217 protein-coding genes, 3 tRNA genes and 1 riboswitch (2 of these 221 cut by a window edge) are annotated in these 222,957 nt (G+C 72.5%); of the genes, 106 read left to right on the top strand and 114 right to left on the bottom strand.

The window, feature by feature from the left end:
• Positions 1-1,570, top strand: the 3' portion of a protein-coding gene (locus BMW85_RS07105; RefSeq protein WP_091078368.1) for a tetratricopeptide repeat protein. It extends 107 nt beyond the left edge of the window; 1,570 of the gene's 1,677 nt are visible here — the last part of the coding sequence; its start codon lies off the left edge, out of view; its stop codon occupies positions 1,568-1,570.
• Between the two features lie 30 nt (positions 1,571-1,600).
• Complete coding sequence (locus tag BMW85_RS07100) at positions 1,601-2,485, top strand: DUF72 domain-containing protein (protein ID WP_091078366.1); 885 nt, start codon at positions 1,601-1,603, stop codon at positions 2,483-2,485.
• A 6-nt stretch (positions 2,486-2,491) separates the two neighbouring features.
• On the opposite strand, the gene BMW85_RS07095 is transcribed toward BMW85_RS07100, so the two are convergent.
• Positions 2,492-3,565: a PLP-dependent cysteine synthase family protein gene (locus BMW85_RS07095; RefSeq protein WP_091078364.1), complete on the bottom strand. Its 1,074-nt coding sequence runs from the start codon at positions 3,563-3,565 to the stop codon at positions 2,492-2,494.
• A 251-nt stretch (positions 3,566-3,816) separates the two neighbouring features.
• On the opposite strand from BMW85_RS07095, the gene BMW85_RS07090 reads away from it, so the two are divergent.
• Entirely contained in the window at positions 3,817-4,401 is a 585-nt protein-coding gene (locus BMW85_RS07090; protein WP_091078957.1) for a sigma-70 family RNA polymerase sigma factor, read from the top strand.
• A gap of 18 nt (positions 4,402-4,419) precedes the next feature.
• Here the strand turns inward: BMW85_RS07090 and BMW85_RS07085 are convergent, their stop codons facing one another.
• Together BMW85_RS07085 and BMW85_RS07080 are read right to left on the bottom strand one after the other, a co-directional pair.
• Positions 4,420-5,364 (bottom strand): sensor histidine kinase, encoded by a 945-nt coding sequence (locus BMW85_RS07085; RefSeq protein WP_177240528.1) that lies wholly within the window; start codon positions 5,362-5,364, stop codon positions 4,420-4,422.
• Between the two features lie 28 nt (positions 5,365-5,392).
• On the bottom strand, positions 5,393-6,235 hold the full coding sequence (locus BMW85_RS07080; RefSeq protein WP_091078360.1) for an EamA family transporter: 843 nt from the start codon (positions 6,233-6,235) through the stop codon (positions 5,393-5,395).
• 95 nt (positions 6,236-6,330) lie between these two features.
• Between BMW85_RS07080 and BMW85_RS07075 the strand changes: the two genes are divergently transcribed.
• The 4 genes from BMW85_RS07075 (at position 6,331) to BMW85_RS07060 (ending at position 8,818) form a co-directional block, all read left to right on the top strand.
• The gene (locus BMW85_RS07075) at positions 6,331-6,906 is read left to right on the top strand and encodes a helix-turn-helix domain-containing protein (RefSeq protein ID WP_091078357.1); all 576 of its coding nucleotides are present in this window, start codon (positions 6,331-6,333) and stop codon (positions 6,904-6,906) included.
• An 80-nt stretch (positions 6,907-6,986) separates the two neighbouring features.
• Positions 6,987-7,292 (top strand): hypothetical protein, encoded by a 306-nt coding sequence (locus tag BMW85_RS07070; protein ID WP_091078355.1) that lies wholly within the window; start codon positions 6,987-6,989, stop codon positions 7,290-7,292.
• 35 nt (positions 7,293-7,327) lie between these two features.
• Positions 7,328-8,125, top strand: a complete 798-nt coding sequence (locus BMW85_RS07065; protein WP_091078353.1) for a polysaccharide deacetylase family protein — start codon at positions 7,328-7,330, stop codon at positions 8,123-8,125.
• A 42-nt stretch (positions 8,126-8,167) separates the two neighbouring features.
• Positions 8,168-8,818: a DUF2461 domain-containing protein gene (locus tag BMW85_RS07060; RefSeq protein ID WP_091078351.1), complete on the top strand. Its 651-nt coding sequence runs from the start codon at positions 8,168-8,170 to the stop codon at positions 8,816-8,818.
• A 55-nt stretch (positions 8,819-8,873) separates the two neighbouring features.
• On the opposite strand, the gene typA is transcribed toward BMW85_RS07060, so the two are convergent.
• A complete protein-coding gene (gene typA / locus BMW85_RS07055) occupies positions 8,874-10,724 on the bottom strand; it encodes a translational GTPase TypA (protein WP_091078348.1) in 1,851 nt (616 codons plus the stop codon).
• A gap of 189 nt (positions 10,725-10,913) precedes the next feature.
• Between typA and BMW85_RS07050 the strand changes: the two genes are divergently transcribed.
• Genes BMW85_RS07050 through BMW85_RS07030 form a run of 4 tightly spaced genes read left to right on the top strand, consistent with a single transcriptional unit; the run spans position 10,914 to position 16,184 of the window.
• Positions 10,914-11,657, top strand: a complete 744-nt coding sequence (locus BMW85_RS07050) for an AMP-binding protein (protein ID WP_177240527.1) — start codon at positions 10,914-10,916, stop codon at positions 11,655-11,657.
• 54 nt (positions 11,658-11,711) lie between these two features.
• A complete protein-coding gene (locus tag BMW85_RS51820) occupies positions 11,712-14,927 on the top strand; it encodes a LuxR C-terminal-related transcriptional regulator (protein WP_143082121.1) in 3,216 nt (1,071 codons plus the stop codon).
• 56 nt (positions 14,928-14,983) lie between these two features.
• The gene (locus BMW85_RS07035) at positions 14,984-15,403 is read left to right on the top strand and encodes an AMP-binding protein (RefSeq protein ID WP_177240526.1); all 420 of its coding nucleotides are present in this window, start codon (positions 14,984-14,986) and stop codon (positions 15,401-15,403) included.
• 10 nt (positions 15,404-15,413) lie between these two features.
• Positions 15,414-16,184, top strand: coding sequence for an alpha/beta hydrolase (locus tag BMW85_RS07030; protein WP_245774666.1), 771 nt, complete (start codon positions 15,414-15,416; stop codon positions 16,182-16,184).
• Positions 16,185-16,405: 221 nt separating this feature from the next.
• On the opposite strand, the gene BMW85_RS07025 is transcribed toward BMW85_RS07030, so the two are convergent.
• Together BMW85_RS07025 and BMW85_RS07020 are read right to left on the bottom strand one after the other, a co-directional pair.
• Complete coding sequence (locus BMW85_RS07025; RefSeq protein ID WP_091078339.1) at positions 16,406-17,839, bottom strand: aldehyde dehydrogenase; 1,434 nt, start codon at positions 17,837-17,839, stop codon at positions 16,406-16,408.
• 155 nt (positions 17,840-17,994) lie between these two features.
• Positions 17,995-21,015 (bottom strand): M14 family metallopeptidase, encoded by a 3,021-nt coding sequence (locus BMW85_RS07020; RefSeq protein ID WP_245774665.1) that lies wholly within the window; start codon positions 21,013-21,015, stop codon positions 17,995-17,997.
• Between the two features lie 203 nt (positions 21,016-21,218).
• On the opposite strand from BMW85_RS07020, the gene BMW85_RS07015 reads away from it, so the two are divergent.
• The gene (locus BMW85_RS07015; protein ID WP_091078335.1) at positions 21,219-22,115 is read left to right on the top strand and encodes a coiled-coil domain-containing protein; all 897 of its coding nucleotides are present in this window, start codon (positions 21,219-21,221) and stop codon (positions 22,113-22,115) included.
• Here BMW85_RS07015 and BMW85_RS07010 read toward each other — a convergent pair.
• Complete coding sequence (locus tag BMW85_RS07010) at positions 22,097-23,413, bottom strand: GH1 family beta-glucosidase (protein WP_091078333.1); 1,317 nt, start codon at positions 23,411-23,413, stop codon at positions 22,097-22,099. The genes BMW85_RS07015 and BMW85_RS07010 overlap by 19 nt on opposite strands.
• Before the next feature lie 82 nt (positions 23,414-23,495).
• Between BMW85_RS07010 and BMW85_RS07005 the strand changes: the two genes are divergently transcribed.
• Positions 23,496-24,143 carry a TetR/AcrR family transcriptional regulator gene (locus BMW85_RS07005; RefSeq protein WP_397028277.1) on the top strand — a complete coding sequence of 216 codons (648 nt, stop codon included), beginning with the start codon at positions 23,496-23,498 and terminating at the stop codon, positions 24,141-24,143.
• 24 nt (positions 24,144-24,167) lie between these two features.
• Here the strand turns inward: BMW85_RS07005 and BMW85_RS07000 are convergent, their stop codons facing one another.
• A complete protein-coding gene (locus BMW85_RS07000) occupies positions 24,168-25,091 on the bottom strand; it encodes an aldo/keto reductase (protein WP_091078328.1) in 924 nt (307 codons plus the stop codon).
• Between the two features lie 79 nt (positions 25,092-25,170).
• On the opposite strand from BMW85_RS07000, the gene BMW85_RS06995 reads away from it, so the two are divergent.
• Positions 25,171-25,530: a MerR family transcriptional regulator gene (locus BMW85_RS06995; RefSeq protein ID WP_091078325.1), complete on the top strand. Its 360-nt coding sequence runs from the start codon at positions 25,171-25,173 to the stop codon at positions 25,528-25,530.
• Between the two features lie 36 nt (positions 25,531-25,566).
• Positions 25,567-27,012, top strand: a complete 1,446-nt coding sequence (locus tag BMW85_RS06990) for a penicillin-binding transpeptidase domain-containing protein (RefSeq protein WP_245774664.1) — start codon at positions 25,567-25,569, stop codon at positions 27,010-27,012.
• Here BMW85_RS06990 and BMW85_RS06985 read toward each other — a convergent pair whose 3' ends face one another.
• Entirely contained in the window at positions 27,013-28,875 is a 1,863-nt protein-coding gene (locus BMW85_RS06985; RefSeq protein WP_091078323.1) for an ABC transporter ATP-binding protein, read from the bottom strand.
• A gap of 238 nt (positions 28,876-29,113) precedes the next feature.
• Here BMW85_RS06985 and BMW85_RS06980 point away from each other — a divergent pair, with 238 nt between their 5' ends.
• From BMW85_RS06980 to BMW85_RS06970, 3 genes are all read left to right on the top strand, one after another.
• Complete coding sequence (locus BMW85_RS06980; RefSeq protein WP_245774663.1) at positions 29,114-30,361, top strand: ABC transporter substrate-binding protein; 1,248 nt, start codon at positions 29,114-29,116, stop codon at positions 30,359-30,361.
• A 69-nt stretch (positions 30,362-30,430) separates the two neighbouring features.
• Positions 30,431-31,312, top strand: a complete 882-nt coding sequence (locus BMW85_RS06975; protein ID WP_218155692.1) for a carbohydrate ABC transporter permease — start codon at positions 30,431-30,433, stop codon at positions 31,310-31,312.
• Positions 31,309-32,169 carry a carbohydrate ABC transporter permease gene (locus BMW85_RS06970; RefSeq protein ID WP_091078316.1) on the top strand — a complete coding sequence of 287 codons (861 nt, stop codon included), beginning with the start codon at positions 31,309-31,311 and terminating at the stop codon, positions 32,167-32,169. Before BMW85_RS06975 ends, BMW85_RS06970 begins: the two co-directional genes overlap by 4 nt.
• Here the strand turns inward: BMW85_RS06970 and BMW85_RS06965 are convergent.
• The 9 genes from BMW85_RS06965 to BMW85_RS06925 form a co-directional block, all read right to left on the bottom strand.
• Positions 32,159-33,163, bottom strand: a complete 1,005-nt coding sequence (locus BMW85_RS06965; RefSeq protein WP_091078313.1) for a 2-hydroxyacid dehydrogenase — start codon at positions 33,161-33,163, stop codon at positions 32,159-32,161. The two genes, BMW85_RS06970 and BMW85_RS06965, sit on opposite strands and share 11 nt — an antisense overlap.
• Positions 33,160-33,777 carry a histidine phosphatase family protein gene (locus BMW85_RS06960; protein WP_091078311.1) on the bottom strand — a complete coding sequence of 206 codons (618 nt, stop codon included), beginning with the start codon at positions 33,775-33,777 and terminating at the stop codon, positions 33,160-33,162. The genes BMW85_RS06965 and BMW85_RS06960 overlap by 4 nt, the downstream gene beginning before the upstream one ends.
• Complete coding sequence (locus BMW85_RS06955; RefSeq protein WP_091078308.1) at positions 33,774-35,189, bottom strand: FGGY-family carbohydrate kinase; 1,416 nt, start codon at positions 35,187-35,189, stop codon at positions 33,774-33,776. The genes BMW85_RS06960 and BMW85_RS06955 overlap by 4 nt, the downstream gene beginning before the upstream one ends.
• Positions 35,186-36,664 carry an FGGY-family carbohydrate kinase gene (locus BMW85_RS06950; protein ID WP_091078305.1) on the bottom strand — a complete coding sequence of 493 codons (1,479 nt, stop codon included), beginning with the start codon at positions 36,662-36,664 and terminating at the stop codon, positions 35,186-35,188. Before BMW85_RS06950 ends, BMW85_RS06955 begins: the two co-directional genes overlap by 4 nt.
• Positions 36,664-37,899 carry a sugar ABC transporter permease gene (locus BMW85_RS06945; protein WP_091078303.1) on the bottom strand — a complete coding sequence of 412 codons (1,236 nt, stop codon included), beginning with the start codon at positions 37,897-37,899 and terminating at the stop codon, positions 36,664-36,666. Before BMW85_RS06945 ends, BMW85_RS06950 begins: the two co-directional genes overlap by 1 nt.
• On the bottom strand, positions 37,896-38,660 hold the full coding sequence (locus BMW85_RS06940) for an ATP-binding cassette domain-containing protein (protein WP_218155691.1): 765 nt from the start codon (positions 38,658-38,660) through the stop codon (positions 37,896-37,898). Before BMW85_RS06940 ends, BMW85_RS06945 begins: the two co-directional genes overlap by 4 nt.
• Positions 38,657-39,730: an ABC transporter substrate-binding protein gene (locus tag BMW85_RS06935; RefSeq protein WP_091078300.1), complete on the bottom strand. Its 1,074-nt coding sequence runs from the start codon at positions 39,728-39,730 to the stop codon at positions 38,657-38,659. Before BMW85_RS06935 ends, BMW85_RS06940 begins: the two co-directional genes overlap by 4 nt.
• Positions 39,731-39,877: 147 nt before the next feature.
• Positions 39,878-40,846, bottom strand: coding sequence for a sugar-binding transcriptional regulator (locus BMW85_RS06930; RefSeq protein WP_091078298.1), 969 nt, complete (start codon positions 40,844-40,846; stop codon positions 39,878-39,880).
• A 62-nt stretch (positions 40,847-40,908) separates the two neighbouring features.
• Positions 40,909-41,901, bottom strand: coding sequence for a helix-turn-helix domain-containing protein (locus BMW85_RS06925; protein WP_245774662.1), 993 nt, complete (start codon positions 41,899-41,901; stop codon positions 40,909-40,911).
• A gap of 59 nt (positions 41,902-41,960) precedes the next feature.
• Between BMW85_RS06925 and BMW85_RS06920 the strand changes: the two genes are divergently transcribed.
• Positions 41,961-43,193, top strand: coding sequence for an MFS transporter (locus tag BMW85_RS06920; RefSeq protein ID WP_245774661.1), 1,233 nt, complete (start codon positions 41,961-41,963; stop codon positions 43,191-43,193).
• A 31-nt stretch (positions 43,194-43,224) separates the two neighbouring features.
• On the opposite strand, the gene BMW85_RS06915 is transcribed toward BMW85_RS06920, so the two are convergent.
• A complete protein-coding gene (locus tag BMW85_RS06915; RefSeq protein WP_425434320.1) occupies positions 43,225-44,205 on the bottom strand; it encodes a LacI family DNA-binding transcriptional regulator in 981 nt (326 codons plus the stop codon).
• Between the two features lie 67 nt (positions 44,206-44,272).
• On the opposite strand from BMW85_RS06915, the gene BMW85_RS06910 reads away from it, so the two are divergent.
• Both BMW85_RS06910 and BMW85_RS06905 read left to right on the top strand, forming a co-directional pair.
• Positions 44,273-45,445 (top strand): CynX/NimT family MFS transporter, encoded by a 1,173-nt coding sequence (locus BMW85_RS06910; protein ID WP_177240525.1) that lies wholly within the window; start codon positions 44,273-44,275, stop codon positions 45,443-45,445.
• Between the two features lie 22 nt (positions 45,446-45,467).
• On the top strand, positions 45,468-46,118 hold the full coding sequence (locus BMW85_RS06905) for a hypothetical protein (RefSeq protein ID WP_091078289.1): 651 nt from the start codon (positions 45,468-45,470) through the stop codon (positions 46,116-46,118).
• A gap of 2 nt (positions 46,119-46,120) precedes the next feature.
• Here BMW85_RS06905 and BMW85_RS06900 read toward each other — a convergent pair whose 3' ends face one another.
• Positions 46,121-46,669, bottom strand: coding sequence for a cysteine dioxygenase (locus BMW85_RS06900; RefSeq protein WP_091078286.1), 549 nt, complete (start codon positions 46,667-46,669; stop codon positions 46,121-46,123).
• Positions 46,666-47,568, bottom strand: coding sequence for an amidohydrolase family protein (locus tag BMW85_RS06895; protein WP_091078284.1), 903 nt, complete (start codon positions 47,566-47,568; stop codon positions 46,666-46,668). Before BMW85_RS06895 ends, BMW85_RS06900 begins: the two co-directional genes overlap by 4 nt.
• Before the next feature lie 181 nt (positions 47,569-47,749).
• Here BMW85_RS06895 and BMW85_RS06890 point away from each other — a divergent pair, with 181 nt between their 5' ends.
• Positions 47,750-48,739: a LacI family DNA-binding transcriptional regulator gene (locus BMW85_RS06890; protein ID WP_177240524.1), complete on the top strand. Its 990-nt coding sequence runs from the start codon at positions 47,750-47,752 to the stop codon at positions 48,737-48,739.
• A 9-nt stretch (positions 48,740-48,748) separates the two neighbouring features.
• Here BMW85_RS06890 and BMW85_RS06885 read toward each other — a convergent pair whose 3' ends face one another.
• Positions 48,749-50,095, bottom strand: coding sequence for an aromatic amino acid lyase (locus BMW85_RS06885; protein ID WP_091078279.1), 1,347 nt, complete (start codon positions 50,093-50,095; stop codon positions 48,749-48,751).
• A gap of 7 nt (positions 50,096-50,102) precedes the next feature.
• Positions 50,103-50,483: a phage holin family protein gene (locus BMW85_RS06880; protein ID WP_091078276.1), complete on the bottom strand. Its 381-nt coding sequence runs from the start codon at positions 50,481-50,483 to the stop codon at positions 50,103-50,105.
• 140 nt (positions 50,484-50,623) lie between these two features.
• Here BMW85_RS06880 and BMW85_RS06875 point away from each other — a divergent pair, with 140 nt between their 5' ends.
• Positions 50,624-50,893: a hypothetical protein gene (locus BMW85_RS06875; protein WP_091078274.1), complete on the top strand. Its 270-nt coding sequence runs from the start codon at positions 50,624-50,626 to the stop codon at positions 50,891-50,893.
• 29 nt (positions 50,894-50,922) lie between these two features.
• Here the strand turns inward: BMW85_RS06875 and BMW85_RS06870 are convergent, their stop codons facing one another.
• Positions 50,923-51,732, bottom strand: coding sequence for a ferredoxin reductase domain-containing protein (locus BMW85_RS06870; protein ID WP_091078272.1), 810 nt, complete (start codon positions 51,730-51,732; stop codon positions 50,923-50,925).
• A gap of 51 nt (positions 51,733-51,783) precedes the next feature.
• Between BMW85_RS06870 and BMW85_RS06865 the strand changes: the two genes are divergently transcribed.
• From BMW85_RS06865 to BMW85_RS06840, 6 genes are all read left to right on the top strand, one after another.
• A complete protein-coding gene (locus tag BMW85_RS06865) occupies positions 51,784-52,176 on the top strand; it encodes an OsmC family protein (RefSeq protein WP_091078270.1) in 393 nt (130 codons plus the stop codon).
• Between the two features lie 304 nt (positions 52,177-52,480).
• Positions 52,481-53,404 carry a nucleoside hydrolase gene (locus BMW85_RS06860; RefSeq protein ID WP_091078267.1) on the top strand — a complete coding sequence of 308 codons (924 nt, stop codon included), beginning with the start codon at positions 52,481-52,483 and terminating at the stop codon, positions 53,402-53,404.
• Between the two features lie 41 nt (positions 53,405-53,445).
• Positions 53,446-53,519: transfer RNA gene (locus BMW85_RS06855), tRNA-Lys, on the top strand.
• A gap of 137 nt (positions 53,520-53,656) precedes the next feature.
• Entirely contained in the window at positions 53,657-54,712 is a 1,056-nt protein-coding gene (locus BMW85_RS06850; protein ID WP_091078265.1) for a hypothetical protein, read from the top strand.
• A gap of 37 nt (positions 54,713-54,749) precedes the next feature.
• Positions 54,750-55,628: a DUF4429 domain-containing protein gene (locus BMW85_RS06845; protein ID WP_091078944.1), complete on the top strand. Its 879-nt coding sequence runs from the start codon at positions 54,750-54,752 to the stop codon at positions 55,626-55,628.
• A 173-nt stretch (positions 55,629-55,801) separates the two neighbouring features.
• Positions 55,802-56,323: a phospholipase gene (locus tag BMW85_RS06840; RefSeq protein WP_091078262.1), complete on the top strand. Its 522-nt coding sequence runs from the start codon at positions 55,802-55,804 to the stop codon at positions 56,321-56,323.
• Position 56,324: 1 nt separating this feature from the next.
• Here the strand turns inward: BMW85_RS06840 and BMW85_RS06835 are convergent, their stop codons facing one another.
• Positions 56,325-57,425 carry a winged helix DNA-binding domain-containing protein gene (locus tag BMW85_RS06835; RefSeq protein ID WP_091078260.1) on the bottom strand — a complete coding sequence of 367 codons (1,101 nt, stop codon included), beginning with the start codon at positions 57,423-57,425 and terminating at the stop codon, positions 56,325-56,327.
• A gap of 154 nt (positions 57,426-57,579) precedes the next feature.
• Here BMW85_RS06835 and BMW85_RS06830 point away from each other — a divergent pair, with 154 nt between their 5' ends.
• Positions 57,580-59,220, top strand: coding sequence for a serine/threonine-protein kinase (locus BMW85_RS06830; RefSeq protein ID WP_091078257.1), 1,641 nt, complete (start codon positions 57,580-57,582; stop codon positions 59,218-59,220).
• 12 nt (positions 59,221-59,232) lie between these two features.
• Here the strand turns inward: BMW85_RS06830 and BMW85_RS06825 are convergent, their stop codons facing one another.
• Positions 59,233-62,691, bottom strand: a complete 3,459-nt coding sequence (locus BMW85_RS06825; RefSeq protein ID WP_091078254.1) for a serine/threonine-protein kinase — start codon at positions 62,689-62,691, stop codon at positions 59,233-59,235.
• Positions 62,692-62,788: 97 nt separating this feature from the next.
• Positions 62,789-63,292: a shikimate kinase gene (locus BMW85_RS06820; RefSeq protein ID WP_245774660.1), complete on the bottom strand. Its 504-nt coding sequence runs from the start codon at positions 63,290-63,292 to the stop codon at positions 62,789-62,791.
• A 37-nt stretch (positions 63,293-63,329) separates the two neighbouring features.
• On the opposite strand from BMW85_RS06820, the gene BMW85_RS06815 reads away from it, so the two are divergent.
• Together BMW85_RS06815 and BMW85_RS06810 are read left to right on the top strand one after the other, a co-directional pair.
• Positions 63,330-63,611, top strand: coding sequence for a hypothetical protein (locus BMW85_RS06815; RefSeq protein ID WP_020543898.1), 282 nt, complete (start codon positions 63,330-63,332; stop codon positions 63,609-63,611).
• 13 nt (positions 63,612-63,624) lie between these two features.
• Entirely contained in the window at positions 63,625-64,008 is a 384-nt protein-coding gene (locus BMW85_RS06810; RefSeq protein WP_091078249.1) for a ChaB family protein, read from the top strand.
• 21 nt (positions 64,009-64,029) lie between these two features.
• On the opposite strand, the gene BMW85_RS06805 is transcribed toward BMW85_RS06810, so the two are convergent.
• Both BMW85_RS06805 and BMW85_RS06800 read right to left on the bottom strand, forming a co-directional pair.
• Positions 64,030-65,856 carry a transketolase gene (locus BMW85_RS06805; RefSeq protein WP_091078247.1) on the bottom strand — a complete coding sequence of 609 codons (1,827 nt, stop codon included), beginning with the start codon at positions 65,854-65,856 and terminating at the stop codon, positions 64,030-64,032.
• Positions 65,857-65,929: 73 nt separating this feature from the next.
• Positions 65,930-66,526, bottom strand: a complete 597-nt coding sequence (locus BMW85_RS06800) for a nucleotidyltransferase (protein ID WP_091078245.1) — start codon at positions 66,524-66,526, stop codon at positions 65,930-65,932.
• Between the two features lie 70 nt (positions 66,527-66,596).
• On the opposite strand from BMW85_RS06800, the gene BMW85_RS06795 reads away from it, so the two are divergent.
• Positions 66,597-67,082, top strand: a complete 486-nt coding sequence (locus BMW85_RS06795; protein ID WP_091078242.1) for a DUF1360 domain-containing protein — start codon at positions 66,597-66,599, stop codon at positions 67,080-67,082.
• Between the two features lie 99 nt (positions 67,083-67,181).
• Here BMW85_RS06795 and BMW85_RS06790 read toward each other — a convergent pair whose 3' ends face one another.
• From BMW85_RS06790 to BMW85_RS06780, 3 genes are all read right to left on the bottom strand, one after another.
• The gene (locus BMW85_RS06790; protein ID WP_091078241.1) at positions 67,182-67,445 is read right to left on the bottom strand and encodes a hypothetical protein; all 264 of its coding nucleotides are present in this window, start codon (positions 67,443-67,445) and stop codon (positions 67,182-67,184) included.
• A 172-nt stretch (positions 67,446-67,617) separates the two neighbouring features.
• Positions 67,618-68,625, bottom strand: a complete 1,008-nt coding sequence (locus BMW85_RS06785; RefSeq protein WP_091078238.1) for an SDR family oxidoreductase — start codon at positions 68,623-68,625, stop codon at positions 67,618-67,620.
• Between the two features lie 8 nt (positions 68,626-68,633).
• Positions 68,634-68,891 carry a hypothetical protein gene (locus BMW85_RS06780; protein ID WP_143082120.1) on the bottom strand — a complete coding sequence of 86 codons (258 nt, stop codon included), beginning with the start codon at positions 68,889-68,891 and terminating at the stop codon, positions 68,634-68,636.
• Between the two features lie 56 nt (positions 68,892-68,947).
• Here BMW85_RS06780 and BMW85_RS06775 point away from each other — a divergent pair, with 56 nt between their 5' ends.
• The 3 genes from BMW85_RS06775 to BMW85_RS06765 are packed head-to-tail and all read left to right on the top strand — an operon-like array spanning position 68,948 to position 70,977.
• On the top strand, positions 68,948-69,958 hold the full coding sequence (locus BMW85_RS06775) for a DNA topoisomerase IB (protein ID WP_245774659.1): 1,011 nt from the start codon (positions 68,948-68,950) through the stop codon (positions 69,956-69,958).
• Between the two features lie 46 nt (positions 69,959-70,004).
• Positions 70,005-70,253, top strand: a complete 249-nt coding sequence (locus tag BMW85_RS06770) for a BON domain-containing protein (protein WP_091078234.1) — start codon at positions 70,005-70,007, stop codon at positions 70,251-70,253.
• A complete protein-coding gene (locus BMW85_RS06765; RefSeq protein WP_218155690.1) occupies positions 70,246-70,977 on the top strand; it encodes a metallophosphoesterase family protein in 732 nt (243 codons plus the stop codon). The genes BMW85_RS06770 and BMW85_RS06765 overlap by 8 nt, the downstream gene beginning before the upstream one ends.
• A 164-nt stretch (positions 70,978-71,141) precedes the next feature.
• Here the strand turns inward: BMW85_RS06765 and BMW85_RS49320 are convergent, their stop codons facing one another.
• The 4 genes from BMW85_RS49320 to BMW85_RS06750 all read right to left on the bottom strand — a co-directional run bounded on the left by BMW85_RS49320 (position 71,142) and on the right by BMW85_RS06750 (position 75,635).
• The gene (locus BMW85_RS49320) at positions 71,142-71,291 is read right to left on the bottom strand and encodes a GPGG-motif small membrane protein (protein ID WP_020543887.1); all 150 of its coding nucleotides are present in this window, start codon (positions 71,289-71,291) and stop codon (positions 71,142-71,144) included.
• 67 nt (positions 71,292-71,358) lie between these two features.
• A complete protein-coding gene (secA2, locus tag BMW85_RS06760) occupies positions 71,359-73,560 on the bottom strand; it encodes an accessory Sec system translocase SecA2 (RefSeq protein WP_091078232.1) in 2,202 nt (733 codons plus the stop codon).
• Between the two features lie 150 nt (positions 73,561-73,710).
• Positions 73,711-74,589 carry a DMT family transporter gene (locus tag BMW85_RS06755; RefSeq protein ID WP_091078230.1) on the bottom strand — a complete coding sequence of 293 codons (879 nt, stop codon included), beginning with the start codon at positions 74,587-74,589 and terminating at the stop codon, positions 73,711-73,713.
• A gap of 230 nt (positions 74,590-74,819) precedes the next feature.
• Positions 74,820-75,635, bottom strand: a complete 816-nt coding sequence (locus tag BMW85_RS06750) for an SAM-dependent methyltransferase (RefSeq protein WP_218155689.1) — start codon at positions 75,633-75,635, stop codon at positions 74,820-74,822.
• Between the two features lie 179 nt (positions 75,636-75,814).
• Between BMW85_RS06750 and BMW85_RS06745 the strand changes: the two genes are divergently transcribed.
• The 3 genes from BMW85_RS06745 to BMW85_RS06735 all read left to right on the top strand — a co-directional run bounded on the left by BMW85_RS06745 (position 75,815) and on the right by BMW85_RS06735 (position 77,728).
• Positions 75,815-76,171 (top strand): PRC-barrel domain-containing protein, encoded by a 357-nt coding sequence (locus BMW85_RS06745; RefSeq protein WP_091078227.1) that lies wholly within the window; start codon positions 75,815-75,817, stop codon positions 76,169-76,171.
• Between the two features lie 114 nt (positions 76,172-76,285).
• Complete coding sequence (locus tag BMW85_RS06740; RefSeq protein WP_177240523.1) at positions 76,286-76,660, top strand: VOC family protein; 375 nt, start codon at positions 76,286-76,288, stop codon at positions 76,658-76,660.
• Positions 76,661-76,792: 132 nt separating this feature from the next.
• The gene (locus BMW85_RS06735) at positions 76,793-77,728 is read left to right on the top strand and encodes a DMT family protein (protein WP_091078224.1); all 936 of its coding nucleotides are present in this window, start codon (positions 76,793-76,795) and stop codon (positions 77,726-77,728) included.
• Here the strand turns inward: BMW85_RS06735 and BMW85_RS06730 are convergent.
• On the bottom strand, positions 77,703-78,863 hold the full coding sequence (locus BMW85_RS06730; protein WP_091078223.1) for an FAD-dependent monooxygenase: 1,161 nt from the start codon (positions 78,861-78,863) through the stop codon (positions 77,703-77,705). The genes BMW85_RS06735 and BMW85_RS06730 overlap by 26 nt on opposite strands.
• A gap of 85 nt (positions 78,864-78,948) precedes the next feature.
• Between BMW85_RS06730 and BMW85_RS06725 the strand changes: the two genes are divergently transcribed.
• Positions 78,949-79,503: a TetR/AcrR family transcriptional regulator gene (locus BMW85_RS06725; protein ID WP_091078220.1), complete on the top strand. Its 555-nt coding sequence runs from the start codon at positions 78,949-78,951 to the stop codon at positions 79,501-79,503.
• Between the two features lie 51 nt (positions 79,504-79,554).
• Here the strand turns inward: BMW85_RS06725 and BMW85_RS06720 are convergent, their stop codons facing one another.
• Positions 79,555-80,136 (bottom strand): GNAT family N-acetyltransferase, encoded by a 582-nt coding sequence (locus BMW85_RS06720; protein ID WP_091078218.1) that lies wholly within the window; start codon positions 80,134-80,136, stop codon positions 79,555-79,557.
• A 106-nt stretch (positions 80,137-80,242) separates the two neighbouring features.
• Between BMW85_RS06720 and BMW85_RS06715 the strand changes: the two genes are divergently transcribed.
• From BMW85_RS06715 to BMW85_RS06705, 3 genes are read left to right on the top strand one after another with little or no spacing between them, the layout of a single operon-like run.
• Positions 80,243-81,445: an acyl-CoA dehydrogenase family protein gene (locus BMW85_RS06715; RefSeq protein ID WP_091078216.1), complete on the top strand. Its 1,203-nt coding sequence runs from the start codon at positions 80,243-80,245 to the stop codon at positions 81,443-81,445.
• Between the two features lie 7 nt (positions 81,446-81,452).
• A complete protein-coding gene (locus BMW85_RS06710) occupies positions 81,453-82,616 on the top strand; it encodes an acyl-CoA dehydrogenase family protein (protein ID WP_091078213.1) in 1,164 nt (387 codons plus the stop codon).
• Complete coding sequence (locus BMW85_RS06705; RefSeq protein ID WP_091078211.1) at positions 82,613-83,674, top strand: acyl-CoA dehydrogenase family protein; 1,062 nt, start codon at positions 82,613-82,615, stop codon at positions 83,672-83,674. Before BMW85_RS06710 ends, BMW85_RS06705 begins: the two co-directional genes overlap by 4 nt.
• Here the strand turns inward: BMW85_RS06705 and BMW85_RS06700 are convergent.
• The gene (locus BMW85_RS06700; RefSeq protein WP_091078208.1) at positions 83,633-84,241 is read right to left on the bottom strand and encodes a TetR/AcrR family transcriptional regulator; all 609 of its coding nucleotides are present in this window, start codon (positions 84,239-84,241) and stop codon (positions 83,633-83,635) included. The genes BMW85_RS06705 and BMW85_RS06700 overlap by 42 nt on opposite strands.
• A 167-nt stretch (positions 84,242-84,408) precedes the next feature.
• Between BMW85_RS06700 and BMW85_RS06695 the strand changes: the two genes are divergently transcribed.
• From BMW85_RS06695 to BMW85_RS06685, 3 genes are all read left to right on the top strand, one after another.
• Entirely contained in the window at positions 84,409-85,182 is a 774-nt protein-coding gene (locus BMW85_RS06695) for a nuclease-related domain-containing protein (protein ID WP_091078206.1), read from the top strand.
• A gap of 98 nt (positions 85,183-85,280) precedes the next feature.
• Positions 85,281-85,640, top strand: coding sequence for a hypothetical protein (locus BMW85_RS06690; protein ID WP_143082119.1), 360 nt, complete (start codon positions 85,281-85,283; stop codon positions 85,638-85,640).
• Positions 85,637-86,041 carry an FmdB family zinc ribbon protein gene (locus tag BMW85_RS06685; RefSeq protein ID WP_091078202.1) on the top strand — a complete coding sequence of 135 codons (405 nt, stop codon included), beginning with the start codon at positions 85,637-85,639 and terminating at the stop codon, positions 86,039-86,041. Before BMW85_RS06690 ends, BMW85_RS06685 begins: the two co-directional genes overlap by 4 nt.
• Here BMW85_RS06685 and BMW85_RS06680 read toward each other — a convergent pair.
• Together BMW85_RS06680 and BMW85_RS06675 are read right to left on the bottom strand one after the other, a co-directional pair.
• Positions 86,022-87,395: a vWA domain-containing protein gene (locus BMW85_RS06680; RefSeq protein ID WP_091078199.1), complete on the bottom strand. Its 1,374-nt coding sequence runs from the start codon at positions 87,393-87,395 to the stop codon at positions 86,022-86,024. The two genes, BMW85_RS06685 and BMW85_RS06680, sit on opposite strands and share 20 nt — an antisense overlap.
• Positions 87,388-88,227 carry an AAA family ATPase gene (locus BMW85_RS06675; RefSeq protein ID WP_091078197.1) on the bottom strand — a complete coding sequence of 280 codons (840 nt, stop codon included), beginning with the start codon at positions 88,225-88,227 and terminating at the stop codon, positions 87,388-87,390. Before BMW85_RS06675 ends, BMW85_RS06680 begins: the two co-directional genes overlap by 8 nt.
• A 101-nt stretch (positions 88,228-88,328) precedes the next feature.
• On the opposite strand from BMW85_RS06675, the gene BMW85_RS06670 reads away from it, so the two are divergent.
• From BMW85_RS06670 to BMW85_RS06660, 3 genes are all read left to right on the top strand, one after another.
• A tRNA-Lys gene (locus tag BMW85_RS06670) sits at positions 88,329-88,402 on the top strand.
• A gap of 163 nt (positions 88,403-88,565) precedes the next feature.
• Complete coding sequence (locus tag BMW85_RS06665; RefSeq protein ID WP_143082118.1) at positions 88,566-89,432, top strand: HipA domain-containing protein; 867 nt, start codon at positions 88,566-88,568, stop codon at positions 89,430-89,432.
• Positions 89,433-89,487: 55 nt separating this feature from the next.
• Positions 89,488-90,186, top strand: coding sequence for an HIRAN domain-containing protein (locus BMW85_RS06660; protein ID WP_091078191.1), 699 nt, complete (start codon positions 89,488-89,490; stop codon positions 90,184-90,186).
• Between the two features lie 55 nt (positions 90,187-90,241).
• Here BMW85_RS06660 and BMW85_RS06655 read toward each other — a convergent pair whose 3' ends face one another.
• Together BMW85_RS06655 and BMW85_RS06650 are read right to left on the bottom strand one after the other, a co-directional pair.
• Positions 90,242-90,571 carry a hypothetical protein gene (locus BMW85_RS06655; RefSeq protein WP_091078188.1) on the bottom strand — a complete coding sequence of 110 codons (330 nt, stop codon included), beginning with the start codon at positions 90,569-90,571 and terminating at the stop codon, positions 90,242-90,244.
• Entirely contained in the window at positions 90,568-90,804 is a 237-nt protein-coding gene (locus tag BMW85_RS06650; RefSeq protein ID WP_091078186.1) for a hypothetical protein, read from the bottom strand. The genes BMW85_RS06655 and BMW85_RS06650 overlap by 4 nt, the downstream gene beginning before the upstream one ends.
• 178 nt (positions 90,805-90,982) lie before the next feature.
• Between BMW85_RS06650 and BMW85_RS06645 the strand changes: the two genes are divergently transcribed.
• From BMW85_RS06645 to BMW85_RS06630, 4 genes are all read left to right on the top strand, one after another.
• Positions 90,983-92,221: an NsdA family TPR-like regulatory protein gene (locus BMW85_RS06645; protein WP_218155688.1), complete on the top strand. Its 1,239-nt coding sequence runs from the start codon at positions 90,983-90,985 to the stop codon at positions 92,219-92,221.
• Positions 92,222-92,626: 405 nt separating this feature from the next.
• Positions 92,627-93,028: an Rv1352/Rv1906c domain-containing protein gene (locus BMW85_RS06640; protein ID WP_091078183.1), complete on the top strand. Its 402-nt coding sequence runs from the start codon at positions 92,627-92,629 to the stop codon at positions 93,026-93,028.
• A 1-nt stretch (position 93,029) separates the two neighbouring features.
• A complete protein-coding gene (locus tag BMW85_RS06635; RefSeq protein ID WP_091078181.1) occupies positions 93,030-94,682 on the top strand; it encodes a DNA recombination protein RmuC in 1,653 nt (550 codons plus the stop codon).
• Between the two features lie 106 nt (positions 94,683-94,788).
• Positions 94,789-95,052, top strand: a complete 264-nt coding sequence (locus BMW85_RS06630; RefSeq protein WP_091078179.1) for a hypothetical protein — start codon at positions 94,789-94,791, stop codon at positions 95,050-95,052.
• Positions 95,053-95,076: 24 nt separating this feature from the next.
• On the opposite strand, the gene BMW85_RS06625 is transcribed toward BMW85_RS06630, so the two are convergent.
• Genes BMW85_RS06625 through BMW85_RS06615 form a run of 3 tightly spaced genes read right to left on the bottom strand, consistent with a single transcriptional unit; the run spans position 95,077 to position 96,625 of the window.
• Positions 95,077-95,784, bottom strand: coding sequence for a hypothetical protein (locus BMW85_RS06625; RefSeq protein ID WP_091078176.1), 708 nt, complete (start codon positions 95,782-95,784; stop codon positions 95,077-95,079).
• Entirely contained in the window at positions 95,781-96,236 is a 456-nt protein-coding gene (locus BMW85_RS06620; RefSeq protein ID WP_091078174.1) for a cupin domain-containing protein, read from the bottom strand. Before BMW85_RS06620 ends, BMW85_RS06625 begins: the two co-directional genes overlap by 4 nt.
• Positions 96,233-96,625: a VOC family protein gene (locus tag BMW85_RS06615; RefSeq protein WP_091078171.1), complete on the bottom strand. Its 393-nt coding sequence runs from the start codon at positions 96,623-96,625 to the stop codon at positions 96,233-96,235. The genes BMW85_RS06620 and BMW85_RS06615 overlap by 4 nt, the downstream gene beginning before the upstream one ends.
• Positions 96,626-96,682: 57 nt before the next feature.
• Between BMW85_RS06615 and BMW85_RS06610 the strand changes: the two genes are divergently transcribed.
• Entirely contained in the window at positions 96,683-97,306 is a 624-nt protein-coding gene (locus BMW85_RS06610; protein WP_245774658.1) for a TetR/AcrR family transcriptional regulator, read from the top strand.
• On the opposite strand, the gene BMW85_RS06605 is transcribed toward BMW85_RS06610, so the two are convergent.
• The 12 genes from BMW85_RS06605 to BMW85_RS06550 form a co-directional block, all read right to left on the bottom strand.
• Positions 97,307-97,846, bottom strand: a complete 540-nt coding sequence (locus tag BMW85_RS06605) for a hypothetical protein (RefSeq protein ID WP_091078167.1) — start codon at positions 97,844-97,846, stop codon at positions 97,307-97,309.
• Positions 97,839-98,363, bottom strand: a complete 525-nt coding sequence (locus BMW85_RS06600) for a hypothetical protein (protein ID WP_091078165.1) — start codon at positions 98,361-98,363, stop codon at positions 97,839-97,841. Before BMW85_RS06600 ends, BMW85_RS06605 begins: the two co-directional genes overlap by 8 nt.
• 54 nt (positions 98,364-98,417) lie before the next feature.
• Positions 98,418-108,722, bottom strand: a complete 10,305-nt coding sequence (locus BMW85_RS49315) for a WXG100-like domain-containing protein (RefSeq protein ID WP_091078163.1) — start codon at positions 108,720-108,722, stop codon at positions 98,418-98,420.
• Positions 108,723-108,732: 10 nt separating this feature from the next.
• Positions 108,733-109,077 carry a hypothetical protein gene (locus tag BMW85_RS06590; RefSeq protein ID WP_091078160.1) on the bottom strand — a complete coding sequence of 115 codons (345 nt, stop codon included), beginning with the start codon at positions 109,075-109,077 and terminating at the stop codon, positions 108,733-108,735.
• Positions 109,074-109,478 (bottom strand): YbaB/EbfC family nucleoid-associated protein, encoded by a 405-nt coding sequence (locus BMW85_RS06585; protein WP_091078931.1) that lies wholly within the window; start codon positions 109,476-109,478, stop codon positions 109,074-109,076. Before BMW85_RS06585 ends, BMW85_RS06590 begins: the two co-directional genes overlap by 4 nt.
• A 95-nt stretch (positions 109,479-109,573) precedes the next feature.
• Positions 109,574-109,978, bottom strand: a complete 405-nt coding sequence (locus BMW85_RS06580; protein WP_091078159.1) for a UCP033725 family protein — start codon at positions 109,976-109,978, stop codon at positions 109,574-109,576.
• Positions 109,975-110,865, bottom strand: a complete 891-nt coding sequence (locus BMW85_RS06575) for an SseB family protein (RefSeq protein WP_091078158.1) — start codon at positions 110,863-110,865, stop codon at positions 109,975-109,977. The genes BMW85_RS06580 and BMW85_RS06575 overlap by 4 nt, the downstream gene beginning before the upstream one ends.
• 32 nt (positions 110,866-110,897) lie before the next feature.
• Positions 110,898-113,018, bottom strand: a complete 2,121-nt coding sequence (locus BMW85_RS06570) for an iron ABC transporter permease (protein WP_091078155.1) — start codon at positions 113,016-113,018, stop codon at positions 110,898-110,900.
• Entirely contained in the window at positions 113,015-113,998 is a 984-nt protein-coding gene (locus BMW85_RS06565; RefSeq protein WP_091078153.1) for an ABC transporter substrate-binding protein, read from the bottom strand. Before BMW85_RS06565 ends, BMW85_RS06570 begins: the two co-directional genes overlap by 4 nt.
• A 48-nt stretch (positions 113,999-114,046) precedes the next feature.
• The gene (locus tag BMW85_RS06560) at positions 114,047-114,868 is read right to left on the bottom strand and encodes an ABC transporter ATP-binding protein (protein WP_091078151.1); all 822 of its coding nucleotides are present in this window, start codon (positions 114,866-114,868) and stop codon (positions 114,047-114,049) included.
• An 87-nt stretch (positions 114,869-114,955) separates the two neighbouring features.
• Positions 114,956-115,750 (bottom strand): hypothetical protein, encoded by a 795-nt coding sequence (locus BMW85_RS06555; protein ID WP_143082117.1) that lies wholly within the window; start codon positions 115,748-115,750, stop codon positions 114,956-114,958.
• A gap of 71 nt (positions 115,751-115,821) precedes the next feature.
• Positions 115,822-116,967 (bottom strand): amidohydrolase family protein, encoded by a 1,146-nt coding sequence (locus BMW85_RS06550; protein ID WP_091078146.1) that lies wholly within the window; start codon positions 116,965-116,967, stop codon positions 115,822-115,824.
• A gap of 165 nt (positions 116,968-117,132) precedes the next feature.
• Between BMW85_RS06550 and sigJ the strand changes: the two genes are divergently transcribed.
• The 8 genes from sigJ (at position 117,133) to BMW85_RS06515 (ending at position 127,070) form a co-directional block, all read left to right on the top strand.
• Entirely contained in the window at positions 117,133-118,044 is a 912-nt protein-coding gene (gene sigJ / locus BMW85_RS06545; protein ID WP_091078143.1) for an RNA polymerase sigma factor SigJ, read from the top strand.
• 81 nt (positions 118,045-118,125) lie between these two features.
• The gene (locus BMW85_RS49310) at positions 118,126-118,299 is read left to right on the top strand and encodes a hypothetical protein (protein ID WP_177240522.1); all 174 of its coding nucleotides are present in this window, start codon (positions 118,126-118,128) and stop codon (positions 118,297-118,299) included.
• 227 nt (positions 118,300-118,526) lie between these two features.
• Positions 118,527-119,654 carry an ROK family transcriptional regulator gene (locus BMW85_RS06540; protein WP_218155687.1) on the top strand — a complete coding sequence of 376 codons (1,128 nt, stop codon included), beginning with the start codon at positions 118,527-118,529 and terminating at the stop codon, positions 119,652-119,654.
• 5 nt (positions 119,655-119,659) lie between these two features.
• The gene (locus BMW85_RS06535) at positions 119,660-120,631 is read left to right on the top strand and encodes a glycoside hydrolase family protein (protein ID WP_245774657.1); all 972 of its coding nucleotides are present in this window, start codon (positions 119,660-119,662) and stop codon (positions 120,629-120,631) included.
• 90 nt (positions 120,632-120,721) lie between these two features.
• Positions 120,722-122,518, top strand: coding sequence for an ATP-binding protein (locus BMW85_RS06530; protein ID WP_218155686.1), 1,797 nt, complete (start codon positions 120,722-120,724; stop codon positions 122,516-122,518).
• 15 nt (positions 122,519-122,533) lie between these two features.
• Positions 122,534-123,676 carry an exonuclease SbcCD subunit D gene (locus BMW85_RS06525; RefSeq protein WP_091078138.1) on the top strand — a complete coding sequence of 381 codons (1,143 nt, stop codon included), beginning with the start codon at positions 122,534-122,536 and terminating at the stop codon, positions 123,674-123,676.
• Positions 123,676-126,129, top strand: a complete 2,454-nt coding sequence (locus BMW85_RS06520; RefSeq protein WP_091078135.1) for an AAA family ATPase — start codon at positions 123,676-123,678, stop codon at positions 126,127-126,129. Before BMW85_RS06525 ends, BMW85_RS06520 begins: the two co-directional genes overlap by 1 nt.
• Positions 126,126-127,070, top strand: coding sequence for a hypothetical protein (locus BMW85_RS06515; protein WP_091078132.1), 945 nt, complete (start codon positions 126,126-126,128; stop codon positions 127,068-127,070). Before BMW85_RS06520 ends, BMW85_RS06515 begins: the two co-directional genes overlap by 4 nt.
• Before the next feature lie 13 nt (positions 127,071-127,083).
• Here the strand turns inward: BMW85_RS06515 and BMW85_RS06510 are convergent, their stop codons facing one another.
• Positions 127,084-127,533 carry a hypothetical protein gene (locus BMW85_RS06510; protein WP_091078131.1) on the bottom strand — a complete coding sequence of 150 codons (450 nt, stop codon included), beginning with the start codon at positions 127,531-127,533 and terminating at the stop codon, positions 127,084-127,086.
• A 93-nt stretch (positions 127,534-127,626) separates the two neighbouring features.
• Positions 127,627-128,055 carry a VOC family protein gene (locus tag BMW85_RS06505; RefSeq protein ID WP_091078128.1) on the bottom strand — a complete coding sequence of 143 codons (429 nt, stop codon included), beginning with the start codon at positions 128,053-128,055 and terminating at the stop codon, positions 127,627-127,629.
• A gap of 129 nt (positions 128,056-128,184) precedes the next feature.
• Between BMW85_RS06505 and BMW85_RS06500 the strand changes: the two genes are divergently transcribed.
• A complete protein-coding gene (locus BMW85_RS06500; protein ID WP_218155685.1) occupies positions 128,185-128,511 on the top strand; it encodes a YciI family protein in 327 nt (108 codons plus the stop codon).
• A gap of 8 nt (positions 128,512-128,519) precedes the next feature.
• On the opposite strand, the gene BMW85_RS06495 is transcribed toward BMW85_RS06500, so the two are convergent.
• A complete protein-coding gene (locus tag BMW85_RS06495; protein WP_091078124.1) occupies positions 128,520-129,728 on the bottom strand; it encodes a sensor histidine kinase in 1,209 nt (402 codons plus the stop codon).
• Positions 129,725-130,381, bottom strand: a complete 657-nt coding sequence (locus BMW85_RS06490) for a response regulator transcription factor (protein ID WP_091078122.1) — start codon at positions 130,379-130,381, stop codon at positions 129,725-129,727. Before BMW85_RS06490 ends, BMW85_RS06495 begins: the two co-directional genes overlap by 4 nt.
• A 171-nt stretch (positions 130,382-130,552) precedes the next feature.
• Between BMW85_RS06490 and BMW85_RS06485 the strand changes: the two genes are divergently transcribed.
• The 4 genes from BMW85_RS06485 to BMW85_RS06470 are packed head-to-tail and all read left to right on the top strand — an operon-like array spanning position 130,553 to position 134,062.
• Complete coding sequence (locus tag BMW85_RS06485) at positions 130,553-131,077, top strand: hypothetical protein (RefSeq protein ID WP_091078120.1); 525 nt, start codon at positions 130,553-130,555, stop codon at positions 131,075-131,077.
• Positions 131,074-132,147: an efflux RND transporter periplasmic adaptor subunit gene (locus tag BMW85_RS06480; protein ID WP_091078118.1), complete on the top strand. Its 1,074-nt coding sequence runs from the start codon at positions 131,074-131,076 to the stop codon at positions 132,145-132,147. The genes BMW85_RS06485 and BMW85_RS06480 overlap by 4 nt, the downstream gene beginning before the upstream one ends.
• Positions 132,144-132,854, top strand: a complete 711-nt coding sequence (locus BMW85_RS06475; protein WP_091078115.1) for an ABC transporter ATP-binding protein — start codon at positions 132,144-132,146, stop codon at positions 132,852-132,854. Before BMW85_RS06480 ends, BMW85_RS06475 begins: the two co-directional genes overlap by 4 nt.
• Positions 132,854-134,062, top strand: coding sequence for an ABC transporter permease (locus BMW85_RS06470; protein ID WP_091078924.1), 1,209 nt, complete (start codon positions 132,854-132,856; stop codon positions 134,060-134,062). The genes BMW85_RS06475 and BMW85_RS06470 overlap by 1 nt, the downstream gene beginning before the upstream one ends.
• Before the next feature lie 11 nt (positions 134,063-134,073).
• Here the strand turns inward: BMW85_RS06470 and BMW85_RS06465 are convergent, their stop codons facing one another.
• Positions 134,074-134,508, bottom strand: a complete 435-nt coding sequence (locus BMW85_RS06465) for a hypothetical protein (protein WP_143082116.1) — start codon at positions 134,506-134,508, stop codon at positions 134,074-134,076.
• Positions 134,509-134,568: 60 nt separating this feature from the next.
• Positions 134,569-135,564, bottom strand: a complete 996-nt coding sequence (locus BMW85_RS06460) for a rod shape-determining protein (RefSeq protein ID WP_091078110.1) — start codon at positions 135,562-135,564, stop codon at positions 134,569-134,571.
• Positions 135,565-135,880: 316 nt separating this feature from the next.
• Between BMW85_RS06460 and BMW85_RS06455 the strand changes: the two genes are divergently transcribed.
• The 3 genes from BMW85_RS06455 (at position 135,881) to BMW85_RS06445 (ending at position 138,277) form a co-directional block, all read left to right on the top strand.
• On the top strand, positions 135,881-136,081 hold the full coding sequence (locus BMW85_RS06455) for a DUF5302 domain-containing protein (protein WP_091078109.1): 201 nt from the start codon (positions 135,881-135,883) through the stop codon (positions 136,079-136,081).
• A gap of 137 nt (positions 136,082-136,218) precedes the next feature.
• Positions 136,219-136,354: riboswitch (cyclic di-AMP (ydaO/yuaA leader) on the top strand.
• A 210-nt stretch (positions 136,355-136,564) separates the two neighbouring features.
• Entirely contained in the window at positions 136,565-137,380 is an 816-nt protein-coding gene (locus BMW85_RS52290; protein ID WP_342743382.1) for a hypothetical protein, read from the top strand.
• Positions 137,381-137,431: 51 nt separating this feature from the next.
• Positions 137,432-138,277, top strand: a complete 846-nt coding sequence (locus BMW85_RS06445) for an alpha/beta fold hydrolase (protein WP_091078106.1) — start codon at positions 137,432-137,434, stop codon at positions 138,275-138,277.
• 50 nt (positions 138,278-138,327) lie between these two features.
• Here BMW85_RS06445 and BMW85_RS06440 read toward each other — a convergent pair whose 3' ends face one another.
• The 5 genes from BMW85_RS06440 to BMW85_RS06420 form a co-directional block, all read right to left on the bottom strand.
• Positions 138,328-138,699 carry a hypothetical protein gene (locus tag BMW85_RS06440; protein WP_091078105.1) on the bottom strand — a complete coding sequence of 124 codons (372 nt, stop codon included), beginning with the start codon at positions 138,697-138,699 and terminating at the stop codon, positions 138,328-138,330.
• Positions 138,700-138,727: 28 nt separating this feature from the next.
• On the bottom strand, positions 138,728-139,102 hold the full coding sequence (locus BMW85_RS06435) for a roadblock/LC7 domain-containing protein (protein ID WP_091078102.1): 375 nt from the start codon (positions 139,100-139,102) through the stop codon (positions 138,728-138,730).
• A 29-nt stretch (positions 139,103-139,131) separates the two neighbouring features.
• A complete protein-coding gene (locus BMW85_RS06430; RefSeq protein ID WP_091078100.1) occupies positions 139,132-139,980 on the bottom strand; it encodes a hypothetical protein in 849 nt (282 codons plus the stop codon).
• Between the two features lie 3 nt (positions 139,981-139,983).
• Positions 139,984-140,358, bottom strand: a complete 375-nt coding sequence (locus BMW85_RS06425) for a roadblock/LC7 domain-containing protein (protein WP_091078097.1) — start codon at positions 140,356-140,358, stop codon at positions 139,984-139,986.
• A gap of 137 nt (positions 140,359-140,495) precedes the next feature.
• Positions 140,496-140,846: a winged helix-turn-helix transcriptional regulator gene (locus tag BMW85_RS06420; protein ID WP_091078094.1), complete on the bottom strand. Its 351-nt coding sequence runs from the start codon at positions 140,844-140,846 to the stop codon at positions 140,496-140,498.
• Between the two features lie 53 nt (positions 140,847-140,899).
• On the opposite strand from BMW85_RS06420, the gene BMW85_RS06415 reads away from it, so the two are divergent.
• A complete protein-coding gene (locus BMW85_RS06415) occupies positions 140,900-141,505 on the top strand; it encodes an NAD(P)-dependent oxidoreductase (RefSeq protein ID WP_091078093.1) in 606 nt (201 codons plus the stop codon).
• Here BMW85_RS06415 and BMW85_RS06410 read toward each other — a convergent pair whose 3' ends face one another.
• A complete protein-coding gene (locus tag BMW85_RS06410; protein WP_091078090.1) occupies positions 141,506-142,714 on the bottom strand; it encodes a DUF4032 domain-containing protein in 1,209 nt (402 codons plus the stop codon).
• 22 nt (positions 142,715-142,736) lie between these two features.
• Here BMW85_RS06410 and BMW85_RS06405 point away from each other — a divergent pair, with 22 nt between their 5' ends.
• Positions 142,737-144,308 carry a DUF885 domain-containing protein gene (locus BMW85_RS06405; RefSeq protein WP_091078089.1) on the top strand — a complete coding sequence of 524 codons (1,572 nt, stop codon included), beginning with the start codon at positions 142,737-142,739 and terminating at the stop codon, positions 144,306-144,308.
• Between the two features lie 8 nt (positions 144,309-144,316).
• Here the strand turns inward: BMW85_RS06405 and BMW85_RS06400 are convergent, their stop codons facing one another.
• The 3 genes from BMW85_RS06400 to BMW85_RS06390 form a co-directional block, all read right to left on the bottom strand.
• A complete protein-coding gene (locus BMW85_RS06400) occupies positions 144,317-144,559 on the bottom strand; it encodes a DUF2188 domain-containing protein (protein WP_091078086.1) in 243 nt (80 codons plus the stop codon).
• Between the two features lie 68 nt (positions 144,560-144,627).
• The gene (locus BMW85_RS06395; protein ID WP_091078084.1) at positions 144,628-145,263 is read right to left on the bottom strand and encodes a class II aldolase/adducin family protein; all 636 of its coding nucleotides are present in this window, start codon (positions 145,261-145,263) and stop codon (positions 144,628-144,630) included.
• Positions 145,264-145,310: 47 nt separating this feature from the next.
• On the bottom strand, positions 145,311-145,904 hold the full coding sequence (locus tag BMW85_RS06390; RefSeq protein WP_091078081.1) for a TetR/AcrR family transcriptional regulator: 594 nt from the start codon (positions 145,902-145,904) through the stop codon (positions 145,311-145,313).
• Between the two features lie 47 nt (positions 145,905-145,951).
• Between BMW85_RS06390 and BMW85_RS06385 the strand changes: the two genes are divergently transcribed.
• Together BMW85_RS06385 and BMW85_RS06380 are read left to right on the top strand one after the other, a co-directional pair.
• Positions 145,952-146,869 (top strand): carbohydrate kinase family protein, encoded by a 918-nt coding sequence (locus tag BMW85_RS06385; RefSeq protein WP_091078079.1) that lies wholly within the window; start codon positions 145,952-145,954, stop codon positions 146,867-146,869.
• Positions 146,866-148,080, top strand: a complete 1,215-nt coding sequence (locus BMW85_RS06380) for an aminotransferase class III-fold pyridoxal phosphate-dependent enzyme (RefSeq protein ID WP_091078077.1) — start codon at positions 146,866-146,868, stop codon at positions 148,078-148,080. Before BMW85_RS06385 ends, BMW85_RS06380 begins: the two co-directional genes overlap by 4 nt.
• Positions 148,081-148,088: 8 nt before the next feature.
• On the opposite strand, the gene BMW85_RS06375 is transcribed toward BMW85_RS06380, so the two are convergent.
• Entirely contained in the window at positions 148,089-148,505 is a 417-nt protein-coding gene (locus BMW85_RS06375; protein ID WP_091078075.1) for a nucleotide triphosphate diphosphatase NUDT15, read from the bottom strand.
• 20 nt (positions 148,506-148,525) lie between these two features.
• On the bottom strand, positions 148,526-149,758 hold the full coding sequence (locus BMW85_RS06370; protein WP_177240521.1) for an alkyl sulfatase dimerization domain-containing protein: 1,233 nt from the start codon (positions 149,756-149,758) through the stop codon (positions 148,526-148,528).
• A gap of 65 nt (positions 149,759-149,823) precedes the next feature.
• On the opposite strand from BMW85_RS06370, the gene BMW85_RS06365 reads away from it, so the two are divergent.
• The 4 genes from BMW85_RS06365 to BMW85_RS06350 all read left to right on the top strand — a co-directional run bounded on the left by BMW85_RS06365 (position 149,824) and on the right by BMW85_RS06350 (position 152,278).
• Complete coding sequence (locus BMW85_RS06365) at positions 149,824-150,099, top strand: 4a-hydroxytetrahydrobiopterin dehydratase (RefSeq protein ID WP_091078069.1); 276 nt, start codon at positions 149,824-149,826, stop codon at positions 150,097-150,099.
• Between the two features lie 96 nt (positions 150,100-150,195).
• Positions 150,196-150,768: a superoxide dismutase family protein gene (locus BMW85_RS06360; protein WP_091078066.1), complete on the top strand. Its 573-nt coding sequence runs from the start codon at positions 150,196-150,198 to the stop codon at positions 150,766-150,768.
• A 74-nt stretch (positions 150,769-150,842) separates the two neighbouring features.
• Complete coding sequence (locus BMW85_RS06355) at positions 150,843-151,952, top strand: low temperature requirement protein A (RefSeq protein WP_177240520.1); 1,110 nt, start codon at positions 150,843-150,845, stop codon at positions 151,950-151,952.
• Entirely contained in the window at positions 151,949-152,278 is a 330-nt protein-coding gene (locus BMW85_RS06350; protein ID WP_091078062.1) for a nuclear transport factor 2 family protein, read from the top strand. Before BMW85_RS06355 ends, BMW85_RS06350 begins: the two co-directional genes overlap by 4 nt.
• Before the next feature lie 4 nt (positions 152,279-152,282).
• On the opposite strand, the gene BMW85_RS06345 is transcribed toward BMW85_RS06350, so the two are convergent.
• Complete coding sequence (locus BMW85_RS06345) at positions 152,283-153,128, bottom strand: spermidine synthase (protein ID WP_245774656.1); 846 nt, start codon at positions 153,126-153,128, stop codon at positions 152,283-152,285.
• Positions 153,129-153,189: 61 nt separating this feature from the next.
• Here BMW85_RS06345 and BMW85_RS06340 point away from each other — a divergent pair, with 61 nt between their 5' ends.
• The 3 genes from BMW85_RS06340 to lat all read left to right on the top strand — a co-directional run bounded on the left by BMW85_RS06340 (position 153,190) and on the right by lat (position 156,767).
• Positions 153,190-154,686, top strand: a complete 1,497-nt coding sequence (locus tag BMW85_RS06340; protein WP_177240519.1) for a penicillin-binding transpeptidase domain-containing protein — start codon at positions 153,190-153,192, stop codon at positions 154,684-154,686.
• Between the two features lie 20 nt (positions 154,687-154,706).
• Positions 154,707-155,354: a PAQR family membrane homeostasis protein TrhA gene (trhA, locus tag BMW85_RS06335; protein WP_177240518.1), complete on the top strand. Its 648-nt coding sequence runs from the start codon at positions 154,707-154,709 to the stop codon at positions 155,352-155,354.
• Positions 155,355-155,474: 120 nt separating this feature from the next.
• On the top strand, positions 155,475-156,767 hold the full coding sequence (gene lat, locus BMW85_RS06330; protein ID WP_091078053.1) for an L-lysine 6-transaminase: 1,293 nt from the start codon (positions 155,475-155,477) through the stop codon (positions 156,765-156,767).
• Here lat and BMW85_RS06325 read toward each other — a convergent pair.
• Complete coding sequence (locus tag BMW85_RS06325) at positions 156,757-157,977, bottom strand: NAD(P)/FAD-dependent oxidoreductase (RefSeq protein WP_218155684.1); 1,221 nt, start codon at positions 157,975-157,977, stop codon at positions 156,757-156,759. The genes lat and BMW85_RS06325 overlap by 11 nt on opposite strands.
• A gap of 139 nt (positions 157,978-158,116) precedes the next feature.
• On the opposite strand from BMW85_RS06325, the gene BMW85_RS06320 reads away from it, so the two are divergent.
• On the top strand, positions 158,117-158,782 hold the full coding sequence (locus BMW85_RS06320; RefSeq protein WP_091078048.1) for a helix-turn-helix domain-containing protein: 666 nt from the start codon (positions 158,117-158,119) through the stop codon (positions 158,780-158,782).
• Positions 158,783-158,898: 116 nt separating this feature from the next.
• Here BMW85_RS06320 and BMW85_RS06315 read toward each other — a convergent pair whose 3' ends face one another.
• The 8 genes from BMW85_RS06315 to BMW85_RS06280 form a co-directional block, all read right to left on the bottom strand.
• Positions 158,899-159,123 (bottom strand): helix-turn-helix domain-containing protein, encoded by a 225-nt coding sequence (locus BMW85_RS06315; protein ID WP_091078046.1) that lies wholly within the window; start codon positions 159,121-159,123, stop codon positions 158,899-158,901.
• 159 nt (positions 159,124-159,282) lie between these two features.
• Positions 159,283-159,358: transfer RNA gene (locus BMW85_RS06310), tRNA-His, on the bottom strand.
• A 109-nt stretch (positions 159,359-159,467) separates the two neighbouring features.
• Entirely contained in the window at positions 159,468-160,061 is a 594-nt protein-coding gene (orn, locus tag BMW85_RS06305; RefSeq protein ID WP_091078043.1) for an oligoribonuclease, read from the bottom strand.
• 69 nt (positions 160,062-160,130) lie between these two features.
• On the bottom strand, positions 160,131-161,210 hold the full coding sequence (locus BMW85_RS51815) for a DUF2510 domain-containing protein (protein ID WP_091078042.1): 1,080 nt from the start codon (positions 161,208-161,210) through the stop codon (positions 160,131-160,133).
• Positions 161,211-161,257: 47 nt separating this feature from the next.
• The gene (locus BMW85_RS06295) at positions 161,258-162,772 is read right to left on the bottom strand and encodes a protein kinase family protein (RefSeq protein ID WP_091078039.1); all 1,515 of its coding nucleotides are present in this window, start codon (positions 162,770-162,772) and stop codon (positions 161,258-161,260) included.
• 22 nt (positions 162,773-162,794) lie between these two features.
• Positions 162,795-164,468, bottom strand: coding sequence for a serine/threonine-protein kinase (locus BMW85_RS06290; protein ID WP_091078037.1), 1,674 nt, complete (start codon positions 164,466-164,468; stop codon positions 162,795-162,797).
• A gap of 109 nt (positions 164,469-164,577) precedes the next feature.
• On the bottom strand, positions 164,578-166,977 hold the full coding sequence (locus BMW85_RS06285) for a serine/threonine-protein kinase (protein ID WP_091078035.1): 2,400 nt from the start codon (positions 166,975-166,977) through the stop codon (positions 164,578-164,580).
• Between the two features lie 85 nt (positions 166,978-167,062).
• Positions 167,063-167,701 carry a pyridoxamine 5'-phosphate oxidase family protein gene (locus BMW85_RS06280; RefSeq protein WP_091078032.1) on the bottom strand — a complete coding sequence of 213 codons (639 nt, stop codon included), beginning with the start codon at positions 167,699-167,701 and terminating at the stop codon, positions 167,063-167,065.
• Between the two features lie 71 nt (positions 167,702-167,772).
• On the opposite strand from BMW85_RS06280, the gene pdxR reads away from it, so the two are divergent.
• Positions 167,773-169,179 carry a MocR-like pyridoxine biosynthesis transcription factor PdxR gene (gene pdxR, locus BMW85_RS06275; RefSeq protein WP_091078029.1) on the top strand — a complete coding sequence of 469 codons (1,407 nt, stop codon included), beginning with the start codon at positions 167,773-167,775 and terminating at the stop codon, positions 169,177-169,179.
• Here the strand turns inward: pdxR and BMW85_RS06270 are convergent.
• Together BMW85_RS06270 and BMW85_RS06265 are read right to left on the bottom strand one after the other, a co-directional pair.
• On the bottom strand, positions 169,151-170,281 hold the full coding sequence (locus BMW85_RS06270; protein ID WP_218155683.1) for a DegT/DnrJ/EryC1/StrS family aminotransferase: 1,131 nt from the start codon (positions 170,279-170,281) through the stop codon (positions 169,151-169,153). The two genes, pdxR and BMW85_RS06270, sit on opposite strands and share 29 nt — an antisense overlap.
• Positions 170,278-171,360 (bottom strand): GNAT family N-acetyltransferase, encoded by a 1,083-nt coding sequence (locus tag BMW85_RS06265; protein WP_177240517.1) that lies wholly within the window; start codon positions 171,358-171,360, stop codon positions 170,278-170,280. Before BMW85_RS06265 ends, BMW85_RS06270 begins: the two co-directional genes overlap by 4 nt.
• A gap of 157 nt (positions 171,361-171,517) precedes the next feature.
• Between BMW85_RS06265 and BMW85_RS06260 the strand changes: the two genes are divergently transcribed.
• From BMW85_RS06260 to BMW85_RS06245, 4 genes are all read left to right on the top strand, one after another.
• Entirely contained in the window at positions 171,518-172,543 is a 1,026-nt protein-coding gene (locus BMW85_RS06260) for a phosphotransferase family protein (protein WP_091078027.1), read from the top strand.
• 33 nt (positions 172,544-172,576) lie between these two features.
• Positions 172,577-173,329 (top strand): SDR family oxidoreductase, encoded by a 753-nt coding sequence (locus tag BMW85_RS06255; RefSeq protein ID WP_091078025.1) that lies wholly within the window; start codon positions 172,577-172,579, stop codon positions 173,327-173,329.
• A 108-nt stretch (positions 173,330-173,437) separates the two neighbouring features.
• Entirely contained in the window at positions 173,438-174,829 is a 1,392-nt protein-coding gene (locus tag BMW85_RS06250; protein WP_245774655.1) for a GH39 family glycosyl hydrolase, read from the top strand.
• A gap of 21 nt (positions 174,830-174,850) precedes the next feature.
• Positions 174,851-175,594: a nucleoside/nucleotide kinase family protein gene (locus BMW85_RS06245; protein WP_091078022.1), complete on the top strand. Its 744-nt coding sequence runs from the start codon at positions 174,851-174,853 to the stop codon at positions 175,592-175,594.
• Here BMW85_RS06245 and BMW85_RS06240 read toward each other — a convergent pair.
• The 11 genes from BMW85_RS06240 to BMW85_RS06185 all read right to left on the bottom strand — a co-directional run bounded on the left by BMW85_RS06240 (position 175,575) and on the right by BMW85_RS06185 (position 189,870).
• On the bottom strand, positions 175,575-176,684 hold the full coding sequence (locus BMW85_RS06240) for a DUF418 domain-containing protein (protein WP_245774654.1): 1,110 nt from the start codon (positions 176,682-176,684) through the stop codon (positions 175,575-175,577). The two genes, BMW85_RS06245 and BMW85_RS06240, sit on opposite strands and share 20 nt — an antisense overlap.
• Positions 176,685-176,847: 163 nt before the next feature.
• Entirely contained in the window at positions 176,848-179,697 is a 2,850-nt protein-coding gene (locus BMW85_RS06235; protein WP_177240516.1) for a hypothetical protein, read from the bottom strand.
• 8 nt (positions 179,698-179,705) lie between these two features.
• Positions 179,706-181,022: a lipopolysaccharide biosynthesis protein gene (locus BMW85_RS06225; RefSeq protein WP_091078013.1), complete on the bottom strand. Its 1,317-nt coding sequence runs from the start codon at positions 181,020-181,022 to the stop codon at positions 179,706-179,708.
• Complete coding sequence (locus tag BMW85_RS06220) at positions 181,015-181,818, bottom strand: polysaccharide deacetylase family protein (RefSeq protein WP_091078011.1); 804 nt, start codon at positions 181,816-181,818, stop codon at positions 181,015-181,017. Before BMW85_RS06220 ends, BMW85_RS06225 begins: the two co-directional genes overlap by 8 nt.
• Positions 181,815-182,756, bottom strand: coding sequence for a glycosyltransferase family 2 protein (locus BMW85_RS06215; RefSeq protein WP_091078009.1), 942 nt, complete (start codon positions 182,754-182,756; stop codon positions 181,815-181,817). The genes BMW85_RS06220 and BMW85_RS06215 overlap by 4 nt, the downstream gene beginning before the upstream one ends.
• Positions 182,757-182,777: 21 nt before the next feature.
• Positions 182,778-183,611 carry a glycosyltransferase family 2 protein gene (locus BMW85_RS06210; RefSeq protein ID WP_091078006.1) on the bottom strand — a complete coding sequence of 278 codons (834 nt, stop codon included), beginning with the start codon at positions 183,609-183,611 and terminating at the stop codon, positions 182,778-182,780.
• Positions 183,612-183,760: 149 nt separating this feature from the next.
• On the bottom strand, positions 183,761-184,894 hold the full coding sequence (locus tag BMW85_RS06205; protein WP_091078004.1) for a GNAT family N-acetyltransferase: 1,134 nt from the start codon (positions 184,892-184,894) through the stop codon (positions 183,761-183,763).
• Positions 184,891-185,262 (bottom strand): hypothetical protein, encoded by a 372-nt coding sequence (locus BMW85_RS06200; RefSeq protein WP_091078002.1) that lies wholly within the window; start codon positions 185,260-185,262, stop codon positions 184,891-184,893. Before BMW85_RS06200 ends, BMW85_RS06205 begins: the two co-directional genes overlap by 4 nt.
• A gap of 287 nt (positions 185,263-185,549) precedes the next feature.
• Positions 185,550-187,172 (bottom strand): RNA polymerase sigma factor, encoded by a 1,623-nt coding sequence (locus BMW85_RS06195; protein WP_091077999.1) that lies wholly within the window; start codon positions 187,170-187,172, stop codon positions 185,550-185,552.
• A 101-nt stretch (positions 187,173-187,273) separates the two neighbouring features.
• Positions 187,274-189,043, bottom strand: coding sequence for a substrate-binding domain-containing protein (locus BMW85_RS06190; protein WP_245774653.1), 1,770 nt, complete (start codon positions 189,041-189,043; stop codon positions 187,274-187,276).
• Between the two features lie 191 nt (positions 189,044-189,234).
• Positions 189,235-189,870 (bottom strand): cation diffusion facilitator family transporter, encoded by a 636-nt coding sequence (locus BMW85_RS06185; protein ID WP_177240515.1) that lies wholly within the window; start codon positions 189,868-189,870, stop codon positions 189,235-189,237.
• 124 nt (positions 189,871-189,994) lie between these two features.
• Here BMW85_RS06185 and BMW85_RS06180 point away from each other — a divergent pair, with 124 nt between their 5' ends.
• Positions 189,995-190,768 (top strand): DUF4184 family protein, encoded by a 774-nt coding sequence (locus BMW85_RS06180; RefSeq protein ID WP_091077997.1) that lies wholly within the window; start codon positions 189,995-189,997, stop codon positions 190,766-190,768.
• A 19-nt stretch (positions 190,769-190,787) separates the two neighbouring features.
• Positions 190,788-191,606, top strand: coding sequence for a TrmH family RNA methyltransferase (locus BMW85_RS06175; RefSeq protein ID WP_091077995.1), 819 nt, complete (start codon positions 190,788-190,790; stop codon positions 191,604-191,606).
• Between the two features lie 344 nt (positions 191,607-191,950).
• On the opposite strand, the gene BMW85_RS06170 is transcribed toward BMW85_RS06175, so the two are convergent.
• Entirely contained in the window at positions 191,951-192,394 is a 444-nt protein-coding gene (locus BMW85_RS06170; protein ID WP_091077993.1) for a hypothetical protein, read from the bottom strand.
• Positions 192,395-192,416: 22 nt separating this feature from the next.
• On the opposite strand from BMW85_RS06170, the gene BMW85_RS48135 reads away from it, so the two are divergent.
• Both BMW85_RS48135 and BMW85_RS06160 read left to right on the top strand, forming a co-directional pair.
• A complete protein-coding gene (locus BMW85_RS48135) occupies positions 192,417-192,770 on the top strand; it encodes a hypothetical protein (RefSeq protein WP_143082115.1) in 354 nt (117 codons plus the stop codon).
• A 167-nt stretch (positions 192,771-192,937) separates the two neighbouring features.
• Positions 192,938-193,201 carry a DUF4235 domain-containing protein gene (locus BMW85_RS06160; protein WP_091077987.1) on the top strand — a complete coding sequence of 88 codons (264 nt, stop codon included), beginning with the start codon at positions 192,938-192,940 and terminating at the stop codon, positions 193,199-193,201.
• 18 nt (positions 193,202-193,219) lie between these two features.
• Here BMW85_RS06160 and BMW85_RS06155 read toward each other — a convergent pair whose 3' ends face one another.
• Positions 193,220-193,513, bottom strand: coding sequence for a hypothetical protein (locus BMW85_RS06155; protein ID WP_091077984.1), 294 nt, complete (start codon positions 193,511-193,513; stop codon positions 193,220-193,222).
• A 118-nt stretch (positions 193,514-193,631) separates the two neighbouring features.
• On the opposite strand from BMW85_RS06155, the gene BMW85_RS06150 reads away from it, so the two are divergent.
• Positions 193,632-194,153: a hypothetical protein gene (locus tag BMW85_RS06150; protein WP_091077983.1), complete on the top strand. Its 522-nt coding sequence runs from the start codon at positions 193,632-193,634 to the stop codon at positions 194,151-194,153.
• Here BMW85_RS06150 and BMW85_RS06145 read toward each other — a convergent pair whose 3' ends face one another.
• On the bottom strand, positions 194,154-194,990 hold the full coding sequence (locus tag BMW85_RS06145; protein ID WP_245774652.1) for a D-alanyl-D-alanine carboxypeptidase family protein: 837 nt from the start codon (positions 194,988-194,990) through the stop codon (positions 194,154-194,156).
• Between the two features lie 102 nt (positions 194,991-195,092).
• Here BMW85_RS06145 and BMW85_RS06140 point away from each other — a divergent pair, with 102 nt between their 5' ends.
• The gene (locus tag BMW85_RS06140; protein ID WP_091077979.1) at positions 195,093-195,293 is read left to right on the top strand and encodes a YegP family protein; all 201 of its coding nucleotides are present in this window, start codon (positions 195,093-195,095) and stop codon (positions 195,291-195,293) included.
• Here the strand turns inward: BMW85_RS06140 and BMW85_RS06135 are convergent.
• Positions 195,290-195,832: a DedA family protein gene (locus tag BMW85_RS06135; protein ID WP_091077976.1), complete on the bottom strand. Its 543-nt coding sequence runs from the start codon at positions 195,830-195,832 to the stop codon at positions 195,290-195,292. The genes BMW85_RS06140 and BMW85_RS06135 overlap by 4 nt on opposite strands.
• 156 nt (positions 195,833-195,988) lie before the next feature.
• Between BMW85_RS06135 and BMW85_RS06130 the strand changes: the two genes are divergently transcribed.
• Positions 195,989-196,507 carry a hypothetical protein gene (locus BMW85_RS06130; protein ID WP_091077974.1) on the top strand — a complete coding sequence of 173 codons (519 nt, stop codon included), beginning with the start codon at positions 195,989-195,991 and terminating at the stop codon, positions 196,505-196,507.
• Here the strand turns inward: BMW85_RS06130 and BMW85_RS06125 are convergent.
• The 3 genes from BMW85_RS06125 to BMW85_RS06115 form a co-directional block, all read right to left on the bottom strand.
• Positions 196,497-199,868: an ATP-binding protein gene (locus tag BMW85_RS06125; RefSeq protein ID WP_091077972.1), complete on the bottom strand. Its 3,372-nt coding sequence runs from the start codon at positions 199,866-199,868 to the stop codon at positions 196,497-196,499. The two genes, BMW85_RS06130 and BMW85_RS06125, sit on opposite strands and share 11 nt — an antisense overlap.
• Before the next feature lie 63 nt (positions 199,869-199,931).
• Entirely contained in the window at positions 199,932-200,993 is a 1,062-nt protein-coding gene (locus BMW85_RS06120) for a lysylphosphatidylglycerol synthase domain-containing protein (protein ID WP_091077970.1), read from the bottom strand.
• A gap of 49 nt (positions 200,994-201,042) precedes the next feature.
• Positions 201,043-201,861, bottom strand: a complete 819-nt coding sequence (locus BMW85_RS06115) for a PIG-L deacetylase family protein (RefSeq protein WP_245774651.1) — start codon at positions 201,859-201,861, stop codon at positions 201,043-201,045.
• Positions 201,862-201,884: 23 nt separating this feature from the next.
• Between BMW85_RS06115 and BMW85_RS06110 the strand changes: the two genes are divergently transcribed.
• Positions 201,885-202,997, top strand: a complete 1,113-nt coding sequence (locus BMW85_RS06110) for a glycosyltransferase family 4 protein (RefSeq protein WP_177240514.1) — start codon at positions 201,885-201,887, stop codon at positions 202,995-202,997.
• Here BMW85_RS06110 and BMW85_RS06105 read toward each other — a convergent pair.
• The 3 genes from BMW85_RS06105 to BMW85_RS06095 all read right to left on the bottom strand — a co-directional run bounded on the left by BMW85_RS06105 (position 202,976) and on the right by BMW85_RS06095 (position 205,567).
• Positions 202,976-204,445, bottom strand: a complete 1,470-nt coding sequence (locus BMW85_RS06105) for a DUF2079 domain-containing protein (protein ID WP_245774650.1) — start codon at positions 204,443-204,445, stop codon at positions 202,976-202,978. The two genes, BMW85_RS06110 and BMW85_RS06105, sit on opposite strands and share 22 nt — an antisense overlap.
• A 94-nt stretch (positions 204,446-204,539) precedes the next feature.
• Complete coding sequence (locus BMW85_RS06100; RefSeq protein ID WP_091077963.1) at positions 204,540-204,914, bottom strand: DUF8711 family protein; 375 nt, start codon at positions 204,912-204,914, stop codon at positions 204,540-204,542.
• Between the two features lie 89 nt (positions 204,915-205,003).
• Positions 205,004-205,567: a TetR/AcrR family transcriptional regulator gene (locus BMW85_RS06095; RefSeq protein ID WP_091077962.1), complete on the bottom strand. Its 564-nt coding sequence runs from the start codon at positions 205,565-205,567 to the stop codon at positions 205,004-205,006.
• A gap of 50 nt (positions 205,568-205,617) precedes the next feature.
• Between BMW85_RS06095 and BMW85_RS06090 the strand changes: the two genes are divergently transcribed.
• On the top strand, positions 205,618-206,721 hold the full coding sequence (locus BMW85_RS06090) for an FAD-dependent oxidoreductase (RefSeq protein ID WP_091077959.1): 1,104 nt from the start codon (positions 205,618-205,620) through the stop codon (positions 206,719-206,721).
• A gap of 64 nt (positions 206,722-206,785) precedes the next feature.
• Entirely contained in the window at positions 206,786-207,898 is a 1,113-nt protein-coding gene (locus tag BMW85_RS06085) for an aromatic ring-hydroxylating oxygenase subunit alpha (RefSeq protein WP_177240513.1), read from the top strand.
• Here BMW85_RS06085 and BMW85_RS06080 read toward each other — a convergent pair.
• Positions 207,868-208,428: a DUF1707 SHOCT-like domain-containing protein gene (locus BMW85_RS06080; protein ID WP_245774649.1), complete on the bottom strand. Its 561-nt coding sequence runs from the start codon at positions 208,426-208,428 to the stop codon at positions 207,868-207,870. The genes BMW85_RS06085 and BMW85_RS06080 overlap by 31 nt on opposite strands.
• Positions 208,429-208,608: 180 nt before the next feature.
• Here BMW85_RS06080 and BMW85_RS06075 point away from each other — a divergent pair, with 180 nt between their 5' ends.
• Positions 208,609-209,532: a sensor histidine kinase gene (locus tag BMW85_RS06075; protein WP_091077952.1), complete on the top strand. Its 924-nt coding sequence runs from the start codon at positions 208,609-208,611 to the stop codon at positions 209,530-209,532.
• A gap of 9 nt (positions 209,533-209,541) precedes the next feature.
• Here the strand turns inward: BMW85_RS06075 and BMW85_RS06070 are convergent, their stop codons facing one another.
• A complete protein-coding gene (locus tag BMW85_RS06070) occupies positions 209,542-210,522 on the bottom strand; it encodes an aldo/keto reductase (RefSeq protein ID WP_091077949.1) in 981 nt (326 codons plus the stop codon).
• A 231-nt stretch (positions 210,523-210,753) separates the two neighbouring features.
• Between BMW85_RS06070 and BMW85_RS06065 the strand changes: the two genes are divergently transcribed.
• The 5 genes from BMW85_RS06065 (at position 210,754) to BMW85_RS06045 (ending at position 214,912) form a co-directional block, all read left to right on the top strand.
• Positions 210,754-211,386, top strand: a complete 633-nt coding sequence (locus BMW85_RS06065; protein ID WP_091077946.1) for a DUF998 domain-containing protein — start codon at positions 210,754-210,756, stop codon at positions 211,384-211,386.
• A gap of 28 nt (positions 211,387-211,414) precedes the next feature.
• Positions 211,415-211,882, top strand: a complete 468-nt coding sequence (locus tag BMW85_RS06060) for a universal stress protein (RefSeq protein WP_091077945.1) — start codon at positions 211,415-211,417, stop codon at positions 211,880-211,882.
• A 156-nt stretch (positions 211,883-212,038) separates the two neighbouring features.
• Positions 212,039-213,448 (top strand): methionine--tRNA ligase, encoded by a 1,410-nt coding sequence (gene metG, locus BMW85_RS06055; protein WP_091077942.1) that lies wholly within the window; start codon positions 212,039-212,041, stop codon positions 213,446-213,448.
• Positions 213,449-213,506: 58 nt separating this feature from the next.
• Positions 213,507-214,484, top strand: a complete 978-nt coding sequence (locus BMW85_RS06050; protein ID WP_091077940.1) for a phosphotriesterase family protein — start codon at positions 213,507-213,509, stop codon at positions 214,482-214,484.
• 41 nt (positions 214,485-214,525) lie between these two features.
• Positions 214,526-214,912: an STAS domain-containing protein gene (locus BMW85_RS06045; RefSeq protein WP_177240512.1), complete on the top strand. Its 387-nt coding sequence runs from the start codon at positions 214,526-214,528 to the stop codon at positions 214,910-214,912.
• A 223-nt stretch (positions 214,913-215,135) separates the two neighbouring features.
• On the opposite strand, the gene ilvD is transcribed toward BMW85_RS06045, so the two are convergent.
• Both ilvD and BMW85_RS06035 read right to left on the bottom strand, forming a co-directional pair.
• Complete coding sequence (ilvD, locus tag BMW85_RS06040; RefSeq protein WP_091077935.1) at positions 215,136-216,785, bottom strand: dihydroxy-acid dehydratase; 1,650 nt, start codon at positions 216,783-216,785, stop codon at positions 215,136-215,138.
• A gap of 52 nt (positions 216,786-216,837) precedes the next feature.
• Positions 216,838-218,061: a saccharopine dehydrogenase family protein gene (locus BMW85_RS06035; protein ID WP_091077933.1), complete on the bottom strand. Its 1,224-nt coding sequence runs from the start codon at positions 218,059-218,061 to the stop codon at positions 216,838-216,840.
• A gap of 102 nt (positions 218,062-218,163) precedes the next feature.
• Between BMW85_RS06035 and BMW85_RS06030 the strand changes: the two genes are divergently transcribed.
• From BMW85_RS06030 to BMW85_RS06020, 3 genes are read left to right on the top strand one after another with little or no spacing between them, the layout of a single operon-like run.
• Positions 218,164-218,862 (top strand): TetR/AcrR family transcriptional regulator, encoded by a 699-nt coding sequence (locus BMW85_RS06030; RefSeq protein ID WP_091077931.1) that lies wholly within the window; start codon positions 218,164-218,166, stop codon positions 218,860-218,862.
• Between the two features lie 9 nt (positions 218,863-218,871).
• Positions 218,872-219,624, top strand: a complete 753-nt coding sequence (locus BMW85_RS06025) for a DNA-formamidopyrimidine glycosylase family protein (protein WP_091077929.1) — start codon at positions 218,872-218,874, stop codon at positions 219,622-219,624.
• A 2-nt stretch (positions 219,625-219,626) separates the two neighbouring features.
• Positions 219,627-220,691, top strand: coding sequence for a spore photoproduct lyase family protein (locus BMW85_RS06020; RefSeq protein WP_091077926.1), 1,065 nt, complete (start codon positions 219,627-219,629; stop codon positions 220,689-220,691).
• 1 nt (position 220,692) lies between these two features.
• On the opposite strand, the gene BMW85_RS49295 is transcribed toward BMW85_RS06020, so the two are convergent.
• Together BMW85_RS49295 and BMW85_RS06010 are read right to left on the bottom strand one after the other, a co-directional pair.
• A complete protein-coding gene (locus BMW85_RS49295; RefSeq protein WP_091077925.1) occupies positions 220,693-221,760 on the bottom strand; it encodes a hypothetical protein in 1,068 nt (355 codons plus the stop codon).
• A 127-nt stretch (positions 221,761-221,887) separates the two neighbouring features.
• Positions 221,888-222,957, bottom strand: partial view of a Tex family protein gene (locus BMW85_RS06010; protein WP_091077922.1) — the end only. The gene runs 1,417 nt beyond the window's last position; 1,070 of the gene's 2,487 nt are visible here — the last part of the coding sequence; its start codon lies beyond the right edge, outside the window; its stop codon occupies positions 221,888-221,890.

The following is a 222,957-nucleotide window of genomic DNA, read 5'->3' as shown; positions in this document are numbered from 1 at the left end:
CCTGCCCGCCGCGTACGACATCGAGATCAGGACGGCGGCGCCCGCCCTGCGGCCCCTGGTGCCGGCCCGCAGGCGCTCGCTGGCCGACGCGCTGCCCCGGTCCCAGCGGGTGCTGGTCCCCGGGGCGCGGCGTACGCTCAGGCTGGCCAACGGGCTCGCCGAGTTCGTCCGCGACCACCTGGCCAGGACGGGTCCGCTCGCGGTCACCGTCACGAACCTGGCCGAGGCCGACCCCACCGACGTCGAGCTGGTCGCGGTGCTGCGCCGCCGGCTCGACCCCGCGCTGCTGCGCGTCGAGGAGGGCCCGTCCGCGCCGTCGGCGGGGCCGCTGCCCGAGGACTTCGGCCGCTACCGCGACGAGGGCTTCCACCACGCCATGGCGGAGTCGGGGCTGGCGAGGCTGCGCGCGACATCGTACGAGGACGACCCGGGAGGCTGGGAGCGGCTGCTGCAACAGGTCGCCGGCGCCCTGGAGGCCGTCGAACGCGAGGACGAGGCCCGCGCCCTCTACGACGAGGCCCGCCGCCGGGTCACCGATCCGAGACACCGCGCCACGATGGCCTACGCCACGGCCATGATCCTCGTCCGGCACCACGACCCGGCCCGGCGCGACCCTGAGGAGGCGCTGGCCTGGGTCAACGAGGCCGTCACCATCACCTCCCTGCTGCCCGACCCCCGCGAGCGCGCCTTCCACCTGGGCTTCGACCTCAACGGCAAGGCCCTCGTCGAGGTGCGCAGGGGCCGCGCGGAGGCCGCCATGGAGCTCGTCCAGCAGGCACTCGACCTGGCCGAGACCGACCTCGCCGGCGAGCACCCGATCCACCGGCTCGTGCTGTACGCCAACCGCGCCCAGCTCCTCGCCATGACGGGCCGGCCGGAGGAGGCGCTGGCCGACTACGGGCGGGCGATCGCCGCCGACCCCGGCTACCCCGACTACTACCTCGACCGGGGCAACCTGCTGCACAGGCTCGGCCGCCCGGCGGAGGCGCTGGCCGACTACGAGGCCGTCATACGGCTCAGCCCGCCCTTCCCCGAGGCGTACTACAACCGCTCCGAGCTGCGCTACGCGGCGGGCGATCTGGCGGGGGCCCGCGCCGACCTGGACCACACGCTGGAGCTGGACCCCGCCTTCGCCCCCGCCTACGTCAACCGGGCCGGGATCCACGCGGCGACCGGCGCGTACGCGCTGGCCAGGAAGGACGCGCAGGCCGGGCTGGCGGCGGCGCCGCGCGACCCGCACCTGTTGTGCGTGCTCGGCCAGGTCGAGCAGGCCGAGGGCCACCCCCGGGAGGCGCGGGCCGCCTACGACCGGGCGCTGGAGCTGGACCCGCGCCTGGTGGCGGCGTGGGCCGGCCGCGCCGAGCTGGCCCACGAGCGCGGCGACCACGAGGGCGCCCTGGCCGACCTGGGCCGCGCGCTCGCCGTGGAGGAGAGCGCGGAGCTGCTGTTCAACAGGTCGGTGGTGTTCCGGGCGGCGGGCCTGCCCGACCGGGCGCGGCGGGATCTGCTGCGCGCCGCCGACCTGGCCCCGGGCGACGAGGACGTGGGGCGCGCGCTGGCCGAGGTGTGATCAGGCGTCCGCGCGGGGTACGTGGCGGCGATGGGCAAGATCCTCGTCGGCACCGCGTCGTGGACGGACAAGTCGCTGCTCGCCTCCGGCTGGTATCCGCCGGAGGCGAGCACCCCTGAGGCCAGGCTGGCCCACTACGCGAGCCGCTTCCCCCTCGTCGAGGTGGACGCCACCTACTACCACCCGCCGGCGCGGCGCACCGCCGAGCTGTGGCGCGAGCGCACGCCGGACGATTTCACCTTCAACGTCAAGGCGTTCTCCCTGCTCACCCAGCACCCGACCCGGCCGGACGCGCTGCACAAGGACTTACGCACGGCGCTCGGCGAGCGCCCCAAGCGCACCCTCTACCAGCGCGACCTGCCGCCGGAGGTGGTCGAGGAGGTGTGGGACCGGTTCCTGAGCGCGCTCGTGCCGCTGCACGAGGCGGGGCGGCTGGGCGCCCTGCTGTTCCAGTTCCCGCCGTGGTTCCCGCCGGGCGAGAGCAACCGCCGTTATCTCCTGCGCTGCCGCGACCGGTGCCGGCCGATGCGGATCTGCGTCGAGTTCAGGAACGCCGCCTGGATGGACGACGCGCACCGGGCGGACACGCTCGACTTCCTCGCCGCGCACGACCTGCCGTACGTGTGCGTGGACATGCCTCAGGGGCACCCGTCGTCCGTGCCGCCCGTGCTCGCCGCCACCTCGGACCTCGCCGTCGTCCGCCTGCACGGCCACTCGGAGAAGTGGGCGAGCAAGGTGATCGAGGAGCGGTTCGGCTACCTGTACGGCGAGGACGAGCTGCGCGACTGGGCGGAGCGCATCGCCCGGCTGTCGGATCGGGCGGCGGTGACGCACGTGCTCACCAACAACTGCTGCGGCGACAACTCCCAGCGCAACGCCGCCCGCCTGGCGGAGCTGCTGGACGCGGCCCGCTGAGCGGCGCTACTGGTCCAGCCAGGCGCGCAGCTCGCCGAGGTGCGGCTCGATGTCGAGCGACTGCGCGGCCAGCCATGCGGGGTTGCCGTAGGTGCCCTTGTAGCGGTCGCCGCTGTCGCAGACGAGCGTGACGACGCTGCCGCGCTCGCCCGCCTGGCGCATCTCGTCCACGAGCTGCACGCAGGCGGCCAGGTTGGTGCCCGTGGAGCCGCCGACGTCGAGTCCGGTGACCTCGCGGGTCCAGTGCATGGCGGCGATGGAGCGGGCGTCGGGCACCGCGATCATGCGGTCGATGACCGACGGCTGGAACGACGGCTCGACGCGTGGCCGGCCGATGCCCTCGATGCGCGAGCCGGGCGCGGTGAGCGTGGCGTCGCCGGTGGTCCAGCTCGGGTAGAAGGCCGAGCCCTCCGGGTCCACCACGGCGAGGCGCGTGGGGTGGCGGCGGTAGCGGATGTAGCGGCCGATAGTGGAGGACGTGCCGCCGGTGCCCGCCCCGACGACGATCCATGCCGGCTCTGGGTGCGGCTCCATCGCCATCTGGGAGTAGATGGACTCGGCGATGTTGTTGTTGCCCCGCCAGTCGGTGGCGCGTTCGGCGTAGGTGAACTGGTCCATGAAATGGCCGCCCGTCTCGGCGGCCAGGCGGTGAGATTCGTCATAGATCGTGGCGGGGTCGCGCACCAGATGACATTTGCCGCCGTAGAACTCGATGAGGTGGATCTTCTCGGGCGAGGTGGAGGCGGGCATCACCGCGATGAAGGGCAGGCCGAGCAGCCTGGCGAAATAGGCCTCGCTCACCGCCGTGGAGCCGCTGGAGGCCTCCACGATGGTGGTGGCGGGCCCGATCCAGCCGTTGGCCAGACCGTAGAGGAACAGTGAGCGAGCGAGTCGGTGTTTGAGTGAACCAGTCGGGTGCACCGACTCGTCTTTCAAGTAGAGGTTTACTCCCCAGTGCGAGGGCAGCGGAAAGACGTGAAGGTGTGTGTCGCAACTCCGGTTGGCATCGGCCTCCACCTTGAGTATGGCCTCCGCCACCCAGCGGCGCGTACGCGAGTCGTGACGGTCTACGAAAATCATGCTCTTACGCTATCCCCTGTGATGCTGGCCACTATTACTGCGGAATTGGGTGGGTAGTGTTATGATAACGAGACTTGTCCGGCCGTGGACGTGATGATGCACGCCGCGAGCAGATGGACGGAAACCCCTTCTGACCTTGGCGGACTCTCGCTAACGCGTCCCTTAGCAGGGACTTGCCATGATGAGGACGTCGGCAGACGGCCTTTGCCGAGACGGGGGACAGCGCAAGGGGGAATGAAATTTTGATCACCATGACCGATGAGCAGCGCCAGGATTGGTTCGAGCGCGATGTCGTGCCCGTGACGTCGCAGCTTTTCGCGTCCGCCATGCGCTTGACCCGGAACGCCGCCGACGCGGAGGACCTCGTCCAGGAGACGGTGGCCAAGGCCTACACGTCCTATCACCAGTTCCGTGAGGGCACCAACCTCAAGGCGTGGCTGCACCGCATCCTGACGAACAACTTCATCAACGACTACCGCAAGAAGCAGCGTTCGCCGAAGCTGTCCGCGGCCGAGGAGATCGAGGACTGGCAGCTCCACGCCGCCGAGTCGCACAGCTCGACGGGTCTTCGCTCGGCCGAGACCGAGGCGCTCGACCGGCTGCCCGACAGTGTCGTGATGAACGCGCTCCGTTCCCTGCCTGAGGACTTCCGGGTGGCCGTCTACCTGGCCGACGTGGAGGGGTTCCCCTACAAGGAGATCGCCGAGCGGATGGGCACGCCCATCGGCACCGTCATGTCCCGTCTGCACCGGGGCCGCCGCCAGCTCCGCGGCATGCTGGAGGACTACGCCCGCGAGGAGGGCGCCGTACGCGTCCCCAGCCCGCGCGCGGCCTGAGCGGGAACGTCACGCACCTCACGCACCCAGAGACAGATGAAGGCGGACGCGAAGCACGCCGCCTTCCGCGCGCAGCTCCACCAGGTCGCAGAGCTGCCTGCTGATCCAGAGCCCGTATCCCCTGGGGGACTCGGGCTCGGGTGGTATGTAGCCGGGTAAGGGGTCGTCCAGGGCTCCGCCGGGGTCGGCGATCTCACAGATCAGCTCACCGCCGGCGTGCCACATCGTGATCGTGCCGAACCCGGCGCCGTGCTCCACGCTGTTCGCGGCGATCTCCGAGACGCTGATGACCAGCGACGTCACCAGATCGCGGGCCATCCCGGCGGTCCTCGCCCAGTCGCCGACGCTGTGGCGCAGCCGTCTCAGCTCGCGGGCCGTGAAGCGGATCGTCACCGCGCCGGGTCCCGGCGCGGGCAGCGGCGCGCGGTCGCCGCTCAGCACCAGCTCTCCCGGCGGGACGAAACCGGCGCTCGGCGTCTCGCCCGCCGCGTCTAGCAGCAGCGGATGGCTGACCCCGTGGTACGCCAGCGCGTCCGGGGGCGCCCGGCGCAGGTCGTACATGCAGAACAGGAGCGCCGCGTACGGGGCGAGCGCCGCGTTGAGCACCGACTCGTGGCGGATCAGCTCGCGGACCTCGCGGTCGTTCCTGCCCTCCCAGGCCGGCTCGCCGACGACGAGCGTGCGCCGGCCCCGGGTGTAGTCGTGCAGGGCGGCCAGGGTGCGGTAGGGGTGTGCGTACCAGGAGGCCGCCACCCGCCGGTCGACGTGGCCTGCGTCGCGGCCCAGGGCGTCGGTCAGCCGGTCCAGGTTGTCCGGGCAGGTGATCACCAGGACGCGCCGGCCCTCGGTAAGCGCGATCCGTACGCGTGGCACCACGAGCCGGACAAAGGCGTCATCAGAGTCGTACGGCACGCCGACGTGCCTCAGACCCTCGCCATTGATCCGTGCCCGGTCGGGCCGCACGGGCGAAACGTAACAAGCGCGCCCGGGGCTACGCAACGGCTATCAGGGCCACCGCGCCGAGCGCGCATGCCACGCCCGTCACCTGGATGCCGTTCAGCCGCTCCCCGAGCACGCGCCTCGCCAGCAGCAGCGTGCTGGCCGGGTAGAGCGAGACGAGCACGGCCACGAGGCTGAGCAGTCCCTGCCGCTGCGCCAGCAGGTAGAGGACGTTGGCCACCATGTCCAGGACGCCCGCCGCCACGATCACGCGCAGCGCCCCCACGCCGTCCCGGGGCCGCAGCGCGCGTCCGGTGGCGAGCGCCACCAGCGTCACCGCCGTCACCGACGACAGGCGCGCCCCGACCAGCGGCCACAGCCCGGCGTCCGCGGGGGCCATGGCGAGCAGGATGAAGAACCCGCCGAACCCGGCCCCGGCCAGCAGCGCGGTCGCGAGCCCTGCGGAGGGGACCTTTTCTCCTCCGGCCGAGCGGTCCTGGCTGACCAGCAGCACCGAGCCGAGCGCCAGCACCACGCCCACCAGTGCCCAGAACGCCGGCCGCTCGCCGGTCGCCAGCCCGAACAGCACCGGCAGCGCCGCCGAGGTCACCGCCGTGGTCGGCGCGACCACGGACATCACGCCCGTGGCGAGCGCCCGGTAGAACAGCGCCAGCCCGGCCGCGCCCGACAGCCCGGCGGCCAGGCCCCACAGCAGTGCCGGCCCGCCGGCCGTGCCCGGTAGCACCGGCAGCAGGACGAGGACCAGCGCCAGCCCGGCGAGCTGCGAGAGCGCGACGACCGCGAGGACCTGGGTGCGCCGGGTGGCCAGGCCGCCGAAGAAGTCGGCGGTGCCGTACACCACCGCGCAGGCGGTCGCCAGGATCACCGCGGTCATTCGTCAGCTCCTTTTCGGAAGTCCAATATGTTGCCCATCCAGTACAACACAGTGAGTGCAGTGGGTTGTCCCTGAATATCACTACACTGCACTGCATGGAAGACCCCGAGCTCATGAACCAGGCCATCGCCAGCAACGTCCGCTACCTGCGCTCCCACCGCGGGCTCACGCTGGACCAGCTCGCCGCCCGGTCGGGCGTGAGCCGGGGCATGCTCGTCCAGGTCGAGCAGGGCCGGACGAACCCCAGCGTGTCCACGCTCACCAGGATCGCCTCCGCCCTCGGCGTGACCGTGGCCCGGCTGGTCGAGGTCGGCGACGTGCCCCTGGTGCGCATCGTCGACAAGTCCGACGTGGTCACCTTCACCCAGGACGGGGTGCGGGCCAGGCTGCTCGTCGGCGCCGACTCGCCGATGATCCTGGAGCTCTGGGACTGGCGCATCGCCCCCGGCGACCACCACGACGGTGACGCCCATCCGCCCGGCACCCGCGAGATGGTGACCGTCCTGGAGGGCGAGCTGACCCTCACCGTGTACGGCAAGAGCCACGTCGTCGGCAAGGACGACGCCGTGCTGTTCACCGCCGACCGCCCCCACCGCTACGCCAACCAGGGCACCGCTGAGCTGCGCATCGTCATGGTCGTCGCCGAGCCCCGCGAGACGCATGACCAATAACGTCGAACGCCCTGCGGATCACCCGGCGGAGTTTCATGATTACCCCATGTCTAGACGAGCCGCAGGGCAGGAGGTGGCGTATGAGTGAGGCCCGAGCGGCGACCGAGAAGCTGCACGCCGAGCTTCATGGCCGGGGCGTCACCAGCGCGTACGAACTGGGCGACGACGCGACCATCCCCGTGTGGATCGGGCTGGTCGTGCACTATCGAGATGGTTTTTACCGTTGGCAGGAAGGACTGGTAAAACGTCGGCATCTGGGTACGGATCCGGTCGGATGTGCCATACGCGTGGCGCGCCGCTTCCAGGAATTGCAGGCCGATATCCCACTCTGGTGGGACGACCTGGCCAGGGAGCTGCGGGGGACGCCGGCCCGGGACTATCCATGATCTGACCCCCCGCTTGCGGCGCTTCGGGGGGAATCATGCGTGTATGGGCCTTGCCGCTGGCCCTGCTCGCCCTGGTGGCCTGCGTCACCGAGTCGGCGGCGCACCGGCTTGCGGCCAGGCCGCCGGCGATCGTGCCGATGCGGGCGGCCCACGTCGATCCCGACCGGCTCGCCAAGCGGCTGGCGGCCATCCAGCCCGGCTGGCCGCGCACCCGCTCGTTCGACTGCGGGCGGATCAAGTGCGTGGCCCTCACCTTCGACGACGGGCCCGGCGAGCACACCGGCCGGCTGCTCGACATGCTCAGGCGGCGCGGCGTCCTCGCCACCTTCTTCGTGCTCGGCCAGATGGTGGCCGCCGACCACGGCCCGCACCTCGCCCGGCGCATCGTGCACGAGGGCCACGAGATCGGCAACCACTCCTGGAGCCATCCGGCGCTGACCGGGCTGTCCGACGATGGGGTACGCCGCGAGCTGCGGCGCACCTCGGAGCTGGTGCGGCGGCTCACGGGGGTGCGCATGCGGCTCATGCGCCCGCCGTACGGGGCGACCGACCCGCACGTGGCCAGGGAGACCCGCCGCGAGGGCCTGGCGCAGATCCTGTGGAACGTCGACACCCTCGACTGGCGCGACCGCGTCCCCGCGATCGTGGCCCGGCGGGCGGGGAAGGCCAAGGCCGGCTCGATCGTCCTCATGCACGACATCCACGGCACGACCGTCCAGGCCGTGCCCCGGCTGCTGGACACGCTCTCCCGCAGGGGATTCACCTTCGTCACGGTCTCCGAGCTGTACGGCCGCCCGCCCGTGCCCGGCAGGGAGTACACCGAGCGCCGTTGATCGGATTGCCGCCCTGTCGGTGCGGCGTGGCACTCTGGCGGCATGGGTTTCACCGGTTTTCCCGACGAGGCGTTCCTGTTCTACGAGGGTCTTGAGGCCGACAACTCCAAGACCTACTTCGCCGAGCACAGACGCCGCTACGAGGAGGCCGTGCGGGCGCCCATGCTCGCGCTCACCGACGAGCTGGCCGCCGAGTTCGGGCCGGCCCACCTCTTCCGGCCGCACCGCGACGTGCGCTTCGCCAAGGACAAGTCGCCCTACAAGACCCATCAAGGGGCGTTCGTCGAACGCCTGCCCGGCATCGGGCTCTACGTGGAGATCAGCGCGGCGGGCCTGTTCGCGGCCGGCGGCTGCTACACCCAGGCGTCCGACCAGGTCGCCCGCTACCGGGCGGCCGTGGACGAGGACCTGTCGGGCAAGCCGCTCGCGGCCCTCGCCGACGCGCTCGCCGCGGCCGGCTACACCGTGGAGGGCGCGCGGCTGAAGACCCGGCCGCGCGGCTTCGGCGACGACCATCCGCGCATCGGGCTGCTGCGCCACAAGTCCCTGCACGCGGGCATCTGCTTCGACCCCGAGCCCTGGGTTTCCACGGTGGAGTCGCGCGAGCGGGTGGCGGCGGCATGGCGCGACTTCGCGCCGCTGGTCGACTGGCTCTGCACCCATGTGCGAGGCAGCGAACTGCCCCGCAGGTGAGCGTCAGGCGCGCTCGGCGCGGGCTCTGAGCGGGGTGAGGCGCCGCGGGCGGGCGTCAGGCGCGCTTGGCGCGGGCGGTGGCGCGGGCGCGGGAGGCGGCGTCGAGCACGACCTTGCGGATGCGCACGGCCTCGGGAGTGATCTCCACGCACTCGTCCTCGCGGATGAACTCGAGAGCCTGCTCCAGCGACAGCACGCGCGGCGGGATCACCTTCTCGGTCTCCTCCGAGGTGGAGGAGCGCATGTTGGTGAGCTTCTTCTCCTTGGTGATGTTGACGTCCATGTCGTCGGAGCGGGAGTTCTCCCCGATGATCATGCCTTCGTAGACGTCGGTGCCGGGGGAGACGAACAGCGCGCCGCGCTCCTGCAGGTTGAGCATCGCGAACGCGGTCACCGGGCCGGAACGGTCGGCCACCAGCGAACCGCTCGCGCGCGTGCGCAGCTCGCCGAACCACGGCTCGTACGAGTCGAACACGTGGTGCACCAGGCCGGTGCCGCGGGTCTCGGTGAGGAACTCGGTGCGGAAGCCGATCAGGCCGCGCGCCGGCACCACGAACTCCATCCGGATCCAGCCGGTGCCGTGGTTGGTCATGTGCTCCATGCGGCCCTTGCGCACCGCCAGGAGCTGGGTGACCGCGCCGAGGTAGTCCTCGGGGCAGTCGACCGTCAGCCGCTCGACCGGCTCGTGCACCTTGCCGTCGATCTCCTTGGTGACCACCTGCGGCTTGCCGACGGTCAGCTCGTAGCCCTCGCGGCGCATCTGCTCGACCAGGATGGCCAGCGCCAGCTCGCCGCGGCCCTGCACCTCCCAGGCGTCGGGCCGGTCGGTCGGCAGCACGCGCAGCGAGACGTTGCCGACGAGCTCTTTGTCCAGGCGGTCCTTCACCATGCGGGCGGTGACCTTGGTGCCCTTGGCCTTGCCGACCAGCGGCGAGGTGTTGGTGCCGATCGTCATCGAGATGGCCGGCTCGTCCACCGTGATCAGCGGCAGCGGGCGCGGGTCCTCGGGGTCGGCCAGCGTCTCGCCGATCATGATGTCGGGGATGCCGGCGATGGCGATGATGTCGCCGGGGCCCGCCTCCTCGGCCGGCTTGCGCTCCAGCGCCTCCGTCATCATCAGCTCGGTGATCTTGACGCGCTGGATCGAGCCGTCGGTGCGGCACCAGGCCACCTGCTGACCCTTGCGGATCTGGCCCTGGTGGACGCGGCAGAGCGCGATACGGCCGAGGTAGGAGGAGGCGTCGAGGTTGGTGACGTGCGCCTGCAGCGGGGCGCTCGGGTCGTAGGTGGGCGCGGGGATCGTCGACTTGATGATGTCGAACAGCGGCTCCAGGTCCTCGGAGTCGGGCATGCTGCCGTCGTCCGGACGGTTCATGGAGGCCCGGCCGGCCTTGCCCGAGGCGTAGACGATCGGGAAGTCGATCTGCTCCTCGGTGGCGTCGAGATCCATGAACAGCTCGTAGACCTCGTCCACGACCTCCCTGATGCGGGCGTCGGGACGGTCGACCTTGTTGATGCAGAGGATGACCGGCATCTTCGCGCTCAGCGCCTTGCGCAGCACGAAGCGGGTCTGCGGCAGCGGCCCCTCCGAGGCGTCGACCAGCAGCACCACGCCGTCGACCATCGACAGGCCGCGCTCGACCTCGCCGCCGAAGTCGGCGTGACCGGGGGTGTCGATGATGTTGATGGTCATCCCGCCGTGCTGCACGGCGGTGTTCTTCGCGAGAATGGTGATGCCCTTCTCGCGCTCCAGGTCGTTGGAGTCCATGACGCGGTCGTCGACGTCCTGGTTGGCGCGAAAGGCCCCGGACTGCCAGAGCATCGCGTCGACGAGCGTGGTCTTGCCATGGTCGACATGCGCGATGATCGCGATGTTCCGCAGGTCGTCGCGGCTGTTCAGAGGCATGATGAATTCTCGCTCTTTGTCGATGGGGGCGGCCGCGCGAACTCGCGACCAAACAATTCTAGTTGATTCCCTTCGGTGGCCACGCGCGGACGCAGGACGCTCCGCCACCCGCCCGTGGGCCGCACCTACATAACCGGCTGCACATTTGTACGCATGGCAAGCGCGGGCCCGCTCCCTAGATTGGCGGGCATGACGTGGACAGAGCTGGTGACGGCGTCGGCGCCGACCAAGGGCGACGATCCGGCGGTGAGCGACGTCAGGACCGGCGAGGTGCTGTCGTACGCGGCGTTCGTACGGCGGGTGACGCGGGCCGCGGCCGGGCTGCGCCACCACGGCCTGCGGACCGGCGACCACGTGCTCGTCGACGTGCCCCTCGGGGCCGCGCTGCCGGTCGCCGTCCACGCCGTGGCCTGGGCCGGCGGCGTCACCGTGCTCGGCAACACGGGCAAGGCCCGCATGATGATCACCCAGCGCCTGCTCGACCCGTCCGCCGTACAGGTCGAGCAGATCTTCTCCTTCCAGCGCGAGCCGGGCACCCGGCCGTTCGGCGACCTGCTGACCGCCGGGGCCGTCGAGTTCGGGCCGCTCGCCGGGCCGGCCGTCGCGTTCGACGGAGGGCGCGTGTTCGACCACCTGCAGCTCGCGGGCGACCTGCGGCGGCTGGCCACCCGGCTCCTCATCGACAAGGACGACGTCGTCGTCAGCGCGGTCAGCGAGCCCTTCCGCGGCCTGCGCGTCATCGACCTGGCCATGATGGCGGGGGCCCACGTCGTCGTCGCCCACGACCCCAGCTTCGTCGGGTGCCGCGTGCTCGCCAAGGAAAGGCGGGCCACGGTGGTCGTGGCGCCGTACGAGCTGGCCAGGCGGCTGCTCGGCGATCCGCTCCTGCGGGTCGTCGACGAACGGGCGATCGTGAGCTCACTCGGCTTGTGAAAGTGCGACACTACTGTGGGAGAGTGTGATCCTTCCGCGACACAGGGTGACCGCATGCCAGAGCCCCCCAGGCACAACCTTCCGGCAGAGCCCAACCGGTTCGTCGGCCGTGAGCGCGACCTCGACGACCTGCGCGGGCTGTTCGGGCGGACGCGGGTCGTCACCCTGTGCGGGGTGGGCGGCATCGGCAAGACGCGGCTGGCGCTGCGGGTCGCGGCGGGGTTGACGGGCTCGTACCCGGACGGTGTCTGGCTGGTCGAGCTGGCCCGGCTCGGGCGCGGCGAGCTGGTCGTCCCCGAGATCGCCCGCGTGCTGGGAGTGCGCGCCGAGACCGGCCGGCCGCTGCTCGACACCGTCACGGCGCGGCTGCGCGACCTGCGTTGCCTGCTGCTGCTCGACAACTGCGAACACCTGGTGGACGCCTGTGCCGAGGTGACGGCGGGGCTGGTGGCCGCCTGCCCGCGGCTGAGCGTGCTCGCCACCAGCCGGGAGCCGTTGCGGATCGCGGGCGAGCTGATCTGGCGCGTCCCCCCGCTCGACCTTCCCGACGCTGATGTAGAACTCGAGTCCGGCCCGTCCCCTGTCCTGGGCCCTGCCGCCGTCCCCGCCGCCGCCCTGCCCCTTCCCACACGCGAACTCGGCCCCGCCGGTACGGGCGACCGAGGCCAGGCACCACCAGGCAAGGCGCCCCCAGGGGGAGCCGGTGCTGCCGCCGTCGGCGACGGCGGGAGGTTAGGAGGGGGAGGGCCGGTCGGCGGAGGGCCGGGCGAGGCGGCTGGTGGTGGCGAGACCGCGAGCGACGCGGAGCGGGGTGTCGGCGGCGGGACACGGAGCGGCGCGGGGAACCCCGGCGAAGAGGTGCTGGGCACCGGCGGGAGCGCGGCGCGCGGAGTGGCGGGCGCTGGCAGTGGGGTTGCGGGCGGGGTGGTGGGCGCTGGTGGTGACGCGGCTGGCGGGGCGCTCGTGGCCGGTGGGGGCGTGGCTCGTGAGGTGTCGGGCGCTGATGGTGGTGTGGCGGGCGGAGTGGTCGGCGCTGGCGGTGGTGCGGCGGGCCGGGTCGTGGGCGCTGGCGGGGACGCGGCAGGCGGGGCGCTGGGGGCCGGTGGCGGTACGCCGTGCGGGGCGGTGGGGGCTGGCGATGGCGCTGCGGGGTGTCGGGTGGTGGGGGCCGGTGCGGGTGCCGTCGGCGAGGCACTGGGCGCTGACAGGGGCTTGGTGCTCAGGGCGGTGGGCGCTGGCGGTGGTGTGGCGGGTGAGGTGGGCGACGAGAAGGGTGTGGGCGGTCAGGTGGATGTGGGTCGTGAAGGCGGTGGTGAGGGGGGTGATGAAGGGTGGGGGAGGTGGGGTGGGGTGGTTGAGGTGGAGTCGGTGCAGTTGTTTCTTGATCGGGCGGCGGCCGTGGGGACGCGGCTGGGGCCGGAGAGCATTGCCGATGTCGTACGCCTGTGCCGGGCGCTGGATGGGCTTCCGCTGGCACTGGAGCTGGCGGCGGCTCGTACGAGCCTGCTCAGCCCTGGTCAGATAGCTGACCGCATTGACGACCGTTTTTCCCTGCTCACCACGGGGGGACGCGCCGCCCCTGCCCGGCAGCGGACACTGCTTGCGGCGGTCGAGTGGAGTTACGACCTCCTCTCCTACAAGGAGCAGGTGGTGTTGCGGCGGTTGGCGGTGTTCGCGGGTGGGTTCGATCTCGGGCTGGCCGAGCGGGTGTGTGCGGGGCGGCCCGTCGCCGAGGCGGAGATCGTCAATCTGCTCGGCAGCCTGGTCGACAAGTCGCTCGTGTTGTGTGACGAGAGCCGCACCCGCTACCGGCTGCTGGAGACCATCAAGCGTTACGCGCTGGAGCGGCTGCGTCAGGCGGGTGAGCGGGAGTTGCTGCGCGCGCGGCACCTCGGCGTGATGTGCGAGCTGCAGGAGCGCCTCTTCGCCACCGAGATGGTGGACCGCGGCGTGCCGTGGCCGGAACGGCTGCGGGCGCTGACCGTGAGCCGGAACCTGCTGGACGACCAGCGGGCGGCGCTCGACTGGGCCGTCGAGTCCGGTGACGTGGGGCTGGGCCTGCGGTTGTGCACCGTCAGTACGGCCCTGCTGCCGCTGGGCGGCAACCCCGCGGAGATCGTCGACTGGATCGAGCGGCTGCTGTCGCTTGACGTGTCGGCGGTGCCGCCGGAGCAGGTCGCCCACGCCAAGGCTTATCTCGCCTACGGTCTGGAGGCGCGTGACGAGCTGAGCCGGTCGCTGGAGGCGGCCGAGGAGAGCCTGGCAGGACTCGCGCCGGACGACGTGTTCCCGCGCTGCGTCATGCACAGTCTCGTCGTCGTGGTGCTGCTGCGCATGGGCCGCGCCGACGAGGCGGTACGTCATGCCGAGGAAGGGCTGTCCGTGGCCACCCGTACGGGCGATCCGTGGAACCAGGCGGCGGGGCTGGCCGGGCTGTCGGCGGTGGCCCTGACGCGTGGCAGGCTGCGGGAGGCGCAGCGGCACGGCGAGGAGGCCCTGGTCCGCGCCCGCGAGCACGGCCACCGGTGGATCATGGCCCGTGCCGCCGCCCAGCTCGGCGCGGTCGCCGAGGCCCGCGGCGATCTGGTGACGGCCAAGGCCAGGTACGAGATGGCCGTCCCCTGGCTGCGCGAGCTGGGCGCCGACGGCGACCTGGCCCGTTGCCTGGCCCACGGCGGACGGGTGGCGGCGATGCTGGGGGAGTTCGCCGTCGCGCGGCGGCGGCTGGCCGCGAGCCTCGCGCTGAGCAGGGAGACCGGCCAGCGCCAGGGCGTGGCCCGCTGCCTGATGGGGCTGTCGGTGCTGGCGGAGTGCGAGGGCGACCTGGAGGGCGCGCTGCCGGCCGCCGCCGCGGCCGCGGCGCTGCGCGAATCCATCGGCCAGCAGCACGCCACGCTCCGCATCGAGGAGCTGCTGGGCCGGGCGCGCGGCCGGCTCGGCGAGGGCCGTACGGCGGCTCTGTGGTCGCGGGGCCGGGTCATGGGCCCCGACGACGCCGCCCGCCGGGTCCTGGAGGGCGAGCGGCAGCCGCGGCGGGAGCCGCCGGTGCCGGTCGAGCCGGTACGCCGCCCGCTGCTCACCGCCCGCGAGCGGGAGATCGCCGGCCTGCTCACTCGTGGCCTGTCCAACCGGGCGATCGCCGGGGAGCTGGTCATCAGCCCCGCCACGGTGGCCCGGCATATCGCCAACATCATGGAGAAGCTTGGCTATACCTCCCGGGCGCAGATCGCGGTGTGGGCGGCCGAGCAGGCGTCGGGCCCTTCTGCATAGGGATTTGCATATTCCGCCCCATGTACGCACGAGACGCCCTCCCTACGGTGGTCGGCATGGATGAGCGCTACGTGATCGTGGACGCGGACACCGGGTTGAAGCTCACGGAGGAGCAGCTCGACGAGCGGTCGGCCGTCGCGATCGTCCAGCTCCGCCGCCGTGGCGTGCGGACCGGCGACACCGTGCTCATCTGCCTGCCCGTGGGGCCCGACCTGCTGGTGGCGACGGACGCGGTGATCGCCGCGGGCGGCGTGGCCTACCCGGTGCCCGCCGACCTTCCGGCCGCCACGCTGAGGGAGCGCGTACGGGCCAGCCGCGCCCGCGTGTTGATCTCCGACGTGCCGCACGCCGTACGGGCGGCCGAGGAGTCGTGGGTGCGGATCGTGCTGGGCGTGGCCGACCTGGGCGCGCCGCGCAGGGGCGACACGCCGGGGGACGGGGACGCCGGTCGTGGTCAGGGCGCGGGCCGCGCCTAAGCTCGAATCCATGCCTTTCGCGCCGAGCTTCCCCGTCATGCTCAGGACCGAGGACGGCGTCCGCATCGACGCCGCCCACACCCCGCCCCGCCCCGCCGGCGTCGCGGACGGGAACGGGGTCGGGATCGTGGTGGCGCACGGCTTCACGGGCTCGTGGCGGGAGCGGAGCGCCCGCCGCATCGTGCACGTGCTGAGCGGCTACGGCGGCGTGCTCGCCTTCGACTTCCGCGGCCATGGGCGCTCCGGCGGCGAGACCACCGTGGGCGACGTGGAGATCCTGGACGTCGAGGCGGCCGTCCGGCACGCGCGGACGATCGGCTACGAGAAGGTGGCGGTGGTCGGCTTCTCGATGGGCGCGGCGGTGGCCGTACGCCATGCCGGGCTGCTCAGGGGTGTGGACGCGGTGGTGGCGGTGAGCGGCCCGGCCCGCTGGTACTACCGGGGCACCAGGCCGATGCGCCAGGTCCACTGGGCGATCGAGCAGCCGGTGGGCCGGTTCGCGGCGCGGGTGGTCAAGCGCACCAGGATCCGTCGCGGGCCGTGGGACCCGGTGCCGCTGCCGCCGTACGAGGCCGCCGCGCTCATCGCGCCGGTGCCGCTGCTGGTCGTGCACGGGGACGCCGACACGTTCTTCCCGCTGGAGCACGCGCACCAGATCTACGCCGGGGCGCGCGAGCCGAAGGAGCTCTGGATCGAGCCGGGGTACGGGCACGCGGAGGCCGCGGCGACCCCCGATCTCGTCCGCCGGATCGGCAAATGGATCTCTTCGAACTTTTCGTGAGTAATACACGTCGTACTGAGGCGTATGGAAGGAAACCGCTGGGAGAAAGTCCCTGGGGATGAAATCCGGCCACGGGCTGGACATGGGACATACTTCAGTAGTCAGGCGGTTGCCCAGCGTCGCGGGGGCGCGCTGGGTGGCCTTCGGCACGGGAACGGCCCCGCACCCAAGGGGTGTGGGGCCGTTTCTCACGCGAGGGCTCGGCTTCTCACGGAAGGGGCTCAGCCCAGGCGGGCGATGCTCTTGTACTCCAGGTAGCCGGACAGGCCCTCGGGGCCGAGCTCGCGGCCGATGCCGCTGGACTTGTAGCCGCCGAAGGGCGTGTTCGCGCCGAGCATGTAGCAGTTGACGCCGTAGGTGCCGGTGCGGACCTGGCGGGCGATGTCCATGCCGTGCTCGGTGTCGGCGGTCCACACCGTGCCGGCCAGGCCGTAGTCGCTGTCGTTGGCGATGCGGACGGCGTCGGCCTCGTCCTCGTACGGGATCACCGCCAGGACCGGGCCGAAGATCTCCTCGCGGGCGATGCGCATGTCGTTGGTGACGCCGGAGAAGACGGTGGGGGCGACGTACCAGCCGCGGTCCTGGGGCCGGTCGAGGCCGCCGAGCACGACCTTGGCGCCCTCGTCCATGCCGATCCTGATGTAGCCCTCGACCCGCTCCTGCTGCCGCTTGGCGACCAGCGGGCCGATGCCGGTCGTGGGGTCGGCCGGGTCGCCGACCTGCTGGGCGGCGACCATGCCTGCGACGGCGTCCACGACCTCGTCGTAGCGGTTGCGCGAGGCGAGGATGCGGGTCTGCGCCACGCACGCCTGGCCGTTGTTCATGAGCGAGGCCAGGGACAGGAAGCCCATGCTGGAGGCGAGGTCGGCGTCGTCCAGGATGATGGCCGCGGACTTGCCGCCGAGCTCCAGGCTGACCCGCTTGAGCTGCTCGCCGCAGATGGAGGCGATGCGGCGGCCGGCGGCGGTGGAGCCGGTGAAGGCGACCTTGTCCACGCCGGGGTGCGAGACCAGGTGCTCGCCGACCTCGCGCCCGGCGGGCACGATGTTGAGCACGCCGGCCGGCACGCCGGCCTCGGCGACCCACTCGGCCAGCAGGTACGCGTCCAGCGGTGTCTCGGGAGCGGGCTTGAGCACGACCGTGCAGCCGGCCAGCAGGGCGGGCGCGAGCTTGGTCATGGTGACGAACTGGGGCACGTTCCAGGGCACGACGGCGGCCACGACGCCGACCGGCTCGCGGCGCACGGTGACCGGGCCGAACAGGCCGGGCCGCTGCTCCTCCTGCTCGAACGTCCTGCCGAGCTCGGCGTAGAAGTTGAGCATCTCCAGCGGCTGCGGCGCCTGCGCGAGGTTGGAGAAGGTGATCGGCGAGCCCATCTCCTCGGTGATGAGCTGGGCCATCTCGCTCTGCCGCTCGTTGTAGATCGCCGCCAGCCTGGCGATGACCTCGGCCCGCTCGGCGAACGTCATGCGCGGCCAGGGCCCGTGGTCGAACGCCTCGCGGGCGGCGGCGACGGCGCGGTCGACGTCCGCGGCGGTGCTGTCCGGCACCCGGCCGACGATCTCCTCGGTGTGGGGCGAGATGACGTCGATCGTGCCGGTGCCCGCGGGGGCCACCCATTCGCCCCCGATGAAAAGCGTGTCGTGCTGGCGCATGTCGAGAGCCTCCTGCTTGACCGAATACGTGATCAGTAACCGCTTGCTTACACGGCATGGTACGCGCGATGTATGCCTCAAAGGCGACCGAATCATGTTCTGCTCGTGCACGCAAGAGGGGCGCGGCCCGCGCCGCGCCCCTCCGCGATCCGCCGCTAGCGCCGCTCGCCGAGCAGGTGCCGCAAGGACCGCTTGACGAGGTCCGTACGGGCCGCCTGGTCGGTCACGCTCTCGACGCCGAACCCGAGGTAGACGGTGTCCTTGGTGACGATGCCGCCGCCCTCCTCGAAGACCTGGTCGGTACGGAACCAGTTGTTGATGGAGACCGAGGTGCCGGCCGGCGGCGCCCCGACGGCCCAGCCGCCGAGATCGCTCTCGAAGGAGGTCTCCGCGGCCGTCGCGCCGTCCAGCGTCACCTTGGCGTCGTCCAGGAAGACGCCCGCGCCCTGCGTGGCCCAGTCGCTGATGTAGGAGATGGACAGCTCGACCCGCTTGCCCGCGTACGGGGTCAGGTCGATCCGCCACTGCTGCCAGCCGGCCGAGTTGCCCGAGGCCGCGTGCCAGGCGCCCGAGGAGCCGGTCGGCTCACAGGCCGGGCCCTGGTAGCGCTGCGTGAACGGGTGGATCGTGCGCCAGCCGCCGCTGTTGGCGGTCTGGCAGCTGTCGCCGGTGCTCTGGCTGGTGTGCCCGTTGGCGTCGGGCAGCGTGGTCCAGTCGTCGCCGCCCGCCGTCCGCGCCTCCACGGTCAGGAAGTCCCAGTCGGCCTCGGTGTCGTACGACGTCCAGAACGTCAGCTCGCCGCTGCTCCTCCCGGTGAGGTCCACGGTCGTCGTCAGCCGCTTCCACGCCACGTCGGCGATGCCGCTGTAGACGTCCCAGGAGCCGGTGTGCGGGTCGAACGGGCCGCCGGGGCGTACCCACTTGACCTGGGCGGAACTGGCGAACAGCGGGAACTGCGCGGCCGGCAGGATCGCCGAGGTCGCCACGAACGAGTTGGTGTGACCCGGCTCCAGGCCGGCCTGGAAGCCCTCGAACGCGCCGCCCTGGCCCCGCAGCGGGAACGGCTGCCCGGTGTCGTGGTCGGTGCCGGCGTCGTCGAAGAAGACGTAGGCGCCGAGGTAGTACTGCTGGAAGTCGTTGAAGACGGGGATGCACGGCGGGTCGTTCGGGACCGTGCAGTCGGGCTGGCCGGCGTCCGGCTCGTAGTAGTAGGCGCCGTTGTTGTTGGCCGCGTACGACGGGTACTTTCCGGCGTGCAGCAGCTTGCCGCCCTCGTTGAGGTAGTCGCGCACGGCCAGCTCGGTCTGCACCCCGCCCTTGGACGTGGTGCCGGGGACCTGGCCCTGGGACCTCGGGATGACGTCGTCGCCGGTCTCCCAGACCACCGCCTTGTAGTGGCTGAGCACGCCGAGCGGATGCGGCGGCACCCGGCCCATCTTGTCCATGTCGTAGACGTCGGAGGTGTACCCGGCGGCCGTGAGCGCGTCCGTGTAGGCGGCGGCGTACTTGGCCTCGGTGGCGCCCTGGGCGGGGCTGAGCCCGGTGACGTCCTCGGCGGCGAGCACGAGCACCTTGCCGCCGATGTCGGAGGCGACGGTGTAGGTGAAGTCGGCGCTCTTCTTGCCGATCGCGCTGAACCACACCTTCACCCGGTCACCCGGCTTCGTCCCGGTGATCTTGCCGCGCATCCAGTGGTAGTAGCGGTCGTAGCCCTTGCCGTAGCGCTCGCCGCCCTTCCACTCGCCGGTGAGCGCGGTCTTCGTACGCCCGCCGTTGACCTGCCAGTTGAGCAGCACCGGCCCGAGCTTGCGCTTGGCGTTGACCTGCACGACCTGGTCCCTGCCGTAGCTGACCTGGAACGGGTCCATCACGAAGTCGGGGGTGGTGTTGCCCAGGTGGTTGACCGGCTCGACCGGGTTGACCGCGGAGTTCGCCACGTCGAGCGCGAACGGCAGGTTCTTCTCGAACTCCGCCTGCACCAGGGCCTCGTCGTCGGGGAAGACGAAGCCGCAGCCGTCGCAGCCCTCGTCGAGCTCCGGCGTCCAGGCCAGCGTGCCGTACGTGTAGTGCGCGTGGTCGGTGGTCTCGCCGTTGGTGGTGTAGAGCTCGGCGCCGAGGTCGGGGTCGAAGCCGGGGACGGCCGGATGCTCGTCGTCACCCGTGATCGCCTCGTAGATCGGGTTGTCGGCCGTGGGCGTGGCGATCTGGAAGCCGGCGGGGTAGAGCAGCAGCGGCCCGAAGGAGTGGTAGTTGAGCTGCATCTCGAACCCGACGCGCTTGAGCAGCCCGTCCAGCGCCCTGGTCTCCGGCTCGCTGGCCGGGCCGGAGCCGCGGTAGGTCTCGCTGCTCGGGATGCTGGAGGAGCCCTCCTCGTCGTAGTGGAAGTTCGTGGGGTAGTTGCGGTTGGGGTCGACGCCGTCGCCCACGGTGATCCGGCCGTCGCCGTTCACGTCGCGCAGGTTCTTGCGCCACAGGCGGTTGCCCTCGGTGAAGGTGAAGTCGTAGCCGTCGGGGTTGGCGACCGGGACGAACCACAGCTCGGTCCTGTTGAGCAGGTCGCGCAGCCGTCCCTTGTTGGCGAGGACGTACTTCAGCAGCCGCATGTCCACCTCGGTGGCGATCCACTCGCGGGCGTGCTGGGTGGCGGAGTAGAGCGTGGCCGGCTTGAGCCCGTCGGGCAGCAGCCTGGCTCCGGTGCTCACCTTGGCGGCGAGGATGTCCTGCCCCCGCAGGGTCTTGCCGATGGACTGGAGCTTGACTACGTCCTTGTTGGCATTGGCGAGCGCCTTGAGCTGGTCGGCGATGCCGCCGGGCTCCGAGTAGGACCGCCAGACGGTGTAGCCGCCGGACGCCTGTGACCTCGCGGCTTCGAGCTGGGTCTGGCCCTGCGGGTTGCGTACCGGCTCGGGCTTGTAGCCGAGCTTCCTGAGTCCGGCGAGTCCGGCCGCGGCGGCGGTCAGCTCGACGTGCTCCTTGCCCCCCTCGATCTGCTGCTGGACGACGTCGAAGCCCTTCTCCCTGAGCGTCTGCCCGGTGCCGGGCGCGCTGTCGAGCTCGTAGAGCTCGATGCGGTCCGAGGGCGGGAGCGGCGCCGCGGAGACCTGGGCCGGCAGGGCCACGACGGCCGTGGCCACGCCGAGCACGACGGCCGAGGCGAGGGTCGTTAATCGAGTCACGCTTGTTGCCCCCCTTGCGAGACGGATTCGACCGCCATCTCAGACCGTCGGAGCGTTCCCTACAAGGCCCAACTTTTTACGTCCTCCTTAAATCCGACAAATCGCCGGAACCTCGCTAAAGGTGCAGCAGTTCGGTCGTTCGGATGACAGATAACAAGATCATCTTCTATAGTTTCGGACCGACCATGAAGGAGGGGACGGATGTGAGAACCGGGCGCGTCGCCGTTCTGGTCGCCGTCCTCGCCGGCCTGCTCACCCTCTCCGGCGCGCCACCCGCCTCCGCCGATCCCAGCCCCGCCGAGCTGCGCAGGCTCACCAAGCAGGCGGCCCAGCTCAACGAGCTCTACCGTGGCCAGATCCAGAGTCTGGAGGAGATCAGGATCCAGGCCAAGAGGGCCACCGACACCAGCGGCGACCTCGAGGCGCAGCTCCGCGCCGCCCAGGCCGACGTGGGCCGGATCGCCCAGACCTCCTACATGCTGGGCCCGCTCGACTCCACCAAGCTCTTCGGCATGCGCGCCGAGCCCCACCAGATCCTGGGCCAGGCCGCCAACCTCTCCTACATGGCCGTCGAGCGCACCGAGAAGGTCAAGAGCATCCAGCGCCTGATCAAGAAGTCGAAAGAGGCGAAGCTCAACGCCAACGACAAGATCCAGAAGATGAAGAGGGAGATCAAGCGGCTGCAGAGCAAGCGCGACGAGATCCAGCGCCTGCTCAACAAATTCGGTTTCCAGCAGCCCGGCGGCGCCGACGGCCTGACCCCGCGCATGGTCGCGGTCCGCGCCGAGATCATGGCGAACTTCCCCATGAAGTACGGTGTCGGCTGCCTGCGCCCCGGCGACCCCGGAGAGCACGGCAAGGGCCGGGCCTGCGACTTCATGATGTCACGCGGCGGCACCATGGCCTCGGGCGCCGACGCGGCCAACGGCGACGCCCTGGCCGCCTGGCTGATCAGCAACGGCGCCCGCATCGGCGTCATGTACATCATCTGGAAGCAGCGCTACTACGACATCCGCTCAGGCGGCGGCTGGGACCCGATGTCCAACCGCGGCGGCGTCACGGCCAACCACTACGACCACGTTCACGTGTCGGTGTTCTGACTCCGCACCCACTCCGCATACCACCGGTAGGACGCCTTCGGGGTGCGTCGCTGCGTCGCGTAGTCCACGTGCACCAGGCCGAAACGCTGGTGGTAGCCCTCGGCCCACTCGAAGTTGTCCAGCAGCGACCAGACGAAGTAGCCGCGCACGTCCACGCCCTCGGCCATGGCCCGCCGCATCGCCGCTATGTGGTCGCGCAGGAAGGCGATGCGGCCCTCGTCCTCCACCGTGCCGTCCTCGGTGGGCACGTCCTCCTGCGAGCAGCCGTTCTCGGTGATGTGGATCGGCGGGAGCGCCGCGCCGTAGCGGTCCTTGAGCCCGGTGAGCAGCTCGCGCAGGCCGTCGGGGACGATCGGCCAGCCGAAGGCCGTCGTGGGGTGGCCCGGCAGGCCGGCGTCGGCGAAGGGCAGCCCGGCCCCTTCCTCCGGGGCGGCGATCCTGGTGGGGTTGTAGTAGTTGACGCCGAGCGCGTCGATCGGCGCGGCGATGACCTCCAGGTCGCCGTCCCGCACGCAGTCCATCCCCGGCGGGTACGCCGACAGGTCCGGATAAGCGCCCAGCAGCACCGGGTCGAGGAACAGCCGGTTGTGCAGGATGTCGTACGCCTCGGCCGCCCGCAGATCGGGCTCCTCCGTGGAGGCGGGCCGCACCGGGGTGCAGTTGTTGGTGATCGCCACCTCGCGCGCCCCGGCCGCGCGCAGCGCCCGCACCGCGAGGCCGTGCCCGAGCAGCTGGTGGTGGGCGGCCGGCAGGGCCCCGGTGAGCACCGCCCGGCCGGGGGCGTGCACGCCCATGGCGTAGCCGTAGGCCATGTGCACGAACGGCTCGTTCAGCGTGATCCACAGCGGCACCCGGTCGGCCAGGCGCCCGGCCACCACGGCGGCGTAGTCGGCGAAGCGCGCGGCGGTGTCGCGGCTCAGCCAGCCGCCGCGCTCCTCCAGCGCCTGCGGCAGGTCCCAGTGGAACAGCGTCGGCACCGGCTGGACGCCCTTCTCCAGCAGGGCGTCCACCAGCCGCTCGTAGAAGTCGAGGCCCTTCGCGTTCACCTCTCCCGCGCCGCTCGGCAGCACCCGGGGCCAGGAGACGGAGAAGCGGTAGGCGTTGACGCCGAGGCCGGCCATGAGGGCGACGTCCTCGGGCCAGCGGTGGTAGTGGTCGCAGGCCACGTCGCCGGTGTGGCCGTCGCGTACCCGGCCGGGCTCGTGGGTGAAGACGTCCCAGACGGACGGGCCGCGGCCGTCCTCGTCGGCGGCCCCCTCGATCTGGTAGGCGGCCGTGGCGGTGCCCCACAGGAACATGCGCGCTCCTCAGTTGATGCGAGTGTGGCTCATGTTAACTCCGTCACCATGGATTCCCTCTACCTGCAGGTAATACGCAAGGATGGGGGACATGACGAGTGTGTTGCGCCGCCGTCCCGCCCAACGCCGCAGCGCGGTCCGCGTGGAACGCATGCTCGACGAGTGCGCGCTGCTGCTCGACGAGGCCGGCTACGACGCGCTCACCACCAAGGAGGTCGCGCGCCGCGCCGAGGTGCCCATCGGCACCTTCTACCAGTTCTTCCGCGACAAGCAGGCCCTGGTGCGGGCGCTCGCGCTGCGCAACCTCGACGCGTTCCTGGAGCGGATCACGCAGCGCGTCGCCGGCGCCGACCTCGGCCACTGGACCGACCTCGTCGATCTCGCGGTCGACGAGTTCGTCCACATGAAGCGCACCACCCCCGGCTTCGGCGTCGTGGACTTCGGCGAGGTGCTCATCGCCCCCGGCGGGCCCGCGCTCCCCGGCACCCACCGGGCGCTCGACGAGGCCAGGGACAACAACGAGATCGTCGCCGACCGGCTGCGTCTGCTCACCCGGGAGCTGCTGGACGCCCCCGCCGGGCCCGGTCTCGACCGCGCGCTGCTGGTCGCGGTGGAGGCCACCGACGCGGTGCTCAAGCTCGCCTTCCGCGCCGACCCGGCGGGCGACCCGCAGCTCATCGCCGAGTGCAAGCAGCTCGTCCGCCGCTACCTCGCCGACCACCTGCCCTGAGCCGACCACCTGCCGTGATGGACGTCAGCGGGGCGCGTCCAGGCGGGCCTTCAGCTCCGCGTCCAGCTTGAGCCCGGCCGCGCCGATCGCCTCGTCGAGCTGGGCCATCGTCGACACCCCCACGATCGGCACGATCCCGTCGGCCATCAGCCACGCCAGCACCACCTGGTTCGGGGTGGCGCCCAGCTCCCCTGCCACCTCGCGCAGCAGCGCCAGCCGGGCCGTGGTGCCGGAGTGGTCGTAGATCTCCGGGATCGGCCGGTCGTCGCGCGTGTAGGCGCCGAACATCAGCGTGTTGTACGCCCACAGGGTCAGGTCCGGCTCGGCGGCCAGATAGTCGAGCATGTCGTCCGTGGCCAGCCGGTGCCCGGCCTCGGCGGGGCTGGTGAGCGGGCGCGGGCGCAGGTAGGTGTGGCGGAGCTGCACGTACGTGTACGGCAGCCAGCCCCGCGCCGCCGAGACGCTGCGCGCCCGCTCCAGCCGCCAGGCGGCCGTGTTGCTCGCGCCGACCGCGCCGATCTTGCCGTCCCGCGCCAGCGCGTCGAAGGCCCCCAGCGTCTCCTCCAGCGGCACCGAACGGTCCTCGACGTGCGCCCAGTACAGATCGATGTGGTCGGTGCCGAGCCGGCGCAGGCTGCCCTCCGCCGCCCGCGCGACGGCGGCGGCCGACAGGCCCTCGGCCGAGCCCATGGTGGTGTCGCCGGGCACGGTGGGCCGCGCGCCCGCCTTGGTGCTGATGAAGATCCGGTCGCGGTTGCCGCGGGCGGCCAGCCAGGCCCCGATGGCCTGCTCGCTCTCGTCGCCGGTGCGGCCCTCGACCCAGAACGGGTAGTTGTTGGCGGTGTCCAGCATGGTGCCGCCCGCCTCGTGGAAACGGTCGAGGAGGGCGAAGGTGTCCTCCAGGCCGACGCTGGTGCCGAAGGGGATCGTCCCGAGTGCGAAGTTCATGGCTCAGACTCTGAGACCTGGAGCGCGCTCCATGTCAAACGGTTGACCTGGAGCACGCTCCAGGTGGAATCCTGAGGGGGTGAGCGTGTACACCCCCGCCGAAGCCGTCGAGGAGACCGGCTTCTCCCTCGACACCTTGCGTTACTACGAGAAGATCGGGCTGCTGGAGCGCGTCGACAGGAACGCCGCCGGGCAGCGCAGGTTCAGTGAGGAGGACATCGGCTGGCTGGGCACGCTGCGCTGCCTGCGCGAGACCGGCATGCCCATCGCCACCATGCTCCGCTTCGCCGAGCTCGTCCGCGCCGGCGACCACACCGTGCCCGACCGGATCAAGCTGCTGGAGGAGCACGACCGGCAGGTCCAGGAGCAGATCGCCAACCTCATCGAACGGCAGGACTACATCCACCACAAGATCTCCTACTACCGCAGCCTCCTCTAGCCGGCCCTTTGCGCTCCGGCTGTTAGACCGAGACCCATGGCGGGAGCGCGGGCCGGGAGGATCAACGAGTCGGTGGGCCGCGTGGCCCTGATGTGCGGCGGCCTGCTGTTCGCGCTGCTGGGACAGATCACCGTGATCCAGGCGTTCGGCACGTCCGCCCTCAACGCCGACCGCAGGAACGAGCGGCCGCTCATCGAGCGCTACTCCCACCCGCGCGGCGACATCCTCACCTACGACGGCACGCCCGTCGCCGTGAGCCGCCCCTCCGGCGGCGGCCCCTACCGGTTCCGCCGGGTCTACCCGCACGGCCCGGTCTACGCGGCCGTCACCGGGCATCTGGCGCTCCACCAGGCCACCGGCATGGAGCAGGCCGAGGACGGCATGCTGTCCGGCGCCGACGCCCAGGTCAAGGTGCGCTCGCTGGTGCGGGCGGGCGAGGTCGAGGGGGCCGACGTCCGGCTGACGATCAGCGACCGGGCGCAGCGGGCGGCGTACGAGGGGCTGCTCGCGGCCGGGGTGCCGGGGGCGGTGGTGGCGCTGCATCCGGCGACGGGGGCGGTGCTGGCGCTGGCGTCGTACCCGTCGTACGACCCCAACGTCTTCACCACCTTCGACCGGGACGTGCTCGACGCGACCGGCCGGCGGCTCAGGGAGGACCCCGGCCGGCCGCTGCTGAACCGGGCGCTGAACCGGCCCTATCCGCCGGGGGCCACGTTCAAGCTGGTCACCACGGCGGCGGCGCTGTCCTCCGGCGAGTACACCCCCTCCAGCCTGCTCGACGCGCCGGCGCTGCTGTCCCTGCCGGGCGGGCGGCAGAGCGTGCGCAACAACCCCGGCTGCGACGACGCGCACCCGACCCTCATCTACGCCTTCCAGGTCTCCTGCGAGACCGCCTTCGCCGGCATCGGGCTGCAGCTCGGCCAGGACCTGCTGCGCGACCAGGCGGAGGCGTTCGGCTTCAACGCGGGGCCGCTCGCGATCCCGCTGCCCGCCACGCCCAGCAGGTATCCGTTGAGCATGGACCGGGCGCAGACGGCGCTCGCCGCCATCGGGCACCACGACAACCGGGCCACGCCGCTCATGATCGCCATGCTGTCGGCGGCGGTCGCCAACGGCGGGGTGCTCATGCGGCCCTACATGGTGGAGGAGGTGCGGCTGCCGGACGGCTCCGTGATCAACCAGGCGGTGCCCACGCCGTGGCGGGTGGCGATGCCGCCGGCGCTGGCCAGGCACCTGGCGGCGATGATGACGACGGTGACGCGGGGTGGCGGCACCGGGACGGGCGCGGCGCTGCCCGTCGTCCAGGCCGCCGCCAAGGCGGCGAGGTCCGCGCCCCCGGATCGGGAGCAGGCGCTCGTCACCGCGTTCGCGCCCGCGGACAAGCCCGAGGTGGCCGTCGGGGTGGTGCTGGAGGGGCCGGGCGCGCGGGCCGCCGCCGTGGCGCCGATCGCGCGGGCGGTGATCCAGGCCGCCCTCTCGTGATCACCGGTAGGCGGTGGCCTGGAGGGTGTAGAGGTCGGCGTAGAGCCCGCCCCTCGCCATGAGCGCGTCGTGGTCGCCCTCCTCGGTGACCCGGCCGTGCTCCAGCACGTAGATGCGGTCGGCGAGGCGGACGCTGGCCAGGCGGTGGGTGATGAGCAGCACCGTACGGCCGTCGGCATGGTCGCGGATGCGCTCGAACAGCGCGTGCTCGGCGCGGGCGTCGAGCGCGGCGGTGGGCTCGTCGCAGATGAGCAGGTCGGCGTCGCGGTGGAAGCCGCGGGCCACGGCGATGCGCTGCCACTGCCCGCCGGACAGCTCGTGGCCGTCCTTGAAGCGGCGGTCGAGCAGGGTGCGGTAGCCGTGCGGCAGGGCGGCGATCACCTCGTCGGCCCCGGCCACCGTCGCCGCGGAGTGCAGGGCAGGCTCGCCCTTGTCGGTGCCCATGGTGATGTTGTAGCGGGCGGCGAGCGGCCAGCGGGTGTGGTCCTGGGCGATCACGGCGGTGCGCAGGCGCAGCTCGTCGGGGTCCACCTCGCGCAGGTCGGTGTCGTCCCAGTGGACGGTGCCCGTGTCGGGCTCGTACAGGCCGGCGAGGATCTTGGACAGGGTGGTCTTGCCCGAGCCGTTCTCGCCGACGAACGCGACGATCTCGCCCCGCTTGATCTCGACGGACACCTCGCGCAGCGCGGGCTCCTCCGCGCCGGGGTAGGTGAAGGTGACGTTCGCGGCGATGACGCGCTGGAAGCCGGCCGGCATCGGGGTCGTCCTGCTGCCCGGCACCCGGCGCTCGGCGTCGGCGCAGAACTCCAGAAAGTCGGTGAAGTACAGGCCCTCCTCGTAGAGGCGGTTGGTGGCGTACATCAGGGTGGCCAGCGACTGCTGGGCGGACCGGATGGCGAGGACCGCGGTGCCCGCCACGGCCAGCGGGATCGCTCCGACCGCGAGCAGCACGCCGAGCGCGACGTAGACCGCGCCGGCGCCGAGGCCGCTCAGCGCCTCGCCCGCGACCCGCGCGTACGTCTGCCGCCGGGCCAGCCCGAGCATCACGTCCTGCTCGACCTTGGCGACCGCGTCGTACATGCGCAGCAGGAAGCCGCGCATGGTGAACGCGCGCACCTCGGCCGCCGGGTCGCGGTCGGCCAGCAGCTCGCCGATGATCCACTTGCGGCGGGCGGCGGGGATGAGGGCGTACAGGGTGGCGTAGCGCATCTTGGCGCTGCGGACCATGGCCCAGGCGTCCGGCAGCACCGCCAGCAGGAGCAGCGGCAGCAGCACCGGGTGCAGCACGCCCAGCACGCCGGCCACGGCGGCGATGCCGACGGCGGCGGTCAGCACGTCCACGGTCGCCGACACCACCGAGTCCGCCATGGCCACGCCGCGCAGCCGGGCCCGCTGGAGCGCGTCGTGGAAGTCGGGGTCGTCGTAGGCGGCCAGTTCGACGCGGCTGGTCAGCCCGTACAGCCGCTCCTCGGTGAGCCGGCTGACCTGCGGGTCGAGGCGGGACTGCGCCCAGCCCGCGCAGGCCTGCACGGCCGCGCGCAGCGCCGCCGCCGCGCCCACCAGGGCCAGGCTGGGCAGCGCGGCCATCACCCGGCCGGCGGTCGGGCCCGCGCTGAACAGCGCGGTGAGCACGCCGGTCGTGGCGAGCAGCCCGAACGCGGTGAACACCCCGCCGAGCAGGTTGAGCGTGATCGCCAGTGCGGTGTCGCGCGGGCTGGCCCGCCAGGCGATGCCCATCGCCTGGGACACCAGCGACGGCAGCCGCCTGGCGATGGTGAGGAAGCCGACCTCGGCCAGTTTGCCGGTGTGGGCGTGCCAGTCCGAGAAGGAGATCTCGCCGAGTTCCAGGGGCTCGTCGGGCATGCCAGGAAGTGTGCCCAGCGTGAGCGCCCCGCCCCCCGGAGTGACAAGGAACAAGCGCCCGCGCCAGGGGGAGTATGCGGAGCTGTTACCACCTCATCCCTTGACGTCCCGTTGGGTGAGATGGGTTGATAGCCCCGTTGACAACGTTGTCAAGAACCACCTGCTTCGGGGGACTTCGAAGGGATGGTGTGCGATGCGACGGTGGTTGGCAGCCGCCTCGATCATGATGGCGGGAGTCTTGGGATTAGCCGCGTGCGGCGGTGGCGGCGGCGGAGAGTCCTCACAGCAGCCCGCGGCCGGCGGCGGCAAGCAGCAGGTCGAGGTCTTCTCCTGGTGGACCGGGCCCGGTGAGGCGGACGGCCTCGCCGAGATGCGGAAGATCTTCGAGCAGCAGAACTCCGGCTACTCCTTCTTCGATGCCGCCGTGGCGGGCGGCTCCGGCGACAAGGCCAAGGCCCTGCTGGAGTCCAAGCTCCAGGCCGGCCAGCCGCCGGACACCTTCCAGGGCCACGCGGGCGCCGAGCTGCAGGGCTACATCAAGGCGGGCAACCTGGAGGACCTCACCTTCCTCTACGACGAGCTGAAGCTCAAGGACGTCTTCCCGCAGCAGCTCGTGGACCAGATCAGCGTGGACGGCAAGATCTACTCGGTGCCGGTGAACATCCACCGCTCCAACGTGCTCTGGTTCAACCCGGGCGTGCTCAAGGAGGCGGGCGTCGCCGCCGCGCCGAAGACGATCGACGAGTTCATCGCGGCGCTGGAGAAGGTCAAGGCCACGGGCAAGATCCCGCTGTCCATCGGCTCGGAGTGGACCGTCACCCACCTGCTGGAGAACGTCCTGCTCGGCAGCCTCGGCACCGACGCCTACAACGCGCTGTTCAAGCCGGGCGGCAACTGGGCCGGGCCCGAGGTCGCCAAGGCCCTGGAGAGCTTCAACAAGATCATGTCGTACGCGGGCGACCCGCAGGACGACTGGCAGCCCGCCGCCAAGCAGGTGGCCGACGGCCAGGCCGCGTTCAACATCATGGGCGACTGGGCCTACGGCTACTTCCACAACCCGCCCGAGGGCGGCCTCGGCAAGACCTCGAAGACGGACTTCGACTGGGCGCCGGCCCCCGGCACCGAGGGCACCTACCTGTGGCTGTCCGACAGCTTCACCCTGCCCAAGGGCGCCAAGCACCGGGACGGGGCCATCGCCTGGCTCAAGGTCGCGGCCGGCAAGGAGGGACAGGACGCCTTCAACCCGAAGAAGGGCTCCATCCCGGCGCGCACCGACGCCGACAAGTCCCTCTACACCGACTACCTCGCCGACGCGTTGAAGGACTGGTCGGACAACAAGCTGGCCGGCTCGGTCCAGCACGGCGTCTCGGTGAACCAGCCGTGGCTGGCCGCCATCACCGAGGCGGTCGGGCTCTACATCAGCAGCAAGGACGTCAAGGCCCTCCAGCAGGGGCTCGCCGACGCGGCCACGGCCAACGCGCAGTAAACGCCCTTTGACGCCATCGAGCGGGACGCGGCGGCCCGGCCGGCCGCCGCGTCCCTGGAGGGAAGAATCGTGAGGCGGGCACGTACGTGGCTGCCCGGGCTGCTCCTCGTCACCCCGTCGATCATCGCGATCGGCGTCTTCGTGTACGGCCTGCTGGGCTGGAACTTCCAGCTCGCCATGACCGACAAGCACAGCCAGGTGGCCGAGGGCGAGTTCGTGGGGCTGAAGAACTTCGTCGACATCTGGGACCTGCCCCGCTGGCACCTGTCCGTGAGCCACACGATCCTGTTCACGGTCGTGTTCGTGCTGGGGGCGCTGCTGCTCGGCTGGCTGCTGGCGTTCCTCATGGAGAAGGGGATCAGGGGCGAGGGGACGTTCCGGGCGATCTACCTGTTCCCCATGGCGATCTCGTTCGTGGCCACCGGCATCGTGTGGCGGTGGCTGATGAACTCGGGGACGGGGGAGCGGGCCGTCGGGCTCAACCGGCTGTTCGGCTACCTGGGGCTGCCGGAGTGGCAGTGGTTCCGCGACCAGGACTGGGGCATGGCGGCGATGGCGCTGCCGGCGATCTGGCAGATGTCCGGCTATGTCATGGCGCTGTTCCTGGCGGGCTTCCGCGGCGTGCCCGAGGAGCTGCGCGAGGCGGCGCGGGTGGACGGCTGCACCGAGTGGGGCGTCTACCGTCACGTCGTGCTGCCGCTGCTGCGGCCGGTGCTGCTGTCGGCGCTGATCATCCTGGGGCACATCTCGCTCAAGGTCTTCGACCTGATCGTGGCGGTGTCCGGCAAGCAGATCATCACCGACGTGCCGGCGGTGTTCATGTGGGTGGCGGTCTTCGACTCCCACGACCCGGCCAAGGGCGCCACGATCGCGGCCTACATCGTGGTGAGCGTGGCGATCTTCGTGATCCCGTACCTCATCTGGTCCGTACGCAAGGAGAGGACGTCATGACGGCGGTGGCCGGGCGGCGGGGAGCCGTGTTCCAGTGGACGCGGTTCGGCGTGCTGTGCCTGTTCGTGGTGGTCTTCCTCATCCCGATCTACGTGCTGCTGGTCACCAGCTTCAAGCCGCTCACCGAGGCGGACCCGAGCCAGGCGTGGAACCTGCCGCGGACGTGGACGGTCGAGGCGTGGCGGGTGGCGTGGGAGAAGCTCGCCCCGGGGCTGTGGAACAGCGTGCTGCTGGCCGTGCCGGGCTCGCTGCTGTCGTGCGCGCTCGGCTCCATGAACGGCTACGTGCTGTCCAAGTGGCGCTTCCCCGGGGCGGACGTGCTGTTCACGCTGTTCCTGTTCGGGATGTTCATCCCCTACCAGGGGGTGATGATCCCGCTGGTGCAGCTCCTCGTCGGGCTCAACGACCTGACCGGGCTGGACGGCGTGTTCTACGGCGGCATCCCCGGCCTGGTGCTCGCCCACGTCGTGTACGGCATCCCGATCTGCACGCTGATCTTCCGCAACTACTACGTGACGATCCCCACCCAGCTCATCGAGGCCGCGCGGGTGGACGGGGCCGGGATGTTGCGGGCGTACCGGTCGGTGGTGCTGCCGGTGTCCGGGCCCGCGATCGCGGTGGTCGTCATCTGGCAGTTCACCTCGTTGTGGAACGACTTCCTGTTCGCCGTCTTCCTCACCGGGCCGACGAGCTGGCCCACGACCGTGATGCTCAACAACATCGCCGGCGCGCAGGCCACCCCGTACAGCCAGCAGATGGCGGCGGCGATCCTGGCGTCGATCCCCACGATGGTGATCTACGTCCTGCTGGGCCGGTTCTTCATGCGCGGTCTCATGGCGGGGGCGCTCAAGGGTTAGCGACGTGCTGGAGCGGTTCGCCGCGGACGTAGCGGGCCACGTCGGCCGCGACGATCGCGGCGGCCTTCGCCGCCGTCTCCTTGCTCGCCCCGGCCAGGTGCGGGGTCATGACCAGGTTCGGCGCCGTGAGCAGGCGCGAGCCCTCGGGGATCGGCTCCTCGGGGAAGACGTCCATCGCGGCGCCGAACAGGTGGCCGGACTCCAGCGCGTCGCAGAGCGCGTCGTAGTCGAGCAGCGCGCCGCGCGCGCAGTTGACCAGCACCGATCCCGGTGGCATGGCGGCGATCTCGGCCGCGCCGATCAGGCCGGCGGTCTCCGCCGTGGCGCGGGCGTGCAGGGAGACGAAGCGCGAGCGGCGCAGCAGCTCCGGCAGCTCCACCTTGCCGGGGACGTCCACGTACGGGTCGTGCACCAGCACCTCGGCACCGAACCCTTCGAGCATCCTGGCCACCCGGCGGCCGATCGCGCCGTAGCCGACCAGGCCGACCGTGCCGCCCTCCAGCTCGGGGCCCACGCTGTCGTAGGTGTAGTAGTCGCCGCGCCACACGCCGCCGGCCAGGTCGGCGTGGGTCTGGGGGATGCGGCGGGTCGCGGCGAGCAGCATGGCGAGCGTGTGCTCGGCGGTGGCCACCGCGTTGCGCCCCGGCGCGAACGTCACCCGGACCCCGGCCCGCGCCGCCGCCTCCAGGTTGGCGTTCACAGGCCCGCCCCTGCTGACGCAGAACAGCCGCAGGTCGGGGGAGGCGTCGAGGACACGCTTGGTCAGCGGGGCCATCTGGGTCACGCAGACCTCGACGCCGCGCAGCGCCTCGATCAGCTCGTCCTCGACGTCCGACGCCTCGTCCACCTCGCCGACGCGGCCGAACGGCACCACCGGCCACGGCAGCGTCAGCTCGCGGACGTCCACCTCGCCGGGGACCTCGCGCCGCAGCGCGTCGACCAGCAGGCGGTTCGTGACGAAGTGGTCACCTGCGGCAAGGACTCGGATGGTCAACTAACGGCTCCAATCGGACAGTTGTAATGAAGCAGTGCGGGCCGTGCGTCGTCGCGGAGCCGCAGCTCGGTCAGGGCGCAGTTGTCCAGGCGCGGGAACAGCCGCCGGTACTCGCCGAGCGGCACCCCGATCAGCGCGCAGAGCGCCAGCCTGATCGCCGTCGTGTGCGCCACGACCAGCACCCGCCCGTCTGGATGCGCCGCCGCGGCGTCCCGCAGCGCGGCGACGAACCGGCCGGCGGCGGCGTGCGGGTCCTCGCCACCTGGGAGCGGATGCGCGGCCGGGTCGGCCTCGAACGCGGCCCGCGCCTCGGGGAAGCGCGCCGCCATCTCCGCCGAGGTCAGCCCCTCGCCCTCGCCGAAGTCCAGCTCGACGAGGCGCGCGTCGGTGCGCAGCGCCCGACCGGCCCGTTCCGCGGCGGCGGTGGCGGTGATCACGGCGCGGCTGAGCGTGGAGGCGAGGACGGCCGTCAGGCCCGCGTCCGCGGCCCACTCGGCGAGCCTGGCCGCCTGCTCGTGGCCGCGCGGGGTCAGCTCGACGTCGCTGACGCCCGCGTAACGGTTCTCGGCGTGCCAGACGGTCTCGCCGTGGCGGACGAGCACGAGGTCGGTCATCGGGTGGTCCTCTCGCGGGCGTGTGCGGCGACGTACGGGTCCAGCCAGCCGCGCCGTTCCAGCTCGGCGACGAACCGCAGGTAGAGCTCCCGCCGCCCGGCCCCGGACGGCTCGACCACGGCCCGGGTCCTGATCATGCGGGCCGGGTCGCCGCCGGCCAGCACGGCCATGCCGAGCGCGGGCTCGGCGTTCTCGCGCAGCGTCACGGGACGTCCGAGCACGTCCGCGCGCAGCCGGGTCCAGTAGCCGCTCCGCGTGGCGCCGCCGGTGAGGATGATCTCGCCGTCCACGGGCGCGCCGAGCAGGTCCAGGTAGTCGAAGCACAGCCGTTCGACGAACGCCGCGCCGAGCAGGATCGCGGCGTACCGTTCGACGTCGTCGGCGGGCTCGCCGAGCGTGAACGCCTCGGCGGCGGGCGCGTCGAACGGGAAGCGCTCCCCGCGCGAGACGAGCGGGTAGGTCACGGCGGAGACCGGCTCCCTGCGGGCGGCCTCCGCGCTGAGCGCGTCGAGGTCGCGGCCCGGCAGGTCGCGGGACAGGACGCCGGCGCCCGTGCTGGACGCGCCGCCCGGCAGCCAGGAGCCGTCGGGGGCGCGGTGGGAGTAGACGACGCCGAGCGGGTCGTGGATCAGCTCCTCGGTCACGCCCTTCAGCACCAGCGTGGTGCCGAGCACCGAGTTCCAGCTCCCGACGCCGGTCGCGCCCGCGCCGAGCTGGGCCGCGCAGCCGTCCGTGGACCCCGCGACCACCGGCGTGCCGGCCGGGATGCCGGTCTCGGCGGCGGCCTCGGCGCAGACCGTCCCGAGGAGCGCGCCGGGCCGGACCACCTCGGGCAGCACGCCCGGGGGCAGCAGGTCCAGCACCTCCTCGGGCCAGCGCTCGGCGACGAGGTCCACGCCGGTCTTGAGCGCGTTGCTGAGGTCGGTGGCGACCTCGTGGCCGACCAGCCGCCGGTTGACGAAGTCGCTCTGGTGGGCGGCGCGGGCGCCCGCCGGGGCGTCGCGGAGCAGCCAGAGCAGCTTCGGCAGCGCCCAGTTGGGCTGCATGCGCCGGTAGCCCAGGCGCTCCCACACGGCCGCGCCCGCCTCGTTGGCGCGCTCGGCGGAGGCGCGGCGGTCGTCGTACATGAGGGCGGGCGTCAGCGGGCGGCCGCCGGCGTCGGTGAGCAGGATCGTCCCGCTGGTCGCGGCGACCGCGACGCCCCGCACCCGCTCCGGGGCCACACCGGCCAGCGCCTCGCGGGTGGCGGCGGCCAGCTCGCGCCACCACTCCTCGGGGTCCTGCTCGTGGCGGGGTCCTTCGCGGCGGCTGGTGAGCGGGCGGGCGGCGGCGCCGGCCACCTCGCCGCCGGCGCCGACGACCAGGGCGCGCACGCTCTGCGTGCCGAGGTCGACGCCGATCCAGACGCTCATGCCCGGCTCCGCATCTCGGCCAGCAGCGGCCAGGCGTCCGCGGCGCCCGCGCGGAGCGTCAGGAAGTCCTCGAACAGCCGGTCGTAGCGGGCGCGGCGGGCCGGGTGGGGCTCGACGGCGTCGCGCAGCCGTACGTGCTCGGCCGCCGCCGCGGCGAGCGACGGGGCCGCTCCCGTGGCCGCCAGCGCCGCGACGTACGCGCCCCGCGCCCCCACCTCGGCGTCGGCCGGCCGTCGTACGGGCAGCCCGGTGACGTCGGCGATCAGGCCGAGCCAGGTGGCGCTGGCCGAGCCGCCGCCGCACACCCGCAGCTCGCCGGGGTCCGTCCCGGTGGCGGCCAGGCAGTCGCGGATGACCAGGGTGAGCCCTTCGAGCGCGGCCCGCGCGATCTGCTCGGGCCCGTGCTCGAACGACAGGCCCAGCAGCGCCCCCCGCGCCAGCGGGTCGGAGAACGGCGCCCGCTCCCCGGCCGGCGACAGGTAGGGCAGGAACGCGAGCCCGCCCGCGCCGGGCTCGCTCCGCCCGGCCAGCTCGCCCAGCTCCTCCGGACCGCCGAGGCCGAGCAGCCGGCACGTCCACTGCACCACCTCGGTCCCGGCGAACGTGGGGAAGGCCCGCAGGTAGCCGCCGGGCAGCGCGATCGTGATGCCGGTCGGCTCGCCGTCCAGCGCCGGGGACTCGGCGACGACCTCGGTGCACAGGGTGGTGCCGAGGATGGCGCACGCCTGCCCCGGAGCCACCGCGCCCGCGCCGAGCGCGGTCGTCACGATGTCGTACGGCGCCATCACCACGGGAACGCCGGCGCGCAGGCCGAGCGCGTCCGCGGCCGGCCGCGTGAGCCCGGCGACCGGCAAGGAGCGCACCGGCGGCAGCAGCCGTTCGGCCCACTCCATGCCGAACAGGCTCAGCAGCTCCGGCGCGTACGCCCGCGCCCGCAGGTCCATGAACGGCGCGGAGGCGTCGGACTCCTCGGCCGCGAGCTCTCCGGTGAGCCGCGACCAGATCCAGCCGCCGCAGGTGAGCAGGGCGGCCGACCGGTCGAGCCGGTCCGGGTCGTGGGCCCGCAGCCAGGACAGGACGGCGTGCGGCAGCCCGGAGGCGGCCGAGGAGCCGTTGACCTTGAAGGCCGCGGCGGCCAGGCCGTCGCGGGTCCAGGCGTCGACCGTGGCGGCGGCGCGGGCGTCGTTCCAGAGGACGGCGGGTCCCGTCGGCTCGCCGCCGGCGTCCACGAGCCAGCAGCCGTCGCCCTGGGCGGTGACGGCGACCAGCTCGACCGGCTCGGCGACGGCGGCGGCCACCTCGCGCACCGTGGCCGCGACCGCGTCCCAGACCGCGCCCATGTCCTGCTCGGCGTGGCCGGGGGCCGGGCGGGACACGGCGGTGCCGCGGCGGGCGAGCGCCGACTCCGCGCCGGTGGAGTCGTAGGCGACCGCCTTGATGACCGTGGTGCCGGCGTCCACGCAGATGACCGCCATCAGGCCCTGCCGTGGGAGGTCCTGGACCGCCGCGACACGGAGTCGACGATCACGGCGAGCAGCAGCACGACCCCGGTGACCACGAACCTGATCGAGGAGTCCAGGTTGAGCAGCGTCAGCCCGCTGGAGATGGACTGGATGACGATGATGCCGAGCAGCGCGCCGAACGCGGTGCCGCGCCCGCCGAACAGGCTCGTGCCGCCGATCACGGCCGCCGCGATGGCGTTGAGGTTGACGTCGCCGCCGCCGCTGCTCTGGTTGGCCGCCGCCAGCCGGGCGGCGGCGAGGATGCCGCCGACCGCGGCGAACGTCGAGCACAGCACGAACACCGAGGTGTAGATCGCCTTGACGTTGATGCCGGCCCGGCGGGCGGCCTCGACGTTGCCGCCTACGGCGTAGACCGCCCGGCCCCACCGCGTCCGCGACAGCAGGTAGTGCATGATCAGCACGAGCGCCACGAAGAGGACGAACATCCAGCCGACGCCCCGCGTCCGCCCGAGGTACCAGACCACGAACGCCAGCACCGCCAGCAGCGCCACGCTCCTGGTCACCAGCGCGGACATGCTCCGCGCCGACAGCCCGGCCGCCGCCCTCGCCCGCGCGTGCAGCAGGCCGCTGACGAACAGCCAGACCGCGGCGACCGCCGCGAACGTGTACGACAGCCAGTCCGGCACGAAGTCGAGCTGCGCGAAGTTCACCAGCCCCGAGTCGAACGGCAGGTTGATCGAGCCCTTGGTGCCGAGCACGTAGAGCTGGAGCCCGAGGAAGGCCAGGAGACCGGCCAGCGTGATCACGAAGCTCGGCACCCCGAACCGGTTGAACAGCTGCCCGTACACCCAGCCGACGGCCGCGCCCATGACGACCGACGCCGCGACGGCCAGCCAGACCGGCAGCCCCTCTCCGACGAACAGCACCGCGAGCACCGCCCCCGACAGGCCGCTCACCGAGCCCACCGAGAGGTCGATCTGCCCCACGAGCAGCACGCACACGACGCCGAGCGCGATGACGCCGACGGCGGCCGACTCCAGCGTGAGGTTCACCAGGTTGGCGCTGGACAGGAAGACCGGGTTGAGTATCTGCAGCACCGTCCAGATGACGATGAGGCCGACCACGACGGGGATGACGCCGAGGTCGCCACCGCGGGCCCGCTCTACCACGTCGGCGAGCGCCCCTCGCAGCCCTTCCTTCCTGCTGCGCAGCCGCTCGTCCTGCTGATCGGTCGCCAGGGTCGTCATGGCGTCCTCCCCCTCTGCGTACGCCGGGACACCGCGTTGTCGGTGGCGCCGGTGATCGCGGCGATGATTTCCTCGGTGGAGACCTCGTCCACGGCGAACGTCCCGTTGTTGCGGCCGAGCCGCAGCACCGCCACGGTGTCGGCCACGGCCCGCACGTCCGCCATGTTGTGGCTGATCATGATGACGCCGAGGCCGTTCTCGCGCAGCCGTTCGACCAGGTTGAGCACCTCGGCGGTCTGCGCCACGCCGAGCGCTGCGGTGGGCTCGTCGAGGATGATCACCTTGGGGTCGCCGAGCAGCGATCGCGCGATCGCGACCGTCTGCCGCTGGCCGCCCGACAGCGCCGCCACCGGCACCCGCACACTCGGGATCTTGGCCGAGAGCCGGCGCAGCAGCTCCCACGAGCGGGTCTCCATGGCCACGTCGTCCAGCCGCAGCGGGCGGATCTCCTGGCCGAGGAAGAGGTTCTGGATGACGTCGAGGTTCTCGCACAGCGCCAGGTCCTGGAAGACCGTGGCGATGCCGAGCCGGTGGGCGGCGGCCGGCGTCGGGATCTCGACCTCGCGGCCCTCGAACGTGATCGTGCCCGCGTCGCGCGGGTGCACGCCCGAGAGGATCTTGACGAGCGTCGACTTGCCCGCGCCGTTGTCCCCGACGACGGCGACCACCTGGCCGGCGGCCACGTCGAGGTCGATGCCGGTGAGCGCGGCCACCGCCCCGAACGTCTTGCTGACGCCGCGGAGGGAGAGCACGTTCGTCACTTGATCCCGAGCTCCTCGCAGCCCTTGGCGTACTCGCCGGTGCAGATGTCGGCGGCCTTCATGATGCCGCCGTCGAACAGCACCTCCTTGATGTTCTCCCTGGTCACGACCGTGGGGACGAACAGCTCGGAGGGCGTGTCGTAGAGCGTGGTCTTGCCGGCGGGCTTCTGGCCCCGCATGAAGTCCCAGGCCACGCCGGCGGACGCCTCGGCGACGATCTTGATGGGCTTGGAGATCGTGTTGTACTGGTCGCCGTTGATGACGCGCTGCGCGGCGGCGGGTTCGGCGTCGTTGCCGGTGATCGGCGGCACCTTCACGCCCGCGGCCTTGAACGCGGCGATCGAGCCGCCGCCGGTGCCGTCGTTGGCCGCGACGACGCCGACGATCCGGTCCTTGAACTGGGTGATCTGGCCGCTGACCCAGGTCTGGGCCTTCTCCGGCTGCCAGTCGGGGGTGTCGTACTCGGCCAGCAGCTCGAAGCCGCTCGGGTCGACGGCGCTGTGGATGCCCTTCTTGATCAGCCCGGCCGCCGCGTCCGTCGGCGAGCCGTTGACCTGGAGGATGCCGCCCTGGGCTCCCTCCTTCTTCAGGTGGTCGACCAAGGACTGGGCGATCAGCCGGCCGATCTTCTCGTTGTCGAACGAGATGTAGTAGTCGGCGGGGGTGGCCGGGATCGGCCGGTCGTAGGCGATGACCGCCACCTGCTGCGACTGGGCCGACTTGACGATGGTGGCCGCGGCGGCGGAGTCGACCGGGTCGAGCACGATGGCCTTGACGCCCTGGGCGAGCGCGGAGTCGGCCTGTTGCTGCTGCTTGGCGGCGTCGGAGTCGGCGTTCTGGTAGATGACCTCGCAGCTCGGGCAGAGCTGCTTCATCCGGGCCTCGAAGAGGGGCTTGTCCTGCAGCTCGTAGCGGGTGGAGGCGAGGTCGGGCATGAGGAAGGCGACCTTGGCGTTCTGCAGGTCGCCTTCGCCGCCCCCGGTGCTCGCACCGGAACCGGAGTCCGAGCCGCACGCCGCCAGCATCGAGCCGGCCAGCACCGCCGCGGCGGCGAATGCGAGAGTCCGCATGTGACGCTCCTTGGGGTTTCTGGAAGCTCGCTGCTTCCGAAACGCGACAAGCCCCGCACGACAGGGCATGTCCTATGGCGCGGCTCACGTTAGCGCGCTGTCAGAAACTTTGTCCAGCACACTTGTTCAAGGATGATGTCGGGAAAGTCAGAGCTGGTGGGCGGCGGCCACCAGTCCCTCGGCCGTCGGGGTGTCCGTGACGAGCTCGTTGAAGTAGCCGCCCTTGGCGCCGGCCACGATCGACAGCACCTTCTCCGCGCCCACCGCGACCGCGATGACGGACGGGATGCGGCGCAGCTCCTCGGGCTTGGCGGCCACCAGCCGCTCGCTCCCCGGGTAGGTCACCGGCGCGCCGTCGCGGTCGTAGACCCGCATGCACACGTCGCCCACGGCCCGGCGCAGGCTCTCGGCGTCGCGCGGCATGAGCGAGGGCACCATCTGCCGCATGAGCGGCGCCGAGCCGACCCCGACGAGCGCGCACTTGGCCCGCGCCCACAGGTCCATCACCCGGCGTACGGACGGCTCGTGCTGCAGCGAGTAGAACAGCTCGGGGCCGGGCAGCGCGGGCGCGTAGAGGTAGGCGGGCACGCCGCCGACGCGCTCGGCCAGGATGCGGGTGGTCTCGTTGGTCTGGAACCAGGGCTGCGGCTCCTCCTGGCCGCCGACGGCCGGGGCGATCGTGACGCCGGGGAACTGGCCGAGCCCTTCGCGGGCGCACTCGTACACGGTGGTGCCGGAGGCGACCAGCACGACGTCGCCCGACTCCAGCCCCACGCCGGCGAGGGCGCGGGCCACGCCGGGGGCGAGCCACGGGCCGAGCGCCGGGCCGCTGACCTTGGGCACCAGGTGGACCCGCCGCAGGTCGAGCGCCTGGGCCACCTCGTCGGCCAGCGGGCCGTCGGCCATGGTGTCCGGGCGGTGCACCCTGATCTCGACGATGCCCTGCCTGCGGGCCTCGGTGAGCAGCCGGCTCACGGTCGCGCGGGAGACGCCGAGCCGCTTGGCGATGTCGCCCTGGGTGGCGTCCTCCAGGTAGTACTGCTGCGCCGCCGCGTACATCAGCTCGTGCGGGAACCTGGCCTGCTGTGCGTCGGGGGCGACGTCGGCGGCGTTCATGCGCCCTCCTTGAACCATTTTGCAGAACCGATGCTCAACGAGCATACCTTCGTGGACACAGGCTAGCCGCTGATCAGGGCGTCGCCGAGCGGCGTACGGGTGTAGAGGACACCGCGTCCCACGCGGGCGCCCGCGATCAGGCCGGTGCGGCGCAGCGCCGCGATGTGCTCGCCCGTCGTGCCGGGGCTCTGGCCCAGCAGGGCGGCCAGCTGCGTGGTCGTCGCCGGCTCGGCCAGCTCGGCGAGGATGCGGGCCCGGCTGCGGCCGATCAGCAGTGACAGATCGGCGTCGGGCCGTGGCGGCGCCGCGCCCAGCCCCCGCGCGGGATAGAGCAGCGCGTACGGCCACGGCTCGTCCAGATAGGTGGCGATGGTCGTCATGAACGCCGACGGCAGGAACAGCAGGCCCCTGCCCCCGAGCCGGTGCCGCTCCTCGCGGCCGGAGAGCATCCGCACCTCGATGTGCCCGCCGGTGGGCCCGCTCCGGCGCCACCGGACGCGCGGGCTGAGGTCGTCCAGGGCCGCCGCCCAGCCGTACGCGGCCAGCCTGCCCGCCCGGTAGGCCACGTCCCGCTGCAGGATCGCGTGCAGGCGGGCCCAGTCGTGGACGAGGATGTCGGTCCAGAGCGCCTCGTACGCCGCCGCGAACAGCTCCACCACCTCCGGGCCGAGCAGCAGCCCCCGCTCCCAGCCGGTGACCGGCGGGCGCTGGGCCAGCACCCGCTCGATCTCGGCGTGCGCCCGCGCGACCGGCGTGGCGCGTACGGTGGCCACCTCGTCGGCGAAGGCGACGTCCACGGCGGTCGGCGGAGGGGCGATGAAGTCGACGTTCGCCGCCCCGATGTTGCCGCTGACCGCGGCGGCGGCCCGCAGCGCCGGATGGCGGGCGGCGAGCCGCGCGTACGTGCCCCGCCACCGCTCCACCCATCTCGCGTGCGGGCCCGCCCCGACGCGCCCGGCCAGCAGCCACTGGGCGTGCATGGTCTCGATCAGCGGGGAGATCGCGAACCTGCTGGCCATCAGGTCCTGCGAGGACACCTCTATGCGCACCGGCACCTTTCGGTTATATCCGAAGAAGTCGCGCGAGCGGTGTCCCGGTCCGCACCATCGGTCGGGTGAAAGGCGCGACGTTCGGCGAGGTGTTCGCCGTCAAGGAGTTCCGGGTGCTGTTCGGCAGCTTCGTGCTGCTCATCGCCGGGGACGTGGTCAAGATGCTGGCGCTGTCCGTGCTGGTGTACGCGCGGACCGGGTCGGCGGGGTTGTCGGCGGCGGCGTACATGGCGGGGTGGCTGCCGTTCGTCGTCGGCGGGCTGTTCCTGCTGTCGCTGGCCGACCGCCTGGCGCCGCGGGCGCTGATGATCGCCGGCGAGGTCGTGCGGGCGGTGACCTGCCTGGTGCTGGCGTACGCGGACCTGCCGGTGTGGGCGCTGCTGGCACTCGTCCTGGCCACCGGGCTGTTCTCGCCGGTGTTCATGTCGGCGCGGACGGCCATGCTGCCCGAGGTGCTGCCCGGGGACGCGTTCGTGCTGGGGCGGTCGGTGCTCAACGTGGCCTCGGCGAGCGCGCAGATCGTGGGGCTCGCGGCCGGGGGCGCCTTCCTGGCGGCCACCGGGCCGTCCGGGGCGCTGGCCGTCACGTCGGCGCTGTCCGTCGTGGCGGCCGTGGTGCTGCGCGTCGGCCTGCCCCATCGGCCTCCCCGCGTCGCCAGGGAGGCCGGGCGGATGCTGTCCGGCTGGAGCGGGGCCGTGCGCGAGACGCTCCGGGTGAACCGGCGGCTGGTCGGCGACCGGCGGGTACGCGGACTGCTGCTCGCCCAATGGCTGCCGTGCGTGTGCGTGGCCGGGGCCGAGGCCATGGTCGTGCCCTACCTCGGCGGCCAGGGGCAAGCGGGGATGGTGCTGGCGGCGGCCGCCGGCGGGATGGCGGTGAGCGAGTTCGTGGTGGGCCGCTTCGCCCGCCCCGAACTGCGCGAGCGGCTGTCGCTGCCGCTGGCGGTGCTGCTCGGGGTGCCCTGGCTGGGCTTCGCGCTCGCGCCCGGCATCGGCTGGGCTTCGGTGCTCGCGGCGCTGGGGGCGGCGGGGCTGGCGTACCAGCTCGGGCTGCAGCGGCGGTTCGTGGACGTGGTGCCGGAGGAGACGCGCGGGCAGGCGTTCGGGCTCCAGTCGGCGGGGCTGATGACGGGGCAGGCGGTGGGCGCGGCGGTCGTCGGCGCGCTCGGCGAGGCGGCCGGTCCGGGGACGGCCATCGCGGTCGCGGGCGGCGCGGGCGTCCTGGTGGCCCTGGCCCTCGCCGGCGTCCTGCGCCCGCAAGCGCTCACGGCGGAAGCTCGCCCGAGCCGCGCGGGATGAGCCCGAGCCGCGCGGCTCAGGTTGACCGCACTCACGGCGCGAGCTCGCCCGAGCCGCGCGGGATGAGGCGGACCGGGAGCCGGATGTGCTCGGGCGGTCCCTCGTCGCCGCACAGCCGGCGGAACAGCAGCTCGGCCGCCACCCGCCCCATCCGCGCCGGGTCCTGCGCGACGACCGTCACCCCTGGTCGCAGCAGGTCGGCCAGCTCGAAGTCGTCGAAGCCCACCAGCGCCACCTTCCGCCCGGCGAGCGCCCGCAGCGCCGTCACGGTGCAGCGGCCGTTGCCGGTGAAGATCGCGGTGGGCGGCCGGTCCAGGGCGAACATGCGCTCCAGGTCCGCCCGCATCGCCTCCTCGGCGGGCGGCCGCATCGCGACCAGGCGGGGGTCGTACCGGTCGCCCAGCGCGTCCCGGTAGCCGCGGTGCCGCTCGGCGGCGGTGTAGATGGCCGGGGCGTCACCGACGAAGGCGACCCGCTCGTGGCCCTGCCCGAGCAGGTGCCGTACGGCCCGCCCGGCCCCGCCCGCGTTGTCGGCGAGCACGGTGTCGGCGTCCAGCCCAGCCCCCGGCGGCCGGTCGGCGAAGACCACCTTAGTGCCCGCCTCCAGCTCCGGCCGCAGGTAGCCGTGGTCGGCCCCGGCCGGCACGACGACGATCCCGTCCACCCGCCGCGCGCAGAACGTCTCGACCAGCTCACGCTCGCGTCCGGCCTCCTCCCCGGACGAGCCGCTGAGCAGCAGGCAGTCGTGCGCGATCGCGACGTCCTCGACGGCCCGGCTGAGTCCCGCGTAGAACGGGTCGGCGACGTCCTCGATCACCAGCCCGATCGTGGCGGTCCTGCCCCTGCGCAGCACCCGGGCGCTCTCGTTGCGGCGGTAACCCAGCCGGTCGATGGCCGCGCGGACCCGCTCGGCCGTGGCGGGATGGACGCCGGGCTCGCCGTTGACCACGCGCGATACGGTCTTCAGCGCCACGCCCGCCGCCGTGGCGACGTCCTTCATCGTCGGTCTCACGCCTGGATCATGTCTCACCGCAAGGGGGCGGACAACGCTGTCAGGGCGTGTGCCAGAGTGGACGCTTATGTCGTTGCGATCTGTGGTGCTCGTGGCCGGTTTCGTGCTGGCCGCGCTCAATCTGCGCCCGGCCATCGCGGGCGTCTCCCCCCTCCTCGACGAGATCATGGGCGACGTGGGCCTCTCGCCCGCGGGCGGCGGCGCGATCACCACCGTGATGGTGGTCTGCCTGGGCGTGTTCGGCTCGGTCGCGCCCCTGCTGGCGCGGCGGATCGGGCTCGACCGCACGCTGCTGGCCGGCCTGCTCGTGATCGCCTGCGGCGTGGCGCTGCGCGGCCTCGACGGCGCGCCGATGCTCTACCTCGGCTCGGCGCTGGCCGCCACCGCGATCGCCGTCATGAACGTCTCCATGCCCGGCGTCGTCAAGCAGCACTTCCCGTCCCGGATCAACGTGATGACCGGCGTCTACGTCTCCGCCGTGGTGGCCGGCGCGGCCATCGCCTCGGCCGTGGTGATCCCGGTCGAGCGGCTCACCGGGTTCAACTGGCGCGGGGTGACGGCGCTGCTGGCCGTGCCCGCCCTGCTGGCGGCGCTGCTCTGGCTGCCGCAGGCGCTCCGCGCGCAGCCTCCTCAGCCGAACGGCCCGCGCCCCTTCCGTACGGTGCTGCGCAGCCGCGTCACCTGGTACGTCACCGCGCTCATGGGCCTGCAGTCCCTCACCTTCTACGTCGTCCTGGCCTGGCTGCCGACGATCTTCATGGAGCGGGGCGTGCCCGCCGAGCAGGCCGGCTACCTGCTCAGCCTGACGAACCTGGTGCAGGTCGCCGCCTCGCTCGCGGTCCCGGTGCTGGCCGGGCGGCGGGCCTCGCAGGTGCCGTACGTGGTGGGCGCGGGCGTGCTGACCGTGCTCGGCTACCTCGGCGTACTGCTGGCCCCGACGACCCTCCCGTGGCTGTGGATGATCGTCCTCGGGCTCGGGCAGGGCGCGTCGTTCGCGCTCGCGCTGCTCATCATCGCGCTGCGCCCGGCGGACCCGGCCACGGTGACCGCGCTGTCGGCCGTGGCCCAGTCGGTCGGGTACGTGATCGCCGCCCTCGGCCCGCTGCTCTTCGGCTACCTGCGCGAGCTGTCCGGCGGCTGGGACGTGCCGCTGACGGTGGCGCTGGGGGTGCTGGCGGGGCAGATCGTGGTCGGCTGGTTCGCCGGCCGCCCTGCTACGTTAGGGCCTGGCCGACCGTGAGGAGGCCGGAAGGGGGTCCGGGGTGCTGACCGAAGTGCTCCAGCGCATGGCCGACGCGCGCGGCGGGGTGCTCGGGGTCGAGCCCGGTCTGGTCATCGAGCCGGACGAGACCTGGACGCCGGTCGCGGAGCTGCTGCGCGAGCCCCACACACGGCTGGACGAGCTGATCGACGAGACGGCCCGGCGCTGGAACGCGCCGCACCACGTCGGCGCCGCACTGTTCTGGAAGACGTTCGGCTACTGGCACACGCTGCCCATGGCGCTCGGCTGGGCGCTGGACGGGCGGGTGCCGGTCATGCGCCCGGAGGAGACGTGGTTCAAGGTCTCCGAGGCCGGCGTGACGATCGCGGCCACCCGCGTCACCTGGACCGACGGCACGGACGCCATCGGCGAGGCGCTGGCCCGGACCCAGCAGCCGCTGGTCACCGCCATCAGCCGACGGGCCAGGGTGGGCGAGCGCACGCTGTGGGGCTCGACGGCCGAGGCGTTCGCGGAGCCGCTGACCTCCGTCGTGCCAGGCGACTACATGGAGCTGCTCAGGCGGATCGGCCCGCCGGTGGACGGCCTGATCGAGCCGGTGGGCGACCGCTACTTCCGCAGGACCTGCTGCCTGTGGATCACGCTCCCTGACGTGGAGCCCTGCGGAAGCTGCTGCGTGCTGCGCCCGCGCTGACGTCAGGCCACCTCGACGGCCACCTGGATGTCGTCCAGGGGCCGCAGCTCGTCGGCGTAGCTCACGGACACCCGCCGCATCACGCCGGTGCCGTCGATCGAGTACTGCCCGAGCCGCCAGAGCGGCGGCGAGTAGGCGTGGATGGAGACGCTGCGCTCCACCGCCCCGGTCAGCCGGTGGATGTGGTCAGGCCCGAACGAGAACGACTGCCCCTCCGTGACCACCGTCTCCAGGTGCTCGCCGCCGATGCGCGGATTGCACTCGCGCAGCGCGCCCCGCACCACGTGCACCGCGCCCGAGGAGATGTCGTGGTCGTGCCAGCCGGTGTCGTCCTCGGGGCGCCAGCACAGCACCCAAACGTCCACGTACGCGTCGCGGTGCAGCGAGGCGTAGTGCCGCCCGCCGTCCTCGGGGAAGTCCACCAGCTCCTCCCACTCCTGCGGGCCGGCGGCCAGCCGGTCCACCAGGTCGCGCAGCTCGCGCCGGTCGAGCGTGCGCTCGGGGAGTGCGTGGCAGGTCCCCCCGTCCTGCTGGATCTGGTCGGTGCTCACGTACGTGTCTCCTCTCTGGACGGTGGAACGGTCGCCCCGGGACGGATGCCCAGCAGGCGGCGGGGATTGGTGACGCGGATGGCGTGGGCGGCGGCGGCGCCGAGGCCCGGGTCGGGCGCGGTGGCGTAGGGGGCGTCGGAGCCGTTGACGACGACGTCGACGCCGAGCTCCCTGACGATGGCGTCGATCGCGCGGGGGCCGTAGGAGGAGGTCTCGACGAAGGCGCCGGGATCGACCAGGCCCCGGCCGGTCCCGCCCCTGGCCAGCAGCCGCTCCGAGTGGAGCGGCGCGAGGCCGGCGAGCAGCGCGAAGCACACGCGCAGCCGGGGGTGCCGGGGCCGGACGACGGCCTGGAAGTGGTGCCACGCCTGGTGCATCTGCTGCACGTACGGCACCACCGCCGGCCACCACGGCGGCGCTCCCTCGGGGACGCGCGCCGGGCCGGGGTGCACGAACAGCGGCAGGTCGCGGTCGGTCAGCACTTCGAGCAGCCGGTCGTCGGGCTCGGCCGTCGCCGGGATCTGCAGTCCGGCGCAGCCGCGGTCGAGGTCGGCCGCCAGCCGGTCGGGATCGGGCTCGCTGTGGCAGGTGGCCGCCCAGACGCCGAACGGCTCACCGAGCGCGAGCGCCCCCTCGTGGTGGGCGTCGAGCAGCGGCCGGCACTCCTCCGGCGGCAGGAACTCGATGCCGAGCGGGCTCGACAGCGACACCAGCGCCAGGTCCAGGCCGGTGGTGTCGCGGCGCTCGTGGTCGGCCGGGTCCACCTCGTAGGGCGGCTCGCCGTCGAGGATCAGCGTCCAGCCGTCGAGGCGGGGCGGGGCGGTGCGCGCCCGCAGCGCCGCCACGAACGAACCCGTCCACAGGTGCTGATGGACGTCGATCCCACCGCTCACGATCATGCCTCCCCTCATTTCCTACTAGTATTACATACAAACCTGCTGTCCAGGGGCAGCAGGGGAGTGAAGCGATTCAGTGATACGGTTCAGTGAAACGCTTCACCTCAGCCCTGTCAACGGTCGGCCCGTCGCGCTCGATCCCGAGAAGCCGGATTCTGTCGGTGGCAGGCCATAGGCTGGTTCAATGCCTCGCAAGAGAGCGACGATCCGTGAAGTGGCCCAGGCCACCGGCCTGTCGCCGGCGGCCGTCTCCTACGCGCTGCGCGGCCTGCAGGTCTCCGAGGAGACCATGGAGCGCGTGCGCGCCGCGGCGGCCGAGCTGGGCTACGAAGCCGACCCCATCGCCAGAGCCCTGGCCAGCGGGCGCAGCGGGATGATCGGGCTGCTCTGCGGGTCGCTCGAAGACCTCTGGCAGCAGTCGCTGGCGGTCGGCATCAGCAGAGGGCTGCGGGAGAAGGACCGCTACGCCCTGATCCTCGACGCCGTCGGCGACCCCGCCCGCGAGCGCGCCCTCGCCCAGCAGCTCCGTGACCAGCGCGTCGACGGCATGATCGTGCAGCCGCTCGACCCGGCGGCCGGGTTCTGGAGTGAGCTGTGCGAGTCGCTGCCCGTGATCGCGATCGGCGACTCGCTGCCCGGCACCGCCGGCGAGGTCATCTTCGACAACCGGCGCGGCGTCACCCTCGCCCTTGAGCACCTGCGCGACCTCGGCCACCGGCGCATCTCCGTCCTCACCCCCACCCGGCCCAGCACCCCCGACCGGCCCGCCGACGTGCACGTCACCGCCGAGGCCGAGCGTCTGGGGCTCGACATCGCGGTCACCACCGCACCCCACGGGATGACCGCCGCCACCGCGGCCGCCCGCGACATCCTGCTCGACCGCAAGCCGAGCGCCGTCTTCTGCTTCGCCGACTCCATCGCCTACGGGGTCTACGCGGCGGCGCAGGAGCTCGGGCTGTCGATCCCCGACGACGTGTCCGTCATGGGCTACGACGACCACCCGATGTCGGGGCTGCTGACGCCGGGGCTGACGACGGTCGACTGGGACATCGACGGGATCGTCCGCGCCGCCGTGCGCCTCACGGCCGCCGCCGCCGACGGGGCGACCCGCCGCCGCCGCGTCATCCAGTCCCCGACCCTCCACCGGCGCGCCTCCACCGCTCCCCGCCCCTGAGCTCCCTGGTCACCCGCCCGAGATGAGGGCCTGGCGGGCGGCGGCCAGGTCGGCGGTCAGGTCCCGGTCGGGCGGGGGCGGATGGAGGGCGCGGGTGGCGGCCGTGCGCTCGCAGGCGAGGACGATCTCCAGCGGTTCGAGGCAGCGCAGCGCATACCTGGCGGCCTGGGTGGCGAAGCTCGCGTGGTCCTCGACGCCGAGCGAGATGACCGCGGTGCCGGTCGTGACCGGGCCGGCGAGGTGGCGCAGCTCGGCGAGGGCGTCCTGGGCGACGTACTCCAGGATCAGGGCACCGGACGCGCCCGGCCGGTCGGCGAGGAAGCGGTGGCGGCCGGTGTAGTCCGGGTCCATGAGGGTGGCCAGGCGGGCGGTGCTGAGCTGCGCGGTCTGGGCGACCGCGGCGCGCAGGCCGTCCAGGGCGAGGGCGATCGGGGCCGCGTGGAAGTTGCCGTTGTGCCAGGCGAGGGAGCCGGCGATGAGCGGGTTCTCGGCGGCGGCGTTCAGATCGGTCTCGACGGCGGCGCGGGCGCGGCCGAGCGCGTCCAGCGCGGCGCCGTGGACCTGGGCGAAGGCGCGGAAACCGTACGGGTCCTGGATGCGGGCGGCCTGCTCGCGGGCGAGGAGGCCGCGCAGGCGGGCGGCGACCGCGGCCTGCCCGGGATGCGGGCGGGCCTCCTGGACGACGGCGGCCAGCGGCTCGGCGGAGGCGCCGATGGCGGTGTACGACAGGGCGGCCACGTCGATGGCGCCGTCGAGCAGGACACGAAGCCGGTGGCAGGCGAGTGCGGCGTCGGCCAGGGTGGCGGCGCCCGAGCTGATGAACGGCAGCGCGTCCTCGGAGGCGAGCGCGAACCGCGGCTCGGGAGGCACGGCGGCGGGGGAAGTCGGGGCGTGGAGCCAGGGGAGCTCGCCGAGCAGGCACAGGGCCGTCGTGGCGAGGGCGGTGAGGTCGCCGGTGCCGATGGCACCGTACGTGCTGATCGGCGGGACGAAGCCGGCGTTGACCGCCGCCGCCAGCACGGGAAGGACGGCCGGGTCGAGCCCCGAGCCGCCCGCGAGCAGTTGGTTGAGCCGGACCGTGAGCATCGCCCGCGCACGGTCCGGCTCGATCGGGGGACCGGCGCCGATGGCGTGGCTGCGCAGCAGGCCGAGGCCGGGCTCCTGGACCGGGACGTCCTTGTTGGCGCCCGCCCCGGTGCTGCGCCCGTACACCGGGCCGGTCAGCTCCTGGGCGGTCACCCACGCGGCCCGCGCCCGGTCCAGCCCGGCGAGCTCGACCCGGGCGCCGCCGCGGGCGACGTCGTGGACCTGCGCGCACGTCAGCCCGGAGCCGTCGAGCAGGACCGCCATCGGCATCGGACGGTCAGTCGCCGTCGGGGAGGATCAGCCCGAGCAGCCAGCTCACGACGCTGACGATGATCGCGCCCCAGAACGCCGACGGGTAGAAGTCCGCCACATGGAAGGGGATGTCGAGCTGGCCGGAGATCCAGCTCGTCAGCAGCAGCATGCCCGCGTTGATCACGAGCAGGAACAGCCCGAGGGTGAGGAAGATGATGGCGCAGCCGAGCGCCTTCACGATGGGCTTGACGATGGCGTTGACGACGCCGAAGATCAGCGCCACGAGCAGCAGGACGCCCCAGTACTGCGCCGAGTTGGCGGGGGCGTTGACGTCGATTCCGGGGATGAACTGGACGGCCACCCAGAGGGCCACCGCCGCCGCGAGGGTTCGGATGATGAACTTCACGCTGGTTGATACTCCCACTTTGCGCTCGGCACCGCGATAGGGGTTGTGGGGGACTATGTGGCCGGTTGCCGTTCTTGGTAGTCGCCGGTCGGTTATCGCCGCCCCCGCAAGGGGAAGAGGCGGGCGGGGGAAGGAGCGAGATGAACGCGAACGGGCTCGAATCTCTGCCGGCACACGAGTTGCACGAGCGCGCGGTGCGGTACGCCGTGCGTCATGGCGATCTGGGGTTCCTGTGGGAACTGCTCAAGGTCATCCCGGCGGCGGAGGCCGCCTCCGGTCACGAGACGGACGCCGATCTGACGAAGGTGTCGGCGCTGCTGGCGGACGCCATCGCGGCCGGCGAGGGCGAGCTGGGCGAGGCGCTGCGCCCGGTCTATCTGAGCTATCTGCGCGAACACCCCGACGCCTAGCGCCGCTCACAGGACAGGACGAACGCTCGTCACCTCGCCTCCTTGTCCATCGGGAACGGCAGCTCGGGGCCGAGGGCGGGCCGCGCCTTCAGCCGCGAGGTGAACCGGATCCGTGACCGGGGCACGGCCAGGCGGGACAGCGCGCCCCCGACATACCGCTGGAACGGCCGGGGACCGGCCACCACCACGTCCCGCTCGGCGAGGTCGGGGATCTCGCGGGCCAGCCCCGACGCGCTGATCCGCTCCTTGGCCCGCGGGTCGTGCTCGGCGCCCTCGACGAGCACGAGCCGGTGCCGGGCCGCGAGGTCGCGCAGCTCGTCGGTGACCCGGTCCGTACGGTAGATCGCGATCGTGTCGGCATTGCCGTCACCGTCGCCGCCGAGGTCGCCGCCCGCGTCACCGTCGAGCCGGGCCCGCAGCGCGGCGGCGTCGAGGCCGGTGGCGATCAGCAGGGTGCCCCTGGCGGTGGTGGCGCGGGAGGGCAGGTGGCCGTGGAGCGCCGTCACCGCGGCCACGACGTACAGCAGGAGCGAGCCGACCTGGACGGGGCCGGCGGTGTCGGTGAACGCGCCGGTGAACGCGCCGGTCTGCTGGGCGACCAGCAGCGCGCCGGCGAGATAGCCGCTGAGCAGCAGCCGCTGCCTGGCCTGCGGACTGGTGAGCCGTTTCGCGGCCTCCGCGGTGAGGAAGCCGATCGCCACGAGCAGCGCGGCGGCCACGTACGCCGTGGGCCGCCAGAGGTGGCCGGGGCCCGGCTGGATCGCGCCGAGCTCGGCGACCGCGACACCGCACCAGAACAGGACGGGACCGTGATGATGAGCGTGCGCCTGGCTTGCCATGTCTCCACGTTGCTGAACGAACATTAAAGCTTTCTGAGTAGGGTCTGAAACATGGCTAACGTGTGGGTCGAACGGACCGAGGACGGCGGATTCCGGGCCACCAACGCCCGTGGGGCAGAGGTGCGGATCGGCGGCGGAGAGGACGAAGGGGCGTTCACGCCCGTGGAGTTGCTGCTTGCGGCGGTGGGCGGGTGCAACATCGTCACCGTCGAGCCGCTCACCGCCCAGCGCGGGCACCGGCTGGTGCGGCTGGCGATGACGGTGGAGGCGCAGAAGGTCGAGTCCAACCGGCTGGGCCCGGTGACGATCACCTATGACGTGGAGCTGCCGTCGGAGGCGGCCGACGAGGTGTTCCGGGCGGTGGCCGGGCGGGTGCACGAGAAGTACTGCACGGTGAGCACGTCGCTCCAGGACGGCACGGAGGTTCGGCTGGAGCTGCCCTAGTCGGGAGCTTCCTGAGTCGGATTAAACAGATATTCGACCCCGTTATGACGCGACCGTTGCATTCGTCTCGGTAGCGTTGTAGCAGGTCAGGAGCACAGCACTGGGTTTCTGGCCGAACGACCTTCACCGAAGCGGACGCGGAGGGGGACCGCGAGCCGCAAGTGCGGGACCGCCGGTGTTTTTGGGGGAAGACACCGGCCTGGACCGCCACCGATCGGGCCGGGCAGATTTGGGGGAACTGCCCGGCCCGATCCATGCCCGCACCCGGGCGCCGAGCGCGCCCGGGTGCGTATTCTCCCGTCATGTGAAGAAAGTTCTCATCGACTGCGACCCCGGCATCGACGACGCCCTCGCCCTCGCCCTCATCGCCGGCTCCCGCGACGCCCTCGACCTGGTGGGCGTCACGACGGTGGGCGGCAACGTGGACCTCTCCCTCACCACGGCGAACGCTCTCGCGCTGCGGGAGTTCCTGGACCTCGGGGACGTGCCGGTGACGCCGGGCAGCGCCGGCGCGCTGCTGCGGCACACCGTACGGGCCACCGTCCACGGGACGAGCGGCCTCGGGACCGTGGTGCTGCCCGCACCGGCACGCGGCCCCTCGCCGGGCCACGCGGTCGACTTCATCGTGGACACGCTGCGCGCCGCCCCCGGCGAGATCACGCTGGTGGGCACGGGCCCGCTGACGAACCTCGCCCTCGCCGTACGCAAGGAGCCCCGCGTCGTGGAGTGGGCCCGCGACCTCGTCATCATGGGCGGCTCCTACACGCGCGGCAACCACACCCCGGCCGCCGAGTTCAACATGCTCGCCGACCCCGAGGCGGCCGCGATCGCGTTCGAGGCCGGGTGGACCGTCACCATGGTGGGCCTGGACGTGACCCTGACGGCCGTGGTCAACACCGCCGTGCTCGACCGGATGCGCCCGCTCGGGCGGCTGGCGGAGCTGCTGGTGCCGGGGGCGCAGTCTTACAAGGAGGTCACGGACGACGGCGGGCCCGCCATCCACGACGCGTGCGCGGTCGCGTACGTGCTGGACCCGTCGCTGTTCACCTGCGTCCCCGCCGTCGTGAACGTCGAGACGGCCGGCGTCCACACCCGCGGCATGACCGTGACGGACTTCACCGTGCCAGGCGGCCGGGCGAACGCCCTGGTGGCGACCGCGCTGGACGTTCCGGGGTTCTGGGAGCTCATGTTCGGCGCGTACGGGAGGCTGTCCGCCCGCCTCGGTTGATGTGCGGGCAGCGCGCCACGGCTGATACAGTTACACGTGTTGCGCCGCTAGCTCAGTTGGTCAGAGCAGCTGACTCTTAATCAGCGGGTCCGGGGTTCGAGTCCCTGGCGGCGCACCCACCAGTCGAAGGCGTTCTCCCTCCGGGAGGGCGCCTTCGGTCGTTTCCGGCGGCAACCGGATCGTCCGCTGCTCGTAACCGGCTCACCCCCGAAAGAGCGACGTACGTCACCCTTGATGTCATAGCCTGCCGCAATGCTCGATCAACTCTCCGACGAACTTCACCGCGCCGCGGCCGACCGGAACCCCCTTCGTCTCCTCGACACCCTGCCCCGGCTGTACGCCGCCGCCCGATCCGCCGACGAGCCGGCGTTGTCGGCCGTCCTCGCGCGGCTCGGGGACCTCTTCGAGCGGGTCCCCGTACGCATCGGCGCCCGCCTCGGCGTGCTCTGCGGCGCGCTGGCCGAGCTGGGCGGCGATCCGGAGCCGGTGGCCGAGCCGCTGGTCGCCGAGCTGGCCGACTGCCTGGAGCTGGCCGGGACGTTCGCCGCCCACTGGCGTACGGCGACCGGTGAGGCGCCGCCCGAGCCGGTGGCCGACGACCACGCCTGGACCGAGGCCACGGCCGACCGGCTGGCCGCCGCGCCGATCACCCGCGAGGCCGCGGTGGAGCTGGCCGACGCCTGGTCGCTGGCGCATCTGCGGAGCCTGCCGGTGCTGTCGATCCTGCAGCTCTCGCCCCGGCTGCGGCACGCGCTGCCGGGCCGCGAGCGGCTGATCGCCGCACTCGGGACGGTGCTGGACGAGCGACCCGACCTGGAGTTCCTGGCCGGGCTGCTGCGGGTCCTCGACGACGAGCGGCTGGTCGTGCTGCACCGGCCCACCGGGCGCGGCTACGAGGTCGTGATCGGCGGGATCGGCGACAACGCCCAGCTCCACACGCTGCTCGCCGACGTGCTGAGCGGCCCGGACGCCGAGGGCCTGCTGGAGGGGGTGCGGCCGGACCCGGCGTGGGTGCGCGCCGCGACCGACGGGCCGGCCGACCCGGCCGCGCCGCCGGTGCGGGGCCCGTTCGCCCTGTTGGACGGCCGTGGCGGGCGGATTTGGAACGAGGGCCGCCCGGCCGACATCCCCCGCGTGGCCGGGGTCCGCGTGCTCGTCCTGGAGCGGTCCGCGTACGAGCGGTCGTGGCCCGCCGGCCGGATCTACCCGATGATGCGGCCGGACGTGCGCCTGCTGCGGATCCTGCCCGCAGGCGAGGCCGCCTCCTGGCTGGCCAGGGTCGCCCGGGAGGCGCGCGTACCGGCGTGAGTGATCGTGCCCCCGCGTGTTGACCTAGGCTGTGGACATGGCCGAGATCGCCGTCCCCGAAGGGTCATGGACGTTCAACGGTGACCTCCTGCGCGTGGTGCCCGGCAGCGGCAAGGAGGTGCACGAGCTCCGCCGCACACTGGGCGCGGTCGCCGTGCCGCGCGAGGCGATCGCGGGGGTGACGTTCGAGCCCGCCCGCAAGGGCGGTCACCTGCGGTTGCGGCTGCGCAAGGGGGCCGATCCGCTCTCCGACGCGGTGGCGGGGACGCTCGGGCCGCCCGCGGACCCCTACCGGCTGGCGGTTCCCAAGGCGCGCGCCGGCGCGGCCGAATACTTCGCCGACGAGGTGCGCGACACGCTGGAGATCTACCAGCAGCCCACCGGCCCCTGCGAGGACTACCTGCTGCCCGGCCCCGACGTCCCCATCTCGGCGACGGCGGGCGACGGCACGGTGATCTTCGACGGCGAGCGGGTGCGGCTGGAGTGGACCGGCTTCGCCGCGTCGGAGAAGGAGAAGGCGGGGCCGCAGGAATACCCGCTGTCGGCGGTGACGGGCGTGGAGTGGAAGCCGCAGTCCGGCATGGGCTACGGCACGCTGCGCTTCCGCATCAAGGGCGAGGGCCCGGCGCAGTCGCCGCAGAAGGACCTGCGCTGCGTGTCGTGGGGCATCCAGCGCTTCGGCGGGGCGACCGCCCTGGTCGCCGCGGCGGTGCTGGCCCGCCTGCCGCGCGAGCTGCCGCAGGAGCCGTCCGAGGCCCCGGCGCTGCCGCCCGCCCCGCCGGCCGGCGGCGACGCGCACGACGCCGTGCTGCGCCGCCTCGCCGAGCTGGGCGAGCTGCACCGCGCGGGCGTGCTGACCGACGAGGAGTTCGCCTCCGCCAAACAGGCCGTGATCCGCCGCCTGCACGAAATCTGACCTACCTGGTTGACCACGGGACGACGGGCTCGTAAAGGGCGACGTTCCGTCAATCACGGCGGGGAAATTGAGCACTTTCTGCTTCTGCGTTACCCGGGTTTCCCCTTCATCGTAGGGACGTCACGCGAATCTGATCGAGTCCTCACGTTTCCCGGCAGGAGAAGCAGATTCCCATGGTCCGACGTTGCCTCGCCACGCTCTTTTTCGCCGCGATCTCCCTGACCACCGTGTTCGGGCTGCCCGCCCACGCGGTGACGCTGGAGCAGAAGCTCGCCGCGCTCTCCGGGTTCAGCCAGCCCACGACGCCGAGCGCCCTCGCGTGGCGCTCGGCATGGGAGAACCAGGCGGCCTGGGCCGACTACGCCTTCGACTGGTCCACCGACCTGTGCTCAAGCAGCCCCGACCAGCCGCTCGGCTTCGACTTCCGCATGCCCTGCCGCCGGCACGACTTCGGCTACCGCAACTACAAGTCCGTGAGTCAGTTCCCGGCGAACAAGTCGCGCATCGACGACGCCTTCTACTACGACCTGCGGCAGGTGTGCGCCGGGTACTCCGGGATCTCCAAGGCGACCTGCGACGGGCTCGCCTGGACGTACTACCAGGCGGTCCGGGAGTTCGGCAGCCTCGTCGTGACCGACGAGCAGATCGCGGAGGTGGAGCGGACGGCCGCCCTCTCGGCCGCCTCCGACTCCTGACTCAGCCCATGGAGGAGGCGTTGAAGAAGGCCACCTCGTGCTCGTCGCCGGGCGCGAGGAAGGCCAGCAGCGCCAGCGCCTCCTTCTCGACCTCGTCCCGCTCCTTGATCGGCTGCCAGGCGTGCACGTTGAGCGTGGCGACGCCCCCGGCGCGGCGGTAGGTCCAGTCGCCCGCGGTGAAGCCGTCCACCAGGATCATCCGGGGCGCGACGTTCGTCCCCGCGAAGCGGGTCAGCACGGCCCCGCCGAGGTCGCTGATGACCCGCGAGCGGTCGGCGTGCGACAGGAACAGGTTGTCGAAGTCGTACATCAGCCGCACCGGCGCGGGGACGTCCTCGGGCGGGCGGGGGGCGTCCGGCAGGTCGTACAGGACGCGGCCGGACCCGTCGCCGAAGCGCCTGAGGTCCAGCGTCTCCACGACCTCCGACAGCCGGGTCAGCCCCGACCAGGTCTGCACGTCCATGACCGAGGCGGGCCCGAACGCCGCCAGGTAGCGGGTGACCAGCTCGCCCGCCGCCATCACCGGGGTGCGGAAGCGGAGCCACGACTCGGCGCTGGTGTGGGCGACCGGCCCGCTGCGGCCCCACACGCCCCGGGGCGGCACCTGCACCAGTGGCACCAGCGAGCGCACGCTCTGGCCGAGCGCGTGCGGGTCGGCCTCCGGCCAGCGCCCGGCGAGCTCGCGCCCCATCTCGGCGAAGGTCATCGGCCGCGACGCCAGCAGCTCGCGCCCGGCCTCGGCCAGCTCCTCCAGATCGACCCCCGACAGCCGCTTGCCGAACGCGCTGCGCGTCATGCGCGTCGTGACCGGCTGCAGCAGCGGCCGCATGGCCAGGCAGTCGCGGGCGCTGACCAGATGGATCGTGGAACGTTGCAACGCGATGCGGACCAGCTCGCGCTTCAGCAGCAGCTCCCCGGCCGCCGCCGGGTCGAAGTCGGCGATCCGGTTCCACAGGCCGGTGTACCACGTGTGGGGGGTCTGCGCCTGCAGCCCGGCGAGGTGCTCGACGACGTCGACCACGCCGCGCTCGGTGCGGCTCAGCAGGAGCTGGCGGTCGAGCGTGGCCCGGTTGAGGGCCCTGCGGCTGATGAGGGGATCCATGAGGACAAAGGTAGGGGCAATCGCGGTCGATCACAGGCCGCAATGACTCCTTTGCTTTATGTGAATTCCGCGGGCCCACGGCCCCGGCGTCCGGCGGCGGAGGCGGTGACGGCCGTGATGACGGGAGGAGCGTGGCGGCCCTACGCTGCTCCTCATGCAGAATCGGGTGATCGACGGCCGTTTCGAGCTGCTGGAGCGGCTCGGCGGCGGGGGCATGGGCCTGGTGTGGCGCGCCCGCGACGTGGCCCTGCACCGCGAGGTCGCGCTCAAGGAGGTCCGCCCGCCCGACCCCGCCTACGACGACGCCCGCGACCCCGCCGCCGCGGCCGACCTGCGCGCCCGCGTCCTGCGCGAGGCCCGCGCGCTGGCCCGGCTCAACCACCCGCACGTCGTCACCATCCACCACATCGTCGATCCCGGCGAGCACGCCTATCCGTGGCTGGTGATGGAGCTGGTCACCGGCGGCTCGCTGCAGGACCGCCTCCAGCGCGGCCCGATGACGCCCGCCGAGGCGGCCAGGCTCGGGCGGGAGGTGCTGTCCGCGCTGCGGGCCGCGCACGCCGTCGGCATCCAGCACCGCGACGTCAAGCCCGCCAACGTGCTGCTGCGCGAGGACGGCGGGTCGGTGCTCACCGACTTCGGCATCGCGGCCGTACGCGAGTCCACGAGCCTGACGGCCACCGGGTCGTTCATCGGCTCGCCCGAGTACATGGCGCCCGAGCGCATCAACGGCCACGAGGGGGATCCGGCCTCCGACCTGTGGTCGCTCGGCATGCTCCTGTACGTCGCCGTCGAGGGACGGCACCCGATGCGCCGGGCCACCCCGCTGGCGACGCTGGCCGCCGTGCTCAACCAGCCGGTGCCGCCGGCGGAGCGGGCCGGGCCGCTGACCCCGGTGCTCCAGGCCCTGCTCCAGCGCGACCCGCGCGCCCGCCCGCACCCGGAGCTCCTGGACCGCATGCTGGCCACGGCCGCGGGAGCGCCGGGCCCGCCCCCGGTCGCCACCGGCCCCGTGCAGGGCGGCTTACCGTACGGGTACGCCCCCACGCCGCCCCCGTACGACGCGAGGCCCGTGCCGGAGAAGGACACCGTGCGCTCCCGGCGTTCCGGCCGCGGCGTCCGCAACGCGATCGGCGCGGCCACGGTGGCGGCCGTGGCGGTGGTGGGCGTCCTGGCCTGGCGCTTCCTCCCCCTGGACGACGCCACCGGCGACGGCGGGCCCACCACGGACGGCCGCCCGACCACGCAGGCCCTGCAGACCCGCACCCCGCAGACCAGCGAGGAAACCGGGGACACCGAGGAGGCCAACCCCGAGCAGACCTCGACCGGCGAGGCCGAGCCCGTGCAGGAGAACCTGCTCACCCCCGACGGCATGCGGGCCATGATCGCCAAGCTGAAGCCGGCCATCGGCGGCAGCAAGGTCGCCGACCTGACGGTCTACCCGACGTACGCCGCCATCGAGGCCCCGAACAAGGAGGACCCGGAGGTCTCCGAGCGCTACGACTACCGCAACGGCAACGTCACCCTGTCGCCCGGCTTCGGCAGAGAGATCGACGGCCCCATCGTGGACCTCGGCAAATACGACTGGAACGCCCTCCCCGCCCTGCTCAGGAAGGCCGACAAGGACCTCGGCGTGGCCAAGATCACGTCCCGCTACCTGATCGTGGGCCCCGACTCCTTCTCCACCGACCACCGCCCGATCCTGCGCGTCTACGTCAGCGACGACCACCAGCGCGGCGGCTACCTGGTCGCCGACGTCAAAGGCAAGGTGCTGAGGCTCTACCCGCACGACTGACCCCGGCGCGGGTCAGCACACGTCCCGGTAGCCGCTCTCCGGGATCAGCCGCGACCACTCCGCCCGGCTCAGCGGCCCGCCCGCCCGGTCGCACACCTCCCGCGCGGCCAGCGACGGATCCACGGGGCTCTCGCGTACGGTGCCGTCCAGCGCCACGCCGCGCAGCCGCTTGCCGTCGGGGCTGAAGGCGAGCCCCGACGTCCACGAGGCGACCTGCCCGACCTCGCGCAGCGTGCGCACGTCCCAGAGCGTCGTACGGGCCGCCTCGACGGCGAGCAGATCGCCCTTGGGGGAGAAGCGCAGCGCGCCGACGGCCGAGGTGCCCGTCCCGATCGTGCCGATGCGCTCGCGCTCGCGGGTGTCCCAGAGCAGCACCCGGCCGCCGTCCAGGCCGAACGCCAGCGTGCGGCCGTCAGGGGAGTAGGCGAGCGCGGTCGGCACCGGCGCGTCGGACGTGGCCCCGCCGGGCGTGCCGGTCCGCAGGTCCAGCAGGGTCACCCGGCCGGTACGCAGGTCGAGCAGGGTGGATCCAGCGGCCAGGGTCGCGCCGTCCGGGCTGAAGGCGAGTGCCGGCTCGCCCGCGCCCTCGTACACCCTGACGCGGCGGCCCGTCCGGACGTCCCACGTCTCCAGGGTCCGGCCGCGCGTGGTGGCCAGCAGGTCGCCCTTGGGGGAGAGTGCCACGGCCAGGACGTCGCCGCCCGCGTCCACGGAGCTGACCAGCTCGCCGTCCGGCACCCGCCAGACGGTCACCGGGTCGTCGGCGACGGCCAGCAGCCTGCCGCTCACGTCGAACGCCAGGTCGCCGTCGGCCTCGATCCTGCCCACTTTCGTACGGTCCTCGGTGTCGGTGACCTCGATCCCGTCGCCGACCGCCTTGGCGGCCACCTTGCCGTTGCCGGAGAACGCCGCCGCCTCGCGCGCCCCCGACGGGACCGGCAGGCCGGACACGTCCAGCGAGACCACCGAACCGGTGCCGCTCAGGTAGCGCAGGCAGTGGCCGTCGGCGGAGAAGGTGAGGCCGGGCTGGGGGTCGCGGAGGGGGTAGGAGCCGGACAGGCGGCGCTCGGCGACGTTCCAGACCCGCACCTCGCCGGCGCCGGGGAGGGCGAGCAGGCGGCCGTCGGGGCTGAAGACGGGCGCGCCGGACGGAGCGGCCGTGTCCACCCGGCCCGACGGGCTCCCCGCGCGCCCGCCCCCGGCCTCGGGGTCCCGCGCGTCCCTGGCGTCCGGAGCCGGCGGCTCGGTGGGATGCGCGTCCCTGGACAGCCGGCCGGTGGGGGCGGAGGTCGAGGGCAGCGGACCGGTGGCGTCGGGGGCGGGGGTCGGGGGCAGTGCGCTGGTGGCGTCGGGGGCAGGGGTCGGGGGCAGTGCGCTGGTGACCTTGGGCGCGGGGTCCGGGGTCAGTGGGCCGGTGACGGACGCCAGGGTGTCCACGAGGGTGACGCCGGCCCGTCCCGCGACCGCCAGCAGCCGCCCGTCCGGGCTGAACGCCATCGGCGGCGCCGCCGGCCCCGAGGTCCGGGGCGGCCGGACCGTGACGGTGGCCGTACGGGTGCGTCCGGCCAGCTCCCACAGCTCCACCCGCCCGTCGGGGAGCGAGAGCGCCGCCCGCGTCCCGTCCGGGGACAGCGCCACCTCGCGGCCGGTGACCTCCAGCAGCACCCGCCCGCCCCGGTACACGCGGGTGCGGTCGCCCCGGCTGATCACGTACGCGGCGGTGTCGCCCGGCGTCCGGCCGGTGGCGACCTCGAACGGCCGCCCGTCCACGCCCTCGGCGAAGCGCCCGTCGTCGCTCAGCGCCGGGTTGCCCGGCGGCAGCGCGTGGAGGGCTGTCTGCCGCCCGGCGACGACGTCCCACACGGTCACGCCGTCGGCGTCCCACTTGAGAAGCTCGTCCCCGCGCAGCAGGTAGCGGGCCCGCGAGTCGGGCGCGGGATCGGTGAAGACGCCCAGCTCCGGCTGGACGAGCGAGGCCTGCAACGCGGCCCGCGCCTCGAACACCGGCGACAGCCGCCAGGCGGCCACGCTCAGCCGCATCGCGGTGCGCGGATCCGACGACCGGAGTGCCTCCGCCCGCGCCGCGACCGCCCGCGCGTTCGCCTCCACGAGCTGTCCGCGCAGCTCGTGCTGCCCCAGTACGGACACCACCGCCATTGACACCGCGACGGCCAGCACCCCGGCGACCGCGCCGAGCCCCGGCACCAGCAGCCTCCTGCGCTGCTTGGACAGGGCGACGCTGCCCGCGAGGAAGTCCCGTTCGAGCTGGCTCAGCCGCAGGTGGCGGCGTTTGACGGCGGCCCAGCCGAGCGCGGTGTCGAGCGCTTCGCCCCGCAGCAGGTGGCCGCGCCCGCGCCGGTGCGCCGACCAGCGCCCGGCGGACTCGCGGATGCTCCGCAGCACGGGCAGGCTCTCGCGCTCGTCGGCCACCCAGCCGCGCAGCCGGGGCCAGGCCCGGTAGAGCGCGGCGCTGGCCGGGGCCACCCGCCCGTCGCCGACCGCGACCAGCTTCCCGACGGGGGTCTCCGCGGGCGGCACGCGCACGCTGCGGCGCACCACCAGCCCGGCGGCGAGGAGCGGGCCCAGCACGTCCCCCTCGTCGTGCGGGCTGTCGCCGTCGAGCAGCCGCAGCAGCAGGCTGGGCACCTGCTCCTGCTGGGCGGGGGTGAGCGACTGGTAAGCCTCCTCCGCGCGTTCCCCGAGCGAACGCGGCCCGGAGTGCCCCTCGGGCGGGCGCAGCGCCACGGAGCCGCCGATCCGCAGCCGGGACGCCTCGGGCCGCTCGGCCGGGTCCTTGGCCAGCGCGCCGCCGACCAGCTCGCGCAGCCCGGCGGGCAGGACGCTCAGGTCGGGGTCGACGGTCAGCAGCCGGTGCATCACCCCGCCCAGGCTCTGCCCGGCGAACGGGTCGTGCCCGGTGGCCGCGAAGAGCACCACCGCCCCCCACGCGAACACGTCTGCCGCGGCCCCCGCCTCCCCGCAGGTCAGCGTCTCGGGCGCGAGGTAGGTGAAGGTGCCGTCCACGGCTCCGGCGGCGGGCAGCCCCAGCTCGATGACCTTGGGGCCGTCGGCCGCCAGCAGCACGCTCTCCGGGTTGAGCCCGCGGTGCGTCAGGCCCGCCGCGTGCAGCGCCTCCAGCGCCGTGCCGAGGGCGTCGGCCAGCGCGAGCAGCTCCTCGCCCGCGTACGGGCCGTGCAGCTCGACCGCGCGCCGCAGGTCGGGGCCGTCGACGTATTCGGCGACCACGTAGGGGACCTCGCCGTCCACGCCGACCGCGACCACCTCGGCCAGCCGGGGGCACGAGACGCGCTCGTAGCGCCGGCCGGGGGCCTCGCCGCGCGGCACGGTGACGACGTGGCGGCGGCCGTCGTCGTCGTAGGCGTCGTAGACGACCCCGCGCCCGCCCGCGCCGAGCCGGCCCGCCAGCCAGAAGCCGCCAAGCTGTTCCGGGTCGCCGGGCACCAAGCGCATAGTCACTAGCGTTTAGATGCGTGGCGCGCGTGGATGGTTGACGAGAGGGACGCCACAGGCCCCCCGCGCGCCTCGGGGGGCCCATGTGTCATGATCATTATGCCAGGCCGCGCGAGCGCAACTCCCTCAGCACCTCGTCGCGCACCTGCTCCGGCCGCAGGACGCCCACGTCGCAGCGCACGTCGGCGATCTCCTTGAAGTAGGGCTCGCGCCGGGCTCGCATCACCTTGGGGTCGAAGCCGGGGCGGTGGTCGCCCGACTTCATGCGTTCGGCGAGGACGGCGTCGTCGGCGTCCACCCACACCACGAACACCTCGCGCAGCGCCGTGCGCACCTCGGGGTCCTCGACGGTGCTGGCGGCGGCCGCGATCACCTTGGGCTCGCCGGCCAGCTCGATCAGGACGTGCTGGGCCTCGTAACGGTGGAGGACGTCGGCGCCGTCGCGGGCGACGATCTCCTTGGCGGTGCCGCCATAGCGGGATCGGAGGAAGGGGTCGCTGTCGCTCAGGGGGAGGTGGAGGGCGTCCGCGATGAGTCGGCCGGCGGTGGTCTTACCCGATCCCATCAGCCCGATCACCACGACTGGTTTGTTTTTCGACATGTGGATAGAAGTTCCTCGTGTCAAGGAGGTAAATCAGATGACCATCGCCGGAAGCATCATCCTCATCATGCTCGGGGCGATCCTCACCTGGGCCGTCGAGTTCGACCTCGCCGGTCTCGACATCAACGTGGTGGGGGTCATCCTCATGCTCGGCGGTCTGGTCGGTCTCCTGTTCGGCATCTACCGGATCACCGTAACCCGCAGGGCGGTCGGTCCGATCGACGAACCGGTGCACCGTCACGACATCGTCGCGGAGCCGGAGACCCGCCGCACCACCGTGTACGAGGAACGCCGCCGCTACGACGAGCCGCCCCTGTAGGAGGTGAAAGGGAATGCCGGGAGTCGAAGAGCTGCCGTCGACCATCAAGCGTTCACCGAAGAAGGCGCAGCGCACCTGGATCAAGGCGCACGACAGCGCCGTGGAGGAGTACGGAGAGGGCCGGCGCGCTCATATGACCGCGTTCGCCGCGTTGAAGCACTCCTTCGAGAAGGTCGGCGACCACTGGGAGCCGAAGTCCGAGAAGGGTCCGTCCGACAAGGGCGCGACGGACCGGTCCGGCCGCACGGCCGAAGGCGTCGACGCCAACGCCAGCAAGGAGCACCTGCAAGACGTGGCGAAGCGGCTGGACGTGCCCGGCCGGTCCAAGATGAACAAGAAGGAGCTGGTCGAGGCCATCAAGAAGGCCAACAGGAAGGCCACCGCGAAATCGCGGTGACCCTCCGCCCACCGGGCCTGATCACAACAATCGCTTGACCGCCGCGACAATGGCGCGGCGGTCAATGCGTGCGTCGGCCAGTTGTTCCTCCGGCGTCGCCGAGGCGGGCAGCCCGGACACCCCGAGCTGGACCACCCGGGGGCCGAGCTCGCTGACGGCCTCCAGCACGGCGTCGCCGAGCCCGCCCTCCAGCCGGTGGTCCTCGACCGTGATCAGGTTGCCGGTGGTGGTGGCCGCCTCGGCCAGCGCCGCCGCGTCGACCGGCTTGATCGAGTAGAGGTCGATCACCCCGACCGGGACGTCGGCCGCGGCCAGCTCGTCGGCCGCCGCCAGCGCCTCGTGGACGGTCACCCCGGCCGCGACGATCGTGACCCGGTCCTCCGCCGAACGGCGCAGCACCCGCGAGCCGCCCACGGGGAAGCGCTCGCCCGGCTCGTAGATCACCGGCGTGGCGCCGCGCGTGGTGCGCAGGTAGGACACGCCCTCCAGGTCGGCCATCTCGGCGACCAGCGCCGCCGCCTGGTTGGCGTCGCAGGGGTAGAGCACGGTGCTGCCGTGCACGGGCCGCATCATGGCGAGGTCCTCCAGCCCCATCTGGGACGGCCCGTCCTCGCCGATGGCCACGCCCGCGTGCGAGCCGACCAGCCGGATCGAGGCCCCGCTCACCCCGGCCATCCTGACGAAGTCGTAGGCCCGGGTCAGGAACGCGGCGAACGTGGCCGCGTACGGCTTCCACCCGCGCACCTGCAGCCCGACCGCGGCGGCGACGAGCTGCTGCTCGGCGATGTACATCTGGAAGAAGCGCTCGGGGAACGCCTCGGCGAACAGCTCGGTCTTGGTCGAGTCGCCCACCTCGCCGTCCAGGGCCACCACGTCGCCCCTGGCCGCGCCGAGCGCCGCCAGCGCCTCCCCGTACGCCGTCCGCGTGGCCACCGAGTCGCCGGTCTTGTACGCCGGCAGCTCCAGCGCCCCGTCGTCGAAGCGGAACGGGGCCGGTGCCTCGTCCGGCCGGTGCACCTCGACCCGCAGGTCCCGGACGCCGCCCAGCTCCTCGACGGCCTTGTCCGGGTCCTTCAGCGCCTTGCCGTGCGCGCCCTCGCGGTTCTCGACCTCCAGCACGCCCTCGCCCTTGCGGGTCTTCGCCAGGATGACGGTGGGCCGCCTGCGGGTGTTGCAGGCGTCGGACAGCGCGAAGTCGATCTGTCCGGGATCGTGCCCGTCGATCTCGATGGTGTGCCAGCCGAACGCGCCGAACCTGCGGGCGTAGGCGCCGGTGTCCCAGCCGTGCCGGGTGGGGCCGCGCTGGCCGAGCCGGTTGACGTCCACGATGACGGTGAGGTTGGCCAGGCCCTCGTCGCCGGCGTGCTCGGCGGCCTCCCATATCGATCCCTCGGCCAGCTCACTGTCGCCGCACAGCACCCACACCCGGTACGGGAGCCGTTCCAGCCGCGCGGCCAGCGCCACCCCCACGCCGACGGGAAGCCCTTGGCCCAGGGAGCCCGTGGCGACGTCCACCCAGGGCAGGCGGGGGGTGGGGTGCCCCTCCAACCGGCTGCCACGCTTGCGGAACGTCAGCAGCTCCTCGTCGTCGACGGCGCCGGCCGCCTTGTAAAGGGAGTAGAGGAGGGGGGAGGCGTGCCCCTTGGAGAAGATCAGGTGGTCGTTCGCCGGGTTGCCGGGGTCGGCGAAGTCGTAGCGGAGGTGGCAGGCGAACAGCACCGCCATGAGGTCGGCGGCGGACATCGACGAGGTCGGGTGGCCGGAGCCTGCGGCCGCGGCGGCGCGGACGGAGTCCACACGTAGTTGTGCGGCCAGCTCGGCCAGATAGTGAAGATCGCGCTCGGGCATCTTGACCTCCTCGGAGACGGGTTCCGCCCCGTCTACCCGCGTCGGCCGGGTTAACGCCGTTCGCGCGCGGGCGTCAGGGCCACTTGGAGTCGCCGGAGGGCTCGACCGGGCCGTTCAGCACGCCGAGCCGTTCCAGCAGGGTGATGAACGTGGTCGCGTACGGCGAGTCCTCGGTCACGGCGGCCACCCGCGGCCAGTCCACCTGCTCGCGCAGCGCGCGCACCTGGGCCAGCAGCGCCCCGTAGTCGCAGGCGTGCTCCGACAGCGGCAGCAGCCACGAGATCACCAGGTCGGTGGCCTCCAGCACGGGCACGATCACGGCCGACGCCTTCAGCGGCTCGGCCCGGTCGAGCAGCTCCTCGGTGATGTCGAGATCGGACACGCGGAAGATCAGGTCCACCAGCCGGCCCTCGTCGTAGGCCTTGACCAGCCAGTCCTCCGGGGGCTTGGCCGTCTGAAAACCTAGCTGGCGCAGCGCGTCCAGGGCGGCCGGCACGTCGTGCTCGGTGAGGACGAAATCGACGTCATGGAGGGAAGGGGCGGCGCCTCGGGCGTAAGCGGCGCAACCTCCGGCCAGCGCGAACTTGACCCCGGCGTCCTTGAGCCCGGAGCTGGCGCGCTTCAAGGTGTCGAGGATGGCGTCGGTGACCTCGTGACCGTGGCTGCTCATAGGTTCGGGCTACCCAGCGGATGGTCAAGTAGACGTTGGATGCGGCCCTTGCAGGGTAGTCACAGGCGCTATGACGGAAATCCTGGAGAAGACAGAAAGGGCCTATGAGGGCGGGCAGAATCGTCCACTCCGCGGTTACCTCGGCATCCTCGCCGCGTACGGTGGCACGGTGGCCGTCGCCGCCACGGTGGCGAGTCTGGCGAACCGGCGTGTCCCCGACCGGATCGGCGTCCTGGACCTCGCGCTCATGGCGGCGTGCACGCACAAGGTGTCCCGGCGCATCGCCAAGGACCCCGTCACCAGTCCCATCCGCGCCCCCTTCACCCGCTACGAGGGCCAGGGCGGGCCCGCCGAAGTGCAGGAGAGCCCTCGCAGCGCGCTCGGCGAGCTGCTGGCGTGCCCGTTCTGCCTGGCGCAGTGGGTGGCGACCGGGTACGCCGCCGGGCTGGTCATCGCGCCGAAGGCGACCCGCCTCATCGGGGCGACGATGACGGCGGTGGCGGTGTCGGACTGGCTCCAGCTCGCCTACGCCAAGCTCATGAAGGCGGCCGAGTAGCCCCCGTGGTGCCGCCGACCGGTTTCCGCCCCCGCTGAGCCCCGGCGCGGGCCCCGATGCGGACGGGGGCCCGCGCCGGTCCGGCCGCTCCCCGTCCGCTCAGCGCTGCTCGTCCGGTGGCCTGCCCGCCTTGAGCCCCAGCTCGGCCAGCTCGCGCCGCAGCGCGTCCAGCTTGCCCAGCACCTCGTGACGGGCCGGCTCCAGATGCTCCTCGGCCTGCCGCGTCAGCTCGCCGACCTGCCGGCCGAGCCCCGTGAGCCCGTGGCTGACCTCGTTCCTGAGCTCCAGGAGCTCGGCTCTCGTCCCGGCCATCCGGCTCCAGAGTCCGTCCTCGCCGCCCGGCGGCTCCGTCGCTGCGTCCACGCGCTCCCGCCTTCGCGCTCGCATGAGGGGACCCCGGACCCGTCCAGGGCCGGGGTCCCGCCGTCCTGTGAGCACATGGTGGCAAAATCGCGCCGTCCCTGGCGATCGGCGGACCGATCACGAGGTGTGCTTTTATCCCTCTGGGGAGGAAAAATCTGGACCTGTGGCCCGCTTACCTGCGGCGCAGCAGAGCCATCGCGCCCGCCGCCGCCGCGCCTCCGGCCAGCCCCAGCAGGACCGGGCGGCGGTGCTGCGACAGCCAGAGCTGCGGGCTGCGCCCGGTCGAGCGCCGGTCGAACGTGCCGTGCGCGCCGTAGTCGGTGTCGTCGTCGGCCGGCTCCCACAGGTTCGACACGCCGCTCGGCGGCTTCTCGTCGGTCTGCTGCGACTGGATGCCGGTCCGCGCGAGGTAGCGGTCCACCAGCGCGGGCGCCACCCGCTGCGCCATGAGTGTCGCGGCGGTCATGCCGCCCACCCAGTACTCCTTGCGCTCCGGATGCTCGGCGGCGAACACGACCGCCCTGGCCGCGACCTCCGGCTGGTAGATCGGCGGCACCGGCTGGGGGTGCTTGCGCAGCTTGCTCAGCACCCACTCGAACTGAGGGGTGTTGACCGCGGGGAGCTGCACCACGGTGATCTTGACGTTGCTGCCGTCGGCCAGCAGCTCGGTGCGGACCGACTCGGTGAAGCCCTGGATCGCGTGCTTGGCCCCGCAGTACGCCGACTGCAACGGGATGGAGCGCTGCGCCAGCGCCGAGCCCACCTGCACGATCGCGCCCTGGTTGCGCGGGCCCATGAGATCCAGCGCCACCTTCGTGCCCCACACGTATCCGAGGTAGGTGACCTGTGTGGTCCGCTCGTACTCCTCCGGCGAGATGTCGATGAAGCGGGCGAAGACGCTGGAGAAGGCCGTGTTGATCCAGACCGAGATGGGGCCCATCTCCGTCTCGATGCGCTCGGCCGCCGAGCGCACCTGCTCGTAGTCGGCCATGTCGGTCTCGTAGACCTGGCCGACGCCGCCCGCCGCGCCCACGTCGACCGCGGCCGCGCCCAGCCCGGTCGTCCCACGCGCCAGCAGCGCCACCTTCGCGCCCTGTTTGCCCAGCTCACGCACGACAGCGCGGCCCACGCCGCCGCTCGCGCCCGTCACCACGACGACCCGCCCGCGTAGTGATGCCATGGAACCGATCAGCCCGCCTCTCCGTCTCGGCCCTGCTTCTGACGTCGTACGGCGAGGACCATGTCGACGACCGTGACCACGGCGAGCGCGATGGCGATGCCGGTGATGACCGGCGCCTGCGCGATGAGTCCCAGCACCGTGAAGGCGAACAGGAACACCAGGATGAACGAACCAACCCGCAGGTGCACCACATCGCGCGGGGTCGCCGGCACCATGGCGTGGCCCCGCGAGGACCGTTCCTCGTGCCATTCTCCCTTATCAGCCATGTCCGCTCCTCTGCCCGAGTCGTTTGCCCATTAACGTCCTGGGTAGCCCGCCCGTCGTGCCCGAGCTGCGTCCTAGCGATCACAGTGAGCCGGGGATCGTCCGGCGCCGTCGCGGACGCGGGTTCAGCTACGCCGACCCCGACGGCAGCCCGGTGCGCGACCCCGAGACGCTGGCCCGGATCAAGGCCCTCGCCATCCCCCCGGCCTGGACGGACGTGTGGATCTGCACCGACCCCCGCGGCCATCTGCAGGCCGTCGGCACCGACGCGGCCGGGCGGCTCCAGTACCGCTACCACGACCTGTGGCGCGAGCAGCAGGACCGGGCCAAGTTCGACCACGTGCTGGAGGTGGCCGAGCGGCTGCCGGAGTTCAGGAAGACGGTGGACGAGCAGCTCCAGGGGCGCGGCCTGACCCGGCAGCGGGTCCTCGCCGCCGCGGCCCGGCTGCTGGACATCGGCTTCTTCCGCATCGGCGGCGAGAGCTACGACAGCTACGGCCTGGCCACCCTGCGGATGGAGCACCTGACCTTCTCGAAGGGGTACGTCGTCTTCTCCTACCAGGCCAAGGGCGACATCCCGCGCGAGGTCGAGGTGGCCGACCCCGGGGCGTGCGCGGTGCTGCGCTCGCTGAAACGGGCCGGCGGCAAGGAGGGCGAGCTGCTGCGCTACCGGCGCGACGGCGACTGGGCCGACGTACGCAGTGAGGACATCAACGACTACCTCAAGGAGATCATCGGCTACGAGGTCTCGGCCAAGGACTTCCGCACCTGGCACGCGACGGTGCTGGCGGCCGTCGGGCTGGCGGTGTCCCGTCCGGCCGTGCGGCTCGGGCCGACGAAGAAGAAGCGGGCGGTCACCCGCGTCATGCGGGAGGTCGCCGAGTACCTGGGCAACACCCCGACCGTGGCCAGGGCGTCGTACGTGGACCCGCGCGTCATCGAGGCGTACGACCAGGACAGGACCATCGGCGCGGCCCTGACCGAGCTCGGCTCGGCCGTCGACTTCGGGCAGCTCGCCACGGCGGGACCGGTGGAAAAGGCGGTCATTGACCTTATCCGTACCGTTTGAGGCGTTAATGCACGGGCACGCGACGAAAAAGCGAGGAGGCGAGACGATGGAAGCTCCGCAGTACGTCGCGGCCCGCGTCCAGGCGGCGCTGGCCGAGGACGGGCGCACGCACGAGCTGGGGATCCGCGTGGACATCCGCGGCGACCAGCTCTTCCTGCGTGGTCAGGTGAGCGGGGCCGAGCAGCGCGAACGGCTCGGCCTGGTGGCGCACGAGGCCGCTCCTGACCTGCGCGTGCACAACGAGATCATGGTCGTGGAGTTCACCGAGCCGGGGGAGGACGAGCACCTTGACTGAACTGCGCATCGCGGCCGTCGGAGACATCCATCTGGGCGAGGACGTCCGCGGTCAGTACCGCAAACACCTGGAGGGCATCGAGGAGCGGGCGGACGTCTTCATGCTCACCGGCGACCTCACCCGGCACGGCACCCTCGAAGAAGGCCGGCTGGTGGCCGAGGAGCTGCGTGGGCTGCCGGTCCCCACGATCGCCGTGCTCGGCAACCACGACTACCACTCCGACCTCCAGTACGAGATCGCCGCGGCGCTCCGCGACGCCGGCGTCATCGTCCTCCACGACGACGGCGTGGTCATCCAGTGCGGCGAGGTCAAGCTGGGCGTGGTCGGCGGCAAGGGCTTCGGCGGCGGGTACGCGGGCAAGTGCGCGAGCGAGTTCGGCGAGCGCGAGATCAAGAACTTCGTGGCCCACACCCGCTACATCGCCGAGTCGTGGAAGGTCGCGCTGAAGGAGATGACCGCCGACCTGAAGGTGGTGCTCTCGCACTACTCCCCGATCAAGGAGACGCTGGAGGGCGAGCCCCACGAGATCTACCCCTTCCTCGGCAGCTACCTCCTGGCCGAGGCGGTCGACACGGCGGGCGCCGACCTGATCCTGCACGGGCACGCGCACAAGGGCAGCGAGAAGGGCATGACGCCGGGCGGCATCCGGGTGCGCAACGTGGCGTTGCCCGTACTCGGCCGCGCGTACGCGGTCTACTGCCTGGGCGAGAACGGCGCCTGCTGAATTCCGGAGTTTCGGACGGCGAGGGCGCCTGATGGCGCCCTCGCCGTCGTCCGGTAAAAACGTGCGTTTCTTATTTCAGTAAGTGAGCATGATGGAGCCGCTGGACCGCTCTCGGAGATCGGCCCAGCGGCGTTGCCGAACGGAATTGCGGGCGGCCTGCGCCCCTAGACATTGAAGATGCTGACGCCACCCGGGCCGACCAGGAACCCGAGGACGATGAGCACGATCCCCCAGAGAAGGTCGCGCCGGGCCAGGATCACATAGATCCCGGCGATGACGAGGATTACTGCGATGATCCAGAGCAAAGTAGCCATGAGCCCATCACTGCCCTCAGCCGCGACCCCATAACATCCTTTTTCCTCGCCTTGAGCGGTCCGGGGATTAGCCGTGGCGGGTGGCGTTCTTGACCCGGCGCAGAATGCGGTCCCATTCGGTGCCGAACGGGTTGTCCTGCACGAGATAGGTCCAGGTCGCGGAGGGCCGCTTGAGGTCCGGCTCCGGCGACTCGAACGCCTCCAGCGAGCGCCGCTCCACCTCGGCCAGCAGCGATTTGTACTCGGCCACGGCCTCGCGGTGGAACTCGTCGACCGGGCTCATCCGGCCCAGCGCCCGCAGGTGGATGCCCTCGCGGAGATCCTGCAGGAAGGCCAGGTGCTCGGTCCAGCACGTGTCGATGGCGTGCAGCACGATCTGCCGTGCCGTCTCGTCGCGGGTGTCCTCGGGCAGCTCGGCCCAGCGGTCGGGATCGGCCGTCTCCAGCGCCCTGGAGGCGGCGTCACCGTGCAGGACCTTGTCGCGCCACTCCAGGATCAGCTCGCGCTGCTGCTCGAGCAGCCGGGTGTAGCGCCAGGTGTTGCGGTGGATCTCCAGGTTGACGCCCTCGGCGACGCGCTGGGCGTGCCCCACCAGGTAGGCGCCGCGCCGGTGCCTGACGATGCCGTCCGGGTCGGCCGCGGGCGGCCGCTCGTCGGGGACGAACTGCGTGATCAGGTCGTCCTGCATGCTGACGAAGAACACCGACGCGCCGGGGTCGCCCTGGCGGCCCGCCCGGCCGCGCAGCTGGTCGTCGAGGCGGCTGCTGGCGTGCCGGCCCGAACCGATCACGTAGAGGCCGCCCAGCTCGGCCACGCCGTCGCCGAGACGGATGTCGGTGCCGCGGCCGGCCATCTGGGTCGAGACCGTGATCGCGTCGCGCTCGCCGGCCCGCGCGATGATCTCGGCCTCCTCGGCGTCGTTCTTGGCGTTGAGCACGACCGGCTCCATGCCGCGCCGCTGCAGCAGCTTGGCGAGGTTCTCCGACTCGGCCACGTCGAGCGTGCCGATGAGGATGGGCCGGCCGGTGGCGTGCGCCGTCTGGATCTCCTCCACCAGCGCCGCGTCCTTGTCGGGGACGGTCGGGTAGACGCGGTCCGGCTCGTCCTCACGTACGCAGGGCCGGTTGGACGGGATCACCGCGACCTTCAGCCCGTAGAACTCGCCGAGCTGCTCGCTCACCGCGACCGCCGTGCCGGTCATGCCGCAGATCTGCGGATAGCGGCGGATCAGGCCCTGCACGGTGATCGAGTCGAGGATCTCGCCCTTCTCGCTCGGCGGCAGCGCCTCCTTGGCCTCGACGGCCGCCTGGAGGCCGTTGGGCCAGCGCTGGAGCAGCGCCACCCGGCCGCGCGAAGGGTTGATGAGCTGGACCTTGCCGTCGCGCACGATGTAGTCGACGTCGCGGGTCAGCAGCGCGTGGGCGTGCAGGGCGAGGTTGAGCTCGATGAGCGTGCCGGGCTCGTTCTCGTCGTAGAGCTCGACGTCGAGCAGATTCTCCACGCTGTCGGCGCCCTTGGGCGTCAGGTAGACGTTGCGGGCCTGCTCGTCGATCTCGTAGTGGTAGCCGCGGACGAGCTGCCGGACCAGCGCCGCCATCTCCGGCACCGCGTTGCCCGGGTCGGCCGCGCCGGCCATCACCAGCGGCACGCGGGCCTCGTCGACGAGCACCGAGTCGGCCTCGTCGATCACCGCGACCTCCGGGGCCGGCACGATGATCTCGGCGGCGTCGGTGCGCAGCCGGTCACGCAGCACGTCGAAGCCGATCTCGCTGACCGGCCCGTACGTCACGTCCTTCGCGTACGCCGCCCGCCGCTCCTCCGGCGTGGAGTTCTGGTCGATCCAGCCCACGCTCACGCCCAGCGCCGCGTAGAACGGCTCCATCCACTCGGCGTCACGACGGGCCAGATAGTCGTTGACCGAGATCACGTGGACCCGCCTGCCCTGGAGGGCGTAGCCGGCGGCGGCCATCGCGCCCGACAGGGTCTTGCCCTCGCCGGTCGCCATCTCGGCCACCTTGCCGTCGAGCAGCGCGAGCGTCCCGAGGAGCTGCACGTCGTACGGGCGCAGCCCCAGCGTGCGGTCGGCGGCCTCGCGCGCCACGGCGCAGAACTCGGCCAGGTCGGCCATCCCGGGCCGCGGCAGCTCGTCGAGCTGTCTGACCCGCTCGGCGCGCTCGCCGGCCGCCTTGACGACCTTCTGGTAGGGGGTCAGGGGCACGCCGCCCGGACGGTCCAGGAGGTTCCTGAATATTCCCTTGAATGAGGCCACAGTTCCTCCAACGCACGCTTCGCCGACACCGTTCCCCCGATGGCGGGGTGGGAGCGCAGCGACGGCACTGCACGCGCCGCCGTACCGGACCTTAACTCATGTGGCGGCCCGGACCGCCACACCGCTCCCACCCCGCTTTCCGCCCTGGGCTCAGCCCGCCTCGGGCCGGGCCGCGAGCACCGCCACCGCGGCCAGCAGCGCCGCGCATCCGCACCAGGCGAGCGGCGTCAGCCGCTCGCCGAACAGCAGCACGCCGAGCAGCGCCGCGCCCACCGTCTCGCCCAGCGAGATGATCGAGACGGTGGTCGCGCGCAGCGCGCTCAGCGCGCGGAAGAACAGCCCGTACGCCAGCGCCGTCGGCACCGCCCCCAGATAGAGCAGCAGCGCCACCGACGTCACGCTGACCTCGGGCAGCACGTCGCCGGCCGTCGCGAACGGCGCCAGGCACGCCGCCGCCACGACGAACCCGCCGGTCGCCGTGCCCGCGGCGTCGTCCTGGTGACGCCGGGCGAACAGCCGGGTCAGCAGGGTCACCCCGGCGTACCCGGCGGCCGAGGCCAGCGCGTAGCCGATGCCGGCCGCGGAGGCGTCCGCCTCCCGCGCGGTCCCCGCCGTGAGCAGGACCAGCCCGGCCAGCGCGGCGGCCAGCGCGCCCAGCGCGAGCGCGCCGAGCCGCTCGCGCAGCAGGAAGCGGCTGCCGAGCGCGGCGAACACGGGCGTGGCGCCCATGGTGACGACCGTCGCCACGGCCACCCCGGTGTGGGCGATCGCGGCGAAGTACGCGGTCTGGTAGACGGCCATCCCGGCCCCGATCGGCAGGACCCGCCAGCTCAGCGGGCGGGGGGAGGCGGGTCGGGGAGCGAGGAGGAGCAGGAAGGCGGCGCCCAGGAGGTAACGCCACAGGGACACGCCGACGGGGCCGAGCCCGCCGGTCTCGAACAGCAGCGAACCGGCCGCGCCGCCGGTGCCCCAGGCGGTGGCGGCCACGGACACGTAGACGGCGCCCCGCCGGGCGGAGACATGGGTCATGACAGGAGCTCTCCGGAGGAGGTGGTGGAAAAAGGGCCCGTACGCGGGCAGCAACCACCCCCGGATCGCCAGGACCCGGATGTCGCGTGAGAGGCCGCCCGCTAGCGGGCGGGAGGCGGAGAGCAGATCAGACGTCGCGGCACGCGGATCAGCGTAGCGGGGACCGGGGCCGCGTGGCAGGAATTAACGGCGAGCTCCCCGGCGGGCCCGAGTGGGCTTCGCGGCAGGCTTCACGGCTTGCGCGCGACCCCGCCGAGCAGCAGCTCCTCCCAGGGCGCGAGCGGCCCCGGCACGCGCTCGTCGGGCCGCCACTCGGAGAAGTGCACCACGCCGGGCTCCTCCAGCACGAGGCCGTCGAAGTAGGCGGCGATCGCCTCCCGCTCCCGGAACCAGCCGGTGCCCATCGTGGCCTGGAGCAGCACCTCCAGGGCCTTGGCCTTGGGGCTCGGCGAGGCCATGAAGTTGGAGGCGGCCAGATAGCTGCCGGACGGCAGCGCCGCCATGTAGCGGCGCGTCAGCCCGTGCGGGTCCTCGTCGTCGGGGAACAGGTGCAGCAGCCCGATGGCCAGGATCGCGGTGGGCTGCGACAGGTCGATGAGCCGGGTCAGCCGGGGATGGCCGAGCACGGCGGCGACGTCGCGGGCGTCGGCCGTGACGGCGTCGGCGTACGGGTTGCCCTTCATGATCGCGAGGGCGTGCGGCTCGACCATGGGGTCGAGATCGACGTAGACGACCCGGCAGAGCGGGTCGGCGAACTGGGCGACCTCGTGGGTGTTCTCCACCGTGGGCAGGCCCGCGCCGAGGTCGATGATCTGACGGATGCCCGCCTCGCGGACGAGGAAGTCCACGACCCGGCCGATGAACGCGCGGTTGCACCACAGCAGGTCGACGACCTCCGGCACCGCGTCCTTGAGCCGGCGGGCGACCGAGCGGTCGACGGCGAAGTTCTCCATGCCGCCGAGCAGGGCGTCGTGCACCCTCGCCATGGCCGAGCGCGAGGTGTCCACCCCGGGCGGTGCCCACTCCTGCGCGCCGTCGAGACTCACCTGACCCCCTTGTCATGGTCGGATGCGCGGATCGTATCCACACAGGTCGCTCCGCCGCGCTGCCTGGCCGAGGTTCGTCAGGACAGTCAGGCCCTCTTGTCAATTCTTGGCACGACGTTTGGACCCCCGTTGCCGGGTAGTGGATCGGAGCCCGAGGAAGAAGACGAGGAAGAGAGAGGATGAGCTACCTCATGGAGCTCTGGGACTATCGTCCTGACGTCTACGACCGCGGCCAGAGCCTGGACCTCGTGGGTTACCACGTCCAGGCGACGGACGGCAAGATCGGGTCTGTCGATGAGGCGACGTACGAGGTCGGCGAGAGCTACATCATCGTCGACACCGGCCCCTGGATCTTCGGCAAGAAGGTCATGCTCCCGGCTCAGGTCATCACGAGCATCGACCCTCAGGAGCGCTACGTCCACGTGGCGCGCACCAAGGCCGAGATCAAGGACTCGCCCGAGTTCGACGAGGCCAGGTTCAAGGAGCCCGAGTACCGCGCCAGTCTTGGGGACTACTACGGCCGGTTCCCGCGGTGATCCCTGACCTGCCGTTCAGAGGGGCCGCGCCCGAGAGGGTGCGGCCCCTCGCCGTTTTTTCACCCGGCCGCGTACCTGACGGAAGATGACAGGTACGCCTGGAAGGCTCGAATCATGACGACGAAGGCGAAGCTTCTCGCGGTCTCCCTCGACTGCCCGGAGCCCAAGACACTGGCCGAGTTCTACCACGCGATCACCGGCTGGGAGATCACGTACGCGGAGGACGAGTACGCCGCCGTGAGCGACGGCACGACCAACATCTACTTCGGCCGGATCGCCGAGCGCGAGCCGGTGACCTGGCCCAGCCCGAACAAGCAGTTCCACCTCGACTTCCGGGTGCCGGACGTGGAGCGGGCCGTCGAGGAGTACGTCGCGCTCGGCGCGACCAGGCCCGAGTTCCAGCCCGGGATCACGGAGGAGGGGGTGCGCTGGATCGTGTTGCAGGACCCGGCCGGGCACGCGTTCTGCGTCTGCCCCGAGTCATCATGAAGGAAAGATGTTCCCCCAGGTAGCGGGCGATATCTAGCTAATGTTCCGCCGAAAGTATGATTCGTCCGCTCCGCTGTCCTCCTAAGCTGGAGCAATGCTCGTGCAAGGATCTCTGCCCCCGCGTCGGCGCCCATGACCTGGGCCGGCCTGCTCATCGCCCTGGTGGGAGCGCTGGGCTACGCGCTCGGCGCGGCACTCCAGCAGTACGAGGCCGTGGCCGAGGGCGCCTCGCTCAAGCTGGTCCGCCGGCCCCGCTGGTGGATCGGCGGCGTCATCGGCTTCGCCGGCGCCTGCCTGCACGCCGTGGCGCTCAGCCTCGCCCCGCTGGTCGTGGTGCAGCCGATCAGCGTGGCCACGCTGGTGTTCGCGGTGCCGCTGGCCGCGTTCATGTACGGGCGCAAGCCCTACCGGGCGGAGATCCTCGGCTCGCTCGCCGTGGCCGTGGGGCTGCTCTGGCTCATGCTGCTGGTGCCCGAGCACAACGTGACGCCGCATCTCGGCAACGGCGCGGCGCTCGGGTTCCTGGCCGTGATCGGCGTGATCGTGCTGGTCACACAGGTGGCGGCGGGCCGCATGCGCGGCGCGGGGCGGGCGATCGTGCTCTCCGTGGGGGCGGGCGTGGTCACCGCGAGCGTGTCGACGTTCGTCCGGGTCGTGGGCGGCGGCCTGGAGGGCGACTGGGGGCGCCTGATCCACTGGTTCACCCTCGCCGTGCCCGTGCTGCTGGTGTGCGCCGTGGTGCTGCTCCAGCGCTCCTACGCGGTGGGCTACTTCGGCATCGCGTACGCGGGCGTGCAGGTCATCGACCCCATCACCTCGGTGCTGGCCGGGGCGCTGCTGCTCGGCGAGCCGCTGCCGACCGCCCCCGGCACGGCGGTCCCCGCGCTGCTGGCCGCCGCCCTGACCATCGGCGGCACGATCACCCTGGGCCGCCTGGCCCCCGACCACACCCGTCCGGTCGTCCCGGCGAACCCGGCCGCGCCGGTCGAGGCCGCCGCCTCCCCGGCCGCCGCCTCCCCGGCCGCCGGCTCCGGGAGCGCGGTCACGGCCGCCTCGGACGCGAACTGACCGTCTCCTCCGGGGGCCGCCAGCCCAGCACCTCGTCCATCGACCGGACGAGCAGGTCGGGCCGCGCCCTCGTCGCCAGCATCAGGGCGGCGTCGCGGGCCGCGACGAGCAGCGGGTTGCGCACCTTCGTGGCCCGGCAGAGGTCCCAGGAACGCTTCATGATCCGCCGGGTGCGTGCCAGCCGGGCGGCGGTGTAACCGTCCAGGTCGCCCGCGCCGGCGGCGTGCGCCAGCACCACCGCGTCCTCGACGGCCTGGCAGGCCCCCTGGCCGAGGTTGGGGGTCATCGCGTGGGCCGCGTCGCCCACCAGCGCGACCCTGCCCCGGTGGTAGGCGGGCAGCGGCTCGGCCAGGTGGTGCACGTCGGTCCGGATGATCGCGGCGGGCTCGGCGGCCCGCAGCAGTGCGGGGATCGGGTCGTGCCAGCCGCCGAACCTGCGGATCAGCTCCTCCCGCTCGTCGGCGAAGGCGACGCCCTCGGGCAGCACGTCGGTGGCGTAGAAGTAGACGAGGTCGCCGGCCAGCGGGCTCACCCCGACCACCCGCCCCCTGCCCCAGCTCTCGGCGGCGCCGATCTCCAGGTCGCCGCGGGGCACGAGGGCGCGCCAGGCCGTCACGCCCGCGTACACGGGGCCCGGATGCCCCGGGAAGAGCCTCTGCCGGGTGCGGGAACGGATCCCGTCCGCGCCCACGACGAGGTCGGCGCGCAGCTCCTCGCCCGCCTCGGTGCGGACCGCGCCGGTCTCCTGGTCCGTCTCCGCCACCCCGGTGCCGAGGCGCAGGACGTCCGGGCCGAGCGCGCCGGTCAGGACCTCCATGAGCGCCGCCCGCGGCAGGACCACGACCGAGTCGTCGTAACGGCCCGCCGCGGCCTCTGAGGTGGTGTGGGTGAGCCAGCGCCCGTCGGCGCGCTTGATCCCCGCCTGGCCCTGGATCCGCGACAGCGCGCGGACGCGGTCGCCGAGGCCGAGCGTGTCGAGCGCCTTGAGCGCGTTGGCGGCGATCGCCAGCCCCGAGCCGACCGGCTCGATCGCGGACGCCCGCTCCAGCACCGTCACCTCCCAGCCGCGTTGCCGCAGCGCGATCGCGCTGGTCAAACCGCCGATGCCGGCTCCGATGACGACGGCCTGCGCCATGTCAGGACCTCCTGCTCACTACGTCTGTAGTGTCAGCGTACTACAGCTGTAGTGAGGCGGTACTACCCCTGTAGTATCGGCTGCCGTGAAACGCTCGGACCTCGTCGCGGACACGGCCATCGCCCTGCTGGCCGAGCGCGGCATGCGCGGCCTCACCCATCGGGCGGTGGACGAGGCGGCGGGCCTGCCGCCCGGCTCCACGTCCAACCTCGCGAGGACGCGGGCGGCCCTGCTGGAGCTGACGCTGGCCCGGCTCACGGAGCTGGAGTCCACGGTGTTCGACCCGGAGGCGCTCGCTTCCCCGGTGACCGCGGACGGGGTGGCCCGGGTGGTCGCGCGGGCGCTGCACGCGCAGCTCCTCGACCGCCGGCGTACGCTCGCCCGCTACGAGCTGGCCCTGGAGGCCACGCGCCGGCCCGAGCTGCGCGCGGTCTACGACCTCGCGGGCCGCCGCTTCCGCGAGGTCGCCGTGGCGCTGCTGGCCGCGATGGGCTCGGCGGACCCGGCGCGGCACGCCGGCGAGCTCGTGGCCTTCGCCGAGGGACTGATGTTCTACGCCGTCGCCGGCGCGGGCGGCACCTCCGCCGAGGACGACCTGCGCCGGGCCGTCGCCGACCTGCTCACGGGCATGCTCCGCTGAGCCCGCTGCGGGTGCCGAGCCCCGGGTGCCGCCCGCCGACGGCGGCCGCCCCTACGGGCGGCTCAGCAGCCGGGCGCGGTGCTCCGGCCACTCCTCGGTGAGGATGCTGAAGACGGCGGTGTCGCGCCAGGTGCCGTCCGGGCGCCTGCGGTGCCGGCGCAGCGTGCCCTCGTGCACGCCGCCGATCCGCCTGATGGCGTTCTGGGAGCGTACGTTGAGCACGTCGGTCTTCAGCATGACGCGGTTGAGCCCGAGCCCGAAGGCGTGCTCCACGAGCAGCAGCTTGCAGGCGGTGTTGACGGCGGTGCGCCAGACCGCGCGGCCGTACCAGGTCCAGCCGATCTCGACGCTGGCCTCGAACCCGGGCACGTCGCCGTAGGTCGTCCAGCCGACCGCCCGGCCGCTCTCCTTCGCGATCACGGCGAACGGCACGTGCTGGTCGTCGTGGACGAGGGTCAGCGCCGTCTTGCCCAGCTCCTCCTCCGTACGCGGCGTGGCGACCGGCAGCCAGCGCCAGACCTCGTCGTCACCGCCGCCGGCGGCGAACAGGTCGGGGACGTGGGCGAGGGCGAGCGGTTCGAGCCGTACGACGTCGTTCTCGAGAACGACGGGCTGAGGGAGCGTGGCGGTCATGGGGCAACCCTAGGCGGCCCGGCTTGGCCCAGATGATGGCCACATGACGGTTTTTATGGGGATCCACCTGTCGACACTCATACCGGCCGGTCGGTAGGCTCACGCCATGGACTTCGCCTATGACCAAGTCACCGAGGACCTGCGGGAACGCCTGCTCCGCTTCATGGACGAGTGCGTCTACCCCGCCGAGGCGGCCTTCGAGGAGCAGGCGGCCGAGAGCGGCTGGAGCCTGCCACCCCTCCTGGACGACCTCAAGGACGAGGCCAGGAAGCGCGGCCTGTGGAACCTGTTCCTCCCGGGGGAGCACGGCGCCGGGCTGACGAACCTCCAGTACGCCCCGCTGGCCGAGATCCTCGGCCGGAGTCCCAGCATCGCCCCGGCGGCCACCAACTGCGCGGCCCCCGACACCGGCAACATGGAAGTGCTGGCGATGTTCGGCAGCGAATGGCAGCGCAAGGAGTGGCTGCAGCCGCTGCTCGACGGCGAGATCCGCTCCGCCTTCGCGATGACCGAGCCGGACGTGGCCTCCTCCGACGCCACCAACATCGCCACCTCCATCGTCCATGACGGCGACGAGTACGTCATCAACGGCCGCAAGTGGTTCATCTCCGGCGCGATGAACCCCAACTGCAAGATCTTCATCGTCATGGGCAAGACCGACCCGGAGGCGCCGAAGCACCGCCAGCAGAGCATGGTCCTGGTGCCGCGCGACACGCCCGGCCTGCACGTCAAGCGCGGCATGCACGTCTTCGGCTACACCGACGCCGACCACGGCGGCCACGCCGAGGTCGTCTTCGAGGACGTCCGCGTCCCGGTCGCGAACCTCATCGGCGAGGAGGGCGGCGGTTTCGCCATCGCCCAGGCCCGCCTCGGCCCCGGCCGCATCCACCACTGCATGCGCCTCATCGGCATGGCCGAGCGCGCGGTCGAGCTGATGTGCCGGCGGGCGCTGTCGCGCACCACGTTCGGCAAGCCCGTCGCCCGGCAGGGCGTGGTCCAGGACTGGATCGCCGAGTCTCGCATCCGCATCGAGCAGCTCCGGCTGCTCGTGCTCAAGACCGCCTGGCTCATGGACACGGTGGGCAACCAGGGCGCCCACACCGAGATCCAGTCCATCAAGATCGCCACCCCGATCGCCGTGGAGTGGATCCTCGACAAGGCCGTGCAGGTGCACGGGGCGGGCGGCGTCTCCCAGGACTTCCCGCTGGCCGCGCTCTGGGCGCACGCGCGCACGCTCCGCCTCGCCGACGGCCCCGACGAGGTGCACAAGCGCTCACTCGCCTACCGCGAGCTCAAGAAATGGATGTGAGGCAGAGGTGAACGAGGCGGAGATCAAGGAGCGGGTGGCGGAGTTCCTGGCCGGGCACGACCCGGCGGGGGACCGGCTGGAGTTCCTGCGGGCCAGGTTCGACGCCGGGCTCGCGTGGGTGTGGTTCCCCAAGGGGCTCGGCGGGCTCGGCGCGCCCCGCGAGCTGCAGCAGGTCGTCGAGCGGGAGCTGGCCGACACCCCGCAGATCAACGGCGGCAAGCAGGGCATCGGGCTCGGCATGGCCGCGCCGACGATCCTGGCGTTCGGCACCGAGGAGCAGAAACGCCGCTTCCTGCGCCCCCTGTGGACCGGCGAGGAGATCTGGTGCCAGCTCTTCAGCGAGCCCGGCGCCGGCTCCGACCTGGCCACGCTCGCCACCCGCGCGGTACGCGACGGCGACGAGTGGGTGGTGGACGGCCAGAAGGTGTGGACGTCCGGCGCCCACCACGCCCGCTGGGCCATCCTCGTCACCCGTACCGACCCCGACGTGCCCAAGCACCGCGGGCTGACGTACTTCGTGTGCGACATGCAGGCCCCCGGCGTCGAGGTGCGGCCCCTGCGGCAGATCACCGGCGAGGCCGAGTTCAACGAGGTCTTCCTCACCGGGGTGCGGCTCTCCGACGACCTGCGGCTCGGCGAGGTCGGCGACGGCTGGCGGGTCGCGCAGACCACGCTCATGAACGAGCGCGTGGCCATCGGCGGCGCGCCCACCCGGCGCGGCGGCGGCGTCATGGCGACGGTGCTCGACGCCTGGCGCGAGCGTCCCGAGCTGCGTACCCACGACCTGCACCAGCGGCTGCTGTCGCTGTGGGTGGAGGCCGAGGTCACCCGCCTGTCGGGCGCGCGGCTGCGCGAGCAGCTCGCCGCCGGGCAGCCGGGGCCCGAGGGGTCGGGGATGAAGCTGTCGTTCGCCAAGCTCAACCAGGCGCTGACCGGCTTCGACGTCGAGTTCAACCGCGACCTCGGCTACGACGACTGGGCGTTCCGGCGTTCCGAGGACGTCGACTTCTTCGGCCGCGGGCCCGGCTACCGCTACCTGCGGGCCAAGGGCAACTCGATCGAAGGCGGCACGTCGGAGATCCTGCGCAACATCATCGCCGAGCGGGTGCTCGGCCTGCCCTCCGAACCCCGCGTCGACAAGGACGTGCCCTGGAAGGACCTGCCGCGATGACCCTGCTCTACACCGAGATCGAGGAGGAACTGCGCGCGAGCGTGCGCGCGCTGCTGGCCGACCGCTGCCCGCCGGCCGCCGTGCTCAAGCGGGTGGAGTCCGAGCCGGCCGACCTGGACCTGTGGAAGACGCTGGCCGGCGAGATCGGCGTGGCCGGGCTGCTGATCCCCGAGGAGCTGGGCGGCGCGGGAGCCGGGCCTGGCGAGGCGGGCGTGGTGCTGGAGGAGCTGGGCCGGGCCGTGACGCCGGTGCCGTTCCTCACCAGCGCGGTGCTCGCCACCCGGGCGCTGCTGCCCACCAGGGACGCGCTGCTCGGCGAGCTGGCCGAAGGACGACGTACGGCGGCGCTCGCGGTGTCGTTCGCGGCCTCGCCGTACCGGCCGCAGCGCGGCTCGGCGGTGCGGGCGGAGGGCGGCCGGCTGTCCGGCACGGTCACCGGCGTGGCCGGGGCGGACGCGGCCGACGTGCTGCTGGTGCCCGTGGACGGCGAGCTGTACGCGGTCGAGGCGGCGGCGGCCGTGGTGACGGCGGGGCCGTCGCTGGACCTGACCAGGCCGGTAGCCACGGTGACCTTCGACCGGGCCGAGGCCAGGCACGTGGGAGCCTGCGACCTGGCCGCCGTGCTGCGGCTCGGCGCGGCGCTGCTGGCCAGCGAGCAGCTCGGCGTGGCGGAGTGGTGCCTGGAGACGACGCTCGGCTACGTCAAGGAGCGCCACCAGTTCGCCCGGCCCGTCGGCTCCTTCCAGGCGATCAAGCACCGGCTGGCCGATCTGTGGCTGGACGTCGTACGCGCGCGGGCCGCGGCCCGCAACGCGGTGGCCGATCCTTCGGCCGTCTCGGTGGCCGTGGCGCAGGCGTGGAACGCCGGGGTCGCGGTGCGCGTGGCCGAGGAGGCGGTGCAGCTGCACGGCGGGATCGGGATGACGTGGGAGCACCCCGTACATCTCTATCTCAAGCGCGCGAAGTCCTCGGAGATCGCGCTCGGCACGCCGGGCGACCACCGGGCCGCCCTGGCCTCACTCGTCGACGTGCCCGGCCCCGAGGGAGGCGAGCAGTAGGTCGGCGAAGTGCCTGCCCACCTGGGCGCCGGTCAGCGGCCCGTCCGCGTGGAACCACGTGCCCAGGTGGTGCACCGAGCCGAAGAAGTAGTCGACGACCAGCTCGGCGGGGACCTTGCCGGAGAAGACGCCGGTGCGCTGCCCCTCGGCCACGAGGTCGCGGAAACGCTCGTGGTAGCGGCGGCGCTCGGCGCGTACGGTCTTCTGGGTCTCCGGGGCGAGCAGGTGCATCGACCGGAAGAAGATCTTGGAGTCGTCGAGGTTGGCGGTCGTGGTCTCGACGACGTCGGCGGCGGCGCGGTGCAGGCGCTGCTCGATCGTGCCCGAGCCGCCCGCGATCCGGGTGAGCCGGTCGAGCTGCATGCGCAGGACCCGGCCGTAGATCTCGCGCAGCAGGTCATCCTTGGAGTCGAAATAGTGGTACATGGCGCCCTTGGTGACGCCCGCCGCCACGACGATCTCCTGCACGGAGGTGCCCTCGAACCCGCGCTCGGCGAACAGCCGGGTCGCCTCGGCGAGCAGTCGCTGCCGGACCGGTTCGTCTTTCCCATGCTGCCCCTTGGTCACCGGGACAGCATACCGACTGGTCGGTTGACGCAGGGGCCACCCTGCTTGCCGGTGCCAATCGTCTCACCTTAGGCTTGCCTTGGTTGCGAGCCGGGTATCCCATGACCAGCGAGGGATCTTCGGCGTGGCAGATCCTGCACATTTCCTACTCTTTGGGGGAGTTTGCCGTGCCCGGTGGCTCGATCTACGTGCAGCCAAGCGACAAATACACAGGAAATTCCGCGCAGTGGTGGTACGAGAAACTGTGGCGCGAGGACGCCACAAACCGCCGCAGGTCCAGATACGTCAAGGCGGGCGTGGGGTTCGTCGTCGGCGTCGCGGTGGCCCTGCGCTTCGACCTCTCCGGAGCCTCGGTCCTGGTGGGTCTCCTGGTCGCCGCCCTCGTGGCCGCGGTCGACTGGTATCTCGACTGGCGCGCCTTCCACGCCACCGCCGTCTGGCGCGGCGCCAAGCACGGTGAGACCATCACCGCCCGCCTCCTGCGCCGCTCCCTGGGCCGGCAGGGCTACACCGTGCTCGACGGGCGCGCGGTCAAGGGCGAGGCGTCCATCGACCACCTGATCATCGGCCCCGCCGGCGTGTGGATCGTGGACAACGAGTCCTGGAGCCCCGACACCGACATCAACGTCTACGGCGGACGGCTGTTCTTCGGCGAGAAATACGGCTCCACCTACGCGAGCAAGCTCGTCAAGACCGCCGAGTCGTTCGGCGACCTGCTGACCCGCGAGACCGGCGTCCAGGTGACGATCTCGCCCATGCTCGCGGTCCACTGCGGCCTGCTGCCCAGGGGCGGCGTCTTCGTGGCCGAGGGGCTGACGGTGCTCAAGCCGCGCGTCGCCTCCAAGGTCATCAAGGCCGTTGAGGGGCGCGTCTACACCGACGAGCAGATCGAGCTGCTCACCCGCACCGCGGCCAAGGAGCTGCTCAAGGCCGCCGCCTGAGACCACCTTCCCCGCGATCCCGGCTCGGCCCCGGCCGGGATCGCCGATCGTGCCGCCGGTCCATGGTCCGGCGGCACGACGGCTGCGATCATCGGTTCATGTCCGAATCGCTTGATCCGTACACACTGGTCACCCACTTACGGTCGCTGCCCGACGAATGGCTGACCCACCTGCTGCGGCAGGTCTTCGAGGCGCGCACCCCGGAGGACGCCCCCGGGAGCCGCTACTTCCTGGCCGTCGCCACCCGCGAACGCGACCCCCGCACCGGCCGCTGGGCCGGCCCGCCCGGCTACACCGCCGTCGCCTACCCCGACGCCGCCCACTACGGCGGCGACCGGCGCGACGTCGACTGGGGCCTGGTGCAGAGCGGCGGCTGCGCGCGCTGCCGGGTGAGCCTCGCCGGCAGCCGCAAGCGCGTCCGCTGCCCGATCTGCGACGAGCCGGCGTACCTCACATGAACGAGGACCTGCCTCTGGAGGAGCTGCGTGACGCCGTGGCGCGGATCACCGTCGAGCGGCTGCTGCCGGAGCTGCTGGCCCTGCCCGACGACCGGCTGCGGGACGTGCTCGGCGAGGCGCTGGCCCGCCGCCTGCCGTACGAGCCGGCGCTCGGCACGGAGTCCCGGCTGTTCCTCGCGGTCCGCGGCCCCGCCCCCGGACGCAAGACCCCCGCCTGGCGGCATCCGGCGGTGGCCGCCGCCCTGCCGCGCCTCGGAGCCAGGGACGGGCGGGGCCGGCTCGCGTACGAGGGCCGGTGCGCGGCCTGCGGCACGCCGCTGCGCGCGGACACCGCCCTCGCCGCCTGCCCGGTGTGCGGGGCGACGGACGCGGACCTGACCGTCAGGCCAGGGTCTCGATGAACGCGGTGAGCTGGGCGACGTTGCGGCACTCGTACATCGGGACGATCGTGGCGTAGTCGCTCGCCACCGAGTCGCCGGTGTCCCACTGCTGCTTGGGCTCCGGGTTCAGCCAGTAGGCGTGACGGGCCTTGCCGGCCAGCGACTTCAGCAGGTCGAGGGCGGGCGGCTGGTAGTTGGAGCGCGCGTCGCCGAGGATCAGCAGCGAGGTCTTGGGACCGATCGCGTCGCAGTAGCGCTCGGCGAAACGCTCCAGGCTGTGGCCGTAGTTGGTGCGGCCGAAGCGGACCATGTCGGCCTCGTTCGCCAGCCGGGTCATCGCCTCGACCACGTCCGCGCCGGGCTGGAAGAACCGGGTGATCTCGTCCACCGTGTCCACGAAGCCGAACGCCCGCACCTTCGTGAACTGCTCACGCAGCGCGTACGTCAGCAGCAGCGTGAAGTGCGCGAACGACGAGACCGAGTCGCTGGTGTCGCAGAGGATGACCAGCTCCGGCTTGTGCGGCCGGGGCGGCTTGAAGTGCGTGGTCAGCGGGACGCCGCCGCTCTGCAGCGAGGCCCGCACCGTGCGGCGGAAGTCGAGCCGCCCGCGCCGCCCCTTCCTGTGCTTGATCGTCAGCCGCGCCGCCAGCCGCCGGGCCAGCGGGTGCACCTCCCTGCGCAGCCGGGACAGGTCGGCCTTGGTGATGCGCAGGAAGTCGATCTGGTCGAGCGGCGGGCGTACGGCGGAGCGGGCGATGCGCTCCACGCCCGAGTCCTCGGCGATGCGGCGGCGGACATCGGTCGCCACCTCCTCCTCGAAGCGCCGGATCCCGGAGTTGACCCGCTGCCGCACGGTCTTCTCCGCCAGCCCGCCGCGCTCCTGCCCGGCCAGGACCTCGCGCAGGATGCGGGCCATCAGCGTCTCGGGGGACAGGGCCCGCAGGACGCTGTAGGAGAACCAGTTCTGCCGGCCGGGCCCGGACGCCTGCTGCCGCCCGAACCTGCTCACCATGGCCTGCGCGAACGCCCGCATCTCGGCCTCGCCGCCGTCGGTCAGCAACTGCGCGAGGTACGCCCGCAGCTCCTCGACGGTCGCCGTCTCCGGGTCCAGCGGCTCCTCGCGCGGGGCGCGCAGCCCGGTCGTCGTGGCCGGGAACCAGAGGTCGAACAGCACGTCGAACCCCGGCCGGTAGGCGGGCTTCTTGACCAGCGTCGCCGCGTACGCGGCCCGCAGCGACTCCCGGTCCACGAGTTCGACCACGCGCAGCGCGTTGGCGGCGTCCAGCCCCTCGGCGACCGACACGGGCACCCCGGCCTCGCGGAGCGCCCGTACGAACCCGACGTGCCGATCGACCAGCGAGCCGGCCTCAGGCATCGGGAAGCCCCAGCTCCTTGACCGCCCGCGTGTGGTCGGCGGCGTGCTTGAGCACCACGCCCAGGGTGCCCGCGACGGTGGCCTCGTCCAGCTCCTCCCTGCCGAGGGCGAGCAGGGTGTTGGCCCAGTCGACGGTCTCGGCCACCGACGGGGCCTTCTTCAGCTCCAGCGCCCGCATCGTCGCGACGGTCCTCGCGAGCTGCTCGGCGAGGTCGCCCCGGATGCCCGGCACCTGGCTGAGCACGATGTCGCGCTCCCGCTCCGGCGTCGGGTACTCGATGTGCAGGTAGAGGCAGCGCCGCTTGAGCGCCTCCGACAGCTCGCGGGTGGCGTTGGAGGTCAGCACGACGTACGGCCGGCGGCGGGCCACGACGGTGCCGAGCTCGGGGATCGTCACCTGGAAGTCCGACAGCAGCTCCAGCAGCAGGCCCTCCACCTCGACGTCGGCCTTGTCGGTCTCGTCGATGAGCAGCACGGTGGGCCGGTCGGACCTGATGGCCTTGAGCAGCGGGCGCTCCAGCAGGAACTCCTCGGTGAAGATGTCGTCGTCGGCGCTGGTCGCCTGGATGCGGAGGAGCTGCTTCTTGTAGTTCCACTCGTAGAGGGCGCGGGCCTCGTCCAGACCCTCGTAGCACTGCAGCCGGATCAGCTCGGACCCGGTCGCCGCGGCGACCGCCTTGGCGAGCTGCGTCTTGCCGACCCCGGCCGGGCCTTCCACCAGCAGCGGCTTGCCCAGCGCCGCGGCCAGGAACACCGAGGTGGAGATGGCGTCGTCGGAGAGGTAGTCCACGGCGGCGAGCCGTTCCGTCACGTCGGCGGGCGAGTCGAACATCTATGCTCCTGTCTGCGGGCCGAACTTTATTCTAGCAACTGAGCGTCGCCTTTGACCGATTCGACCAGGATGGGGATGACCGGTATATTCCTTCGTGCAAGGCGCCGCTAGCTCAGTTGGTCAGAGCAGCTGACTCTTAATCAGCGGGTCCGGGGTTCGAGTCCCTGGCGGCGCACCGCACAGAAACCCCAGGTCGATGTCTTGGCCTGGGGTTTCTCTGTTTCCAGGCGCTTCGCCGCCTCAAGGGGTGGCGGTCCTGGCCGGCGCGATTGAGCCGTCGTCGGCAGTGTCGTGCCTGTACGGTTCCTGGCGTGGCCTTTCCCTTTCCCGTCTTAGACGTGACCGACTGGGCCGTCGATCTTTATGAGCCGGAGGGCTCCGACGAGAAGATCTGGCTGATCCAGCCGGTGTTCGGGCGCCGGGCACTTTTCAAGCCGAATGTGCGCAACGATGACGCGGAGCGCGCGGATCATTGGCCGGAGAAGCTCGCCGCGGTGCTGGCTGCCGAGCTGGGCGTCCCCAGCGCTGAGATCGACCTGGCGGTTCGGTCGGGTCGCCGCGGGTGCGTCTCCTACGACGTGACCCTGCCCGGATGGGAGTTGCAGCCCGGGTTCCTCCTGCTCACAAGCTTCCTGGGGAGAGACCACGACCCCATGGACAAGAGTCACGAAGGACACACGTTGCTCAATATCCGGTCAGCGCTTGAGGGTTACCGGCATCCACCGGGGTTCGACGGGCCTGAAGAGTTCGGCGCCTTCGAGGTGTTCGCCGGTTACACGATGCTGGACGCGTTGATCGCGAACCGCGATCGGCACCCGGCCAACTGGGCGGTCCTGATCGGCCGAGAACAGGACGACCGACGGTTGTGTCCCTCCTACGATCACGCCACCAGCCTGGGATTCAGTCTCGCAGACGCCAAACGGACGCGATTGCTGGCCAAAGGCAGGGAGTGGGAAGCTCACCTGAGGCGTGGGACCGCATGGCGGTTCGAGGGATGTCGTAAGGTGCCGTTGACGGACTTCGCCGCAACGGCATTGGCGCTGGTAGGCGGATCGGTTCGGCGATACTGGCTTGACCGGCTCCACGCCTGTCGTAAAGATCGCGTTGAGATGGCGGTTGCGTCCATCCCGGAAATGTCAGAGGCGGCGCGTAGGTTCGCCGTAGAGCTTGTGGACGCCAACAGGAGGAGGCTGCTCGATGGCTAGCTCAGCCCAGTCCTCACCGTCGTGCACCCATGAGGCGGTGAGTTCCCCTCGACTGGTGGTGGCTCAGCAGGATCCGGTCTCGCGCGAGATCATGCCGGTCGGCATCCTGGAGAGCGCTGACGGCGGTTTCACCTTCAGCTACTTTCGGAGGGTGATGGACATCGGTGGCTTCCGCCCAATCTTCGGTTTCGAGGATCTGGAGCGCCGCTATACCTCCTCGACCCTCTTTCCGATGTTCAGTCAGCGGTTGATGAACCCCAAGCGACCTGACTATGACAGCTACCTCACGGTCCTGGGCCTGTCGAAGGGTGCTCCTCCGCTCAGGGTGCTCGGCCGTTCCGGAGGACGGCGCGCGGGCGACTCGATCTTCCTCGTCCCGGAGCCTCACGTAGCTGCGGATGGCTCTACTTCCACAGATTTCTTCGTTCACGGCGTCAGGTACAAGAGCGGGGCAGAGGAGAGGATCGCCGCTCTTGTCGAAGACGACGAACTGGCGCTGCGCCCTGAGCCCGCCAATCCGGTCAATCCCCGGGCCTTGCTGGTCACCCGAGATGGGGGCGAGCTGGGATACGTCCCCAATCTGTTGCTCGACTACGTCCACCAGGTCCGCGACGCCGGGGCTATGACCCTTCGCGTCGCCCAGGTCAACGGGTCGGACACGCCCCTGAATCTGAGGATGAGGGTTCGGCTCGAAGGCAGGGTGCCCTCCCGGTATGCGCCTTTCCGCGGTGAGGAGTGGGCCACGTTCTCGTGATCAGTGGGCGAGCAGGCGCAACGGGCCGCGCTTGCGTCCCTCACTGCGGAGTGGCTCATCGGGCGTGGCCGGCGAGCAGGCGGCGCCACCATTCGAGTGCCTCCCCGCGGCGCCACCGATCGGCCGTCCAGGACACGGGCGGGACGCCTCGGCGGGGAAGGGTGCGGCGGCGGATCTGGTAGACGCCGCCGCAGGCGACCAACTCGTAGGCGGTCATCCGGCAGGAGCAGGTGTAGGCGACGACCCGGCCGGGCGCGACTCCCTGCCCGATCCACCGCAGCGCCGTACGACCGGGACTCGGGACGGCCGGATGCGGGGAGATGCCAGGACAGTCCTCGTCCGTGAAGACATCCGGTGGAGCGAGAACGGCGGCGGACGCGGTCACCGGGCTTTCCATGCGGACGGGCGCGCCTGCTCGGCGATGCCCTCCTGTTCCGCGATGGCCTGGCACAGCCTCACCAGGTCGTCGGCATCGACCGTACGGTGTGCGCCCGCGTCCTCGACGGCCCGGGGGAACGGTCGCTCGCGGGTCGCCCAGAACCGCCCGGCGTCGCTGCGCATGATCCGCCATCCGGCGAACACCGAACTTACGGCGGCGACAGTCCTATCGTGTGTCATGGGTCAGGACCACCATCCTGATCAAGGGGTCCGTACGGCGGTGCCAGCGTCTACTGACCCCGGTTTCGATCTCGTCACCTCCGATTACAGCGGTGAGTAATCCCTTGATCACAAATGTGATGGGGGGACACTAAGGGTGGTCAGCACGTCCCCCTGGTCTGACAGCGAGGTGTTGGCGGTGGTCACAGAACCCCCCGCATGGGCCGTACGGCTGCGCGCCGAGCGCCGCAACCGGTTCTGGAGCCAGAAAGAGATGGCCCGCCGTCTGGCCGAGGCCGCCGACGACGACGTACGAGCCCGGCTCCCCTCCAGGGAGAGCATTGTCCGCCGCATCAAGGCGTACGAGGCCGGACACAACCAGCCCGACGACCCCTACCGCCTCCTGTACGCCCGCGCCTTCGACCTTGCCGAGGACGAGCTGTTCGAGCACAACCCTCACAACCTCGGGTTCGCCGGTGACGACGAGTGGGACGCTCTGGAACTGGCTCGCCGCGCCGCCGCGACCGAGGTCGGGCGGGAGACCCTTGAACGGCTGGAACTGGCGGTCGATGACCTGGCCGTGGCCTACCCCGGGACGCCGCCTCGCGAGTTGCTGGCGCGGGTGCGCCGTCACCTCTCCTACGTCTCCCAACTCCTGGACTCCAAGAAGACGCTCACCGAGCATCGGCGGCTCCTGGTGGCCGGCGGCTGGCTCTCTCTCCTCGCCGCGACCTGCCTCATCGACCTGCGCCGGCTTCCGGCCGCCGCCGCACGGCTTCGGACGGCTGCCCAGCTCGCCAAGGAAACAGAGCATCGCGAGATCGCCGCCTGGTGTCTGGAGACGGAGGCGTGGCAGGTCCTCACCGAAGGCGACTTCGGACGAGCCCTGACCCTCGCCCAGGCGGCGCAACGAGTCGCGCCCAGCGGCAGCTCGGCGTACATCCAGGCGACCGCCCAGGAGGGCCGGGCCTGGGCCCGCCTCGGCCAGGCCCGGGAGACCCACGAGACGCTGAACCGGCTGATGCGGCTCGTCGAACCTCTGCACGTCCCCGACCGGGCCGAACATCACTACCGGTACGACCCCGCCAAGTCCGACGCCTACCTCGCGACCACCTTGTGCTGGCTCGGTGATCCATCGGCCGAGCCGTACTCCCGAGGAGTGCTCGCCCGGCTGGAGTCAACGAGCGACGGCCCGCCACGGCCGCGCAGGGCCGTGGCCGCGCGGCTCGACCTGGCTCTCGCGCTCCTGGCCGCCGACCAGCCCGACGAGGCGGGACATCTGACTCTCGCCGCGATGACGAGCGGACTCCTCGTACCCTCCAACTACTGGCGGGCAGCCGAGGTGGTCCGTGGCCTGGAGACAAGGCGTACACCCGAGGCCGCCGAGCTGCGCGAGGCGTACCGCGAGCTCTGCGCCTCTGTCGTCCAGCCTTCATGACACCCCAACCAGGGGGGAAGGTCACCTGACCCTGCCGTTCTTGGACCAAATGCTGGCGAAGTTTATTTGCCGGATGGCCAGATCGATGGCCTTCGCCTCCTGGTCGGGCGGGTAGTTGTGGAATACCTCGTCCATAACAAATGTCGATATGGGGGGTTATCGGAATTAATTTAGTGCTCATCAAGGAGCCTGAGAAACAGTTCTCTCGCCAACCCCTTCGGACGCAGAAGTCCGACCGCGAGAGGACGCGACATGACCAACCACAACCCCGGCACGGGTCCCCACCCTCAGCCCCCATATCAGCAGCCCTTCGCTCAGCCCGGCTGGCAGCCTGCCGGCCCCATAGTGCCCCCGGCCCGTCCACGCCGGCGTTTCCTGGCCCACGGCCTGACTGCGATCGTCTCGTTGATCATCGGCGTGGGGATCGGCGCGGGTGGCGAGACCGGGACCTCGGCCTCCCCGCGCCCCATTGTCACGGTGACCGAGACCACGCAGGCCGAGTCGGCTCCTGCCGCAACCGAGACGGTCACCGCTGAGCCCGTGGTGGACTCGGAGGGAGAAGACGGCCCGCAGACCACGTTCTCCGGTGACGGTCAGTATCTCGTCGGTGAGGAGATCAAGCCCGGCACCTACAAGACGGCCGGGGCGGACGGTCCCAACTGCTACTGGGCCCGCCTGAAGAACGCCTCCGGCGAGCTCACCGCCATCATCGCCAACGGCAACGTCCAGGGCCAGACCAGGGTGACTGTGAAGAAGGGCGAGTTCTTCGAGACCAGCGGGTGCCAGGACTGGAAGCGGGTGGGCTGAGATGACTTCCTTCTCCCTCGTCGTACTGGCGATCGTGCTCGCGCTGGTCAGCGCCACGATCGCCTATCTGGTCGCCCGTGGCCGCGCGGCGGACGAGCGGGTCGCGTTGAAGCTCGCCGAGGAGCAGCGGACCCAGGCCGCCGAGCAGGCGGCTGCGCTGCGCCTCGAACGGGACAGGGCCCAGAGGCAACTGGCCGATCTGAGCCAGGCGCACACCGCCGCCCTGACCGAGCGCAGGACGCTGGACGAGCGACTCGGCCGGCTCGGCGCCGAGCTGGAGGCGACTCGGAACAGCCTCCGCCTTGAGCTGGCCGACGCGGAGCGTATGCGCGTCGGACTTCAGTCGGAGCAGGCGCGAGGAGCGGAGGCCGGCCGTCGCCTCCGCGACGCCGAGCTCTCGATCACCGCGCTGAAGGCGAAGGAGGCGGTCCTTTGCTCGGAGATCCAGGACCTGAAGACGCAGCTGGCCGAGTCGGTCATGCAGAAGCAGGCGCTGCTGGAGCAGGCCGCGACCGTGCAGGCCGTCCGCCAGGAGCTCGATCAGACCCGCTCGGACAACAACCGGCTCCTGGAGGAGACGCTGCGCGCGGCGACCAACGAGATGCTGAAGCAGTCTCAGGTCGAGCTGGTGACCAAGGCCGAGGCGACACTGAGCGCGGCCGGCAAGCCGGTCCGCGATCAGTTGGCGGAGATGGACCGGCAGCTCAAGGAGTTCTCCACCACGCGTGTCGCGGCCGAGGCCACGCTGAGCCAGCAGCTGGCCACGCTGACCGAGGAGGGCCAGCGGACCAGGAAGGAGACCAGGGCGCTCGTCGAGGCGCTCAAGAAGCCGCAGGTGCGCGGGTCGTGGGGCGAGATGCATCTCAAGAGGGCCGTGGAACAGGCGGGCCTGGTCGAGCGGTGCGACTTCGACACCCAGGTCCACTTCGCCGACGGCGAAGGTTCGCTCCGGCCCGACATGCTGATCCACCTGTCGGGTGGCAAGCATGTCGTCGTGGACTCGAAGGTTCCGATGGCCGCGTTCATGTCGGCGATCGAGGCCGATGACGAGACTGAGGTGGACCGGCACTGGGCCGACCACGCCCGGCAGTTGCGCCAGCACGTGGACGCGCTCGGGGGCAAGGAGTATTTCCGGAAGGTCGCCGCTTCTCCGGAGTTCGTCGTGCTTTTCGTGCCCAGCGATGCCTTTCTCCAGCCGGCGCTGGAGAAAGAGCCGACCCTGCTCGAGTACGCGGCCGGCAGGAACGTCCTGATCGCGACGCCGACCTCGCTCATCGCGCTGCTCCGCACCGTGGCGTTCGCGTGGACGCAGGCGGCACTGCAGGACAACCTCAAGCAGGTCTACGAACTGGGCCGCGAACTGTACGACAGGCTTTCTGTCATGGGCGGGCACCTCAACACCCTGGGCAGGTCACTCGACCGGTCGGTCAAGGCGTACAACGACACGGTCGGGTCGATGGAGGGGCGGGTCATGGTGACCGCGCGCAAGTTCCACACCCTCAAGGTCGTGGAAAGCCAACTGGTCGAGCTCAAGGCGGCCGAGCAGAGCACGCGGCCCCTCGGCAGCCCGGAGCTCGTGGAATCGGCCGGCGCCATGGCGGGTGTCCGAGCGATCCCGCCGGCGCCAGGCACGGAGAATGGACTCGCCGGTTGAACGGCGATATGCGGATTGACAATGCAGGGGATATGCATCATTCGGCCTTGTAAAGCTCCGCCTGGTTGATATTCTCCGGCAATCGGACCAGGCGGAGGTTGAGCATATGGAGCAGTGCAACGGTTGCGGCGGTGCGGTGTCGGAGGGAAAGCTCTGCGCATTGTGCATCGCGAAGATGGTCGCCTACCACGATGGTGACTATGACGACGAAAACGACCCCGCTGTGAAGCTCTATCACCAGGCCGCCGCCAAAATGAACGCGAATACCTCCTCCAGTTCGAGCGGGTGCGCTCTCGTCGTGCTCGCCATCACGTCCGTCTCCGCCGTGCTCGCGGCCACGGGGATCGGCGTGGAGAACCTCCTCTTCTGACGACGCTTTCTGGCGCGGCGGGGGTCAGTAGACGTAGCAGCCGACGCGGACCGGGACGGAGGCGGACCAGCGGCCGGAGGTGACGTCCTGGGCGCGGGCGTAGGCGTTGCCCGGTTTCCCCGGGATCGAGCAGTCGACCTTGCCGGTTCGTTTGCCGAAGCTTCCGCCGGCGTACCCGCCGTTTCGCGTGGCCGTGACCGTGCCGCTCCAGAAGAGCTTGCCGGTGTTGTAGTAGATGAACACCTTCACCTGGCCCGGGTTGAAGTGGCTGCCGTTCAGTTTCAGCCGGGGGATGTCGTCGGTGGAGGTGGTGCTGGCGGTGCCGTCGCCGTTGTCGACGGGGCCCAGCCGGTACGTGGAGATCCACAGCTTGGCCGTGACCCGGCGGTCGGCGGCCTGGGCGTTGTCCTGCCGCGCCTCGTCGCGGCTGCGCGGGGTGACGCAGACGTCGTCGCCGGTGAAGGCTTCCCGCCAGACCGTTCCGTTCACGCAGGTGTGGGGGCCGTACGCGCCCGTGACCCAGTTGGTGTACTTGAGGCGGTTCTCCACCTGGGTCCGTTCGCGCACCTTCGGGGTGACGCAGACGTGGTCGGTGGGTCGCGCTTCCCGCCAGACGAAGCCGACCTGGCAGGTGTCCGGAGGGGGAGCGGTGGACGCGGCGGCGGGGGCGGGTAAGAGGGCGAGGGTCAGGGCCGCCGTCAGGGCGGCATTTCCGCTGGCTTGATATTTCATGATTTTTCCTCCAATGGGCCGATGATGCGGTAGCCGTGGCGGGCGGCGACCTCGGTCAGCAGGTCAGGGTCAGGGGCGTGGCCGGTGAGGTCGGCGATGTCGGCCGCGAAGTGCTCGAAGCCGGCAGGCCAGGTCAGTTGCAGCAGGCGGAGCGGGGAGTCCTGGCGGTTGGCGAAGGCGTGGGGCAGGTCGCGGGGCAGCAGGACGAAGTCGCCGGATCCCGCCTCCCAGGTCCGGTCGCCGCAGTAGAGCCGGACGGTGCCCGACAGGACGTAGAACGCCTCGTCGTCCTTCTGGTGCACGTGCCAGGGAGTGGCGAAATGCGGTGGGCACTCCTGCTCGATCAGGGTCAGGGCGCCGCCGGTCTCCGGTTCGCCGGCTTTCACGGTCATCGTGGTGCCGAGGAAGTGATGGCCGGCGCCGGCGCCGGCGGGCAGGTGGAGGGCGCTCATGGCCGCTCCTGCTGGGTGTAGAGCCGGATCTCGATGCCGTCGGGGTCGGTGATGCCGCCGATCAGCCAGCCCACGCTGCCCTCGGCGATGCCGGAGTGACCCACCTGGAGCTCGTCCAGGTGCTCGGACCAGGCGCGGAGCGCTTGCAGGCTCGGCACGGCCAGCGCGACCGGGTCGAAGCCGTGCCAGCCGGCGGCCCGGTCGGGCTCCTCGCGCAGCGCGAGCATGAGCGTACGGCCGGCGTCGGTCAGCGCCACGCCGCGCAGCACGCCGTCCTCGACGAACTCGATCGCCACTTCGAGCCCGAGCACGCGGCGGTACCACTCCAGGCTCTTGTGCACGTCGGAGATCGGCAGCTTGACGTGATGGAACCCGCCTAAGAGCACCATGATCCACCTCTTGTAGTGAGACTCTAAGGTCACACTCTAAAGTGCTACCCTAAACAAATGGAAGAGGCGAAAAGTCCGAAACGCCGTTCGGCGGAGACCAGAAACCGCATCGTGCGCTCCGCCCAGGAGCTGTTCGTCACACGCGGCTACGCCGGGACGACGTTCCAACTGGTCGCCGACGCGGCCGAGGTGTCGGTGCAGACGGTCTACTTCCATTACGGCACCAAGAGCGAGCTGCTCAAGCACGTGGTCGACGTCGCCAGCGCAGGGGACGACGAGCCCGTGCCGCTCCTGGGACGGCCCTGGTTCGTGGCCTTGCAGGCGACGGAGGACCCGGTGAAGGTCGTAGGAGGATGGGTGCACGAGAGCGGGGTCATCCTCGACCGGGTCGCCCCCGTCCTGGCAGTGGTGCGGGACGCGGCGGCCGGCGACGCCGGCATGGCCGCCCAATGGGCCGCGAACAGCCGGGAGCGGCACACCGCCCACGGGACGGTCGTCGCCATCCTGGCCCGCCTGGGGGCCCTGCGGCCCGGCCTGACCGAACGCCGGGCCACCGACATCACCGTCGGGATCCTGTCACCGGACCTGTTCCTGGTGATGCGGCGCGAATGCGGCTGGACGACCCCGCAGTGGGAGGACTGGGCCGCCGACCAGCTCGCCCACGGCCTGCTGGCCCCCTGATCAGGGGGTGCGCAGGCGCTGGAAGTCGGTCAGGCTGCGCCGGTAGAAGGTGAGGTCGCGCTCCAGCTTCTCGCGGGTGAGCCGGGCGGGCTCCGACTCCCGCAGCGTCCGGCCCTCCTCGCTCCAGAACGCCTCGGCGGGCAGCTCGGCGGCGCCCTCGGGGAAGAACTTCAGCGCCTCGGCCACGGCGTCGGCTGCGAAGCGCCAGTTGGTCGCCACCCGCTCGTAGGCGTCATCGCCGGCCGCCGCGCCGGCCGCGTACATCAGGCCGCCCTCCAGGGCGCGGCCGGCGTAGGTGGCCGCGACCAGCGTCCACTGGCCGGGGTCCAGCAGCTCCGACAGGCCCGCGCCGAACGTCAGCCCCTGCTCGCGGGCCGCCTCCTCCGCCTCGTACGGCACCAGCACCTCGGCCTCGCCCAGCCGCAGCACCAGCCCGTCCGGCTCGTGCGCGACCTCGGCCGCCGCCGAGCCCCGCGGCCGGACCAGGTCGAAGTGCACGTACGCCTCCACCAGCGAACGCGCCAGCCCGCGCTCAGGCATAACGGCCCGCCAGCTCCTGGTAGGTGTCGCGGACGACCAGCAGCCGGTCGAGCGCGAACCTGCCGGGCTCGGCCGCCCGCACCAGCCGCCCGCGTTCGGACCAGAAGCCGTCGTCCGGCACCGCGTCCGCGCCCGGCGGCACGAACTTGACGGCCTCCTCGACGGCCGCCGCCGCGACCCGCAGCGACCGCAGCGCCTCGTCCCTGTCGTCGACGGGGACGTTGCCGGCCGTGAGGTCGGCCACCCACAGCCATTCGCCCGCGTCCAGCAGCTCCGACGGCTCAGGACCGCCGAAGGTCGGGTAGCCGGACGGCACCACCGGCTGTTCCGGCAGCCCGAACACGTATTCGCGGGCCGCCCCGCACACCTCGCACACCCCCGTGTAGCGGTTGGCCAGGGTCCCCTCGACGTTCACCAGGCCGCTGCGCCAGGTGGTGTCGACCGACCCGCAGGCGCACGGGTGCAGGTCGAAGTAGAGATGGGCCTCGTCCCTCGTCCGGGCCACCGCGAATGCCATACCCGTCCTTCCTCTCCGGCGGAACTCTCATGATGCCCGACCCCGTGGGGCCGCTCATGCCCCTATCCGCTGCTGCTCGTCGGGACGCGGCCAGGGGCGCTGGCGCGCGCCCGGACGAAGGCCGCAGCGGCACGGCTCGCCGTCGGGGCAGGTGCACTCCGGCTCCGGCGGGTTCCAGCCGGTCGTGTCGGCCAGCCTGCGGGCCCTCGCGTAGCGGGCAGGGCGGTCCACCGGGCGGGGGTCCGCCGCCAGGGTGCCCAGCTCGGTCGCGACGGGCGCGGCGATCAGCCGCCAGACGCCGGGGCCCGAGGCGGCGAGCAGGTCGTGCAGCACCCCCAGCCGGGCGGGGCGCTGCGCGGCGGTGGCGGAGCGTACCTGGCGGACGGCCTCGTGCACCTCGGCCAGCGCCGCGAGGTCGGCGTCCGGTCGGCCCTGCGCGCGGGCGACCGCGGCGGCGGCGGTCGCGGCGGCGGCGCGCTCGTTCGCGCCGACCGTGCGGGTGGCGTCGGTCCGTACGGTGAGTACGCCCGGATCGGGCGTGCCTGAGTTGTCCGGGCGGATCTCGACGGGGATCGGCGGGCGGCCGGGCAGCACGAGGTCGGCCAGGTCCGGGCCGTACAGGTGGACGCGGGCGCCCATCAGCGCGGCGCCGCGCACGAAAGCCTGGGCGGCGGCGGCCTCCGGCAGCGCCGGGCGGTTCCTGATCGCCGCGACGTGCGGGGAGGTGAGCGCGCCGGTCCGCGCCAGCGCGAGCAGCGCGGACGCCGCGCCGGGCTGTCCCGGCGCGAGTCCCGCCCGCTCCGCCTCGGCCCGCAACGCCGCCGCGGCGCCGCGGTGCCCGCCCTCGTTCACCGCGACCGCGAGGCCCCGGATCCGCGCCAACGTCGCCGCCGCCGTCGTCTCGTTCGTGGGGTTGGTGGTGGCGGCGTGGGTGGCCAGGTGTTCGGCCACGGACACGGTGGCCTCGTGGCCGGGGTTCGCCGGGACGCGGAGGGTCAGGCGGCCGGGGGTGTCCTCGGTGACACGTACCTCCGTCGTGCCCGCCGGCGCCGGCTCCAGGGCCAGGGTGAACGTGCCGCCGCGCGTGGTGACGGTGAAATCGCCGGGCCGGCCCGGCACCTGGGCCAGCCCGGCGACGCCGGCGATCTCGGCCAGCCGGGACAGCCCGGCCGCCGAGGTGTCGAGGCCCGCCGTGATCTCGGCGTTGAGCAGCCGCGCGATCCGCCCCTGCGACCGGTCGGCCACGGGCACGCGCGGCCCCGTTCCCCAGGGCGGTGGTGGCGGGGTGTGGCCGCGGCGTTCGAGGTCGGTGGCGACGGCGTCGATCGCGTCGGCGAGCAGCGCCCGCCGGGCCGGGTCCGTGGTCGCCCGCCACTTGTTCGACAGGTGGGCGTGCTCGTCCAGCCGGGGGATCACGCAGAGGTCCGTGCCCTCCGCCTGGCCGGGCGACAGCGACGGCCTGACCACGCCCTGCGGCGCGCCCGCCGCGGTCGCCGCCACCTCCTGGGCGAGGTGCGAGTACTCGTGCACCAGGACCGACGACACGACGTCCGGGTGGACGCGCGGCCAGACGCGCAGGATGTGCGGATCGTCCGGCGTGCCCGCGCGCAGCTCGGTGGAGGCGTTCAGCCCCGCGCCGGGCTCGCCCACCACCACGTGGACGTGCTGGTCGGGCGCGGCGGCGAAGCGCATGGTGACCGAGTCGTCCCCGCTCCAGGTCACGCGGGAGGCGGCGCCGCCGAGGTCGGCGGCGGTGACGTGCTGCGCGCGCAGCTCGGCCAGGGTCAGGTCGGGGTCCCCGTCGGGGCGGCCCGATCTGGCCAGCGGCGTGTTCTCGATGGCGGGCGAGGACACGCCGGCCGAGATGCCCTGGCCGACGCTGCCGCCGACCGCCGCCTGCCCGCTGACGTGCTGGACGGGCCACGCCGCCGTGCCGTCGACGACGAAGGTGCCGCGCGCCGTCAACTCGGCCACGACCTGCTGGGTGAACGTGCCGGGCACGCCGGAGGTCATGAAGACCTCGCGCAGGTTGAGGCCGATCCGGTCGGCGGCGGTCAGCACCGCGGGCGGGACGGTGGCGAGCGCCTGGGCGAACCCGCCGTCCGGGGCCTGGCTGAGCAGGGAGCCGTCGGGGAAGGCCAGGTAGCGGTGGACGCCGTTCCTCTCGCGGACGGCCACGCGGACCGCCTCGCCGCGCTCGCGGGCGGCCAGGCGGGCGGCCTCGACGATCTGGACGAGCCCGCGCACGTTCTGGGTGGGCACGAAGGCGCGCGCCCGGTCGGGGGCGACGGGCGGCGGGGTGAGCCGCACGCCGTTCTCCATCCGGGACCGCAGCTCCGCCAGCTCGTGCTCCAGCAGCGTCACCTCGACCTCGCCGCTCGTGGCGCTCGGCAGGCGCACGGGGTCACCGACGACCCGCTCGTCCTGGCCGCGCAGGCGGGCGACGTACTCGAAGGTGAGGTCGTAGTCCACCCGGAGCCGCACGTTGTAGAGGCGGCCCTTCTCGAACTTGCTGCGCTCGCGCCGGGCCCCGTGGTGGTCGGACACGCTCTCGGACGCCTGCTCGCCCGCCCGTATGCTGCCGTCCAGGCCGGTGTCGGCGTGGCCGGCGTTGCCGCCCACGCCGACGGGCATCCTCCGGCCGCGTGAGACGGTGGTGTTCGTGGCGTCGGCCGCCCGGTCCACCTCGCCCTTCTCGGCCTCGTACGGCCCGGCGACGACGGTGAGGTCCGACAGGCGGGCCTGGATCCGTACCCGGGCGCCCTGGTCCTTGAACTTCAGCCGCGACACCCGTTCGACGTGCCCCTCCGGCGCGGCCATCCGCTCGAACGAGGTCAGCAGCCCCGAGAGGGACAGCCGCCTGGTCAGCTCGTTCTTGCGCTCCTCGACCGCGGCCTGGCCCAGCATCTTCGTGAACTGCGCGGTGACGGTCTCCAAGAGGGTGGGCTTGTCCGGAGCCTCCCAGAGCCCCTGCGGGAAGAGGCCGGGATGCGGCTCGGCCCGCCGCGGGTCGATCGTGAGGACGACCGGGCCCGGGTCCTGGGCCGCGCTGACGACCATGCCCGTGGGGATGCGCCGGACGAGCTTGGTGGTGTAGACGGCCTTGGCGTAGCGGACCCTGCGGAGGAGCTTGGCGGTGGCCGTGGCGACCTTGCCCTTGCGCACCTGCCGCCGCTCCACCTCAATGATCAGCCTCGGCGTCTGCTCCACCCGGTGGTGCCCGACGAACACGCTCATCCGCAGGAGCCGCACGTCCTGCTGGTTCACCGACACCGAGTACGACTGGCTGAGGTCCGTCGACAGGCCGAGTCCCTGCCCGTCGCCGTTGTCCGCGCCGTTGTAGTCCAGGCCGCCCGAGTAGGAGCGGTTGTAGGACGCGGACCTGGTCCGGTCCGTGTAGCGGTAGTACTGGAGGATGGTGCCGGCCTGCGAGGTGTGCGAGAGCAGCCGGCCCCGCCGGGAGTCGCCCTCGTCGTCGTACACCAGCCGCGCCCGGACCGTCACCTCCTCGGCTCGCGACGCCTGCGCGTCGCCCTGGACGTGGTAGGTCCTCTCGTAGCCGGTCCGCGACCACATGTCGGCCACGTGGATGACCACCGCGTCCCGAGAGAAGTCGACCTTCACCTCCTCACGCAGCGTCGGGCTCGCCTCCGTCACGCCGGGGAAGGCGGCGTTCACCGCGTCGAGCACCGCATTCAGCGGGTTGACCGCCTTGCCCTGCTCGTCGAGCAGCGCCAGCGACTCCATGGCGCCGATGCCCGCCGCCCGGTCGTAGGAGGAGGCGAGCACGACGTCCCTGGAGTTCTCGATCTGGGTCGCCGCGTCCCGCAGCGCCTCGTCGAGCTGCTGGTCCACGCCGCCCTGCCGGGCCGTGGTCGCCGCCGGCCCGAGCCCCGTCACCTCTCTGATCTTGGCGAGCAGGGCCTCCGGGGTGTGGCGGGCGGCGTACCCCACGTCCGTGCCGGCCGCCCGCGCCGCGGTGAGGTCCTGGAGGTAACGCTGCACCAGGGGAACGGCGAGGGTCTGGTCGAGGGTGAGGCTGCCGTTGAGGAACCGCTCGACCGCGTCGCCCACCAGCCGGCCGGGCAGCGCGATGTCGCCCTCGGCGTACATGAGGAGGGCGTCGTACTCGGGGAGCGAGAACAGCGCGGTCCCGTGCGCGTCGGCCGTCCTGACCTGGCCCAGCGGCATCCGGCTGTCGGTGGGCAGCGGGTTCAGCCTGCTCTCCGCCCCCGTCAGCGTGAGGTCCACGGGGGCGCGGACGATGTACTGGCGGCCGTGCTCGATCGTCAGCTCCTCGGTGCCCCAGATGTCGAGGAGCGAGGTGGACTCGGAGGTGCCGCCCGAACGGGAGGGCAGCGTGAGCCCGCCGCCGTCCCGTGAGGTCCCGCCGTCGTCGAGGTCGGCCCCGCTGACGGAGGCGCCGACGTTCACGCCGGAGGAGCCGCCCCAGGAGACGCCCGCGCTGTTCAGCCCGAACAGGATGTTGCCGTTCACCTGGTCGACGACGGCCAGCACCTCTGCCTCGCCGGTCTCGGCGGACACCGACAGCGCCGACCGCGTCGGCATCCCCTGGGGGCGGACCGCGAGATCGGTGGTGAGCGGCCGGTTCAGCAGCTTGGGGTGGGCGACGAGGTTGCGCACGTTCAGGAACGCGGCGATGTGCTGGAAGGCCGCCGAGTCCCCGCGCATCGCCTCGGGCAGCACCTGCTGCGCGGCGGGGATCAGCCCCCGCACGTCCATGTGGAGCAGCCGGGCCCGCGACAGCAGCCGGCCCCGCATCGGGCCGAGCGGAGCCGACACGGGCGCGGGCGCGCCGGCGCTCGTGTCCGGCGGGAGGAGGTCCGCGGCGAACAGGAGCTTCGCCCGTCCCCGGCCGGTGGCCAGCGTCTCGGCCTTGCCCTTGTGCACCAGCTCGACCTTCAGGTCGTGCGCCAGGGAGAAGATCGCGGCCGGGCCGGTGGTCTCCTGGAGCGTCACCACGTTGACGGTGCTGCCGGCGCTGGAGCCCACCGTACGGGTGGCGTTGCCGCCGGCGTTGACGCCCACCTCGTGCGCCAGGCCGTCCTGGCCCTGCTCCGGGCCGTCGCCCACGGCGACGGAGCCGCCGCCCGCGTACGTCCGGGACCTGCTGATCCCGCGCCCCGAGGTGTCGGAGCCGATGCCGAGGTTGACCACCGTCTCCGAGTCGGTGTAGCCGAGGTAGAGCACGTCGCCGAAGTCCTGCCGCAGCGACAGGCGCAGCATGTAGTGCTCCGAGGTGCCGTTGAGGCTGTTCATCACCAGGTCGACGACCAGGCCGCCGGTGCCGTCCTGCTCGGCCTGGGCCAGCGCGTCGTACGCCGACCTGATCCGGTGCTCGGACAGCTGCTCCAGGACCTCCTGCCGGTTGAGTATCTGGCTGGCGCGTTCGAGGCGGTCGGAGGAGTACTCCGGGACGCCGTTCACGGTCTTCGGGATGAGGCCGCGCGTGGCGAGCTGTTCCATGACCTTCTTACGCACCGCGTCCAGCCCGTCGATGTCCTGGACGAGGGCGGGGCCCGCGCCGCGCAACTGCTCCGGGCCGTCGCCGAGCCACTCGGGCAGCTCCGGCTCCCTGCCGGGCGGCGGGTCGGGCCGCGGATCGCCCTGCAGCACCTCGCGGCCGTCCGCGCCGATGAGCGGCCGGCCGTTCCGGTACACCAGCGCCGCCCGGTCCACGGGCAGGCCGTAGCGGTAGGCGGCCGACTCCCGCATGCTGACCAGCACCGTGCTCCGCACCGGCGGCAGCTTGACCGGCCGGCGGCCGATCCGCTCCACGGTGAACGTCGTCCGCGTCTCCAGGCGGTAGGCCTGCTTCGGGCTGGTCTTGCGGTGCACGCTCGGATAGATGGCCTGCTTGTTCGCGGTCGCCGAGTACGACCGGCCCCCCGACCTGGAGCCCCTGGCCTTCGGGCCGATGTCGGGCGCGTAGCCGCCGGGGCCGTTGACCCCCTGGAAGGCGTCGAGGTTGAGCCCGGCCGAGGCGCTGAACTCCATCGACCTGCCGGCGGAGGTGCCGCCGGGCGTCGCGGCGAAGTCGACGAGCACCTCCTCCTCCCACTCCTCGGCGGTGCGCCCGCCCACCGGCTCGGCGGCCACCAGGACGACCTCGGTCTGCGCGGTCACCCGGAGGTCGGGTTCGCCGTTGACGCCGAAGACCCGTTCCAGCCCCTCCGGCGTGGCCGCGTCGCGCAGCCGGTGGGACAGCTCGGTCATGAACGTGCGCAGCTCGCCGTGGGCCCTGCTGCCCACCTTGGCGTACTCGCCGCCGGCCGCCTCCATGATGTCCGTGAGCGCGTCGTCCATGCCGGTCATGGCGCTGACCAGGACGTGGTTGGGCATCCGCGGGTCCCGCTGGTCGTCGGCGATCCAGGCCAGCTTGCGCGGGGCCGCGTCGGTGTAGGAGTGGGAGACCCACAGCCGCTGCGAGGCGGAGTCGCCCGGCGCGCCCGAGTCGACCACCGTCGTGTCCCGCCAGCCGCCGCTCTCGCTGGTCTGGATGTCGACGGTCCAGCGCGCGGCGGCGTCGAACAGCAGCGACTCGCTCCGGTTGTCGGCGACCGCGCCGCCCTGCGCGAACACGCCGGCGCCGCCCGTCGCCGCCGAGTTGCGCCCGCTCCCCATGCCGAGGGTCACGCCCACCAGCTCCATCACGGCCCGCGGCCATTCGCCCTCCGGCAGGAGCTGCGCCAGGACCGCCGTGTTGAAGCCGCGCGACAGCCCGAAGCTGCCCGCCTCCGTGGCCGAGACGATGTGGGAAGCCTGGAAGAACAGGCCGACCATCATCTCCGACGCCTTGACGCCGAGGTCCAGCACCTCGACCAGGTCACTGAGGGTCAGCCGGACCCGCACCTCCACCGCCTTGGCGCCCTGGCCCACGCGCAGCACGACGCCGTCGGGGGAGACGGTCTGGTGGAAGTCGGCGCGCAGCGCCCGCTCCAGCCCGTCCGGCGTGAAGCGGTGGGCGGACCCGTGCCGCGCCAGCAGGTCGTTCACCGTGGAGGTCAGGGCCGACAGGTGGGCGAGCCGTCCCGTGGGCATCGCGCCGGGCAGGGTGTCCGGGTCCGGCAGGGCGGCGGCCATCGCGTCCAGGTATCTCTGGTGCTGGTCGAGAGCCCTGGCGGTCTGCCATCCGGCCACCGTGGCGATGGGGACGTCGCCGGGCGGCGTCGGGCGGCCCTGCGCGGCGTACGTCATGGCCTTCAGCGCCCGCTCGTACGCCCGCCGCGTCTCCGCCGCCTGCTCCAGGGCCGCGCGGTACGCCTTGGCGATCCTGGCGTGCCGGGCCTGCGTGGCCCGGTGCACCCGGTTCTCCTGCCTGGCCTTGCGCGCCCGCTCGAAGCGGGCCTCGTCGTGCTGCCTGAGCGCCTTCCTGGCCCGGCGGGTCGCCTGGCGGGCCTGTACGCGGGCCTCCTCGGAGCTCTGCTCCTTCGCGGCGATCTGGAGCTTCAGCTGCTCCTCGGCGTGGGTGAGCGTCTGGAGGGTGTCGCGTACCTGCTGGATGGTCGGGTTCGTGCCCGGTAACGGCGGCGTCTGCTGCGTCCGGGTGCCCTGCGCGGGAGCCCAGGGCGGAGGCGGCAGGGTCTGGACCTCCTTCGCCAGCTGCCGGGACAGGCCGTCGATGTCCACGGCGAGCAGGCGCTTCTCCTGGAGATCCGACGTCTGGTGCCACTTCTCGGACAGGAAGGCCAGCTCGTTGAGCTGGGCCGCGACGCACAGGTTCTCGGTGGCCTCGGCCTTGCGGCGGCCACGACGGCGGCCGTGCCCCTCCTGCGTCGCCTGGAGGGTGTCGGTGATCTCGTGCAGCCACACCCGGGAGAGCTGGTCGTCCGCGACCCTCGGGTTGAAGTGGACGACGTGCGGGGCGTTCTCGTCGGTGCCATGGGCGACGTCGTCGCCCTGGGCGAGGTCGGTCTGGCCCATCAGGTCGGGCGACAGGCCGCCCACGACCGGGCGGAAGTGGTGGGTGCCGTGCTCGCGGGTCTCGACCACCAGCGTGCTGCCGTCCTGCGACCAGGTCAGGCTGAGCACACCCTGGTTCAGGAAGTGGCGGGCCAGGAGCTCGGCTACCGCGTTCCGTACCTCGTCGAGGGTCAGGTCGGGGCCCTGGCGGCCGTCGGTGACGTAGCGGGTGCCGGGGGTCGGGCGGGAGGTGACCGTGCCCGGCTTGCTGGTCGCGGCGGCCGGGGCGGCGTCGGGGGCCGGGGCGGGGGTCGTCTCCGTGTCGGCCGCGGCTTGGGAGATCAGGAGCAGGGCGGACGCCTCGGCCTGCAGGTCCGCGAGGCTCTCCACCTGGGTGGCGCGGGTGTTGAGGGCGGTCCTGATGCGGTTCATGGTGGCGACCGGGATCGTCCGCACGCCGTCGGCCGTGGGGACGAGCAGGTCGCCGGCCGGGCCGATCACCGCGCCGGGGAAGTCGGTGGTGAGCGCGCCGATCAGCGCCGTACGGGCCCGCGCGCCCGGCGTCACGGAGGCCACGGGGGCGCCGGCGGGGTTCACGTCGTCGGCCAGCCGTGTGGCCGCCGGCTGGACGTCGGCGCTGTCCGGCTGCGGCGCGGCGGCGGTCTCCGGCCCCGAGGCGGCGTCGGGCTGGGACGCGGCGGCGGCGTCCGGCTGCGGTGCGGTGCCGGCCTCGGCCTGGGCGGGGGTGCTGTCCGGTTGCGGCGTGGAGGTGGCGTCGGGCTGGGGTGCGGTGGTCGCGTCCGGCTGGGCGGTGGTCGCGTCCGGCTGGGCGGGAGTGGTGTCCGGCTGGGTGGTGGGGTCCGGTTGTGGGGCGGTGGTTTGGTCGGGCTGGCTTGCCGGCTGGTGCTGCTGCTGCCTGGTGCGGCGGGGTTCGGAGCCGTCCGCTTCCGGTGTCGCGGGCGCCTGGGGCTGGTGGTCGGGGACCGAGGGCTGGGAGGCGGTCCTGGCGGGGCGGCGCTGGGTGGACGGGTCGGCGTCCGGAGCGCCGGTGGCCGTCCGCCGGGCGCCGTCGTTCCCCGTGAGGTCGTTCGTGGCGAGAGGGCTCGCCGGCGCGCGGCCGGGCGTGGAGACGGTGCTGCGGACCTGCGTCGGGTCCGCGCCCCCAGGGCGTCCGGCGGCGGCGGCGGCGGCCGGGTCGCCGCCGCCGTTCGGCCCGCTGCCGCTCGGCCCGGTGTTGACCGGGCTCCCGGCCGCCGGGTCCCCGGGCGGGGCGCCACCGGCGCGGGCGGCGTCGGCGCGGGCGGCGGCGTCGTACGCGGAGGCGAGCGAGGTGATCGGATGCGCGAGCGTCGTGTAAACGTCGGGGTTGAACGGGCTGATCGTGTCGGTGCGCCCGGCACCGCCGAAGAAGCCCCCCAGCAGGGCGTCAGGCGTGAACGGGTTCTGCCACTGCCCGTAGACGAGCCCGTTGGCGATGAAGCTGCCGACCGGCGAGGCGATCGTGTTCGTCAGGCCGGTGGTGAGCGCCCGCCCGCCGAACCCCGGCACGCTGCGGGTGACGCGGGACATCGGCCCGGCCAGCCGGGTGCCGACGATCGCGCCGCCGCCCGCCCCGATGGCCGCGGCCTTGGTCTTGTCCCAGTCCCACTGCTGCCGCGTGCCCATCTTCATCTGCTGGTACTGCGCGACGGCGTCGAGGAAGACCTCCTCGCCGATCTCCTCGATCAGCTCGCGGCCGATCGAGGAGGCGAGCAGCCGGGTGATGAGGCCGCGCCCGGTGGCGCCGCTGAGCACGGTCACCCGGGCGAGCTGCCGGGCGGCGAGCTGCCTGCCGCCCACCATGGCGAGCCGGACGAGGATCCGGCTGATGGCCGCGCGGGCCGCCGCCGCGTACGGGCCGATGATCGCGGTGCTGGAGCCGGCGGTGAAGAAGGCGGCGTACAGGGCGATGGCGATGGCGACGACGGTCACCCAGAAGGCGACGTTGATGGAGAGCTTGGAGTATTGGGTCTCGACGGCGAAGTCGTTCGCCTGCTGGGTGTACGCGTGCGCGTTCTGCGCCACGCCGGACAGTCCGCCCTCGTGGCCGTAGAGGAACTGCGCCCTGGAGACGAAGTCGGCGGTGGCGGGCGCGGCCCAGCCGGTCGCGACCACGCGCGCGGCGGCTCCGGCCTCCGGCGCGGAGGAGACGGCGCCCGAGCCGAGCGCCTGGTATGCCTGGGCCAGCTTCGACAGGCCGCTCTCGCTGGCCTCCGGCCACTTCTGCCCGGCCGACAGCATGGGGATGAGCCAGGTGATCACCCACTCGGGCAGCGCCTCGGTCTCCCAGACGGGCTCGACGTCGCGGTCGATGCGTACGGCGACCGCCTCGCTCGGCAGGCCGCCGCCGTTCTGGCTGCCGGGGTTGGTGAGTCCGCCGCCGCTGTTGGTCGCCACGTCGCCGGGGTCAGACCTGCATCGTCAGGTTGGCCTGCAGGTCGTTCTTGATGTCGGCGTCGGTGAGAAGGGTGTTGTCGACGTTGGCGCGCACCCTGGTGCCTGCGTCGGCGATCGCCTCGGCGAGGTCCTCGTACTGGGTGAGCATCCGGTTGGGGCCGTCGCCGCGGAAGTGGGCGGTCCAGAAGGACTGGCCTTCGGTGCCCCCGCCCCACGGCTCGGCCGCGAGCGCGGCCTTGACCTGGGCGATGAGGCGGGTGGCCTCCTCGTTCAGGTCGTCGGCCATCGTGGTCCACTGTGTGATGCCGCGGTAGACGACGGGCTTCGCGATCTGCGTGCCGTCCCAGAGCCTCACCTTTTGCCCTCCATCCGGTCGGCGAAGCGGGCCATGGCGGTGTCGAGGTCGCCGTCGAGGTGGGCGAGGAGCTCGTCGCGTGGCACGACCGGCTCCAGGACCTCCACGACGCGCTCGCGTGCCTGGTCCGTGGCCCGCTGTACGGTGTCGAGGATCGTGCGGGCCAGGGCGCGCGCGTCGGGGTGCCGGTAGATGCGCGGGTCGAGGTCGAGCCCGACGAGCTCGCCGCGGGCGCCGACGGTCGCGGTCACCAGGCCGTCACGGGACTTCGCGGTGGCCCGCAGGGACTTGGCCTTCTCGTGCAGCTCCTGGCCGGCGTCGGTGATCTGCCGGAACATCTCGCGCAGTTCGTCGGCGTAGGCGCGCATCGCCGCCGCGTCCGGCCGATCCGACGAGACCACCAACAACCCCCGTTGCCAAGCTCACGCGTCCCCGATGTCACTCACGTGTTACCGATCAGTTTCCGTCACATGAACAGCAGAAGGCAAGACGTCTATCAAAAGTGTTGAATCCCGACATCTAGCGGCATGGCGTGTTCGCGCAGTTCCGAGACCTCCTCCCGGGGCACCCACCGCCGGTAAACCCCGCGCTCGATCCGCTCCAGCCCGAGTTCGCGCGCCGTCAGCACGGAGCCGCCGAGGTACTCCAGGCACACCTGCCCGTCCCGCTCCTCCCGTACGAGGAACGCCTCCTGCCGCCAGCGGCACAGGGTCCTCACCAGGTGCACCGCCTCGCACTCGGGCGCGGGCACCGTACGGACGTGGCAGCCGGGCTCGACCTCCTCGAAACCGTCCAGCGGCTCGGGGCTCCGCAGCCGGATCCACAGCTCCATGGCGTGCGGCTCCGGGCTGGCCAGGTAGTCGGCGCCCTGCCAGCGGGCCAGGTAGAAGCTCCCGCTCATGCCGCCCGCGTCCCGATGAGCAGCCATCGCCGCAGGTCGCCGTGGTACAGCGCGCGCCGGTGCTCGGTGCCCCTGGCGGTCAGCTCCCAGATCTCCGCGCCGTGGGGGAGCGGCACGTCGTACACCTTGTACTCGCGGATGACGTGGTCGACGCTCGGCACCAGGCCCATCCCGACGAACGGCGGCTCCTCGACCACCCAGCCGGCGACCGCCGCGCGGCTCTCCTCGTCGGTGCCGCCGTAGGGCGTGAGGTAGAGCTCCAGGCCGGCGGGCCGCCAGCGCAGGACGTTCAGCGAGCCGTCCTCCGTCAGGATGTCAGGCCGGCCGAGCGCCGCGGCGAGCACGTCCGGCGTGGCGATGTGCGAGACGTCGAGCGCGTGGTGGCAGTAGCCGGAGATCCGCGGCTCGCCGCCGGTCAGCAGGTCGTGGATGTCGGCGGGCGCGAGCAGCTTCTGCACCGCGGGCACCCCCGAGTCAGGGGCGAGCCGCAGGTCCTGGATGAGCGTGGGGACCGCCAGCCTGGCGACCGTCCCCGGCTCCAGCAGGAAGGCGGCGGCGAGCCCGGGGTTGACCGCCAGGCCCCACCGGGGGTCCGGCCAGCCCGCCGCCAGCTCGGCCGGCGAGGCGATCCGGGCGTGCCGGGCCGCCCCGCCCGTGGCCAGCCGCATGCCCTCCACCGACGTGTACGCCACCAGCCACGTACGCGACCCGTCCGCGACCGTCGGCCACGCGGGCGGCTCCTCCCCGGCCGCCGCGGCCGGGGTGATCGGCAGCGCCAGCTCCGACTCCCGCAGCAGGGCGAGGCACAAGGCGGTCTGCCCGTCCTGGTGAGCCGCCCACAGCCGTTCCTCGAACGGGCCGGCCGGTCGATGATCGGTTGATGTCATTTGTCCAGTCTGCCCCGGCTCGGCCGGACGCCTCAGCTCGCGTCGGCCTGGGCGCGGGCCCGCCAGAGCAGGTAGACGAAGTACGGCGTGCCGATCAGCGCCGTGACCAGGCCGGCCGGCACCTGGGCGGGGGCGATGACCGTACGGCCCAGGGTGTCGGCGAGGCTCACCAGCAACGCGCCGAGCAGGGCCGCCACCGGCAGCACCCGCGCGTGCCGCGAGCCGACCAGGGCGCGTGCGGCGTGCGGCGCCACGAGGCCGACGAACCCGACCACGCCCACCGCCGACACCGCCGTGCTGGTCAGCACGACCGCCGCGCCCAGCGCGGCCAGGCGGACGGGCTCCAGGGGCACGCCCAGGACACGCGGGGTGTCCTCGTCCAGCGCGAGCAGGTCGAGGTCGCGGCGGAGCCAGGCCAGCAGCGGAACGGCCACCAGCAGCGCCAGCACCACCGGGACGAGCTGGGCGGGCACCCGGCCGTACGTGGAGCCGGACAGCCAGGTCAGCGCCATCGCGGTGTTCCACGGATCGGCCTTGACGATGATCAGCACGGTGACCGACGTGCAGGCCGCCTGCATGGCGATGCCGATCAGGACCAGCCGGTCCGAGTGCAGCCCGCCGCGCCAGGACAGCGCGTACACCACGGCGAACGTGACCAGCGCGCCCGTGCCGGCGGTGGCCGACATCATCCAGACGCCGGCCAGCGGCGCGGCGGCCAGCAGCGAGATCGCCCCCACCCCGGCCCCGGCCGTGACGCCGAGCACACCCGGCTCGGCCAGCGGGTTGCGGCACACGGCCTGCACCGCGGCGCCCGCGACGGCCAGCGCGGCCCCCGCCAGCACGGCGGCCAGCACCCGAGGCCAGCGCTGATCGAGCACGAACGTGAGCGCCCGTCCGGAACGCCCCTGCAGCCAGTTGAGCACGTCGCCGGTGAGCAGCCACCGGTCGCCGCCGAGCAGGCCGGCGACCAGCGCCGCCACCAGCAGCGCGGCGCAGACCCCCACCACGGCGAGGAAGGCCCCGCGGCTGCGGGCCCCGCCCGTGCGTACGGCCGGCGGCCTGCGGGTGGGCCCCGCGTCCCGGTAGCGCCGCGCCAGCCAGATCATCACGCCCGCGCCGAGGATCGTCGTGACCACGCCGGGCGGCACCTCGACCCCGGCCTGCGCGCCGAGCGCGGCCCGCAGCAGGATGTCGGAGCCGAGCACGATCAGCGCGCCGGCGAGGCCGGACAGCGGCAGCAGCGTCCGGTTGCGGTGCAGGCCGGGGATGGTCCTCGGCAGCAGGCGCACGATCACCGGCGCGCAGAGCCCGACGAACCCGATCGGCCCCGCGATCGTCACGGCGGCGGCGGCCAGCAGGACGGCCATCAGGACGAGCCGGCCGCGCAGCCGGCGCACGTTCACCCCGAGCACCGCGGCGGTGTCGTCGCCCAGGCCGAGGATGTCCACCCGCGGCCCGACCAGCACCGCCGCCACCAGCACCGCCGCGATGAGCGGCCCGAGCTGGGCGACGGCGCCGAAGTCGCTCTGCACCAGCGAGCCGCTGCCCCAGGCGAACAGCCCGGTGGTCTCCTCCTCGAAGAGGATCATGACGAGGTTGGTGAGCGAGCTGAGCGCGAGGGAGGTGGCGGAACCGGCGAGGATGAGCCGGGTCGTCCCGGCGCGCCCGCCCGCCGACAGCGCCATCACCAGCCCGGCCGCGGCGAGGCCGCCGACCAGCGCGAGCCCGCCCGACAGGGGCAGCGGCAGCGCCGGCCCGAACGCCGCCGCCGTCGCGACCGCCAGGTACGCCCCGGAGCTGACGGCCAGCGTGTCCGGCGCGGCCATCGGGTTGCGCGCGACCGACTGCAGCAGGGAGCCGGCGACGCCGAGCGCGACGCCGACGGCCACCCCGGCGAGCAGCCGGGGCAGTCGGGAGGCCAGCAGCACGCGGGCGGCCTCCTCGTCGCCGCCGAACGGCAGCGCCAGCAGGTCGAACGCGCCGATCGACGAGGTGCCCTGCGTCACGTGCACGGCCGCCACCACGACGACGGCGGCCAGCGCGAGCACGAAGACCCCTGCGGTGCCGAGCCGCCGCAGCGGCGTGCCCGGCGGCTCGGGCGCGAGAACCGGCCCGGCCGGCGCGCCCGAGCCGGGTCGTGGCGCGTCGCTCAACCCGCGTACGCCTTCACCAGCGCGTCGGCGTACTGCTGGCACGACAGCGGCCCGCCGAAGGTCCAGATGCCGTTGGGCAGCTTGTGGACCTGCTGGTTCTTGACGAACGGCAGCGACTTCCAGATGGCGTTGGAGGCGAGCCCGTCGGCGAAGACGTCGTCGCCGTCGGAGGCGTTGTAGAAGAAGCGGATGTCGGGGTCCTTGAGCGCGGTCAGGCCCTCGACGTCGGTGGTGCCAAGACCCCACTGCTCGTCCACCTTGCCGGTCCAGGCGTTGGTGAGGCCGAGCTGCCCCGCGACCTCGGAGACCAGCGAGCCCTTGCCGAACAGGCGGACCGAGATCGTGCTGCCCTGCTTCCACCCGTCGGCCATGACGAACGGCTTGCCCGCCGCGCCCGCGTCGGCCAGCTTCTGCTTGCCCGCGGCCATGGCGGCGTCGAAGTCGGCCATCAGCTTCGTGGCCTGGTCGGTCTTGCCGACCGCTTGGGCGATCATGTCGAGGTCGTCACGCATGCGCTTGAGGTTGTCGGCGCCGTCGCTGCCCTTGGTCACCAGCACCGGCACGAACTTCTCCAGCTGCCCGATCAGCGGCGAGTCCCGCCCGGCCTCCATCACGACGAGGTCGGGCTGGAGTGCGCTGATGGAGTCGACGCTGGGCTCCTGCCGGGTGCCGACGTCCTTGACCGAGTCGTCGAGCTTGACGGCGGTGTCCCAGGTGGCGTAGCCCTTCACGTCCGCCGCGCCGACCGGCATGACGCCGAGGGAGGCGAGCATCTCGGTCTCGCCCCACTCCAGGCTGACCACCCTGGTCGCCGGCCGGTCCAGGGTGACCTCCTTGCCACGGCTGTCGGTCACGGTGATCTTGGTGGCGGCGGAGGGACTGCCGCTCGGCCCCGCCTGTTCGGTCACGGGGGCCTCGGTCGTCCCGCACGCGGTGGCGAGCAGGACGGTGGAGGCGAGGGCGAGCAGGGTCTTGCGCATGGTCTTTCCTGTCGTGTGGTGAATCGGGGGAGAAGGGGCTTGGGGGGATCAGGCGACGACCGGGACCGCCGCGCGGGTGTGCCGGCCGACCGGGCGGGTGCTCACGGTGCCCGTACGGGGGTCGCGGGCGACCTCGATCCGGATGCCGTACGCGCTGGTGAGCAGCTCGGTCGTGAGGACCTCGGCGGGCGTGCCCTCGGCGCGGACCCGGCCGCCCTGCAGCAGGACGACGTGGTCGGCGATCTCGGCGGCCTGGTTGAGGTCGTGCAGCACGACGCCGATGGCGACGCCGTGCTCGTCGGCGAGGTCGCGGACGAGCTCCAGCAGCTCCACCTGGTAGCGCAGGTCCAGGAACGTGGTGGGCTCGTCGAGCAGCAGGACGCCGGTGTCCTGCGCCAGGCAGGTGGCCAGCCAGACGCGCTGCAGCTCGCCGCCGGACAGCTCGTCCACGGGACGATCGGCCATGACGGCGACGCCGGTGAGCTCCATCGCGCGGGCGACGGCCGCCTCGCCCTCGGGGTCGCAGGCCCGCCAGCGGCGGCGGTAGGGGTGGCGGCCGTAGCCGACGACGTCGCGTACCTGGACGCCGCCCGGCGTGGGGCGGCTCTGGCAGAGCAGCGTCACCCGCTGGGCGAAGTCGCGGGCCGTCAGGTCAAGGGCTGAGGAGCCGTCGGCCAGGGTCACGGCGCCGCTGTCGGGGCGGTGCAGCCGGGCCAGCGCGCGCAGCAAGGTCGACTTGCCGCTGCCGTTGGGGCCGACCAGGGCGGTGACGCGGCCAGGGCGGAGCGCGATGCGGGCGTCCTGGACGACGGGGGTGCCGTGGTAGCTCAGGCATAGCTCCGCGCCGCGGAGGGAGATCGCCTCGGTCATGGAGCTAAGGTTAGGCTAACCTTCGCTGCCGCGGAATACCGGGACCCCCTCTTGGTCACGTGCTCCTGGTCACAATCGCGATCACCGTCACGACGGCAGCCGGCGGCGGCGCAGGACGAGGCCCGTGCCCCCGGCCAGCAGCAGCAGGGAGCCGGTCAGGATCAGCGCCCGCCCGTCGGGACCGGCCTCGCCGCCGCCTCCCGTGGAGACGCCGCCGGACGGCACCTTCGCGGAGCTGTCGCTCTCCTCCGGGGTGGCGTCGTCCTCGGGGGTCTCCTCCTCTTCCTCTTCCTCTTCCTCGTCCGAGGGAGTGGGCGTCGGGGTCGGGGTGGTCGTGGGGGTCTGGCTGGGCGAGGCGCCCGTGGCACTGATCGTCAGCGGGTGCTCCGCGGGCGTGGCGGTGCTCGGGAGCTTGCACTCGATCACCGGCTCCTGCGGGCTGGGGCCGAAGTTGACGGACGCCGCGTGCACCTTGCCCGTGCCCGCCTGCGGCGGGGTGGTCGTCAGGTTGACCGTCGTCGCGGGGAATGTGATCGGCGCGCCGGGGGTGACGCCGGTGAGCTGGGCGACGCCCGTGGCCGAGGTCAGGCCGGTGATGCCGCTGATGCCGGCGTAGGCGTACAGGTTGAGCCCGGCCTCCAGGCCGGTCGCGGGCGCGAGGAGCTGCGCCGAGCCGGAGTAGGAGCCCTTCCAGCCGATCGTCAGGTGCTGCTGGACGCCGCCGGTTGGCGGCACGGTCAGCTCGACGCTCAGCTTGATGTTCTGCTTGTCGCCGGTCGCGGTCGTGGTGCACGTGTAGTCCAGCACCTCGGGGGCCGCGGCGGCCGCGGGGGCACTTCCTAACAGAAGGGCGGCGAGGGGGACGAGCAGGGCGACACGCACGGAGGGCTCCCGGACGGATGGGGACGAAGGGTTCAAGTTTCCACGATCCGTGCGTGTCGGCAAGGTCCCGCCTAGCGGGCCTGGCGCACGCCTCGACGCCAGACGTCGGCGATGGAGGCCGTGGCGGTGATGTCACGGGTCGGGTCGCCCTCGACCAGCACCAGGTCCGCACGGAGACCGGGGGCGATCCGGCCGCGGTCGTCCAGGCCGAAGTGCCTGGCGGGCAGGCTGGTCGCGGCGGCCAGCGCCTCCTCCGGGCTGAGCCCGGCCTCGGTGAGCAGCTCCAGCTCGCGGTGCAGGCCGGCGCCGTGGGCGGGCGTGAACGGCGTGGCGTCGGTCCCGGCCAGCAGCGGCACCCCGGCCCGGTGCAGGTCCCGCAGCGCGCCGGCGGCGTTGACCGAGCTGCCGGGCCGCGCGCAGTCCGCGGTCCCGACGTGCTGGGCGGTGATCGCCTCGAAGTAGGCGAGCGTGGTCACCACGAAGACCTCCTGGCGGCCGACCCGCTCGGCCAGCCGCCGGGAGACCGCGTCGCCGGGCGCGAGGTCGGTCCACACGTGGGCCAGGCCGTCCACCCCGGCGTCGAGCGCGATCTCCACCTCGGACGCGGTGATCGCGTGGGCGACGACCCGCAGCCCGGCGTCGTGCGCCGCCTCGGTGAGTGCGGCGGCGACGTCCGGCGTCATCGCCGGCAGGTCGGCGCCGTGCACCTTGCCGTCGTCGATGACGATCTTGAGGTAGTCGGCCCCCTCGGCCAGCCGGGCCCGGACGAACGCCGGCGCCTGCGAGGGGTCGGACACGAAGTCGATCTCCGGGGCGTCGAGGCCGTCGAGCACCGTGCCGGCCAGGGCCGCCAGGAGCTGGGTCGGATGCCCGCCGGGCGCGGTGGCCAGGGTGCCCGCGCTGCGCAGGTCCGCCACGTCGTCGTTCTCCGCGGCGAGCCGGCGCTGCTCCGGAAGCATGCCCGGCAGGCAGAACATGTCGAGTTCCGTGGTGACCCCGTGCCGCAGGGCCTGGGCCAGGCTGCCGTCGAACACGTGCGTGTGCGCGTCGATCAGCCCCGGCAGGAGCGTCCTGCCCGCACCGCCCACCTCGGCGTCGGCGGGGCGACCCGCGCCGGCGCCGACCGCGGTGATCAACCCGCCCTCGATCACCACGTCGGTCCTCGGGACGGACCGCTCGCCGTCGAACACCCGGACGTCGCGGATCAGCGTACGCATCGAACATCTCCTCTGATGTCGTGAATCATGGACGCCACCGGAGAGGGATCCCGGCGGCCGGGTGTGACATCGTCGGGAACGGCCGTGGCATGGATCACATCTCGGGCGTCGATGTCACACTTCCGGCGTGACGGTGCTCTCCGGGGGCGGATGAGGAGGTTCGCCATGACATCGACCGGAGCGGACGCGACCGCCACCGAGGAGTTCCTCGGCCATCGCGAGCTGCTGTTCTCGGTGGTCTACAACATGCTCGGCAGCGTCGCCGACACCGAGGACGCGCTGCAGGAGGTGTGGCTGGGCTGGTCCGCCCGCCGCGACAGGCCGGCCGCGGGGCCGGTCGAGAACACGCGGGCCTATCTGGTGCGGATGGCGGTGAACCAGGCGCTGGCCCGCCGCGCGGACCTGAGCCGCCGGCGGGAGACGTACGTGGGCCCCTGGCTGCCGGAGCCGCTGATCACGGTCGAGGACGCCGCCGCTGCCGCCGCTGCCGCCGAGCGGGCCGAATCGTTGTCGATGGCGGTGCTGGTGGTCCTGGAGACCCTGTCGCCGCTCGAACGGGCGGTGTTCGTGCTGCACGAGGTGTTCGGCTTCGGCCATCCGGAGATCGCGGGCATGCTGGGCCGTACGCCGGCGGCGGTCCGCCAGCTCGCCGCCCGTGCGCGCCGCCACGTGCACGCGCGCCGCCCCCGCCGCCGTACCGCGCCGGACGTCCACGCCCGGGTGACCGAGCGGTTCGCCGAGGCCGCGCTCGGCGGGGACCTGCGGGCCCTGCTGGAGGTGCTGGCGCCGGACGTGACCCTGTGGACGGACGGCGGCGGCAAGGGACCTGCCACCAGCCTGCGTCCCGTGCACGGCCGGGACCGGGTGGCCGCGCTGTTCATGTCGGTCGCCGCGACGCTGCCCGATTGCGGCCTGGACCTCCGTTACCGGCGGGTGGCGGGCGACCCGTGCGCGCTCGTCTTCTCCGGCGACAGCCCGCTGGCCGTCGTCGTCGTGGACCTCGCGCCCGACGGCGAGCGGATCAGCGGCATCTACTCGGTGACCAACCCCGACAAGCTGGCCGGGATCCGCTGGTAAGCGGTCACCGGCGGCGCGGCGTGTACGGCGGCAGCCCGCCGAACTCCCGGTCCGCGTCCCGGCCGCGGCGAGGCCGAAGCCGTGGCGGCGGTCGTCCTCGGCCTCGGGCACGCCCGTCACCAGGGCCCGCCGGTACGCCTCGGCCGGCCCGGGATCGGCGACCGAGAGCCAGCCGGGGCCGAAGGCGGCCAGCCGGTCCGCGTGCGGGGCCGGGCCGTCCGCGCGCAGCAGCCCGTCCAGCGGCGTACGCGGTGACAGGTCCTCCAGCGCCACGAGGCCGCCGTCCAGGTCGGCGGCCAGGACGCGCGGCGCGAGGTCGAGGCCCAGGTCGTGGGCGAGGAAGCGCAGCGTGGCCACCTCGGTACGGGTCCGCCGCCGATCACCCGGGCAGCCTACGACCCCCGACGCTGCAGATTTGCGACATATTGCCTAATACGGGCGGAAGCGTTATTTTCTCACCAGTAGTTACTTAAGGGGCGACAATGGGCGAGCGGATCTCACCGGTCCAGGACGTGCGCAGGCACCACCTCCGGCTCGTGCTGCGCAGCCTGCGCGACGACGGCGTCCAGCCGCGCGCCGACCTCGCGCGGCGGCTCGGCCTGTCGGCCACCACCATGACCAAGGTCGTCGGCCAGCTCCTCGACGAGGGCCTGGTGGCCGAGGGCGCGGTGGAAGGGGCCGGCCAGCGGGTCGGCCGGCCGTCCACGGGCATCGGTATCAGGGCCGACGCGCGCCACGTCATCGGCGTACGGGTCGGCGCCGGCGCGGTCGAGCTCGGGCTGTGCGACCTCAGGGCCCGGGTGTCGCGGAGCGCGTCGTTCGCCTTCGACCCCGCCGAGCGGCCCGAGCGGGTGGTCGCCCGCATCGCCGAGGAGGCGTCCCTGCTGGCCGCTGACCTGCCCGACGGGCGGCTGCTCGGCGTGGGGGTCGCCGCCCCCGGCCCGGTGGACGGCGGCCACCGGCGCAACGTCCTGTCGGTCAACCTCGGCTGGCGCGACGTGCCCTTCGCCGACCTGCTGGAGCCCGCGCTCGGCGTCCCCGCGGTCGTTGACCACAACGTACGCGCCATGGCGCTCGCCGAGAGCCGCTACGGCGCGACCGGCGGCGCGGACCCCCTTCTCTACGTCCACGTCCGCACCGGCGTGGGCGCGGGGCTGGTGATCGGCGGGCAGCCGTTCCGGCCCGGCGCGTACGGCGTCACCGAGCTCGGCCACCTGCGCGTACGGGAGAAGGGCCGGACCTGCGCGTGCGGCGCGACCGGCTGCCTGGAGACCGTCGTGTCGGAGGCGTACCTCGCCGAACGGCTCGGCCGCCACTCGCCCGACCCGCTCGCCGAGCTGGACGACGAGCTGCTGGACGAGGTCGCCGACCACCTGACCACCGGCCTGGCCAGCGTGGTCAACCTGCTCAACCCCGAGCTGATCCTGCTCGGGGGCATCTTCCGCACCGCTCCCGAGCCGGTCTTCGACCGGGTGCGCGCCGCGCTGCGCGCCAAGGTGTTCCCCGTGCTGCGCGACATGGTACGGGTGGAGCGTCCGACCCTCGGCGGCGACGCCGGGGTCGTGGGCGGAGCCGCCGTCGCCCTGGACAGTTTCTTGTACGAAAGGTAGACAAAGTGGGAAATCGTGTGTTCGCTCCGCTGTCCGCGTTCGATCCGGTGGCGGGCTCCGTGGTTGTGGAGCCGGAGAAGGACGAGCCGGGCTACTGGAGCGGCGCGGCCGGAGTCCTGCACGACGGCGAGCGGTTCTGGCTCACCTACCGGCGGCGGCGGCCGAGGGGCGCCGAGGCCGAGCGGGGCTGGCAGTGCGCGGTGGCCGTCAGCGACGACGGCCTGCGGTTCACCGACGTGTGGAGCGTGCACAAGGACGAGCTCGGCACCCCCTCCATGGAACGCTTCTGCCTGATGCCGGTCAGCGGCGGCTACCGGCTCTACCTGTCGTACGTGGACCCCGCCGACAACCGGTGGCGCATCGACGCGCTCACCGCCGAGCACCCGTCGCGGTTCGACGTCACCCGGGCCCGGCCGGTCCTGACCGCGGCCTCCACCGGCGCCGAAGGGGTCAAGGACCCGTTCGTGCTGCGGGCCGGGCCGGTCACGTACCTGTTCGCCAGCTACGCCGCGCCCATGGACCGCCCGGACCCCGGGGCCCACGCCACCGCCGACATCTACAACGTCGGCGCGACCGTCCACCCGACCGGCCTGGCCACCAGCCTCGACGGCGAGTCGTTCACCTGGCGCGGCTCGGTCCTGCCCGTCGGCACCGGCTGGGACCGCTACCAGGCCCGGCTCAACAGCGTCGTCCCCGTGCCGGGCGGCGGCTACGTCGGCTTCTACGACGGCTCGGCCTCCCACACCGAGAACTACGAGGAACGCTGCGGCGTCGCCGTCTCCGCCGACCTGTTCTCCTGGCGGCGGCTGTCCGAGTACGGCCCCTGGGTCACCTCCCCGTACGGCACCGGCTCGGTCCGCTACCTCGACGCGCTCCTCCACGACGGCCACTGGTGGCTCTACTACGAGATGACCCGCGCCGACGGCGCGCATGAGCTGCGCGTCCACCGCGTCCCGGTGACCCGCACCGGCGGATGAACGGAGTCCGGGCGGCCGAATGAGCCGGACGCACCCCGCCCGCCCTACTACCCTCCTTGGGAAGGGCGTTGGTTGGGGGCGGAGGGATTGGTGACGGTCAACGGAGCGGCGAGCCCGCAGGCGGCGGCAGCGGCCGGCGGGGCGCAGGTGACCGGTGAGGTCGTCGGGCGGGTTCTCGGCACGCAGGCGGCCTCGCCGCTGTCGTTCTGGGTGGGCCTGGAGCCGGGCAGGGTGCTCCAGCTCGACGACGTGGTGGTGACCAGGCGGGAGGTGCCCGGCCACGGCCCGGTGCTGGTCGCGGGCGTGGTGACCACGGTCGAGGCCCGGCACGAGGGCGCCGCGTACGACTCCGACGTGTTCCTCATCGCCGACGGCGCGCTGCCGGCCGCCGTCGTCGAGGTGGCCGAGGTGCGGGTGACCCGGGTCGAGCCGGAGGTGTTCGTGCCGCCGCTGCCCGGCTCCCAGGTCTATCTGGCCGGCGCCGGCGACCGCGACCAGGCGCTCTACTTCGACGTCATGGAGCGCCGCATCCCGCTCGGCATGGGCCGCGACGGCCAGCCGCTCTACGTGAACTTCGACTTCCTCGACGGCACCCGCGGCGCCCACGTGTCGATCTCCGGCGTCTCGGGTGTGGCGACCAAGACCTCCTTCGCCACGTTCCTGCTCTACTCGATCTTCAACTCCGGCGTGCTCGACGCCGAGTCCGCCAACACCAAGGCGCTCATCTTCTCCGTCAAGGGCGAGGACCTGCTCTTCCTCGACCACGACAACACCCGCCTCGACCAGCGCGCCCGCGACGGCTACGCCCGGCTCGGGCTGCCCGCGCGGGCCTTCGGCAGCGTTCACGTCTTCGCGCCGCCCCGCCCCAACGACCCCAACGGCGTCCCGCACGTCGCCGCCCGCACGCAGGGCGTCAGCGCCTTCTACTGGACGCTGGTCGAGTTCTGCCAGGAGGAGCTGCTGCGCTTCGTCTTCGCCGACGCCGACGACGAGCGGGCCGGCTACTCCCTGCTCGTCGGGCAGGTCGCGGCCCGGCTGAAGTCGTGGGCCGAGCCGATCGGCGACGGCGGCGCCGTCCGCGTGCAGGGCACCACCTGCCGCACCTTCGCCGACCTCGTCGAGATGCTCTCCGACCAGCTCCAGGAGGAGGACAGCCGCAGGGACTGGACCGGCGCGCAGACCCCGCTCGGCACCGTCAACGCCTTCCTGCGCCGCCTGCGCAGCGCCGTGCGCCCGCTGTCCCCGATCGTCCGCGGCGACCTGCCCTTCTACCGCAGCCACTCGGTCAGCACCTCCGACGCCCAGGTCTCCATCGTCGACCTGCACAACCTGCCCGAACGGGCGCAGCGGTTCGTGGTCGGCGTGGTGCTGCGCGGCGAGTTCCACCGCAAGGAGTCCTCGGGCACCGCCAAGCCGCTGCTGTTCGTGGTGCTGGACGAGCTCAACAAGTACGCGCCGCGCGAGGGCGACTCCCCGATCAAGGAGATCCTGCTGGACGTCGCCGAGCGGGGCCGCTCGCTCGGCGTCATCCTCATCGGCGCCCAGCAGACCGCCTCCGAGGTGGAGCGGCGGATCGTCTCCAACAGCGCCGTCCGCGTCGCCGGGCGGCTCGACCCGGCCGAGGCCGCCCGCTCCGAGTACGGCTGGATGCCCCCGGCCGTCCGCGAGCGCGCCACGATCGCCAAGCCGGGCACCATGTTCGTGGCCCAGCCGGAGATCCCGGTGCCGCTGGCCGTGGCCTTCCCGTTCCCCGCCTGGGCCACCCGGCCCGCCGAGGCCGCGCCGCGCCCCAATGACAGGCCGGGCGACAGGACGGGCGCGAGGACGAGCGGCGACCCGTTCGAGGGCCTCCCGTCCGCCATCGAAGACGACATCCCGCCCTTCTGACGCACAGGTGGTTTCGTGAAGATCCTGCACACCGCGGACTGGCACGTGGGCAAGGTGCTCAAGGGCCGGTCCCGTCTCGACGAGCACCGGGAGGTGCTGCGCGAGCTGGTCGCCGCCGCCCGCACCCACGACGTGGACGCCGTCATCGTGGCCGGCGACCTCTTCGACACCTCCGCGCCCACGCCGGAGGCGCAGTCGCTGGTGCTGGGCGCGCTCATGGCGCTGCGCGGCGAGAACCGCGACGTCGTCGTGCTGGCGGGCAACCACGACAACGCGCAGCTCCTGGAGGTCTACCGGCCCGTGCTGGGCAAGCTCGGCCTGCACGTGGTCGGGGTCTTCCGCCGCCCCGACGCGGGCGGCACGCTCGCCTTCACGGCGCGCACGGGCGAGCCGGTGCGCCTCGCGGTGCTGCCGTTCCTGTCGCACCGCTACGTCGTACGCGCCGCCGAGGTGCTGACCGGCACCGCCGCCGAGCACAACCGCGACTACGCCTCCCGCATCGGCGAGCTGATCGGCGCGCTCACCGCCGGCTTCCACGGCGACACCGTCAACCTCGTCACCACCCACGGCACCCTGCCGGGCGGCGCGTTCGGCGGCGGCGAGCGCGAGGCCCAGTCGATCTTCTCGTACTACTTCGAGCCGACCGCCTTCCCCACCACCACCCAGTACGCCGCGCTCGGCCACCTCCACCGCCGCCAGCAGATCCCCGGCCCCTGCCCGATCTGGTACAGCGGCTCGCCGCTCAACGTCGACTTCGGCGAGGAGGGCAACGTGCCCGGCGCGCTGCTGGTCGAGGTCTCGCCCGGCCGGCCCGCCGTGGTCCGCGAGCTGCCCTGCTCCTCCGCCCGCCGGCTCCGCACCGTACGCGGCACGCTGGAGCAGCTGGAGGGCATCGACCCCGGCGACGACTGGCTGAAGGTGGTCGTGGAGGAGAAACCCCGCGTGGGGCTCGCCGACGACGTACGCGACCTGCTCGCCGGCGCCGCCGTGGACGTCATGCTGGACGAGAAGTTCCGCCCGGTGCCGGCCACCCGCCGGGCGGGCACGGCAGGCCGCAGCCCCCGCGAGCTGTTCCGCGACTACCTCGCCGCCACCGGACGCCACGACGACCAGGTGGCCGGCCTGTTCGACCGGCTCTACGACGAGGTGACCGGCTGATGCGCCCCCTGCTGCTCCACCTCGACCACTTCGGCAGCTTCCGCGACCCGGTGACCGTCGACTTCTCCGACACCGACTACTTCGCGCTCGTCGGCCCGACCGGCGCCGGCAAGAGCACGATCATCGACGCGGTCTGCTTCGCCCTCTACGGCACCGTGCCGCGCTGGGGCAGGGAGGGCGCGGTCGCGCACGCCCTCGCGCCGTCCGTCGCCGCCGGCAAGGTCGCGATGGTCTTCGACAGCGACGGCCGCCGCTACGGCGTGGTCCGCGCCATGGTGCGCGACGCCAAGGGCGCCGTACGCACCAAGGAGGCGCGGCTCGACGAGCTCGATCCGGCCGCGCCCCTGGAGCAGGCGTTCGAGGCCGTGGTCAAGCCGCTCGCCGAGGGCGAGGGCGTCACCCCCGAGGCGCAGCGGGTCACCGGCCTGGAATACCGCTTCTTCACCCAGTGCGTGGTGCTGCCGCAGGGCCGCTTCGCCGAGTTCCTGCACGCCGCCCCGCGCGAACGCCAGGACCTGCTGGTCCAGCTCCTCGACGCCGACGTGTACGAGCTGATCAGGCAGCGCGCCGCCCGCGAGGAGGACAGCGCCAGGCAGGAGGCGTCCTTCGCCCGCGACCAGCTCGCCAAGCTGTCCGGCGCGAGCGAGGAGGCCGAGCGGGAGCTGGCCGAGCGCATGGAGGCGCTGCGCCGGCTCTCCGACGCCATCGGCGCCGACCTCGACCTGCTGCGCGCCCGCGAGGGCGACATCCGCCGCGCCGAGCAGGAGCGGGCCGCCGTCGCCGAACGGCAGGCGGTGCTGGCCAGGCTGGCCATGCCGGAGGCCGTCCCCACCCTCGCCTCGGCCCGCCGCGCCGCCGCCGAGGCCGTCGAGACGCTGGCCCGCGAGGTCGCCACGCTGGAGGCCGACGAGCACGAGGCGTTCGAGGCGCTGGCCGCGCTGGGTGACCGCGGCGCGCCACGGGCGGAGCTGGCCGCGCTCGACGCCCGCGAACGCCTCGCCGCCGACGCGGCCCGCACCCGCGCCGAGGCCGAGGCCGCCGTCGCGGGCCTCGCGGGCCTCGCCGCCGCGGCCGAGACCGCCGAGCAGGCCGCCGGCGCCGCCGAGGAGGGGCGCGAACGCCTGCGCGACGCCCACGCCGCCGCCCACCTGGTGCACCGGCTGGCCGTCGGCGAGCCGTGCCCGGTCTGCCACCACCCGGTCGCCGAGCTGCCGCTGCACCGCTCGCCCGCCGACATGCGCACCGCCGACCGCGCCCTCGCGCAGGCGCGCGAGCAGGCCCAGCGCGCCCGCGCCGCGCACGCCAAGGCCGAGACGTCGGCGTCCCTGCTGGCCAGGCAGGCCGAAGGGCTGGAGTCTCAGCTCGCCGCGCTGCCCGCGCCCGGCGACCGCGCCGAGCTGGAGGCCAGGCTCGCGGAGATCGCCAAGGCCGACGCGGTGGCGGGGGAGGCCCGCGCCGCCGTACGCGCCGCCCGCGGCCGGCTGCAGCGCGCCCGCGACCACGCAGGCCAGGTCGAACACCAGACGGCGTCGGCCTGGCAGGCGCTGGAGTCCGCCCGCGACCGGCTCCTCGTCTCCGGCGGCCGGCTCGACCCCGTACAGGAGGAATCGTCGGGGGACGCGCCGCCGCCCCTCGTCCGTGACGACCTGCACCGGGCCTGGGAGAAGCTGCTCGCCTGGCGCGACCGGGCGGCGGAGGCCGCCCGCGCCGCCCTGGCCGCGCGGGAGAGACAGCTCGCCGAGGCCCGCGACCGGCTCGCCGCCGACCGCCGCAGGCTCGCCGAGCGCCTGGCCGAGCACGGCGTCGTCCCGCCCCGCGACGCCTCGCCCGACCAGCTCGGCGCCGCCGTCGCCGGCGCGCTCGCCCGCGCCGAGAGCGACCTCGACCGGCTCAGGGAGGAGCGCAGGCGCGCCGCCGACCTGGAGCAGCGGGTCGCCATGAAGGAGCACGAGGCCAAGGTCGCCCACGAGCTGGCGCTGCGGCTGCGCGCCAACGCCTTCGAGCGCTGGCTGTGCGCCGAGGCCCTGGCGGTGCTCGTCGCCACGGCCTCGGAGACGCTGCGCGAGCTGTCCGACGGCCAGTACGAGCTCGCGCTGGCCGACCGCACCGGCGACATCGAGGTCATCGACCACGCCGAGGCCGGCCTGCGGCGCAGCGCCCGCACCCTGTCCGGCGGCGAGACCTTCCAGGCCGCGCTCGCCCTCGCCCTCGCGCTGTCCGGAGCCGTCGCCAAGAGCCTCGACTCGATCTTCCTGGACGAGGGCTTCGGCACCCTCGACCCGGCCACCCTCGACACCGTCGCCACCACGCTCGAACGCCTGGCCGCCGGCCAGGACCGCATGATCGGCCTGGTCACCCACGTGCCCGCGCTGGCCGAACGGGTGCCGGTGCGCTTCGAGGTCAGCCGCGACGGCAAGGGCTCCCACGTCCGCAAGTCCGGGATCGCCCTGTGAGCGGCTTCACGGTCGACCCGTGGGACCCGGGCTACGCCGCCGCGCTCGCCGTCGAGAACATCGCCGAGCTGGGCGCCACCAGCGCCGAGCTGGTGCTCGACATCGAGCTCCAGCCCGACGCCTGGCAGCCGGTCACGCCCGCGCCCGACGCGGTCCCGCCCGGGACGCTGCTGGTCGCCGACGGGGTACGCCGCGTGGACGCCCGGGTCTGGGTCGAGGATCCGGGCGCGCCGATGCCGGTGCCGGGGATCGCGGCCTCGTACGCGGCCGGGATCGTCCGCTGCGGGCCGGAGGGCGCCGACCTGGCCGCGATCGAGGTCAACAGGACGCTCATCTCCGCCTCCCCGCACACCCCCGAGGTGAAGACGCCGCACGCCACCTACCACCCGAGCAAGGCCGCCGACGCCAGCTTCGAGGAGCTGTCCCTGGCGTTGCAGCGGCAGGTCACCCAGCTCGAAGTGGACCTGGCGGTGCGCCACCGCACCACGAGCGACGACCTGCTGCTGGTGGACGGGCCGCTGCGGGGCCGCACCCACCTGCCGCGCACGGTCGGCTACATCAAGACGCACCACACGGCCTACCTGCCGCCGCCGCAGTCCTCGGTGGTCGCGGCGCTCGCGCCGGGGCAGCGGACGCCGGTGTTCCTCATGGGCACGAGCTGGCGGCGGCACGCCTGGTATGTCCGGCTGCCGGTGCGCTCCTCCGCCCCGTGGGCGGGGGTGGCGCGTTGCGAGGCGAGCGCCGAGCTGGAGCCCGCCCAGGTCGTACGGCTCGCGGACGCGGTGACCCTGGCGCTGCCGCCGCTCGCCGGCGTCGACTACAAGGACCCGCGGGCGCCGCAGAACCTCGTGCCGATCGGCGGCCTGGAGAAGCTGCTGCGCCACCACCTGGGCGACGCCCGCCTGCTCTACCGCTCGCTGCGCACCGCCGCCCTCGGCTAGCCGATCGAGCGGGTCACGGGCACTTCGCGCGCATCTTGGGGCTGTAGCCGTTGTGGACGACGTACTTGCTGCCGGCGTAGTACCTGACCTGGCCCTGCAGGCGGTAGGTGAAGGTGGTGCCCCGCTTGCAGCCCTTGTACAGCGTCTTCTTGCCGGCGCCATACCAGGAGGCGCTGGAGATCTGCTGCCAGCCCCACCAGCGCTTGCGCTGGAGCATGATCTTGATTTCCTGGTTGCGGGAGCAGCCGATCGCCCAGCCGGTCGCGGCCACGTGTCCCTTGCGCATCTCCGGACGGTACACGCGCACCTGGCTGCAGGACGCCGCCGCGGTGCTGGTCGCCGCGGCGGCCGTGGTGGCGGAGGTCTGGGCGGCGGTCCGAGTGGCGGCCTGGGCGGGGGCGCCGGCGGTCAGAGCCGCGGCGGCGACCGCCGCACCGAGGACCATCGTGTTGAGCGTTCGCATCGGGTTCTCCTTGGTGCTCGTCGTACTGGACACCGCGAAGGTAGCCAGGCCGATGTTGAGAACCTGTGGAGCGCCCGTTGAGCGGACGAGCGGCTAGACCGCGAAGATCTGCGTGTCGTCGGCGAACGCCTTGAACTCCAGGGCGTTGCCCGCCGGGTCGAGCAGGAACATCGTCCACTGCTCGCCCGGCAGGCCCGGGAAGCGCAGGTAAGGCTCGATGACGAACGTGACGCCGGCCGCGCGGAACCGCTCCGCCAGCCGGTGGAACTCCGGGATCGTCAGGATCAGCCCGAAATGCGGCACCGGCACGTCGTGCCCGTCCACCGGGTTGCGCGCCCGTTCCCCGGCGGTGCTGGGCGCGAGGTGGGTGACGAACTGGTGCCCGTGCAGGTTCCAGTCGATCCACCTGTCGGAGCTGCGGCCCTGGGCGCAGCCGATGAGCTCGCCGTAGAAGTGCCGGGCGGCGTCGAGATCGTCGACGGGCACGGCCAGGTGGAAGCGGGGGATCGAGGGAGCGGACATGAGCGACTTCCTCCCGTGCGTTTCCGCGATCACTACCCGCACCCCGGACCCGGTACCCCGATTCTGTCGGCCCGGCCTGGCAGGGTGGTGCCCGCGCAACGTGAGACGCGAGGGAGAAAGGCGACCGAGGTGAGTGATCGACCAGATGAGAGCCCGCCGGTGCTGCACGTGCTGCTGGTGCGTTACACCGCGTCGTCCGCCGAGGTCGCCCCGCACGTCCCCGGCCATGTCGCCTACCTCAGGCGGTGGCATGCCGACGGAACGTTCCTGCTGTCCGGACAGACGGTGCCGGACGACCTCGGCGGTGTGATCCTCGCCGTCGGCGACCGGGAGCGGGTCGAGCGGGCGGCGGCCGAGGATCCGTTCGCGACGGCGGGCGTGGCGGCCTACGATATTGTCACCGTCGAGGCCGGGCGGGCCGACGCGACGCTGCGGGCGCTGCTCGGCGGGGCCTGACAAGCCGGTCATGGGCTGGCGCGGGGGAGGGTGGCGGTGACGACGAGGCCGCCGTCCTCGCGGGGGCGGGCGCTCACGTCGCCGCCGTGCGCCACCGCGATCGAGCGTACGATCGACAGCCCGAGCCCCGCGCTGCGCGCCGTCACCACCCGCTCGGCGCCGTGCCGGTGGAAGGGCTTGAAGAGCGGCGGCACCTCGTACGGCGGCACCTCCGGCCCGGTGTTGCTGACCTCGACCTGCGCCCCGCCGTCCGCCACGGTACGGCTCACCACCCGCACCCACCCGCTCCCGTCGTCCAGGTTGTACCTGATGCCGTTCTCGACCAGGTTGTGCACCAGCCGTTCGAGGAGCAGGGCGTCCCCGGTGACGGGCGCCTGGCCGGCCACCTCGTACACCGTGACCTTGGCCGCGGCGGCGTCGCCGGCCGTCTGCCGGACCACGTGCGTCACCACGTCGGCGAGGTCGACCGGCGAGCGGTCGGCGATCTCCTGCTCCGAGCGGGCCAGCAGCAGCAGGCCCGAGATGAGCCGTTCGTGCCGGGCGTTGATCTCCAGCAGGCTCTCGCCCAGCTCCTTGACGTCCGGCGAGGCCGTACGCCGGTGCATGGCCAGCTCGACCAGCGCCCGGTTGAGCGTGAGCGGCGTACGCAGCTCGTGGGAGGCGTTCGCGACGAACCTGCGCTGCCCGTCGAAGGAGTGGTCCAGCCGCTCGACCATCGTGTCGAAGGTGTCGGCGAGCCGCTTGACCTCGTCCGCCGGGCCCTCCAGCGCGATCCGCTCGTGCAGCCCGCGCTCGGCCATGGGGGCGGCGGCGATCCGGCGGGCGGTGTCGGTGACGCGGTGCAGCGGGGCCAGCATCCGCCCGGCCACCACCCATCCGAACGCCACCGCCGCCCCGCCGACCACGGTCAGCGCGAGCACGCCCTGCGCGAGCAGCGAGGTGCCGGCCGCCCCGCGCAGCTCCAGCTCCTGCCGCCGCAGCCACTCGACGGCCGCGTCCCCGGTGAGCCGTATGTCGCCCTCGGCGATGAAGAACTGCTTGGCCCGGCCGGGCGGGGCGGCGAACCGCTCCTCGAACGACCGCGTGAGCTGCTGGTTGAACAGCACGTACGTCACCCCGAGCAGGGCCAGCCCGGCCACCAGGAAGATCGCGCCGTACCCGAGGGTGAGCCGCAGCCGCAACGTCCGCGGCCCGCGTGGCCTCCAGCGTCCGGTCATCCGATGCGGTACCCCACTCCCTGCACGGTCTCGATCACGGCCGGCTCGGCGAGCTTGCGGCGCAGCTTGAGCACGGTGAGCCGGACCGCCCCGGTGAACGGGTCGGCGTGCTCGTCCCACGCCTTCTCCAGCAGGTGCTCGGCCGAGACCACGCCGCCCTGCGCCCGCAGCAGCTCGGCGAGCACCGCGAACTCCTTCCTCGCCAGCGGCACGAACCGCCCGTCCCTGAAGACCTCGCGGCGCGCCGGGTCGAGCGTGATCCCGGCCCGGCGCAGCACCGGCGGCGCGGCGGGCCGCGAGCGCCGGCCGAGTGCCAGCACCCGCGCGGCCAGCTCGGGGAACGCGAACGGCTTCGGCAGATAGTCGTCGGCCCCGAGCGACAGCCCCGTCACCCGGTCGTCGAGCTGGGCCGCGGCGGTCAGCATGAGCACCCGCGCGGCCGAGTCGGAGGCCACCAGCTCCTTGCACACGTCGTCGCCGTGCACGCGCGGCAGGTCGCGGTCCAGCACGACCACGTCGTAGTCGTTGACGGCGAGGCGTTCGAGCGCGGCCTCGCCGTCGTGCGCCAGGTCGACCGCGTGCGTCTCCTCGCGCAGCCACTCGGCTATCGCGTCGGCGAGCACGTGCTCGTCCTCGACCACCAGCACCCGCATGGCTTCTCTCCGGCCCTTCCTGTCGGCTACGAGCCGAGTGTGACTCAGACGGCGTTCGGCGGAGGTAAGCGGCCGGAGCCGGACGCAGGAAACGCGGAGGAAACAGCCCGGCCTATTGCATCTCCCTCCGAACACCCACATGCCGTACCAACCAGATGGGGGAGACCACTCATGCGAGGACGAGTCCGCAGCGCCCTGGCCGCCGCGCCCGTCGCGTTCGCCCTGCTCCTGACCGGCTGCGCCGCCCGCGACGACGGCGGCTCCGAGGTGGCGTCGGTCACCGGCACCCAGGCCGCGACCAGCGCGTCGCCGAGCGTCGATCCGCAGGAGAAGGGCATCAAGTACGCCCAGTGCATGCGCGAGCACGGCATCGACATGGCCGACCCCGAGCCGGGCAAGGGCGTCATGCTCAAGATCGGTCCCGGCACGCCGAGGGAGAAGGTCGAGCAGGCCCAGCAGGCGTGCAAGGAGTGGGCCCCGATCGGGCGGGACCAGGGCGGCGGCGACCCCAAGCGCGCCGAGGCGCTGCGCAAGGTGGCGCAGTGCATGCGGGACAACGGCGTCGAGAAGTACCCGGACCCCGAGGGCGGCATGATGCGCATCACCCGCGACGTCGGCGACGACCCCGACTTCAAGACCGCCCAGGAGAAGTGCCAGAAGGAGATGGCCGAGGCCGGCATGGGAGGTCTGGGATGAGAGGCCGCCTGTTCGCCGGGCTGCTGGTCGTACTGGCCGCCACGGGCGGCGCCTTCGTCACGCTCAACGCCGCCGGCCCGCTGGCGGGCGGCGCCGGCCCGACCGGCACGGCCGCGATCCTGCCCCCGGCCACCACCCCGGTGACCAGGCAGACCCTGGACGACACCGTGGACGCCGACGGCGAGCTCGGCTACGGCCCGGTCACCGGCGCCGTGGCCCGGCGGCCTGGCACGATCACGTGGCTGCCCGCGAGCGGCGCGCGGATCACCCGGGGCCGCTCGCTCTACCGCGTGGACGACCAGCCCGTGACCCTCATGTACGGCGACACGCCCGCCTACCGCGACCTCAGGGTCGGCACGGAGGGCGCGGACGTCGCGAACCTGGAGCGCAACCTCCGCCGCCTCGGCTACGACGGCTTCACCGTGGACGACGAGTACACCTACGGCACGGCCGCGGCCGTCAGGGAGTGGCAGGCCGACCGCGGCCTGGAGGAGACCGGGGTGGTGGAGCTGGGGCGGGTCGTGTTCGCGCCCGGGAAGGTGCGCGTGGAGAGCCTGGAGGCCGAGAAGGGCCAGCCGGCCCAGCCGGGACAGAAAGTGCTGACCTACACGGGAACGTCCAAGGTCGTCACCGCCGAGCTGGACGCCGAGGACCAGCGGATGGCGCGGAAGGGCACCAAGGTCCGGGTCACGCTCCCCGACGGCACGACCGTGCCGGGCACGGTCACCGAGGTCGCCACGGTCATCAAGCCGGGCGACGGCCAGGGAGCCGACCCCGAGACCCGGGTCGAGGCCCTGGTCTCCCTGCGGTCCGCCAAGGCCGCCAAGGCCGCCGCGGGTCTGGACAAGGCGGCGGTGGACGTCACCTTCACCGCCTCGCGGCGCGAGAACGTGCTCACCGTGCCGGTCGCGGCGCTGGTCGCGCTGCGGGAGGGCGGGTTCGGGCTGCAGGTCGTCGAGGGCGGCTCGGCCCGGTACGTCGCCGTCGAGACCGGCCTGTTCTCCGGCGGCCGGGTCGAGGTCAAGGGCGAGGGGCTGAGCGAGGGCATGACCGTGGGGATGCCGCGATGACGTACCCGATGATCGCCCTGACGGAGGTGTCCCGCGCCTACCCCGGCGGGGTGGCGGCGCTGCGCGCGGTGTCGCTGCGCGTCGAGCACGGCGAGCTGGTCGCGGTCGTCGGCCCGTCGGGGTCGGGCAAGTCCACGCTGCTCAACGTCGTCGGCACCCTCGACCGGCCGACCTCCGGCGCCGTCCGCCTCGACGGCCACGACGTGGCGGCGCTCTCCGACGGCCGGCTGTCGGCGCTGCGCGCGACCACGATCGGCTTCGTCTTCCAGCACTTCCACCTGGCCGCCAGGGTACCCGCGCTGGACAACGTGGCCGACGGGCTCCTCTACACGGGCCTGCGCCGGTCCGAACGCCGCCGCCGGGCCGCCGACGCGCTGGAACGCGTGGGGCTGGGGCATCGCCTGGACCACGAGCCGCACGAGCTGTCCGGCGGGGAGCGCCAGCGGGTCGCGATCGCCCGCGCGGTGGCCGGCGAGCCGCCGCTCCTGCTGGCCGACGAGCCGACCGGCGCGCTGGACTCGGTGTCCGGCGCGGGCGTGATGGACCTGCTGCGCGAGCTCAACGCGGCCGGCACGACCATCGTGATCATCACGCACGACCACGAGATCGCGGGCAGCCTGCCCCGGCAGGTGAGCATGCGCGACGGCCGGATCGTCGCCGACTCCGCCGCGGGCGTCCTCGCGACGGAGGGGCGGGTGACCCGATGATGCCGGTGAGGACGCCGCCGGCGCCCGCCAGGATGCGGCCGGGGGACGTCGTGCGGGTCGGCGCGGTCGGCCTGCGCACCCGCCCGCTGCGGGCGTTCCTGTCCGCGCTGGGCATCGCCATCGGGATCGCGGCCATGGTCGGCGTGGTCGGGCTCTCGTCCTCCTCCGGGGCCGAGCTCGACCGTACGCTCTCCGCCCTCGGCACCAACCTGCTCACGGTCTCCGCCGGCAACACGCTGACGGGGGAGGCGGCACGGCTGCCGGTGGAGGCCGAGGCCATGATCGAGCGCGTCGGGCCGGTGCAGGCGGTCTCGTCGGTCGGCAAGATCCCCGAGGCGAAGGTCTACCGCTCCGAGCGGATCCCCGAGGTCCAGACCGGCGGGCTCAGCACGTACGCGGCCCGCCTCGACCTGCCCGCCACGATCGGCGCGACCCTGCGCGACGGCATCTGGCTCAACGCGGCCACCGAGCGCCATCCCGCCGCCGTGCTCGGCGCGTCGGCGGCGCGGCGGCTCGGCGTCGGCGCGGCCGGCCCGGACACGCAGGTCGTCGTCGGCGGCGTGCGCTTCACCGTGGTCGGCGTGCTGAACCCGGTGGCCCTCGCCACCGACCTCGACAACGGCGTGCTGGTCGGCTGGCCGGTCGCGGAGAAGCGGCTGGGCTTCGACGGGCATCCGACGACCCTCTACACCCGCGCGGAGGAGGCCGGGCTGGAGGCGGTACGCGAGGTCCTGGCCGGCACCGCCAACCCGGAGGCGCCGAACGAGGTGGACGTCTCCCGCCCGTCCGACGCGCTGGCCGCCAAGCAGGCCACCAGCCAGGCCTTCGCCGGCCTCCTGCTGGGCGTGGGCGCGGTGGCGCTGCTGGTGGGCGGGGTCGGCGTGGCCAACACGATGGTCATCTCCGTCCTGGAGCGCCGGGCCGAGATCGGCCTGCGCCGATCGCTGGGGGCGACCAGGGGGCAGGTCCGTACGCAGTTCCTGGCGGAGTCGCTGCTCCTGTCGCTGCTCGGCGGGGCCGGCGGCGTCCTGCTGGGCACGGCGGTGACCACGGGGTACGCGCTCTACAGCGGCTGGCCCCCGGTGGTGCCCGCCTGGGCGACGGCGGGCGGCCTCGTGGCGACGCTGGCGATCGGCGCGGTGGCGGGGCTCTATCCGGCCGTACGGGCCTCGCGCCTCTCGCCGACCGAGGCCCTCTCCACCCCGTGAGAAGACGGGGCTCAGGAGGCCGCGTAGCAGGTGGTCGTGCCGACCAGGCGGACGCCCGTGCCGCGGGCGACGGTCAGCTCGAACGTCAGCAACGTCCTGGGGTCGCGCAGCACCGTCACGTCCTGGCGGCCGTCGCGCAGGTCCAGGTCGTCGGCGATCTCGTCGTAGCCCATGGCCTGGAGCTTCTCCCGCAGGCCGGAGGAGGCGTCCACCCGCTCGCTCTCCGCCCGCAGCGATCCGCGTACCTCGCCGGGCACGCAGGCGCCGTCGTCGATCCGCTGCGGCGCGGAGCGGCGCAGGCCGGAGGAGTCGAGGAGGAGGTCGGCGTCGGCGACGAGCCGGCTGGTGGCCTCGTCGAGCGTCGGAAGGCCACGGCCCGCCGTGCACGCGCTGATCGCCGCGGCGCAGACGAGCGCCACGGAGGCTGCGTAACGGCGGGTACGCATGTTCCGGACCTTACCTGAGGCCCCGCGCCTTCGGCAGGGGCCCGGGCGGGACGGGCGGAGTCAGCGGATGATCGACTTGAGCCGGTTGACCAGGTGGTGGTCCTCCACGCAACGGCCGAGCCCGAGTGCCACCGAGTACAGAGGCCGCTCCGCCCGCCGTACCGGCATGCACAGCGCCGCGCGCAGCCGCCGGCCCAGGCCGCGCAGCAGCGCGCCGCCCCCCACCAGCACCGCGCCGCGCTCCCCGAGGTCGGCCACCAGCTCGGGAGGGCACCCCTCGACGGTCCCGACGGCGGCCCGCACGATGGCCTCGACCGGCTGCCGCGTCGCCTCGTAGATGAGCTGTACGGGCAGCGACACGACCCGCTCCCTGCCCGTCTCGGCGTCCCGCCCCTGGACCGTCACGTGCCGCTGCAGCGGCTTCCAGTCGGTGCCGGCCCGGCGCTTGGCCTCCTCCGCCTCGGCCTCGTCGAGCAGCAGCCCGTGCTCGCGCTCGACCATGCGGGCGATGGCGAGGTTCATGGCCCGGCCCCCGACGGGCACCGTCGCCGAGGCCACCACCGCGCCGTGGGACAGGACGGCCACGCGGGCCACGTCCCGCCCGATGTCGATGACCATCCGCCCGATGCCGTCCCTCACCTGCACGCCCGCGCCCAGTGCCGCCGCGAGCCCGTGCGGGACGAGCAGGAGCCCGCGGGCCTCGGCGTCGTAGGCCACGTCCCGCAGCGCCGCCCTGTCGATGGGCGTGGCGCCCTCCGGCAGCGCCATGACCAGGTGTGGACGGGCCGCGAAGGGCCGCCGGTGCACCTTGCGCAGGAAGTGCCTGACCAGCCGCCGGGTCAGCTCGCCGTCGGCCGGCAGGCCCGCGCTGACGGGCCAGCAGGTCTCGTGACCGCCCGCGGGGTCGCCCTCCGCGCCGTACTCCACGATCTTGCCTGTCCTGGCGTCGCGGACGACGGCGGAGGGCTCGTCCAGGACGATGCCCTTGCGCTTGACGTAGATCCGGGTGCGCGCGGCCCCCAGATCCACTGCCAGGTCCAGGCCGAGGATACTCATGCCTGTCCAGGTGATATGTCCACCATGTCGGGATTTGTATCCGCTAGCACCTCAACCCAACACCACGAACAGAACGGTTCCCCTTTACCCGGTGCGCGGGGTCGTCAGGAAGCGGCTGAGGACACGGCCTTGACCTCCTCCAGCCCGCGCCCAGGTCGAGCACCGAGCCGCCGGCCGGCACCTGGCCGGCCACATCTTGTAGACCTCGACCCTGACTCCGCGGAGCCGCGCCGTCAGGAGCAAGATTGACGCCGGTTTCGCGTCGTAAGGGACCTCGTGCGAAGCTGGGGATGTCCCAACACCATGGAGGTCCTCAATGGCGGAATCACCGGAGCCGGAAGTCAGCGAAACTCCCGAGGACGAGATGAAGCGCAAGTTCCGCGAGGCGCTTGATCGCAAGCGTGGCCAGCAGGCGGCCGGCGGCGCGGGTGGCAGGGGCGGCGATCCGTCGAAGATCCACGGCACGCACGGCCCGGCCGCGAACAAGCGATCCTTCCGGCGCAAGAGCGGCGGCTGAGTCAGACACGTCCGGCAGGTCCAGGGGGGCGCGGTTATTCCGCGCCTCCCTTTTTCTTTGCGCGCGCCCAGGTAGATCTTTTGTCCGATTCATGACGATTCGTTTGCGTTCGTCCTGACTTGCGTGGTTTAGTCTTGCCATTCAACCAGCCGAATCCCGAACCACTCGGGAACCGGGGACCCACTTCGTTGGGGTGAATCCGGCAGCACGCCGGTAGGGCATCTCCTCGCCCGAACCCGTCAGCTAACCCGGTAGGCGTGATGGAGAGGACCCCCGCATGTCGTACCGCGTCACACCCCCGGACGCCGGCTCCCCACCGGTCGAGACCCCCGAGAGCGTAGTGTCGGCCGCCCGCTGAGCGGCCCTTCACCCCAGGCTCGTTTCCGCGCTCCGCGCAGCCTCCCCCGTCAGGTGTTCATTCCCGGCTGCGCCTTTCTCCCCTGAGCGCGTGTCCCTGCCCCCTCGCAAAGGACTCACTGCTTCATGTCTGCCCACTTTGGCCTGCGCTCCTGCGCCGTGCTCGCCGCCTGCTCGTTCGGCGTGCTCACCGCCGTCTCCACCCCCGCCCACGCCGACACCGACGAGCAGATCCTGCTCAAGGGCTCGACCACCGCCTCCTACTTCTGGGACGACGCCTCCGGCAGGGCCGGGGACACGGGCCTGCCGGCCAGCGGCAAGCCCATGCAGAAGGGCCTGGCCGCCAGCCCGAGCTGGCCCCTGCTGACCGAGGGCTACGTCATCTACAAGGGCAAGAAGATGCCCTTCTTCGTGGGCGACCGCGGCCCCGGCATCCCCTCCAACCGGGGCATCATGCTCGACCTGGACGCCAAGACGTTCGCCGAGCTGACCGGCGGCAGGTTCAACCCCTCCACCCTGTACGTCGACGGCAACGGCGGCCAGGGCCACATCAAGGTCGACTACGTCATCACCAAGTGGGGCCCCGGCGTCGGCAAGAAGAACTACCCGGTCCCGTTCTCCACCGGCGCCTGGTCCCGCCGTGACAACAACCCGGCCAAGCCCCCGAAGGTCGAGGAGAAGCCGGAGACGACGCAGACCGCGCAGCCGGCGAAGGCGGCCCAGCGCCCCGAGACGCAGACGCAGACGCGCGACCAGGCCGGCGGTTCCGCCGGCGGCGCGAACGTCCAGCTCGCCGCCGGCAAGGCCGTGCCCGCCCGCGCGGCCGAGACCGAGCGGACGAGCACCGGCACGGGCGGCGCCATGCTGTGGTTCGCGCTGGCCCTGGCCGGCGGGGCCGTGGTGGCCGGCGGCGGACGCCTCCGGCGGCTGATCAAGCGCTGACATCCGCCCCGGACGCTTTACGTCACCGGACCAGAATGAGATTCTGGCCCGGTGACGACCCGCGTAGCCGCCAACGGCATCGACATCGCCTACGAGAGCTTCGGCGCCCCGGGAGGCCGCCCGCTGCTCCTCATCATGGGTCTCGGCGCCCAGCTCATCCACTGGGACGAAGGGCTCTGCGAGCTCCTGGCCGAGCAGGGACACCACGTGGTCCGGTTCGACAACCGCGACGCGGGGCTGTCCACACACTTCGGCGAGGCGGGGGTGCCCGGTCCTGGCACGGCTCCGCCGTACCTGCTGGACGACATGGCCGACGACACCGCCGGCCTCATGGACGCCCTCGGCTGGCCGCAGGCCCACGTGGTGGGCGCCTCGATGGGCGGGATGATCGCCCAGACGCTGGCCATCCGCCACCCGGAGCGCGTGCTGACCCTCACCTCGATCATGTCCACGCCCGGTCCGGAGGTCGCGCCGCCGACGGCGGAGGCCGCCGCGATCCTCATGGCCCGGCCGCCCGCCGACCGCGACGGGGTGCTGGAGCAGGCCGTACGGACCTGGTCGGTGATCGGCTCGCCCGGCTACGACCTGGACCACGAGCGCATCACCACCCTCGCCGGCCTGGCCTACGATCGCTGCTTCGACCCGGCGGGCACCGGCCGCCAGCTCGCCGCCATCATGGCCTCGGGCAGCCGCGTCGAGGCGCTCGGCCGGCTGGACGTGCCCACCCTCGTGGTGCACGGCGAGGCGGACCAGCTCGTCCCCCTGGCCGGCGGCCAGGCCACGGCGGCGGCCATCCCGGGCGCCCGGCTGGTGACGTACCCGGGCATGGGGCACGACCTGCCGCGCGCGCTCTGGCCCGACCTCGTGGCCGAGATCACCAAGCTCACCACCGCCTGAACGCGCCGCGGCCCGCGCCCCCCGTCATGGGGCGCGGGCCGCGCCGGTGGTCAGACCTCCAGCTTCTCCTCGATGGCCCGGAGCTGGTGCCGGGACATCGCCAGGTTGGCCCGGGCGCGGTCGAGGGCGAGGTAGAGGAACAGCCCCTTGCCGCCGCGTCCGGTGATCGGGCGGATGATGTGGTACTGGCCGCCCAGGGTGATGAGGATGTCCTCGATGCTGTCCTTGAGGCCCAGCGAGTCCATCGTGCGCAGCTTGGCCTTGACGACCTCGGTGTTCCCCGCGGCGGCGACCTGGAGGTCCAGGTCCTTCGATCCGCCGAGGGTGCCCAGCGCCATGCCGCTGCCGTAGTCGACGACCGCCGCTCCGACCGCGCCGTCGATGGTCATCATCTCCTTGAGAGAGACGTCCATGCCCGCCATGACTCCTCCTTCTCTGCCGGGTTCGGGTTCACTGCTTGTGTGCTGCGACGGCCGCCACGGCGGCGGCCGTCTTCCTGCCCTCCAGCCGCAGGAGCCCGACGTTCGCGCCGGGTCCGGCCAGGACTGTGAGGACGACGGTGGGGCCGGCCGCGTAGAAGGCCACGAAGCCGGCGGTGCCGGAGATCAGCGTCTCCTCGAAGGCGCCGTGCTGCGTCATGATCAGCATGCGCCTGCTCATGGCGAGCAGGGCCGCGGCGAGGGCCGCCGCCTGCTCGCCGATCTCGTCGGGCAGGTCGCAGGCCACCTGCAGGCCGTCCACGGTGCAGGCGACGCTCCCGCGCACGTCCGGCGTACGCTCGCGCAGGAGCCGCATCTCCTCCAGGATCTCGTGCGTCGGTTCCACCCGTGGCCTCCTCCTGAGTGAGGGAAACCTCACGACAGCTCCTCTAGCGCTTTCTTCAGCCGCAACAGCAGCGCTATATCGGTCGGGTCCCCCGTGACGGGCGGCCCGGCGGGCAGCCGCGGGGCCTCCGGATGGTGCGGCGGCCGCGGCAGCTCGCCGCGGGCCCGCCTGGGCAGCGTCCGCTCGTCGCCGGCGGACAGCGGGTCAGGGTCCTGGCCCGGCGGACCATCGGGCGGGTCCGGCGGGCAGAGCAGGCCGGCGGCGGCCAGCCGGCGCACCGCCAGCAGCACCGAGTAGCCCGACCGCCCGATCTGCTTGGCCAGCTCCAGCGGGGTCGCCCTCCGGTCGGCCTGGACGAGCACCTCCCACTGGACCCGGTCGAGCGTCACCGCCTGCCCGGCCAGGGCGGTGGCCGGGCGCACCGGGCTGGTGTCGACGTCGGCCGAGGGCCAGATCCCGGCGAGCTGGGCCCGCCGCCTGGCGCACTCGCGCACCAGCCCCGCCACGTCGAAGAACCACTGCCCGCCCAGCCAGTGCTCCTCGCCCGGGCGGAACTTGGGCCGGGTCCCGCTCATCGGCAGCAGGAAGAAGGCCGCGTCGAGCACCACGCCGAGCACGGCGTACTGGAGCTCTCCCTGGGTGATGGAGCCCTCCCGCAGCAGCCGGTCGCGGCCTCCGTCGGACTGCGCGCCGCGCAGCGCCGCCTCCGACATGCGTCCCCTGGCGGTGAGCAGCCGCTCGAAGCTCGGGGTGTGGGCGCACTCCATGTACGTCACGCGCCCGTCCGACAGGAAGATCGTGCCGCTCCGGCCGACCCGCAGTGCGCCTGTCGAGCGCTCTCGGGCGAGCCCGGCGAGGAGGGAGTCCAGCTTGGTCATGGCTCACGTCGTCAGACGGCCGGCGATGGACTGGAGACGGTGCCGGGCCAGGGCGAGGTTGGCTCGCTCCAGGTCGAGGCGTACGTAGATGACGAGCGGCCCCTCGAAGACGGTCTCCATCAGCCGGAGCAGATGGTGGCCCTTGTCCGTGGTGACCATCATGTCGTCGATGCGTACGACGTCACCGGGACAGGTGCGGGCGAGCCCGTCGGAGGTGGCGCGCAGCGCCTCGGTGAGCGCGGCGGCCGAGCGGTCGGCGTCGACGCCGGACGCCTGGCTGAAGGCCACGGCCATGCCGCTGGTGTGGTCGACCAGCATGGCGTCCAGCGCGCCTGGTATGGCCATGACCTCTGCCAGGCAGGTGTCGATTCCGAGCACGGGACCTCCCTCGCCATCGGTGGGACGGAGACAGCGTAGAGGTACGGAACCGCCGCGAAGCGTGATCAGTCGCTGGAGTTAATGTTTTGTACGGCGATGGCGGAGAAAAACAACACCAGTACAGATAATTATTTGATTTACGAGAATTTCTCGCGGCAACGGAGGATTTCCGAGACGTGCCGCTCGGCCCATTCGGCCACCACGGACAGCGGCCCGTGCAGCGAGCGCCCGAGGTCCGTCAGCGTGTACTCCACCCGCGGCGGGACCTCCGCGAACACCTTCCGCGTCAGCAGTCCGTCCTGCTCCATCGCGCGCAGCGTCTGGGTGAGCACCTTCGGCGTGACGCCGCCGATCCGGGTCCGCAACTGGGTGAAGCGCATCGGCCCGTCACGGAGGCTGAGCAGCACCAACATGGACCATTTATCGCCGATGCGGTCCAGAACCACGCGGGTCGGGCATTGGGGGTCGAATACGTCACCGGTATCCACAAGGTACTTATAGCACGATGAAGTAACCAGTATCCAACGGATACTGTTGGCCCATGAAGATCCTTGTCTTTGGCGCGACCGGCATGATCGGGCAGCGCATCGTCGCGGAGCTGACCGGCCGCGGGCACGAGGTCACCGGCGTCAGCCGCTCGGGCGGCCCGGTCAAGGGCGACGTCCGTGACACCGCCACCCTGGCCAAGGGGCACGACGCGATCGTGCTCGCCATCTCACCGCCGCGCGACGGCAGCGACCCGGAGGGCCCGTTCCTGGAGGCCAACCGCGCGGTCATCGACGGCGCCCGCGAGGCCGGCACGCGGCGGCTGATCGCCGTCGGCGGTGCCGGCAGCCTCAAGGCGCCCTCGGGCGAGGACCTGGTCGACACGCCCGGCTTCCCGGAGATCTACAAAAAGGAGGCGATGGCCGGGCGGCAGGCCCTCGGTCTCTACCGCCAGGTGGACGACCTCGACTGGACCTACATCTCGCCGGCCGCCGAGATCGCGCCTGGCGAGCGCACCGGCGTCTATCGCATCGGCCGCGAGGACCTGCTCGCCGACGCCGACGGCCGCAGCTTCATCACGGCCGAGGACTACGCGGTCGCCGTCGCCGACGAGCTGGAGCGCGACGCCCACCCGCGCACCCGCATCACGGTCGCCTACTGATCACTCGTCCGGTTCGTCCGGGATCAGCGCCTTCTCGTCGGGCTTGTGCACGAGCACGTTGTCCACGTACGACTTCACGGCCGTGGCGAGCCCGACGTCGGCGCCCGCCTGCTCGGACAGATACCAGCGGTGGTCGAGGATCTCGTGGAAGATCTGCGCGGGCTCCAGCTTCCCACGCAGCCCGGCCGGGATCGCGTCCACCGTCGGGTTGAACACCTCGGCCAGCCACCGGTGCGCCACGATGGCCTCGTCCTCGTGCCGCAGGCCCTTCGCCACCCGGAAGCCGTCGAGGTCGTTGAGCAGCCGCCTGGCCTGGTTCTCCTCGACGTCGAGGCCGGTCAGCCTGAGCAGCCGCCGCTGGTGGTGCCCGGCGTCCACGACCTTCGGCCGGACGATGAGCCGGCCGGTGCCGACCTTGCGCCGCACCATCATCTCGGCCACGTCGAAGCCGAGCAGGTTGAGCCGCCGGACGCGCTGCTCCACGCGGTGCCAGTCCAGCTCCTCGATGATCTCGCTGTCGTTGAGCTCGGCCCAGAGGCGGTGGTAGCGGGCCACGATGTCCTCGGCGGTCTCCATGGGGTCGATCGACGGGTGCAGCAGCCCGCCGGCCTCCAGGTCCAGCATCTCGCCGAAGATGTTGGTGTGGGCCACGTCGATGTCGGTCAGCCGCTGGCCCTCGCTGATCATCGGGTGCAGCTCGCCGGTCTCGGCGTCCACCAGATAGGCCGCGAACGCCCCCGCGTCCCGGCGGAAGAGCGTGTTGGACAGCGAGCAGTCGCCCCAGTAGAAGCCGTTGAGGTGCAGCCGCACCAGCAGCACGGCCAGGGCGTCCAGCAGGCGGGTGAGCGTGTCGGGGCGCAGGGTGCCCGACATGACCGCGCGGTAGGGCAGCGAGAACTGCAGGTGCCGGGTGATCAGCGCGGCGTCGAGGCCGTCGTCCCTGCCGGTGACGTACGCGACCGGCTCGACCGACGGCGCGTCGAGCCTGGCCAGGTCCCAGAGGAGCTGGTACTCCCGCCTGGCGTAGCGCTCGCTGATCTCCTTGATCGCGTACACCTTGCCGCCGAGCCGGGCGAAGCGCACGATGTGCCGGGAGATGCCGCGCGGCAGATCCACCAGATGGTGCTGCGGCCAGTCTTCGAGAGGGACGTCCCAGGGGAGGCGGAGCAGGTCGGGATCGCCGAGCGCGCCAGTGATCTGGAGGGGCATTCGCTCAGGATAAGGTGCGGCGGTGGACGAGTTTCTCAAGTGGTACTTTTCCGACCATCCCGTGCTCGCCAGCCTGCTGGGGGCGGACGGTTACGATCACACCCTAGGCGACTTCACCGCCGCCGGCTGGGCCGCCCGCGAGCGCGAGGAGGCCCGCTGGGCCGAGCGGCTGCAGGGGCTCCCCACCGCCTCCCTCGACGACGAGATCGACAGAGACCTCGTCCTCTCCCAGCTCAGAGGCTCGATCGCGATCGCCTCGTCCTGGCCCGAGTGGCGCCGCGACCCGGGCGTCTACCTCTCGCCGGTCTTCGGCGCGATGTACACCCCGTTCCAGCGGCGGCTCCAGCCCGAGCCCGAGCTGGTGGCGGCCGCCATCTCCCGGCTGGCGGAGGTGCCCGGCGTGCTCGCCGCCTGCCGCGCCAACCTCGACCCCGACCTCGCCGCGCCGCTGCTCGTCCAGCGCGGCCTCGGCCAGGCCCGCACCGGCCGCAACTTCCTCACCCGCACCATCCCCGGCATGGTCGGGGACGACGGGTTGCGCGCCAGGCTGGCCGAGGCCGCCGAGCCCGCCGCCCGCGCCTTCGACGAGCTCGTGACCTTCCTGGAGGGCTTCACCTGCGGCGGCACCTGGCGCATGGGGGAGAAGCTCTACTCCACCCTGCTCCGCGAGCGCGAGCTCCTCGGCTACGGCGCCGCCGAGCTGCACGAGAAGGGCAAGGCCGCCTGGGCCGAGCTGGACGCCAGGATGCGGGAGGTCTCCGTACGGGTGAACGGCGGCGAGGACTGGCGCGCGGCCATGGAGTCCCTGATGGACGATCACCCGCCCACCCTCGCCGACATGCGGGCCGAGTACGAGGCCGAGACCCTGCGCGCCCGCGCCTTCGTCGCCGAGCGCGACCTGGTCACCTTCGCCGACGGCGAGGAGTGCCAGGTGCTGCCCTCCGCCGAGTACACCCGGCCGGTCCTGTCCGTCGCCCACTACCTGGCGCCGCCGCCGCTGGCCGGCTCGCGCACCGGCGTGTTCTTCGTGCCGTACACGCCGGACGACTTCACCGAGGAGCAGGTGCGCCAGCGGCTGCGGACGAACTCGCGGGCCCAGATGCCCTCGATCGCCGTCCACGAGGCCTATCCCGGCCACCACTGGCACCTGTCGTACATGGCGGGCAACCCGCGCACGGTCAGGAAGGTCTTCCGCACCCCCTACTTCAGCGAGGGCTGGGCCCTGTACGTCGAGAAGCTCCTGCACGAGCAGGGCTACTTCGACACCCCCGCCACCGAGCTGGCCCACCTGGACTGCCGGATCTTCCGCGCCGCCCGCATCGTCGTCGACACCGCGCTGCACTGCGAGGACATGTCGATCGAGGAGGCCGAGACGTTCATGGCCACGAAGGCGTCGCTGTCGCCGGGCACCGCCCAGGGGGAGGTCAACCGCTACTGCGCCTGGCCCACCCAGGCGCCCTCGTACCTGACGGGGGCCATCGAGATCGACCGGATCCGGCAGTCGTTCCAGGGCTCGCTCAAGGAGTTCCACGACCGCATCGCCGGCTCCGGCGGCCTGCCTCTGGGGCTGGCCGAGAAGGCGGCGCTGGGCTAGCGGCGGGCTCAGCCCTTCGGGGGAGTGGGGTCGTTGCCGGGGGCGATGGTGCGCTGGTCGCGCACCTTGCCGTCGGTGCCGTGGACGCGCAGCTCGCCGCCGCCGTCGCGGTGCAGCAGCTCGCGGGCCCGCTCCACCGCCTCGGCCTGGGTGGCGGCCGTGTGCAGCGCGCGCTCGGAGCCGGGCCTGGTGACCGCCCAGGTGCCGTCGGGGCGCTGGACGACGTCTCGGGAGTTGGCCTGTCCGGCCATGATCGTTCCTTTCTCGCGACTGACACTGGACCGGGCGTCTACCCCGTGATCGGCCCGGCAGTCACGCGTCAGCCGCGCCGGGGGAACGACGGCGGGTCGAGCGCCCGCTCGACCACGGCGGCCAGCTGCTCGTCCGTGAGGACGGCCGGCCGCCCGACGCCCAGGCCCCTGACGTAGACCTCGCACAGCCACTCCAGCAGCCGGGTGGCCTCGAACGCCTGCTCCAGGCCGGGCCCGATGGTCACCCCGCCGTGGTTGGCGAGCAGCGTGGCCTGCTTGCCGGCCAGCGCCTCCCGCACGTTGGCGGCCAGCTCGTCGGTGCCGTACGTGGCATAAGGGGCGACCTTGACCACGCCGCCGAGCAGCAGCGCGTTGTAGTGCACCGGCGGCAGCTCGGTCATCGTCGTGGCCACGACCGTCCCGAACACCGAGTGCGTGTGGACCACGGCCCGCGCGTCGGTGCTCGCGTAGATCGCCAGGTGCATGGGCGTCTCGCTGGAGGGCTGCAGCTCGCCCTCCACCAGGTAACCCTCGACGTCGACCAGCGGGCACATCTCGGGCGTGAGCCGGTCGAGCGCCACGCCGGACGGGGTGACCGCGACGAGGTCGCCCTCGCGCGCGCTGAGGTTGCCGGACGTGCCGATGACCAGGCCGAGCTCGACGGCACGGCGGCCGTACGCGCAGAGCTGTTCGCGAAGGTCCATGAGGGCGCAATCTAGTCGGTCGTCCGAATACGGGCAATCGCGCGCGGTCACAGGCGGTCGAGCGCGCGCAGCATCAGCCGCTCGACGTCCACCCGGTTCAGCCGGTCCGGGTAGAGCAGCAGGTGCAGGCTGAGCCCGTCCACGAGGGCGAGCAGGTGCTCGGCGAGGTCGTCGAGGCCGTCGTCGGGATGGTCGCCGCGCAGCTCGCCGGCCGCCCGCGCCTGGCCCAGCAGCTCGCGTACGGCGGCGCGCAGCTCGTCCGCCTCCGCCCGCTGCACCCCGGCCAGCCGCTCGGAGGCGAGGCTGCGGCTCCAGAAGCTGACCTCCAGCCGCGACTCCTGCGTACGCTCGGCGTCCAGCGGCAGGTTGTCCAGCAGCAGCTCGCGCAGCGCGGCGAGGCCGCTCGAGCCCTCCACCTTGCCGGTCAGCCGCTCGCGGATGCGCTGGTGCGACTGGCGCAGCGCCGACAGCAGGATCTCGTCCTTGTCGGCGAAGTAGTGGGCCAGCACGCCGTTGGAGTAGCCGGCCTCCTTGGCGATGGCCCGGGTGGTCGCGGCGTCGATGCCGTCCCTGACGATCACCCGGCGGGCCGCCGACAGCACCTCTCGCCTGCGCTCGTCGTGGTCGACGATCTTCGGCATCGAAACCTCCACTTGACGTTTTATTCGGACGTCTGTCTATTTAGACTATGACCGTCGTCACCGTCGGCGTCCACATCGTCGACATCCTCGCCAGGCCCGTCGAGCACATCCCCGAGGGCCAGGACACCGTGCTCGTCGACCAGATCCGCCTCACGGCCGCCGGCGCGGCGGCCGGCACCGCAGTGGATCTGGTCAAACTGGGCAACGACGTGGTCACCATGGGCGCGGTCGGCGACGACGAACTCGCCGACTTCCTGCTCATGGTGCTGGCCAAGCGCGGCGTCGACACCTCCTGCCTGCGGCGCAAGTCGGAAGAGGCGACCGCCGCCTCGATCCTGCCCATCCGGCCGGACGGCGGGCGGCCCAGCTTCCACGTCCCCGGCGCGAACCTCTCCGTCGTCCCCGCCGACCTCGACACCGACGTGCTGCGCCGCGCCCGGGGCGTGCACCTCGGCGGCGTGGACGTCACGTTCGGGCTCGGCGACCCGGCCTTCTTCGCCCTCCTGGACGAGCTCCGCGCCGCCGGCGCCGTCGTCACGATGGACCTGCTGTCGGAGCTGCCCGACCTGCTCGGGATGGCGCGGGCCTTCCTCCCGCACGTGGACTACGTCCTGCCCAACGAGTCCCAGGCCCGGCTCATGACCGGGGCCGAGGACGTCGAGGAGGCCGCCCGCGCGCTGCTGGCCGACGGCCCGCGCGGCGTGCTCGTCACCCTCGGCGAGGAGGGCAGCCTCGTCGTCACCGGCGACGGGGCCGAACGGGTGCCGGCCATCAAGACCGAGGTCGTCGACACGACCGGCTGCGGCGACGCGTACTGCGCCGGCTTCCTCACCGGCCTGCTCCACGGCGAGGACGTCCTCGCCGCCGCCCGCTGGGGCACGGCCGCCGCCGCCCGCGTCGCCACCGGGCTCGGCTCCGACGCCGGCCTCACCGACCTCGACTCGACCCTAAGGATGCTTCGATGAACGACGCCGACCTCCGCGCGCGGGCCGCCAAAGTCGTCCCCGGCGGCATGTACGGCCACCTCAACGCGGCCCTGTTCGCCCCCGGCTTCCCCCAGTTCTTCGAGCGGGGCGAGGGCTGCCGCCAGTGGGACGTGAACGGCCGCGAGTACATCGACTTCATGTGCAGCTGGGGCCCGGTCGTGCTGGGCCACCGGCATCCGCGCGTGGAGGAGGCCGCCGCCCGCCAGGCCGCGCTCGGCGACTGCCTCAACGGCCCCGGCCCGATCATGGTGGAGCTGGCCGAGCTGCTCGTGGACCTGATCCCGAGCGCCGACTGGGCGATGTTCTCCAAGAACGGCACCGACGCCACCACCCAGGCCCTCATGGTCGCGCGGGCCGCCACCGGCCGGACCAAGGTTCTGATGGCGCACGGCGCCTACCACGGGGCCGACCCCTGGTGCACGCCCTCGCCGGCGGGCACCACGCCCAACGAGCGGGCCGACCTGGTGGAGTTCGCGTACAACTCGCTGGAGTCCCTGGAGGCCGCCGCGGCCACCGTCGAGGGGGACGTGGCGGCGATCATCGTGACGCCGTTCAAGCACGACTCGTTCGAGGACCAGGAGCTGGTCGAGCCGGCCTTCGCGCGCGGGGCCCGCGCCCTCGCCGACCGGATCGGCGCGGCGCTGGTGATCGACGACGTGCGCGCCGGGTTCCGGATCGACCTGCGGGGCTCCTGGGAGCCGTACGGGGTCCGCCCCGACCTGACCGCCTGGTCCAAGGCGATGGCCAACGGCTACCCGATCGCCGCCGTCACCGGCACCGACGCGCTGCGCGGCGCCGCCCAGACGTTGTACTCGACCGGCTCGTTCTGGTTCTCCGCGGTCGCGATGGCGGCGGCCAAGGCCACCATCGAGACGCTGCGCGACACCGACGCCATCGCCGCCATGGAACGCGCGGGAGCCCAGCTCCGCGAGGGCCTCTACACCCAGGCGAAGGCGCACGGCTTCGTGGTCAACCAGACCGGCCCGGTGACCATCCCGTGGCTCAGCTTCGACGGCGACGCCGACCTGTCCGTGGCCATGCACTGGAGCGACGCCTGCCTGCGCCACGGCGTCTACCTGCACCCGTGGCACAACTGGTTCATGTCGGCGGCCCACACCGAGGAGGACGTCGCCAAGGCGCTCGAAGGCACCGACCTGGCCTTCGCCGAGACCCGTGCCCACTTCGGCTGACCCGGGGTTCAGCTCGTGACGCGGTAGTGGCCGTCGCCGTGGCCGCCGAGGAGCCGCGCCGTCGCCGGGAACAGCGGCGACGGCAGGTCGCCCACGGCGAACCAGCGCCACGACCGGAACACGTGCGGCTCGGTGACCACGGGCTCGCCCGACCGCAGCTCCATGGTCACCGCCGCGGTCACCCGCACCACTCCCTCCCCGGGATGGTCGAGCACCACGGCGGTGACCCGGGGCGGCCCTGCGTCGGACAGGCCGGTCTCCTCGCGCAGCTCACGCGCGGCGGCCGCCTCGAACCCCTCGCCGGGCTCCACCGCCCCGCCCGGCAGGCACCACGACGGCGGCTCGCCCGCCTTGACCCGCTCGCCCAGCAGGATGCGCCCGCCGGGCGCGGTGAGCACGACGCCGACACCGATGATCCGATCCACGGGACCTCACCGTAACGGCTTCAGGCCCGCTTCCCCGACTCGGCGGCGGCCCAGGCGAAGACGCCCCTCGCCATGAGGGAGCGCTCGTTCGCCGCCCGCGCCGCGAACACCTCCGCCCGCACCCGGTGCACCCCCGCGTCGTCCGGCGCGGCCAGGGCCGCCATCTCGGAAAGGTGCCCGGCCAGGCGCTCGTCGCCGTCGGACAGCGCCTTCAGCGCCGCGTCCGCCAGCGCCGCGGGACCGCCCGCCAGCCTGGCGACCGCCCCGGCCACCACGGCGTCGGGGGCGGGCTTGAGCGTGGCCGGGTTGCCGTCGTACCAGCCGCCGTAGAGCCGCCACAGATTCCGTACGACGAACTCCGGCTCGTCGTAGCGCGCCCGCAGGTAGGGCCGGTCGGAGAGGTGCGCGGGCGGGCGCACGGTGTGGATGATCTCGTCCAGCCTGGCCCCGGCGTTGAGCAGGTCCAGGGTCTGGGCGACCAGCGACTCCAGCCACTCGGCGGTCTCCAGCAGGGCCTGCCTGATGCGGTCGCGGCCGAAGATCGGCGCGCCGTGGCTGGGCAGCATGATCTCGGCGTCCATGGCGGCCATGCGGTGCAGGGCGTGCACCCACTCGCGCGGATAACGCTGGACCTTCTGCGGGTTGCCGCAGTTGGGCGTCACCCAGATGAACAGGTCGCCGGGCAGCAGCAGCCGGTGCTCGGGGACGTAACCGACCGTGGCGTCGTCGGTCTCGCCCTTGGCGTGCGTGAGCTCGAAGGTCAGCCCGGCCCGCCGCACGGTCAGCGCGTCGCGGTAGGTCACGTCGGGGTGGCGGTACTCCGTCGGCCAGCGCAGGTCGTCCGCCTGGAACTGGCGCTGGTTGATCACCGCGTTGTAGCCGTTGGTGAGCACGTAGCGCCGGAAGCGGTCGCCGACGGCCTCGTGGGCGTAGACGGTGGCGCGCGGCCCCGACTCCTCGAACGGCCCCAGCCCGAAGACGTGGTCGATGTGCCCGTGCGAGTAGAACGCGGTGGTCAGCGGCGCGCGGCTCCAGGCCCGTACGTCCTCGTGCAGCCGGCCTGCCGAGAACGGGCTGCCGGTGTCGAAGAGCGCGAGCTCGCCCTCGCCCGCGAAGGCGATCACGTTGCCGAAGCCCTGCCACCAGCCGACCCCGCCCGCGATCGGGTGGACGCCGCCGCCGGCCAGGCCCGCGTCCACGATGCTGTCGTCCGACTCGCCGCGCCAGACGCGGTCCGCGTACTCCTCGATCATGTGACCCACTCTGCGTCGGGGGAGCGCCCCCCGGCAAGGACCCGGCCCTGCCATAAGGTTGCCTCATGGACGTCGAGAGCAGGCTCAAGGACCTTCCCGCCTGGCGGCGCGAGGGCGAGGAGATCCGGCGCACCGTCGAGGCGCCCGACTTCCCTGCGGCCATCCGGATCGTCGACGCGATCGCGGTCAAGGCCGAGGAGCTCAACCACCATCCCGACATCGACATCCGCTGGCGCACCCTGCACCTGGCGCTCACCACGCACGACCAGGGCGGCCTCACCGAGCTCGACTTCACGCTGGCGGCCGTCATCGACGCCATCGCCGCCGAGCACGGCGCCTGACGGGCTTCTCGCCAATACTCCCCGTAGTGCCGTGGTCACTCGTTAGAGTGGGTGGCCTCTCGGCAGCCGCCGGCTCCGGACCTTGGGGGAGTTCACATGCGTGTGCCCGCGTTCCTGCTCGTTCTGCTCGCCGCCGCCGGCTGCGCGGGCTCGCCCCCGCCCATGCACGCCGCGGGGCCGGACGAGCGCGCCGCCGCCCCGGCGGGCGCCGCCCAGGCGGGCGCGGTCAACCTCTCCTCGGCGGGCGAGTTCACGACCACCGACACCGGCGTCATCGCCTACAACCGCACGCTCGTCCCCCAGGGGGCCCAGGTCAGCGTCACCGTCGAGTCGTCGGCGGGCGCGACCCGCACCTCGCTCGTCGCCGAGGGCCTGCTGCCCGGCCACCACTACGGCGCCCACCTGCACGCCAAGCCCTGCGGCGGCAAGCCCGACGACGCCGGTCCGCACTACCAGCACCACCCCGGTCAGATCACCCCGGCCAGCGAGGTCTGGCTCGACTTCACCACCGACGCCGAGGGGGCGGGCCGGTCCACGGCCAAGCAGGGCTGGGCGTTCGACCCCGCCCATCTGCCCGGCTCGCTGGTGATCCACGCCAAGCCCACCGTGACCAGCGGCCCGCAGGCCGGCACCGCCGGTGACCGGGTCGCCTGCCTGACCCTGCGCTGATCGCGAAACCGGTTTCATCCGAGCTTCTCGCGGTGCGACACTTACACAATTACATACTGGAGAAGGGCAGCGCAGTGACCAGCCAGTGGCAGCCACCCCGATTACGGCTCTTCGAGCACGCGCACCGCCGCGTCACCTGGCTGGAGCTCCTCTACGACCTCGCCTTCGTCGTGGCCGTGGCCGAGCTGGCCGCCGCGCTCGGTGAGGGCCGCCTCCTCGTCTACGTCGGTCTGTTCGTGCCGGTCTGGTGGGCCTGGGCGGGCTACGTCTTCTACGCCAACCGGTTCGACACCGACGACGTCAGCCATCGGCTGCTGGCCCTGCCGCAGATCCTCGCCGTGGCCGCCATGGCCGCCGCCGTGGGCGACATCGAGCAGCGCTCGGGGCTGTTCGCGCTCGCCTACGTCGCGGCCAGGCTGCTGCTCGTCGTCGCCTACCTCCGGGCCGGGCGGCACGTGCCCGAGGCCAGGCCGCTGACCACCCGCTACGCCGCCGGGTTCGCCGTCGCCGCGCTCGTCTGGCTGGCCTCGCTCGCCGTCGAGCCGCCCGTGCGTTACGCGTTCTGGGCCGTGGCCCTGCTCGTCGACCTCGGCACCCCGCTGCTGTCCCGCCGCCACCAGGGGAAGCTGCCGCCGCAGACCGAGCACCTGCCCGAGCGGTTCGGCCTGTTCGTGGTCATCGTGCTCGGCGAGGCCGTCAGGTCCGTGGCCGTCGGGCTCAAGGGCCACGAGGTGACGCCGGGCACGCTCGCCGTCGCCGCCGCCGGGGTGGCCATCGCGATGGCCTTCTGGTGGCTCTACTTCGGCCACACCGACGAGTCCGTGGTGCTGCGAACCCGGCTGGCCGGGCAGGTCTGGGTCTACTCCCACCTGCCGCTGTCGCTCGGCCTGGTCGCGTACGCGATCGGCGTCGAGCAGGCCATCGCCCATCCGGCCGCGACGAGCTGGGCGGTCGGCGTACCGGCCGCGCTGGTGCTCGCCGTGCTCGGCGTCCAGCACCTGTGCTCCGGCGGGCGTCGCGCCGCCACGCTGCGCCTGGCCGCCGCGGCGCTCACGCTCGCCTCGGCCGCGCTGCCCACCGCCGCCGCGCTGGCGCTGATCCTCGCGTACGCGGCCGCCCAGGTCGGTTACGACCTCCTCCGTCCCCGCCCCGTGGAAGGCCCCGTGGAAGGAGCCGCCGCATGACCGCCCAGGACGTGTTCGACCGTCAGCTCGCCGCCATCGCCGCCGGCGATCTCGACGCCCTGCTGGCCCAATACCACCCGGAGGCGGTCGTGGTCCGCTTCGACCGGGTGGCGAGTGGCCCGGCGGAGGTCCGGGGCCTCTTCGCCGCCTATCTGGAGGCGAAGCCGCAGGTGGACGAGGTGGTCTCGGTCCGTACGAGCGACGACGTGATCTTCTACCAGGCCCGGATGACCGTCGGCGGCAACCGGGTCGAGACCTACGGCACGCTGGTGCTGCGCGACGGCCTCATCTGGCGGCAGACCGCTGCCGCGCGCCCGCTCGCCTGAGTGCTCAGCCGAAGACGGCGGGCGGCGGGACCGGCGCCAGCACGTGGTCGCCGTCCCTGATGGGGGCCGCGCCGGCGACGAAGTTCGTCAGCGCCTCCCCGTGGACGCACCGGGCCTGGGTCAGGCCGCCGGCCGCGCGCCGGGTCAGCAGGTCCAGCGGCAGCTCCGCGCGGGAGGCGGCGACGATGAGGTTGCCGAAGCGCCGCCCCCGCAGGACGCCGGGCTCGGCCAGCAGCGCCACGTGCCTGAACGTCTCCGTGACGGTCGCGACCAGGCGCCGGGCGAAGGCGAGCCCCTTGCCGTCGGCCAGGTTGACCAGCAGGGTGCCCTCCGGGCGCAGGACGCGGGCCAGGTCGCCCATGTACTCGGTGGTGGCCAGCTCGATGGGCATGGTCGCGCCGGTGAAGGCGTCCAGCACCACCAGGTCGGCGGTGTCGTCCCACACCTTGCCGGTGCCCGTGCGCCCGCCCTCCACGATCACCTTCAGCCGCGGCACCGAACGCAGGTCGAGCTGCTCGCGTACCAGGTTGACGAGGAGACCGTCGGGCTCGATCACGATGTGGCGCGAGCCGGGGCGGGTGGCGGAGACGTAGCGCGGGATCGAGCAGGCGCCGCCGCCGACGTGGAGGCAGCTGAGCGGTCCGTCGTCGAGGAGGTCGATCACGTCCGCCATGAGACGTACGTACTCGAATTCCAGAAATGTGGGGTCTTTGAGATCCACATAAGACTGGGGTACGCCATCCTTGGACAGCACCCAGCCGTCCTGCCTGTCCAGGTCCCGGAGAAGTTCGACCTCGCCGAACGTCACCGGATAGACCCCAGGCGCCGGTTCCCGCTGTCCACGTGTCACGCTGATCCCTCCCGGGAGAAACCGTATGCGACGCCGAAGGCTGATTGTGCTCGTTGTCGCGATGACCGCGATAGTCGGCGCGGGCGCGTTCGCCGTCTTCGCGGCGGAAAGGGTGAAGGGGAGCGCGGCCGGGACGGCGGCGGCCTACTTCGCGGCCTGGAGCAAAGGGGACGTCCTCGGCATGGAGCGGCTGGTGCACCAGCCGCCCGCGGACTTCGTGCCCCGCCACCGGGCGCTGTCGGAGGAGCTGCACGTCGAGTCGATCGCGCTGACGCCGGGGCCGCTGCGGCGGACGGGCGAGGAGATGGCGGAGGTGCCGTTCGCGGGCGTGCGCCGGCTCGCGGAGTTAGGCCCGTGGCCGTTCGACGGCACGCTGCGGCTGGCCGTGCGCGACCGGGCGTGGAAGGTCCTGTGGACGCCCGAGACGCTGCACCCGCTGCTCAAGGACGGCGCGCGGCTGGAGCTGGGGGAGATCGAGACGACCTCGGCCGAGTTCGTGACCAGCGAGGGCGACCGCATCCCGCACGACAGCTACGCCGACGCCTATCTCGATCCGCTGAAGCCCGAGTTCGCCGAGGCGCGCTCCGGCTGGGAGTTGCTGCTGAAGACGCCGGGGCAGCCGGACCGGTCGCTGCTCAGCAAGAAGCCGGCGGCGAACGTCGAGCGCACCACCCTCTCCCGCTCGGTCCAGGCGGCCGCCGCCCGCGCACTGGACGCGGTGGACGACTCCACCATCGTGGTCGTCCGGCCCAGCACCGGCGAGATCCTGGGCCTGGCCGACCGGCTGAAGGACAACTACAGCGCCGTGCGCGACGTCTTCCCGCCGGGCTCGGTCTTCAAGACGGTCACCGCGGCGGCGCTGCTGCAGCAGGGCCTCGATCCGCTGGCCGAGGTGCCGTGCCCCGGCTCGTACACCGTGCCGGGCTTCCGTACGATCCGCAACGACGGCGAGGTGGACCGGGGGACGGTCACGTTCACCGACGCCTTCGCCCACTCCTGCAACACCACGTTCGTCGAGCAGGCGACCAGCCGGCTGACCTCGGCGGCGCTGGCGGAGACGGCGGCCGCGTGGGGCTTCGGCCGACAGGTGGTGACCGGGATCGGCGGGAGCTGCGGGACCGTCCCGGTGACGGAGAGCGTGGACACCTTCGCCGAGGACGTGATCGGCCAGGGCGAGGTGGTGACGACGCCGCTCTGCATGGCCGCGCTGGCCGCCGCCGTGCAGAGCGGCACCTGGCGCTCGCCCCGGCTGCTGTCGAAGGAGCAGGTGCGCCGCGTGGACGGCGTCACGAGCGAGGACGTCCGCATGGACGAGCGCGTCGTGCCGGCGCTCAGGTCCATGATGGCGGCCGTCGTGGACCACGGCACGGCGTCCGGCATGGGGCTGCCCGCGGGCGTGGCGGGCAAGACCGGCACGGCCGAGACGCCGGACGGCGGGTCGCACGCGTGGTTCATCGGATACCGCGGTGACCTGGCCTTCTGCGTGTTCGTCCGGCACGGAGGATCGGGGCGCGGCGCCGCCGTGCCCATCGCCGTCCGCTTCCTCAACGGCCTCTAACCTACGGTACCGTAGGTTATATGACGACCTTGACCGTTAAGCCCAGGCTGCGCGGTTGGCTGCACGCGGGCGCGCTGCCCGTGGCCCTGGTCGCGGGCTTCGTGCTCGTGGCGCTCGGCCCGACGCTGCAGGCCCGCCTGGCCTCCGCCGTCTACGCGATCACCTCGGCCCTGCTGTTCGGCATCTCGGCGACCTACCACAGGAGCACGCTCGGGCCGAGGCTGGCCGCCGTCCTGCGCCGCTTCGACCACGCGAACATCTACCTGATCATCGCGGGCACCTACACGCCGTTCGCGCTGCTCGCCCTGGAGGGCGTGGCGCGGGTGGCCGTGCTCGGCGTCATCTGGTCCGGTGCGGCGGCGGGCGTGCTGTTCCGGTTGTTCTGGCTCGACGCGCCGCGCTGGCTGTCCACCGCGCTCTATCTGCTGCTCGGCTGGACCGCGATCTTCGTGATGCCGCAGCTCCTGGAGGGCGCGGGGGTGGCCGCCGTGGTGCTCGTCGCCGTGGGCGGCGTCTTCTACTCCGCCGGCGCGGTCGTCTACGGGCTGCGCCGCCCCGACCCCTCGCCCCGCTGGTTCGGCTTCCACGAGGTCTTCCACGCCTTCACCATCGCCGCGTACCTCGTGCAGTACATCGCGGTGTCGATCGTCGTCTACTCCCAGGGCTGATCGGCACGGCGGCGGCCGTTGAAGAACTTCACTTAATGGGTAGTTATCCCGTAATTTTTACGTGTGGGTCGGCGCTTCACCGGAGAAGCGAACGACCCATCTGCCCACAGTGGAGGCGACATGGACGTACACACCCGCCTTGCCCGCCACCTGCTCGTCGACGGCTACCGCCTGGTGCTCGACCTGGAGCGCAGCCGCGGATCCTGGCTCGTCGACGCCCGCGACGGCCGCCGCTACCTGGACTTCTACACCTTCTTCGCCTCCGCCCCCCTGGGCGTGAACCCGCCCTTCGACCCCGATTTCGTACGGTTGCTCGGCCAGGTCGCACGTAACAAACCGGCCAACCCCGACATGTACACCGAGCACCTGGCCGACTTCGTGGAGACCTTCGTCCGCGTGCTCGGCGACCCCGCCCTGCCCCACCTGTTCTTCGTCGAGGGCGGCGCCCTCGCCGTCGAGAACGCGCTCAAGGCCGCCTTCGACTGGAAGAGCCGGCGCAACGAGGCGGCCGGCCGCTCCCGCGACCTCGGCGCCAAGGTCATGCACCTGACCCGGGCCTTCCACGGCCGCAGCGGCTACACCATGAGCCTGACCAACACCGAGCCGGGCAAGACCGACCGTTTCCCCGCCTTCGACTGGCCGCGCGTCGAGGTGCCCGCAACCCATCTCGGCGAGGTCGAGGCGGCCGAGGAGCGCGCCCTGGCCCAGGCCAGGGCCGCGTTCGAACGGCATCCGCACGACATCGCCTGCTTCATCGCCGAGCCCATCCAGGGCGAGGGCGGCGACAACCACATGACGCCCAGGTTCCTGCAGGCCATGCAGCGCCTGTGCCACGAGTACGACGCCCTGTTCGTCCTGGACGAGGTCCAGACCGGCGGCGGCACGACCGGCACGCCGTGGGCCTACCAGCAGCTCGGGCTGGAGCCCGACGTCGTGGCGTTCGCCAAGAAGGTCCAGGTCGGCGGCATCATGGCGGGCCGAAGGATCGACCTGGTGCCCGACAACGTGTTCCAGGTGAGCGGCCGGATCAACTCCACCTGGGGCGGCGGGCTGGTGGACATGGTCCGCAGCCGCGGCATCCTGGAGATCATCGAGCGCGACGGCCTGATCGAGCGCGCCGCCACGCTCGGCACCGTGCTGCTCGAACGTCTCGTCAAGCTGGAGGCCGATCATCCGGAGACCGTCTCCGGCGTGCGCGGGCGCGGCCTGATGGCCGCCTTCGACCTGCCCTCCCCGGCCGACAGGGACGCCCTGGTGGCCCGGCTCAGGGAGGATCACGGCGTGCTCGTGCTGGCCTGCGGGCCCCGCTCGGTCCGGCTGCGACCGGCGCTCAACATCCCGGAGGCCGACCTCGACCACGGGCTGCGCGCGCTGACGGCCGCGGTCGGCGGCGAGGCGCCGGTCACTGGGTGACGCTGGTGGCGGTGCGGCGCGGCCCGAGGTAGCGCCAGAAGAACTCCAGCAGCACGATCATCCGGTTGCGCCCGCCCAGCAGATACGCGATGTGGACGAAGATCCAGATCAGCCAGGCGGGGAAACCGCGCATGGTGAGCCCGCTGGGCCGCTCCAGCACCGCCTCCGCCTTGCCCACCGTCGCCATGATGCCGGGGTCCCTGTAGCGGAACGGCCGCAGCGGCTCCCCCTTGGCCGCCGCGATGATCTGCCGCCCCGCGTGCCTGCCCATCTGCAACGCCGGCTGGGCGAGCTGGGGGAGCGGCTTCGGTGGCGCGCCCAGGTCGCCGGCCACGAAGATCTCCGGATGGTCCGGCACGTTCAGCGCGTCGGTGAGCGTGATCCGCCCGCCCTTGCCCTGCGGCAGCCCCCAGTCGGCGACCTGGTCGGGCGCGGTGACGCCGAGCGCCCACACGGTCACGTCGCTCGGCACCCGGGTGCCGTCCTTCAGCACCACCGCGTCCGGCTCCACCGACGCCACGGTCGAGCCCAGGCGCATCCGCACGCCGCGCCTGCGCAGCGCGTTCTCCGCCGCCTGACGCAGCCGCGGTTTGTACGGGGCCAGCACGTAGTCGAAGCGCTCCACCAGCGTCACGCTCGTCTGGTCCGGCCGGACCTCGGGATGCGTCAGCGGCAGCGTACGGCGGCGCAGCTCGGCCAGCGTGCCGGCCACCTCGACGCCGGTCGCGCCCGCGCCCACCACCACGACGTTGGTGCTCTCGCGCCGCCCGGCCGCCGTGTCCTCCAGATAGTGCTGGAGCCGCCGCCGCAGGACGGCCGCGTCGCTCAGCGAGTAGATGGGCAGCGCGTTCTCCCTGGCGCCCGGCACGCCGAGCCAGTTCGTGGTCACGCCGGTGGCCAGCACGAGGTAGTCGTACTCCAGGGAGGTGCCGTCCTCCAGCTCCACCCGCCGCTCGTTCGGCAGCACCTTGCTGAGCGCGGCCCGGCGGGCCCGTACGTTCGGCCACCTCGCGGCGAAGGTCCTGATCGGGTAGGACACGTCCGCCGTGCCCATGCCGGCGGTGGCCACCTGGTAGAGCAGCGGCTGGAAGGTGGAGTACGGGTTGCGGTCCACCACCGTGACCAGCGCCCCGCCCTTGGCCAGCTCCCGGGTGGCGGCGAGACCGGCGAAACCGGCTCCGACCACCACGACCCGCGTTCTCCTTACCATGACCGGGTTCCTCCCCCTCGACGGCGCCATGGAGTCCTATGACTCCGTCAGCGTCGGTTAAACCAAGGTGAGAAGAAAGGCCCCCCTTCCCTGTGCGCCGGGAAATGGGGTTACGGTGATCCCTGGGAGGAGATCACCGATGTCGCAGCAAGTGACCACCATCGAGCGCCTCGGCCACCGCATCGCCGAACGCCGCGAAGCGCTCGGCCTCACCGGCGAGGAGCTGGCCGAACGCGCGAAGGTCGAGGCCGGCTACGTCGCCTACCTCGAAGGACGGGCCGGGCTGCCCCTGCGCGAGGCGCTCGCCCGCCTGGCCGGAGCCCTGGAGACGACCGTCGAGGAGCTGCTCGCCGAGCCGCCCGCGGGCGGAGGGCCCGCCGCCGCGCACCCCGAGCTGGTGGTGCTGGACGAGAAGGAGAGCCTGCGGCTCCTGGAGCCCGGCGGGGTGGGCCGCATCGCGTTCGACGGCCGCTACGGGCTCACCGTCCTGCCGGTCAACTTCCGGCTGCTGGACGGCGCGATCGTCTTCCGCACCTCGCCCGGCGGCTCCACCGACGAGGACCTGCGCACCGGCGTGGCCGACGTCGAGTACGTGGTGGCCTTCGAGGTCGATCGGATCGAGGAGCGGACGCGAGGCGGCTGGAGCGTCCTGGTGCAGGGCTCGCTGCACCACGTGACGGACGAGGAGGAGCGCGCGGCGGCCGTGGCCACGGGCGTGGAGCCGTGGGCGGGCGGCGACCGCGGGCAATACCTGAAGATCACGCCCACCCGCGTGACCGGCCGCCGCGTCGACCCGGGCACCTGAGGGCCCGCCAGCGTCGCACCGGCCGTGTCGCACCGGCCGTGTCGCACCGGCCGTGTCGCACCGGCCGCGTCGCACTGTCCGCGTCGCCCCCGGCCGGTGTCCCGGCCGGAGGCCGGCTACTGGTGGCGGGACCTCCAGAGGCCGATGGCGGTGACCCGGCTGTCCACGCCGAGCTTGGCGTAGATGCGGTTCACGTGGTTCTTGACGGTCTTCTCGCTGAGGAACAGGCGCCGCGCGATCTGACCGTTGGACTCCCCGTCGGCGATGAGGTCCATGACCTCGATCTCCCGTTTGCTCAGGGACGTGAACACGCTCTCGAACGCTGCGTCGTCGACTCTCATCCGGCCTCCGGGGGCGCGAAGACGGTCAGATCGCCGAGGCCCCCGTGCTTCCGGCGTTAGCGGTAGACAGCGAGCATAACCCGCATTGTCGTGATTTGGTGGCGATTGTCGGGAGAAAAACGACGACGGCCGGTCCATCAGGACCGGCCGTCGTGCGCATGGGGTGAGTGAAGGGACTTGAACCCTCGACACCCAGGACCACAACCTGGTGCTCTGCCAACTGAGCTACACCCACCATGACCACCCGCGCGAGGTGGCACAGGAAAAGTGTAGCGGGGTTCGGGAGTCTTTACGCCACTCCTTATCCGCTGACACGCCCCGCTCAGCCGCTGACCCGCTCGGGCCTAGCCGCTGACCCGCTCCGCGAGGGCTCGCGCGGTCACCGAATCGGGCCCCGGCTGCTCCACGAAGATCGCCGCCCGGTAGTAGCGCAACTCCCTGATGCTCTCGGTGATGTCGGCCAGCGCGCGGTGCCCGCCCTGCTTCTCCGGCGCGGCGAAGTAGACGCGGGGATACCACCGGCGGGCCAGCTCCTTGATCGACGACACGTCGATCATCCGGTAGTGGAGATGGCCGTCCACCGCCGGCATGTCGCGGGCCAGGAACGTGCGGTCGGTGCCGATGGAGTTGCCGCACAGCGGGGCCTTCTTCGGCTCGGGCACGTGGTGGCGGATGTAGTCGAGCACGAGCGACTCCGCCTCGGCCAGCGTCATCCCGCCGGCCAGCTCGGGCAGCAGCGCCGAGGCGGTGTGCATCTCACGCACCACCTGCGACATCTGCTCCAGCGACTCGGGCGGCGGCTTGATGATCACGTCGACGCCTTGGTCGAGCTGGTTGAGCTCGCTGTCGGTGATGATGCAGGCCACCTCGATCAGGGCGTCGCGCCCGAGGTCGAGCCCGGTCATCTCGCAGTCGATCCAGACCAGCAAGTCACTCATACGATCTCCTCGCCCAGCGGCTCGGAGCGATCCGCCCGCTTGTTACCCCCACCAGCCTAGTGCCACTGGTCACGCGGGCTTGAGCGAGCCGACGACCTTGCCGACCACGTCGGTGCCGAGATTGTCCGGCACGGAGACGTAGAGGAGGGCGGGCTGCTCGTTCGCGCCACGGTCCATGAGCACGATGGCTCCGGTCTCCTTCTTCCACTTGTAGCCGTTCTCCTCCGACGCCTTCGTGAAGTCCAGCTCGAACTGCAGCAACCAGCCCTCGCGGTCGCCGATCTTGATGGCCTTGTCGGCCGCGATCTTGGTCTCGTGCGCGACCGAGTAGAACTGCGCGAAGTCCATGAAGACGGCCTGCGCGGTGGCACGGAGACCGGAGGCGCCGGTGTAGGGGTAGAGCTCGTTGAGCACGCCCGTGGAGACGTTGCCCACCCAGGTGCCGCCCTTGCCGTCGTAGTTGTCGTGCGAGGTCTTCTCCACGCTCGACGACCAGAGCTGGCGGGTGGGCGGCGGGTTGTCCGGGTTGAGCTGCGGGGGCACCGACCAGCCCTCGGGCACCTCGTACGAGATCCCGGTCCGGGTGTCGGCGATCCGGCCGTCGGCGGGCTGCGGCGGCGGGGATGCCTGGTCGGGCGACGGTTGCTCGGAGGGGGGCTCCTGGGTCGGCTGCTCCGGCGGCACGTACGTGTCGCCCGGGGTGGACAGCGCGCCCGTGTCGCCGCGGTTGACGAGGAAGATCCCGCCCGCGACGAGCAGCGCGACCACCACGAGCGCCGCCAGGCCGCCGAACACCCACGGCATCGGGTTGCCCTGCTTGGGCGGCGGGCCGTAGCCGCCGGGCCCCTGGGGCGAGCCGCCGGGGCTCCAGTGCGGCTGGGTGGGCGTCGGCTGGCCGTAGGCGGACTGCCCGTAGGTCGGTCCGCCGTACTGCGACGTCGGGTTCGCGGGGGTCACCGACCAGTCCGGCCGCGCCTGCTGCTGCGGGCCGGAGGCCGGCTGCTGCGGCTGAGGGTGGGGCTGGGACTGCGGTGCGGGCCCCTGCTCCTGGACGTGGGTGGCGTCGGTCCACTGGCTGCCGTCCCACCAGCGGAGCTTGGGCTCGCCATAGGGGTCGGGATACCAGCCCGCGGGGGTCTGGGTGGTCATGTTGGCCAGATTAGTAAGAAACCGCTCCGGTATGCAGGCCGGGCGCGTCAGCACTTGTACGTGAAGCTGACCTTGTCCGTACGCGCCGGCTCGGGGCTCACGATGCGCAGCGTGGCGGTGGCCTTGGCGGTGGCCTTGCCGTTCAGCGACCAGCGCAGCGGCAACTGGTAGGACGTCTGGTCGGACCGCGTCTGGAGGGTGCCCTTGACGACCTCGTCGTCCAGGTTCTTGTGCCACTCGTAGGTGATCACGCCGGACCCGCCGTTGGTGACGACCACGCCGGTGACCAGGGCCGTGGCGTCGCATCCGTACGACTTCTTGGCCACCTTCACGTCCACGGAGCCGATCGCGAGGTCCGGCGCGTCGCTCAGCCTGAACCAGGCCAGGATCGCCCCCACCATGATCACCGCGAAGAGCGCCGTGGAGCCGATCGTGCGCCAGCGCCGCGACCGGGCCGCCCTGACCCGGCGCCCGCCCGCGCCGCCGCCGCCGCGCTGCACGGTGTCGGCCTCCGGCCGGCCGGAGCGCCAGATCTGCTCGGCCGTGGTCGCCGGCCGCTGCTCCTGCGTGCTCACGCCGGGCCCGAACTGCACGGCTCCGGACCGCCCCGCCTGCTCCGGCCCCGCCAGCCCCGCGCCGGACTGTCCCGGCCCCGCATACCCCGGCCCCGACTGTCCCAAACCGGACTGTCCCGGCCCCGCAAGTCCCGATCCCGACTGTCCCGGCCCCGGGTGTCCTGGCCACACGCGGCCCGGGGCGAGCAGCGTCACGATGTCGCCCTCGTCGCGCGGCAGCGGGGGCAGGGCCGCCGCAGCGGCGTGCGCGGCAGGCTGTGCGAACGCCGAGCGGCCTCGCGCCGCCCGCGCCAGCCCCTCCCTGCCGATCGTCCCGCCGGGCAGCGACGCCTGCTCGGCGAGCAGCGCGCCGCGCGCGGCGGCGAGGCCCAGCGTCCCGGCCAGCCCGGCGGCCCGCTCGAAGAGCTGCGCCGCCTGCGGCGCCCACGCCACGAACGACGCGGCGAGCCCGCGCGCCAGCGCCGCCCATCCGGCCGCGTCCCGCTCAGGCGGCGAGACCAGGCCGCGGATGGCGTCGGACAGTCCCCGCTCCGACAGCAGCGCCGCGCCCTCGGACGTGACGACCACCGTGCCGGGGTGCACCGAGCCGTGCGTGACCCCGGCCGCGTGCAGCGCGATCAGCGTCTGCGCGGTCTCCACCAGGGCCGAGGCCGCGCCGGCCGGTTCGATCGGCGCGGTGGTGAGCAGGTCGGCCAGCGTCGGGCTGACCGCCTGGCCGGTGAGCAGCCACACCTGGTCGCCGGCCGCCACCACGTCCGCGACCGGGATGAGCCCGGTCAGCCCGCCCAGCACCAGCCGCTGGTCGGTGAGGACGGCCGCCACCACCCGCTCGCGTACGCCCGGCAGCCCGATGAGCCGCGCGTCGAACAGCAGCGCTCCCGCCCTGCGGCCGTCCGGCGAGATGGCGTCGATCCAGTTGCCCAGCTCCGTCATCCATGTGTGCTCGGTCAGCCGGAAACCGGCGATACCGTGCTCAGGGTTGTTCATCGCCGTTCGCCCCCCGGCGCGTCTAGCGCTTCCTTCTGTGACGGCCCGCCACGCGGCCCCGTACCGCAAGTGTGACCGGCACGACGCCGGACGTCACCAGGCCTAAGGCGAGCAGTGCGCCGGGGGCCGCCGCGGCGCGGTCGATCCGCGGGTCGTCGCTCGGTGTGGTGTCGCCGGTCGGGCTGGACGGGTCGGTCGGCGGCGTGGACGTGGGCGGCTGGGACGTGCTGGGCTGGTCCGAGGTGGGCCGCGTGGGCGGGCGGGTGGTGTTGGGCGCGCTGCTGCTCCGGGTCGGGGCGGCGGAGGTCTGCGGGCGCCGGGTGTTCTGCGGCACCTCGACCCTGCCGGTCGGCTCGTCCTCGTCGGTGTCCGTCGCGGTCGGGGACGGCTTGCGGGTCCTCGTCGGCGTCCTGATCGGGCTGCGCGTGGGCCGGGGCCGGGCGGTGGTCCTGGTCGGCGCGGCGGTCGGCCCGGTGGTGGGCGCTGTGGTGGGCGCTGTGGTGGGCGGCGCCTGGCTCCCCGTGGCGGTCGGCGTCGTCTCCGGCGTGGTCTCCTCGGGGGTGCTCTCCTCCGTGGGCTCCACGTCCTCCTCGACGGGCTCCTGCGTGGCGGGGACGACCGCGCTCGGGGTGACCGGGGTGGAGCCCGCGGAGAGCTTGGTCTCGTCGGACGACGACAGCGCGAACACGGCCGCGCCGATCACCACGGCGACGCCGACCGTCGCCACGGCGATCTTCGCCGGCACCTTGCGCAGCAGCCCGGCCGCGTCGGGGAAGCGGCTCTCGGTGAACGAGGTCTCGGTCTCGACCGGCTCGTCCAGCGAGGTCGGGAAGACCATGATCAGCATCCCGGCGAGCGCGGCCAGCCGGCGGCGACCGCGCTCCTCCCAGTCGGGGCCGTACGCGCCGGCCGCGACCGCCTCCAGCTCGGTCAGGAACGCCTCCGCCGACGGCGGACGCTCCGCGGGGTCCTTGGCCATGCCACGCTCGATCAGGCCCTGCAGCGCGGCCGGCACCTCGTCGGCCGGGACCGGCGCGCTCTGGTGCTGGGCGGCCAGCGCGACCAGGTTGGTGCCGCGGTACGGCCGGCCGCCGGTCAGGCACTCGAAGAAGACGACCGTGGCGGCGTACACGTCGGTGGCGGGGCCGGCGGGCGAGCCCGACCACTGCTCGGGCGCCATGTAAGGCGGCGTGCCCGCGGCTCCGGCGTCCTCGCCGGCCCGGACCGCGATGCCGAAGTCCACCAGCTTGCTGGTGCCGTCCTCCTGCACCATGACGTTCTCGGGCTTGTAGTCGCGGTGCACGACCCCGATGGCGTGCGCCGAGGCGAGGCCGCGGAGCGAGCCCTTCAGCACGGTCAGCGCCGCCTCGGGCCCGGTCGGGCCCTGGGAGCGGAGCATCTCCCGTAACGAGACGCCGTTGACCAGCTCCATGACGATCGCCGCGCCGTAGCCGGACTCGACGTAGTCGATGAGGCGGGCGTGGTACGCGCTCTGCAGCGTGCCGAGCAGCCGGGCCTCGTGCCGGAAGCGGGCGACGAACCCCATGTCGGAGCGCAGCTCGTCACTGAGGTACTTGATGGCCACCTCGGCGCCGTCGTGGTCGCGCGTGGCCAGCACGACCCGTCCGGCGGCTCCCGAGCCCAGCTCGCGAACCTCGGTATAGCCGGGGACCCCCCATTGGCCCTCGCCGTACATACGGTCTCCTCTGGAGTTGAATGGGCCCCCACCCGCATCAAACGGTCCGTAGCTTAACGGGACCTAACCGGATTCCCTGCCGATATGGCGATAAGTGTGACGGACGATCTCAGTCGATCTCCACCGGTGTGTCGGAAGTCTCAGGCGAAGCCTCAGGTCGCGGCGTCTTCGACGGCCCCTCCTCCCGGGGCTCCTCCTCCCGCGGCTCCTCCTCGCGGGGAGGACAGGCGGCGGTGGTCCCGCTCGCCGAGTCGCTGCCGTTGCCCGCCGCCGGATCGGTCGAGGCGGTCACCGTCCACCGCGTGCCGCAGGCCAGTTTGGCCGGGAAGGTGAAGGTCCGCACGTACGAGGTCCCGCCCGACAGCGTCGCCGTGTCGGAGCCGCCGCCGCCCTCGCCGCCGGTCGTGTACCTGACGATGAGGCGTACGGGCTGCGTGGTGGACGTCAGCACCCGGACCGTGGCCGTGAGGCCGTCGCCCGCGCTCGCCCGCAGCACGGTGACCTGGCGCACCTCGGGCGGGCAGGTCACGGTGGCCCGCGCGGTGGCCGTCCGGTCGCCCGCCGTCACCCGCACCGAGACCGTCGAGCCGCACGGGCGGGAGCGGAAGGCGTGGGTGAGCGCGCGGCTGTAGGAGGTGCGGCCGGAGAGGGTGAGGCTCCTGGTGGCGACCTGGTCGCCGTTCAGCGCGAAGCGGGCCGTGACGGGGATCTCGCCGGTGCCGCTCGCCGTCACCCTGATCGCCGCCCGCGCGGCGCGGCCGGGTGCGGCGGGCATGTCCAGTGACACGCGCAGGCCGGTCACCCGGGCCGGGCAGGGCGGCACGGACACGGACGCGGTCCGCGCGCCGCCGGGCGCGGCCGGGGTGGTGGTGACGGTCAGCGTGACCGTACGGCCGCAGGCGCCCTCCCCGGGGGTCCAGGTCAGCGTGCGCGTGTAGGAGGTCGAGCCGCGTAAGGCGAGACGCTGGGTCCGGCCGGGACCGCCGGGGACCGACCAGGCGGCGGTGGCGGTGACGGGCGCGGTGCCGCTGGCCCGGACGATGATCGTCGCGACGGCCACGCCGTCGGCGTCCAGGACCGGCTCGCCGACGTTCACGGCGAGCACGGACGTGACCGGCGAGGGAGTGGTCACGGTCGGCGTGGGCGTCGGAGTGGGCGTCGGGGTCGGGGTCGGCGTGGGGGTGGGGGTGGGCGTCGGTGTCGGGGTGGGGGTCTTGGAAGGGGTCCGCGTCGGCGGCCGGGTGGCCGGGCGGGAGGTGGCGGTCCGTGGCGGGTCCGAAGGCTCGTTCACAGGGACCACGGCCTTCGGCGTGGTGGCGGGGGTGTGCTCGGGAAGCCGCTGGGGCGTCGGCTCGGGCGAGTCCTCCGGGGTCGACGCCGAGGTCGGTTCAGGAGTGGACTCTGGCGTCGGCGTCGTGGGGGTGGCCGCGGCGGCCTCGGGCGTGATGACGGTCGGCGGCACGACCACCGCCGCCCCGATCGGCCCGGAGGGCGGCGGCTGCTCCCGGTTCGTGAGCAGGATCACCGATGCGACCGCCACCGCCGTGGCCAGCCCGCCGCCCATCGCCACCCGGGCCGCGTTGGCGCGCAGGCCGCGGAAGACCGTACGGGCGAACGACGTGGACACCTCCGGCGTGGCGGCCGGCGGCGTGGGCAGCAGCAGCGCGAGCAGGCCCACCAGCGCGGCCAGCCGCCGCCGCCCGCGCTCCTCCCAGTCCTCCCCGTACGCGGCCACGGCCGTGGCCTCCAGCTCGGCCACGAACGCCTCCGCGCCCGCCGGCCGCCGCGTCGGGTCCTTGGCCATGCCGCGCCGGACCAGCTCGCGCATCGGCGCGGGCACCTCGTGGAAGGGCACCGGGGCGTGCACGTGCTGGTAGCCGAGCACGCTGGGCTCGGTCGAGCGGTAGGGCCGGTGCCCGGTCAGGCACTCGAAGAAGACGGCGGTGGCGGCGTACACGTCGGTCGAGGGCGAGGCGGGCCGGCCCTCCCACAGCTCCGGCGCCATGTACGGCGGCGTGCCCTCGGGCAGCCCGGCCGAGCCCTGCCGCACCGCGATGCCGAAGTCGACGAGCTTGCTCACCCCGTCGTGCCGGACGAGCACGTTCTCGGGCTTGTAGTCGCGGTGCACGACGCCGCGCGCGTGCGCCGCGCCGAGGCCCAGCAGCGAGCCCTTGAGCACGGCCAGCGCCGCCTCGGGCTCGGTCGTGCCGTGCTCGCGCAGCAGCGCCCGCAGCGGCACGCCGTTGACCAGCTCCATGACGATGGCCGCGCCGCCGGCGTCCTGGACGTACTCCCACATGGTGGCGATGTGGGGGTGGCGCAGCGTGGTCAGCAGCCGCGCCTCCGACTGGAACCGCGCCACCGCCGCCGTGTCCTGGAACAGGTGCGGCGCGAGGTATTTGATGGCGACCTCGACCCCGGTCTCGTCGTGCACGGCCAGCACGACCCGGCCGCCGGCGCCGGCGCCTAGCTGCCTGATCTGGGTGTAACCGGGGGCGGTCCAGTCCATATGCCAACTCCCATCAGGATCCGGCCCACCTGATGAGACGTACGATCAAGAGCGCGGGTTTGCCAGGTGGCCCTGATTCATGGAACTACTCCCGATGGAGGATGTGAACGGGGGGATCGATACCTTCTGGGAGCATCGGATCCGGTTCGGGGGCGCCCCACGCCGTGACCAGCGGCAGCACGCCGGCCCACACCGGCAGCGCGTAGTCCTCCTCCTCTTCGGAGGGCCCGCCGCGGCGCGTCTTGACCGACGCCTCCTCCAGCGACAGGGCCAGCACGGCGGTGGCGGCGAGCTCCTTGCGGTTCGGCCGCCTGACGTAGTCCCACTGGCCGGGCGCCAGCCGTTCCGACAGGGCCCGCAGGCCCGCCATCTGCTCGTCGGGGTCGGTCACCAGCCGGGCCCGGCCGTAGACGATCGCCGAGCGGTAGTTGACCGAGTGGTGGAAGATCGAGCGGGCCAGTACGACGCCGTCCAGGTGCGTGACCGTCACGCAGACCTCGCCGCCGTCGGCCGCGCGCAGCGACCTGGCGCCCGTGGACCCGTGCAGGTAGAGGGTGTCGCCCAGGCGGCCGTAGCCGGTGGGCACGACCATCGGGCAGCCGTCCACGACGACGCCCAGGTGGCAGATCAGGCCGGAGTCGAGCACGTCGTACAGGTCGGCCCTGTCGGTGCTGCCGCGCTCCTTGGAGCGGCCGAGCGTGGTGCGAGGAGTGGCGGAGAGCATGATTCGACCGTACGCACGAAGTGGACCTAGTCTGGATGGCCACTATCGACCCGTTCGTAGGGACCACTTGCGTGCGTAGCTCCGTCGACCTGCCGGTTTCCCTCTCGCGGGAGGCCGCCGTGCCGCTCACCGCCCAGCTTGCCGGCTGGCTGCGCCGGGCCATGCTGGACGGCACGCTGCCGCCCGGCGAGCGGCTGCCGTCCAGCCGGGCGCTCGCCGCCCAGCTCAAGGTGAGCAGGACGGTCGTCACGGAGGCGTACCAGCAGCTCTACGCCGAGGGGTGGCTGGAGGGCCGGCACGGCTCCGGCACGTTCGTCGCGGACATGGAGACGGCCGGAATGGAGAGGGTGGTCACGCCGCCGCGCGAGACCCCCAGCGACCCCGGCCCGCCCGAGCCCGCCGCCGCCGCTTTCATCGACCTCACCGCGGGCCGGCCCTGGGTGCGTGACTACGACCGGGCCGCGTGGAAGCGCGCCTGGCGCAGGGCCGGCGAGCCGCCGCCCGTCGCCGAACCCGACCCGTACGGCCTGCCCCGGCTGCGCGAGCTGCTGGCCGACCACCTGCGCCGGGCGCGCGGCATGGCCGTCGGCCCGGAGAACATCCTGGTCACCAGGGGCACCGGGAACGGCCTCGACCTGTGCGCGCTCGCCCTGCTGGGCGCGGGCGCCCGCGCCGGGGTCGAGGACCCGGGCTACCACGTGGCGCGCACGGTGTTCGCGGCCCGCGGCGCCGAGATCGTGCCCTGCCCGGTGGACGCCGACGGCGTGATCGTCGACGGCCTTCCCCGTGACCTCCGCGTGCTCTACACGACCCCCGCCCACCAGTATCCGCTGGGCGGCCGGCTGCCGATCCCGCGCCGCGAGCGGCTGCTGTCGTGGGCGCGGAGCACCGGCGCGACCATCGTCGAGGACGACTACGACGCCGAGTTCCGTTACGACGTCGCCCCGCTGCCCGCGCTCTACGGCCTCGACCCGTCGCGGGTGGTGCTGCTCGGCACGCTGTCCAAGACCCTGTCGCCGGACGTCGGCGTCGGCTGGCTGGTCGGCACGCCGGAGCTGGTCGGGCGGATCGCCGGGCTGCGCCGCGCGGTCGCCGACCGCACCAGCGGCCCGGTCCAGGAGGCGGTGGCGACCCTGCTGGAGCGCGGCGACCTCGACCGGCACCTGCGCCGCATGCGCCTGGAGTACGCCCGCCGCAGGGCCGTCGTCGTCGAGCTGCTGGGGCCGGTCTGCCGGCTGCGCGGCGACACCGCCGGGCTGCACGTGCTCGCCGAGCTGCCCGCCGCCGTGGTGCCCGTCGTGGTCGAGCGGGCCAGGGAGCGGGGGGTCCTGCTGGACGCTACCGGCCGGCACCATCACGGCCGCGAGCGGCTGCACGGGCTGGTGATCGGCTACGGCTCGGCGTCGCTGGCCGACGTGCGCCGGGGCTGCCGGGTGCTCGCCGCGATCGTCAGGGAAGCGGTGGCGGCGGCGCCGTAGCGGGCTCCAGCGCGCGCAGGAGGGGCAGGGAGCGGTCGGCGTACATCGGGTCCACGGGAAGGACGTGGCGGGCCCACCAGCGTGCCTGGGCGGGGTCCGGTGACGGCTCGGCGAAGCCGGGGGCGTAGTCGTCGTAGGCGGGGGCGTACAGGTAGCCGGTGGACACGCCGTGGCGCTCCAGCTCGGCGATGGCCGCGTCCCGCTCGCGGACCAGCAGGGGGACGCGGAACAGCGGCTGGTCCAGGTGGTCGCGTACGGCGGGCGCGACGGCGGGCAGCCCGGCCAGCCGCGTCACTCCCGCGAGCCGCCTGCCGCGCTCGCCGGGCACCTTGGCGGTCCGCCGTCCCTGGTACCAGCGGGCCAGCCGGCCGCGGCGCGACCGGTAGGCGTGCAGGTCGGCGCGGACCCACGGGTCGAACGGCGGCAGCTCGGGGATCTCCTTGAGCGCCAGCTCCAGCGCGTCGGGGTTGAGCGGGATGCGGAAGCCCTCGCGCGGCTCCTCCAGGCCGATCGCGCGGGCGACGGCGAGCGCCGGGCGCACCAGGCCGAGGTCGAGCGCGACCTGGCGGGCCATCGAGGTGGACACCGACAGCAGGTCGGCGCGGAGCGAGCCGGGGGCCAGCAGCTCGTCGCGGGCACGTTCCAGCGCCCGCAGGTCGGCGGCGTGCTCGACGGCCAGCACGCCGCCCGAGCCCGCTCCCGGGTGCTTGGAGAGGCTGAAGACGCCCGCCTGGCCGAACGTGCCCAGTGGCCGCCCGTCGAGCTCGCTCTCCATGGCGTGGGCGACGTCCTCGATGACGATCTTGCCGGTGAAGGCGGTGACGCGGTCGGGGAGGCCGTAGAGGTTGGTCGTGAGGACGGCGTCCACGGTGCTGAGATCGACGCGGGCGGCGTCGATGTTGCCGTCGCGCGGGTCGAGCGGGGCGATCACCGGGCGCAGCCCGGCGGCGAGCACCAGGAACAGGATCTCGTCGGCCGAGATCGGCGACATCAGCAGCCGCTGCCCGGGTGTGCACCAGTGTCGTAGTGCCAGGTAGAGACCGAGCCGATTGGACGGTAACGACAGACAGTGACGGCCCGTGCGCTTTTCGATGTGTTTCACCGAGGGATAACGCTACGGAGTCGTCCGTACGTTTTCAATGCTTTGTCGGCGGTGCGGAAGAGAAGCGGGTGGGCCATCACCGTCGCGCGGGCCTTGCGCACCGGGACGCGCATCATCCAGTGCACGCCCGCCCCCGCGCTCGCCCTGGCGACGCGGCCCTCGGCGACCTCGAGCTCGCCGTTCTTCAGCTTCTCCTTGTATTCCTTCTGTCCGCGCCCCATGTCGATCACCTCGATCCCGGACGCGGCCGCCTGCTCGGCCATCGCGAGATGGTGGATGAGGCCGGGGGAGTACTTGGCGAAGTCGGTGTCGTAGGCGGGGAACCAGCCGGCCAGCGTGGTGCGGGTGCGCACGCCGAAGTGCCCGGCCACCGGCCGGTCGCCGACGTAGATCATGTCGAGCACGCCGGCGAAGGAGTCGGTCCGGGTGGCGAGCAGCCGCTCGACCAGCTCGACGATCCACTGGTGGGCGAACCGGTCGGTGCGGCCGGTGCGGCGGTACTGGTCGGTCTTCCAGCCGAGCAGCGTGCGCAGCGGCTCCAGGTCGGTGACGGCGTAGTCGTGGCGGAGCGGGCCGGCCTCGCGCTGGAGCTTGCGTGACTTGGCCAGCGTGCTCTTGTAGGTCTTGCCGGAGTTGTCCTTGAGGAAGCTCGTGTAGTGCTCGTAGCCCTCGCGCAGGTCGATGATCGGCGACGGGTGGCGCTCGGCGCGGTCGCCCATCAGCGGCTGCCCCGAGACCAGGTGGTCGAACTCGTAGACGCCCAGCCCGCAGTCCTTGATCAGCCGGCGCGCGTCGATCTCCAGGTCCTTGGCGCACACCAGTCCCTGCGCGTCGGTCAGCCCCGCGGCGACCGGCTTGCCGATGCCCAGCGGATGGCGTTCGAAGGGGAAGAAGCCCACGATGTCGGGGCCGTCGTGGAGGACGGCGACCCGGACCATCTCGCGCAGTTCCCCCACCGCGACCGTGAACTCGGGCGACAGGAAGGGGTTGTCGTAGGCGGGATCGGACTCCTGCAGAGCGCGCCAACGGCTCACTTCGGACGGTCCCAGCTCACGGGGGAGGGCGAGGGTGACGCGCATGTGCTCCTACAGACGGCCGCACTCTGTGTGTTGCGAGGGATCGGACCAGGTAAATGCCAGGGTAAGTGAACCTACCGAATGCTCATCGCCGCAGGTCCGGAACGTTACAAAACTCTCAGGTATCGTTCAGGACCGAGTGACGTTCTAATGTGGGTCCATGACCGTACCTGGCATCGAGTGGCCCCGGCTGGTCGAGTGGATGGGCCGGAACGTGCCCGACGCCGGCGAGCCCCTGTCCGTGTCCCTGATCTCGGGCGGCAGGTCGAACCTGACCTACCTCGTCGAGGCGCGCGAGCGCCGGCTGGTGCTGCGCCGCCCGCCGCTCGGCCACGTGCTGCCCACCGCCCACGACATGCGGCGCGAATGGCGGGTCATCTCCGCCCTCGCGCCGACGCCCGTACCGGTGCCCGAGCCCGTCGCCTTCTGCGGCGACGAGGACGTGATCGGCGCGCCGTTCTACCTCATGGGCCACGTGCCGGGCACGGCCATGCGCACCAGGGAGGAGCTGGGCGACCCGCCGCCCGAGCGCGTACGCCGGCTGTCGGAGCGCCTGGCCGAGGTGCTGGCCGCCATCCACGCCGTCGACTACCGCGAGGTGGGGCTCGGCGACTTCGGCCGGCCCGAGGGATACATGACCCGCCAGCTCGACCGCTGGTGCCAGCAGTGGGAGCGGTCGAAGACGGCCGACCTGCCGGAGTACGACCGGCTCGTCCGCCGGCTGCGCGACCGGCTGCCGGCGGAGGCCCCCGGCACGCTCGTCCACGGCGACTACCGGCTGGACAACACCCTCGTCCGCGCCGGCGACCTGGAGATCCTGGCCGTGGTCGACTGGGAGATGTCCACGCTCGGCGACCCGCTGGCCGACCTGGGGCTCACGCTGACGTACTGGCACAGCCGCGGCGACGACGAGCGGGCGGGCATCCCGGTGGCCGGCGACGCCACGCTCACGCCCGGATTCCTGGACGCGGCCGAGTTCGCCGAGCACTACGCGAAGGCGTCCGGCCGGGAGATCACCGACCTCGGCTTCTACGTCGCCTTCGGGAACTTCAAGCTCGCGGTCATCATCGAGGGTATTCATGCGCGCTTCCGCCAGGGTAAGACCGTAGGGGAGGGGTTCGACCGGATCGGCGCGGCGGTGCCGACGCTGATCGCGCGCGCGCACCGCACGCTTGACCAGGTCTGACCCGGCCGCCAGGCCCGACCCCCAGGGAGCGTCATGAGCACTGTTGCACTGATCACCGGCGCGGCGAGCGGCATCGGCGCCGCCACGGCCCGTCGCCTGTCGGCGTCCGGCGCCCGATGCGTCCTCGTCGACCTCGACGCCGAGGGCGTCGAGCGGCTGGCCAAGGAGGTCGAGGGCGCGTGGCTGGCGGCCGACGTCGGCGACCCGGAGGCGTCGCTGGAGGCCGTGGCCCTGGCCGAGCGCCGCTACGGGCGGCTGGACCTCGTGCACCTCAACGCCGGCGTCACCGGGCGGGTGGACCTCGCCGACTTCGACCTCGACCGCTACCGCCAGGTCATGGGCGTGAACGTGGACGGCGTGGTGTTCGGGGCGCGCGCCGCCGTGCCGCTGCTCGAACGCTCCGGCGGCGGCGCGATCGTGGTCACCGCGTCGCTGGCCGGGCTGGTCGGCTTCGCCGGCGACCCGATCTACACGATGACCAAGCACGCCGTGGTCGGCCTGGTGCGCGCGCTGGCCGAGCCGCTCGCGGCGCGCGGCATCCGGATCAGCGCGGTCTGCCCCGGCTTCACGGACACCCCGCTCGTGGCGGCGGCCAAGGAGATGTTCGCCAGCGCCGGGTTCCCGCTCCTCACGGCCGAGGACGTCGCCGCCGCCGTCGAGTCCGCCTTCTACACCGACACGCCCGGGACGCTCCTCGTCGTCCAGCCAGGACGGCAGCCGGTGCCCTACCGCTACGCAGGTGTGCCCGGCCCCGCGGGCGGCCAGCGGCCCCCGCAGGTCGAATAGCAGGTTTGCGCACGGCAAGCCGCATGCAAGCGGAGCTACTACTTTAATGAGGGCCGGGCCTGTCGCCCGGCCCTCGAACGTTCCGCCACCTTCCGTGAGGAGCCCTCCGTGATTCCGACCGACGGCCGGCACGCGCGCCGACGATCGCCCTGGCCCATCGCCGTGGGAGCGGGAATCCTCGCGGTGGTCCTGGTGGCGGGCATCATGGTCTACGCCTCGATGCGCTCGAAGTCCCGCGAGGGGTTCTCCGGCAGCGAGGTGGCCACGGCCCAGCCCGAGGCGCCCGCCCCCACGCTGGAGGCGCCGCCCCAGCTGGACGCCTGGCCGCGCTGGGGTGTCACCCACACCCAGTACAGCGCGGACAACGAGCCCGAGGAGGTCGTCGAGCAGGCGAGGGGCGTGCTCGGACGGGTGCCGATGCTGCAGAACCAGCACATCATGGGCTGGGGAGTGGGCAACCCGGAGCCGAGCCCCGGCCGGTTCAGCTTCCGCGACCTCGACCGGCGGCTGACGTTCATGTCCTCGGCGCGGGCGGTGCCGGTCATCACGCTGTGCTGCGCGCCCGACTGGATGAAGGGCGGGCAGGCCGGCCGCACGGACTGGAGCAAGAACCACACGGTCGCGCCCGAGCCCGAGCACTTCGACGACTTCGCCGCGCTGGCGGCGCGGGTGGCCAAGCAGTACCCGACGGTCAAGCACTACATGGTGTGGAACGAGTTCAAGGGCTTCTGGGACCCGACCACCAACAAGTGGGACGCCCGCGGCTACACCGAGATGTACAACAAGGTCTACGACGCGCTGAAGAAGGTCGACAAGGACATCCAGGTCGGCGGGCCTTACATGTCGATCGGCAACAGCACGAGCCCCGACACCCGCTCCGATCTGAGCGGGCCGTGGGGCACCGTGGACCAGCGGGCGCTCGACGCGATCAGCTACTGGCTGCAGCACAAGAAGGGCGCCGACTTCATCGTCGTGGACGGCGCCTCGATGGCGGACGAGAAGGGGAACGTTCCCGACGACTTCACCGCGCTCGGCAAGTTCGGCGCGATCACCGGCTGGCTGCGGCAGCAGAGCGGCGACCTGCCGGTGTGGTGGGCCGAATGGTACGTCGAGCCGGAGAACTCCGGCTGGAGCGAGGACAAGCGCACGGCGGTCCAGGCCGCGGCGCTCATGGAGTTCGCGCGCAGCGGCGTGACCACGGCCCTCTACTGGAACCCGCAGCAGAAGGACGAGGGCGAGTGCCCCGGCTGCCTGTGGTCCCCCAAGGTGGGCGGCGAGCTGCCGATGGCGGGGCTGCTGAGCGGCTTCACCCGATGGTTCCCCAACGGCACCCGCCTGACCGACGTCCAGTCCTCGGACCCCAGGGTGAAGGCGCTCGGCCAGGAACGCCAGGTCGTCATGGTCAACACCACGGGCGAGCAGCTGACCGCCACCGTGGACGGCCGGTCGGTCTCCTTCGCCCCGTACGAGATCAAGTGGGCCGGTCGGGGCGGCGCGTAGGCCCGTCGCTATCGTGAGGCCGTGCCCCAGGAGTCGCCCCCGCAGCCGTCCGACGTCCACTACTCGGTCTCGACCTGGCAGCAGCCGGTCCCGCCGCCGGCCTCCGCCGGCCGCGCCCGGCTCGTGGCCGAGCTCGCCGCCCGCGTGCTCGCCCGCGGCTCCGGCCGGCTGCTGGTGGGCCTCGACGGCCTCACCGCGGCCGGCAAGACCAGCTTCGGCCACGAGCTGGCCGCCGAGCTCGCCGCCCGTGGCCGCACGGTCATGCGCGCCACCCTCGACGACTTCAAGAGGCCGTGGAAGGACCGCCACCTGTACGACCGCGAGTCGGGCGAGGGCTACTACCGCAACGCCTACGACTACGACACGCTGAAGCGCGTCCTGCTCGACCCCTTCCGCTCGCCCGAGGCCGCCGAGTGCGCCCTGTGCTCCATCGACCCCCTGACCCAGGTCGACCACTCGGCCACCACCACCCCGCTGACCGCCGACGCGGTGCTCGTCGCCGACGGCGTCTTCGCCTTCCGCCCCGAGCTCGACGGCTACTGGGACTACCGGATCTGGATCGACGTCGACGCCGAGCTCTCGGTCCGCCGGGGCGCCGCCCGCGACCAGGACTGGGCCGGAGCGGCCGCCGAGGCGGTGCACCGCGACCGCTACCTCGTCGCCGCGCGCGTCTACCTGGCCGAGGCCGGCCCGATGGAGCGCGCGGACGCGATCGTGGACAACACCGCCTTCGATAGCCCTCGCCTCATCCGTCCGGCTGGATGACGGCGGAGGCGGGGCGGCGCCAGTACGTCAGGTGCCGCAGCCACCACTCCACCGGCCCGTACCTGTGCCGTCGCAGCCACCACCGGCTGTAGCCGACCTGGGCGGCGAAGACGGCGCAGGCGATCAGCACCTCCAGCGGCGGGCTGACCCGGTCCATGAGCGCGAAGCCGTACCCGGTGAAGATCAGCGAGCAGATCAGCGACTGCGCGAGGTAGTTGGACAGTGCCATCCGGCCGGGCGCGGCGAGGATGTGGCCGAGGCGCGGCAGGCGCGGCAGCAGCCGCAGGAACGTGGCCGCGTACGCCGCCGCCAGCAGCGGCGCCGTCACCAGGTCCACCGCCTCGCCCCAGAACTTGTGCGCCGTGCCGGTCCAGGCCGACGCGGTGTAGAAGAGCGCCCCGGACAGTCCCACGGTGAAGCCGATCCACTGGAGCTTGCGCAGCGCGTTCCGGTGGGCGGTGGTGTCGTGCAGGAGGCCGAGCTTGCCCACGGCCAGCCCGATGAGGCACGCGGCCAGCACCGCGGGCCCCTGGAAGAACACCCGCAGGACGAGGATCAGCGACAGCTTGCGTACGTGCTCCTCGACGATCTGCGCGAAGCCGCCGACCAGCGCCGCGTCCGAGCGGGCGGCCTCGGCGGCCGTGTCCGCGACGGTGTGGCTCATGTCCAGCCCGGCCGAGGTCATGACGGCCAGCAGCACGAACGCCAGCGCGAGCAGCGCCGTCAGCCCGGCGGCCAGCAGGACCGCCGCCCGGGGCGTGATCCGGCGCAGCACCAGCAGGGCGATGCCCACCGCCGCGTACGTCGTCAGGATGTCGCCGGGGAACAGCAGCACCGCGTGCGCCATCCCCAGCACGAACAGCCCGCCGAGCCGGCGCACGAACATCGGCGTGAAGCGGCGGCCCTGCCGGGCGGCCGAGCCGAGCTGGAGCGTGAAGCTGTAGCCGAACAGGAAGGAGAACAGCAGGTAGAACTTGTTCTCCAAGAACAGCGTCACGGCCCAGCGCACCGCCCAGTCGAGCGGCGCGTTGAACGCCGGTTCCGCCTGCCCGGCCATCCGGTAGCCGGAGGCCAGGAAGGCGATGTTCACCACGAGGATGCCCAGCAGCGCGAAGCCCCTCAGCGCGTCGACTGAGGCGATCCGCGAGCCTCTACCCGTTACGGGTGCTGCGTCCGGGATTGTGGAACGTGCCTGCTGTGATCTCATCACGGGTCATCATTCCGCACATCCTGAGAGTTTCCTGTGAACGAAGTTAGTTATTTGCCGCGATATAGAGGAACCGCTCAATAATCACGGCGAACGCCACCACGAACGAGGGGATCGCCAGGTAGAGCAGCCGCCTCCTGGCGCGTCGCGCCCGGTTGGGGCCGTTGAGCCGGATGACCTCGTATCCGAAGAGAGTAGCCCAGGTCAGGCCCAGCGCGGCGATGCCGACCGGTGTCCACGGCGAAGTCGGCTCACCCCGGCCCGTCTTGTACGGCCTCGGCTCCGGCGTCTCCGTGCCGCGGACGAACTTCTTCCAGGTGTAGAGCGCCGCGTCGTCGTTGGAGTAGACCCGCTTGAGGTCGGGCGAGGCGTCCAGCGCCGCGCGGAACCGCTCGCCCCAGTCCGCCGGATAGCCCTCGTTGAGCTGCAGGTAGCTCACCTGGCCGCGGCTCACCATCAGGTAGGAGTTGCGGGGCTGCTCCTGCAGCGCCTTGACCGCGTCCGCGATCTGGGACGGATCCTTGTGGACCAGCGCCTGCACGTTGAAGCTGACGATCTCGACGTCCCGCTCGCCCCACGGCATGGTGGGCGTCACCTCGGGCCCCAGCTTGGGCACCAGGTAGAGCACGCGGGCGCTCGGCTTGTCGTTCGCGTAGACGTGGTGCAGGGCCTCCACCTCGCCGGTGGTGACCCGCTCGAACTTCTCGTTGCCGTAGCGCGCCATCAGGAACGCGAAGGCGAACAGCACCGCGAAGCAGGCCGCCAGCACCACCGAGAGCTTCTTGGTGAGCTGCGGGTCGAAGCGCACGTTGCGCCTGCGCAGCGGCACGGTCTCCTCGCGCACGTCCGCGCTGTCGGCCGGCAGGTTGGGGAAGAAGGCGTACGCGGCCAGCAGACACGCCCCCGGCAGCGCGAACATGTAGATCCGCAGCCCGATCTCGCCGCCGTAGCTCTGCAGGCCGAGCGCCAGCACGGGCACGCAGAGCAGGATCAGCGCCGAGCGGTCGAACACGCCGCGTCGCAGCCGCCGCACCAGACCGGTCGCGGCCAGGCTGAGGATCACCACGAGGATGCCGAGCCGGGCCTGCAGCACCATGGCGTGCGCCGGGTCGCTGCCCTCGATGCGGTCGCCGGTGTTGCTGCGCAGGTTCTGCAGGATGTTGCCGAGGCCGCCGAAGATCGCGTCGATCTGGCTCGACCAGAAGCCGACCGTCATGTAGCTGATCCAGGCCAGCACCGCCAGCCCGAGGAAGAACGGCAGCGCCCACGTCAGCGACGTCCGCTTGACGATCAGGAACGCCGTCAGCACGCCCAGCATCATGAACGGCGTGATCTGGTGCGAGGCCACCGACGCCAGGAACAGCGCCACCAGCAGCATGAACATGAGCAGCTTGTCGGCACGGAAGGTCCCGGTGTTGGCCAGCTCGCCCGGCGTCATCGCGTCCAGCCGGCCGATGAGCCTGCGCAGCCCCTTCGCCGGGATCGGCTTGGTGCGCGGCTCCACCCGCCCGAACCAGCGCAGCAGGATCGCCACCCACGCCAGGTAGAGCGCGAACGTGAAGCCCTGCGGCGAGAAGTAGTCCTGGCCGATCCACTGCACCAGCACGAACAGCAGCGCCGCGAACCAGCGCGCCCGCGTCGTCGCCACCACCTGACGCAGGATCAGGACGAACGGCAGCAGATAGAGCAGGTTGGACAGGAGCGGCGTCCACTGGAGGATCGTCGTCATGTCCTGGATGCCGGCCGCCTTCGTGACGAACGCGAACAACGCGAAGAAGCCCGGCCAGCCCATGCGGGCGTCGATGCTGATCGCCGACTCGCCGGTCCTGCTGATGAACTCCACGAAACCGGCATGGATGTAGGCGGTCGGGAACCGCGGCTCCGACGCGACCAGCGCGCCCGCGCCGTGCAGCGCGAACGTGATGGCGGCGATCTGGAACAGCAGCAGGAACTTGCGGTCGGTGCTCTGGGCGACCGTGACGAAGAACGACACGATCATGATGAGGATCGCCAGGAACGCCGTGGGCGGGAGGGCGGAGATCAGCCCCAGGCCGTCGATCTTGGAGGGATCCACGCCACGGAAGGGCCCCGGGGGGACCTTCAGGGCGAGGACGTACATGACCAGGCCCTCCAGCACCAGCAGGACGGGCAGCCACGTGGGCGCACTGGCCACCAACGCCCCGAGCCGCCCCATCACGCCACCCGCCGCCCTGGCCCTCTTGGGCGCGGCGCCCCCCTTGGGGGCGACAGCGGGCGCAGGCACGGGCTCGACAGCGGGCGCCGTCGCAGGCGCGGCGGCAGGCGCGGGAGCGGGAGCGGGCGTGGGTCCCGCGACGGGAGCCGCCGCGCTCGGACCGGCCGCCGCCTGCGACTCGCCGGGCGCATCCGTACGAAGCGGTATGGACGCCCGCGACACGGCCCGCGTCGCCTCCACCGCCTCGGACGCACCTGCGGACGTCGACGCCTCTTCCGCCGTCTCCGAGTCCGCCTCCGTCTCCGTGAGAACGGGCATCGACACCGTTCCGGCGCTCGCCAGGTCGGCGGCCTCGGCCTCCTTCGCCGTCGGCGGGCGGCCGATGTGAAGGGCGGAGGGGATACGGAAAGTGGCGGTCTGGTCCGCGGCCCGGTCGTCGACGTCGTCGTCGACAGCCGTGCCCCCGTCAACAGCGGCGTCCCCGTCGGCAGGAACGGAGCCGGAGCCCTTGCCGTCGGCGTCCTTCTTGCCGGCGCGATCAGCAGGGGCGTCGCCGCCGGAGGGCGCCTCGTCGAACGTCAGTCTGGGGATGATCCCCGTAGCGTCCGGGTCGAAGGGCACGTCCGACTCCTCCTTGTTCCCATGCACGTCCGAGGAGCCGCCGCTCACCATTCTGATGCCATCGCCGTCCGGTTGCCTCACGCTGACCATCATGAGGCCCCGGACAACCCCTGGGTGACAGTCTCCCGCCCGGTCTCGTCAATTTTGAGAATCTTACGTAGCTTTCCAAAGATCAAAAGCGCCATAAGCAGCTCGCTGAGGAGCAGTCCGTACCCCACAGCGTTCACGTTGGCGACCGGGAACAGGGCCAAGGTGGACACCAGCACGAGCGCGGCGAGCCCGATCTGCACGGTCGCGAGCGCGCGCGCCCTGCTCTGCGCCCGCAGCGCGCTCAGGTAGACCTCGATCAGCACCCGCGGCAGCACCGCCAGCGACATCAGCCGCAGCAGCAGCGTGCCCTCCTCGGCGAACTCCGAGCCGAAGATGGTCAGGATGAGCGGCGCGCCCAGGATCACCACGGTGATGATCGGCGTCACGATCATGAACGCCCGCCGCAGCGCCCGCCGGCAGTTCTCGGCGAGCCGCGCCCGGTCGAAGGAGCCCTCGACGGTGAGCGAGACGGCCATGTTCATGGCCAGCAGCTCGATCATGCTCGCCAGCGTGTGGGCCATGGAGAAACGCCCGAACGTGGCCTCGCCCACCTGCGTGGCGACCACCACGGGCACCAGGTAGACGATCGCCAGGATCGACAGCGTGCCGGGGAAGTCGCCGGCCAGGAACCGCCCGACCTCCCGCAACTGCGGTGGCTCCTGCGCCGGATCGGCCTGTTTGACGTGCCGTGGCACGACGAAGCCGAAGATCAGCCAGTTGACCGGGATGAGCGCGAGCGCGGTCGGGATCATCCAGGAGACGAAGATCCCGCCCGACGGCAGCGCGCCCGCGAGCGCGACCAGCAGCCCCATCTTGACCAGGCCGAAGGCGAGGTTGTTGAACGGCACGATGGTCGCCCGCCGCAACCCGGTCAGCACCACGTCCTGGAGCGTGAACACCGCCCACACGAGCACGGACCCCAGGAAGAACAGCCCGGGCCCGAACCCGCCCAGCACCTGGTAAGTCTGTCCCCACATCGGCAGGGTCAGCAGGAAGCCGAGCGCCGCCACCCCCCCGGTGGCGGCGGCCAGCCCGTACCCCCTGAGGATCAGCTCAGGGGTGCGGCGGCCCGCCACCGGCAGGAAGCGGGCCAGCGCGCCGACGAAGCCGAGCGCGGTGAGCGACGCGAACAGCCGCATCGCGGTGATGACGGCCTGCCCGCGGCCGAACTCCTCGGGCGTGTAGTAGTGCGCGGCAAGCAACCAGTAGCCCATGCCGAGCACGCCGGTGACCACGGTGTTGGCCATGAGGGCGTAGCCCTGGCGGAACAGCGGGTTGCGCAGATCGTGGAGGATCCTGCCCCGGACGCTAGACATTTCCGCGCACCCGCTGCAGCCCGTACCTCGTGCGCCGCACGACCGCGTACCCCTTGGTGAGGATGCGTTCGCGCAGGTAGATGAGGGGCACGGCGTTGCCTTCGACGGCGCGCTTGAACATGCCGATGGTCTGGCCCTTGCCGACCGTCAGCCGGGGGATGGCGAGGATGTCGTGGCGATCGGCGGCGATCGAGTTGTTGACGGCGCAGGCGGCGAAGTAGCCGGCCTTGCGCACCTCGCGGCGTACGCGGGCGCTGCTGTAGCCGTAGGGGTAGGCCATGGTGGCGACCGGCGCGCCGATCTTCTCCTCCAGCAGGCCCTTGTTCCTGCGCAGCTCCTGGCGCAGCTCGTCGTCGCGGAGCTGGTCGAGCTGGGGGTGGCTGTGGCTGTGGCCGCCGATCTCGATGCCGGTCTGCGCGGCCTCGCGGGCCTGCCCCCAGGACAGCATGGCGTCCAGGGGGCGGCCCGCGGCCTCGGCGCCGGCGTCGGCGACCCAGCCGCTGGTCAGGAAGACCGTGGCGGGGAAGCCGTAACGCTCCAGCAGCGGCAGCGCGTGGCTGTGGAAGTCGGCGTAGCCGTCGTCGAAGGTCAGCACGACCGGCTTGGCCGGCACGCTGTGACCGTCGATCCCGTTGAGCGCGGCCACCAGGTCGCCCAGGGTGAGCGGGGTGAAGCCGGCGCCCTTCAGGTGGTCGAGCTGCTCCTCCAGGTCGCCGGGACGCACCGCGTGCGGCTTGGTGTCGTCATTGGGCGTGTCCGTGACGGAGTGGTACATCAGGATCGGTACGCGCGTCATGACCGTGCCACCTTCAGGCGCGCGGAGCCGACCACGTAGCCCCAGGTCGTCCAGGCCAGCCCGATGACGATCGCGAACGCCCGGCCGAGCCCGCCGAGGTCGCCGCGCAGCGCCTCGCCGAGGCCGCGCAGCGCGCCCAGCGGCAGCGTCTTCATGGCGTGGGCGCGCTCGCTCGACAGCCCGTCCTGGGTGCCGACCTCCTGCGTCACCAGCGCCTTCGACAGCCCTTCCGCGTAGCACCGCGACCGGAAGTACGCGAACCGCTCCCGCTGCGCGGACACCTTGTGTCCGATGAGCGCGCGCGGCTCGAACAGCATCACCGAGCCCGGCTTGCGCTGGCTCAGCCGGATGCAGAACTCGGTCTCCTCGCACCCCAGGGGGCGCGACTTGCGTCCCTGCACGCTGCGCCCGATGCCGCTGTGGAAACCGCCCACCTCGGACACGGCGTCGCGCAGGAACGCGGCGTTTCCGCCCATGACGTTGCGGATCGGCGCTCGTACCGCGGGCATGCCGCGGTAGGAGCAGCCGACCGTCCAGTCGAACTCGTACGGGAACCACCCCGGCCGCCGCCCCGAGGCCCAGATGGGCTCGGTGCGGCCGCCCACGCCCACCACGCCGGGTTCCTGGAAGCCCTCCTCCAAAGCTTCCAGCCATCCCGGGTCGGCGACCGCGTCGTCGTCGAGGAAGGCGACGATCTCGCCGGCCGCGGTGGCGACGCCGGTGTTCTTGCCACCGGACAGCCCCTTGTCGTGGGTGTTCTCCACGACGACGGCCTGCGGGTATTCGCGCTTGAGCTTGAGATGCAGCTCGGGGTTGTGGTCGACCACCAGGATCAGCTCGTGTGCCGGGCGTGTCTGGTTCTCGACCGACTCGACTGCCTGCCTGATGTCCTCCCACCGTTCCTCGGTGTAGACGCAGATGACAACAGACGTGTTCACAACATGCCTCTTAACGGAAAATTACGCGACGCCCCGGTCGGCGGCGGGCCGGGCCGTGGGCTCGGGCTGCGGAGCGCTGGGCTGGCGGCGCCACTCCTTCAGGATGGTCTTGAGCACGCGGAAACCGTCCCGCACGACGTGCAGGTTGCTCTCGCCGTGGATGCGGTTGCGCTCGTGACTCGGCACCTCATGCACCTTAAGCCCAGCCTTCGCCGCACGCACGTTCATCAGCGTCTCGACCTCGAAGCCGTCGCAGTCGAGGTTGAGCACGTCGAGGTGACGCGCCCAGAAGGCGTTGTAGCCGTAGCACAGGTCGGTGTACTTGGTGTTGTACATCACGTTGACGATGCCGGTGAGGACCTTGTTGCCCAGACGGCGGTTGACCGTCAGGTCGTCGCTGCCGCCACCCGAGGCGTAGCGCGAGCCCTTCACGAAGTCGGCGCCGGTGACCAGCGCGCCCACGAAGTTGATGATCTCGCGGCCGTCGGTGGAGCCGTCGGCGTCGATCATCACGATGATGTCGCTGGTGCAGGCGGCGAAACCGGCGGCCAGGGCGTCGCCCTTGCCCTTGCCGGTCTGGGTGACCACCTTGACGTTGGGACGCAGGCGCCTGGCCACGGCCACCGTGTCGTCGGTCGAGTTGCCGTCGACGAGGACGATCTCGTCGATCCACTGCGGGATCGTGGCGAAGACGTGCGGGAGGTTCTCGGCCTCGTTCATGGCCGGCACGACCACGCTCACCGTCGGCGAGATGGCGAGGTGCGGGGTGACGGGCGTGAAGCTGCTGGGCGGCGGCATGGAACGGAGGGGCGAGGTGTGGGCCTTGCCGTTGTGCTTGGTGATCTCGGGACTCATGGCGAGGGATATCCTTCCGTGGGCCCTCCCCTGCGAGCCGGCTTGCACCGTTCCCGGGTGCTGCGGAAACGGCGATGCCGGTGAAGGGTGCATCGGAGGGTCCTGTGGAGTGAGGGTGTACGGGATGCCGGACTGCTGGGTGGGAGCGGTCAGCGCGCTCCCGTCGCTTCGTTCGCTACTGCGTTGGGTGACTCCTGTTGCTGCTGCATCGAGGTGCGCACCCGACCGAAACCCTTGAGGACGCGGTCGGCCGCTCTATAGAGAGACGGCCGGTCGAGGACAATTGTTCGGGCTTTGTTCAAAGGAGTTCGGCCCATCCAGTGCACGGCCGCTGACGCGGACGGCCGTGACACCCGGCCCTCGGCGACATAGAGGGTGCCGCTCTTGAGCCAGTCCTTGTATTCCTTGCCGCCCTTGCCCATGTCCACCATGTGCAGGCCCGCCTTCGCGGCGGCCTCGGCCATCTGCAGGTGGTGGACGATGCCGGGGGAGTATCGGGCGTACTCGGTGTCGTAGGCGGGGAACCACCCTACAAGCGTGGTCGCCGTACGGAGGCCGAAATGCCCGGCCACCGGTACGTCACCGGCATAGAGCATGGTCAGAACGCCCCCGAAGTCCGATGCGTTCTCGGCATGCATCATCTCGGTCAGCTCGACGATCCACGGCTGGGCGAAGCGGTCCACCCGGCCGGTGCGGCGGTACTGGTCGGACTTCCAGGCCAGCAGGATCCGCAGGACCTCCGGATCCATCGTGGACCAGGCGAGACGGAGCTCGCCCTGCTCGCGGCCGAGCTTGCGTTCCTTGTAGCGAACGGTCTTGAGGTTCTTGGGAGAGTTGGACTTCACCTGCTCCAGCCAGGCGTCGAAGCCCTGGGTGAAGTCCATCACGGGGGCGGGGCGGACGTCCTGCTCATAAGGGGCGAACGTCGGCTGCCCGGCCACCAGGTGGTCGAAGTCGAACACGCTGAGCTTGCAGGCGCGCAGCAGCGCCTTGGCGTCGAGCTTCAGCTCCGGGCCCGCGATCAGGCCGTGGCACGTGGTGAGGAAGCCGCCGAGCGGCTTGCCGATGCCGAAGCTGTGCCGCTCGTACGGGAAGAACCCGGCGATCCGGCCGCCGTCGCTGATGACCGCCACCCTCACGTAGTCGCGCAAGCGGTCCATAGCCACGGCGAACTCGACCGACAGGAACGGGTTGTCCAGACTCGGGTCGGCCTTCTGCAGCTCACGCCATCGGTCGCGCTCGGCCTCGCCGAGCTCTCCCGGCCGAACTACCTGGATTTTCACCTTGCCCTGGCCCCCTGTTCGGTCTGCATGCTCTTCCCCCGGTACAAGACGCGCAGCACGTACATGAAGCCGCCCAGCACGGCGACGGTGGCGACACCGGCCCTCGGGGACCACGCTCCGAACAGGAGCATGGCCTCGGCGAGCAGTACGTTCATGACGAGACTTGCCGCGGCTCCTACGGATAGTGCGGCGAGGGGGTCACGATCGCGCAACAGTCCCACTACCGCCGCTCCTGGCACGACCAGGAGGAACAAGGAGATCAGGAACGGGCGCAGCGGCGTCTCGATGTCGAACAGCGCCACCGCTGCTCCGGCGACGCAAGCGAGCCCCACCAGCCAGGCGAGGGCCTTGCGGCGTTGCTTGAGCATTTCCTTGACTCTCTCCTGCTCTCAACTGGTCACAGCACGATTGATCGCAGTTCATGGGACCAATCCGTGCCCGGACACGTCAATGCCGACGCTTGGCGACGCGCCTCGGTTTACCGGCAGGAAGAGGTTTCTTGTGTGATCTTCGGCACACACCCGAGCAATCTCCGGCCCCGACGCGGTCCCCAAGCACACCAGAATGCCCTATGCGACATGGGATACACGAGTCAGGGTCCGTTACATCCCCGTTTGTCGAGAAAATTGCTATCTACCGTCCGTTGATGCCCGCTTTATTCCCGATTCATGCCATCCAATCCAGAACTCGCCATTCCTGTGGGCGTCGCGACGGGTTCTGTGGGAGTCGGCACGGGGTCGTGGTCGGGCGGTCCCGCGTCGTCGGACGGGCCGCCGTCCCAGCTCAGCGAGCAGGTCGAGGTGCCGCCGTTCGAGGTGAACGACACCCGCCCGTCGCCCCCGTCCTCGGGGGCGGTCACCGTCACCCGGACCCGTACCGACCCGCCGGCCTTGATAGACCCGCTCGCGGGGGAGACCTCCAGCCCCTGGGCGGCGGTCGCCAGCCAGGACACCGCGGCCCCCCGGGCGCTCAGCCGGATCTGCGCCACGCCGTCGTCGACCGCCTTCGGGCAGGACGCGCCGAGCCGGGGCGCCGGGGCCGGGCGGCGGGTGTTCCGCGCCGGGGCCCGCCTCGGCGGGGTGGAGGGCAGGGTCGCCGGCCGGGTGGTCGGGCGGGTGGCCGCCGGCCGGCGGTCCGGCGCGGGCCGGCGCGAGGCCGACGGGCTGGGCTCCGGCGACGGCGTCATCCCGTCCTGGTCCGGCACCGGCTCAGGGCTCTCGTCGTACGCGGAAGGCTCGTCGTACGCGGGCGGCTCGTACACCGAGGGCACGGCGGAGGCGGCCGGCGCGGCCGGCGCGGGCGCGAACCGCAGCGACGTCTTGTCCGCCATCTCGCCCCCGTTGATCACGACCACCGTGCCGGTCGCGGCCAGCATGCACGCGCCCGCCAGCACCACCGGGGCGAGGCGGCGCGGCCCGCGCCGGCGGGAGCGGCGCTCGCCCGCCACCGGGAACCCGGCCCGGTCGAAGCCCTCGCCGCGCTCCACGATCAGGGTGCGGGTCTGGTCCTGCCCGGGGCTCACGCAGGTCTCGATCACCCGGCGGCGCAGGGAGAGCGGCGGGTACCCGACCGGCACCAGATCGAGCAGCCGCCCCCCGTCCACCTGGCCGCGCCGCCGCTCGCCGCACACCTCGCAGCCGCCGATGTGCCCGGACAGCCGCCGGCGCAGCAGCGGCGTGAGCGGGCCCTCCCAGGAGTCGACCATCGCCGACAGGTCCGGGCAGTGCGCCCGGCCGGTCCTCGCCAGCACCACGGCCGCGACGGCGATCTCCACGTGGTCGCGGGCCCTGGCCAGCCGGGCCGCGGCCTGCCGCGAGGTCAGCGCCAGCACCGCGCCGACCTCGGACGGGGTGAGACCGTGGCGCAGCGACAGCTCCAGCACCTCGCGGTCGACGCCGGACAGCTCGCCCAGCGTCTCGTGCACCAGGTCGGCCAGCTCGGGATCGGGCTCCTCGTCCAGGTCGGGCAGCGGCGGGCCCTGCGGCGGCGTGCCGCGGTGCGCCAGGCGGGCACCGATCTGGGACCTGGTCAGCGCGTACAGCCAGGGCCGCAGCCGGCCGGGCTCCCTCAGCCGCTCGATCCAGCCCTGGGCGCTGACCAGGGCGTCGTGCACGGCGTCGGCCGACAGGTCCGGCTCGCCCGTCAGGCGGTAGGCGTAGTCGTGCAGCCGCTCGCCGTAGGAGTCGAAGAGCGCGGCGGGGGCGTCGGTGTCCGCGCGCCGCAACGCCTCCACCAGCTCGTGGTCAGCGGCGCGATCGACGGTCGGCCATCCAGGCACGGATTCCCTCCCCGCGGGTAGACGGGCTTGTGAGCCCCACGCGGAGAGGACGCGCCCCTTTTCGGGAGGGTTCGCCCGTCATGCCCGATGGGCATGAAACGTCAGCCGTCGCAGTTGGGCGTGCAGAGCCGGCGCTCCATGCCCTGGAGGAAGAAGTCGCGGACCTGGAGGACGTCCTTGGCGATGTACGCCTCGCCACCCGTGGCCTTCGCCACCGCGTCCATCTGCTGCTTGCCCTTCTCCGCCTCAGGACCGAACGCGATGAGCAGGATGCTGATCGGCCGCTTCGGGTTGTAAGTCTTCTTGAGGTAGTCCAGCAGCCCGGCGTTGGACAGGCCCCCGTCGGGGTCGTCGTTGCCCGCGCCGTCCGTCAGGATCAGCAGCGTGTTGATCTTGTCTTCCTTGTACGTCTTGCTGAGCTGCGCGTAGGCCGCCTTGACCGTGTCGTTCAGCCCGGTGTCGCCGGTGGCCTTGGCCTGCGTCTGCGCGAACGCACTGACCAGCATCTCCTTGCGCAGCACGCCGTTGATCGACTCGCTGACCGGGCCGACCGACACCAGCTCCCGCCAGTCCTTGCCCTGCCCGTCCAGGTGCGTGGAGAACGTCCACAGCCCCAGCTCCGAGTCCGCGGGGAACAGCGCCAGCCCCTCAGTGGCGATCTTGTTGATGGCCTGCATGCGGGTCATGCCCGTGCCCGGCACCGGCAGCGCCATCGTCCCCGAGACGTCGAGCAGCGTGAGCAGCCGGGTGCCGAGGTTCAGCCGGGACCAGGTCTGCACCATCCGCGTCACGGTCGCCGCGTCCGGCGGGGTCAGCGCCTGCGGCGTCTCCTGCGCGAAGCCCTTCTCCTTCGACAGGTTGTCGCCCGCCTTGCCGTCGGCGCTGCGGAACCCGGCCTCGCGCAGGATCTTCTTGGCGGAGTCGCCGGACAGCTCCTTCTTGAAGCTCGCCGCCGCCTTGAGCGTCGCGGCGTCCTTGGTGAGGATCGTCACCGGGTAGTCGAGGCTGAGCGTGCCCTCCTCGGGATAGAGGGCGACGATCGGGGCCTCGGGCTTGCGCGTGTTGTGGAGGTAGACCGCCTGCTCGGAGGCCACGCCCACCGGCACCCGGCTGCCCGACTTCACCGTGAGGCTGGCCAGCAGGGCCGAGGAGTCGGAGGCGAGCTGGCCCGACAGCTCCTTGAGCGCGCCCACCAGCGCCTTGTCCTGCTTGGCCGCCTTGGCCGTGCCCGCGGCGGCGAGCAGCGCGGTGAGGCCGGCCGAGTTCTTCTGCGGGTCGAGGGCGAGCACCCGGACCTTCCTGCCCGGGCCGTCCACGTTGGCCACGTTCGCCGCCGCGATCAGCGAGGTCCAGCTCGGCTTGAGCGTGCCCTCCAGCTTCGCGGCGGACGTCTTGGCCGTCGCCAGCACGACGGGGGAGAGCGCGACGGAGCCGTCAGGGCGCGGCAGCCCGTCCCCACCTGCCGCGCGCATGCTCTCCAGCAGCAGGCTGGAGTCGGCCACCCAGAAGTCCGCGTTCGACTTGCCCGCGGCGATCGCGTTGGCGGTCCTCGCCGCCGACTCCTTGGTCACCGTCACGTCCACGCACTTGCTGTCGACCGAGTGCATGGCCTTGTTATAGTTGCCCGCGATCTTGTTGAGCGCCGGCTGGATGTCGGGGGTGGCGACGACGCGCAGCGCGAGCTTGCCGTCCGAGCAGTCGTGGTCGCGGTTGAAGATGACGAACGCGGCCACACCGAGGAGCACCGCCAGCGCCACGGCGCCGGCCAGCGGCACGAGCACGCGGCCCCGGCTGCTGCGCGCCCTGCGGCGCGAGGGGGGTTCGGCGGCCCGGTATCCGCCGTCGAGCTCGTCTGTGCGGTGTCGCCCCACGATGTCCTCTTCGGTGAGTCGTGACCTTCCGGAGACCCTAGCGGGAGTTGCTCCGCAATACTCCGGGAACGATACTCGGTGCGGTCAGTGGTGCAAAACAGCCCTTTTGGTGCGGTGATGACGCACGGCGACCACACGGGGCCGCTGCGGGACCGGTGACAGGCGGTGCGAGGATCCTCGACCGTACGCGGTCAGTGGCAGCAGGCGTGGCCACGCCAGGCCCGCGCGCCCTCCCGAACGCCCACCACCGCGAGCGCCACCGCCATCGCCGGGTCCGCCCACCACCAGCCCAGCGTGTTGAGCCAGAGCCCGATCAGGACCCCGGCCGCCGTCGCGCCGCAGATGAGATTCTGGGTGCCCTCGCCCGCGGTCGCGGCCGAGCCCAGCCTGCGGCCGAGCCGGCGCTTGGCCAGGCCCAGCACCGGCATGCCGGCCAGGCTGACCGCCGTCACCACGATCCCGAGCGCGCTCGGCGCCGCCCGATGCCCCTCGCCCAGGTCGTACGCCACGTGCGCGACGAGATAGGGGGCCAGCAGCCAGAAGCTCACGGCGACCGCCCGCCGCGCCGTGCCCTCGGCACCCGGCGACAGCGTGCGCGAGCCGGTGAACCGCCACAGCACGATCAGGCTGGCCGCCGCCTCCACCAGCGCGGACAGCGCCCAGCCGATGAGCGCGACCGAATGCGCCGCCGTCCCCGCCACCAGGCCGAGCGTGCTCTCCACGCCGAGCCAGCCGAGCGTGACCAGGGAGAGCGCGCGGGCCGCGCGGGCGTCGCCCAGCCACTCCGCCGACACCGCGAGGCGCTCATCGATCCGCTGTTCAGACATGACGAACCTCCCGAGCCCGGCAACAGAGAGTTACGTACCCGTCACCGTACGCGAGAACGGCGTCCGGCCCGGCAAGGGATGGTCAAGATCGGCCGATAATGGCAGCGACGAGGGGGAGAAACCGATGCCGTTCACGCCCGCACACATCGCGGCGGTGCTGCCGCTGGTCTCGGCGGCCCGGGTGCGCCGCCTCGCCGACCCCTGGGCGCTGGCCGTGGGCGCGATGGTGCCCGACCTGCCGATCTTCCTGCCGTTCCTGCCCGACTACACCGACTGGCACTCCTGGACCGGCGTGCTCACCCTCGACCTGGCCGCGGCGGTGCTGCTGGTGGCGCTGTTCCACGGCGTCCTCCGCGACCCCCTGACCGCCCTGCTGCCGCCCGCGCTCGCCGGCCGGGCCGCGCTGCTCGCGCCCGCGCGGCTCCGGCCGGCCCCCATCCTGGCCGGAGCCCTGATCGGCGCCGCCACCCACGTCGCCTGGGACTCCTTCACCCACTCCACCGGCCCCGCACTCTGGGGCGACTGGCTCTCCGTGGAGGTCCTCGGGGTGCTGCCGCTCTTCCGGGTCCTGCAGTACACCTCCTCGGCCGCCGGCCTCGCCGCCGTCGTGTGGTGGGCCTGGCGCGGCCTCGCCCGGATGGCGCCCGCGCCGGTGCCCGAACGGCTCGCCGTCCCCGCCCGCGTACGCGGCGGCGTCCTCGCGGCCTGCGCGGCGGGCATCGTCGCCGGAGCGCTCGTCTGGCCCCTGGTGGACGAGCCGAACCCGGCGCTCGGCCTGCCCAGCGTGCTCACCAAGACCGGCGCGGGCACCGTCGTCGGCCTGTGCCTGGTCCTCGCCTGCTACGCCGCGCTCTGGCAGCTCAGACGGCGCCGCCCGGCCGTCCCGGACGGCGCCTGAGCACTGGCACTATCGAGAGGTGCTTGAGTACGTCACCGACGCCGACGACCCCCGCCTCTCCGACTACACCCGGCTGCGGGACGTCGAGCTGCGCAAGAGCCTGGAGGCCGAGCGCGGCCTCTTCCTCGCCGAGGGCGAGAAGGTCATCAGGCGGGCCATCGGCGCCGGCTACCCCATCCGCTCGGTCCTGACCACCCGCCGCTGGCTCCCCTCACTCGCCGACGTCCTCGGCGACGCCCTCGTCTACGTCGTCAGCGACGAGATCATGGCCGGCATCGCCGGCTTCAAGGTCCACCGCGGCGCCCTCGCCTCGATGGAACGCCTCCCGCTGCCGTCCGTGGAACGCCTGCTCAAGGGCGGAGCCCGCCGCCTGCTGGTGCTGGAGGACCTGGTCGACCACAGCAACATCGGCGCCATCTTCAGGTCGGCGGCGGCGCTGGGAGTGGACGCGGTCATCCTCTCCCCCCGGTGCGCGGACCCCCTCTACCGCCGCGCGGTCAAGGTGTCGATGGGGGCGGTCTTCTCGATCCCGTACGCCCGCATGGACGACTGGTACGAAGGCTTGTCCCGGCTGCGCGAGGCGGGCTTCCAGACGCTGGCCCTGACGCCGGACCAGAAGGCCACGCCGATCGACACGGTGAAACTGTCCGACCGGGTGGCCCTGCTCCTGGGCTCCGAGGGGGACGGGCTGTCGTCCCACTGGCTGGAGGAGGCCGACCAGGCGGTGTGCATCCCGATGAGCGCGACGGCGATGGCGGCGGGCGTCGACTCGCTCAACGTGGTGGCCGCGGCGGCCATCGCCTGCCACGGCCTGATGCGCAACACCGGCCAGGCGTAGCTCGATCGGACCTTGTGGTCGGCGGCAGGGTTGGACGATGACGGCACTGACCACAGCTGCTGGCCCCCGACATCACCGCCGAGGGCGAGCCCGAGCGGTTCATCCGTGCCGTGCAGGAGACACCAGCGGGCTGGGCCGAGTCGGCCGCGTGAGGTGGGACATGTGCGGGTCGGCGCGCCGGCCGGGATGACCGGTACGACCGCTCGGGCGTTCAGACCGAGGCCCGCGACACCGCGCCGGACGCATGAGTTCGAGGCTCGGCTGCCGCAGGGCGGAGCCCCCGCTCGGTCAACCGCCGGCAAGGAGGCCGGCCGGGCAGGGGCTCTTCACGTCGGCACGCCCAATCAAGTGACAAGCTGAACTCTGCGCAGCGTCTCGGCCGCGTTCGTGCCGCGCTCGATCTTCGCGAGCACGGCTTCCATGATGCTCGTGTACGCGTTCGGTCCCGTTTCTTCGGGCCCCAGGACGTGGGCCATTTCCAGCCGGTCCCCGACCGCGAGAGCTGCTACGAGCGGCACGCGTTTGAGGGCCCGATCGACGGTCGCCGCGAACTCCGCGCCTTCGGCCGCCGTCAGCTCCGCGATCTGATCTTCGGTTACCTCGACGTAGGCCCACACATTGATGTCCCAGGCATGGCCCTCGACGCAGTCGAAGAGGAACATGTGCCCCTGCTGCTCGATGAGCCCGCAGGTCGGCCGGTCGTGCTTGTCGTACACCGCGATGACCCTGGAGGTCTCGGAGGGCTCCCAGGGCTTCGCGCCGAACTGGAGATGTACCAGCTCAGGCATCGCCGTCCTCCATCCAAACCGGTTGGCCAAAGCACTCACTAAAGCGCGCACTCTCATCGTCGGTCCAATCAGTATCTCCGTCCAGGCAGACAGACACATGGTCAGGGTTTCTTTTGCCCCCATCCAGGACAATCAGGAAGCCTGCTGCTCGCAGTTTGCCAGCCGTCGTGTACCTGACCCCGTCGTGCATGCTCGCGCTTCGCCGGCCGCGGTACATCAGGTCAACCATCTCTTTGACGCTGCGCTCACCGATGGTGAGGGACAGGCCCTTCTCCCCGATACGAAGCTGACTTCGGAACGGGAAAATGCAGAACCCCGGGTTGAGTCTGTTGCCGAACTGGGTCAGAACGGCATCATCCGAGAGCTCGTCACGTGACGGCCGGGTGTTGGGCGAGCGACGCGCTGGCATAGCTGGCCATCATGCCCGGCAACCCCGACAGGCACGGGGTTTCCGGCGGATCCACCTCTGCACTTGCTGGCTCAAACGGGTTTAGGCGGCTCACACGGGGCACGGGCAAGCAGCGTCGTCGAGGAGAGGATGAGATGCACGCCGTAGAGAAAACGCTGTCGCTCGGGATGGGCATGCTCAGCGCCGCGCTGGCCGCCGCGCTGTTCAAGCGGGTGTGGACGATGGCGTCGGGGGAGGAGGACGCGCCGGACGCCGACGACCTGGAGCGCGGGTGGGCGGAGATCCTGGTCGCCGCGGCGCTGCAGGGCGCGATCTTCGGCCTGGTCAAGGCCGCGGTGCACCGCGCGGGCGCGCAGACCTTCCACCGCCGGGCGGTCAGGAACGGCGCGAAGGGCTGACGTCCGATCGGGGGCCGGTCAAGGGTGGCCGGGCATCCAGTCTGGATAGTTGTCGATGTCGTACGTGACCGGTCTGCTCTCGATCGGGCCGGCGGGGCCTGCCGACCTGATCAGCGCCTCCATCGCGGGGGCGTGCGCGTCCGTGGTGATCAGGGTGAGCCGCCAGGTGGACGTCTCGGCGGATGAGGAGGGGGAAGGCACCTCGTCGATGTCGATGGAGGTGGCGAGATCCGCCCCCAGGATCTCGTGCGCCAGAACCGCCGCCTTCTCGTGGCCTTCGACCGTGGTGCGGACCTCGATGAATGCCGCCATGCTTTTCCTTTGTCGAGGAGGGAGGCCCACCCTACCTGTGGCAGGCACGAAGCGAACGGGGTTCGGCATATGCTGCCGCCTGTGACTCCGCCATGACGGTGGGTGACAGGGGAGGCTCATGGACCTGGGGTGGATCATCGCGATGGCGGTCGCGACGCGCACCACGTACGCTGCTCCACCCGCCGCGCTGACCTGCGCGGTCGCGACGCCGCCCGGCCGGTCGCTGAGCTTCACGCCGACCGTCGGGCTGACGCCCCGGCGGGTCACCGTACGGGGCAACCTGCAGCTCACCGGGTGCGTCTCGCCGGACGGCTCGGCCTCCGCCCTGCGGTCCGGCTGGGTGTCCCTGCGCGTCACCGCCGACACCTCCTGCACCAGCGCCGCCCGGGTACGCGGCCGTGCGAGCGTCATCTGGTTCGGCTGGGACGGCCGCCCCCTCGGCACCTCCACGATCAGCGGCGGCGCGGGCAGCCTGGCCACCCATCGCCCCGCCGACAGCCTGCTTACCGGCACGGTGACCTACGGCCCGCTCAAGGGCCGCCGGGCGAGCGGCGGCCTGACGCCGGACGCGGGCCTCGTCTCCTGCGCCACCGAAGGGCTGAGCCGTCTGACCGGCACGGGGACGATGACGTTCGGCTGATCAGCCTTCCGCGATCCGCCTTGCGGCGTAGTCGAGCAGCCGCTCGGCCGTGGTGAAGCGGCCGTCCTTGCCGTCGTGCAGCAGCGCGCCCACGATCTGGACGCCGTTCCGCTCGGCGGCGAACAGCAGGCAGTAGCCGGCCGCCCTGGTGTAGCCGGTCTTGACGCCCAGCACGTCGGCGGAGCGGGAGAGCAGCTCGTTGGAGTTGCGCCAGGTGTGCGCCCGGTGCACGGCGGTCTTGCCGACCTTGTACGTCCTCGCCCCCACCATGGCCTGGAACGTGCTGTTCGCGAGCGCCCGCTGCGCCAGCCTGACCTGGTCGGCGGCGGTCGAGTAGCCGCCGTTGCCGGGCGTGGGCATGCCGTCGGCGTTGGTGTAACGGGTGTCGGCCAGGCCGAGGGCCCGGGCGGTGCGGTTCATCTTCGCGACGAACGCCGTCTTGCCCGGCCCGTAGCGCCTGGCCAGGGCGCTGGCCGCGTCGGCGCCCGACGGCAGCAGCAGCCCGTGGAGCAGGTCCCTGACCGTGAGGCGTTCGCCCGCGCGCAGCCCGGCCGTGGTGGCGCCTTCTCTGACGGCGTCCTTCACGTCGGCCTCGGTGACGGTGATCGTGTCGGTGAGCCGGCCCTCGCGCAGCACGACGTACGCGGTCATGACCTTGACCAGGCTGGCGACCGGCACCCGCCGGCTCTGCCGCTTGCCGAAGTGGATCGTTCCGGCCGAGTCGACCACGTACGCCTCGGCCGCCTTCACCTTGGGAGCGTCGGCCGCCACCGCTGGGGTGGCGAAGCCGACAAGCACGGCGAGCGCGGCAGAGCCCATCAATCCCGCAATACGCATGCCAAACATGGTGGCAGGAGATCAAGAGTTCGTTTGCCTAGCTTCGCCATAAAGCCCCCTCGGGCGGGGGTAAATGAATGCTAGATCGAAGGGGGAACAGCCGTGGCGGGCAGGTTCATCATCACCGAGGACGGGCGCGGCGGTTACCGGTTCGCGCTGGTCGCGGCCAATGGGCAGACGCTGGCGGTGGGTGAGGGCTTCACCAGCAAGGCCGCCTGCGTGAACGGCATCGAGACGGTGCGGAGAAGCGCCCCGGAGGCGGTCGTCGAGGACCGCAGCCAGGCGGGCCAGGCGCCGGCCTAGGCGGCCACGGCCTCCTCGTCCGTCGTGGCGCGCCGCCGCCTCCTGCGCCACACCACGAACCCGGCCACCGCGCCGGCGACCAGCACGGCCACGGCCGCGGCGGCGACGGGCGAGTGGGAGGCCAGTTGCACGTAGCCCCAGAGGGCCGCCGCGCCGCCGAACCACCACAGCGGCGCCCAGGTCAGGCAGCCGAGCGCGCTCGCGACGACGTACCAGGGGTAGGAGACCCGCAGAGCGCCGGCCACCCAGGGCAGGGTGTGGCGCAGCCCCGGCACCCAGAAGCACCCGTAGACGGCGAGCGCCCCCCACTTCTCGACGACCCGCTCGACCGCCTCGATGCGGGCCCGGCCCACCTTGCGCCCGATTCGCGACTCGTAGAGCTTCTCGCCGAGCCTGCGGCCGACCCAGTAGTAGACCTGGAACGCGCCGAACAGGGCGATCATGAGGATGACGCCCACCAGCCAGTAGGGCAGGTTGAGCCAGTAGGGCGTGTCGGGGGCGGGAACGGCGATCAACGCGGCCGACATGTTCCGGCTCACCACCCCTCCACTGCGTTAGGTAACCCTAACCTTATTCGCGCGGCGGGCCGAGTGCCACACCCGCCCGCAAGCCGATCGCAAACGGTGCAACCAGGGGACAAGCAGCGCTCAACCGCCCGGCTCCACTCTAGGTGTGAGCAAGAAGGGGTGTTGACGATGCCGACGACGAGAAGCAGGGCCGCCCTGGCCGGTGGCACCGCGAACGCGGCCAGGTTGTTCGTGGCCGCGCTGGCCTTCACCAGCGCCTACGTCGGCCTGTCCGCCTACGGCAACGCCCGCTCGGCCGCCGCCCCGGTACGGACCGTGACGCTGTCGGCCCGCGAGATGCCGATCGCCCGCCCCCTGGTCGCCGCCACTCCCACGTCGGCGCGGGCCGGCGCGGTCACCGTCACGGCCGACGGCGCGGCCGGCTGCGCCCCCTCGTACGTCGCCCGCAGCCTGCTCACCGAGGCAGCCCCCGGCCAGGGCGCGCTCTACCGCTGGCGGCTGTCCCGCTGGAGCCCCGCCACCGGGACCTGGCGCACCTTCCTGACCGAGCACGGCGGCTTCGCCGCGGGCGAGCGGGCGGTCGAGTGGCGCCCCCGGATCTCCGGCAACCCCGGCTGGTATCGCGTCGAGGTGCTGGCCGAAGGCGCCGCGCCCGCCAGGAGCGACCGTTTCCTGGTCAGCTGCTGACCGAGCGCCGCGCCGCCTCGACCCAGCGCGGCACGCCGACCCGCTCGGCGACCTCCAGGGCCTTCTCGTAGTGCTCGCGGGCCGCGTCGGGCTGACCGAGGCGGACCGCCAGGTCGCCGAGGGTGAGCGCCACCGGCCACAGCGCGACCACGCCGGTGCCCGCGCCCGCCACCCGGTCGGCGAACGGCTTGAGCTTGTCGTAGCAGTCGACCATCCGCTCGCGGTCGTCGAGCAGCATCCCGGCGAGGGCCCGCCAGGTCATCGCCAGCTCGTACAGGAAGTCGGGGCGCACCGGCGGGCGGACGGAGGCGACGGCCTTGGCGTCGGGGACGTGCCCGGCGGAGGCCAGCGCGAGCGCGTAGGCGTCGAGCGTCCACTTCGCGCCCCGGTGGTGGGCGTCGGCCAGCACGTCGACCATCTCGGCGGCCCGGCCGTCGACCAGGTGCAGGCAGAACATGGTGATCAGCGGGAGGTCCTGGCGGCCCTCCAGCATGCCCGCGCGCTGGGTCATCCTGGCCGCGTCGCGGTAGGCGCGCTCGGCGCCCGCGTAGTCGCCGGAGATCATGAACCGCATGCCGCGGTACCAGACGACCACCGCGGCCGGGGCGGACAGGTCGTACTGCCTGGCCAGCTGGTCGGCGGCGGCGGCGTGCGTGTCGGCCGCGGCGAACTCGCCCCGCGCCGCCGCGCACTCCAGCAGCACCAGGTGGGCCAGCGCCTGCGTGGCCATCTGCCCGGAGCGCTGCGCCACCTCCAGCAGCTCCCTGCCGATGCTCTCGCGCGCGTCCACGGCCGGGATGTCGTACGACTGCCGCAGCCGCCCGCTCAGCGCCGCCGCGATCAGCGTCGGGTCGCCGCTCTCCCTGGCCAGCTCCAGCGCCTGCAGCGACGCCTCCCGCCCGCGTTCGGGGGAGGAGGAGCCCTCCAGCTCCAGGGCCAGCGTCGTCAGCAGGCTCGCCCGCAGCCGCTGCTCGCCGGCGGGCAGCTCGACGAGCGCCCGCTCGGTGACGTCCACGATCTCCCACGCGGTGCGGGTGAAGTCGCGGGCCATGCCCTTGTGCGGCACGGCCAGCGAGGCCGCGACCTTGGCGGTGAGCTCCAGGTCGCCGAGCGGCAGCGCGGCGTCCATGGCCTGGCGGCGCAGCAGCCGCGCCGCCGTCATGTCGCCGCACACCGCGAGCGCCCTGATCTGGCGCAGCATCAGCCGCAGCCGCTCCTTGGCCCGCTCGGGCTGCTCGGTCTGCTCGTCGCCACGTGAACGGTCGAACGCGGCGATCGCCTGCTCCCACAGCGAGGCGGCCTCACGGTGGGCGAAGCGCCGCTCGGCCTGCTCGGCGGCGAGTCCCGCGTAGCGCACCGCCTTGTCGGCGGCGTCGGCGAGGAAGTAGTGGTGGGCGAGCGCGGCCACGTCGGAGGACGTGCGCTGCTCGATGACCGCCGCCACGGCCGCGTGCAGCCGGGCGCGGCGCAGACGGGAGGCGTCGGAGTAGATGGTGTCGCGCACCAGGTCGTGGTCGAAGCGCAGCAGCCCGGGGCCCGGCTCGGTGACGAGCCCGGCGAGCAGCGCGGCCTCGACGGCCTCGATCACCGCGTCCTCGTCGCCCGCGACCGCGATCAGCACGTCGAGGTCGACGTCACGGCCGATGACCGCCGCCTGCAGCAGGATCTGCTGCGCGCCGGACGGCAGCCGCGAGATGCGCCGCCGCAGCACGTCGCGGACGCCGGAGGGCACCCGCGACAGCACCTCGGTGGCGCTGGCCCGGTCGGCCGCGCCCTCGGAGTCGAGCAGGCGCACGGTCTCGCGTACGAAGAACGGGTTGCCGGCGGTGCGCTCGACGATCGACTCGACCGCGTCCTCGTCGATCTCGCGTACGCAGGTCGCCCGGACCAGCTCGGCCACGGCCTTCGGGTCGAGCCCGGACAGGCCGACGCGGACCGGCCCCAGCCGGGCCAGCGAGGCCAGCACGTCGGACTGGGCGTCGTCCAGCTCGCTCTCCCTGCACGTCACCACCAGCAGCACCCGGCTGGTGGCCAGCAGGCTGGGCAGCGCGCGCAGCAGCGCGAGCGTCTGGTCGTCGGCCCAGTGGAGGTCCTCGACCGTGAGCAGCACCGGCGCGCGCTTGGCCACCCCGGCGAGGTAGCCGCCGACCGCGCGGTGCAGGCGGAAGCCGCCGGAGACCTCGTCCTCGTCGGGGTCGGGGGCGGCGTCGTCCAGCAGCGGGGCGAGGAGCTGGGCGTACTCGCCGGCGCCGGTCATGCCGACGAGCGCGCGCAGGATCTCCACCCAGGCCCAGCCGGGCGGGGTGGCGCTGGAGTCGGGGCAGGCGCCGGAGGCGGTGATCCAGCCGTCGCCGCCGAGCTGGCCCTCCAGGCGGCGCAACAGCGTGGTCTTGCCCGCGCCCGCCACGCCGGTGACCACCGCCACCTGGAAGCGGCCGGTGCGCGAGGCAGCCGTGGTGAGCCGGGCGAGCTCGGCGTCGCGGCCGACGAACGGCTCGGGGTCGAGCGGCGGCGGCTCGACCGCGGCGGCCGGCCGGGGCGGCCAGGTGTCGCCGGCGGCCGGGGCCGGGCGCGCGGGCCGCGCCGGGAGCGCCAGGTCCAGCTCGGGCGATTGGGCGAGGATGTCGGACTCCAGCTTGCGCAGCGCGGGGCCGGGGTCGATGCCGAGCTCGTCGGCCAGGATGTTCCTGGCGCGGCGCAGGGCCGCCAGCGCGTCGCCCTGCCGGCCGCAGCGGTAGAGGCCGAGCGCCAGCAGCCGCCAGCCCTCCTCGCGCAGCGGATGCTCGGTGGTCAGCGCCTCCAGGTCGGGCACGGTCTCGGCGTGCAGGCCGAGGCGCAGCCCGGTGTCGGAGTGCCGCTCGCGGGCCACCAGCCGCAGCTCGGTCAGCCGGTTGACCTCGGCCTCGGCCCACTGCTGGTCGGCGAAGTCGGAGTAGGGGGTGCCGCGCCACAGCCCGAGCGCCTTCTCCAGCCGGCCGCGCGCCGACTGCGGGTCGGCCTCCTCCAGGTGCTCGCCCGCCGCCCGGACGAGCTGCTCGAACCGGAGCGCGTCGACCTGGTCGGAGGCCACCCGCAGGGCGTAGCCGGAGGCGACGGTCACCAGCAGGCGGTTGGGGCCGCCGCGCGGGCGGCCCGGTTCGAGCACCCTGCGCAGGCGTGAGATGTAGACCTGGAGGCCCGACTGTGCGCCCTTGGCCGCGTCGTCGTCCCACAGGTCGTAAAGAAGGGTGTCAACAGGGACGACCTGGCCCCTGGCCACGAGGAGTCGGGCGAGGACGGCTCGCTGCCGCAACCCGCCCAGGTCGAGTCCGTCGTCGTGTTCGTACGCCTCGACTGGCCCCAGAACTCGGAACGCCACCATGTCAGCCGCCACGCTATGCGGGCCTACGAATCGCGCACAAGGTCTTTGAGGGGTTTGGGATTGTCACTGGGGGGCCTTCGAGATCGCCGACGGGGACTCCGCGCCGGTGCCCCGGCCGCCGCGCCTGCGCAGCAGCGCCCACGCGCCCAGGGCCAGGCCACCGAACGGGATCTCGATAGTGTAAGTCCAGAACCCGAAAAGCAGTGCGGTCGCGGTGGCCGGAGCGGCCGGCACGTGGAAGGCGGCGGTGAGCAGGAACACCACGCCGCTCTCCATGATCCCGGCCCCGCTGGGCGTGACCAGCGCGCTGGTGAGCACCCGCGACAGCGCGAAGACGGCGATCGACTGGGCGAGGCCCGGCCAGGCGCCGGTGGCCCACATGCAGGCGGCCATGATCGCCCACTGGAAGCCCAGGAAGAACACCATGCCGAGCGACAGCCCGAGCGAGCGGGTGCGGACGATCTCGGCGGTGTCGGCGCGCAGCTTGTGGAAGTGCTCGCCGGCGTGGACCCGCAGCCGCAGCAGCCCGGTGATCCGGTCGAGCGCGCGGCCGAGCAGGTCGGCGGCGCGGTCCCAGTAGAGCGCGGCGGCCACGGCCGCGCACAGCGCCAGGATGGCGAACGCGCCGGTCCAGCCGGCGTTGGCGACCGTGGCGTTGGGCGCCTCGCCCGCGACGAGCAGCGCGATGATCCCGACGGCCGGCAGGATGAACCGGAACAACGTGTTCCAGATGCCGCTGACCAGCGTCATGACCACGATCGCCCGGTTGCCGAAGCCCCAGCCCCTGGTCATCGCGAACGACAGCGCCACGCCGACCGCGCCGCCGAACGGCAGCAGGTTGCTGACCGCGCTGCCGGCCGCGTTGAGCGTGAGGCCCTGCAGGTTGGTGAGGCCGGGCAGCGAGTTGGTCAGTACGAACGTGTAGGCCAGCAGGCTCAGCAGCCACAGCGCCGTCATCAGGGCGATCTCGCCGGCGCCGAGCGCGCCGAACACCGCGCCGATCTCGGCCCACGACACGGGCTTGCCGGTGAGCGCCCGCACGATCTGCGGCAGATAGATCACGAGCAGGACGGCCAGCCCGAGCGAGAGCACGGAAAGGACGATCTGCAGCCACTTGTTCTTCATCGGCACCCAGTCTGCCCCCTCCCGGAGGGCCGATCATCCCTCCGAGGGACTACTCGGGCCACCGCTCGAAAGGATGACGCAGCCGGGCGCCGGGCGGCAGGTCGCGGCGGACGTACCACTCGGTGCCGAAGACCAGGCGGTAGAGCGGGCCGGGGACCTTCAGCATGACGGCGAGCGTGCGGTCGCTGTCGCCGCCGCTCGCCTGGGAGACGTGGGCGGACATCGAGCCGCGTTTCTGGCGGGCGTAGCGGCGCACGTTGACCCGGTGGGTGATGGCCTCGCCCGGTGAGTAGGCGCTCTCGAAGGTGCGTACGTCGAACTCGGGCGGGAACCGGTAGAACTTGGTCGCCAGTTTGAGCAGCCGGACCAGCGGGTCGCGGTTGACCGTCGCCTCCAGGACGATCTCGGTGCCGGCGATCTCGGCGGCCCGGCTGCCCACCCGGTGCACCTGCACGTGGTCGGGGTGGCCGTAGCCGCCGGCCGGGTCGTAGATCGCGAGGAGGTCGGCCCGCTCCTCCTGGAGGATCGCGGCCAGCGCCTTGGCCGCCTCCTCGATGTCGGCGTCCATGAACGCGTTGTCGGGCCGCTCCTCGGCGCTGCCGCCCTTGGGGCTGAGGCCCGAGTCGCCATAGCCGAGGCACTCGACGCGGGCGCAGCCGAGCACGGCGGCCGACTCGTAGAGCTCCTTGAGCCTGGTCTCGCCCAGCGCCTCGCCCGGCGCCATGTCGGCCAGGCCGCGCTCGCCCGCGGTGGCGGTGACCAGCACCACGCGGTGCCCCTCGGCCGCGAGCATCGCCATGGTGCCCGCCGTCAGCAGGGCCTCGTCGTCGGGGTGGGCATGGAAGAACACAGCGGTACGTGGAGGCACACGCCCAGATTAGTCTGGGAGGGGTGCGGATCTTTCACGTGAGCGACTGTTACCTGCCGCGACTCGGGGGGATCGAGGTGCAGGTGGCCGATCTCGTCCGCGTGCAGCGCGCCGCCGGGCACGAGGTGACGGTGGCCACGGCGACCAGGGGCGAGCCGCTGGAGGGCGTGCGCAGGATCGTCGCGAGGATGCCCTTCGACCTGCCGGTCCACCCGCGTGGCGTCGGCCGTCTGACGCGGTGGATCGCCGCCGGGCGGCCCGACGTGGTGCACGTGCACACCGGGGCGGTCTCGCCGTTCGCGTGGATGGGCGTGCGGGCGGCGGCGCGGGCCGGGGCGCCGTGCGTGGTGACCGTCCACAGCATGTGGGACCCGCTGACCCGGCTGGTCTACCGGCTGCTGCGGGCGGCGTACGGCTGGCAGCGGTGGGGGCTGGTCGCCACCACCGTGAGCAGCGCGGCGGCCGTGCCGATCCGCGCGGTCGCCGGGCCCCGGGTGCCGGTCCAGGTGGTCTCCAACGGTCTCGACCTGTCGGGCTGGGCGCCCCCGCCGGGCACCCCGCAGCGGCGCGAGGAGGTCCACGTCGTCGCGGTCGGCCGGCTGGCGCCGCGCAAACAGCCCGTACGCCTGCTGAAGCTGCTCCAGGCGGCCCGCGCCCGGGTGCCCGCCGAGATCCCCGTCCGGGCCACGATCGTCGGCGACGGTCCCGCCAGGGGGCAGATGGAACGCTTCCTGGCCCGGCACGGCATGGCCGGCTGGGTGTCGCTGCCCGGCCGCTACTCCCGCGAGCAGATCGCGAAGGTCCTGGAGTCGGCCGACGTCTTCGTGGCGCCCGCGCCGCGCGAGTCGTTCGGCATCGCGGCGCTGGAGGCGCGGGCGGCGGGGGTGCCGGTGGTGGCGAGGGCGCAGAGCGGGGTGGCCGACTTCGTCGCCGACGGCGTCGAGGGGCTGCTCGGGCGGAGCCTCGGCGACCTGGCGCGGGCGGTGGCGCGGCTGTGCGCCGACGCCGGGCTGCGCGAGGCGATCGCGGCGCACAACCGGGCGACGCCGCCCGCGGCCGGGTCGTGGCCGGCAGTGCTGGAGGGGTTCGGGTCGGCGTACGAGCGGGCCCGCGATCAGCGGCGCAGCACCACGTAGCCGTCGCGTTCGTAGACGATCACATAGCCCTGGGCCTGCAGCTCGCCGACCTTGGCGACCTGCTGGTCGAACGAGCCGAACGGGAACTCCCAGCGGGCCGTGTCGGCGATCACCCAGGGCGCGTTGTGCGAGGTGGGCCCCCACAGCAGCACGGTGGCGCGGGCGGTGAGCGCGGGCCCGACCGAGTTGGGCGCCTCGACGAGCACGCCGTCGGGCACCTTGCTCACCGCCTCGGCGGCGGCGGCCGCCTTGGGCTCCTTGTAGAAGGACGGGTGGTAGAGCTGGTCGAAGGCGAACCTGGGCACCAGCGTGAGCGCGATCACGCAGGCGGCGGCCGACCAGAGCAGCTTGAGCGTGGCGTCGTCGGAGCGTTCGAGCATGCGCAGCAGCCTGGCCGCCCCGTCCACGCCCGCGCAGATGATGATGACCACGGTGAACGCGCTGTACTGGAAGTCGGCCTGCCACCACTGCGGGCGGTCCGACAGCATGCGCTCCAGCACGTGCGGCAGCGCCGCCAGCGACAGCGGCGACAGCAGGCAGAGCATCAGGGTGGGCCAGGTCAGCAGGAACAGCGTGTCGACCTTGGCCTCCTCGCTGAACGGCAGCAGCAGGGCGGCCAGCGGGTCGCGGGCGATGCCCAGGAGCGCGCCGGGGACGTCGGGACCGAGGTGCCCGTAGGCCCAGAAGTCCTGCGCGTTGCCGCCGAAGACCGAGGTGACCAGCCCGCGGATGAGCAGCACGGCCCCGATGCCGAACGTGGCGCACAACGTCCCCCGCCACCGCTCGCCCATGACGAACAGGCACAGCCCGATCCCAGCGACCATGAGCCCCATGTCCTCCTTGACCAGGAGGAGGGCGAGCATCGCGAGGAACGCCGCCCGTTCCCTGCCCGCGTGGTAGCGCTCGATCATGATCGCGGTGAGCACGGGGACGAACATGACCTCGTGCGCGTCGAACGCGACGGCCTGCGCGACCGGCCACGACAGCGCGTACGCCGCCGCCACCAGATAGGCGGGCGCGACCCCGAGCACCCGCCGGGTGTAGTTCCACAGGAACGGCACGGCCGCGGCGAACAGCGCCGCCTGCGCCACGATCAGCGTGCCCGGCCCGTCGTGGATCCAGTAGAGAGGCGCGAGCAGCGCGTAGATCGGCGAGAAGTGGTCGGCGAGCTGGACGTAGTCCAGCCCGCGCCCGTGGAACATGCCGAGCACGGGGACGTACGGCGGCCGGAACGCCGCGTAGTTGCGCACCGCCTGGTCCACGATCACCAGGTCCAGGGTGGTGGCGCGGAAGGAGGCCAGCTTCACCAGCCCCAGCACGGCGTAGGCCACCGCCGCGAGCAGTGTCATCACGCCCACCCGCAGCCGGTGGCCACTGAGCGAGACCCTCCAGCCCCGTCGTGCGGGGGGAGCGGCGCCGTCCGGCGCGAGGTCGGTTCCAGCCGTCACGGGCGACAAGACTAGAACGAATCCGCGCGAAAGTGGCGCGGCCGCCGCGCCGGCCTGCCCCCCGCAGGCGGTACGGCGGCCGCGGATCCGGCCGTCAGGAACAGGCGGCGGTGATCTTGCTGGAGAACCCGTTCAGCTTGCCGGTGAACTCCGTCATCTGTGCCACGTCGCCCTTCTCCATGCTCTCGAACCCGGCGGCGAGGTCGTTGAGCGCGGCGGCGACGTCGCCGTCGTACTTGCCGGCGAGCTCCTTGGTCCTGTCGGCGGCGGTGGCGGAGGCGGTGCCGACGGCGTTGGCGTCGGTCGCGTTCTTGGTGACCTCCGAGCTCCAGTCCGTCATGATCTTGCTGGCCTCTTGGGCAGCGGTGTTGCAGTCGACCGCCTGTCCCAGCGCGCCACAGGCGGTGGTCAGGACGGCAAGGGAGAGCGTCGCGGCCGCGACGGCCAGGCGACGGCGAGGGGGAGTCATCTTCCGGTGCCCTTCGTTGGTTGAGCGAACACCGAGAACGTTAGGGCCGGGGCTTGATCTCCACTTGCACCCCGCTAACACCCGGTCCGTCAAGCCGGTGTAAAGCCGTGGAGCAGGACCTGGACGATCTCCTCCGGCTCGGGAAAGGGCAGGTCGAGCAGGCCGCGGTAGGCGACCAGGCCGGTGAACAGGTCGGTGAGGAGCCACAGGTCGGCGTTGGGGGGCAGCTCGCCGCGTTCGATCGCGCGTTCGTAGACCACCCATGACCGCTCCATCCTGGTCCGCATGCCGGTGCGGATGATCTCGGCCACGGCGGGGTCGCGGCCGGCCTCGCCGTAGAGCTGCCTGGCCGTGCGGGAGACCCCTGGGCTGTGCCAGAGGGCGAGCGTGTCGGTCACCACCACCCGCAGGTCGCTCTCCAGCGAGCCGGTGTCGGGGATGGCGACGTGCGTGTTCATGAATCCGGCGAGGGTCTGGAGGAGCATGTCGCGTTTGGTGGGGTAGCGGCGGAACACGCTCGCTCTGCCCACGCCCGCCTCCTCGGCGACGTCGTCCATGGTGAAGTCGAAGCCCCGCGTGAGCACCAACTTGGTGGCGGCCTGTCTGATGCGGTGGTCGACCGTGGGATCGGGCTTGCGGCCGCGCGCGGACATAGTGATACTCCTCGTATCTGATACCCCGAGTCTCACAATCAGGGAGTCTTATGAGAGTAATAGTGGTGGGTGCGGGCGTCGCCGGTCTCGCGCTCGCGCGCGGCCTGCTCGCCGCCGGCCACGACGCCGAGGTGTACGAGGAGTCCCCCGAGCCGCGCACCGCCGGCGGCTCCGTCACGCTCTGGCCCGGCAGCACCGGCATCCTGGAGGAGCTCAAGGCCGACCACGGCCGCGTCGGGCGGCGGCTGGAGACCCTGGAGTCGTGGAGCTCCGACGGCCGCAGGCTGGTCACCGTCGACCTCACGGCCGCCGAGCGCAAGTACGGCCACCCCACCGTCCACGTGGCCCGCGGCGAGCTGGTCGAGCTGCTCGCCGAGGGCGTCCCCGTCACCTATGGAGCCCGTGTCGAGCACGTGGACCCCGGGCGGGCCGAGGCGCGCCTGGCCGACGGGACCACCGTGCGCGGCGACGTCCTCGTGGGCGCGGACGGGCGGCGCTCGGTGGTGCGCGCCGCCCTGTGGGGCGAGGACCGGGCCGAGCTGACCCCCTGGGTGACCTGGCAGGGCTTCACCACCGCGCCGACGTCGCTCACCGGGGGCGGCGCGGCCGTGATGATGGCGGGCCTCGCCGGGCTGTGCGGGCTCATCCCGGCGGGGGAGGGGCGGCTGCTGTGGTGGTTCGACGTGCGTTCGGCGCCCGGCGAGCCGTTCTGGGCGGACGACCCGCGCCTCGCCGAACGGCTGCGCGAGCGCTTCGGCGGCTGGGCCGACCCGGTGCCGGCCGTCCTCGGCTCCCTCTCCGGGTCCTCCCCGGCGCCCGACTTCTTCCCGCACCACCGCCAGCCGATCCCCGAGGTGTGGGGGAGGGGGCCGACGACCCTCGCCGGCGACGCCGCCCACACCATGCCGCCCACCATGGCCCAGGGCGCGAACCAGGCGCTGGAGGACGCCTGGCTGCTCGCCCGCTCGCTGGACGACCTGCGGGGCTACGAGCGCGCCCGCGCGCGGGTCGCCCGCCGCCCGGCCCGGCTGGCCGCCACCGAGCTCACCGACATGCACCGTCCGGCCGCCGGGCTGATCCCCGACCGGCTGGCCACCTGGCTGAACACCGCCTGGCTGCGCCGGGCCAGCACCTACCTCTTGACAGCCTCATGAACGCCAGCTCACGATGTCGCAGATAGAGCAACTCGGTGCGTCATACGCAACAAGGCGGTGTCGGTTGACCACCACGTCGAGCCTCATCCCCACGCTCCCAGGCCGCTCCTACGCCGACCCCGACGTCTTCGCCGACGAGCAGGCCAAGATCTTCGAAAGCCTCTGGTTCTGCGCCGTCCGCGGCGAGGACGTGCCGCGGCCCGGCGCGTTCCGCACCGTCCAGGTGGGCAGGGAGAGCGTGATCGTGGTCCGGGGCCGCGACCACCGCCTGCGCGCCTTCCTCAACGTCTGCCGGCACCGCGGCGCCCGGCTCTGCGAGGAGCCCGCCGGCGAGGTCAGGCGGACGATCCGATGCGCCTACCACGCCTGGTCCTACGACCTCGACGGCCGCCTGGCCGCCGCGCCCAACCTGGCGAAGATGCCCGACATCGACCGCGTCGCCCACGGCCTGATCCCCGTCCACCTGCGCGAATGGCTCGGCTACGCGTGGGTGTGCCTGGCCGCGGAGCCGCCCTCGTTCGAGGAGACCGTCACCGGCGCCGCCACCGAACGGCTCGGCGACCTCGCCGCCATCGAGCGCTACCACGTCGAGGAGCTGGCGCTCGGCCGCCGCATCAGCTACGACGTCAAGGCCAACTGGAAGCTGATCGTCGAGAACTTCATGGAGTGCTACCACTGCGCGACCATCCACCCCGAGCTGGTCGCCGTGCTCCCCGAGTTCGCCGGCGGCTACGCGGCGCAGTACTACGTCGGCCACGGCGCGGAGTTCGCCGAGCGGGTCGAGGGCTTCACCGTGGACGGCGGCCCCGGGTTCGGCAAGCTCCCCGACCTCGCGCGGGAGCAGGACCGCCGCTACTACGCGATCACCGTCAAGCCGCAGGTGTTCGTCAACCTGGTGCCCGACCACGTGATCGTGCACCGGATGTTCCCGCTGGCCGTGGACCGGACGCTGGTGGAGTGCGACTGGCTCTACCACCCCGACGTGGTCGCCTCGGGGGCGGACTTGTCGAGGTCGGTGGAGCTGTTCCACCGGGTCAACGAGCAGGACTTCGACGCCTGCGAGCGCACCCAGCCCGGCATGTCCTCACGGGCCTACCGGGAAGGAGGGGTGCTCGTGCCCAGCGAGCACCACATCGCGCTGTTCCATCAGTGGGTGAACCAGCGCTTGCGCGGGTAGCGCACGGTCAGCGTGCCGTACTTGGCGGCGCCGGTCACCACCACGTGCAGGACGCCGGGCCTCGGGCGGCCGGGGACGTCGGTGGTCGAGACATGGCCCCAGTCGCTGCGGAAGCCGTCCACGTTCGCCGTGCCGCCCTCGGGCAGGATGATCTTGGCAGAGCCGTAGGTCAGGTCGACCTCGATCTCCACCACCGGATGGGGGATGACCGCCTGGGACAGGTCGAGGTCGGCGCTGCCGTACTTCGAGGTGACGCGCAGCCTGCGCGGCACCGCCCAGTCGCCGGAGCGCTTGATGTGATCGCTCTTCGACTCCAGCTCGACCACGTCGTCCTGCGGCGGCGGCTGCTCCGCCGAGGGGAGATCGGTGATGAGGCCGAGCAGGTCGCCGTAGGTCCGCGCGGTCAGGGCCAGCCCGAGCCGGTCCTCCAGCTCGGGCCGCGTGAGGCGGCCCTCGGCGAAGGCGTGCTGGAGCCGGCTGGCAGTGCGCTCACGGTCCTCGTCGGAGACCCGCATGTGCAAATCCGACATGTCTTGAGCATAGGTTCGGCGGGCTCAGAACGGGAGCCGCCGTCCGGAAGGGGTCCGCAGATCGAGGGGGTCCGGCTGCCGGACCGGACGGGGGCGGAGGATCACCTGCACTCTCTTCACACCTATGTGGTACCCAACCCTTTCCCATGAACTCCTCAACCTTGGGTAGCGTGAGGCGTGATGAAATCGGTTGGACCGTTCTCCCACCCCGCGCTGCTCTACCGGAGCGCGGCCGAGTACGTCTCCGCCACCACGGCCTTCGTCCGCGAGGGCCTGGCGGCGGGGGAGCCCGTGGCCGTCGCCGTCCCCGCGCCCGCCCTCGCGCTCATCGCCGCCGGGCTCGGCCCCGACGCCGGCGCCGTCCGGATGCTCGACATGGGTGTCGAAGGCCGCAATCCCGGGCGCATCATCCCCGCCGTCCTCCGCGACTTCGCCGACCGGCACCCCGGCCGGCGGGTACGGATCATCGGCGAGCCGATCTGGGCCGGCCGCCCGGCGACCGCCTACCCCGCCTGCGCGCAGCACGAGGCGCTGATCAACCTGGCCTTCGCCGGGCGCGAGGCCACCATCCTGTGCCCGTACGACGCCGCCGCGCTCGCCCCCGCGATCGTCGAGGAGGCCGCGCGCACCCACCCCGTCCTGCTCGACGCCGAAGGCGAGCGGCCCAGCGGCGACTATGCGCCCGAACGGGTGATCGACGCGCACAACCGGCCGCTGGAGGAGCCCGGCGAGTGCGTCTCCCTGCGCTTCGGCGAGGCCGACCTGCCGGCCGCGCGGCACCTCGCCACCCGGCAGGCCGCCCAGCTGGGCTTCACGGGCGACCGGCTCGACGACATCCGGCTGGTCGTGGCCGAGCTGGGCGCCAACAGTCTCGACCACGGCGGCGGCTCCGGCACGATCAGGGTGTGGGCGACGGCCGACCGGCTGGTGTGCGAGGTCAGCGACCGTGGCCACATCCGCGACCCGCTCGCCGGACGGATCCCCGTCGACCCGCGCGTCCCGGGCTCGCGCGGCCTGCTCATCGTCAACCTGCTCGCCGACCTCGTCCGCGTCCACACCCGGCCGGGCGGCACCGTCGTACGCGCCTACTTCGACCTGCCCTGACGCCGGCCCCTACCGATACCGTTCGACGTCGGCCATGCTCGCGTAGCGCTGCCCGGCCACCGCGTCCGCCGGGACCGCCGCGGCCAGCGCGTCGAGCTGCTCGGCGGTGAGCGTGATGTCGGCGGCGGCGGCGTTCTCCTCCAGATACTTCAGCCGCTTGGTGCCGGGGATGGGCACGACGTCCTCGCCCTGGGCGAGCACCCAGGCCAGCGCGAGCTGCGCCACCGTGACGCCGGCCGCGTCGGCGATCCGCTTGACCTCGGCCACCAGCCGGGCGTTGTGCTCGGCGTTCTCACCGGAGGTGCGCGGGAAGGTGCGGCGGAAGTCGTCCGGGGCCAGCTCGCCCGAAGTGGGCAGCGCGCCGGTCAGCAGGCCGCGGCTGATCGGCGAGTACGCCACCAACGCGACGCCGAGCTCGCGCGCCGCCGGCAGGATCTCCGCCTCCAGGTCCCTGGTGAACAGGGAGTACTCGCTCTGCAGGGCCGCGATCGGGTGCACGGCGGCCGCGGCGCGCAGGGTCGGGGCGCTCACCTCCGACAGGCCGAGGTGGCGGACCTTGCCCTCGCGCACCAGCTCCGCCATGGCGCCGACGGACTCCTCGATCGGCACCTCCGGGTTGCGGCGGTGCATGTAGTAGAGATCGATGTGGTCCACGCCGAGGCGGCGCAGCGAGGCGTCGCAGGCGGCCCGGATGTAGTCGGGGCTGTTCTCGATCGTGCGGGTGTCGCCGTCCCGTTTGATGCCGAACTTGGTGGCCAGCACCACCTCGTCGCGCCGGTCCTTGACGGCCCGGCCGACCAGCTCCTCGTTGGCGCCCCTGCCGTACATGTCGGCCGTGTCGAGGAAGGTGATGCCGAGGTCGAGCGCGCGGTGGATGACCGCGACGGACTCGCTGTCGTCGGCCGGGCCGTAGAACTCGGACATGCCCATGCAGCCCAGGCCGAGCGCGGAGACCTGCGGGCCGCCGGCGCCGAGAGTGCGCTTCTTCATTCCGTCCCCCTGGTTCGTCATGAGTCCAGATTGGCCCCTGGAGCGCGCTCCAAGTCAAACCAGGGACAACCCTGCCCACCCTGAGGGGGCAAACCCTACCCAGGGTCATCTCCTCCCAGGTCAACGCGCTGATCTGGATCTGTCGCTACTTAAGGACTAAGGGGAGCTTCAGGGCTCCTTGGGGTTGATCTCGGATACTCCGCGAAGCCGCGTTCCACGAGCTTAAGAGGCATGAAGGCATTGCTCGTCAGCGGATTCGCGACCATCGGCGCCGGGGCAGGCGCCATGCTCACCCTGCACGCAGAGGCGGGGCTCGACCCCATGCACACCGTGATCAGTGAGTACGCCTGGCAGCAGTCCGGCTGGCTGCTGCCGGCCTCGCTGACGTTGTTCGCGGTGGGCGCGACGCTGATCGCCGAGGCGCTGCGCCGGGCCGGGGGCAACCGCTGGGTCGTGGGGCTGCTGGTGGCCTGGGGCGCGAGCATGTTCCTCATCGGGGCCTTCCCCACCGACCGGCCGGGCGTGCCTCTGTCGTTGTCAGGAGGCATCCACCGCTATGCCGCTTTTGCCGCCTTCCTCATGATGCCTGTCGCCGGGTTGCTGCTGGCCAAGGCCCGGGTCCGGTACGCCCGCTCGATGCGCATCCTGTGCCTGACCGCCCTGGGGGCGCTCGTGCTGGTCGTGATCCCGTACGTGGTGCGCATGTTCGGCCTCCCGCTCACCAACGACGACATCCCCGCCGGGCTCATCCAGCGGACCGTCGTGGTGACCGAGGTGGCCGTGCTGGCGCTGGCCGGGCTGTCGATGCTGCGCCCGGCCGCCCGGCGCGCCCTCGCGGCCCGGCAGGTGATCAGGCAGGCGTGAAACCCGCGGGCAGGGAAAGAGTGCTGGCATGACGATCCTGATTGCGTACGACGGCTCCGACGACGCCAAGGAGGCCATCGCCTTCGCCGGGCGGATGTTCAAGGGCGAGCAGGCCGTCGTGCTGACGGTGTGGGAGCGCCTGGCGATGACCTCGGCGCGGGCCTCGGCCGGCCTCATGATGACCATCGACACCGACGCCGCGGGCGACGAGGCCATCGGCAAGGCGATGGAGGAGCTGGCCAGACGCGGCGCGGACCTGGCCAGGCAGGCGGGCCTCGACGCGACACCGCGCTGCGAGGCCGACGCGGTGGCGGTGTGGGCGGCCATCGTGGACACGGCCGACGAGCTCGACGCCACGCTCATCGTGACCGGCACCCGGGGGCTCGGCGGGGTGCGCTCGCTGCTGCTGGGCAGCACCTCCGACCGCGTGCTGCACCACGCCCACCGCCCGGTCCTGGTGGTCCCCTCCCCGAGGACGGACCCCCGGTCGGAATAGGCCGCTGCGGCTCGCCGGTCCACCCGCTAGCATGGCCGCATGACGATCGCCCAGGTGATGCTGGCCCCCTAGCGGGGTTCATCGGCGACGTCCACGTTGAGGCCCTGCTAGCCGGGGCCTCTCGTCGTGTCCGGGGGCCCCACGGGAAGGCACCCGATGTACATCACGACCACCATCCCTTACGTCAACGCCCGCCCCCACCTGGGGCACGCCCTGGAGCTGGTCCAGGCCGACGTGCTGGCCAGGCACCACCGGCGGCGCGGCGAGCCGGTGCGTTTCCAGACCGGCACCGACGACAACTCGCTGAAGAACGTGCTGGCCGCCGAGGCGGAGGGCGTGCCGGTGCGCGAGCTGGTCGACCGCAACGCCGCCGCGTTCGAGGGGCTGCGCGGGCCGTTGGAGCTGTCGTTCGACGGGTTCATCAGGACCAGCGGTCATCCCGGCCACCGCGCCGGCGTGGAGCGGATCTGGCGGGCCGTCGGGCACGACCTCTACCGGCGGCACTACGACGGGCTCTACTGCGTGGGCTGCGAGCAGTTCTACCCCGCGGGGCCCTGCCCCGACGGTCACGGCGAGCCGCTGCAGGCCGTGTCGGAGGAGAACTGGTTCTTCCGGCTCTCCCGCTACCAGGACGCGCTCGCCGAGCTGATCCGCGGCGGCCGGCTGCGGATCGAGCCGGCCGCGCGGCGCAACGAGGTGCTGGCGTTCGTCGAGGCGGGCCTGGCCGACATCAGCGTCTCGCGCTCGGCCGCCCGCGCCCGCGGCTGGGGCATCCCGGTGCCGGACGACCCCGGCCAGGTCGTGTACGTGTGGTGGGACGCCCTGGCGAACTACGTGACGGCCCTGGAGGGCGGCGACTACGAGCGCTGGTGGGTGCGCGAGCGGCGCAAGGCGCACCTCATGGGCAAGGGCGTGATCAGGTTCCACGCGGTGTACTGGCCGGCGATGCTGCTGTCGGCCGGGCTGCCGCTGCCGACGGACATCCTCGTGCACGACTACCTCACGGTGGACGGCAGGAAGATCAGCAAGTCGGCGGGCGGGGCGGTGGACCCGGTGGCGCTCGTGGCGGCGTACGGGAGCGACGCGGTGCGCTGGTGGCTGCTGCGCGAGGTGCCGCGCGTGGGCGACGCCGACTTCACCGAGGCCCGCCTGATCGCCCGCTACGACGAGGACCTGGCCAACGGCCTCGGCAACCTGGTGAACCGGGTGGTGACGATGGTGTGCAGGTTCCTGGACGGCCACGTGCCCGAGGGCGAGCCGCCCGTGGGCGTGTCCGGCGCGGTGCACGAGGCGCTGGAGGACTTCGACTTCCGCCGCGCCGCCGCGGCCGTCTGGACGCTCGTCGAGGAGGCCAACCGGTACGTCGACCGCGAGCAGCCCTGGAAACAGGCTGGCCCGGCGCGGGAGCGCACGCTCGGCGGCCTCGTCGCCGCCTGCCGCGAGCTCGCCGTACAGCTGGAGCCCTTCCTGCCCACGGCGGCGGCGCGGGTGGCGGCGGCGGTCGGCGGTGACCGGCTGGGCCCGCCCGCGCCGCTCTACCGGAGGCTGTCCGGCGTCGCTCATTGACGGCCGGACGGCCCGACGTCTAGGTTGACGCCAACCGACCAGCCGGTATGGAGGCAGCATGCCCACCGTGCAGACCGTCCGCGGGCCCGTGGACGTCGACGACCTCGGCCAGACCCTGATGCACGAGCACGTCTTCGTGGTGGCCACCGAACATCTCGACAACTACGGCAAGGGCTCATGGTGGGACGAGGAGCACCGGGTCGCGGACGCGGTCACCAAGCTCGGCGCGGTGGCCGCCAAGGGCGTGCGGACCATCGTGGACCCCACCGTGTGGGGTCTCGGCCGCTACATCCCGCGCATCCAGCGCGTCGCCGAGCAGGTGCCCGGGCTGAACATCGTGGTCGCGACCGGCATCTACTCCTTCGAGGAGCTGCCCCACCAGTACGAGCACCGCGGCCCCGGCCTGTTCTTCGACGTCCCCGACCCGATGATCGACGACTTCGTCCGCGACCTGACCGAGGGCATCGCCGACACCGGCGTCAAGGCGGCCTTCCTCAAGTGCGTGGTCGAGCACAAGGGGCTGACGCCCGGCGTGGAGCGCATCTGCCGGGCCGTCGCGCAGGCGCACGTCCGTACGGGGGCGCCGATCACCGTGCACACCAACTCCTTCACCCAGAGCGGCCTGATCGCGCTCGACCTCTTCGCGAAGGAGGGCGTGGACCTGACGAAGGTCGTCGTCGGCCACGCCGGCGACAGCAACGACCTCGACTACCTCATGCGGCTGGCCGACACCGGCGCGACCCTCGGCATGGACCGCTTCGGCCTCGACATCTACAACCCGACGCCGCAGCGGGTGGCCACGATCGCGGCCCTGTGCGGGCGCGGCTACGCCGACCGGATGGTCCTCAGCCACGACGCGGCCTGCTTCATGGACTACTTCGGCGGCGCCTGGGACGACGCGCACAGCGCGCTCGCGCCGAACTGGCGCTACGATCACATTCACGACGACGTATTGGCCGCACTGCTGGACTCGGGTGTGACCGATGACCAGATCGAGCAGATGCTGGTGTTCAACCCGAAGCGCTACTTCTCGTAAAGTGAGTGGATCGGGAGAGCGACGCGGGTAGGTGGAGCTGGGTGACTTCGGAGCAGGCCTTGTCGATCAGCCTCGGACTCCAGGGACCCTGCGTCATCGCGAGGTTGACGGGAGACTTCGACTTCGGCTCGGCGGCCGAGGTGCGTGACCGTGTCACCAAGGCGCTCGATCTCACCCAGCCCCCGATGCTCGTCATCGACATGCAGGCCGTCAGCGTGTGCGACTCCTCCGGGCTGTCCGTGCTGGTCTATCTGCACAAGGCCGTCACCGCCTCGGGCGGGCGGCTGCTGCTGTCGGGGCTCAACGGGCGGTGCGAGCACCTGTTCGCGATCACGGCGCTCGACAAGTTCTTCGACATCCGCCGTACGGCCGAGCTGGCCATCGCCGAGCTCAACGAAGAGGGCAACGCGCCGCCGTTCACCGGGTAGGCAGCACAAGAGCCGGCCCCCCATCGGGGGACCGGCTCCTCGTGCGGGGCTCAGGCGGTGACGAGGAGAGCCAACCCGATGAGCACGGCGACCGGGACGATCCACACCACGGCCTCGAGGGCGAACTCCTTGTACATCTGCTTAAGCCTCCTCTGTGTCGCCCTTATCAGGCACGAACCCCGATAAGGAATGACCGGAACGTCTCTGGGCAGCATAGCCGCCGTCAGGCGGTGACCGCGCCGTCGGAGGCGGAACCGACGGTCCTGACGTACTTCGCCAGCACACCCCGCTCGACCTCGCGCTCCGGCCGCCGCCACGCGGCCCGGCGCGCGGCCAGCTCCTCCTCGGGCACCAGCAGGTCCAGCGTGCCGGCCGCGCTGTCGATCACCACGGTGTCGCCGTCGCGCACCAGCGCGATCGGGCCGCCGTGGTACGCCTCCGGAGTCACGTGCCCGATCACCAGCCCGTGCGAGACGCCGCTGAAGCGCCCGTCGGTGACGAGCGCCACGGACGTGCCGAGCCCGCGCCCGACGAGCGGCCCGGTGATCGAGAGCATCTCGCGCATGCCGGGACCGCCCGCCGGGCCCTCGTAGCGGACCACGATGACGTCGCCCGCCACGATCCGGCCCTCCTGGATGGCGGCGTAGCAGTCGTTCTCGGAGTCGAAGACCCGGGCCGGGCCCTCGTGCCGGAAGTCGTCCTTGCCGCCCAGCTTCAGCACGCAGCCGTCGGGGGCGAGCGAGCCGCGCAGGATCGCCAGCGCGCCGCGCGGCTTGAACGGCCGCGTCACGTCCGCCACGACCTCCTGGCCCGGCCGCTCCTCGGCCTGCGCGGCCACGTCGGCGAGGGTGCGGCCGTCCACCAGCGTCACGTTCTCGCGCAGCAGCCCGGCCTCCAGCAGCCGCCGCGCCACCAGCGAGGTGCCGCCCGCCCGCCACAGGTCCAGCGCCGTGTACGGCCCGCCGCTCGGCTTGAGCCCCGTGATGATCGGCACCCGGCGGCAGACCTCGCCGATCTCGTCGATCACCAGCGGCAGCCCGGCCTCGCGGGCGATGGCCAGCAGGTGCAGGACGGCGTTCGTGGAGCCGCCCATGGCGGCCACCGAGACGATCGCGTTGTGCAGGGCGTCCGAGGTGAGCACCCGGGACGGCCGGGCGTCGCGGGCCAGCGCGTCCATGGCGAGCTCGCCGACCCGCCGCGCCGCGGCGTTCTTCTCCTCCGCCACGGCCGGGATGTCGCCGATCCCGAACGGCGCGAGGCCCAGGAAGTCGGCGACGGAGCCCATGGTGTTGGCGGTGTACTGGGCGGCGCAGGTGCCGGCGCCCGGGCAGGCGTGCCGGGCGAGGTCGTCGAGGTCGGCCTGGTCGAGCCGGCCGACCTCGCGCTCGCCCAGCGCCTCCCACATGTCCTGGATCGTCACGTCCCGGCCGCGCCACCGGCCCGGCATCATGGTGCCGCTGTAGAGCACCACGGACGGCACGTCCAGCCGGGCCAGCGCCATGATCGCGGCCGGCACGGTCTTGTCGCAGCCCACGATCGCCACCAGGGCGTCGAAGCCGTGCGCGCGGCCCATAAGCTCGATCGAGTCGGCGATGACCTCCCGGCTGACCAGGGACGCGCGCATGCCCGGGGTGTGCATGGTGAGGTTGTCGGAGACCGCGATGGTGTTGAACTCCATCGGCGTGCCGCCCGCCGCCCGCACGCCCTCGGCGACGTGCGCGGCCAGCTCGCGGTGGGTGAGGTTGCACGGCATGGTGCCGGTCCAGGTGGAGGCGATGCCGACCACGGGCCGGCGCTGCTCCTCCTCGGACAGGCCCATGGCGTACAGGTGGGAACGGGCGGGTGCGCGGTCGGGATCGTCGGCGATGCTCAAGGGGGTCCTCCCGATGTACGGTTGTCGCCCCCTTATGATCCCCGACGGCGTCTCACTGCTCCCGCATGCCCCAGGGGGAGCCGTACTCGACCAGCAGGTCCAGGAACGGGCGCGGCTCGAACGCCTCGGGGCCCAGCACGCCGGCGCCCTTCCACGTCCCGTCCGCCAGCAGCTCAAGGGCGATCACCGGGTTGACGGCGGTCTGCCAGACGACGGCCTGGGAGCCGTACTCGCGCATCGACCACTGGTTGTCCACCACGTGGTAGAGGTACACCTCGCGCGGCCGGCCGTCCTTGACGCCCTTCACCCACGTCCCGGCGCAGGTCTTGCCGTGCATCAGCGCGCCCAGCTCGGCCGGGTCGGGCAGGACGGCGGCCACCACGTCGCGCGGTGACACCCGTACCGTCGCGCCGCCGTCGCCGCGCACCGGGACCGGCTCGGTGCGGTCCACGCCGAGCGCGTGCAGGGTCTTCAGCGTGTCGATGAACTCCTCGCCGAGGCCGTACTTGAAGGTGACCCGGCGGGCGTCCACCCAGCGGGGGACCAGCAGGACCTCCTCGTGCTCGACGTTGACGCACTCGACCGGGCCGATGCCCTCGGGGAAGTCGAAGATCTCGGGCTCGCTGAAGGGCTCGGTCGTGTACCAGCCTCGGTCCTTCTCGTAGATGACCGGCGGGTTGAGGCACTCCTCGATGGTGGTCCAGATGGAGAACGACGGGGCGAAGTCGTAGCCGTCGACGGTGAGGTTGGCGCCGTCCCTGATGCCGATCTCCTCGATCTCGTCGAAGAGGTCGTCGGCGGCGTAGCGGGCGAAGACGTCGGCGAGGCCGGGCTCGACGCCCATGCCCACCAGCGCGAGGCGGCCGGAGGCGGCCCATTCGGGCGCGCGGGCGAACTGCTCGTCGCCCAGCTTGACCCCCACCTCCTCGTACGGCCGCTCGGGGTGCGGCCTGGACATCGACATCGCCATGTCGAGGTAGTCGGCTCCGGCCGCGAGCGCCGCGTCGAACAGCGGCAGCACGAATCGCGGGTCGGTGGCGTTCAGCAGCACGTCGCAGTCGTGCTCGCGGAGCAGGGCGGTGACGGCGTCGCGGTCGGCGGCGTCCACCTTGACCGGCGTGAACCGGCCTGCGTCGGGGCCCAGCGCGGCGACGGCCGCCTTGGCGCGGGGCAGGTCGTAGTCGGCGACGAGCATGTGGTCGAAGAAGGTGCGGCGGGCGGCGATCCGTGTGATGGCGGTTCCCACCCCGCCGGCTCCCACGAGAAGGATACGCATAACGAAAAAATCCCCTTTGGATGCTTTTGGGGGGCTGTGTCGCTAATCCAACTGCACTACGCTCATCAACGTCAATGGCGTTGGCATAAGGAAGGGCACGCGATGGCGAAGCGGGTGGTGCCGGAGACGGCACGCAGGCGGCGGCGGCCGACCAAACAAGGGCAGGTCCTGACCCATCAGCTCATCGTGGAGACGGCGCTGCGCATGCTGCGCGAGCACGGCGCCGCCGGCCTCACCGCCCGCCGCCTCGGCCTCGCCCTCGGCGCCGACGCCAGCACCGTCTACCGCTACTTCCGCGGCATGGACGACCTCGTCCTCGCCATCGCCGACGAGCTGTTCGGGCACGCCGTGGAAGGCTGGTCGCCGAGCGGGGACTGGCGGGCCGACCTGCGCGAGCTCGGGCTGCGCATCCACAACGCCTACCTGACGCACCCGCAGGCCGCCGTCCTCACCGCCAGCCGCGTCACCGGCCTCCCCCAGGAGGTCGCCACGGACGAGATCATCCTCGGCATCCTGCGCGGGGCCGGCTTCCCCGACGCCGACGCGGTCCGCATCTACCACGCCTTCATCGACCAGAGCCTCGCCTTCTCGATCCTGGACGCCGCCACCCTCGCCCTGCCGCCGGCCGCCCGCGAGGCCGACGAGGAGGTCTGGCGCGACACCTACGCCCGCCTGCCCGCCACCACCCACCCCCACATCGCCGCGACCGCCCCGCTGCTGGTCGCCCGCATGAACGACAGCGCCTACCCGACCGCGCTCGACATGCTGCTGGCGAGCGCATCAGCCCAGCTCAGGGGGTAGAAGGGCGGTGTGCCTGAGGGACATCTGGTTCACCGCCACGCCGACGAGCAGCAGGCGGCACTGAGCGGGCGCGTCGTCCACGCCTCCGGGCCGCAGGGCCGCTTCGACGCGCGGCCCTACGACGGGCGCACGCTGACCGCCGTCGAGGCCCTGGGCAAGCACCTGCTGTACCACTTCGAGGACGCCCCCGCGATCCACGTGCACCTCGGCATGCGCGGCATCTTCCTGCGGTACGACGGCCCCGCGCGCGAGCCCCGGCGCGGGACGCGGCTGCGGCTGGCCGCGGACGACGTGGCCTTCGACCTGATCGCGCCCATCCAGTGCGAGGCGTACAGCCCTCGCGAGGTGGCCGCGCTGCGGGCCTCGCTCGGGCCCGACCCGCTGCGGGCCGACGCCTCCAGGGGCGAGGCCGTACGGCGGCTGACCGCGTTCGGCGGGCCGGTCGGCGCGGCGGTGCTGGACCAGAAGGTGTGGGCGGGCATCGGCAACGCCTGGCGGGCCGAGCTGCTGTTCCTCGTCGGCCTGCATCCCGCCGCCAAGGGCGTCGGCGCGGAGGGCGCCGGGCGGCTGTGGGACACCGCGGCCACGTACCTCGCCCTGGGGCGCGACGCCGGGCAGGTCGTCAGCGACCCCGAACGGCCCGACGAGCGCTGGGTCTACCGCCGCGAGCACTGCCGCCGATGCGGCGCACCCGTCCTGACCTGGGAACTCGCGTCCAGGACCGCATACGCTTGTCCCGTGGACCAGCCAGGGAAGGGGTGAACATGCGGACACAGCCGCTCCTCGACATCCGGCGCGTCTACGTCGAGCCGGAGGCGGCCCGGCTGCCGCGCGGGCAGGAGATCCTCGCCCGCTTCCCCGAGGCCGAGCTGGTCGAGGTGGGCAGCCACCACCGCATCCCCGAGCTGTACGGCGACGAGACCAACGTCAACCGCTGGGTGCGCATCAAGACCGAGGCGCTGGTCCTCGGCGTCAAGAAATCGCTCACCGCCCGGCCCAACGACCGCTCCGCCGACTTCATCGCGCCCTCCACCGCCAACGGCTGCGCGATGGCCTGCGCCTACTGCTACGTGCCGCGCCGCAAGGGCTACAGCAACCCGATCACGGTGTTCGCCAACATCGACCAGATCCTCGGGTACGTCCGCCGCCACGCCGGCCGCCAGGGCGTCAAACCGGCGCCCAACCAGGCCGACCCGCGCGACTGGATCTACGACATCGGCGAGAACTCCGACTGCTCGCTCGACGCCACCATCTCCGAGAACGTACGCGACCTGGTCCGGCTGTTCCGCGACCTGTCCAACGCCAAGGCCAGCTTCGCCACCAAATACGTCAACCGCGACCTGCTCGACTGGGACCCGCGAGGCCGCACCCGCGTCCGCTTCAGCCTCATGCCGACCGCCGACTCCAAGCTGCTCGACATCCGCACCTCGCCCATCGCCGAGCGCCTGGCCGCCATCGACGACTTCGTCGCCGCCGGCTACGAGGTGCACGTCAACCTCAGCCCCGTCGTGGTGCGGGACGGCTGGCTGGAGAGCTGGGCCGAACTGCTCGACCAGCTCGACGCCGCCCTCGGCCCGCGGGCGAAGGCCCAGCTCGCCGCCGAGGTGATCTTCCTCACCCACAACGACCGGCTGCACGAGGTCAACCTGGGCTGGCACCCGAAGGCGGAGGAGGTGCTGTGGCGGCCGGAGCTGCAGCAGGCCAAACGGTCACAGACCGGCGGCTGGAACGTCCGCTACCGCACCGGCCAGAAGGGCCGGTACGTCGCCGCGCTCACCGAGCTGATCGCGGCGAGGCTGCCGTACTGCCGCGTCCGGTACGCCTTCTGACTCAGCCCTCCTGCGGGCCCTGGTCGGGCCGGTCCTGGGCGAGTTCGGCCCGGGCGAGTTCGGCCTGGGCGAGGCGTTTGCCGAGGCCGGCCAGCGACTCGTCGGCCATCAGCGCGGCCAGGCGCGGCGCGTCCTCGTCGATCCGGCGCGACACCGCCGGCTGGTCACCGTTGAACCGCGTCCACGCCCGCACCACCTCCGGCATCGCGGCGATCGCCGCGTCCGACAGGATCGCCTCGCGTGGCAGCCACGAGGTGAGGAACCGCGACACCCGGTCCGGGCTCCACCACAGCGGATGGTCCCCGACGAACTCCCGCAGCTTCCCGAACGCCTCCCGCGCCCCCGGCAGCTCCGGCAGGCCCTCCAGCTCCGCGAACCGCTCGGCCGTGTCGTCGCCGGCTCCCCGCACCAGCCCCGGCACGCTCCGCGTCCGCGCCACCGCCAGCGCGCGCACGCCCGGCAGGGTGTCGGCCACCTCCGCCCCGAGCAGGCGGTCACCCAGCTCGAACGCGTCCAGCACCCGCCCCGCGACCACCCCGGGCTCCGCCGCCGCCAGCCCCAGATCGTCGAGGAACTTCACCTCCTCGACCACGGCGTCCACCGCCAGGCCGCCGTGCGGCTGGTCGATGCCGACGACCAGGACGTGCGGCTCCTTGCCGTTCTCGTAGCGGAAGCTGAGCGCCGCGAGGATCTGCTCGCCGTACGGGTCGGCCCTGCCGTACCAGGCGCCTTCGCAGGCCACCCGCCCCATCCGTCCCGCCCAGCCCGGCAGCGCGTCCAACGCCCCTTCGGCGGCCCGCCCGAACACCGACGCGCCCGCCGCGAGGGGCCCACCCGACTCCGCGACGTCGTCGTCCTGGGCTGGAGGCGCCACCGCCGCGAGGGCCGCGAGCGTCAGCCGCGCCTCCGCGCCGCCGTCGCCGGCCAGCTCGCGGAGCAACGGCTCCACCTGCTCCGGCTCCAGGTCCGCCAGCAGCCGGGCCGCCCATAGCTCGGTCCTGAGCGGGGAACGCCACCTGAGCAGGTCGCGGGCCTGCGCGATCGCCGTCCTGAACGTCGAAGTGCTCACCCTCCGACCGTAGCCCCCGCACCGCCCCCGCCGCGCCCCCGGGTGGCCGAACCCCCAAGCACGAGAGCGGCCACCTCGTCGTTGTCGAGGTGGCCGCCCTCAGGTGAGTTTTCCGGCGGTGGGTCCTCTAGCGGCGGTCGTCGCCGGTGAGGCCCGCCTTGCGGAGGGCTTCGGCCATGGCGCCCGTCGGGGCGGGGCTCTGACGGCGCTGGCCACCGCCACGCTGGCCGCCCTGGCCCCGGCCGCCGTCACCGCGTCCGCCGTCGCCGCCGCGCCGGCTGTCACGACCGCCCTGGCCGCCCTGACCGCCCTGGCCACCTTGACCGCCCTGGCCCCGGTCGCCGCGCCCGCCGTCACCGCGAGCGCCGTCCCCACGGCCCTGGCCGCGTCCGCCGTTGCCCCGGGCGCCGTCCCCTCGGGCGCCCTCACCCCGGGCGCCGTTGGAGCGGCGGGAGCCGTCGGACTGGGCGGCGGCGTCGTCCTCCAGGCGCAGGGTCAGGGAGATGCGCTTGCGCGGGATGTCGACGTCCAGCACCTTCACCCGGACGATGTCCCCCGGCTTGACCACGTCACGCGGGTCCTTGACGAACGTGCGGGACATGGCCGACACGTGCACCAGGCCGTCCTGGTGGACGCCGACGTCGACGAAGGCGCCGAAGGCGGCGACGTTCGTGACCACGCCCTCCAGGATCATCCCGGACGACAGGTCGGAGATCTTCTCGACGCCTTCCTTGAACGTGGCGGTCTTGAAGGCGGGACGCGGGTCGCGGCCCGGCTTCTCCAGCTCGCGCAGGATGTCGGTGACCGTCGGCAGGCCGAAGGTGTCGTCGGTGAAGTCGTCCGGCCGCAGGGAGCGCAGGGCGGCGGTGTTGCCGATCAGCGACTTGAGGTCGGACTTGACCGAGCCGAGGATGCGGCGGACCACCGGGTAGGACTCGGGGTGCACGCTCGACACGTCGAGCGGGTCGTCGCCGCCGCGGATGCGCAGGAAGCCCGCGCACTGCTCGAACGCCTTCGGGCCGAGCCGCGGCACCTCCTTGAGCGCGGTGCGGGTGCGGAACGGGCCGTTGGCGTCGCGGTGCCTGACGATGCTCTCGGCGAGCGTGGAGCCGATGCCCGACACGCGCGTGAGCAGCGGCGCCGAGGCGGTGTTGACGTCGACGCCGACGGCGTTGACGCAGTCCTCGACCACGGCGT

Origin of the sequence: Nonomuraea wenchangensis (assembly GCF_900111685.1) — a bacterium.
In the GTDB taxonomy this organism is placed as follows: domain Bacteria; phylum Actinomycetota; class Actinomycetes; order Streptosporangiales; family Streptosporangiaceae; genus Nonomuraea; species Nonomuraea wenchangensis.
The sequence above is the reverse complement of the archived record's forward strand: the minus strand, read 5'-3'. Positions and strand labels throughout refer to the sequence as shown.

Excerpts from the sequence above, each read along its gene's own strand:
- BMW85_RS07010 (WP_091078333.1), bottom strand. The coding sequence starts at position 23,413 with ATGTTCCTGTGGGGCACCGCCACGGCCGCCTACCAGATCGAGGGGGCC.
- BMW85_RS06145 (WP_245774652.1), bottom strand. The coding sequence starts at position 194,990 with ATGCGTATTGCGGGATTGATGGGCTCTGCCGCGCTCGCCGTGCTTGTC.
- BMW85_RS06935 (WP_091078300.1), bottom strand. The coding sequence starts at position 39,730 with ATGCGGACTCTCGCATTCGCCGCCGCGGCGGTGCTGGCCGGCTCGATG.
- BMW85_RS06325 (WP_218155684.1), bottom strand. The coding sequence starts at position 157,977 with ATGGTAAGGAGAACGCGGGTCGTGGTGGTCGGAGCCGGTTTCGCCGGT.
- BMW85_RS06620 (WP_091078174.1), bottom strand. The coding sequence starts at position 96,236 with ATGAGCGCCCTCCACCTGCCCGCCGGCGCCGGCGCCGGCCATCACTTC.
- BMW85_RS06550 (WP_091078146.1), bottom strand. The coding sequence starts at position 116,967 with ATGCGTACGCTGATCCGCGACGTCCGGGTGTTCGACGGCGAGCGGTCC.
- BMW85_RS06395 (WP_091078084.1), bottom strand. The coding sequence starts at position 145,263 with ATGGACCTTCGCGAACAGCTCTGCGCGTACGGCCGCCGTGCCGTCGAG.
- BMW85_RS52290 (WP_342743382.1), top strand. The coding sequence starts at position 136,565 with ATGTCTGCCCACTTTGGCCTGCGCTCCTGCGCCGTGCTCGCCGCCTGC.
- BMW85_RS06475 (WP_091078115.1), top strand. The coding sequence starts at position 132,144 with ATGACGTACCCGATGATCGCCCTGACGGAGGTGTCCCGCGCCTACCCC.
- BMW85_RS06130 (WP_091077974.1), top strand. The coding sequence starts at position 195,989 with ATGCCGACGACGAGAAGCAGGGCCGCCCTGGCCGGTGGCACCGCGAAC.
- BMW85_RS06985 (WP_091078323.1), bottom strand. The coding sequence starts at position 28,875 with ATGCCCGACGAGCCCCTGGAACTCGGCGAGATCTCCTTCTCGGACTGG.
- BMW85_RS06650 (WP_091078186.1), bottom strand. The coding sequence starts at position 90,804 with ATGACACACGATAGGACTGTCGCCGCCGTAAGTTCGGTGTTCGCCGGA.
- BMW85_RS06400 (WP_091078086.1), bottom strand. The coding sequence starts at position 144,559 with ATGGCCGGACAGGCCAACTCCCGAGACGTCGTCCAGCGCCCCGACGGC.
- BMW85_RS06565 (WP_091078153.1), bottom strand. The coding sequence starts at position 113,998 with ATGCGCAAGACCCTGCTCGCCCTCGCCTCCACCGTCCTGCTCGCCACC.
- BMW85_RS06820 (WP_245774660.1), bottom strand. The coding sequence starts at position 63,292 with ATGTCGAAAAACAAACCAGTCGTGGTGATCGGGCTGATGGGATCGGGT.
- BMW85_RS06060 (WP_091077945.1), top strand. The coding sequence starts at position 211,415 with ATGACGATCCTGATTGCGTACGACGGCTCCGACGACGCCAAGGAGGCC.
- BMW85_RS06740 (WP_177240523.1), top strand. The coding sequence starts at position 76,286 with ATGACGACGAAGGCGAAGCTTCTCGCGGTCTCCCTCGACTGCCCGGAG.
- BMW85_RS06705 (WP_091078211.1), top strand. The coding sequence starts at position 82,613 with ATGACCCTGCTCTACACCGAGATCGAGGAGGAACTGCGCGCGAGCGTG.
- BMW85_RS06830 (WP_091078257.1), top strand. The coding sequence starts at position 57,580 with ATGCAGAATCGGGTGATCGACGGCCGTTTCGAGCTGCTGGAGCGGCTC.
- BMW85_RS06950 (WP_091078305.1), bottom strand. The coding sequence starts at position 36,664 with ATGGCGGTCATCTGCGTGGACGCCGGCACCACGGTCATCAAGGCGGTC.
- BMW85_RS06485 (WP_091078120.1), top strand. The coding sequence starts at position 130,553 with ATGCGAGGACGAGTCCGCAGCGCCCTGGCCGCCGCGCCCGTCGCGTTC.
- BMW85_RS06065 (WP_091077946.1), top strand. The coding sequence starts at position 210,754 with ATGAAGGCATTGCTCGTCAGCGGATTCGCGACCATCGGCGCCGGGGCA.
- BMW85_RS06150 (WP_091077983.1), top strand. The coding sequence starts at position 193,632 with ATGGACCTGGGGTGGATCATCGCGATGGCGGTCGCGACGCGCACCACG.
- BMW85_RS06225 (WP_091078013.1), bottom strand. The coding sequence starts at position 181,022 with ATGTCTAGCGTCCGGGGCAGGATCCTCCACGATCTGCGCAACCCGCTG.
- BMW85_RS06480 (WP_091078118.1), top strand. The coding sequence starts at position 131,074 with ATGAGAGGCCGCCTGTTCGCCGGGCTGCTGGTCGTACTGGCCGCCACG.
- BMW85_RS06810 (WP_091078249.1), top strand. The coding sequence starts at position 63,625 with ATGCCGGGAGTCGAAGAGCTGCCGTCGACCATCAAGCGTTCACCGAAG.
- BMW85_RS06320 (WP_091078048.1), top strand. The coding sequence starts at position 158,117 with ATGTCGCAGCAAGTGACCACCATCGAGCGCCTCGGCCACCGCATCGCC.
- BMW85_RS06615 (WP_091078171.1), bottom strand. The coding sequence starts at position 96,625 with ATGGTGCTCTTAGGCGGGTTCCATCACGTCAAGCTGCCGATCTCCGAC.
- BMW85_RS06260 (WP_091078027.1), top strand. The coding sequence starts at position 171,518 with ATGACCGTACCTGGCATCGAGTGGCCCCGGCTGGTCGAGTGGATGGGC.
- BMW85_RS07095 (WP_091078364.1), bottom strand. The coding sequence starts at position 3,565 with ATGATTTTCGTAGACCGTCACGACTCGCGTACGCGCCGCTGGGTGGCG.
- BMW85_RS06020 (WP_091077926.1), top strand. The coding sequence starts at position 219,627 with ATGCGGACACAGCCGCTCCTCGACATCCGGCGCGTCTACGTCGAGCCG.
- BMW85_RS06210 (WP_091078006.1), bottom strand. The coding sequence starts at position 183,611 with ATGAGTCCCGAGATCACCAAGCACAACGGCAAGGCCCACACCTCGCCC.
- BMW85_RS06780 (WP_143082120.1), bottom strand. The coding sequence starts at position 68,891 with ATGGCTGATAAGGGAGAATGGCACGAGGAACGGTCCTCGCGGGGCCAC.
- BMW85_RS06390 (WP_091078081.1), bottom strand. The coding sequence starts at position 145,904 with ATGCCGAAGATCGTCGACCACGACGAGCGCAGGCGAGAGGTGCTGTCG.
- typA (WP_091078348.1), bottom strand. The coding sequence starts at position 10,724 with ATGCCTCTGAACAGCCGCGACGACCTGCGGAACATCGCGATCATCGCG.
- BMW85_RS06120 (WP_091077970.1), bottom strand. The coding sequence starts at position 200,993 with ATGAAGAACAAGTGGCTGCAGATCGTCCTTTCCGTGCTCTCGCTCGGG.
- BMW85_RS06560 (WP_091078151.1), bottom strand. The coding sequence starts at position 114,868 with ATGACCGAGGCGATCTCCCTCCGCGGCGCGGAGCTATGCCTGAGCTAC.
- BMW85_RS06805 (WP_091078247.1), bottom strand. The coding sequence starts at position 65,856 with ATGCCCGAGCGCGATCTTCACTATCTGGCCGAGCTGGCCGCACAACTA.
- sigJ (WP_091078143.1), top strand. The coding sequence starts at position 117,133 with ATGACATCGACCGGAGCGGACGCGACCGCCACCGAGGAGTTCCTCGGC.
- BMW85_RS07070 (WP_091078355.1), top strand. The coding sequence starts at position 6,987 with ATGAGTGAGGCCCGAGCGGCGACCGAGAAGCTGCACGCCGAGCTTCAT.
- BMW85_RS06505 (WP_091078128.1), bottom strand. The coding sequence starts at position 128,055 with ATGTCCGCTCCCTCGATCCCCCGCTTCCACCTGGCCGTGCCCGTCGAC.
- BMW85_RS06690 (WP_143082119.1), top strand. The coding sequence starts at position 85,281 with ATGTCCGAATCGCTTGATCCGTACACACTGGTCACCCACTTACGGTCG.
- BMW85_RS06850 (WP_091078265.1), top strand. The coding sequence starts at position 53,657 with ATGCTCGATCAACTCTCCGACGAACTTCACCGCGCCGCGGCCGACCGG.
- BMW85_RS49320 (WP_020543887.1), bottom strand. The coding sequence starts at position 71,291 with ATGGCTACTTTGCTCTGGATCATCGCAGTAATCCTCGTCATCGCCGGG.
- metG (WP_091077942.1), top strand. The coding sequence starts at position 212,039 with ATGTACATCACGACCACCATCCCTTACGTCAACGCCCGCCCCCACCTG.
- BMW85_RS06185 (WP_177240515.1), bottom strand. The coding sequence starts at position 189,870 with ATGTCTGAACAGCGGATCGATGAGCGCCTCGCGGTGTCGGCGGAGTGG.
- BMW85_RS06600 (WP_091078165.1), bottom strand. The coding sequence starts at position 98,363 with ATGGCATTCGCGGTGGCCCGGACGAGGGACGAGGCCCATCTCTACTTC.
- BMW85_RS06835 (WP_091078260.1), bottom strand. The coding sequence starts at position 57,425 with ATGGATCCCCTCATCAGCCGCAGGGCCCTCAACCGGGCCACGCTCGAC.
- BMW85_RS06035 (WP_091077933.1), bottom strand. The coding sequence starts at position 218,061 with ATGCGTATCCTTCTCGTGGGAGCCGGCGGGGTGGGAACCGCCATCACA.
- BMW85_RS06635 (WP_091078181.1), top strand. The coding sequence starts at position 93,030 with ATGACTTCCTTCTCCCTCGTCGTACTGGCGATCGTGCTCGCGCTGGTC.
- BMW85_RS07000 (WP_091078328.1), bottom strand. The coding sequence starts at position 25,091 with ATGAACTTCGCACTCGGGACGATCCCCTTCGGCACCAGCGTCGGCCTG.
- BMW85_RS06720 (WP_091078218.1), bottom strand. The coding sequence starts at position 80,136 with ATGACCGCCACGCTCCCTCAGCCCGTCGTTCTCGAGAACGACGTCGTA.
- BMW85_RS06825 (WP_091078254.1), bottom strand. The coding sequence starts at position 62,691 with ATGCGCTTGGTGCCCGGCGACCCGGAACAGCTTGGCGGCTTCTGGCTG.
- BMW85_RS06845 (WP_091078944.1), top strand. The coding sequence starts at position 54,750 with ATGGCCGAGATCGCCGTCCCCGAAGGGTCATGGACGTTCAACGGTGAC.
- BMW85_RS06630 (WP_091078179.1), top strand. The coding sequence starts at position 94,789 with ATGGAGCAGTGCAACGGTTGCGGCGGTGCGGTGTCGGAGGGAAAGCTC.
- BMW85_RS06840 (WP_091078262.1), top strand. The coding sequence starts at position 55,802 with ATGGTCCGACGTTGCCTCGCCACGCTCTTTTTCGCCGCGATCTCCCTG.
- BMW85_RS51815 (WP_091078042.1), bottom strand. The coding sequence starts at position 161,210 with ATGACCACCCAGACCCCCGCGGGCTGGTATCCCGACCCCTATGGCGAG.
- BMW85_RS06990 (WP_245774664.1), top strand. The coding sequence starts at position 25,567 with ATGGCGGGAGCGCGGGCCGGGAGGATCAACGAGTCGGTGGGCCGCGTG.
- BMW85_RS06430 (WP_091078100.1), bottom strand. The coding sequence starts at position 139,980 with ATGACCAAGCTGGACTCCCTCCTCGCCGGGCTCGCCCGAGAGCGCTCG.
- BMW85_RS06755 (WP_091078230.1), bottom strand. The coding sequence starts at position 74,589 with ATGACCCATGTCTCCGCCCGGCGGGGCGCCGTCTACGTGTCCGTGGCC.
- BMW85_RS06945 (WP_091078303.1), bottom strand. The coding sequence starts at position 37,899 with ATGACGACCCTGGCGACCGATCAGCAGGACGAGCGGCTGCGCAGCAGG.
- BMW85_RS06365 (WP_091078069.1), top strand. The coding sequence starts at position 149,824 with ATGGACGTCGAGAGCAGGCTCAAGGACCTTCCCGCCTGGCGGCGCGAG.
- BMW85_RS06520 (WP_091078135.1), top strand. The coding sequence starts at position 123,676 with ATGCGCCCCCTGCTGCTCCACCTCGACCACTTCGGCAGCTTCCGCGAC.
- BMW85_RS06730 (WP_091078223.1), bottom strand. The coding sequence starts at position 78,863 with ATGGCGCAGGCCGTCGTCATCGGAGCCGGCATCGGCGGTTTGACCAGC.
- BMW85_RS06315 (WP_091078046.1), bottom strand. The coding sequence starts at position 159,123 with ATGAGAGTCGACGACGCAGCGTTCGAGAGCGTGTTCACGTCCCTGAGC.
- BMW85_RS06675 (WP_091078197.1), bottom strand. The coding sequence starts at position 88,227 with ATGTTCGACTCGCCCGCCGACGTGACGGAACGGCTCGCCGCCGTGGAC.
- BMW85_RS51820 (WP_143082121.1), top strand. The coding sequence starts at position 11,712 with ATGCCAGAGCCCCCCAGGCACAACCTTCCGGCAGAGCCCAACCGGTTC.
- BMW85_RS06255 (WP_091078025.1), top strand. The coding sequence starts at position 172,577 with ATGAGCACTGTTGCACTGATCACCGGCGCGGCGAGCGGCATCGGCGCC.
- BMW85_RS06800 (WP_091078245.1), bottom strand. The coding sequence starts at position 66,526 with ATGAGCAGCCACGGTCACGAGGTCACCGACGCCATCCTCGACACCTTG.
- BMW85_RS06265 (WP_177240517.1), bottom strand. The coding sequence starts at position 171,360 with ATGCGCGTCACCCTCGCCCTCCCCCGTGAGCTGGGACCGTCCGAAGTG.
- BMW85_RS06715 (WP_091078216.1), top strand. The coding sequence starts at position 80,243 with ATGGACTTCGCCTATGACCAAGTCACCGAGGACCTGCGGGAACGCCTG.
- BMW85_RS06155 (WP_091077984.1), bottom strand. The coding sequence starts at position 193,513 with ATGGCGGCATTCATCGAGGTCCGCACCACGGTCGAAGGCCACGAGAAG.
- BMW85_RS06490 (WP_091078122.1), bottom strand. The coding sequence starts at position 130,381 with ATGCGGGTGCTGGTGGTCGAGGACGAGCACGTGCTCGCCGACGCGATA.
- BMW85_RS06770 (WP_091078234.1), top strand. The coding sequence starts at position 70,005 with ATGGAAGCTCCGCAGTACGTCGCGGCCCGCGTCCAGGCGGCGCTGGCC.
- BMW85_RS06890 (WP_177240524.1), top strand. The coding sequence starts at position 47,750 with ATGCCTCGCAAGAGAGCGACGATCCGTGAAGTGGCCCAGGCCACCGGC.
- BMW85_RS06385 (WP_091078079.1), top strand. The coding sequence starts at position 145,952 with ATGACCGTCGTCACCGTCGGCGTCCACATCGTCGACATCCTCGCCAGG.
- BMW85_RS06280 (WP_091078032.1), bottom strand. The coding sequence starts at position 167,701 with ATGCTCTCCGCCACTCCTCGCACCACGCTCGGCCGCTCCAAGGAGCGC.
- BMW85_RS06095 (WP_091077962.1), bottom strand. The coding sequence starts at position 205,567 with ATGTCCGCGCGCGGCCGCAAGCCCGATCCCACGGTCGACCACCGCATC.
- BMW85_RS06745 (WP_091078227.1), top strand. The coding sequence starts at position 75,815 with ATGAGCTACCTCATGGAGCTCTGGGACTATCGTCCTGACGTCTACGAC.
- BMW85_RS06080 (WP_245774649.1), bottom strand. The coding sequence starts at position 208,428 with ATGTCGGATTTGCACATGCGGGTCTCCGACGAGGACCGTGAGCGCACT.
- BMW85_RS06180 (WP_091077997.1), top strand. The coding sequence starts at position 189,995 with ATGCCGTTCACGCCCGCACACATCGCGGCGGTGCTGCCGCTGGTCTCG.
- BMW85_RS06960 (WP_091078311.1), bottom strand. The coding sequence starts at position 33,777 with ATGACCGACCTCGTGCTCGTCCGCCACGGCGAGACCGTCTGGCACGCC.
- BMW85_RS06575 (WP_091078158.1), bottom strand. The coding sequence starts at position 110,865 with ATGACATCAACCGATCATCGACCGGCCGGCCCGTTCGAGGAACGGCTG.
- BMW85_RS07025 (WP_091078339.1), bottom strand. The coding sequence starts at position 17,839 with ATGCGCCAGCACGACACGCTTTTCATCGGGGGCGAATGGGTGGCCCCC.
- BMW85_RS07065 (WP_091078353.1), top strand. The coding sequence starts at position 7,328 with ATGCGTGTATGGGCCTTGCCGCTGGCCCTGCTCGCCCTGGTGGCCTGC.
- BMW85_RS06200 (WP_091078002.1), bottom strand. The coding sequence starts at position 185,262 with ATGCTCAAGCAACGCCGCAAGGCCCTCGCCTGGCTGGTGGGGCTCGCT.
- BMW85_RS06930 (WP_091078298.1), bottom strand. The coding sequence starts at position 40,846 with ATGAACGCCGCCGACGTCGCCCCCGACGCACAGCAGGCCAGGTTCCCG.
- BMW85_RS06340 (WP_177240519.1), top strand. The coding sequence starts at position 153,190 with ATGACCGCGATAGTCGGCGCGGGCGCGTTCGCCGTCTTCGCGGCGGAA.
- BMW85_RS06910 (WP_177240525.1), top strand. The coding sequence starts at position 44,273 with ATGTCGTTGCGATCTGTGGTGCTCGTGGCCGGTTTCGTGCTGGCCGCG.
- BMW85_RS06370 (WP_177240521.1), bottom strand. The coding sequence starts at position 149,758 with ATGATCGAGGAGTACGCGGACCGCGTCTGGCGCGGCGAGTCGGACGAC.
- BMW85_RS06290 (WP_091078037.1), bottom strand. The coding sequence starts at position 164,468 with ATGTACGGCGAGGGCCAATGGGGGGTCCCCGGCTATACCGAGGTTCGC.
- orn (WP_091078043.1), bottom strand. The coding sequence starts at position 160,061 with ATGAGTGACTTGCTGGTCTGGATCGACTGCGAGATGACCGGGCTCGAC.
- BMW85_RS07050 (WP_177240527.1), top strand. The coding sequence starts at position 10,914 with ATGACGTGGACAGAGCTGGTGACGGCGTCGGCGCCGACCAAGGGCGAC.
- BMW85_RS07100 (WP_091078366.1), top strand. The coding sequence starts at position 1,601 with ATGGGCAAGATCCTCGTCGGCACCGCGTCGTGGACGGACAAGTCGCTG.
- BMW85_RS06125 (WP_091077972.1), bottom strand. The coding sequence starts at position 199,868 with ATGGTGGCGTTCCGAGTTCTGGGGCCAGTCGAGGCGTACGAACACGAC.
- BMW85_RS06220 (WP_091078011.1), bottom strand. The coding sequence starts at position 181,818 with ATGACGCGCGTACCGATCCTGATGTACCACTCCGTCACGGACACGCCC.
- BMW85_RS07035 (WP_177240526.1), top strand. The coding sequence starts at position 14,984 with ATGGATGAGCGCTACGTGATCGTGGACGCGGACACCGGGTTGAAGCTC.
- BMW85_RS06285 (WP_091078035.1), bottom strand. The coding sequence starts at position 166,977 with ATGGACTGGACCGCCCCCGGTTACACCCAGATCAGGCAGCTAGGCGCC.
- BMW85_RS06160 (WP_091077987.1), top strand. The coding sequence starts at position 192,938 with ATGCACGCCGTAGAGAAAACGCTGTCGCTCGGGATGGGCATGCTCAGC.
- BMW85_RS06970 (WP_091078316.1), top strand. The coding sequence starts at position 31,309 with ATGACGGCGGTGGCCGGGCGGCGGGGAGCCGTGTTCCAGTGGACGCGG.
- BMW85_RS06495 (WP_091078124.1), bottom strand. The coding sequence starts at position 129,728 with ATGACCGGACGCTGGAGGCCACGCGGGCCGCGGACGTTGCGGCTGCGG.
- BMW85_RS06090 (WP_091077959.1), top strand. The coding sequence starts at position 205,618 with ATGAGAGTAATAGTGGTGGGTGCGGGCGTCGCCGGTCTCGCGCTCGCG.
- BMW85_RS06415 (WP_091078093.1), top strand. The coding sequence starts at position 140,900 with ATGAAGATCCTTGTCTTTGGCGCGACCGGCATGATCGGGCAGCGCATC.
- BMW85_RS06815 (WP_020543898.1), top strand. The coding sequence starts at position 63,330 with ATGACCATCGCCGGAAGCATCATCCTCATCATGCTCGGGGCGATCCTC.
- BMW85_RS06735 (WP_091078224.1), top strand. The coding sequence starts at position 76,793 with ATGACCTGGGCCGGCCTGCTCATCGCCCTGGTGGGAGCGCTGGGCTAC.
- BMW85_RS06955 (WP_091078308.1), bottom strand. The coding sequence starts at position 35,189 with ATGAGCGTCTGGATCGGCGTCGACCTCGGCACGCAGAGCGTGCGCGCC.
- BMW85_RS06100 (WP_091077963.1), bottom strand. The coding sequence starts at position 204,914 with ATGACTCCCCCTCGCCGTCGCCTGGCCGTCGCGGCCGCGACGCTCTCC.
- BMW85_RS06470 (WP_091078924.1), top strand. The coding sequence starts at position 132,854 with ATGCCGGTGAGGACGCCGCCGGCGCCCGCCAGGATGCGGCCGGGGGAC.
- BMW85_RS06685 (WP_091078202.1), top strand. The coding sequence starts at position 85,637 with ATGAACGAGGACCTGCCTCTGGAGGAGCTGCGTGACGCCGTGGCGCGG.
- BMW85_RS07080 (WP_091078360.1), bottom strand. The coding sequence starts at position 6,235 with ATGACCGCGGTGATCCTGGCGACCGCCTGCGCGGTGGTGTACGGCACC.
- BMW85_RS06360 (WP_091078066.1), top strand. The coding sequence starts at position 150,196 with ATGCGTGTGCCCGCGTTCCTGCTCGTTCTGCTCGCCGCCGCCGGCTGC.
- BMW85_RS06350 (WP_091078062.1), top strand. The coding sequence starts at position 151,949 with ATGACCGCCCAGGACGTGTTCGACCGTCAGCTCGCCGCCATCGCCGCC.
- BMW85_RS06540 (WP_218155687.1), top strand. The coding sequence starts at position 118,527 with ATGGGCGAGCGGATCTCACCGGTCCAGGACGTGCGCAGGCACCACCTC.
- BMW85_RS06440 (WP_091078105.1), bottom strand. The coding sequence starts at position 138,699 with ATGGCGGGCATGGACGTCTCTCTCAAGGAGATGATGACCATCGACGGC.
- BMW85_RS06625 (WP_091078176.1), bottom strand. The coding sequence starts at position 95,784 with ATGAAATATCAAGCCAGCGGAAATGCCGCCCTGACGGCGGCCCTGACC.
- BMW85_RS06510 (WP_091078131.1), bottom strand. The coding sequence starts at position 127,533 with ATGCGAACGCTCAACACGATGGTCCTCGGTGCGGCGGTCGCCGCCGCG.
- lat (WP_091078053.1), top strand. The coding sequence starts at position 155,475 with ATGGACGTACACACCCGCCTTGCCCGCCACCTGCTCGTCGACGGCTAC.
- BMW85_RS06785 (WP_091078238.1), bottom strand. The coding sequence starts at position 68,625 with ATGGCATCACTACGCGGGCGGGTCGTCGTGGTGACGGGCGCGAGCGGC.
- BMW85_RS07060 (WP_091078351.1), top strand. The coding sequence starts at position 8,168 with ATGGGTTTCACCGGTTTTCCCGACGAGGCGTTCCTGTTCTACGAGGGT.
- BMW85_RS07090 (WP_091078957.1), top strand. The coding sequence starts at position 3,817 with ATGACCGATGAGCAGCGCCAGGATTGGTTCGAGCGCGATGTCGTGCCC.
- BMW85_RS06895 (WP_091078284.1), bottom strand. The coding sequence starts at position 47,568 with ATGATCGTGAGCGGTGGGATCGACGTCCATCAGCACCTGTGGACGGGT.
- BMW85_RS06885 (WP_091078279.1), bottom strand. The coding sequence starts at position 50,095 with ATGCCGATGGCGGTCCTGCTCGACGGCTCCGGGCTGACGTGCGCGCAG.
- BMW85_RS06610 (WP_245774658.1), top strand. The coding sequence starts at position 96,683 with ATGGAAGAGGCGAAAAGTCCGAAACGCCGTTCGGCGGAGACCAGAAAC.
- BMW85_RS07030 (WP_245774666.1), top strand. The coding sequence starts at position 15,414 with ATGCCTTTCGCGCCGAGCTTCCCCGTCATGCTCAGGACCGAGGACGGC.
- trhA (WP_177240518.1), top strand. The coding sequence starts at position 154,707 with ATGACGACCTTGACCGTTAAGCCCAGGCTGCGCGGTTGGCTGCACGCG.
- BMW85_RS07005 (WP_397028277.1), top strand. The coding sequence starts at position 23,496 with ATGGGGGACATGACGAGTGTGTTGCGCCGCCGTCCCGCCCAACGCCGC.
- BMW85_RS06455 (WP_091078109.1), top strand. The coding sequence starts at position 135,881 with ATGGCGGAATCACCGGAGCCGGAAGTCAGCGAAACTCCCGAGGACGAG.
- BMW85_RS06030 (WP_091077931.1), top strand. The coding sequence starts at position 218,164 with ATGGCGAAGCGGGTGGTGCCGGAGACGGCACGCAGGCGGCGGCGGCCG.
- BMW85_RS06865 (WP_091078270.1), top strand. The coding sequence starts at position 51,784 with ATGGCTAACGTGTGGGTCGAACGGACCGAGGACGGCGGATTCCGGGCC.
- BMW85_RS06075 (WP_091077952.1), top strand. The coding sequence starts at position 208,609 with ATGAAATCGGTTGGACCGTTCTCCCACCCCGCGCTGCTCTACCGGAGC.
- BMW85_RS06170 (WP_091077993.1), bottom strand. The coding sequence starts at position 192,394 with ATGCCTGAGCTGGTACATCTCCAGTTCGGCGCGAAGCCCTGGGAGCCC.
- BMW85_RS06580 (WP_091078159.1), bottom strand. The coding sequence starts at position 109,978 with ATGAGCGGGAGCTTCTACCTGGCCCGCTGGCAGGGCGCCGACTACCTG.
- BMW85_RS06380 (WP_091078077.1), top strand. The coding sequence starts at position 146,866 with ATGAACGACGCCGACCTCCGCGCGCGGGCCGCCAAAGTCGTCCCCGGC.
- BMW85_RS06410 (WP_091078090.1), bottom strand. The coding sequence starts at position 142,714 with ATGCCCCTCCAGATCACTGGCGCGCTCGGCGATCCCGACCTGCTCCGC.
- BMW85_RS06050 (WP_091077940.1), top strand. The coding sequence starts at position 213,507 with ATGCCCACCGTGCAGACCGTCCGCGGGCCCGTGGACGTCGACGACCTC.
- BMW85_RS06605 (WP_091078167.1), bottom strand. The coding sequence starts at position 97,846 with ATGCCTGAGCGCGGGCTGGCGCGTTCGCTGGTGGAGGCGTACGTGCAC.
- BMW85_RS06070 (WP_091077949.1), bottom strand. The coding sequence starts at position 210,522 with ATGAAGAAGCGCACTCTCGGCGCCGGCGGCCCGCAGGTCTCCGCGCTC.
- BMW85_RS06875 (WP_091078274.1), top strand. The coding sequence starts at position 50,624 with ATGAACGCGAACGGGCTCGAATCTCTGCCGGCACACGAGTTGCACGAG.
- BMW85_RS06295 (WP_091078039.1), bottom strand. The coding sequence starts at position 162,772 with ATGAACAACCCTGAGCACGGTATCGCCGGTTTCCGGCTGACCGAGCAC.
- BMW85_RS06680 (WP_091078199.1), bottom strand. The coding sequence starts at position 87,395 with ATGCCTGAGGCCGGCTCGCTGGTCGATCGGCACGTCGGGTTCGTACGG.
- BMW85_RS06460 (WP_091078110.1), bottom strand. The coding sequence starts at position 135,564 with ATGAGTATCCTCGGCCTGGACCTGGCAGTGGATCTGGGGGCCGCGCGC.
- BMW85_RS06795 (WP_091078242.1), top strand. The coding sequence starts at position 66,597 with ATGACGGAAATCCTGGAGAAGACAGAAAGGGCCTATGAGGGCGGGCAG.
- BMW85_RS07075 (WP_091078357.1), top strand. The coding sequence starts at position 6,331 with ATGGAAGACCCCGAGCTCATGAACCAGGCCATCGCCAGCAACGTCCGC.
- BMW85_RS06465 (WP_143082116.1), bottom strand. The coding sequence starts at position 134,508 with ATGCGTACCCGCCGTTACGCAGCCTCCGTGGCGCTCGTCTGCGCCGCG.
- BMW85_RS06870 (WP_091078272.1), bottom strand. The coding sequence starts at position 51,732 with ATGGCAAGCCAGGCGCACGCTCATCATCACGGTCCCGTCCTGTTCTGG.